The following is a 223,820-nucleotide window of genomic DNA, read 5'->3' as shown; positions in this document are numbered from 1 at the left end:
CGCTGGAGCAGCGGACGCCCGGACAACGCATCACGCTTCTCGGTGTCGATGGCGACAAGGGCAGCGCGGTGCCGCGCATGTACAAGGCACGGCGCCTGACGGTGACGCAGAGCGGTTCGAGCGAGTATCAGGTCAACGGCTTGCTGTTTGGCGGACAAGGCTCCGCCAGCTTGATCAGCTCGGCGCGCGACGAAAAGGCCAGCAACGACAATTACGCAAAATTTGCCGCCGCAGTTAAGCTCGTGCTGGCGCCCAAAACCAGGTGATCCCATGAAGTCAGCCGTCCTCGTCTTTCCCGGCATCAACCGCGAGCGCGATATGGCGCGCGCATTGAAGCTTGCCTCCGGCAACGAGACCGCGATGGTCTGGCACGCCGAGACCGCGCTGCCTGAGGGTACCGACCTCGTGGTGGTGCCCGGCGGCTTCTCCTATGGCGACTATCTGCGCTGCGGCGCCATCGCGGCCCGCGCGCCTGTCATGGATGCGGTGCGCGACTTCGCAGCCAAGGGCGGGCTCGTGCTCGGCGTCTGCAACGGCTTCCAGATCCTCTGCGAGTCCGGGCTGCTGCCGGGCGTGCTGATGCGCAATGCCGGGCTGAAATTCGTCTGCCGCGACGTGCACATGCGCGTCGAGCGCTCCGACACCCCGTTCACCCGCGGCTACAATGCCGGCCAGGTGATCCGCGTGCCGGTGGCACACGGCGAGGGCAACTACGAGGCGGACGAGGAGACGCTGAAGCGGCTCGAGGGCGACGGGCGGGTGCTCTACCGCTACTGCTCGCCGGAAGGCGTGGTCGACGAGGCTTCGAACTTCAACGGCGCCGCGCATTCGATCGCCGGCATCGTCAACGAGCGCGGCAACGTGCTCGGCATGATGCCGCATCCGGAAAACCACGTCGAAGAGATCATGGGCTGCACCGACGGCCGCGGCCTGTTCGCCGGACTGGTGGCGCATTTGGAGCGAGCAGCTTGAGGGCCTGAGATGGACCTTGGGTTGTTCGATTTCTGGAAGGAAGTTTCTCCAAGCGCCAAAGTCCATCCACAAGACAGGTCGATTCTGGAGGCTGACGACGCGCACAGCTTCGACCTGAAATGCTTGCCCATCCCGTACTATGGACCGTTAAGAACAGCTCCGATTGTTTTGCTTTATTTGAACCCTGGCCTCTCTGCAGAAGATCGTGCGGACGCCTCGAGTGAGGATGCACGGTTATTTTGGTGGCGCCAGCGGCAAGGAAGTGAAGCGCTTCGGAGCCAAATCCACCGCGAGAAGAGAAGCTGGTGGGTGTCGCGAACGAAGTGCTTTGGGGTGGACCCTGAAGTTCTGCGCCACAAGCTCGCAGTCCTTGAGTTGTGCGCATACCACTCGAAGGCGTTTACGGACGGCCCACTCTTGGAAAGACTGCCCTCAAGCAAGACCGTACGTCAGTGGGCTGCGTCCAATCTGTTTCCTCAAGCAAGGTTGAAGAAGAGAGTCGTTATTTGCTTGCGTTCAGCAAGACGATGGGGACTAACCGTGGGCAGTCAGGATGGCTGGTTTTTTGCTCCTTTTGTCACCCGTAGCGGCTACATGTTTAAGGACGGAAGCCGGGCCGACGTGATTGAAGCGGTCAAACAGATTTTGAGAAGCAATTGAGGGGGGTCAATTAGTGCGCGGTCTGCTTGTTACTGTTTTTGCATTGCTCTATGCATCTGCAGGATACGCCCAGGACTTTCCCAAACGTCCGATCACGATGATCGTGCCGTTCACGGCCGGCGGCACGTCTGATGTCATTGCCCGCGCGGTCGCCGATCAGATGAGCACGGCGCTCGGCCAGAGCATCATCATCGAGAATGTCGGCGGCGCCGGTGGTTCGACCGCACTGACCCGCGCAGCGCGCGCCGAGCCGGACGGCTACACGATCGCGATCGGCAACGCCGGCACCAACGCCGCGACCTACACGATCTATCCAAAACTGTCGTTCACGCCCGACTCCTTCGCGCCGATCGCCGTGGTCGCCAAGACCTTCGGCATCGTGGCGCTGCGCAAGGATTTTCCGGCTGGAGATCTCAAGGAATTCATCGACTACGCCAGGAAGAATCCGGGCAAGGTCAATCTCGGCCATGCCGGCGTCGGCTCCTCGAATTACCTGATCTGCAAGAGTTTCGTGCATGCCGCCGGCATCGACGTGCAACTGGTCGGCTATCGTGGCGCGGCGTTCGCGCTGACGGACGCGATCGGCGGCCAGATCGACGGCGTCTGCGATGCCGCGGCCTCGGTGTCGCAGGCGATCGACGACAAGCTCGTGAAGGCGGTGGTGGTCGGCTCGACCGTGCGTCTCGCCTCGCTGCCGGAGCTGCCGACCTCCGCCGAAGCCGGGCTGCCCGAGTTCGAGGCGCAGGGCTGGAACGGCCTGTTCGCGCCGAAGGGCACCCCGCCCGAGATCGTCGCCAAGCTGAACGCTGCCGCGCGCACTGCGGTGGCGAGCGAGGCGGTGAAAAAGCGCTTCGTCGATTTGTCGACGGTCGCCCCCGACGCCAATGAGCTCGCGCCGGAGGTGCTGCAGCAACTCGTGACCCGCGACGTCGCCAAGTACCGCGCGCTGCTCGCGGACGACAAGAAGTAGGCCGCGAACCTATCTCCGCAGCCAGCGCTTGACGGCCTCAGCCGGCACCGTCATCGCGGCGACGCCGGCCATCACCAGCAACAGGCCGAGCGCCAGGTTCGACGGCACGGATTCGCCGAGCAGGATCACCGACAGCGCGACGCCGATCGGGATGCGCAGATAGCCCTGCGCGTTGGTCGTGAGCGTGCCGAGCCGCGTCAGGCACATGTAGAACAGCATCAACCCGAACGCGCTGGAGAAGATCCCCATCACGACGGTGGCGGCCAGCGCCTGCGGCGTCGGGTGCAAGGTCCAGGGATGGTCGACGATCAGCGCGACCGGCAGCAGCACGGTGCCGCCGAACAAGAGCGAGCCGGCGGCCACCACCATCGGGTCATAGTCGGAGAGACGAAGCCCGAAGATCGTGGCGCAGGCGAACGACACGGTGGCGAGCAGGATCGCGATCTCGGCGAAGATCTCCTTGCCGAAGCCGGAGAGCGCGTCGAGGCCTATGATCGCGACCGTGCCGGCAAGGCCGAGGATCGCGCCGACCAGCTTGAGCAGCGAAGCCGGCTCGTGCCGCGTGATCGCCCAGGTGATCAGGAAGGCGAAGATCGGCGTCGTGGAGGCCAGCACCACGGTGTTGGACGCCGGCACGTAGAGCTGCGCCCAGGTGATCACCAAAAACGGGATCGTCGAGTTGATGGTCTGCTGGAAGGCGAACAGCTTCCAGGCCTTGATGTCGGTCGGGATCCGGATGCTGCGGATCCGCAGCACCACGAGCAGGAACAGCGCGGCGACCAGCGAGCGCGCCGAGATGAAGGTGACCGGCGGGATCGAGCCGAGCCCGATCTTGGTCAGCGGATAGGTCGAGCTCCAGCAGCAGGCGAGCGCCAGCAGTAGCGCATAGTCGCGCCAGCTACGCGCACCGGGCGCGGTGGACAGGGTAGGCGTGATCGCGGGAGCCGTCACGCCGCCCGTGCTTGTTGTCTTGAGCATGATCCTTTCGGAAAACCGCTTCACGCTTTTCCGGATCATGCTTTGGCTGTGCTCTTCGGCACCTTGATTGGCTCCCTTCACGCATTGGCGCGCGATGGAGCGAATGTAGCGTGGCCGCGGGGCAAGAGGCTAGGGGCATGAAAAAGCGACGGACGCCGCATGGCGTCCGTCGCACGGAATTTGGCCGAGGTTCTAGCGCAACACTTCGCTCAGTACCTCGCCGTCGACCTGGCGTGGTGCCGTGCCGAGGATCCGCATGATGGTCGGCGCCACGTCGATATTGCGCATGTGGCGCACGACGGTGTCCTTGCGGATCTGCGGACCTGCGGCGATGAAGGTTGCGCTCATCACCGGAAGCTCGGGATCATGGCCATGGGCGCCGTAGAAATTCGGCATCGACAGCGCGGTGGTCGCCGAATTGAACGGCGCATCACCCTGGCGCGCGACGCCGGGGTTCTGGATGCCGTCGAAATTGTAGCCGGGCGCCATCAGCGCGAACACGTCGCCATAGTCCTGGCCGACGGTCTTGCTGGTGCACTGTCCGGTTCCGGCGTCGCATTGCAGCGGCCGGGTCTCGACGACGGTGAAGATGCGCTGATCCCTGAGCGAGTAGTTGAACCGCGCGTTGGGATCGACCGCGTTCTTCACCGCGTCGGTGATCTGCGCCACCAGGGTCCGGTAGGTTGCGAGGTCGACGGTGCCGCCAAGCTCGCGGTTCTGCAGGTTGACGTAGATGTCGGCGGCAGGACCCGAGGTGCGGATCCCGACCTTGCTGGTGTCGATACCGGCGTTGCGCAGGATGTTGGTGAGATTGACCGAGGTGTGGAACGGCGCGAAACCGTGATCCGACACCACGATGACGTTGCTGTCGCGGCCCGCCGTGTCAGCGATCTGCTTTACCGCCTTGTCGGCGGTCTGGTAGGCGAAGCGGATGTAGGAGGCGTAGCGCTTGACCTTGGCCGGATCCTGGTTGGCGCCGATCGAATTCGGGTCGGTCGGGCTAGTGCCCTGGCGCGGATCGGTGAGCAGGAACTGGTGCTCGGAGCCATCGGGCTGCTCGATATAGACCATGACGAGGTCGGCGTCCGGATGCGTCTTGATCGCACGCTCGCCGATATTCGCCTGGTAGCGCACGAAGGTCTTCACCATGTCCTCGAACATGGTCTCGATCTCGACGTCGGGGAAGCTGGTGAAGCCCGGGCTCAGGCGCTCCGGAATCCGGAAGTCGGCCTGCGGACGCCAGAACCCGATGTTGTCGTTGATGTCGTCGACATCGGCGAGAACAGGCGTGTTGCGCGGGATGTAGTTGGCGCCGTAGCGGGCGAAGCGCACCACCGAGAGGTCCGGCGACAGCGCCGAGACGAAGTACGCGGCGCCGACCTTCGCGCCGCTGCCTTCGAAGAAGAACGGGGCGTTCTCGCCGCCGAACTTGACATAGGCCGGCCCGGTCGAGGGCGCGTGGAACGGGCCTGCGGTAATGCCGAGGTTCTCGTCGAAGAACACCAGCGTGTCGTAGTTCACCTTGCGGTCATTTGTCGTGTCGATCGCGGCGACGCGGATCGAATATTTGACGTCGAGCGTCGCGGCGTTGGTGCAGGTCGCGGTCGCCGCCGCAGAGCATGAGAACGTCTCGATCGGCGCCGAGGTCACCAGCACCGGGCTGAAAGAGAAGTGGCCCGCAGCTTGCAGCGCCGCCACGATGCCCGGGTCGGCCGTGAAGTCGCTGCGCGACAGCGTGAAGCCCTGGGCGCCGATGCCGCCGAACGCGCCGAACGGCACCGTGAAGTCGGTCACGCGGGTCGGCTGGGCCGGCTGCACCACGGTCTTGTTGATGGAGATGTCGGCGCCGTCGCCGCCGGGCCAGGTCGCGGTGACGACCTTCTTGCCCTGCTGGCGCAGCTGCACCCACAGGGGCTGTGCAGTCGGGTGCGCCGACGGCCCGAGCGGGCTTTCGTTGTAGCCGCCGATCGGTGCCGCGAAGCCGCTGATGCTGCTGGAGATCGGCCCGACGATCGGCTCGAACGTGTTGGATGGGATGTCGTTATGGACCGCCGTCGAACCGGTCGCGATCGCGATATGCGAGACCGCGGTGAGCGACGGTGACGCCGTCACGTTCTGCAGCGCCACCGCGCCGCGCCGGCTCAGCCGGGCGAGGCCGCCGTCACGCGGCAGCACGCCTTCCTCGATGAATTTCTGGATGAAATCAGGCTTGGCGCCGTCGAGCGAGATCATCACGACGCGCGGCCTGCGGCCGTGATGGTCGCCGTCATGGTCCTGATCCTGATCGTGACCGCGAGAATCGCCGGCATGATCGCCATTATCGCCGTCCTGACCGGCGCGCGCCGGAGTTGCAGTCCACGCCAGCGAAGCGACAAGCGACATCGCCGTCGTGACGGACACAAACGTCTTCAATTTCATGAGAATGCCCCATAGTCGCTGTGCGAATGCACAAACGGAAACCGTTCGGCAATCTACGGAGGCTTGGCTGACGAGCATGTGACGCATGCGCGACGACGCAACGACAGGACGTCGTCGCGTCACAACTGGTGCTCGCATGGCGTCGCGAAGAATTTGCGAGAACACAACGAGCTAGAGCTTGTGCGTTCGATTCAGTACGCGTCGATGTAACGACTCGATGACGGCGTGTTTCCACAGGCGTCGCGGGTCACGCGTTGCTGCCTGCGCGATTGATCCGCGTCGATGCCGATTCGCGGGTGCGGTGAGACTTCGCCGAGGCAGAAAAGGGCCGCTGTGAGCATCGAAATTATGCAGTGTCCCAGTTCGCCGGCAGGCGATATCGCCCTTGGTTGACGCCCTGGCTTATATTGCCGTTTTGTGACTTGGCCCACACGGGCGTGCCGCTGGGCCGGTTAGGGTCGAGCACATGACAAAGCATCTCAGGCTACCGGTCATCTTCACTGCCCTGGTCGTCGCGACGCAATGCTTGGCTGCGGAGACAAAGGGCGCGGGCTCAACCTTCGTTTCGCCTGTGATGGCGAAATGGATCGATGCCTACAAGGCAAAGACCGGCAATGTCGTCAGCTATCAGTCGGTGGGTTCGAGCATCGGCGTCGGCCTGATCAAGAAGGCTGCCGTCGATTTCGGCGCCAGCGACATGCCGCTCGATCCGAAGGAGCTCGACAGGCTCGGCATGATGCAATTTCCGATCGTGATCGGAGGCGTCGTGCCTGTCGTCAACATCGCGGGCGTCAAGCCCGGCCAGATTCAATTCACCGGACCGCTGCTCGCCGACATCTATCTCGGCAAGGTGAGATCATGGAACGATCCGGCGATTCAGGCCGTCAATCACGATCTGAAGCTGCCGCCTGCCGCGATCACCGTCGTCCATCGCATCGATGGATCCGGCACGACGTTCAACTGGTCGAATTATCTCTCGAAGGTCAGCGCGCAGTGGAAGGCAAGCGTCGGCGAGGGCACGTCGGTCGAGTGGCCCGTCGGGCTCGGCGGCAGGGGCAATGACGGCGTCGCTTCGCTGGTCGGCCTGATTCCCGGGGCGATCGGCTATCTCGAATACGCCTACGCGCTACAGCGGCTGGACCGGATTTCCTTCGGTCTGGTGCAAAACGGTGCCGGCAATTTCGTCACCCCGGACGCCGCATCGTTCCAGGCCGCGGCCTCGAGCGCAGACTGGAAGACCACGCAGGATTTCTACCTGGTCCTCACCAACGCTCCGGGGGAAGACGCGTATCCCATCACGGCCACGACCTTCGTGCTGATGCACAAGCAGCCGAAATCGCCCGACAGGTCGGCGGTCGCCATCGACTTCCTGCGCTGGTCGTTGGAGAACGGCAAGTCGCAGGCCGCATTGCTTAATTACGTTCCTTTGCCGCCCGCCTTGATCGGGCAGATCGAGGCCTATTGGCAGCACAATTTCGAGGCGCTCACGGCGTCTGCATCGCCGCCCGCAAAGCCCTGACGCACCTTGGCTTGACACATACCGGACAGGGCCGCGCCGCGCTGGCTCTAGGCACTCGCTGCGGTCAGCGCTTTGCGCTTCACCCGCTTGATGGTGCCGGAGAAGGTGAACAGCGGCCGCTCGGCCGACGTCAGCATGCCGCGCACGAAGATCAGCGAGCCGCCGGCGCGGGTGACCTCGCCGCTGCATTCGATCAGGTCGCCCTCGCGCGCCGCGTCGAGGAATTCCGAGGCGAACGACACCGTGACGCCGGGGCCCTGGAGCACCGAGCCGGCGAGCGCGAACAGGCAGTAATCCGCAAAGGTCATGAAGCAGCCGCCATGGACGTTGCCGGAGCCGTTGAGGTGCTTCGGGCCTACCCGGAACGCGCAGCTGATGCGGCCGTTCTCGTCCATGCGGTGGTAAAACGGGCCGGTATGGGTCTCGTAATTGTCCCGGGTCCAGGTTCGCCAGCCGGCGAATTCGCCCTCGGTTTCGACATGCAGGTCGGGGCGGCGGTTGAATGCGGTCTTCAGTGCGGTATCGGCGAGCTCGTTCACGAAATTTGGCCTTCAATTATCGGTTTCGGGTTCTTAAATCCGATCCATCCCCATTGTGCAAATGCCGCAGGCGCGGGCATCCCCCGCAAAGCTCTGGACAGGCCGGAAATGGGCCGTAAAAGGCCTTTTCGCCCCCGTTCGATCTACCTATTAAGGGTCCCATGAACGAGCCCAAGAATGCGTCCAAGAACGAGCCCAAGATCACCCCCGAGCTGGTCGCCGCCCACGGGCTGAAGCCGGACGAGTATGAGCGGATCCTCAAGCTGATCGGACGGGTTCCGACCTTCACCGAGCTCGGCATCTTCTCGGCGATGTGGAACGAGCATTGCTCGTACAAGTCGTCGCGCATCCATCTGCGCGGCCTGCCGACCAAGGCCCCCTGGGTGATCCAGGGCCCCGGCGAGAATGCCGGTGTGATCGATATCGGCGATGGCCAGGCCGTGGTCTTCAAGATGGAGAGCCACAACCACCCGAGCTACATCGAGCCCTATCAGGGCGCGACCACCGGCGTCGGCGGCATCCTGCGCGACGTCTTCACCATGGGCGCACGCCCGATCGCCTGCCTGAACGCGCTGAGCTTTGGCGCGCCCGAGCACCCGAAGACCCGGCACCTCGTCTCCGGCGTGGTCGCGGGCGTCGGCGGCTACGGCAATTCGTTCGGCGTGCCGACCGTCGGCGGCCAGGTGCGCTTCCACACCCGCTATGACGGCAACATCCTGGTCAACGCGATGGCGGTGGGTCTCGCCGACGCCGACAAGATCTTCTACGCGGCGGCGTCCGGCGTGAACATGCCGATCGTCTATCTCGGCTCCAAGACCGGCCGCGACGGCATTCACGGCGCCTCGATGGCCTCGGCCGAATTCGACGACGCCTCCGAGGAGAAGCGCCCGACCGTGCAGGTCGGCGATCCCTTCGCCGAAAAGCTGCTGCTCGAAGCCTGCCTCGAGATCATGGAAGCCGATTGCGTGATCGCGATCCAGGACATGGGCGCGGCGGGCCTGACCTGCTCGGCGGTCGAGATGGGCGCCAAGGGCGACCTCGGCGTCGACCTCGACCTCGACGCGGTGCCGACCCGCGAGACCGGCATGAGCGCCTACGAGATGATGCTCTCGGAGAGCCAGGAGCGCATGCTCATGGTGCTCAAGCCCGAGAAGGAAAAAGAGGCCGAGGCGATCTTCCGCAAATGGGGGCTCGATTTCGCCATCGTCGGCTACACCACGCCGAGCAAGCGCTTCGTCGTCAAGCATGGCGGCGATGTGATGGCCGACCTGCCGATCAAGGAGCTCGGTGACGAGGCCCCGGTCTATGACCGCCCGCACGTCGCCTCGAACGCGCTGCCCGTGATCCGCGGCCAGGACGTCAAGCCGCCGCTCGGCATCGCGGAGGCGCTGGAGAAGCTGATCGGCACACCCGAACTGTGTTCGAAGCGCTGGGTCTGGGAGCAGTACGACCACGTCATCCTCGGCAATACCATGCAGCGTCCCGGTGGCGATGCCGCGGTGGTGCGCGTCGAGGATGGGCCGAAGGGGCTTGCGCTCACCGTCGACGTCACGCCGCGCTATTGCGAGGCCGATCCGTTCGAGGGCGGCAAGCAGGCGGTCGCGGAAGCCTGGCGCAACATCACCGCGGTCGGCGGCCGGCCGCTCGCGATCACCGACAACCTCAACTTCGGCAACCCCGAGCGGCCCGAGATCATGGGCCAGTTCGTCGGCTGCCTGAAGGGCATTTCGGAGGCCTGCCGCGCGCTCGACTTCCCGGTCGTGTCCGGCAACGTCTCGCTCTACAACGAGACCAACGGCCGCGGCATCCTGCCGACGCCCTCGATCGGCGGCATCGGCGTGCTCGACGACTTCACCAAGTCGGCGACGCTGGCGTTCAAGGCGGCCGGCGAGGCGATCCTTTTGGTCGGCGACGTCAAGGGCTGGCTCGGCCAGTCGGTCTATCTGCGCGACGTCTGCGGCCGCGAGGAGGGCGCTCCGCCGCCGGTCGACCTCGCCGCCGAGAAGCGCAATGGCGACGTGGTGCGCGGCATGATCCGCGCCGGCACGGCGACCGCGGTGCACGACGTCTCCGATGGCGGGCTCCTGATCGCGCTTGCCGAGATGGCGATCGCGAGCGGCATCGGCGCGCAGCTTTTGGCGGCGCCGTCCTCGATCGTGCCGCATGCCTATTGGTTCGGCGAGGATCAGGCCCGCTACATCGTCACCGTGCCGGCGGCGGACGCGGGCCTCGTGCTGGCGAAGATGAAGGGCGCCGGCGTGCCCTGTGCGCGCATCGGCACCACCGGCGGTGACGCGATCGCTGTCGCGGGCGAGGCGCCGGTTGCGGTCGAAGACCTCTCCCGCGCGTTCGAGCACTGGCTGCCGAACTACATGCACGGCACTGCCGCCTGATCCGGACGGATCAGGCGCTACCGCGCGTTGCAAGGATTTCAAGGCGCGATGAATTCATCATCGCGCTATTTTTTGACCGCGATCCTGCGGACCCAGCCTACGTCGCGCCGCGGACTGCGCGCCACGCAAAGATGATGATGCAGGCGCCGATGAAGCCGGCGATGAGATAGCTGAGCCAGCCTCCGCCGAGCGACACGCCGAGCAGACCCAACAGCCAGTTCGCCAGCGCTGCGCCGACGATACCGAGGATGATGTTCATGAAGATGCCGGTTCCGGACTTCATGAACATTTCGGCGAGCCAGCCGGCCAATCCGCCGACGATGATTGCGGCGATCCATCCAACTTGAGGGTCGTTCATCTCTGCACTCCTTGAGGTCAAGCAGTCCGGCCAGCATAACCGAGAATCACCGGACGGCATGTGACCAATGGCAGGTTGTGCGCAACTTGTCGGGGGCGACTCACCGTCAGCCTTGCCGCTTGGAGCGCTGTCGTTGGTCAGTCTGGCGCGGCAGATGTGAGAGTGCCGCCGCAAAGGGAAACTAAAGCACGTATTTCGAGCCGGGAATTTTGCGCAGCACGGCGGTGACCGCCCAACTCAGCGCCACGGTGGCGAAGAACGCGACCGCGGCCTTGGCGATCGCCGGCAGGTCCATGTCGAACAGCCAGTATTGCAGCCACAGCACGATCGGATAGTGCACCAGGAACATGCCGTAGGCGTCGCCCTGCATGCGGTCGAGCAGCGTCGGCCCGGTCGCCTTTGATTGCAGGAAGTAAGCCAGGATCGCGAACAGGATCGAGGCGCTGAACAGCACGTAGAAGCTGCCGTAGATCGCGAGATACCAGCCCGGCAGCGGATCGGGATTACCGATGATCCCGCGCTTGATGTAGATCATCACCCACATCATCGCATAGGGGATCACCGTGATGCCGGTCCAGAACCAGCGACGCTCGGTCAGCCGTCCGTGCGCGCTGAGCAGCCCGCCCTCGAGATTTGCCGCGCCGATCCCAGCACCGATGAAGAAATAGGCCGCATAGAGCAGCACGCGGCTCGCCTGCACCGAGAACGGTCCGAGCTCGAACCAGTAGTTCTGGCCATAATGGACCAGCATCGGCAGGTACACGGCGGCACTGACCACGACGAGGAACAGCCAGAACTTCGAGGGACGTTCAAATCCCTTGATCGAGAGACGGTTGATCGGCTCGAGCAGACGCGACGACACCCGGTACAGCACGCTCGCGGTCAGGTCGAAGGCCATCAGGACCCAGACGAACCAGATCGGGCCGCTCGGCCACGGCCCGACCGTCATGGTCTTGCGCCAAAATTCGGCGAAGGTCAGATCCGGCGTCGCGCGCAGCGCGATCGCGTAATAGGCGATGGGGATCACGGTGACCGCGCAGATCACGAAGGGCAGGCCGAGCCGCAGCAGCCGGTCGCGCAGGAAGATCAGCCACGGCTTGTGGCCGAGTCCTGGCCAGACGAACAGCCCCGAGAGGAAGAAGAACATCGCCATGAAGAAGCTGTCGGTGGCGAGCACCACGCAGTCGAAGCCGACCCACGACGTCGGGTCGGTGTGCCCGAAATAGGTGTAGGGAATCACCGCGTGGTGCAGCAGCACGACCAGCGTCAGGAAGGTGCGTGCGCGGTCCAGGGCGACGTTGCGCTTGTGGAGCTTCGGTGCTGCCTGAATGTCGACGGCCGGAGCCGCGTGAGCAATCGATTTCATGGTGCCCTCAGCCGGGTCTGCACCCTGATGTTGCAATCGGGAACCCGATTCAGCAAGGCCCAATCGTCCCGATTCCGTGGTGTCGAGGTCGGTCATCTCAGCGGTACTGTTTCGTTCTGGAACTGGGGTCGGTGACGGGTGTTATCGGGACGAATGGCGGGCGCGCAACGCGTGTACGCGGCCTCGAGGAGCAACAATGACACTGTTGAAATGGGCGCTGATCTTCCTTGTCGTATCGATCATCGCGGGCTTGCTCGGCTTCACCGGCCTCGCAGCCGCCTCCGCCGACATCGCGCGCTTCCTGTTTTACGTGTTCGTCGCGATCTTCCTGGTGCTCCTGATCCTCGGGCTCACGATATTCAGGGTCTAGCGGCCTCGGGGTCTGGCGGCGATCCGGCCGAACACACCCCTCGTGATGCCCGGGCCTCGCCCGGGCATCTGCGTTTCAGGCTTGCGGTGGCGCCAGCCGAACGGCCGGGCGTGGCCCGGCGGTTGCGGCCGGCCGGACGCTCTAGGCGACTTCCTCGATCTTCACCTTGTCCGGGTAGAAGGCGAGGTGGCCGGCGATCTCGGTCATCGCCGGGAACGGCTCTTCATAGGTCCAGATCGCATTGTCCAGCGTCTTGCCGTTGGCCTTGATGCTGAAATAGTTCGCGTCGCCCTTATAGGGGCAATGCGTGGTCCGCTCGGTGCGGCTCAACAACTCCATGTTGGCGTCCTGCCGGGGGACATATTGCACGGCCGGATAGCTCGCTTCCTTCAAGGTCAGCGCATGGGTGGTCTCGGCGATGACGACGCCGTCGGCGGTGACGCGGACGCGCTTGGCATTGGGCGTGATCGTAATCGGATGGTCGGGGCCGGGGAGCTTCATGATTCTGCGCCTCTTCTGGTCATTTCGGCGTGATGGCTTGTGACCGATTGATGCAGGTTTAAATCGCTGGGAATGGGAATATAGTGTGCGGCGGGATGACCTAGAAGACCTTGAGGACTAGGTTTTATCCCGGCCGAATCGGCCCTGATTCGAACGACCTGACGGAGGTGGACTGGGATGCCGATGGACGCCCGTGATATCGAATCGATGATCAAGGCAGCGATCCCCGATGCCGAGGTGACGATCCGTGATCTGGCCGGCGACGGCGACCATTACGCGGCCACTGTCATATCCGAGTCATTCCGCGGCAAGTCCCGCGTCCAGCAGCACCAGATCGTCTACCAGTCGCTGAAGGGCCAGATGGGCGGCGTGCTGCACGCGCTGGCCCTGCAGACCGGGGTGCCGGAAGGCTAGGCCCCGGCCGGCGGGCGGGGGCCTCAAGCAATGGCAGACAATCCGCGCGGCGCGATGTTTCGCGTCATCGTGCCCAACCAGCACAGCCGTGTCACCAATGCCGAGCTGTTCTTCGACCTCGTCTTCGTCTTTGCCGTCACGCAGCTGTCGCATACGCTGCTGCACCACTTCACCCCGCTCGGCGCGGTGCAGGTCACGGTGCTGTTCCTCGCGGTGTGGTGGGTGTGGGTCTACACCACCTGGGTCACCAACTGGCTCAATCCAGAACTGACGCCGGTTCGCCTGCTGCTGTTCGTCCTGATGCTGGGCGGACTGCTGTTGTCGACCTCGATCCCGACCGCGTTCGAGGGGCGCGGGCTGTGGTTCGCCGGGACCTATGCGGCGATGCAGGTCGGCCGCACCGCGTTCTGGCTGCTGGCCACGCCGCGGCGCCGGACCGCGGTCCGCCACAACGCGATCCGCATCCTGACCTGGTTGTCCTGCTCCGCCGTGCTCTGGATTCTCGGCGGCTTCGCGGAGCACGAAACGCGGATGTGGTTCTGGATCGCGGCGCTGACCATCGAATATGTCGCACCGGCTGCGCGGTTCTGGACGCCTCGTCTTGGCCCGTCCTCGATGGAAGCCTGGTCGGTCGAGGGCGGCCACATGGCCGAGCGCTGCGCAGGCTTCATCATTATCGCGCTCGGCGAGGCGATCGTGGTCGACGGCGCGACCTTCGCCGAGCTGACCTGGACGCCGGAGAATGTCGCGGCGTTCATCTCGGCGCTGGTCGGCAGCATTGCGATGTGGTGGATCTATTTCCACAAGGGCGCCGAGGCCGGCTCGGAGATGATCTCGAAATCTGAGGAATCCGGCCGCGTGGCGCGGATCGCCTATACCTATCTGCATATGCCGATCGTCGGCGGCATCATCCTTACCGCGGTCGCCGACGAGCTGGTGCTGAAGCATCCGTCCGGCCATTCCGACCTGAAGACGATCGTGAGCTCGGTCGGCGGCCCAGCGCTGTTCCTGGTCGGGACCATCCTGTTCAAGTACGTGATCCGCAACTTCCTGCAGCTCTCGCACGGCGTCGGCATCATCGCGCTCGCGATCACAGCCTGGTTTGCCCGCGAGATGTCGCCGCTGATGCTCTCGATCGTCACCACCGCGATCATGATCATGGTCGCGACCTGGGAGTCGATCTCGCTGCGGTCGACGGGGCAGGAAGAATAGCGAGCGCGGTTACCGGCGGCCGGCCGCTGCCACAAGGTGCTGCCAATAGACGAACAGCGGCGCGCCGATCACTTCGAGCAGGGTGAATCCCACGAAGGGAAGTGGCGGCGCGCCGACGATCATGATCGACAGCAGCCGGCCGATGCCGCCGAGGAAGATGCCGCCCCAGACCACGCGAAACAGCACGGTCTCGCTTTCGATGCGCGGCACCAGCCAGAGCAGAGCGAGGCCGAGACCGAGCCAGACCCCGCCGAAGAAGCGCAGATTGCTGTCCAAAACCGGCAGCGCCGGGACGCCCGACGAGGCGTAGAGCGGATCGCTGACGCCGAGCATGGTGATGATGCCGGTCAGGATCGGGACCAGGGCGAGCAACGCCGTCGCAATCTGCAGCGCACGCCGGCCCATGATTTGCCCCGTCCCCTGATTTGCGCGCTAGTCCGCCACGAGAGCGTGCACCGAGAACATCGTGTTGGCGTCGGTCCAGCTCTCGCGCACCGTCCAGCCCGCGCTGCGGGCGAGCGCGGTGAAACGCTCGAGCGAGTATTTATAGCTGTTCTCGGTGTGAATGCTCTCGCCCGGACGGAACGCGAAGGTGTTGCCGAGGATGCGCACGGTCTGCGCCTTGCGGCTGATCAGGTGCATCTCGATGCGATGGCGATCGCGGTTGTAGATCGAGCGGTGGGTGAAGCCCGACAGGTCGAAATTGCCGCCGAGCTCGCGGTTGATCCGCGCCAGCACATTGATGTTGAAGCGCGCGGTGACGCCGGCCGCGTCGTTGTAGGCGTCGTACAGCACCCGCTCGTCCTTCTCGAGGTCGACGCCGATGATCATCTGCGCGCCGTGGCCGAGGATGTTGCGCGCGCTACGCAGGAAGGCCAAGGCCTCGCTCGGCTCGAAATTGCCGAGCGTCGAGCCGGGGAAGAAGCCGACCTTCGGCATCGTGGCGACGGCGTCGGGCAGCGCGAACGGCGTGGTGAAGTCGGCCGCGACCGGATAGATGCCGAGACCGGGGAAATCGCGGCGCAAGCCGTCGGCCTGGGCTTTCAGGAAATCACCGGAGATATCGACCGGCACGTAGGCTGCGAATTCGCAATGCTCGAGCAGCAGGCGCACCTTGGTGGTCGCGCCGGCGCCGAACTCGACCAATGCCGCGCCTTCGGGGATGATTGCGGCGATCTCGTCGCCGCGGTCGCGCAGGATGCCAAGCTCGGTGCGCGTCGGATAATATTCCGGCAGCACCGTGATCTGTTCAAACAGCTCGGAGCCTGTGGCGTCGTAGAAATATTTCGGCGACAGCCGTTTCGGGTGACGGGCAAGGTCCCCGATCACGTCGCCGGCAAACGCCGATGTCGCTTCGTCAAATGGATACGCTTTGGCCAATGCGGCGGCACGCACATTCATGATACTCTCCCGAACGCGCTTACCGGCGCGCTATTGATGTCGACAGGACTCAATCAGGCATAGTCGGCGAGGCGTAACCCCGTGAATTGCCAGCGATGGTGCGGATAGAAGAAGTTGCGGTAAGTGACGCGGCTGTGACCTTGCGGCGTCGCCAGCGACGAGCCGCGCAGCACGAGCTGATTCACCATGAATTTTCCGTTGTACTCACCGAGCGCGCCTTCGATCGCGCGATAGCCCGGGTAGGGCGAATAGGCGCTGCGGGTCCATTGCCATACGATGCCGTAGGCGTCGTTGAGCAGGCCGGCGCGGGCCGCGACCTCCCATTCCATCTCGGTCGGCAGATGCTTGCCGGCCCAGCGGGCGAAGGCATCGGCCTCGTAATAGCTGACATGGCAAACCGGGGCCTTTGGGTCGATCGGCTGCAGGCCGCCCAGCGTCATGATCTTCCATTCGCCGTCGATCTCGCGCCAGTGGCCGGGCGCCTGCCAGCCCTCGTTGCTCACGGTGCCGAAGCCGTCCATCAGCCACAGCGTCGCGGTGGAGTAGCCGCCGTCCTTCATGAAGGCGAGCCAGTCGGCATTGCTGACGAGGTTCTTCGCAAGCTTCACCGGGCCGACCAGGGCGCGATGCGCGGGCTTCTCATTGTCGAAATGGAAGCTGTCGTCGGCGTGGCCGACGCTGTGGATGCCTTCGTTGAGCGTCACCCATTCCGCGGGCCCGCCATGCGAGGCCGGGAAGCGCCAGGCCGGATCGTAGGCCGGCGGGATCGGGTTCTGCGCGAAGGCATGCAGGATGTCGGTGTACATCAGCTCCTGATGCTGCTGCTCGTGATTGAGGCCGACCTCGACCAGCGGCACCAGCGCCGCGAGCCTTTCCGGGGCGGCGGTCTGGAAGAATTTCACCACCTCGGCATCGACATGGCGGCGGTAGGCGGTGACATCGTCGGCGGTCGGGCGCGTCAGATGGCCGCGCTGGTGACGGGCGTGCCGGGGACCGGCGGTGACGTAATAAGAATTGAACAGGTAGGCGTAGTCCGGATGGAACGGCGTGTAGCCCTCGACGTGCTCGCCGAGCAGAAACTGCTCGAAGAACCAGGTGGTATGGGCGCGGTGCCACTTGGCGGGGCTCGCATCCGGCATCGACTGGATCAGCTGGTCTTCGGGGGATAACGGCGCGACCCGACGCTCGGTCTCGTCGCGGACCGCGCGATAGGCATCCACCAGCCGCTGGGCGAGCGGGCCGGATTCGGAGCGTAGTGACGGGGAGGCGGCTGAAATGGCGGCCGCGGTATAGGCTGGTTTCGTCACAGGGGTCTCCGAATTCAGGGGAGAGAACGTTGCTTCGGCAATCTGGTTCCTGACGGACAGTTCGTCCTAGATAGGGGCTCCGTTACGGGAAAAAAGCCTCCCCCCGCGATGATATTGGACCCATCAGATAATCCGGGCCTCTCTTGCGGCGCTGCCCGGCCCCCGCCGCATGCCAGATTTCTGCCATTTTGCTTTGGATGCACAATGGTTTGAGCTACATATATAGCCAGTCACGGGTTAGAAGGGCGGGCCGGCCCGTTCAGGCCTGAGAGCGCCGCCTACGCAAGGAAGCGAAAATGAGCATCGAGCAATTCATCGACAACGAAGTGAAGTCGAACGACGTCGTGCTGTTCATGAAGGGCACGCCGCAATTCCCGCAGTGCGGGTTTTCCGGTCAGGTCGTGCAGATCCTCGACCACATCGGTGTCGGCTACAAAGGCCTCAACGTTCTGGAATCGGCCGAGCTGCGCAATGGCATCAAGGTCTATTCGAACTGGCCGACGATTCCGCAGCTCTACGTGAAGGGCGAGTTCGTCGGCGGTTGCGACATCATCCGCGAGATGTTCCAGGCCGGTGAATTGCAGCAGCTGTTCGCCGACAAGGGCATTCCGGTCGACGTGGCTGCCTGACCTTGACCGCGCGCCGGATCGGCAAGGCGCGGCTCGAAGTCATCGTTACCGACATCACGACCCTGCGCGTTGACGCCATCGTCAACGCCGCCAATTCATCGCTGCTCGGTGGCGGCGGTGTCGACGGCGCGATCCATCGCGCCGCCGGGCCGGATCTCGTCGCCGAATGCCGTACGCTCCACGGCTGCAAGACCGGCCAGGCCAAGATCACCAAAGGCTATCGGCTGCCGGCGAAACATGTCATCCATACGGTTGGCCCGGTGTGGAATGGCGGCAAGCTCGACGAGGACGGTCTGCTTGCATCCTGCTATCGGCGTTCGGTGGAGCTCTGCGAAACGCATGGCCTCGCCTCGGTCGCTTTCCCCGCGATCTCGACCGGCATCTATCGGTTTCCCGCGGATCGCGCGGCCCAGATCGCCGTAAAGACCGTCGTCGACGCGCTGGCCGCTGCCCCCGGCATCGAGCACGTCATCTTCTGCTGCTTCTCCGCCCCCAGCGCCGAACTGCACGAGGCCGCCTTGGCCTCCTTCGGTGGCCCTTGTGCCTGATGATACCGCCGCTACACTTCCCCGTGATTTCCGGGGAGGGATAGTTCAAATGCATTCATTTCGTTTGACGTGCGCCGCGGCAGCCGCCGCCGCCGCGGTGGTGCTTGCAGCGCCGGCGTTCTCGCACACCGAGGGCACCTACGAGATTCCGGCGGGGGCGCATTTCAACCCCGACAAGCTCGCCAAGATCAGCGAGTTCTTCAAGAACGAGGTCGCGACCGGCAAGATTCCGGGCGCCATCGTCCTGATCCAGCAGCACGGCAAGCCGGTCTATCACGAAGCTTTCGGCGTCCAGGACGTGGTCAGCAAGGCGCCGATCACGGACAGGACCATCTTCCGGCTGGCTTCGATGTCCAAGTCGATCACCGCCGTGGTGTCGATGCAGCTGTTGGAGGAAGGCAAGTACAAGCTCGACGACCCCGTCTCGAAATACATTCCGTCCTTTGCCAACGTGAAGGTCGGCGTCGAGAACAAGGCCGAGGACGGCACCAAGACGCTCGAACTGGTGCCACCGAAGCGGCCGATCACGATCCTCGATCTGATGACGCATACGTCGGGCATCACCTACGGCTTCTATGGCGACAGCCTGGTCCGCAAGGCCTACAAGGAGGCCAACATCTATGGCGGCGATTTCGACCTCGCCGAATTCGCCGAGCGGATCGCCAAGCTGCCGCTGCACAACCAGCCCGGCGAGCTTTGGCAATACGGCCATTCCACCGACATCCTGGCGCGCGTGATGGAGGTGACCACGGGCGAGAAGCTCTCGACGATCGAGCGCGAACGGCTGCTCGATCCGCTCGGGATGAAGGACACCGGTTTCTTCGTCACCGATCCCGAGAAGCAGAAGCTGATGGCCGAGCCGATGCCGAACGACAGCGACTTCCGGGTCGGCCGGGTCAACGATCCGACCAAGGTGAAGAAATGGGAGTCCGCCAGCGGCGGCATGGTCTCGACCATGGCGGATTATTCGCGCTTCGCGCAAATGCTGCTCAACGGCGGCACCCTCGACGGCAAGACCATCCTGAAGCCGGAGACTTTCAAGGAATTGACGACGGATCGCGTCGGTCCGGCCTCCGGCGTTGCGCGCGACTTTTTCTACTTCCCCGGCGACGGCTTCGGCTTCGGGCTGGGGATCGCGGTGCGCACCGATCAGGGCACGGCGAAGCCGCCGCCGCCCGGCGATCTCGGCGAGCTCAAATGGGATGGCGCGAGCGGCTGCTATTATGTCATCGACCGCAAGCAGGATTTCTTCTTCGTCCTCCTGGAGCAGACGCCGACCGAGCGTCAGCGTATCCAGCGGACCTTGAAGCAACTCGTCTATGAAGCCATGGAGAAATAGAGCGTTTTCGAGCGAAGTGGATACCGGTTCGCGTGAAGAAAACGCGTCAAAAAGAAGGAATGAGAGCATGATCCGATTCAATCCGATCGGATCATGCTCTTACATGCGCGGGTGCCGCGCAGTCGTCGCGGCACTCGTGCTCGCGTCCGTCGCAACCGTTGCGAAGGCCGGCTCGGAGGGGCCGGCCGCGCACAGCTTCTCGGCGGCAGGCCTTGCCAAGGTCTCCGACTATGTCAGGAACGAGATCGCGACCGGGAAGATTCCCGGCGCGATCCTGCTGCTGCAACAGCACGGCAAGCCGGTCTACTACCAGAATTTCGGGGTTCGCGACGTCGCCACCGAGTTCTCGATGAGCGCCGATACCATCTTCCGGCTCTATTCGATGTCGAAGCCGATCACCACTGTCATCGCGATGATGCTGGTGGAGGAAGGCAAGCTCGCGCTCAGCGATCCCGTGTCGAAATACATCCCGGCCTTTGCCGACATGAAGGTCGGCGTGGAGAAGCGCGGCGACGAGGGCAAGGCGACGATGACGCTGGAGCCGCTCAAGCGACCCGTGACCATCGAGGACCTGATGCGCCACACGGCCGGATTGCCCTATGGCTATTACGGCGGCGGTGTCGTCAACAAGACCTACGCCGATGCCGGACTGTTCAACAACGATCCCGACAATGCCGAGTTCACGGCGCGGCTCATGGCGCTGCCGCTCGCCGAACAGCCCGGCACGCAATGGGATTACGGCCATTCGACCGACGTGCTCGGCCGCATCATCGAGGTGATCACGGGGAAATCCCTGTTTCAGGTCGAGAAGGAGCGGCTGCTCGGCCCGCTCGGAATGAACGACACCACGTTCTATGTCGCCGCCCCCGCGAAATGGCCGCTGATCGCCGAGCCGATGCCGAAGGATCGCACCATCAGTCCGGTCGCGGACGTCAGCGACCCGCGCGAGCCGCTGCGACGGGAATCCGGCGGCGGGGGCATGGTCGGCACCATCGGCGACTACGCGCGCTTCTCGCAGATGCTGTTGAGCGGCGGAAGCTATGAGGGCCGGCGCTACCTGAAGCCGGAGACCATCGCGCTGATGGCGAAGGACCATATCGGTCCGGAGACCGGGGTGGTGCGCGACAAGAACTATTACCCCGGTCCGAACTCCGGCTTCGGCCTCGGCTTCGCGGTCCGCACCTCGGTGCCGCCGAACACGAACTGGCCGCTGGGCGAGTATCGCTGGGACGGCGTCGGCGGCACGTTCTTCTTCATCGATCCGGCGGATGATCTGTTCGGAATCTTCATGGCGCAGACGCCGACACAGCGCGGCCGGATTCAGCAGGAGCTGAAGACGCTGATCTACAAGGCGATGGGGCGGTAGAATTCAGCTTCGTAGCCCGGATGAAGCGAAGCGCAATCCGGGGCGGTTCTGCTATCGGATCGTGCTGTCCCGGATTTCGCTACGCTGCATCCGGGCTACGATTGCCGAAGTTACTACGCCGCGCGCACGATGTCCCTGACGTGGCCGATCGCTTCCTCGATCATCGCGGCCGTGACATCGAGATGCGTGCAGGCCCTGATCCGGCCGTCCATCATCGCGAGCGTCACACCGCGCTTGCGCAGCTCGGCGACCATCTTGTCGCCCGATACGCCGGCGCCGTCGGGCTTGAAGAAGACGAGGTTGGTCTCGGGTGCCTGCACGGCGATGCCGTTGATCTGCGACAGCCCGCGCGCCAGCGCCCGCGCATTGGCATGGTCGTCGGCGAGGCGATCGACATGGTGATCGAGCGCATGGATGCAGGCAGCGGCCGAGATGCCGGATTGCCGCATCGAGCCGCCGAGCCGCTGCTTCCAGCGCCAGACGTCGTCGATAAAGGCGCGGGTGCCGGCAATCACGCCGCCGATCGGCGCGCCGAGGCCCTTCGAGAAATCGATCCAGGCGGAATCCCAGCCCGCCGTCATGTCGCGCGGCGAGATGCCGGATGCGACCGTCGCGTTCAGCAGCCGCGCACCGTCCATGTGTGTCACCAGCCCATGGGCCTTGGCGATGCGCACGACCTCGTCGAGCGCGGCCTTCTTCCAGATCGTGCCGCCGCCGATATTCGCGGTCTGCTCGACGCTGACCAGGACCTGCGGCGGCTGATAGCGGGTGCGCGGATGCAGCGCGGCGCGGAACGTCTCCGGCGTGAACTGGCCGTCATCGCCCGCAAGCTGCGTGATCTGGAAGCCGCCGAGCGCGGCATGGGCGCCGCCCTCGCGCGCGATGATATGCGCGGTCGCATGCGCCAAAATCTCGTCGCCGGGGCGGCAATAGGCCAGCGTCGCCGCGACGTTGCACATGGTGCCCGACGGCATGAACACCGCGGCCTCCTTGCCGAGCAGATCGGCAACGCGCGCGCAGAGCTCGTTGGTGGTCGGATCGTCGCCGACCTGCTCGTCGCCGACCTCCGCCCTGGCCATCGCCTCGCGCATCGCGGGCGTCGGCCTGGTCTGCGTGTCCGACAACAGATTGATGCGGACGGCGGGCGCCTTGGGATCGGGTCGGGCAGGGGTGTAGTGCATGATGTCTCTCTCGGTCGATAGGCCCTGACTTTAGCCAAACAAAAAGGCCCCGGCAAAACCGGGGCCTTTCGTATCTCGCATGCGTGCTGTGATCAGCGCGAATAGAATTCGACGATCAGATGCGGCTCCATCTGCACCGGGAACGGCACGTCCGAGAGGCCGGGGGTGCGCGCGAACTTCGCGGTCATCTTGGAGTGATCGACCTCGATGAAGTCGGGCACGTCGCGCTCGGGCAGCTGGCTCGCTTCGAGCACGGGCGTGAGCTGCTTGGAGGCTTCCTTGACCTCGATGAGGTCGCCGACTTTCAGCTTGTAGCTGCCGATGTTGACCTTGCGGCCGTTCACCTTGACGTGGCCGTGGTTGATGAACTGGCGCGCAGCGAACATCGTGGAGACGAACTTGGCGCGATAGACCACGGTATCGAGACGGCGCTCGAGCAGGCCGATCAGGTTCTCGCCGGTGTCGCCCTTCAGGCGGCTGGCTTCGACATAGATGCCGTGGAACTGGCGCTCGGAAATGTTGGCGTAGTAGCCCTTGAGCTTCTGCTTGGCGCGGAGCTGCACGCCGAAGTCGGAGAGCTTGCCCTTGCGGCGCTGGCCGTGCTGGCCGGGGCCGTATTCGCGGCGGTTCACGGGGCTCTTCGGGCGGCCCCAGATATTCTGGCCCATGCGGCGATCGATCTTGTACTTCGCCTCACTGCGCTTTGTCATCGCGTCCTCTTTGCATAGCCGTCGCTACCCAGCGTCCGGCGTTTATCAGTTTCAGGTTTGAGGAGACGCGCCCTCCTGTGTACCGGCCAAAAGGCCCGTACCGACAGGTCCGCCTCGAAAGCTCGGGGAGAACCACGGGTCGCGAAACGCATCGCGGGCCGAAACCGGCCCGCGAGCAAGGGTGGTCATAAGGAGAAAGTCCGGTTCTGTCAAACAAAACGCGGGGTATTTGGGGCCGAATCGGGAGCAAAATTGGCGATTTCCGCCCCCAAGGCCGGTTCCCGGCCGCCCGGGCCCGCCAAGTGTCGATTTACCGCCGGATCACCCAGTGCTCAAGCAGTCTCGGCGCGCGCCGTTGTGGGACAATGTGCCGCGCAGCTTGCCGCGCTCGCGGGACATGACCTCGACACGCGTGCGTTCGGCGGCGGCGCGGCGCCACCTCGAAGCCATCCGGCGCACTGCCGCTTCGCCGGGAGCTGTTCGACGATCTCCGCGCTCACAACCGTGGCGCGATTCATCCACTGGGACCAAGGACTTCAAGCCAACTGAAAATGCGACCGCGACAAGCTCGATCAGGCTGGTCGCACAGCGAGTTCGTGGTGCGCTCTGCGATGGCGCAGATTTTCGTTTGTTTTTTCGAGAAGGCAATCCGCGCGACCGCATCGGATTGATAGATTTGAGACATCTTTCATTAAGACTGCACGCCTTGCGGTTGAGATTGGCACAAAATGCACATCACATGCCCGGCGCGTTGCGCTATCGTTTGATCTCAAAACGAAACCAGTACGTGAACAACATCCGTTGATGCGGATCACGCGCCGCGTGAGCGGCTGCGCACATAGTCGTGCGCACGGACAACGACACAGGAGAAAGGGAAGAAGGGCTGACGGATCAAACGCTGCTGAAGCGAGCGGCATAAAAAATGGAAGGGCGCGCCAATGCAATCGAGCACGACGTTCTGTCACCAAGACCCCAAAGCTGCGATCTCCAACAAGATTTTCCGCGTGGCGCTGATCGGGGTCACAATGATTGTCGCGCAGGTGGATCCGGCCTCGGCGATCAATATCGGCGCTTCCGCTTCACTCCCGATCGTCAAGCAGCAGACACAGAACAGCGACGTCGTTGAGGTCCGTGCCGTTGTGCGCCGCGGCGGCGTTGCGGTCGGTCCGCGCGGCGGTGCGGCTGCTTATCGCAGCCGGACGGTGGTGCGTTCGGCCCGGCTGGCACGGCGGCGGCACGCGCTGGGTCGGCCCTCGGCCGGGAGGTTGGGCGCGGCCTGGCTGGTATGGATGGCCGGTCGGCGGCGCGATCGCGGCGGGCGCCGCGGTCGGCTTCGTGACTGCGGCAAGCGCAGCCGCGTGGGCTGGCGCTCCGCCGGCGCCGGGTATGTGCTGGTACTACACCGACCCGTCGAGAGCACAGGGTTTCTGGGATTACTGCCCACGATAACGCGCAACAGGTATGGCCATGTTTCGCGCAGAGATACCCACCGCTGGATCTGAGCAGGACGACCGTATCCAGACCGAGGGCGACATGGTCTGGATTCCCGGCGGCACCTTCCGCATGGGCTCGGACCACCATTATCCTGAGGAGGCGCCGTCGCATCGGGCGTCGGTCGACGGCTTCTGGATCGACCGCACGCCGGTGACCAACGTCCAGTTTCGCGAATTCGTGCGGGAGACCGGGCACATCACAGTCGCTGAACAGCCGCCCGATCCCGCGCAATATCCGGGCGCGCTGCCGCATATGCTCTATGCCGGCTCGCTGGTGTTTCAGCCGCCGCGCCGCATCACCACGCTGCGCGACTGGAGCCAATGGTGGACGCTCATGAAGGGCGCGAACTGGCGTCGCCCCTACGGTCCGCGCAGCAACATCAACGTGCTCGGCAGCCATCCGGTCGTCCACGTCGCCTATGCCGACGCGCTCGCCTACGCCAAATGGGCCGGCAAGGAACTCCCGACGGAAGCCGAATGGGAATTCGCCGCGCGCGGCGGCCTCGAAGCCGAGGAATATGCCTGGGGAAATGCCTTGACGCCCGGCGGCAAGCACATGGCCAACACGTGGCAGGGCAATTTCCCGCTGCAGAATCTCTGCGAGGACGGCTTCGACCGAACCTCGCCCGTGACCGCGTTCCCGCCGAACGGCTATGGCATCCACGACATGATCGGCAATGTCTGGGAGTGGACCGCCGACTGGTGGTCCGCCCGCCATGAGGCCGACGCCGCGAAGCCCTGCTGCATTCCGCAGAACCCGCGCGGCGGCCGCGAGGAGGCGAGCTACGATTCCTGCCAGCCGGCGATCAAGATTCCGCGCAAGGTGCTGAAGGGCGGCTCGCATCTGTGCGCGCCGAATTACTGCCGCCGCTATCGCCCGGCTGCGCGCCACGCCGAGCCGGTCGATACATCGACCAGCCATGTCGGCTTCAGGTGCGTGGTGCGGTCGGCCGTCCCGCGATCTTCTCAACCACCGCAGACGACGTTGGAAAAGTAGAGGGAGTGCTGAATGAGTGATGAAGTCACCTTGAAGGGCCGTATGGCGATCCAACAGAGCGGTAGCGGCCGTAGGCCGCTGCTGCGCAACTTGTTCGCCGCTGCGCTGGTCGCAACCAGCCTGGCGCCGTTTGCCATATCGCCTGCGTCAGCGCAGCAGCCGAGTGCGGCAAAGCCGAACATCCTCGTGATCTTCGGCGACGACGTCGGCCAGTCCAACATCAGCGCCTATACGCGGGGTGTGGTCGGATACAAGACGCCAAACATCGACCGTATCGCCAATGAAGGGATGACCTTCACGGACTACTATGCCGAGAACAGCTGCACGGCAGGGCGCTCGACCTTCATCACTGGGCAAGCCTGCTTGCGTACCGGACTGTGCAAGGTCGGTATGCCCGGCGCGACCGTGGGGCTCCAGAAGGGCGACATCACGATAGCTCAAGCGCTCAAGCCGCTTGGCTATGCGACCGGACAGTTCGGCAAGAACCATCTCGGCGACAGGGACGAGTATTTGCCAACCGCTCACGGCTTCGACGAATTCTTCGGAAATCTCTATCACCTCAATGCCGAAGAGGAGCCTGAGCGACCTTATTTTCCGAAGAACGATCCAGCCTTCGTCAAGGCTTACTCTCCGCGCGGGGTAATCAAGTCATCTGCCGACGGCAAGATCGAAGACACCGGGCCGCTGACGCGCAAGCGCATGGAAACTGTCGACGACGAAACGACAGGCGCTGCGATCGACTTCATGCAGCGGCAAGCGCGAGCCAACAAGCCCTTCTTCACCTGGATGAACTTCACCCGCATGCACATCTTCACGCATGTTCGGCCGGAGTATCGTGGCAAGAGCGGGATGCCCGGCAACGAGTATGCCGACGGCATGTGGGAGATGGACCAGAACGTCGGCAAGCTGCTGAAGATGCTTGATGACCTGAAGATAGCGGACAACACCATCGTTGTGTTTACCACCGACAATGGTCCGAATGCCTTCACTTGGCCGGACGCGGCAACGACACCGTTCCGTTCGGAGAAGGACACCAACTGGGAAGGTGCCTTCCGCGTTCCAGCGATGATTCGTTGGCCGGGACATGTGAAGCCCGGAGAGACAGCCAACGGCATCGTTTCGGGTCTCGACTGGTTCCCGACCCTGCTTGCTGCCGCCGGAGACACGACTGTCAAGGACCGACTCTTGAATGGCTGGCAGCCGCAGGGCAACCAGACCACCTTCCGCAATCACCTCGATGGATTCAATCAACTCGACTACATCACCGGTAAGACGGACAAGAGCGCACGAAACGACTTTTTCTACTTCAATGATGACGGTGATCTCGTTGCCGTGCGTTTTGACGACTGGAAATTCGTCTACGAGAAGCAGGAGCAGCCAGGGCAGCTTGATGTCTGGGCTCATCCGTTCACGCCTCTCCGCCTTCCGAAGATGTTCAACCTGCGCATGGATCCATATGAGCATGCCGAAATCTCGGGCAGCGGTTACGACCAGTGGCGCGTGGAAAACGCCTATCTGATCGCCAAGAGCGTCATGGAGTCGGCGGGGTTCCTCCAGACGTTTGCCGAATATCCTCCGAGCCAACGCCCGGCGAGCTTCAGCATCGACCAGGTTCGCAGGCAGGTCGACAAGAAGATCGACGAGTCATTCAAGAAGCGTGGCCTCGAATAGAGGACATGCGAGCCGGAGGGCAGGCCGATGGAATTTCGGCCTGCCCTCGACTTTCTTCGGAAGGTGTTGATGATGGGCGCACGATCGAATGCGGTAGCGATCGCCGCGAGCGACGTTGTGGAGCATTCCACCGCGGGGCGCCGCTCCATGGCGAGGTACGTCGCCGCGCTGCTGTTCGTTTCCGGCGCCGCCGCGCTGATCTATCAGGTCATCTGGATCAAGCAACTTTCCCTGGTCGTGGGAGCTGAAGTCTACGCGATTTCGATCGCGGTCAGCGGCTTCTTCGGCGGTCTCGCACTCGGCGGATGGTCGTTCGGTCGATGGGCCGACAAGAGCGAGCGACCGATGCGTCTTTATGCACTGATCGAGGTCGCAACGGGCGTCGCGGGCATTGCGGCGACATTGCTTCTCGCGCGAGCCGCGCCTTGGTTCGCCGGCCTTGAAGAGACCAGCGGCATTCTGGCCTGGGCGGCGGTGTTTGCGCTGGTTGGCCTGCCGGCCGTTATGATGGGCGGCACGCTGCCGATACTGGTCCGTGCCTTGGCGCCGGATCGGCAGGACGTGGGGCGCTCCGGCGGCAGGCTTTATGCCGCCAATACGGCAGGCGCCATTGTCGGGGCACTCCTGCCCATGTTCGTTCTCATTCCCGCCTTCGGCATTCGCGGGACGGCTCTCGCGGCTGCCATGATCAATGTCCTCGCCGCGATCGGCGCCGTGATCATCGATCGGCCTGCCGGTGCATCGAGCAGCGCGGAAGGCGCCGTGTCAGCCGCGCCGCGCCTCGCTGGCGCGCGCTGGGCAATCGCGCTCTACGGCGCGGCCGGAGGCATTGCGCTCGGCTATGAGGTGGTGTGGTCGCAGGCCATCGTTCAGTTCATGAGCACGAGGAGCTTCGCCTTCTCGGTTGTGCTGGCGACCTATCTTGCCGGAATTGCGCTTGGTGCCGCATTGTTCGCCCGTTGGAGTCATTTCGTCAGGGACGCCGGCGCTGCCTTTGGAATCCTGATCGCGGCCGCAGGATGCGTGGCGGTGGTCGAGATCGCGCTGCTCGGCCACTGGCTGGTCGTCGCACAGACACTGCTCGAGACTGCCGTCTACCAGGTCACGGCGAACGATCTCGCCGGCATGTGCGCGCGGTTCGCGGTAGCCGCGATCTGCATCGTGTTCGTTCCCACCGTGCTGCTCGGCGCTGCCTTTCCGGCTGCGCTGCGACTCATCGTGGGCGAGGGAAGAATTGGACGCGATGTCGGTGCCGTCGTTGCCGTCAATACGCTCGGCGGTATCGCCGGCACGCTCATCACCGGGTTTGTCCTCATACCCCGCCTTGGCGTCGTCCGTACACTGGCAGCGCTTGCGATCGGCTCTGCGCTCATTGGCGTCACGGCCATGCTTCGCTTCGCATCAGCCGGCAGGACGCGGTGGGCAATGCTGGCGGTTGCTGCGGCGGGCATTTTCGTCGCGTTTGCAATCCCTGCCGATCAGCTTGTGCGCCTGCTGCCGGCAGCCCGGACAGGTCACGTCGCCTTCTACGAGGAGAGCGGTGCCGGAACGGTGGCGGTGATCGAGACATCGAATTCCAGCCATCGTTTCGACCGCCTTTACATTCAGGGCGTTTCCAATTCCGGCGACGCGATGCCGTCGTTGCGATACATGCGGCTCCAGGCGCTGTTGCCGCTGATCATCCACAATGGTGATCCCAAATCGGCGCTGGTTATCGGCTATGGCACCGGCATCACTGCTGGCGCGCTGTCGCAGTTTCCGGGCCTGCAACGGCGCGTGGTCAGCGAATTGCTGCCGGCCGTGATCCGCGCCGCGCCCCATTTCCGGGGCACCTTCGATGCGGCGACTGATCCGGGGCTGGAGAAGCGGTTGCGCGACGGGCGCAAGGAATTGCAGAGCAATGATGAGCGTTACGATCTCATCACGCTCGAGCCGCCGCCGCCCTCGGCAGCCGGTGTCGTCAATCTTTACTCGAGCGACTTCTACCGGCTTGCGGCATCCCGGCTGAACGAGAACGGGCTTGTCGCGCAGTGGCTGCCATTGCCGACCCAGAACGACGAGGACACCCGCGCGCTCGTCCGCAGTTTCATCGATATATTTCCTTATGCCTCGCTCTGGAGCACGGAGCTGCACGAGACCATGCTGATCGGATCTCGTCAGCCGCTCGAGCTGAATGCTTCGCGAGTTTCGGCGCGACTTGGCCAACCCCAGACCTCGGCGGCGCTCGCCGAGGTCGGCGTCAGTTCACCCGCAGCGCTGATGGCGACATGGATCACCGATCAGAATGGTCTGAAGGCCTATGCCGCGGATGCGCCGGCCGTGACAGACGACCGGCCCGGCATCGAATACGCGAGCTGGCTACGCCCCGGAGAGTTCGCCCGCACGTTTGCGCACCTGCAGCAGTTTCGCAGCGATCCCCCGCTCAGGGATGCCAATCAGGAATTCATGTCGTCGCTCGCGGCCCAGCGAGACGAGCTCGATACGTTCTATCGGATAGGCCTCAGCGTATATGCCCGTGACCGCGCTCAATACGCACGCGACATCGCGCGCCTGACGCCGGCCAGCAAGACAAACCCCTATTATCGTTGGTTTATCAGCCCAGGGTCGGGATCATGACACACCTCAGGCAGGCCGTATGTTGAAAGCCGGATCGTCAAGCCCGGATGCGGCGGCAGGTTCGTCAGCGCGTCAGGCCGTGCTCGACCTCAAGGCGCGCATCGGCAAATCGGTGCTCGGGCAGGACCATCTGGTCGAAAGCATGCTGATCGGATTGCTGGCCAACGGCAATCTCCTGATCGAAAGCCTGCCGGGGCTTGCCAAGACACGCGCGGTGAAGACGCTGGCGAAGAATCTCGCCGCGGACCTGTCGCGGGTGCAGTTCACGCCTGACCTGCTGCCGTCCGACGTGACCGGTGCGGAGATCTACCTGCAGACCGAGAAGGGCGGCCAATTCCAGTTCCAGAAGGGACCGATCTTCGCCAACCTCGTGCTGGCGGACGAGATCAACCGCGCACCGGCCAAGGTGCAGTCGGCGCTGCTGGAGGCAATGGAGGAACGTCAGGTCACGGTTGCCGGCAAGACCTACAAGATGCCTGATCTCTTCATGGTGCTCGCGACCGAGAACCCGATCGAGCAGGAGGGCACCTATCCGCTGCCCGAGGCGCAGCTCGACCGTTTCCTGATGCATGTCGTGATCACCTATCCCGACGAAGCGACGGAAGGCGAGATCATCAAGCTCAACCGCGCCGAGAATGCGCGGAAGCCCGAGGCTGCCGCTGCCGCGCCGCCGGCGGTGCCGCAGCAGGCGGTCCTCGACGCGCGCGGCGAGATCGACGGCGTTTTCGTCTCCGATCTTGCGGAAAAATACATCGTCGACCTGATCTATGCGACGCGGTTTCCGGGCCGCTACGGCGAGCCCCTGAGCAAGTGGATCCAGATCGGCGCCAGCCCGCGCGGCAGCCTCGCCATCGACCGCTGCGCGCGGGCGCGGGCGTGGCTCGACGGGCAGGACTTCGTCACGCCAGATCACGTGCGAGCCGTCGTGCATGACTGCCTGCGGCACCGGCTGATCCTGAGCTATGAGGCGGTATCGCAGGGCATAAGTCCCGACCAGGTGATCGACAAGATCACCGAGCTTGTCGCTGCTGCGTGAGGCGCGCGATGACCGGGACATCAGCCGACACGACCGGTGTCTACGTCAATCTCGACGATCTGATCGCGCTCGAATACAGGGATCGCAGGGTGTCGTTCCTGCCGCGTCAGCCGGTGCACAGCCTGCTGTCGGGCCGGTTCGCCTCGCGCATGCGCGGCCGCGGGCTGAACTTCGAGGAGATCAGGGACTATCGCCCGGGCGACGACGTTCGCGGGATCGACTGGAAGGTTACTGCGCGGCTGCAGAAGCCGCATGTGCGCATCTTCAACGAGGAGCGCGACCGCCAGGCTCTGCTCGTCGTCGATCAGCGCCTGTCGATGTTCTTCGGCAGCCGGCGCGCGATGAAGTCGGTGACCGCGGCCGAGGCCGCCGCGATCGGCGCCTGGCGCGTGCTCGGCGTCGGCGACCGCATCGGCGCGATCGTGTTCAACGACAGCGACGTCGTCGAACTGGCGGCGCGGCGCAGTCGCGCGACCGTGTTGCAGATATTGTCCGCCATCGTCGCGCAGAACCAGGCGCTCGCCGTCAACAGCGGCATCGCCACGGCGTCCGGCATGCTCAACCGGGCGCTGGAGCATGCCGTGCGGCGCACGATGCATGACGCCACGGTGATCATCATCAGCGATTTCGACGGCGCCGACACCGCGACGCGCCGCATGATCGGGGCGCTGGCGCGGCACAACAACGTGGTTGCCGTGCTGGTCCACGATCCCCTGCAAAGCGATTTGCCGGCCTCGAGCCGGATGACCGTCACCGACGGAGAGCTGCAGATCCAGCTCGAGGTCGGCCGCGAGCATGTCCGCAGGAGTATCGAGCAGGCATCGCAGGAGCGGCTGCAGGGCGTTTTCGCCTGGACGCACGAGCTCGGCATCCCGGTGCTGCCGCTCAGCGCGGCCGAGGAAACGGTGCCGCAGGTCAGGCGTCTGCTCGGCGGGATGCCGGCACGGCACGGGCGCGGTGGCGGTCGCGCGACGACGGAGGCCGCCCTTGGCTGAGACGCAACCCGTCATCCCTGATCCCGTCGCGGGCCTGATCGATATCCCGCTGCCCGCGCCGGTGAGTCTGCTTCCCGCGACATGGACTTCGCGGATCGTGATCGCGCTGGTTGCTGCCGGCATCGTCGTCGCGGCGTGGCGCCTGGTGTATCGCTTCCGCGCCAACCGCTACCGGCGTGCGGCGCTGGCGGAGCTTGATCGGCTGCTGGAGCAGCCGAGCGCCGTTCCGGGCGGAATGGCCGCGGGTCTTGCGCTGCTGGTGCGGCGGACTGCGCTCGATGCCTTTCCGCGCGAAACCATCGCACCGCTCGCGGGAGCGCCCTGGCTCGCGTTCCTCGACCGCAGCTATGGCGGGCACGAATTCTCCGAAGGCGCGGGCCGACTGCTCACGAGCGCACCCTATGGGCGGGCGAGCGCAGATGCCGGCGAGTTGCAGTCGTTGCAGGACCTCGTGCGGCGCTGGATCAGGGGGCACCATGTTTGAGTTCGCATGGCCCTGGATGCTCGCGATCCTGCCGCTGCCGATCCTGGCGTGGTGGCTGTTGCCGCCGTATCGGGCGCGGCAGGCTTCCGTGATGGTTCCGTTCTTCGACCGTCTTGCGGCTGCAACCGGGCAGACGCCGCAACGCGGCGCCGTCGTTCTGCAGCGGCGGTGGATCCAGATGGTCACGGCCGCGGTGATCTGGGTGCTCATCGTCGCGGCGCTGGCGCGCCCGCAATGGGTCGGCGATCCCGTCACGCGCGAAGTGTCCGCGCGGGATCTGATGCTCGCGGTCGACATCTCCGGCTCGATGGACCAGCGCGATTTCCGCAGCAGCGACGGGGCGGTGTTGACGCGGCTCGACGGCGTCAAGCGCGTGATCGCGGATTTCATCGCGCGGCGGCACGGCGACCGCGTCGCGCTGATGCTGTTCGGCACCAGGCCATATTTGCAGGTGCCGTTCACGCAGGATCTGCAGACCGCGACGACGCTGCTGGCGCAGACCGAGGTCGGCATGGCCGGCCAGCAGACCGCGATCGGCGACACCATCGGGCTTGCGATCAAGACCTTCGAGACCAGCAAGGCGCGGGAAAAGCTGCTCGTCCTGCTCACCGACGGCAACGATACCGCGAGCCGCGTCCCGCCCGAGCACGCCGCCGACATCGCAAAACAGAACGGCGTCAAGATCGACACAATCGGCGTCGGCGATCCCAATGCGAGCGGGGAGAACCGCGTCGATCTCGGCGTGCTGCGGTCGGTCGCCGAGACGACGGGCGGCCATTTCTTCCGCGCCGAGGACGGTGCGCAGTTGCAGGCGATCTACGCGGATATCGACCGTCTCGCGCCGGCCAAGCTCGATTCGATCTCATGGCGGCCGAAGCTGCCGCTGTTCCAGTGGCCGCTCGGCGCCGCCGTCATGCTGTCGCTGCTGCTGTGGGTCGGCCTGTCGCTGGAAGGCGGGCTGGGCCGGAGAAGGGCGCTCGGTCATGCATGACGCCGCCGCCGTCCCGTTCCATCTGCTGCGGCCGCTCTGGCTGCTCGCGCTGATCCCGGTGGCGGCCGTATTCGCCTGGGTGCGCTGGCGGGCGAGCCCGCAGGCGCAATGGGGCGGGGTGATCGCGCCGCATCTGCTCAACCACCTCATCGTGCAGCCGGGCGCGGGACGCGGCGTCAGTCCGCTCTACCTGGTCGCTGCCGCGATGTCGCTGGGCATCATTGCGCTGTCGGGGCCGACCTGGCGGCGTGAACTGCCGCCTTTCGTCGAGGACAAGGCGCCGCTGATGATCGCGCTCTCCCTCGATGCATCGATGGGCGAAAGCGACGTCGCGCCGACGCGGCTCGAGCGCGCCAAGCAGAAGATCAGGGATCTGCTCGCCGCACGCGCCGGCGCGCGAACCGGACTGATCGCCTACGCGGGCACCGCGCATCTGGTGATGCCGCTGACCGACGATCGCGCCGTGATCGAGCCCTTCCTGGCGGCGCTTGCGCCGGGCCTGATGCCGTCGGCCGGCAAGAACACGGCGGCGGCCGTGAGGCTCGCGGCGGAGGCGCTCGCGACCGAGACGGTGCCCGGGACGATCCTCGATGTTGCCGACGACCCGGCGGACGAGGAGGGCGCTGTCCGTCAGGCCGCCGGACGGAACGGTCTCGTGAAGTTGAGCGTCGCGCCGGAGCGTGCGGGCGCAGCGCTTGCGCTGCGTTCGGATGTCGTCCAGGTCAGCATCGACGACGCCGACATCGCAGCACTCGAACGCCGGATCGAGACGCGCTATCAGGCCGCCCAGGGCGACGCCTACGGCACACGATGGCGCGACGAGGGGTATTGGCTGCTGCTGCCGATCGCGCTGCTCAGCCTGCTCTGGTTCCGGCGCGGCACGACGGTGGCATGGGTGGTCGTGTTGGTCTGCCTGTCGCACGTCTCGTCGGCGAGGGCGGAAGAGACGCACCGCTTTGCCGACCTCTGGCTGACGCCGGACCAGCAGGGACGGATCGCCTTCGATCGCGGCGATTACCGGACTGCGGCCAAGCTTTTCTCTGATCCGATGTGGCGCGGCATCGCGGCCTATCGCGCCTTCGACTTCATCGCCGCCGCCGAGCAGTTTGCGCGCGTCGACACGCTCGCAGGACGCTTCGCGCTGGGCAATGCGCAGGCGCAGAACCATGCCTACGAGAAGGCGATCGCGATCTACGACGAAGTCCTCAAGGCAGCGCCCGGCGATGTGGCCGCGAAGACCAACCGCGCCATCGTGGTGGCGGCGCTTGAAGCGAAGGAAGCGAAGCGAAGGAAGCAGGAGCAGGACGACAGCGCGCCGCCGGATATGAAGGCCGACGAGACGCGGGTCGATCCCAACCAGAAGGGCGGCAAGAAGATCCAGGTCAGCCCGCAGGATCTGACCACATCAGGCGCGGCCGAAGCCTGGATGCGCCAGGTCCAGACCACGCCCGCGGATTTCCTCAGGTTGAAATTCGCGATCCAGGATGCGGCGCAGCCGGCGGGGGCGAAGCCATGAGGCGTCCGCTCGCCGTCGTAGCCGTGATGATGGGCCTGCTCGCGCCCTGCGCAGCCCCGGCCCAACAAAACACGCCTGAGCCGATCCTGCGGGTGACCATCGATCCGCCTCGCGTCGTGGTCGGACAGGCGACAACGTTACGGATCGAAGTGCTGGCGCCGAACTACATGACGGCGCCGCCCGAGCTGCCCGACTTCCAGCTGCGCAACGCCGTGACCCGTCAGTTGCAGAGCATCAACGAGAGCGAGCAGCATGACGGCCTCACCTATGCCGGTGTGCGCTTCGAATACGCCGTCTACCCGCAAGAGCCGGGATCCTATGCCGTCGCGGATCAGAAGATCAGGATCAAATACGCTGCCGAGCCGCCCGCCACGCGGGAGGCGGAGATCGCGCTGCCAGGTCAGTCATTCGAGGCCTTCGTCCCGGACGCGGCGGCAGCTCTCCAGCCGTTCCTGTCGGCAAGCAAGCTGACCGTCGACCAGACGATCAAGCGCTCGTCGGATCAGCTCAAGGCCGGCGATGCCGTCACCCGTACCGTGACCATCAAGGCCGAAGGCACGCCTGCGATGCTGCTGCCGCCGCAGACGTTTGCCGCCGTCCAGGGCTTGAGGCTCTATCCGGCGCAGCCGAGGCTCGACGACAGCGTGGACGGGCGCACCAACGTCATGACCTCGACCCGGGTCGATTCGGCGACCTACATGCTGGAGCGTCCCGGCGACTATGCGCTGCCCGCAATCGAGTTCGGCTGGTGGAACGTCGGCAGCGGCAAGCTCGAGCGAGTTCATCTCGATGCCGTGCGCTTCGAGGTCGCCGCCAATCCGGCGGCCAGGAGCGCGGCGCCTGCCGGCCGGTCGGGGGTGCGATGGAGTTGGGACGGTCTCGTCGACCTCGTCGTCGACCACTGGCTGCTGCTGTCGCTGGGCGCCGCCGGCGTCGCCGCGATCGGCTGGCTCGCGCCGAGCATCTTCCAGGCCATCGCGGATTCGCATCGCCGGCGGCGCGACGCCTATCGTCGATCCGAGGCGTTCTATTTTGACAGGTTTCGCCGGGCGGCCCGTCATGACGACGCAAGCAGCACGTATTTCGCGCTGCTTGACTGGTTGCCGCATCTTGAAACGACGGCACCTCCGGACAGCATCGGCGCCTTCAAGGCCATGGCGCGCGACCCGGCGCTGGATCGGGAGATCGGCGCGATCGAGAACGCGCTGTTCGCAAGAGAGTGTGACCCGCAGCGCTGGTCGTCGCGCCGGCTTTTGCATCACGTGACGGCGGCGCGGCGCGACCTGCAACGGCGCGCGCGACGTCGCGATGACCCGCGTTTGCACCGAGATCTGAACCCGGTCGGAGCTTCGACGGCCTCGGCCTATGGAGGAAGAAGACCTGCCAGATGAGTGAGCAAGACTGAGACTGACCAAGCAGAACGCAAGAGCCCCAGTCGTCAGAAACAGCAGCAAGGAGTGTCGAATGAGCAGTGAGACGAACAAGCGGAATGACGCCGTCGCCGGTTCCACATGCGGTGACAATTCGGATATCGGCCGCCGGGCCCTGTTGCTCGGCGCATCATCGCTCGTGGCGGCGGCAACGCTGACGTCGCAGGCGCACGCGCAAGCTCAGAAAGCCGCTCCCGCGACGTCACCGGCCGCGGCCCCGGCCAATGGCCGCAAGCCGAACATCCTCGTGATCTTCGGCGACGACATCGGCGTTCCTCAGATCAGCGCCTACACCATGGGCATGATGGGATATCGGACGCCCAACATCGACCGCATCGCTCAGGAAGGTGCGATCTTCACCGACGCTTACGGCCAACAGAGCTGCACGGCGGGACGTGCGTCGTTCATCCTGGGGCAGGAGCCATTCCGCACCGGCCTTCTGACCATCGGCATGCCCGGCGACCCTCATGGCATCCAGGACTGGATGCCGACGATTGCCGACGCCCTCAAGACGCAGGGCTATGCCACCGGCCAGTTCGGCAAAAACCACCTTGGCGATCGCGACGAGCATCTGCCGACCAAGCACGGCTTCGACGAGTTCTTCGGCAACCTCTATCACCTCAACGCCGAAGAGGAGCCGGAAGGCTACTTCTACCCAAAGGATCCGGCTTTCAGGAAGCAATACGGGCCGCGCGGCGTCATCAAATCCACCGCCGACGGAAAGATTGAGGACACAGGTCCTCTGAACATCGCCCGCATGCCGACGGTTGACGAGGAGTTCCTGGGCGCTGCCAAGGACTTCATCGGCCGCCAGGCGAAGGCGGATAAGCCGTTCTTTGTCTGGTTCAACTCGACCCGCATGCACGTCTTCACACACCTGAAGGCGGCGTCTCTCGGCAAGACCGGCAAGGGCATTCACGCCGACGGCATGGTCGAGCACGATGGCATGGTCGGCGAGTTGCTCAAGCAGCTCGATGATCTCGGCATCACCGAAAACACCATCGTCGTCTACACCACGGACAACGGCGCCGAGATCGCGCTTTGGCCGGATGGCGCCATGACCATGTTCCACGGCGAAAAAGGGACGACATGGGAAGGCGGCTTCCGCATTCCGATGATGGTCCGGTGGCCCGGCGTGATCAAGCCGGGCACTCAGTACAACGACGTGATCTCGCTGATGGACTGGTTCCCGACACTTTTGGCGGCCGCGGGCGTGCCCGACATCAAGGAAAAGATGAAGACCGGCTTTGCCGGGGCCAACGGCAAGACCTTCAAGGTCCACCTCGATGGCTACAATTTCCTGCCCTACTTCAAAGGCGAGGAGAAACAGGGGCCGCGCGACGCAATCTACTATTTCGATCAAGGCGGCAATCTGAACGCGATCCGCTGGAACGACTGGAAGCTCAGTTTCGCGACCACCAAGGGCAATATCGCAACCGGGGTTCGCGAAACGTCGGCCTGGGCGCTGATCGCGAACCTGCGCATGGATCCCTACGAAAAGGGCCTCGAGGAAGGCGGTGGCGCCATCGAGTTTTTGGCGCGCAATATCTGGCTGCTGGTGCCCATCCAGGGAAAGGTCAAGGAGTTCTTCAGCGACTTCGATCAATTCCCGTATCAGACCGGTAGCTCGCTCAACGCGGGAGGGATCAACTATGCGCTGCTGCGGCAACAAGATGCCCTGAAGCGGCTCAACGAGCTCGAACGCATGAAGCCGCAGTGAGGCGAAACAGCGAGTGAGGACAAGTGCGATGATGGTTAGAATCGGTGCCGCGCTGCTTGCATGTCTTGCAGCCATCTCCGTTGCGTTGGCGCAGCCGGCCGATCCCTTGCCATCCTGGAATGACGGCGCGGCGAAGCAGGCGATTGTCGATTTCGTCGCGCGCGTCACGACGCAAGGCGGGCGGGACTTCGTCCCGCCGGCCGAGCGCATCGCGACCTTCGACAATGACGGCACGCTGTGGACCGAGCAGCCGTTCTACTTCCAACTCGCCTTCGCGTTCGATCAGGTCAAGGCGATGGCACCGAAGCATCCCGAGTGGAGAACGACGCAGCCGTTCAAGGCGCTGCTCGCCCAGGACACCAAGGCGCTTGCGGCGTCCGGCCAGAAGGGCCTGTTGCAGATCGTCGCGGCGACGCATGCCGGCATGACCACCGACGCGTTCGCCGGTTCGGTGCGCGACTGGCTCGCGACCGCAAGGCATCCGCGCTTCAACCGGCCCTACGACAGCCTTGTCTACCAGCCGATGCTGGAACTCCTGGCCTATCTCAGGGCCAACGGGTTCAAGACCTTCATCGTCTCGGGTGGCGGCGTCGAGTTCATGCGGCCGTGGATGGAGCGTGTCTACGGCATCCCGCCGGAGCAGGTGGTCGGCTCGTCGGGCGTGGTCAAGTTCGAAATCGGCGCCGACGGCAAGCCGGTGCTGATGAAGCAGGCCAAGATCGAGTTCATCGATGACGGCCCCGGCAAGCCGGTCGGGATCAACCGCTTCATCGGCCGCCGTCCGATCTTCGCCTTCGGCAACTCGGATGGCGATCTGCAAATGCTGCAATGGACCACCGCGGGATCGGGCGCGCGCTTTGGCGGCATCGTGCACCACACCGATAGCGCCCGCGAATACGCCTACGACCGGGACTCGAAGTTCGGCAAGCTCGACAAGGCGCTCGACGCCGCGGCCGCCGCCGGCTGGACCGTGGTCGACATGAAGCAGGATTGGAAGGAGGTCTTTCCGCCACTGACCGCGACCGGTGCGCCGAAGGAGGCGAGGCCATGAGCGGCTACGACATCTTCGCGTGGATCGTGCTCGTCATCCTGGTGGCGAGCGCGATCGCGGTGTTCTGCATCGCGGGCTGGCTGCCCGGTCACATCGCGAAGTCCCGCAATCATCCCTACGCGCAGGCCGTCACCGTGGCCGGCTGGATCACCCTGATCTGCGGCTTCGCGCTGTGGCCAGTGGCCTTGATCTGGGCCTATGTCGACGTGCCCGCGCCGCGCAAGACGGGAGATGCGTGATGGCCATTGCGATCATCAACACGTATCTCGTGCTGCTATTCCTGCTGGTGCACTTCAAGGTCGTGCCGTTCAACCTGTTCTGGAAGGCGTCGCCGTTCCTGGTGCTGCTCGTGACGCTGTTCGGTCTGCTGATCCCGATGGGCTGGGGCGCGCCGCAGGGCTCCGCGCTGGTGGTGCGCAACGCGGTGTCGATCGTGCCCGACGTCGCGGGCGAGGTCACCGAAGTGCCGGTTCTCGCCAATGCGCCGCTGAAGGCTGGCGACGTTCTCTTCAAGATCGATCCGACGCCGTTTGATGCGCAGGTCCAGACCATCAACGCGCAGCTCAAGCTGGCATCGACGCGGTTGTCGCAGATGACGACGCTTTACGAACGCGACGCCGGCCGCGCCTTCGATGTCGAGCAGCGGCAGTCGGAGGTCGACCAGCTCAAGGGCCAGCTCCAGGCGGCACAGTGGAATCTCGACAAGACGGTCGTGAAGGCGCCGGCCGACGGTTACGTCACCAACGTTGCTCTCCGCAAGGGCGCGCGGGTGTCGAGCCTGCCGCTGTCGCCGGTGATGGCGTTCATCGACACCTCGGACACCATCATCGGCGTCGAGATCAACCAGATCGACGCGCGCTACGTCGCGCCGGGACAGGAAGTCGAGGCCACCTTCAAATTCGCACCCGGACGGATTCTTTCCGGCAAGGTCGAAAGCGTGTTGCAGGCGGTGGCAACCGGGCAGGTCCAGACGTCGGGCACGGCGGTGCTGCCGAAGGCCGTCGAGGCGGTGCCCTTTGTTGTGCGGGTCAGGCTCGACGACGCCGATTTCGTCCGCCGCCTGCCGGCCGGTGCGTCTGGCACGGCTGCGATCTATACCGACCGTCTAAAGCCGACCCACGTGGTGCGCCGCGTGATCCTTCGCCAGGTGGCGATCCTGAACTACGTCAATCCGTTCTAGAGCATGATCCGGAAAAGTGGAAACCGGTTTTCCGAAAAGATCATGCTCAAACAAAGAGATGAGATCATGATGCGATTCCGTGGAAACGCATCATGATCTACGGTCGTCCGGGTGACTGGCCCGGATCGTGCGACGGCGGCTGCGATGGCTTCAGCTGCGACCATTACCGCCTGATCCCGGCGAACGCGGCGGCGATGCCGCGCTGGAACAGCGACCAGTCGAAGCCGAGCGCGAGCGCGAGGTAGCCGCGGTCGATCATCGCATTAGCTTGATCAGCGGTACGCGCGACGCCACCGATCGGGACGCCGCTCTTCAAGATGCCCTCCTCGGCGCGCTGCATCAGCGCGACCACTTCGGGGTCGTCGGGCAGGCCGCGCTTGTTGATCGAGGTGGCGAGATCGCCGGGACCGATCACCGCGAGGTCGATGCCCGGCGTTGCCATGATCTCGTCGATCCGGTTCACGGCATCGACATGCTCGATCGTGATCATGCAGATCATGTCGTCGTCGGCGGTCGCCATGTAGTCGTTCATCGAGACGCCCCAGCGGAACGGCGCATGGAAGGGCCCCCAAAGCCGGTCGCCGCTCGGCGGATAGCGCACGCTGCGCGCGGCCTTCTCGGCGTCGGCGCGGTTGCAGATCATCGGAAAATTGATGCCGAGTGCGCCGATGTCCATCGGCGCCTTGGCAAGGTGCGACTCGTTGGCCGCGATCCGCACCATCGGCACGCATGGCGTTCCTGAGGTCGCCACGATCATCGCATGTGCGGTGCCGAGATCGATCGGGCCGTGCTCGAGGTCGACGATGATCCAGTCCAGCGACTGCGCCATGATCTGCACGGTCTGGATGCTCGGAATGGTTGCGATCGCGCCGAAGGTCGGGCGCTTGTCGCGCCACGCCTTGCGCAGGCGGTTGAGCGGCGTCAGCGGGGCTGCGGTCAAAGGCGGTCCTCCCTCGAAGGAAAGACAAAACTAGCAGCGCAGTGTGACTGCGAAAAGGATCAGGCCGGGACGCGGCCGCCGAAGAACGGCGTCAGCGCCTCGGTCAGCGCGTGCGGACGCTTCGAGGTGAAGATCATCTCGGCGCCGGCCTCATAGCTCTCCGAGCCGGCCGGGCCGAGCAGATCGGCGACGCGGCGGGCGATCGCCGGCGCCGGATCGATCCAGTCGACCGGCCAGGGCGCGAGCCTCCTCAGCCGTTCCAGCAGCAGCGGATAATGCGTGCAGGCGAGCACGACGGTGTCGGTGCGGGCGGGGTCACCCGCGCCGTCGCCGACGAAACAGGGCGCGAGCTCGGCCGCGATATCCTCGTCGCGCACCCTCTGGCCGCTGAGGGCGGTTTCCGCCAGCGAGGCGAGCTCGCCGGAACCCACCAGCGTCACCTCGCAGCCCTGGGCAAAGTCCGAGATCAGCTTGCGGGTGTATTCCCGCTTCACGGTGCCCCGGGTGCCGAGCACCGAGACGCGCTTGGTTTTCGACGACGCGCAGGCCGGCTTGATCGCCGGCACGGTGCCGACGAAGGGCAGGCGGTACGCCTCGCGCAGATGCGACATGACCAGGGTGGACGCCGTGTTGCAGGCGATCACGACGAGGTCGGGCGCGTGGGCGGCGATCAGCTCGCCGACCAGCGGCACCACGCGGGCGATGATCTCGTCCTCGCCATGGTGGCCGTAAGGGAAGAAGGCGTCGTCGGCGACATAGACGTAGTGGGCGTCGGGCCGGGCGCGGACGATCTCGCGCAGCACGGTGAGGCCGCCGAGGCCGGAATCGAACACAAGGATGGTCGGGGGAGTGGACACGGTGAAAAATCTATCCGAACCAGGGTTACCATTCAGTTGTTTTGGCTATCCGGCCTCTAGCGCCTTTTCCGCTCCGATGGAATCGGAGCGGGGCGCTGGATTCTTGTTCTGACGCGTTTTCTTCACGCGAACCGGTGTCCGCTTCGGTTTAAAAACGCTCTGCGGCCGACAAAAGGCAGTGAGGGCGGGAATTTCATATGGTCTTGGCGAATACCTGCAAGTATCACGGCAAACTATTGCTACGACGTGCGAAATCCGAACCTGGGGCCGCAGGGGACCAATCGACAATGATCCGCAATACCGCCGCCAATTGGGGCTCGCTCGCCCGTGCATTCCACTGGGTGCTGGGGGCAGCCATCATAGGCATGCTGGCCTATGGCTGGTGGATGAACCACATCCCGGCGCGGGCCGACAAGTTCTTCTACCGGTCGATCCACGCCGATATCGGCTATCTGGTTCTGCTGCTCACGGTGCTGCGGCTGGTCTGGCGCGGCGTCAATCCGACCCCGGCGCTGCCGGCCGACATGCCGTCCTGGCAGCGGATTGCCGCCCGGGTCAGCCACGGCGCGCTCTATGCCGTCACCATCCTGGTGGCGATGCTGGGCTGGGCGCATTCCGGCTCCCGCGCCCAGGACTATTCGAGCTTCTTCGGCCTGTTCCACGTGCCCCAGATCACCTCGCCCGACAAGGCGGCGGCGGACGCCTTTGAGCATCGCCACATCTTCTTCGCCTATGTGCTGCTCGCGCTGATCGTGCTGCACCTCGCCGCGGTCGCCTTCCACCATTTCGTCAAGCGCGACCGGGTTGCCGCGCGGATGATGGGGGCGGACGAGGCTGGCGGCGCGACGTGAGACACGGTGCACCTCTCCCCGACGGGGAGAGGTCGATTTGCGGAGCAAATCGGGTGAGGGGCCGCCGGATTAATGAGAGATCGTAAGCCCTCACCCGGCGCTGCGCGCCGACCTCTCCCGGAGGGAGAGGTGAAGTGTGCCGTCCGGCTCAGCCCGCCGGCATCTGCTTCTCGACCAGGCGCACCCAGTAGGAAGCGCCGTGGCCGAGGATGTTGTCGTTGAACTTGTAGGCGGGGTGGTGGCACATCGGGCCGTCGCCCATGCCGAGGAAGACGAACGCGCCGGGGCGCGCCTCCAGCATGAACGCAAAATCCTCGGCGCCCATCACCGGCACCAGATTGTCGTTGACGCGGTCGGCGCCGACCACGTCGCGGGCGACCTCGGCGGCGACGCCGGCCTCGCGCGCATGGTTCAGCGTCACCGGATACATGCGCCCATAATCGGTCTCGGCAGAGCCGCCATAGGCCTTGGCGATGCTGGAGGCGACCTCGCCGATCCGGCGCTCGACCAGGTCGCGCACGCCCGGATCGAGGGTGCGTACGGTGCCGCCCAGGGTCACGGTCTCCGGGATCACGTTGAACGCGGTGCCGGCCTCGAACATCGTGATCGAGATCACGGCCGATTTCAGCGGGTCGACATTGCGCGATACGATCGATTGCAGCGCATTGATGATCTGGGCGCCGATCAGGACGCTGTCGACCGCCTCGTGCGGGGCGGCGCCGGCGTGGCCGCCCTTGCCATGGACGACGATCTTCAAGGTGTCCGACGAGGCCAGCATCGGGCCCGGCGTGGTCGCGAAGTAGCCCTCGGGCAGACCGGGCATGTTGTGCAGGCCGTAGACCTCCTGGATGCCCCAGCGGGTCATCAGCCCGTCGTCGACCATCGCCTTGCCGCCGGCACCGCCTTCCTCGGCGGGCTGGAAGATCACGACCGCGGTGCCGTCGAAATTGCGGGTCTCGGCGAGGTATTTCGCGGCGCCGAGCAGCATCGCGGTGTGGCCGTCATGGCCGCAGGCGTGCATCTTGCCGGGGACCTTGGAGGCATAGGGCACGTCGGCGGCTTCCGCGATCGGCAGCGCGTCCATGTCGGCGCGGAGCCCGATGGTCTTGCCGGAGCCGTTTTTGCGGCCGCGGATCACGCCGACCACGCCGGTGCGGCCGATCCCCGTCACCACCTCGTCGCAGCCGAACTCCCGCAGCTTCTCGGCGACAATACCCGCGGTGCGGTGCACCTCATAAAGCAGTTCGGGATTCTCGTGGAAGTCATGGCGCCAGGCGGCCATTTCATCCGAGAGGGCGGCAACGCGATTGACGATGGGCATAGGGAGCGTCCGTTTCTTGTGATTGGGTAAGGCAGGTCAGCCTAGCGTAACCCGCCGTCTTGTCACGTAAAAGCGACCTCGTTCGGGGGCGTCGGTAGCCCGGCGTGCGAGATGTCGCGCTCATGCAAGAGCACGACGTTCTCGGGCGAGGCTGCGCTTGCGCGAATTCGGAATATTAGAAATGTATCCCTGATTTGCCCGACATGTCAAGTTGCCTGGTCGAACGCCGGCAGCCGCCAGCTCCTTTGCATGGGGTTGTTTTCGATATTTTGGCCGAGCGTTTGGGAAGCGGCCGAAGTCGGCGGTTGGTGGCCCGGATGAGCGTAGCGATATCCGGGTCTTGCAGTAACCCGCGGACTTGTCACGTAGGAATGGCATCGGTAGCCCGGATGGAGCGAAGCGAAATCCGGGATCGTTCCTCGTGCTCGGCCCCCGGATTACGCTTCGCTCCATCAGGGCTACGAGGCCTACAAATTCGCCAGCCCGCATTCGACGGCGAGGCGGACCAGTTGGGCGTCGGTCCGCATCCCGGTCTTGGCCTTGATCAAATAGTGGTAGTTCTGCACGGTCTTGGTGCTGAGGTTGAGGTTGGCGGCGATCTGCTCCTTGGTGTGGCCTGCCGCGAACTGCCGGAGGATCTCGATCTCCCGCTCGCCGAGCTGGTCGAGCGCCGATTTGGTCGGCACCAGGCTCTCCAAAGCGAGCACCCGCGCGACGTCGTCGCTCATCGCGTGCTCGCCACGCGCCACCGAGCGGATCGCCGCGATCAGCTCGGCCGGTTCGCTGCCCTTGGTGACGAAGCCGGAGGCGCCGGCGCTGAACGCCGCCTTCACCTGCGCCGCCTCGCTGTGCATGCTGAAGACGAGGATGCGGGCATCGGCATCGCGGGCGCGGATGTTGCGGATCGCTTCCAGTCCGCTCGCGCCGGGCATCGAGATGTCCATCACGACCACGTCAGGCTCGTGCGACTTGAAGGCGCGGTAGGCATTGGCGGCATTGTCGGCCTCGGCCACCACGTGGAAATCGTCCTGATGCTCGAGCACGCGCCGATAGCCCTGGCGGACCACGGGATGGTCGTCCACCAGCAGGATCGAGATGCCCCGAGCCGTTACGGTGGTTTTCGCGGTCGTCATCTCAGGCGGCGAGCGGGATGGTGGCGGCGACCGAGAGGCCGCGGCTGGCACGCGCGATCGACAGCGAACCGCCGAGCGCCGTGACACGCTCGCTCACGCCGGTGAGGCCGAAACCCGCCGACTGCGCGACCTTGGCCGCATCGCCGCCGCCATCGTCCTCGACCCGCACCAGCAGCGCATTCTCGGTTCCGCTTCGCCGCTCGATCCGCAGCACGATTTCGCGTGCATCGCTGTGGCGCAGCGCATTGGTCAGGCACTCCTGCGCGACGCGATAGGCGGTCGCGGCGACCGTGCCGCTGATATCGGCGAGGTCGCCCTGCATATCGAGCTGGATCATCGGCTGGGTCGCGCGCGACCGCCAGCTGTCGACGAGATTGACCAGGCTTGCCTCCAGCCCGAGTTCCTCGGCCGGTGGATGGCGCAGCCGATTCAGCGTATCGCGCAGGCATGCCATGATGCGGCGCGTCGCCTGCGAGATCATCCGCGCGTCCTGCGCGATCTCGGTGCCGGCGGCGTATTTGTCGCCGGCGCTCGCCTCGATCGTGTTGGCGAAGGCGAGGATCGCGGTGAGGTTCTGGCCGAACTCGTCGTGCAGCTCGCGGGCGAGCGCGCGGCGCTCGTCGCTGCGGATTTCGAGCAACCGCCGTGTCAGCACCGTGCGTTCCTCCTCGGCCAGCGCGAGGCGGTCGCCGAGATCGCCGACGGCGCGGCCGATCATCGCGAGCTCCATCGAGCGGATCCGCGGCAGCGGTGTCCGGTACTCGCCGTCGGCCATGCGCCGCAGCGCCGATACGATCGAGTGGGCGGGCGCCAGCGTATGCGCGATCGCAAGCGAGGCGAGCAGCGCAATCGCGAGCGCCATCAGCAGCGCGACATGGATGTTGTCCAGGATGTGCTGCCAGGCGAGCGCGATCGCGGCGTCCGGATCGGCGATGGCGCGGACGGTTCCCGCGGTCGCCGCGCGGGCGCTGATCGGCCGCTCCACGGTGGCATGCTCGCCGAGCACCATCTGTACCGCGGTCGCGAACCAGCGCGGCGGCGCCTGGCCGATCCCCTTGCTCTGGCCGCAGAGCGGTTTCTCGAAGGCGCCGGCCGGCTCGAACTGGACGCAGATCCCGGGCGCGATCAGCCCCATGGTCTCGATGGTGCGCCAGTCCGGCGCCGGCAGCAATTGCTCGCGCATCCGGTTGCTGCGCAGCAGCAATTCACGCCAGTACAGCGCCTCGAGCGACTGCGAGACCCGCGCGGCGGACGCTTCCGTAGCGCGATCGACGCTGCGATAGGCGTCGATCGTGGCCCAGACGGTGGCCGCGCCGAGGCACAGCGCGACGATGACGAGCAGGCGGGCGACCAGTTGAAGTACGAGGCGCATGCGATCACTCCACGGCTATCGCTCCTCATCCTGAAGGAGCCCGCGGGACGCGGGCATCTCGAAGGATGCAGGCCACGGACGGGGCCTCATGGTTCGCCTGGCGACGCGAAGCATCGTCCAGAGACGTGCTTCGCGCTCCTCACCATGAGGTAGACTAGGGAGTGGATGCTAACAGCAGCGCTGTTCCCCGCCAATTGCCAGCATGGGCGGCCAAGCAGGTCGGGAAATTTGCCCGACGAAATTTGGGCAGAAGTCTTTGGACGGCGCCCGCCGCCTCTGCTCTAACCCTAGGCGAGGTTCTCACGCAGGCCTCACGGAACAACCGTCACAGGGAGCGAGCGCAGCATGGATGCCAAGGTCGACGCCGCGGCCGCACCGGCCCGCACGGACCCGGCGGAGCGCAGCGTCCTGCTGCTCTGGATGATCTTCACCGGCCTCTCGGTGTTCGCCGCCTTCCTGCTGTGGCGCTATGGGCTGATCCGCCTGATGGTCAGCTCCGACCGCACCTATATTTCGAGCGTCATCGCGGTGCTCTACATCGTCACCTGCGTCCATTGCTTCTGGCGGACGCGGGCGATCGCGCGGGAAGGCGAGGTGGCACGGTCCTGCCGCACGATCCTCGCCGCGCCCGATGGCGCCAAGGCGCTTGCCGCTGATGCGCGCGGCTTGCCCCGCGGGCTCGTCACCGACCACATCAAGAGCCTGGTGCAGAAGGCCGAGGCGCAGGCCAAGGGCCGCATCGACCAGACCTTGCTGCTGCGCACGCTGGCCGACCGCCTGCGCGGCTCCAACGGTTTCGGCGCCTTCGTCTCCGACACGCTGATGAAGCTCGGCCTGCTCGGCACCATCATCGGCTTCATCATCATGCTGGCGCCGATCGCCTCGCTCGATGCCGCCGACAAGGTCGCGATGAAGTCGTCGATGGGCCTGATGAGCGACGGCATGGCGGTGGCGATGTACACGACGCTGGCCGGGCTGATCGGATCCATCCTGGTCCGGATCCAGTACTACATGCTGGATTCCGCGACCCAGCGGGTGTTCTCCGACGCCGTGGTGCTGACCGAGACGCACGTCACCCCGGCGCTGGAACGCCGCCTTGGTGCGCCGTCATGATGGACGAGTTCGGGCTCTATCCGCGCGAGGAGCCGTTCGATCCGCTCGGCGTCATGCTGTTCAAGGCGCTGCAGGTGATCGCCTTCCTGTTCTTCCTGGCGCTGCTGGCGGTGTCGCCGGATTCCAAGGAAGGCAAGATCGAATCCAAGGCGGAGTTCATCATCACGATGGACTGGCCGGACAATCATCCCGACGATCTCGACCTGTTCGTGCAGGATCCCGCCGGCAACATCGCCTGGTACCGGCATCGCGAGGCCGGTTTCCTGACGCTCGACCGCGACGATCGCGGCGGCGCCAACGACTTCATCGTGGTCAACGGCAAGAAGATCGCGTCCCCGATCCGCGAGGAGATCGTCACCTTGCGCGGCGTCGTCGCCGGCGAATACACCGTCAACGTCTCGCATTTCCAGGCCACGACCGGCGAACCTGTGCAGGCCAGTGTGAAGGTGCAGAAGCTCAATCCGACCGCGCAGGTGATCTTCGACGACAAGCTGACCGTCGATCACACCGGCGACGAAAAGACCGCGGTCAGGTTTCGTCTCGACGCCGAGGGCAAGGTGATCAACGTCGACCGGCGGCCGAAGTCGCTGCTCGAGACCTTCCGCAGCAGCTGGCGCAACGGCGCCGACCTCGATCCGACCACCGGCGTTCCGAAAGCCGGCGTGAGGGTGCTCCGCCGTGAATAGCCTGCAGACAGTGATCCTCACGCTCGCCGTCGCCTACGCCGTGGTCGGCGCGCTGCTCTTGATTGTGCTGGTCTACGCGCGGCTGCACTGGTCGCTGAAGGCTGTTGTCATCGTCGTCACCAGCGCCTTCTATTTCGTCAGTTTCGGCAGCATGCGCGGCCTGCTGGGCTGGGCGTCGGCGGAGAAGCTGCCGGCCAACTTCAAGCTGCTGTCGACGCGGATCGTCGAGCCGCATTCGCTGGAGGGCGATCCGGGCTCGATCTATCTCTGGGTCGAGGAGCTCGACGAAGACAACCGCCCGAGCGCGGTGCCGCGCGCCTTCCGCATTCCCTACAGTGACGCCCTCGCCGAGCAGACCCACACCGCGGAGAACGAGATCAAGGCCGGGCATCCGCAAGGCGGGCGCGCGGCGGATTTCGGTGGCGGCGACGGTACCGTCATGGATTTCGTCAGGGAGTACATCACGCCGAAGACGATCGTGGAGACCACAGGCGGCGATTCCACGACGGGGACGTTCGTGGCCCCGCCGGCCGGCGCGCAGGGATCGGTGTTCACGCCGCTGCCGCCGCCCCGAATGCCGCCCAAGGACGAGCAGCAATAGGACCGGGTAGATCACCAGGAGGATGGCACAAAAATAGGGATCGCCAATAATCAGTCAGCGGAATGGACAGTAATCATCCGGAATTTCTCAATTCCCTGAACCGTGTAGTCTTGGACCTAACCGGGGCTAGATTTTATCCCGAAGCCATTTTCCCGGCAAAGGGGCCGCTGCGTGAGGCGGCCCCTTTCGATTCCGGCGCCCGGTTCCGGCGGCCTCATAGTATCGTCATGAACGCGATCGCGAGGACCATCAGCCAGCCGACGATGACCAGCGACGCCACCGCGCCCGCGGTGATCTTGGCGATCTCCTTGAAGGTCTCTGGACGATTCATGCACGTCTCTCCCGGGGTAACCGAAGGGAGACATAGGGACAGACCGTCGGATCGCCCGGCCGCTCACGGAACGGTGTAGCGAGTCATACGACCGGGGCCCGGGGCCCGGCCGGACCGCATAGCTGTCATCACGCAAAGTCTGTCTGACAGATATTGAAATCTGTCAGCGGGATGGTGTATATACTCAACAGCCCAAGGGAGGAGGGCGCCCAGTGGCTGTTCCGGCATTTGGCCGGGGAGCCGGACGTAATTTGACTACCTCGAAGGACTACCTCCATGACGATAGAAATCTTTCAATTGACCGCCCAGATTCAACAGTGGCTCAACCTTCGCGTCGCCCGCCACTTGGCTGCCCAGGCTGCCAAGTTCACCCGCGGGCAGGACAGCGATAACCAGACGGTAAACGCATGAACGAGGCGGTGGTTTTGACTCCCGAGCGGATCCTCGAGGCAACAGAGGATGTCTTGAGGCGCTTCGGGCTGACAAAGGCCACCGTCGTCGACGTGGCCCGTGCGCTGGATGTCAGCCACGGCAGCGTCTACCGTCACTTCCCCAGCAAAGCCTCGCTGCGCGACGCGGTCGCCAAGCGCTGGCTCGACCGCGCCAACGAGCCGCTGTGCAAGATCGCAGCGGACTCAGGACCGGCGCCGGAGCGGCTGGAGAAATGGCTGCGCACCGCCTTCTCGATCAAGCAGAAGAAGGTCTGCGACGATCCCGAGATGTTCGCGACCTACCTGGCGCTGGCGCAGGGCGCACGCGAGGTGGTGGAAGCCTACAAGGACAAGCAGGTCGACCTGATCGCGAAAATCCTGTCCGACGGCGTCGCGCAGGGCGTGTTCGAGATCGACAATGTCAAGGCGACTGCGCGCGCCGTGTTCGACGCAACCGTCCGCTACCATCACCCGGCGCATGCCGAGGAATGGGCCAAGCCCGAATGCCCGTCGCGGATCGACGCGCTGATCGCCCTGCTGCTGCGGGGCGTGCAGGTGTGCAGGCAATAGCTCGGCGTTCTCTCTCTCTCAACTGAGCAAGCGGCACCCCTCTCCCTAACCCTCCCCCGCAAGGGGGGAGGGAACCCATCCGCTGGTGCTTCCCTTACGTCAGTTGCTGATGATCTGAGTCGCGATTTGTCGTGCCAGTGCTGTAACTCAGTGAGGTGAGCACGGCGGTCAGGCTCCCTCCCCCCTTGCGGGGGAGGGTTGGGGAGAGGGGTGAGCCACGAGTTGCGACCGTGGAGACTGCGCAGTCGCATGCCAAGGCGCCAGCCCTAGGCCCGATTGCGAGCCTGGGGCCGCGTGTGCTTGATATCCGGCAGGACTCACCCACGCGGACCACGATGCGGCTTGCACTCTTCGCCGATGTTCACGCCAACCGGCAGGCCTTCGCCGCCTGCCTCGACGCCGTGCGGGCGCGCGGCGCCGAGCGGCTGATCTGCCTCGGCGACATCGTCGGCTACGGCGCCGATCCGGAATGGGCTGTCGACACGGTGATGGACCTCGTCGACAAGGGCGCCATCGCGGTGCGCGGCAATCATGACAATGCGATCGGCGTGCCGAGCGACAGCATGAATGCCGAGGCGCAGGCCGCGATCGACTGGACCCGCAACCGGCTCAGCGGCGAGCAGAAGGCCTTCCTCGCAGGCCTGCCGATCCTGCGCGAGGAAGACAACCGTCTCTACGTGCACTCCGAGGCGTCCGATCCCGCGAAGTGGCGCTATGTCCGCGACACGTCCGATGCCGCGCGCAGCATGATGGCAACCGAATTGCAGATCACGTTCTGCGGCCACATCCATCGTCCCGGCCTCTACTCGATGTCCTCGACTGCGAAGATGACGAGCTTCGTTCCGACCGCGGGCATGCCGGTGCAGTTGCTGACGGGCCGGCGCTGGCTTGCCGTACTGGGCTCGGTCGGCCAGCCGCGCGACGGCGATCCCGCGGCGTCGTTTGCGATGTTCGATACCGCGAGCCGCGAGATCACCTATCATCGCGTGCCCTACGACGTCGCGACCGCCGCGGCGCGGATCAAGGCGAACGGCCTGCCGCTCTGGCTCGCCGACCGCCTGCCGCTCGGCAGGTGAGCCGATGGCGGCGCTGACGATGCAGCCGGGCGCCGAGATCGATGGCTTCACCATCGGCGAACGCGTGCATCGCGGCGGCATGGCGACGCTGTGGACCGTCACCCATCCCGGCATCAACGTGCCGCTGCTGATGAAGGTGCCGCTGACCTCGGAGGGCGAGGATCCGGCCGCGATCGTCAGCTTCGAGATGGAGCAGATGATCCTGCCGCGGCTGTCCGGGCGGCACGTGCCGGCCTGTTTCGGCACCGGCGACTTCGAGCGCCAGGCCTATGTGGTGATGGAGCGTATCCCCGGGCAGACGCTCTACAAGCGGCTCGACGCGTTGCCGTTGCCGTATGACGAGGTGAGGGTGATCGGCGGCAAGGTCGCGACCGCGCTCGCCAGCCTGCACCGGCAGAACGTCATCCATCACGACATCAAGCCGAGCAGCATCATGCTCCGCGACCGCGGCGAGGCGGTGCTGATCGATTTCGGCCTGTCGCATCACCAGCATCTGCCGGACCTGTTGCAGGAGGAATTTCGCCTGCCTTACGGCACCGCGCCCTACATGGCGCCGGAGCGCCTGCTCGGGGTGCGCGACGATCCGCGCAGCGATCTGTTTTCGCTCGGCGTGCTGCTCTACTTCTTCACCACCGGCGTTCGCCCGTTCGGCGAGACCGAGAGCCTGCGCGGCATGCGCCGGCGGCTGTGGCGCGATCCGTACCCGCCGCGCAAGCTCAAGCCCGACTATCCGCCCTGGCTGCAGGAGATCGTGCTGCGGTGTCTCGAGATCGATCGGGCGGCGCGCTATCCGACCGCGGCCCAGCTTGCGTTCGATCTCGGCCATCCCGAGCAGGTGAAGCTGACCGCGCGGGCGCAGCGGCTCAACCGCGATCCGCTTAGCACGGTCTGGCGCCGCCGTTTCAATCTCGGCGCGGTGCCGCCGCAGCCGAAGTCCAACGTCGCGGCCCAGCTCGCATCGAGCCCGATCGTTGCCGTTGCGCTCGATATCGGCGAGGAGGCCGGGGCGCTGAACGACACCATCCGCGTCATCGCCGAGCGGGTGCTGTCGACGTCGCCGTCGGCACGGCTCGCCTGCGTCAACGTGCTGAAGCTCAATCGCCTGGCGATCGACCGCAGCCATGACGAGCAGGGGCAGAACAAGCATGTCGACCGCCTGGTGGCGCTCCAGCATTGGGCGCGGCCGTTCAAGCTTGCGGATAACAGGCTGACCGTTCATGTGCTGGAGGCGATCGATCCTGCGGCCGCCATCCTGGAATTCGCCGCGGTCAACCTGGTCGACCACATCATCATCGGCGCGCGGCAGGACTCGATGCGGCGCGCGCTGCTCGGCAGCGTGTCGGCCAAGGTCGCCACGGAGGCGCCGTGCACGGTGACCGTGGTGCGGCCGTCGCGGCTGACGCCGGCGACGGATGCCGACGAAGGCGACGGCGCGGCGGACCAGGCGGCGAACGCCGCGGTCACGCCGCCCGCGTTGTACTAATCAGATCGCTTCGCCGCGCGCTTCGGCCGCCGCATGGCGGATTGCGGCGATGTTGGTCTTGTAGGCCTCGATGGTGCCGCCCTTGAACACGGCGGAGCCTGCGACGAAGGCGTTGGCGCCGGCGGCGGCGAGCTGACCGGCAACGTCCGGCGCGACACCGCCATCGACCTCGATGTCGATCGGACGGCCCGCGACCATCGCCCTGACGTCAGAGATTTTACCGATCGCCGAGCGGATGAAGGCCTGGCCGCCGAAGCCTGGATTGACCGACATGACCAGCACGAGGTCGATCAGGTCGAGCACATATTCGATCGCGCTCGCCGGCGTGCCGGGATTGATCGAGACGCCGGCCTTCTTGCCGAGCGCACGGATCGCCTGCAAGGAGCGATGCAGATGCGGGCCGGCCTCGGCATGCACGGTGATGTGGTCGCAGCCCGCCTTGGCGAAGGCCTCGAGATAGGGGTCGCAGGGCGAGATCATCAGATGCGCGTCGAAGATCTTCTTGGTGTGCGGCCGCATCGCCTTGATGACGTCGGGGCCATACGAGATGTTGGGCACAAAATGCCCGTCCATCACGTCGAGATGGATCCAGTCGGCGCCGGCCTGGTCGACGGCGCGGACCTCCTCGCCGAGCTTTGAGAAATCCGACGCCAGGATCGACGGAGCGATGACGAGGGGACGCGGGGTGAATGACTGAGTCATGTCAGCAGTTCCGGAAGACTTCAGGGGGCGACGGGTAAGGTCCGCCTAACATGCGGACGCGCGGCGGGCAATGCGAGCGGTCGGCCTGCCGGGAGCGGAAAATTCTGCCGTCGGCGGCAGCTCTTGCCGGGTGCGCGGAACCCGCGTCGATGCGCCAAGGCCTGGTTTTATTGGGTTTTTGCCATGGCACGCGCCTTGCTCAGCCACTGGCATGCGTTCGAGCCGCAAGGCGCGGCTCTGTTGGAGTATTGCCATGTTATTTGCAATTGGCGCTGCGTCGTCGGCCATTGATCTCCTGAGCTCGCTGATGTCGTCGAAGTCGACGACCCAGACCGGCAGCTCCAGCCAGGGCAGTCAGACCACCGGGCTGTTCGACCTCTCGACCGCGACATCGACCAGCAGCACGAGCACCAGCACCGGATCCGGCAACTGCGCCCCGCAGATTTCGCCGCAGACCATGAGCGCGCTGCTCGACGCGCAAAGCCAGTCGCAGACCACCGCGTCGACCAGCACGTCCTCGACCAGCCGGTCGGATGCGCTGAAGGACCTGTTCTCGCAGATCGACGCCGACGGCAACGGCCAGATCACCCAGTCGGAGTTCGAGAACGCGCTCGGCGCCGGCGGTACCAACACCGCGCAGGCCGACGACGTGTTCTCCAAGCTCGATAGCAATGGCGACGGCAGCGTCAGCCTCGACGAGATGTCGCAGGCGTTGCAGGGCCACAAGGGCGGCAGCCATCACCATCACAGGGCCAGCGGCTCGACCGATGGATCCGGCTCCAGCAGCAGCTCGGGCTCCGATCCGCTGATGCAGGCGCTGGACGGCGCCACCTCGACCTCGGTGACCAACAGCGACGGCTCGACCACCACGACGACGACCTATGCCGACGGCTCCAAGGTCTCGATGACGACGCCGCCCACGGCTTCCAGCACCAGCAGCACGAGTTCGTCATCCGCCACCAGCAATGCGACCTCGTCCTACAATTTCATCGAGCAGCTGATCCAGCGCCAGTCGCAGGCGATCTCGGCGCAGGCGTCCGCGTCGGTGTCGGTCAGCGCGTGAGGAACGTCCTGTCGCGTCACAATCAGTCCATCACCGCATCCTGAGGGGCTTGCGAAGCAAGCGTCTCGAAGGACGAGGCCACCGGCGGGGCCTCATGGTTCGAGACGCGCGTTCCGCGCTCCTCACCATGAGGGTTAACCGAACCGGTCCTTCCAGCTCGGCAGCGCGCCGGGGAAGGGCAGTGCGGTCGCTGAATGGACGCCGCGGGCGATCGCGCGCGCCACCGTGTTGGCCGCGATCGCGCCGAGCCTGGTGAGGCCGAACAGCGGATCGATCGGCCTGGCGCCGGTCGCGGCGGCAAACACCACATCGCCATCGAGCGGGGCGTGCACCGGATAGATCGCGCGCGCCATGCCGGTCTGCGCGATCATCGCAAGCCGCCGCGCCTGCGGTTTTGTCAATTGCGCATCGGTCACCACCACGACCAGCGTGGTGTTCTCGGCGGCGGTGGCGTCCGCGCCGCCCTTCAGCCGGGGCTTCAGCATGTCCTGACTGAACGATGGCGGCAGGCCGCGCCCGCCGAACTCGCCGTCGACCTCGAACGGCGCCGCCCAGAACCAGGGGCCGTTGCCGACCGTGACGCTGCCGACCGCGTTGACCACCGCGAGCGCCGCGACCTTGACGCCGTCATCGGTCACGTCAGATGCCGAGCCAAGCCCGCCCTTCAGATTGGCCGTGGTCGCGCCCATGCCGGCGCCGACGCTGCCGAGCTCGAAGTCATCGGAGGCGGCATTTGCCGCCGCGTAGCCGAGATCGCGATAGGGCGGAAAGCGTCCCCACGCCTTGTTGCCACCGTTGAGCAGATCGAAGCAGATCGCGCCAGGCACGATCGGGATCACTGCGTCGCGAATCCGGAAGCCGCGGCCGCGCTCGGCGAGCCAGGCCTGCACGCCGCCGGCCGCGTCGAGCCCGAGCGCGGAGCCGCCGGACAGCGTGATGGCGTCGATCGCCTCGACGACGTTATGCGGAGAAAGCAGCGCGTCCTCGCGGGTGCCGGGACCGCCGCCGCGGACATCGATCGAGGCGACCGCCGGCCGCTCGAACAGGATGGCGGTGACGCCGGAGGCGATCACGGCGTCGTCGGCGTGGCCGACGCTGACGCCGGCAATATCGGTGAGAAGGTTTTTCACGATCCGTCCATCCTGCTTTCCGATTGATCCGGTATAGCAGCCGTGGTGGATGCATCAACCGCCGGGCAGGGGCGGGCGGGGACCTGCGGTAAGACTTGCAGGTCTCGGGTCAAAAAAACGCCCCGGCGAACCGGGGCGTTTCGTGTCTCTGATGGGATCAGGTGCGCGAGGCTCAGGAGCCCTTCGGATTGATCTCGGTGTAGTTGCCCTTGGCGTCCCACTTGTAGACGACGTAGTCGATCGCCTTGATGTCGCCCTTGGCGTCGAAGGCCATCTTGCCGAGCACGGTGTCCCACTCGCCGGCCTTGATGGTGTCCATCACCTTCTTGGCGTCGGTCGAGCCGGCCTTGGCGACGGCCTGCGTCCACACCTGCATCGCGGCGTAGGTGTAGAGCGTGTAGCCCTCGGGATCGATGTTCTTGGCCTTGAACTTTTCGACGATCGCCTTCGCGGTCGGCTTGTTGCGCGGGTCGGGGCCGAAGGTGAACAGCGTGCCTTCGGCGGCCGGGCCGGTGATCGACGCGAACTCCTTGTCGTTCATGGCGTCGCCGGCCATCAGCACGGTCTGCAGGCCCTGGTCGCGCATCTGGCGCAGGATCAGGCCGGCTTCCTGATGGTAGCCGCCGACATAGACCAGATCGATGTTGTCGCGCTTCAGGCGCGAGACGATCGAATTGAAGTCCTTGTCGCCCTTGTTGTAGGACTCGAACATCTTCTCCTGGAAGCCTGCCTTGTTCAGCGCCTTCTTGGTCTCGTCGGCGAGGCCTTTGCCGTAGGTGGTCTTGTCGTTCAGGATCGCGACGTTCTTGCCCTTGTAGTTCTTCATGATGTAGTCGGCGGCGACCAGGCCCTGCTGGTCGTCACGGCCGCAGACGCGCGCCACGTTCCAGAGCTTGCGCTCGGTGAACAGCGGGTTGGTCGAGGCCGGGGTGATCTGCAGGACGTTGGCGTCGGCATAGGCTTCGGAGGCCGGGATCGAGGACGACGAGCAGAAATGGCCGGCCACGAACGGGATCTTCGAAGAGCCGATCTTTTCAGCGATCGAGCGCGCCTGCTTCGGATCGCAGGCATCGTCGTCGGATTCCAGCGCGAGCTTCTTGCCGAGCACGCCGCCGGCGGCGTTGATGTCGGCGACCGCCTGCTCCGCGCCGTTCTTCATCTGCCGGCCGAAGGCGGATTCGGAGCCCGTCATCGGGCCCGCGACTGCGACGGTGATGTCTTGCGCGAACGCGCTCGCCGATAATGCGAACGAAGCGCCCAATGCCAGGCCGATCAGCTTCAGTGATTTCATGAGACGTCCCTCGTGGTCGTTGCCTCTTGCGGGAAGGGCCCGGCGCGCCGAGCCCCAAAACCGCAGGCATTCTCGGCTGATTTTGCCGCGAAGTCACCGGCAATTTTCAGGCAAATCGACGCTGCATCAGCCGCATCTTGCTGCAGGAGCGGCAGGAAACGTGCAATCAGCCCTGGCGACTAGCTAGCCGTGGCGGCCGCCTTCCAGATAGGCGGCGCGGATTTCCGGGCGCTGCAGCAATTCGCTGCCGGTTCCGGTCAGCGTGATCAGGCCGTTGACCATGACATAGCCGCGATGGGCGAGCTTCAGCGCATGGTTGGCGTTCTGCTCGACGATCAGCACGGTGAGGCCGTCCTGCCGGTTCAGCGTGCGGATGGCGTCGAAGATCTGGCGCGCGATCAGCGGCGCGAGGCCGAGCGACGGCTCGTCCAGCATCAAGAGCCGCGGCCGGCTCATCAGCGCGCGGCCGATCGCCAGCATCTGCTGCTCGCCGCCCGACAGCGTGCCGCCGCGTTGTGCGATGCGCTCCTTCAGGCGCGGGAACAGCGCGAACACGCGCTCCAGCCCGGCCTCGCGTTCGGCCTCGCTGCATTCGGTGGCGTCGGCGCCCATCTGCAGGTTTTCCGCGACGCTCATGCGCGGAAAGATCCGCCGGCCCTCGGGCGATTGTGCGATGCGCAGCCGCGCGATCTCATGGGTCGGCACGCCGGTGATGTCCTGGCCGTCATATTCGATGGTGCCGGCGCGGGCGCGCGGCCGGCCGAAGATCGTCATCATCAGCGTCGACTTGCCGGCGCCATTGGCGCCGATCAGGGCGACGATCTCGCCGGGGTTGATCTCGATATCGACGCCCTTCAGCGCCTCGATCTTGCCATACGCCGCACGCACGCCGCGCACCGCGAGCAGGGGTATGGTTGCCGGTAGCGCGCTCACGTGCCGCTCTCCATCACGGCGATCGCTTCTTCCTCGTCGGCGCCGAGATAGGCGGCGATCACCTTGGGGTCGTCGCGCACGGCCTGCGGCGTGCCTTCGGCGATCTTGACGCCGTAGTCCATGACCACGACGTGATCGGATATCTCCATCACGACCGACATGTCGTGCTCGATCAGGAGGATCGAGGTGCCCTGTTCGTTGCGGATCGACAGCAGGAGCTCGTTGAGCCCGCCGCTCTCGCGCGCGTTCAGTCCCGCCGCCGGCTCGTCGAGGCAGAGCAGCGCAGGCTCGGTGCACATCGCGCGCGCGATCTCGAGCCGGCGCTGGTCGCCATAGGGCAGGTTGCCCGCGGCATCGTCGGCGCGGTCGAGCAGGTTGACGCGGTCGAGCCAGGTTCGCGCCAGATCGATGGCGCGTGCTTCGGCCTCGCGCCAGGACGGCAGACCGAGCAGGCCGAGCAGGGTCAGGCCCGAGGCGCGCATCAGCGCGTTGTGCTGGGCGACCATCAGATTCTCCAGCGCGGTCATGCCGGGAAACAGCCGGATGTTCTGGAAGGTGCGCGCCACCTTGGCCTGCTTGGAGATGCGGAAGTCGTTCAGCCGCTCGAGCTGGATGCTGCGGCCGTCGTCATGGGTGAGGCGGATCGCGCCGCCGCTCGGCCGGTAGAAACCGGTGATGCAGTTGAAGACGGTGGTCTTGCCGGCGCCGTTCGGCCCGATCAGCGCAGTGATCTTGCGCCGCTCGGCCGCAAAGGAGAGCTCGTTGACCGCGACGATGCCGCCGAAGCGCATCATCAGGCGGTCGACGCTGAGGATTTGGTCGCCGCTCATCCGTGGCCCTCCTTGACGAGGTCGGACGAGATCGCCTGGTTGCGCTCCAGGAACACGGTCGGCGCGCGATGGCCGATCAACCCGCGCGGCCGCCAGATCATCAAGAGCACCATCGCCATGCCGAACACCAGCATGCGGTATTGATCGAGGCCGCGGAACAGCTCGAAGCCGCCGATCATGGTGAGCGCCGCGAGCGCGACGCCGAGCTGCGAGCCCATGCCGCCGAGCACGACAATCGCGAGCACCAGCGCCGATTCCTGGAAGGTGAAGGATTCCGGGCTGATGAAGCCCTGCCTTGTGGCGAAGAACGCGCCGGCGAGACCGCCGAACATCGCGCCCGTCGCGAATGCCGTCAGCTTGGTGGTCGTGGTGTTGATGCCGAGCGCGCGGCAGGCGACCTCATCTTCGCGCAGCGCCTCCCAGGCGCGGCCGATCGGCAGCCGCCGCAGCCGGATCGTCACCCAGTTGGTGAGCAGCGCCATCGCCAGGATCAGATAGAACAGGAACACCAGGCGATGGGTCGGCGAGAATTCGATGCCGAGCTTGGCGGCGAGCCCGTCATCGCCCGGCGTCAGCGGAATGCCGAACATGGTCGGGCGCGGAATGCCCGAGACGCCGTTGGGGCCACCGGTCAGGCTCTGCCAGTTGATGATGACGAGGCGGATGATCTCGCCGAAGGCGAGCGTCACGATCGCAAGATAGTCCCCGCGCAGCCGCAGCACCGGGAAGCCGAGCAGCACGCCCCAGAACGCCGCCAGGATGCCGGCGAGCGGCAGGCAGACCCAGAACGACAAGCCGAAATTGGTCGCGAGCAGCGCGTAGGAATAGGCGCCGACCGCATAGAAGGCGACATAGCCGAGGTCGAGCAGGCCGGCGAGGCCGACCACGACGTTCAATCCCCAACCCAGCATCACATAGGTCAGAACCAGGATCGAGAGGTCGAGAATGTAGCGCTGATTGTAGAAGATGACGGGGACGAGGAAGGTGAACACCAGCAGCGCGGGCGCGAGCCAGCGGCCGGCGAACGACATCGCCGACCGCACCGGCTTCGGCACGATGCTATCCTTGTCGACCGGTCCCCACCATTGCCGCAGCAGCTCGACGATGATGCTGCCGCCGAACACGGTGCCGACCAGGGCTGCGAGGTCGCCGAACCGCGTCCAGTAGATCAGTCCGCCTTGCGGTCCGGCCTCGGTGCGGATGCCGATCATCAGCGAGAACAGCACCAGCGCGACGGCGGCGCTGATCAGGGCTTTCTTGAGAATGAAGGCGCTGCCGGAAGGCTGCGCGGCGTGCGAAGGGCGGGCTGAGGTCGCGCTCACGAAGTGCCTGTCAGACTTTTTCGACTTCGGGACGGCCAAGCAGGCCGGTCGGCATGAAGATCAGCACCACGATCAGGATCGAGAACGCAGCGACGTCCTTGTACTCCACCGAGAAATAGGCCGACCAGAACGTCTCGATCAGGCCGATCGCGAGCCCGCCGAGCATCGCGCCCGGCAGCGAGCCGATGCCGCCGAGCACCGCGGCGGTGAACGCCTTGATGCCGGCGACGAAGCCCATGAAGAAATCGACCAGGCCGTAGTACAGCAGGTACATCATGCCGGCGACCGCGGCGAGCGCGGCGCCGATCACGAAGGTCATCGAGATGGTGCGGTCGACATCGACGCCGAGCAGCGCGGCCATGGTCTGGTCCTGCTCGCAGGCGCGCATGTCGCGGCCGAGCCTCGTGCGCGAGACCAGCCAGGTGAACAGCGCGAGCACCACGATGGTGGCGAGCACGACCATGATCTGGACGTTGGAGAGCTGCACGGCGAAGCCTTGCGAGCCTTCATGCAGCGTGTAGCCGCCGGTGATGATCGGCGGCACCGGCTTGACGCGCGCGCCCTGCGACACCTGCGAGAAGTTGGTCAGCACGAACGACATGCCGATCGCCGACAGCATCGGCGCGAGGCGGAACGAATGCCTCAGGGGCCGGTAGGCGATGCGCTCGATGGTCCAGCCATAGAGCGCGGTGATCGCCATCGAGACCAGCAGCACGATGAGCAGGATGACGGGGATCGCGGTGAGGCCGAGCGACACCAGCACCAGGAACGAGATCAGCGCGATGAAGCCGCCGATCATGAAGATGTCGCCATGGGCGAAGTTGATCATGCCGACGATGCCGTAGACCATCGTGTAGCCGATGGCGATCAGGCCGTAGATCGAACCGAGCACGAGGCCGTTGATCAGTTGCTGGGCGAAATAATCCATGCGCTGCCGTAACTCGAGGGGTGACGCGGCGAGGGCCCCCGGCAGCCTGATCCGTCGCGTCGTGTCATTTTCTAACAGCGGAACCCCGGCGGCGGCAACAGCGTGGCAGCAGCAGAAAGGGCTTGTACATAACTATTTTGGCCGGTGCGCTTCCGATGTCACAGGGCCAACACGGCGTTGCCCGGCAATGATCACGCCGGAACCCGTGTTCCCCGAGCAACTGCGCTCGTAACGAGTGCGTTGTCCCCAGCTTCATCCAAGCCAAGGGAGCACCCGAATGAGTAATGAGAACCAGAATCCGGGCCAGCAAGGCCAAAAGCCGGCTCAAAAGCCAGATAAAAAGTCGGGTCAGCAGCAGCAAGGCGGCGGCCAGAAGCCGGGCCAGCAGCGGCAGGATCCGGGGCGGCCGGGCGAGAAGCCCGATCCGGAGCGCTAGTCCGGAGACGCTGAGCAAAGATCAGTTCCAGAAGGGTCCCGCCGAAGGGCGGGGCCTTTCTTTTTGCCTCGTTCTGGCACGGCGTGCCGGCCGTCCCCAGCCATCCCCAGGGCAGTTAAGGTAAACAAAGGGTTTAAATTGCCGCCGGCAATTGATCGGCGTTACCTCGCACGCTGAACCGCCGCCAATCCAAACGGCGCCGGAAGCATGGGAAGCGGCAATGTCGAACAACTGGCGGATCAGCTCCTTCAACGGCGCGCTGCTTGCGGCCTATTTCATCCCGGTCTGGACCATCATTGCGTTCAGCATCATGGTGTCGCCGATCCACGGCCTCTATGAGCGGCCGAGCGTGTCGATCGCGCTGTATGCGAGCGACTATCTGCACCTCGGCAAGATGGCGACGGTGCGCCTCGCCTGGCTGCTCGCGCTGGCGCGGATCACCGTGGTGGCGTTCTTCGCCGTGTTCCTCGCGATGGCCGCGTTCTCGCCGCTGCGCAAGAGCAGCAGTGGCAGCGACGAGGCGCTCGCGGTGGCGCTCTGCCTCGGCAGCGTGCTCAGCTTCGCCAGCATGATGATGGCCTCCAAGGTCGGCGAGATCGAAGCGATGCGCATGCATGCATCCGAGCTTCTGATGCTGCTCGGCACCGCGATCGTGATGCTGTTCGAGACGTCGCCGAAGCCTGCGCGAGCGTCTGCCAGCGAAGCAATCGCCACCGACGCGGACGCACCGGCAGGCGGGCTATCCCTTCAGCAGCCCTAGTTCGGCGATGATCGCGCCGGCTTCCTTGACGGCGTGATTGGCCGCGGGCACGCCGCAATAGATCGCCTGCTGCAGCAGGATCTCCTTGATGTCGTCGGGCGTGAAGCCGCCCTCGGCAAGCGCCGCGCGCACATGCAGGCGGAATTCGTCCCACTGGCCGAGCGCGACCATGGTGCCGATCACGAGCACGCGGCGGGTGCGGTGATCGAAATGCGGCCGGGTCCAGATGTCGCCCCACGCATAGCGCGTGATCAGGTCCTGGAAGTCGGTGTTGAACGCGTTGCGGTTCTTGATCGACTTGTCGACCCATTCATTGCCGAGCACCTTGCGGCGCTGCGTCATGCCGTCGTCGCGGCGCTGATTGTCGTCCATTGATGTCTCCTCTTGTCATTGCGAGGAGCGAAGCGACGAAGCAATCCATGCCTCGGCAAGCGGTGACATGGATTGCTTCGCTCCGCTCGCAATGACGCTCTCGGCGGTTAGCGTTGCGTCAGGAAGCCGACCACGGCTTCGGTGAAGGCGTGCGACTGCTCGACATTGGAAATATGCGCGGCGTCGAGCAGCGTCATGCTGGCGCCGGGAATGCCGCTGCGGATCATTTCACTCGCCGACACTGGCGTCGCCATGTCCTGCTTTCCTGCGATCACCAGTGTCGGGCTCTTGATCCTGGGCAGCAGCGCGCGCTGGTCGAGCGTCGACAGCGCCTCGCAGCAGGCGAGATAGCCCTCGACCGGAGAGGCAATCAGCATCGCCTTCATGCGCGCGGTGGTCTCCGGCTCGCGCTCGCGGAAATCGGCGGTCAGCCAGCCCGCGATCACGGTGTCGGCGACGGCGGCGATGCCGCCTTCCTTCACCGCCTTGATGCGGTTCAGCCAGTTGGTCGGATCGGGATAGTAGCAGGCGGTGTTGGCGAGGATGATCTTGCCGGATCTTGCAGGTGCGTTGGCGCCGAGCCATTGCCCGACCATGCCGCCCATCGACAGGCCGCACCAATGCACCTTCTCGATGTTGAGATCGTCGAGGATCGCGAGCACGTCGCGGCCGAACCGCTCCATCGAGTAGGGGCCGGCCGGCACGCCTGACTTGCCGTGACCGCGGCGATCGTAGCGGATGACGCGGAACAGCTGCGTCAGCGCCGGCATCTGCGGCTCCCACATCTGCAGCGTGCAGCCGAGCGAATTCGACAGCATCAGGGTCGGTCCGCCGTCGCGGCCGTCCACCTGGACGTTGAGCAGGCATCCATCGGCGTTGATCATCGGCATCGTCTTGTCCCTCTCGTCATGCGCGGACGTGATCCGCGCATCCATCGTAAACGAATTTCCTTGCGATGATGGATTGCCGGGTCAAGCCCGGCAATGACATCTCGCTATTTCTCATCAAGCGAAGCCAGCAGGCGGTCGATCAGCGCCTGCGAGGCGCCCTGATAGGCCATCGGCTCGAACAGTTCCGCGATTCGCCTTGCATCGAGATGCGCGGAGACCTTCGCATCCGCCGACAGCACGTCGCGCAGATGCTTCTGCTCCGCGACCGCTGTCTTGCTGGCGGCCTCGATCAGATGATGGGCGTCGCTCTTGCCGATCTTGTCGGCCAGCGCAAAGGTGACGGCTTCCGCCATGATCAGCCCATGCGTCGCATCGAGATTGCTGCGCATGCGGGCCGCATCGACCTCGAGCCCTTCGGCGAGATCGACGATCGCAGCGAGCGCCCCTGACGTCACGAGCATCAGGCCCGGCAAGGTCGGCCATTCTGCATGCCAGGGGCCGGCGCTGCGCTCGTGGTCCTGCACCTGTGCGGCGAAGATCGTGACGGCGAGATTCGGCGCCATGGTCGCAGCGCCGAGCGCACTCGCCGCCGCTACAGGATTGCGCTTGTGCGGCATGGTGGAGGAGCCGCCGCGGCCGGCGCCGGCGGGCTCGAACGCCTCGCCGACATCGGTCTGCATCATCAGCGAAATGTCGCGCGCGATCTTGCCGCAGGTCCCGGCGAGGATCGCGAACACCGATGCGGCCTCGGCGATGCGGTCGCGGTGGGTGTGCCAGGGCGCATCCGGCAAGGGCAGGTCGAGCTCTTTCGCAAGCGCTGCTGCGACCATGAGGCCCTTGTCGCCGAGTGCGGCGAGCGTGCCGGCGGCACCGCCGAATTGCAGGGCCAGGGTCTCGCGGCGCAGGCGCAGCAAGCGTGCGCGGGAGCGGTGCAGGGCCGCGGCATATTCGGCGAGCTTTAGCCCGAACGGCATCGGCAGCGCATGCTGCAGCCAGGTCCGCGCCACCATTGCGGTGTCGCGATGGGCGCGCGCAAGCTTGGCAAAGCCGGCAACGGCGCGGGCGAGGTCGGCCAGCAGCGCGTCGATGCCGGCGCGCAGCGACAGCATGGTCGCGGTGTCGATGACGTCCTGGCTGGTCGCGCCCCAATGCACATAGCGCGCCGCCTCGGCATCCGCCTTGGCGACATCAGCGGTCAGGGCCTTCACCAGCGGGATTGCCAGATTGCCGGACCTTGTCGCGGCGTCGGCCAACGCGGCCTGATCGAATGATTCGGCCTTGCAGGCCGCGGCGATCGGCCCGGCGCTGGCTGCGGGAATCACGCCGCAGGCCGCCTCGGCGCGGGCCAGCGCGGCCTCGAAATCCAGCATGTTCTGCAGCGTGGCGGTGTCGTCGCACACCGCGCGCATCGCGGCGCTCGACAGCATCGGGGCAAGCAGGGGGGAGAGGGCTGTGCTCATGGCGCGCGACCTAACCACTGTCGCGGACAGATGCCAATGCCCGGGCCGCCTGCGCCATTTTCAAGCAGGTATCGTGCGCGAATTTGTGAACAGCGGGCTTGGCTTGCTGCGGTTGCGAATATGCATCGCTCATCCTCCGAAGGTGCCCTTTCCTTTGTGTCCCGGCTGCTTTACTTGGGGAAAAGGTTCTTGCGATCGAGGAGGTCCCCCAATGGCCATGACGATGACCGGCGAAGTCCAGCTTGCAGCGCCGCGCCAGGCTGTGTGGGACAAGCTCAACGATCCCGAAGTGTTGAAGGCCTGCATTCCCGGCTGCGAAGAGCTGGAGAAGACCGACGAGGGCGGCTTCCGCGCCACCGCCAAGATGAAGGTCGGCCCGGTCTCCGCCCGCTTCAAGGGCAAGGTCACATTGAGCGATCTCGACCCGCCGAATGGCTACAAGATCTCGGGCGAAGGCGAGGGCGGGGTGGCCGGCTTCGCCAAGGGCGGCGCCACCGTCGGCCTTGCCGACAAGGATGGCGGCACGCTTCTGAGCTACAACGTGGAGGCGCAGATCGGCGGCAAGCTCGCCCAGCTCGGCCAGCGCCTGATCAACGGTGCCGCCAAGAAGCTGGCCGATGAATTCTTTGCAAATTTCGCCAAGGCGGTGCAGGGTTAATCCTGCTCGCGGGCCGGGTCACTCAGGCCCTGCCAAGCCTTCCCGTTATGTCCTGGATGGGTGGCTCCAAAGGTTGCCCATCGCGGGGCGCGCCCATATTATGCCGTCTGGAATGATTTTAAACCGCCTGCTTCGCCGATATGCGGTGGCGCAGATAAGAGAGTGCTGATGGCCAAGATTTCAATGATCGTGAACGGCAACCCCGTTAACGCGAATGTCGACCCCCGTACCCTTCTGGTCCAGTTTCTGCGCGAAAACCTGCGGCTGACAGGCACCCATGTCGGCTGCGACACCTCGCAGTGCGGCGCCTGCGTCGTGCACCTGGACGGCAAGGCGGTGAAGTCCTGCACGACGCTCGCGGTGATGGCCGACGGTCATGAGGTCAAGACCATCGAGGGGCTGGCGGCCGATGGCGCGCCGCTGCATCCGATGCAGGAGGCCTTCCGCGAGCATCACGGCCTGCAGTGCGGCTTCTGCACGCCGGGCATGATCATGACCGCCGTCGACCTGGTGCATCGCAAAGGCCACGAGCTCTCCGACGAGGTGATCCGCGAGGAGCTGGAAGGCAATCTGTGCCGCTGCACCGGCTACCAGAACATCGTGGCTTCGATCGCCGCCGGCGCCAAGGCGATGGCCAAGTCGGACCTCGCTTAACAAGTCGGACCTCGCCTAAGAGCATGATCCGGAAAAGTGTGAAGCGGTTTTCCGAAAAGATCATGCTCCAATAAACCGCGATCAGGACATTCCAATGTACGAATTCAAATATCATCGTCCCGGCACCGTGCGGCAGGCCGCCAATCTGCTGGTGAAGAACGAGGACGCCAAGCTGATCGCCGGCGGTCACACGCTGGTGCCGGTCATGAAGCAGCGGCTCGCGAGCCCGCCGCATCTGGTCGACCTCTCCCATATCGAAGGCCTCGACACGATCGAGATGAAGGGCCGGTCGCTGGTGATCGGCGCCACCGCCAAGCACGCCGAGGTCGCGAACTCCCCGATCGTGGGCGAGGCGATCCCGGCGCTGGCCGAGCTTGCCGGCGGGATCGGCGATCCCGCAGTGCGCCACCGCGGCACCATCGGCGGCTCGCTCGCCAACAACGACCCGACCGCGGACTATCCGGCGGCGGTGCTGGCGCTGGGCGCGACCATCGTCACCAACAAGCGCCGCCTGAAGGTCGAGGAATATTTCCAGGGCCTGTTCTCGACCGCACTGGAGGCCGACGAGATCATCACCAAGGTGATGTTCCCGCTGCCGAAGAAGGCGGCCTACGTCAAGTTCCGCAACCAGGCCTCGCGCTATGCGTTGGTCGGTGTGTTCGTGGCCAAGCGTCCGTCAGACGTGCGCGTCGCGGTCACCGGTGCGGGCTCCGACGGCGTGTTCCGCGTCACCGCGTTCGAGGAGGCCCTCAAGAAGCGCTTCTCGCACAAGGTGCTCGACGGCATCGCGGTTTCGGCCGACGGGCTGAACAGCGACCTGCACGGCAGCGCCGAGTACCGCGCGCATCTGATCGGCGTTTTGGCGCGCCGGGCGGTGGAAGCCGCGAACGCCAAGGACTAAATACCAAGGCGTGACTTTGCCAACCCCTGTTCGAAGACTGGCAGTTCCATGAGTGCATCGGCGTTACCCACTTCCGTCGATGCGCTCGAGGAGCTGTTGACGTCGCGCGGCTATCTCGCCGAACGGTCGCTCGCGACCGTCACCTATCTGGCGCTGCGGATGGGCCGGCCGCTGTTCCTCGAAGGCGAGGCCGGGGTCGGCAAGACCGAGATCGCAAAGGTGCTGTCGGCGGCGCTCGGGCGCAAGCTGATCCGCCTGCAATGCTATGAGGGCCTCGACGTCGCCTCCGCCGTCTATGAATGGAGCAGCGCGGCGCAGATGATCGCGATCCGGCTGGCGGAAGCCTCCGGCGATACCGATCGCGACCAGCTCGCGAGCGACATCTTCGCCGAGCGCTTCCTGATCAAGCGGCCGCTGTTGCAGGCGCTCGAGCCCGACGTCGCAGGACCGCCGGTGCTGCTGATCGACGAGCTCGACCGCGCCGACGAGGCGTTCGAGGCGTATCTGCTCGAGATCCTCAGCGACTTCCAGGTCACGATCCCCGAACTCGGCACCGTGAAGGCGCCGGCGCCGCCGATCGTGATCATCACCTCGAACCGCACCCGCGAGATCCATGACGCGCTGAAGCGGCGCTGCCTCTATCACTGGGTGGATTATCCCACAGCCGACCGCGAGCTCGCGATCGTCAAGTCGCGGGTGCCGAACATTTCCGCAAAGCTGTCGCAGCAGGTCGTCCGCTTCGTGCAGGCGCTGCGCAGCCAGGATTTCTACAAGTCGCCGGGCGTCGCCGAGACCATCGACTGGGCCACCGCGCTGTCCGAGCTCGACGCCCGCTCGCTGACGCCGCAGGTGGTCGGCGACACGCTGGGCGCGCTGTTGAAATACCAGGACGACATCGCGCGCATGCAGGGCGACGCGTTGCAGAAGACATTGAAGGAAGCGACGAGCGAGACGTAAGTCGCGCGTTGCGGCATAAAACGACTTAGCCCCTCATCCTGAGGAGCGCAAAGCGCGTCTCGAAGGATGTAGGCCACAGACGGGGCCTCATGGTTCGAGACGCGCGTTCCGCGCTCCTCACCATGAGGGGTCATAGGGCCTGCGCGTGCCCCGGAATGACGAGGCTAGACATCAATGGCGATCAACCACCTCGCGCCCCCGACCGGCCACATGGCCGACAACGTGATCGGCTTTGCCCGCGCGCTGCGGGCGGCCGGGCTGCCGGTGGGGCCGGGCTCGGTGATCGATGCGCTCGATGCGCTGCAGCTGATCGAGGTCGGCAACCGCTCCGACTTCTACGCCACGCTGGAGGCGATCTTCGTCAAGCGTCATGAGCATGCGCTGATCTTCCGCCAGGCCTTCGCGCTGTTCTTCCGCGCCGCCGAGGAGTGGAAGAGCATGCTGGATTCGGTGCCGTTGCCGGACCACGCCAAGAAGAAGCCGCCGCCGGCCTCGCGCCGGGTCCAGGAGGCGATGGCGCAGCCGGCGCGGAGCGAGGAGCGGCCGCAGGCCCAGGAGCAGGAGCTCAAGCTCTCGGTCTCCGACAAGGAAATCCTGCAGAAGAAGGATTTCGCGCAGATGACCGCGGCGGAGATCGCCGAGGTGACGCGCGAGATCGCCAAGATGCGGCTGCCGCAGGCCGAGCTCGTCACCCGCCGCTACCAGCCGGATGCGCGCGGCCTTCGCCTCGACATGCGCCGCACCGTGCGCAACTCGCTGCGATCAGGCGGCGAGATCATCGATATCAGGAAGCTCGGCCGGATCGAGAAGCCGGCGCCGATCGTGGCGCTGCTCGATATCTCGGGCTCGATGAGCGAGTACACCCGCCTGTTCCTGCACTTCCTGCATGCCATCACCGACGCCCGCAAGCGGGTCTCGGTGTTCCTGTTCGGCACCCGCCTGACCAATGTGACGCGCGCGTTACGGGCGCGTGACCCGGACGAGGCGCTGGCGAGCTGCTCCTCCTCGGTGGAGGACTGGGCCGGCGGGACTCGGATCGCGACCTCGCTGCACACCTTCAACCAGCTCTGGGCCCGCCGGGTGCTCGGGCAGGGCGCCATCGTCCTCCTTATATCCGATGGACTAGAACGGGAGGCGGATGCCAAGCTGGCCTTCGAAATGGACCGTTTGCACCGCTCCTGCCGCCGCCTGATCTGGCTCAACCCGCTGCTGCGCTATTCCGGCTTCGAGGCCAAGGCGCAGGGTATCAAAATGATGTTGCCCCACGTTGACGAATTTCGCCCGGTGCATAACTTGACGTCCATCAAGGGCTTGATCGGGGCGCTGTCATCCCCGCCGCCGGCGCACCACCGCAGCCTGATCCGTTCTGTTGCCTGAGAAGCCTGACCCGATAGCAGGAGGCCACCATGCTGAACCGCGACGAAGACATCCTGCAGGCCGCCGAGACCTGGCAGAAGGAGGGCCACGGCGTAGCGCTCGCCACCGTGGTCGAGACCTGGGGCTCGGCGCCGCGCCCGGCCGGCTCGAGCCTCGTCATCAATGATGACGGCACGTTTCTCGGCTCGGTCTCCGGCGGCTGCGTCGAAGGCGCCGTCGTCACCGAGGCGCTCGACGTGATCGCGAGCGGCCAGCCCAAGATGCTCGAATTCGGCGTCGCCGACGAGACGGCCTGGAATGTCGGCCTGTCCTGCGGCGGCACCATCCGCGTGTTCGTCGAGAAGGTCGGCTAGCCGTGAAGCTTGAGATCCTCAAAGAACTGAATGCCGAGCGCGCCGCGCGCCGCCCGGTCATCATCGTCACCGACACCGCCAATGGCGAGCAGCGCCTGGTGAAAGCCGCGGACATCGCCGCCGACCCGCTGCGCGTCGAGCTTTCAAAACAGCTGCGGATGGGCAAGAGCGGCAATGTCGAGGTCGCGGGCAAGAAGCTGTTCCTCAACGTCTATGCGCCGACCGCAAAGCTCGTGATCATCGGCGCGGTCCATATCAGCCAGGCCCTGGCGCCGCTGGCGCGCTCGCTCGACTATGACGTCACGGTGGTCGATCCGCGCACAGCGTTTGCGAGCCCGGAGCGTTTCCCCGACGTGCCCTTGGTTGCCGAATGGCCCGATGTCGCGCTGCCGCCGCTCAACGTCGATCACTACACCGCCTTCGTCGCCGTGACGCATGATCCGAAGATCGACGATCCGGCGCTGCTGCACGCCTTCGACCGCGAGTGCTTCTATATCGGCGCGCTCGGTTCGCGGAAGACCCACGCCAAGCGCGCCGAGCGGCTGCGCGCGCAGGGCGCTAAGGACAGCGACATCGCACGCATCCACGCGCCGATCGGGCTCGACATCGGCGCGGTGTCGCCGTCAGAGATCGCGGTTGCGATCATGGCCGAGATCACCGCGCAGCTGCGTTTGCCACCCAAAGAAAAAGAAGAAGCGGCATGAAGTTCGGTCCCGCCAGTCCGGCCGACGCGATTGGCGGCGTCACCGTGCACACGCTCCGCCAGGGCGCGCTGGTGCTCAAGAAGGGCACCACGATCGGCCCTGAAGAGGTCGAGGCGCTGACCAAGGCCGGCGTCAAGGACGTCGTCGTGGTGCGGCTGGAGGACGGCGACGTGTCCGAGGACACGGCGGCCGCCAGCATCGCGCAGGCGGTGGCGGGCGAGGGTGTCCATGTCGAGCGCGCCTTCACCGGCCGCGCCAACCTGTTCGCGGCGCGTCCCGGCGTGCTGGTGGTCGATCGCGCCGCGGTCGATCGCATCAACGGCGTCGACGAGGCCATCACCTTTGCCACGCTCGCGGCCTACAAGCCGGTGGTCGAAGGCGAGATGATCGCGACCGTCAAGCTGATCCCGTTCGGGGTCGAGGGCCGGCTGCGCGACGCTGCCGTCGCGGTCGCCGGCCGCGACACGCTGCGGATCGCGCCCTACGTGATCCGGAAGGTCGGCGTGGTCTCGACCCTGTTGCCCGGCCTCGCGCCGAAGGTGATCGACAAGACGCTGCGCGTCACCGCCGAACGGCTCGCGCCGGCCGGTGCGACTATCATTGCCGAGCGCCGCGTGCCGCATGACGAGACCGTGCTCGCGGGCGCGATCAAGGAATTGCTCGGCCTGGGCGCCGAACTCGTCATCGTGTTCGGCGCGTCCGCGATCGCCGACCGCCGCGACGTCATCCCGGCTGCGATCACCGAGATCGGCGGCGCCATCGAGCATTTCGGGATGCCGGTCGATCCCGGCAATCTGCTGCTGATCGGCAGCGCCGGCGGCGTGCCGGTGCTGGGCGCGCCGGGCTGCGCGCGCTCGCCGGTCGAGAACGGGTTCGACTGGGTGCTGATGCGGCTGCTCGCCGGCATCAAGGTGACTCGGTCGGATCTCACCGGCATGGGCGTCGGCGGTCTGTTGATGGAGATCGTGACGCGGCCGCAGCCGCGCACCGTCCCGGACACTGAAGGCAACCGCAACGTCGCGGCGATCGTGCTCGCGGCCGGCCGCTCGACCCGGATGGGCGGCCCGAACAAGCTGCTCGCCGAGATCGACGGCAAGAAGCTCGCGCGCATCGTCGCCGAGCAGGCGCTGGCCTCGAAGGCCTCGGAGGTGATCGTCGTCACCGGGCACCAGGGCGACCTGGTCGAGCAGGCGCTGGCCGGGCTCAAGGTGAAATATGTCTGCAATCCGGATTTCGCCGGCGGGATAGCCAGCTCGGTGAAGGCGGGCATCTCGGCCGTCTCCGACAGCGCCGACGGCGCGATCGTCTGCCTCGGCGACATGCCGCTGATCGACGCAAAGCTGATCGACCGCCTGATCGAGACCTTTGCGCCCGACCGCGGCCATCTGATCGCGGTCCCCGTCAGCGAGGGCCGCCGCGGCAATCCGGTCTTGTGGTCGCGGCGCTTCTTCAAGGAATTGATGACGCTCGACGGCGACATCGGCGCCCGCCATCTGATCGCCAAGCATGCCGAAGTGGTCGCCGAGGTCCCGGTCGAAGGCGACAGCGCCTTCCTCGACATCGATACCCCGCAGGCGCTGGAAGCCGCGCGGCGGAGTTAAATCGATCCGCGTCGTCCCGGCGAAAGCCGGGACCCATTACCACAAATGCGGATTGTGTTGCGCGGTTGGGGCCGCTTCCCCGCCAACAACAACGTTCGGTGGCTATGGGTCCCGGCCTTCGCCGGGACGACGCGTGGATCGAGCGTGGCCCCTCAACTCGTCATTCACCATCTGGCAACGACCCCCGCGTACAGTCCGCGCCGGACTTTGGGGGATTTCCGCTTGATCATTTCGACCGCCGCCGCGCAGCGCCGCGCGCTGATGATACTTGTCCTGACGTTGCTGCTCGGCGCCACGCGTTTCTCCGTGGAAAACTTCCTCCCCAATGCGCACGCGGCCGGCGCGTTCGCGGTCGGCAAGTGCGGGGCGTATGGCCAGGCCTACGACTATCCGGCGGAAGGCGCGGCGCGTGCCGCCGCGCTGAAGCAGTGCAAGGGCGATTGCACCACCGTGACCATGAAGCGCGCCTGTGCCGCGCTCTCGATCGACATGAAAAATCCCTGCGGCGCGCATGGTTACGCGGTGGCACCGAAGATCTCGAGCTCGCTCAATGCCGCCACCAAGAAATGCTACGACTATGGCGGCAAGGAATGCGTGATCCGCGCCTGGGCCTGCGACGCCAAGGGCTAGCGGAAACGCGCTGATGACCTGATCCCGAGCCGCGCTCAGACCGCACCGTAGAAGTGCCGGTACTGCCAGGCGGCGTCGCTCTGCAATTGGGCTTCGGACCACGGCTGATCCTTGAACCGCGTGACCGACATCGGCGACAGATCGACCGGCGGCTGTCCGTACACGATCCAGCCTGCAAGCGCCTCGCCGATGGCCGGCGAGATCGACAGACCGGCGACGTTGCACCCGCTTGCAAAATAGAAGCCCGCCGCTCCGGCGGCCGGGCCGAGAATGTGATGGCCGTCGGCGGTCATTGTCGGAATGCCGCCGCGAAACTCCCGCACCTTGGCGGTTTGCAGGAACGGGAGCTGGTCCTTGACCTCATCGGCGGCGGCATGAAGCACGCCGATGTCGAGCGGCATGTCCTTGACGTCGAAGCCGGCCCCAAGCGATTGCATATCGAAGAAGCGCGGCGTTTCCTCGTAGACGCCCCAGAGGAAACCGCCCTGACACGGGCGCGTGTACACTGCGGCATCCATGATGCGGATCATCGGCAGGTCGGCATGCGCCCCATCCAAAGGCTCGGTGACGATCAATTGCTGCCGGGTCGGCACCAGCGGCACGCGAATCCCGCTCGCCTCCGCGACCTGTCGCGTCCACGCACCGGCTGCGTCGACGACAACAGGACATTCAATCACGCCCTTTGCCGTGGTCACGCCGATCACGGTGCCGCCGACGATGTTCACGGCGCGGACGTCGGTCTTCGGCAGCAGTGTTGCACCGTGGGCGGCCGCGGCCCTGGCGAACCCGACGGCAACCTGGGCCGGGTCGAAATACCGGTCGTCGCCGATCCGCATCGCCGCGACGACACCCGCCGGCTGCAAGAACGGATTGAGATGGCTCGCCTCTTCCGGAGAGACCAACTCGACATCGAGGCCCATGCGGCGCCCGCGCTCGAAATCGGTCTCGATCACTTCGGCATCCTGCGGCCGACGCGCAATCTTCAAGCTGCCCGAATGCACCCAGTCGAGCGGCCGGCCGGTTTCTTCCGTGAACGTTTCGATCTTTCGGCAGGCGTCCTTGATGAGGCCAATCATCAGGTCGCTCTTGCGTGCGCAGCTCACCATGCCCGCCGCGCGGGGCGAGGTTTGCGATCCGATCTCATGCTTGTCGACAAGGGCGACGCTGAGACCTCCACGCTTGCTCAGGTAATAGGCCGTGGCCGCGCCCAATCCGCCTGAACCAATCACAACAACATCGGCCTTGCTGATCATGATGCAATGCTCGAAATATGTTGATCGTAATCGAATTATCGAAACTTACTACGCGGTGCAGGAGCTGACCATTGTTATCCTGCCGGCCCGCGCCTGGACCTGTGGCGCCAAGGGCCAGGGCAGGGGTTAGCTTGTAACCCGGATGAGCCAGCGGTCTGCCCCGGGGCCTTGCAGGAAACGAACGCTGGCGTCTGACGGGCAGGCGAGGGATGCACGGTCAGAGCTGGTGTTGGCCATCGGCCTGCGGCTAGACTTGCGCCATGCAGTTCGACACCAAGATCGCGGTCGTGATCCGCGCCGACCTGGAAGTCTGGCAGAAGCTCAACGTGGCGTCCTTTCTGGCCGGGGGCATCGCCGCTTCGTTTCCCGAATGCATCGGCGAGAATTACGAGGACGGCTCGGGCACGAACTATCTCTCCCTGATCGGCCAGCCGATCTCTGATCTACGGCGCCGATCGCGCGGCGCTGTCGCGGGCGCTGGAGCGCGCGCTGGCGCGCAACGTGAAGCCGGCGCTCTACACCGAGGACATGTTCAGGACCACGCATGACGCCGCCAACCGCGAGGTGGTGAGGGCGGTCGCGCGCACCGAGCTCAACCTGGTCGGCCTCGCCATTCGCGCCGAGCGCAAGGTGGTCGACAAGATCCTCGATGGGCTGAAGTTTCACACGTAACGGGCGTGCACGTGAGGTGAGCACGACGGTCAGGCTCCCTTCCCCGCAAGGGGGGAGGGAACCCTTCGGCCGGTGCGTCCATCACTACCGGCTCGCCGCCTTGTCCGGCATGATTTGCAGCAGCGGCGTCGGCGCGATCGATATTTGGCCCGTGAACGGCCGATCGTGCGCTGCGATCAGCAGAACCGATGTTGCGACGCCGGTCGCGAACAGTCCCATCGCGATGGCAGATCCCAGTCGATTGTCGCAGTGAATGAGAGCAATCGCCAGCAACTCGCAGACGGCCTGAATGTAGAGGCACCACCACTTGATTGCGTTGACTTCCGACTTGCTGAGGATGACGCGTTGCCGTCGCGCGTCGAGCGCCGTATCCAGCGCCGTGATGATCTCGCGCTGCGCCGTCTGCTGGCCCGGGCTTTGCGCAGGTATCGAAATGACCAGACGCAGCGCCTCGGTGAGGGCGGCGGGCGCCGCCTTGAGCGAAGCGGTCTGGCGCGCCATCATTGGCCATTCCACCGCAACTGCTTCCTCGATGTGATCGTGAACGAGGCTGCGCAAGCGCGCCTCCTGTTCCGGTGGCAGGCCGCCGGCGAGAAGGATGACCGCTCGCAGCGCACTGGCTTCGCGGCTCACCGCAGTTGCGGCGCGATCGCTGTCACTCCACACCTGCGCGGCGGTGAAGGCAACGAACAGGCCGAAAATGACGCCGAGTACCGGCAACAAGCCGGCGGAGATCGATTTGAATGACGCCGCCCGCGCCTTGGTCGACAGGGCCGCAACGGCCAAGAAAACCAGCATGGTGAGAAAATAGGTGAAGCCGAAGACAGTGAAGGCCATCCACGGCACTGAAAGGTTGTGTAGCCAGTCGCTCATTGGCGTCTCCTCAGCCGATCGCCTGAACCAACTTCCACTGCAGCGCCTGATCGCGCCGCCTCCCTTCTGGGAGAGCACCAAGTAAGCCGTAACCCATCGCGCAGGGAAAGCCGGGTTGTTTCCGGTTGCGCCTGTGGTCCTACTTTCCGCCGCGGGACCCATGGGTACCATCGGCACCCGGCTTTCCCTGCGCCCGCTCTCAACGGACAGGGTGAAGCAAGACCCACGCGGACCGGAACGCGCTGCGCGACCAGGGCCGCACGCCCACCCAAACCAGGAACGTTTCGGGCCGCAGCCCGTTACTCCTAATCACATTGACAATGACTGACCAGTCAGTCATAATGCCGACCATGACCAAGCGCATCAAATCATCGACCCGCACCCCGTCTGCCAAGCGCCCAACCACGATCAGGGCTGCCGCGGCGAGGATCCCGAGGGTGGCCTCGGCAAAACTGCCCGAGCCGAAGCCCGCGTCGAACCGCGCCGAGAAATCGGCGGAGCGGCGCGCGGCGATCGTCGAGGCGGCGATGGACGAGTTCATCGCCCGCGGCTTTGCCGCGACCCGGCTCGACGACGTCGCCAAGCGGGCGGGCGTCGCCAAGGGCACGCTGTATCTCTACTTCAAGGACAAGGAGTCGATGTTCGAGGAGCTGATCCGCACCGCGCTCGTGCCGCTGATCAGCCGCATGACGGCGCTGCCCCCCATCACCGGTCCGGTGCGCGACGCGGTGGAGAAATTCGCCGAGACCTTCATCCGCGAGATCGTGTCCACCCGCCGTGGCGACATCATCCGCCTGATCGTCTCCGAGGGGCCGCGCTTCCCGGCGATCGCCGATTTCTATTTCCGTGAGGTGGTGTCGAAGGGGATGGCGGCGATGCGGGCGCTGGTCCAGCTCGCGATCACGCGCGGCGAGATCAAGCACCGCGAGCTCGGGGAATTCCCGCAGCTGGTCGTTGCGCCCGCGATCGTCGCGGTGATCTGGCAGAGCCTGTTTGCCCGCCATGCGCCGCTCGACGGGCTCGCGATGTTCAAGATTCATCTCGATCTGATTTTCGGCGAACGGAGGCAGACATGACCGCGTCGCGCATGATGAGGCTCGTGACCGCCGTCGCGCTGGCGGCGGCGCTGGCCGGTTGCAACGAGAAGCGCGATCCCGGCTTCCAGGGCTGGGTCGAGGCCGACATGATCTTCGTCAGTCCCGACGAATCCGGCCGCGTGATCAAGCTCAACGTGCGCGAGGGCGACGAGGTCAAGCCCGGCGATCTCCTCTATTCGGTCGACGACGATCTGCAGCGCGCCGATCTCAACCAGAACAATGCGACGCTCGCCAATGCGAAGCAGAGCTACGACCGCGCGGCCTCGCTGCGCGGCACCGGCGCCGGCACCCAGGCCAATCTCGATTCCGCCGTCTCGGCGCTACGCATCGCGGAGGCGCGCGTCAACACCTCGCAGACCCGGCTCGACCGCCGCAAGGGATTTGCGCCGATTGCGGGCTCGATCCAGCAGATCTATTTCCGCGAGGGCGAGATGGTGCAGGCGCAGCGGCCGGTGCTGTCGATCATGCCGCCCGGCAACATGAAGCTGCGCTTCTTCGTGCCGGAGACCGAGTTGCCGAAGCTCGCGCTCGGCGACGAGGTGAGGGTGACCTGCGACAATTGCGCCGCCGACCTCACCGCGAAGATCTATTTCATCGCCACGTCAGCGGAGTACACGCCGCCGGTCATCTACAGCCTCGATGAGCGCAACAAGCTGGTCTACCTGGTCCAGGCGCGGCCGAGCCGGCCCGATGTCTTGCGCGTCGGTCAGCCGATCAGCATCTACCTCAATCCCAAGACGCCGGTGGCGGACCGCAGATGAACGTCGGCTCGACCAATGCGCAGTCCAACGCATCTTCCATCGCCATCGATGTGAAGGGCCTGACCAAATCGTTCAACGGGCGCGAGGTGGTCCACGACCTGTCGATGCAGGTCAAGCGCGGCTCGATCTACGGCTTCCTCGGTCCCAACGGCAGCGGCAAGACCACGACCATCCGCATCCTGTGCGGCCTGCTGACGCCGGACAGCGGCGAGGGCACCTGCCTCGGCTACGACATCCTGCGCGACGCCGACAAGATCAAGCGCAAGGTCGGCTACATGACGCAGCGCTTCAGCCTCTACCAGGACCTGTCGGTGCGCGAGAATCTCGAATTCGTGGCGCGGCTCTACGGCATGCCGGATGCGCGCGGCGCCGCCGCCGACATGATCGCGCGGATCGGGCTGAAGGGCCGCGAGGAGCAGCTCGCCGCCAATCTCTCCGGCGGCTGGAAGCAGCGGCTCGCGCTCGGCGCCTGCACGCTGCCCAACCCGCAATTGCTGCTGCTGGACGAGCCGACCGCCGGCGTCGATCCCAAGGCGCGGCGCGATTTCTGGAACGAGATCCATGCGCTCGCCGCCGACGGCCTCACCGTGTTGGTCTCGACCCACTACATGGACGAGGCCGAGCGCTGTCACGAGATCGCCTACATCGCCTACGGCCATCTGTTGGCCCACGGCACGGTGGATGAGGTGATCGCGGCCTCCGCGCTGTCGACCTGGACGGTGACCGGCGAGGATTTCAACGGGCTGATGGCCGAGCTCACCGGCAAACCCGGCGTCGACATGGTGGCGCCGTTCGGCACCAGCCTGCACGTCTCGGGCCGCGACAAGGCGGCGCTCGAGGCCGCGATTGCGCCCTATCGCGACGATTCGAAGTGGCGCTGGCAGCCGAGCGAGCCGTCGCTCGAAGACGTCTTCATCGACCTGATGGGGCGCTCCAGGGACAATTTCCAAGGATAATCTCCAAGGATAACTTCCAGGGATAATGGCCATGAGTACGACGGATACGATCCGGAATGGCGCAGACAAGGAGCCGGCGTTCGGCTTCTGGCGGCGCAGCTATGCGATGCTGGTCAAGGAGTTCATCCAGCTTCGCCGCGACCGCGTCTCGTTTGCCATGATCATCATGCTGCCGGTGTTGCAGCTCACGCTGTTCGGCTACGCCATCAACACCACGCCGCGCAACCTGCCGACCGCGGTGCTGACCCAGGAGGACACCGATCTCGGGCGCTCGATCCTGAAGGCGATGGAGAACACTGCCTATTTCCACTTCGTCCGCGAGGTCCACACCGTCGAGGAGTTCGACGAGCTGCTGAAATCCGGCAAGGTGCTGTTCGGCGTCGAGATCCCGCGCGGCTTCGAGCGCGCGGTGCGGCGCGGCGACAGGCCGGCGCTGCTGGTCGCGGCCGATGCCACCGACCCGGTGGCGTCGGGCACCGCGCTCGGCACGCTCGGCCCGCTGGTGCAGACCGCATTGGCGCATGACCTCCACATCGGCGATCCCCCGGAGATGCCGTTCGAGATCCGCGCCCATGCCCGCTACAACCCGGCGGCGGAATCGCGCCTCAACATCGTGCCTGGCCTGGTCGGCACCATCCTGACCATGACCATGCTGATCTTCACCGCGCTGTCGGTGACGCGCGAGATCGAGCGCGGCACCATGGAGAGCCTGCTGTCGATGCCGATCAAGCCGATCGAGGTGATGTTCGGCAAGATCATCCCCTATGTGCTGGTCGGCTTCATCCAGGCCGCGCTGATCATCGGCATCGGCGTGTTCGTGTTCGGCGTGCCGGTCCTCGGCAGCTTCACGCTGCTGGCGCTGCTCACCACGCTGTTCATCACCACCAACCTGTCGATCGGCTATACGTTCTCGACCATCGTGCAGAACCAGCTGCAGGCGATGCAGCTCTCGATGATGTTCTTCCTGCCTAGCATCCTTTTGTCCGGCTTCATGTTTCCATTCGCGGGCATGCCGGTCTGGGCGCAATATATCGGCGAGGGGCTGCCGCTGACCCATTTCGTCCGCATCGTCCGCGCCATCATGCTGAAGGGCGCGTCGATGCAGAACCTGCAATACGACACCATCGCGCTTGCCGCCCTGATGCTGTTCGCCATGACCGTCGCCGTGACGCGCTTCCGCCGCACGCTCGATTGAGGCTAGTATGAGCTCCACAACTGAGAGTCATTCCGGGGCTGTGCGCGGCACCGAACCCGGAATCTCGAGATTCCGGGTTCGCTTCGCGCCCCGGAATGACGGGCGAGGGGAAATGGCCGGGTTTTGGGGTAGAGACAAGGCGGCGAGCGACGGGACCGTATCTGCGGACTTCCACCATGCCCTGATGCGCGAGGTGATGACCACCGAGCTGCTGCGCATCAAGGTGCTGATCGGCACCACGATCCTGCTCGGCGCGATCAGCCTGCTGGTGTATTTCTTTGCGCCCGAGGCGGTCAGCCGCGTCTGGCACGGCAATCTCAGTCCGGTCTATGTGTTCTACGTCATCGTGCCGCTCATCGTGTTCGAGCTGTGGGTGCACGGAGCGATCACCTGGCACATGCGCAAGGGGCGCGACCTGCCGGTGATCCGGCGCTATATCGGCGTGCTGGTCGAGACGTCACTGCCGACCGTCGTGCTGGCACTGCATATCGACAGCATGGGCCGGCAGGAGGCGCTCGGCTTCGTGGCGCCGCTGATCTATTTCGTCTTCATCATCCTCTCGACCCTGCGGCTCGACTTCTGGCTCTCGACCTTCACCGGCGTCGTCGCGGCGACCCAGCTGTTCTACATGGCGGTGTTCTTCCATTCGGCCGATCGCGTCGCGGCCGATCCCGGCATCTATTATCACGCCGCGCGCAGCTCGATCATCCTGATCTGCGGCATGCTGGCGGGCGCCGTCGGCATGCAGTTGCGGCGCCAGTTCGCGGCCAGCATCGCGGCCGCCACCGCGCGCGATCGCATCACCAATCTGTTCGGCCAGCACGTCTCGCCCCAGGTGGTCGAACGCCTGCTGACGGAGGGGGCCGGCACCGGCAGCGACATCCGCCGCGTCGCCGTGATGTTCGTCGATTTCCGCAGCTTCACCGCGGGCGCGCGCACGCGCTCGCCGCAGGAGGTGGTGGATCGGCTCGATGGCGCCTTCGCCGTGCTGGTCGACATCCTCGATCGCCACGGCGGCATCGTGAACAAATTTCTCGGCGACGGCTTCCTTGCGCTGTTCGGGGCGCCGTTCGAGACCGGCGAGGCTGCGCAGCAGGCGGTCGCCGCCGCGCGCGAGATGCTGGCCGCCAACGAACGCACCAACGCAACCTCGAGCTGGCCGCTGCGGATCGGCATCGGCATCCATGTCGGCGAGGTCGTCGCCGGCAATATCGGTTCGCCGCGGCGCAAGGAGTACACCGTGATCGGCGACACCGTGAACTTCGCCGCGCGGCTCGAGGCGCTCAACAAGGAGCTCGGCTCGCAATTCCTGATCTCCTCCGCCGTGCGCGATGCGCTCGGCGAAGCGTGCATGGACGCCGTCTCGCGCGGCGAGATCCCGGTGCGGGGTTACGAGCATCCGGTGCCGGTCTGGCAACTGGGGTAGGGAACGGCATTTAACGATTGAGGTATCAAGGTAGCGATTGACGCAGCGTCCCATACTCATATAGATGACTATATGAATCCCGCCCTCGACGACCGCCTGCCGCGCTACCAGCGTCTCCGTGACGATCTCGCCGCGCGGATCAATCGCAACGAATGGCGCCCGGGGGATCTGATCCCTTCGGAGGCCGAGCTCGGCGCGCATTACGGCGTGGCGATCGGCACCGTGCGCAAGGCGATCGACCAGTTGGTCAGCGACGGCGTGCTGGAGCGCCAGCAGGGCCGCGGCACCTTCGTGCGCCGCGCGCGCTTCAACTCCTCGCTGTTCCGCTTCTTCCGCTTCCAGTCCGAAAGCGGCGAGCGCCGCGTGCCGCAGAGCCGTATCCTGCGGCGCAAGACGATGCCGGCGACCACGGCAGTGGCCTCGGCGCTGCGCATTGGCGTCGGCGCGCCCGTCATCGGCCTGTCGCGCCTGCGGCTGATCGACGACGTGCCGCTGCTCGCCGAGGAGATCTGGCTCGAGAGATCGCGCTTCGAGGCGATCCTTGCACTCGCGACCTCCGAGTTCGGCGACTTGCTGTATCCACTCTACGAGGACCGCTGCGGCCAAATCGTGGTCTCGGCCGATGAAATCCTCACCGTCGAGATCGCGACCGAGATGCAATCGCGCCTGCTGCGGCTCGAAGCCAACGCGCCGCTGATCGTGATCGAGCGCCTGGCGTTCGATCTGGAGCGGCGGCCGATCGAATGGCGCCGCTCGCGCGGGCCGGCGGATCGCTTCCGCTATCACGCCGAGATCAGGTGAGCGCGGCAACAAAACACAACAACAGACAAGATCACGGGGAGGAATGATGGTGAACTGGTACAGCGAATGCTCGCCGCTCGAACGGCGCACCTTCTGGGCAAGCTTTGGCGGCTGGGGGTTAGATGCGCTCGACGTCCAGATGTTCAGCCTTGCCATTCCGGCGCTGATCACCGCATTCGGGATCAGCAAGGCCGACGCAGGTCTGCTCGGCTCGGTCACGCTGTTCTTCGGCGCGTTCGGCGGCTGGCTCGGCGGCGCGCTCGGCGACCGCTTTGGGCGGGTGAAAGCATTGCAGATCACGGTGGCGACTTTTGCGCTCGCGACCTTCGCCTCAGCCTTCGCGATGAACTACACCCAGCTCCTGGTGCTGAAGGCCATTCAGGGTGTCGGCTTCGGCGCCGAATGGGCCTGCGGCGCGGTGTTGATAGCCGAGATCATTCGCGCCGAGCATCGCGGCAAGGCGCTCGGCGCGGTGCAGAGCGCATGGGCAGTCGGCTGGGGCGCGGCGGTGCTGCTCTCGGCCTTGGTGTTTACCTATGCGCCGGCCGACATCGCCTGGCGCGTCCTGTTCGCGGTCGGCCTCATCCCGGCGCTCCTGATCCTGTACATCCGCCGCGGATTGAAGGAGCCGCCGCGGGCCGCATCGCGCGCGGCCGAGCCGCCGTTCTTCGCGACGCTCGCCGGAATCTTTCACCGCGACGTGCTGCGCTCGACCTTGATCGGCGGCCTGTTCGGTGTCGGCGCCCATGGCGGCTATGCGGCGCTGACGACATTCCTGCCGACCTATCTGCGCGAGGTGCGGCACCTCTCGGTGCTCGGTTCCAGCGCCTATCTCGCCGTGATCATCATAGCCTTCTTCTGCGGCTGCGTGGTCTCGGGGATCATCAGCGACCGGATCGGGCGGCGCGCCAACGTGGCGCTGTTTGCGGCGGCCTGCGTCGTGACGGTGCTGATCTACATCTTCGCGCCGCTCTCCAACTCGCAGATGCTGGTACTCGGCTTTCCGCTCGGCTTCTTCTCGGCGGGCATTCCCGCCAGCATGGCGGCGCTGTTCAGCGAGTTGTACCCGGCCGGCGTGCGCGGCACCGGCGTCGGCTTCTGCTACAATTTCGGCCGCATCGTCTCCGCGGCGTTCCCGTTCCTGGTCGGCTATCTCAGCGATCACATCGGCCTTGGTGCGGCGATCGGGATCGACGCCGCCTTCGCCTATTCGCTGGTGCTGATCGCGGTGCTGATGCTGCCGGAAACCCGCGGCAAGGTTTTCGAGCAGGCCGCCGCCACGCGCGCGTGATGATGAGGAATGATCATGACATCGTACGAGCAGGGGGTGACGCGGCGCCAGTTTGTCGCGGGAGTGGTTGCCGCGCTGTCGGCGGGCGGATTGGCGAGCAGGGTGGGGGCTGAGGTGCCGAAACTCGTGATCGATACCCACGCCCACGTCTTCCATCGCGGGCTGAAGCTCGCGCCCGGTCGCCGCTACGCGCCCGACTACGACGCGCCGCTCGCGCTCTATCTGCAGCAGCTCGACCAGAACAGCATCACCAACGGCGTCCTGGTGCAGCCGAGCTTTCTCGGCACCACAATTCCTATCTGGTCGAATGCCTGAAGGCGACCAATGGCCGCCTGCGCGGCATCGCCGTGGTCGATCCGACCATCGCTGCGGAAGAGCTTCGTGAACTCGATCGCGCCGGGATGGCCGGCATCCGCCTCAATCTTGTCGGCCAGCAGCTGCCCGACCTGACGTCACCGGAATGGACGGCGTTGCTGGCGCAGATCAGGACGCTCGACTGGCAGGTCGAGATCCAGCGCAACGCGACCGATCTTGCGACGCTCGCGCCGAGGCTGCTCGACCAGGGCGTCAAGGTTGTGCTCGATCACTTCGCCTTGCCCGATCCGAAGCTCGGCGTCGACGATCCCGGATTCCAGTCAGTGCTCAAGCTCGGCGCAACGCGGAATGTCTGGGTGAAGATCTCGGCGCCATATCGCAACGGCGCGAACGGCGAGGCGTTCGCCGAGCAGGCCTATCCGCTGCTGCGCAATGCCTACGGCGTCGACCGGCTGTTGTGGGGCAGCGACTGGCCGCATACGCAATTCGAGTCAACGCAGAACTACGCCAAGAACCGCAAATTCCTCGACGAGCTCGTCACCGATGCCGATGAGCGCACGCGCGTGCTGGCATCGCCGCGCGAGCTGTTTCGGTTTTAGCTCGCAGGAGATTGTACCGAGTGCTCTGAAGGGTGTCGTTGCAGCCGTGTTACGATGACGACATCGGTCGGAATGACCGGAGCACGAGGACAAGCACGATGCAGCGGCGCTATATCACCGTCGACGTTTTCACCGACCGCGCCTTCGGCGGCAACCCGCTCGGCGTGGTGCTCGATGCCGAAGGGTTGTCGACCGCTCAGATGCAGGCGATCGCGACCGAGTTCAACTATTCCGAGACGACCTTCGTGCTGCCGCCGCAGGACAAGGCCAACGACGCCCTGGTTCGCATCTTCACGGTGCGCTCGGAAATCCCGTTCGCCGGCCATCCCAATGTCGGCACGGCCTTCGTGCTGGCGAGCCTTGCGGCGAAGCCGCCGCAGCGGCTGAGGTTCGAGGAGAAGGCGGGGCTCGTGCCGGTTGCGATCCTGTCCGATGGCGGTAGCGTAGTTGGCGCCGAGCTCACGGCGCCGCAGGCGCTGCAGCGGACCAATGATGTCAGCGCCGCCGATGCCGCCGCGTGCCTCTCGCTGTCGGCGGACGACGTGAAGACCGATCGGCATGTGCCGCAGGTCGTCTCGGTCGGCCTGCCGTTCCTGGTGGTCGAGATCGCTTCGCGCGATGCGCTCAAGCGTGCCCGGCCCGATGCTGCGGCGTTCGCCAGGGCATTGGCGCAGATCGGCCGCGATGTGGTCTATTTCTACACCCGCGATGTGCCGGCGGGCGAGCAGCCGCTCGACCTGCAGGCGCGCATGTTCCATCCTGGCGCAAGCGGCCTCTCCGAGGATCCGGCCACCGGCAGTGCGACCGCTGCCTGCGCGGCGCTGCTCGCAGATATCGATCCCGCGCGCGACGGCGAGTTGCGGCTGCGGATCGGGCAGGGCGTCGACATGGGCCGGCCGAGCCTGTTGCTGACGCGGGTGCAGAAACAGGGCGGCGCGATCACCTCGGTGCATGTCGGCGGCGGCTGCGTGAAGATGATGGAGGGCACGATCAACGTGCCGGGCGAGCGAGACTAAAGCATGATGAGATAGAGTTGAGCTGGATCGGCAGTGGAGGTTCACCTCTCTCCAATGGGGAGAGGTGAACCGAGCCCATGGCCGAACGGATTCAATCCAAATTCATCGCGCTCTAGACTTGCGGCGCGGCGAGGTTCTCGATCCTGACGCCGTCGCGCTCCTCGATGATCTCGGCGATCCAGCGGCGGTGGCAGTGCTCGTGGTCGCGCTCGTAGCAGAGGATGCAGACCGGGCCCGACTTCTTCACCAGCGCCGACAGCTCGTCGAGCTCCTCCTTGGCCTGTACCGTCTTCAGGTGCGCCGAATAGATCTTGTGCAGCAGCGCATATTGGCCGCTACGCGCCGCCTCCCGGCCGCTCTTCGGCGTGCCGAGGCCGCGGAGATGGACGTAGGAAATGCCGCGCTCGTCGAGACCCGCGGCGAGCTGGGTCTTGGAGAAGCCGGGACGGCGCGAGGAGGCGACCGCGCGGACGTCGACCAAGAGCTTGACGCCGGCCTGCTGGAGTTCGTCGAGCACCGCCTTCGACGGCGTCTGCTCGTAGCCGATGGTGAACAGCTTTTTCGCCTTCGCCATCGCTGTACCTTCACTTCACCCGTTCGATCAATTCCATCGCGCCCGCGGGCGCGCGGATCTTGCCCTCGTGGATCACATAGGCGAACACGTCGCGCGGGGCCTTCTTCGGCACTGATTTGTCGACCTTCGGCAGGTCGTCGGGCTCGCTGCCGCCGGCCCAGTCCTGAAGCCGCCTGGCCCAGGCATCGAGCTGCTTCGGCGGATAGCAGGTCTTCAGTTCGTCATTGCCCTTCTGCAGCCGGGCATAGACGAAGTCGCTGGCGACGTCGGCAATCGCCGGATATTTGCCGTGCTCGGCGAACACCACCGGCACCTCGTGCTCGCGAATGAGGGCGACGAATTCGGGCACGCAAAAACTGTCGTGGCGCACCTCGACGACATGGCGCAGCGCGCGGCCGTCGAGCTTGCGCGGCAGCAGTTCGAGGAACTTGCCGAAATCGGCGCCGTCGAACTTCTTGGTCGGCGCGAACTGCCAGAGCACCGGGCCGAGCCGGTCACGCAGCTCCAGCACGCCCGAATCATAGAACCGCTTCACCGAATCGCCGGCTTCGGCGAGCACGCGGCGGTTGGTGGCGAAGCGCGGCCCCTTCAGCGAGAAGATGAAGCCGTCCGGCACTTCGCTGGCCCATTTGCGGAAGCTCTCCGGCTTCTGCGAGCCGTAATAGGTGCCGTTGATCTCGATCGAGGTCAGCTTGGAGGCGGCGTAGGACAGCTCCTTCGCTTGCGCGAGCTTCTCCGGATAGAACACCCCGCGCCACGGTTCGAAGGTCCAGCCGCCGATGCCGATATAGATGTTGCCTGCGCCTGTCTTGGTCGCCTTGGCGTCTGCCTTGGCGTCGGTCTTGGTTGCCTTGGTGGGAGCTTTGGCCACGACTGCACTCATCGTGAGGGAGGGGAACAGGAAGCGAGACTAGTCAAAATAATCGTGATTGGCCAGTTTGCCAGATTGGCGCGGCGATGCTTATCGTGACTGGCGGTGTTGGCTAGGATGCCGAAAAACAGGAGAACAACAATGCGCATGCTGGTTGCGGCCGCCCTCTTGATCACGTCCTCCGCTGCCATATCGTTCGCTGCAATGGCCGACGAGGTCGGCGATGCGCACAAGCTCGCAATCACCGGCCGCGATGCCTACTGGAATTGTCTCGCCCGCGAATATCCCCGCGACAGCAACAAGGCGATGTCCGACCAGGAGTTCACTTCGCTGATCGCCAATGTCTGTCCCTCGGAGCGGCAGAACTTCCGGGTGTCGCTGATCGACTTCCTGTCGCTGCAATTTCCGAAACAGGATGCCGACGCCAATCTGACGACCGCCAACCGCGCGATCGAGCTGGCGCAGAAGGACATCGTGACCGCCTTCACCCGGCGCAAGGCCGCGGCGAAATAGGTTCCCGAATCCTGTTGCGGCCGGCCGATTTTTGATATCAATCCGCGCAGGCGAGGGGATGATCGGCATGAACTCACGATCGACGGCAGGCTTTTTGGGCGCAGTGGTCGCAGCCATCGTGCTGGCGGCGGCGTTCATCTATGGGCCGTCGCCGAGCCAGCTCCGTAACCCGACCCAGCCCGCCGCGGCGCAGCCGCAGGCGGCTCCCGCCGCCGAGGCCGCGCCGGCCCCGGCGCCACGCGGCCCGGTGATCCGGGAAGTCCCGAACAACTAGGCGCCCCGGGACGCCCTCTAAGACCGCCCCTTGCGGACCGCCTGGGGGCTTCCTATCTGGCTGTTAACGGCGACGTTGCAGCTTCAGGGCTCCGGCGCTGGGACGACCACGACAAAGTCAGGCTGCGCCGGATGTACGCGCGCCCCTTGTTCGTGGTCGTTGGCATTTCAGGGGGTGTTTTGCCCCGTTTTCCTGCTTCCCGAGAGCGCGTTTCGGCCGGCCCGCCTTGGCAGCGGGGGAGGCTGCGGCTATACGCTGGCGCTCATGAATGAAGCCATCAAGCCGGGCCCCGAAACCGCGTTGCCGGCAGCAAGTTTGCCGCAGCTTTCGGTGGTCATTCCGACCTTCAACGAACGCGACAACGTCACGGTGCTGTACCGCCGGCTCGACGCGATCCTGAAGGACGTGTCCTGGGAAGTCATCTTCGTCGATGACAATTCGCCCGACGGAACCTGGGATGTGGTGCGCGCGCTGGCGCGGAAGGATAGCCGCGTCCGCTGCATCCGCCGAATCGGCCGGCGCGGCTTGTCCGGGGCCTGCATCGAGGGCATCCTGGCCTCTAGCGCGTCCTATGCCGCCGTCATGGACGCCGACCTGCAGCATGACGAGACCCAGCTGCCGAAGATGCTGGCGCTGTTGCAGAGCGGCGAGGCCGAACTCGTGGTCGGCAGCCGCTATATCGAGGGCTACAAGGCCGACGGCTTCAACAAGCAGCGCGCCGGCGCCAGCGCCTTCGCGACCGAGATCGCGCGCCGCGCGCTGAAGGTCGAGGTCGCCGATCCCATGAGCGGCTTCTTCATGATCCGCCGCGACCGTTTCGAGCAGCTCGCGCCGCAGCTCTCGACCCAGGGCTTCAAGATCCTGCTCGACGTGGTGGCGACCGCGGAGGGCAAGCTGCGCACGATCGAAATTCCCTACACGTTCGGCGCCCGCCAGCATGGCGAAAGCAAGCTCGATTCGATGGTCGCGCTCGACTTCCTCGGCCTGGTGCTGGCGAAGCTGACCAACGACCTGATCTCGCTGCGCTTCATTCTGTTCGCGGCCGTCGGCGGGCTCGGCCTGCTGGTGCATCTCATGGTGCTGTTCATCGCGCTGGAGCTGTTCAAGGCGCCGTTCCCGGAGGCCCAGGCGTCCGGCGCGATCGTCGCCATGACCAGCAACTTCATCCTCAACAATTTCCTGACCTATCGCGACCAGCGGCTGAAGGGCTTCGGCATCCTGCGCGGCCTGCTGCTGTTCTATCTGGTCTGCAGCGTCGGCCTGCTCGCCAATGTCGGCGTCGCGTTCTCGGTCTACGACCAGGAGCCGATCTGGTGGCTGGCAGGCGCGGCCGGCGCGCTGATGGGCGTGGTGTGGAACTACGCGATGTCCGGACTGTTCGTCTGGCGCAAGCGATGACGATGGCATGAACGCGAACGAGGCGCGGCTGGCCCGGAACACCGCCGTTGCGGTGTGCGCGCTGGTCGTGCTGCGGCTGGCCGCCGCCGCATGGACGCCGCTGACCTTCGACGAAGCCTATTACTGGATGTGGTCGAAGGCGCTCGCCGGCGGCTATTACGACCATCCGCCGATGGTGGCGGTGGTGATCCGGCTCGGCACCATGATCGCGGGCGACACGGCGTTCGGCGTACGGCTGGTGTCGATCCTGCTCGCGCTGCCGATGAGCTGGGCGATCTACCGCGCGGCCGAGATCCTGTTCGGCGGCCAGCGCGTCGCCGCAAGTGCCGCGATCCTGCTCAACGTCACGCTGATGGCCGCCGTCGGCACGCTGATCGTGACGCCGGATGCGCCGCTGCTGGTGGCGGCGAGCTTCCTGCTGTACGCGCTCGCCAAGGTGCTGGAGAGCGGCCGCGGCGGGTGGTGGCTCGCGGTCGGCGCCAGCGCCGGCGCAGCACTGCTGTCGAAATACACCGCGCTGTTCTTCGGCCCCGCGATCCTGATCTGGCTTGCGATGGTGCCCAAGCTGCGGCACTGGTTTCTCTTGCCCTGGCTCTATCTCGGCGGCCTGGTTGCGGCCGGCCTGTTCGCGCCGGTCATCCTGTGGAATGCCGATCATCAGTGGGTGTCGTTCATCAAGCAGATGGGCCGCGCCCGGATCGAGGATTTCCGGCCGACCTATATCGCCGAGCTGATCCCGACGCAGTTCGCGTTCGCGACGCCGCTGGTGTTCATCCTCGGCGTGATGGGCCTTTATGCGCTGTACCGGCGCCGCGCCGGTGCTATGCCGGCACGCGTGCTGGTCAACACGATGTTCTGGACCATCGTGGTCTATTTCACCTGGCACGCGCTGCATGCCCGGGTCGAGGCCAACTGGTTCGCGCCGGTGTATCCCGCCTTTGCGGTGGCGGCCGCGGTCGCCGCGATCCAGGTGCAATGGGCGCCGCGCGAGCAGCGCACGATCGATTTCTGCCGCCGCTGGGCGGCGCCCACCGGCGTCGTGCTGTTCGCGCTGCTGATCGTGCAGGCCAATACCGGCGTGCTCTCGGGCTATCGCCGCGACGCCACCGTGCGCAGCGTCGGCGTCGGCTGGCAGGAACTCGCAGGCGAGATCGAGGCGGCGCGCGTGCGGACCGGCGCGACCTGCGTGCTGGCGCCGGACTATGGCACCACCGGCTGGCTTGCCTTCTATCTCCCCAAGGGCACCTGCGTCGCCCAGCAGGGCCAGCGCATCCGCTGGGTCAACATGCCTGAGCCGAGCCCGGCGCAGCTCTCCGGCAAGCTTCTGTATGTGCATGAGGTCGAGCAGCTGATGCCGGCCTCGATGCGCGACAATTTTGCGCATGTCGAAACGGTGGCCGAGGCCAGGCGCGTGCGCGGGCCGCTGACGATCGAGACCTACGCGCTCGAGCTGCTGGAAGGTGCAAAGGGCGAGGTGTTCGACCGTTCGCCGCCGCCGGAACTGCAGTAAAATCGCCGTCGTCGGGTGTCGGACCGCCCGGGTCCGGAACGTCTTCCAGGGAGCCCGTCAACCACGCGAGGTTCCAACCATGACCAGTTCCGTTCTCAAGCCCGCTGCCGAGCTCGCCAACACCAACCTCACGCGCTTTCCCAATGAGAGCGACGCGTATCGCCGCGCGCGGCAGGCGCTGCTCGTCGAGGAGATCGAGCTGCGCCGGCATATCGAGCGCGTCGCCGAGCTGCGCCGCGCATTGCCGCCGGGCGGCGAGGTCACCAAGGCCTATACGTTCACCGGCGAGTCCGGTCCGGCGTCGCTCGCCGATCTCTTCGGCGGCAAGCAGACGCTCATCGTCTACAGCTACATGTTCGGCCCGCAGCGCGAGAAGCCGTGTCCGATGTGCACATCGTTCATGAGCACATGGGAGCAGAAGTTGCCCGATATCGAACAGCGCGTCTCGTTCGTGTTCACGGCGCGCTCGCCGATCGCACGATTGATCGAGGCGAAGAAGGCGCGCGGCTGGACGCGTCACAGGATCTACTCGGATGGGTCCGGCGACTACACGCGCGACTACGTCAACAAGGATGATCGCGACTTGCCCGGCTACAATGTCTTCACGCGCCACGAGGGCACGATCCGTCATTTCTGGGCAGGCGAAATGGGAGCGGGCACGAAGGACCCCGGGCAGGACCCGCGCGGCGCGCCGGACATGGATCCGCTCTGGACCTTGCTCGACACCACACGCGAGGGCCGTGGCACGGACTGGTATCCGAAGCTCAGCTATTGAGGAGATGGTTTTTGCGCGATCCCCGCGCAATTGCGGGGTGATCGGCAAGGAAATTCTCCCCTCGATTTATTCCGGCATGCTGCCCTTACGCGGCGTGCCGGAATGTCCCACCATGGGACAGAAAAGCCGTTTTGGCGGTCCAATATCATCTTAAAAAAGCCCTATGCCACAGGCACTTCCCGCGTTGCAGGGGACCGCATCCGGTTAAGTCGCATTTAACTAAAAGTCGCCTTAATGGCCGTCTGTGCCCCCGCGCGACGTTGAGCCGAACACCGTTCGATCGCGCGTCGAGTGAGGGACAAAGGTGGACCTGTTTTGAGCGCCGGGCGTATGGGTACGAGTGCGAGTGCGTATGTTCTTGGGGCGCCGAGCCGCAAGAAAACCTCCCGAAAAATCCTTCCTCAGCATTTCCTCGGCAGCGCCGCGGTGGCGGCCCTCGTTATCGGCTGCGCCTGGACCGTCTACGCCAACATCTTTGCGGCGAGCGTCTTTCCCTCGGTCGGCAATGCGTCGTTCGATGCGCCGGTGGTGAAGCGGCCCGTGGCGGTCGCAGCTCGGCCGGCACCCGCGTTCAACGAGGTGTTCGCGTCGCTGACGCCCGCGCCGGCGGTCCCCGCGAAGACCGAGGTCGCGAAGTCGGAAGCGCCGGCACCTTCGCTTATGTTTAACGATCGGTTTGCGGCTGCCTCGCCCGAAGGTGTGGCGTCCAGCGTCGTGGCCGACGCCGCGACGCAGATCGACCCGATCAAGCAGGCCGCCGCACCCAAGGCCGCCGAAGCGACGAAGGCGGTCGCTACCGCAGAACTCGCCGAAGCATCGAAGCCGCTGCCGGCGCCGAAGTCGGTCGAGGCCGCCAGGAAGCAGGCCGCCGCCAATCTGAAGGTGGCGCTCAACGATCCCGCCGACAATGTACAGCCGAAGACGTCGGAGACGAAGCCGCCCGAGGCCAAGCAGGCTGCGAAATCCGGCGGCGTTCGTGACATGGCCGCGCGCGCCAAGGCGGCGGTGATGTCGATCGCGTCGAACGAGCGGCAGACCATGGTCGAGAAGCTGTGGGGCAAGCGCGAGTCGAGCGGCGGGCTGCTGTCCTTCGCCTCGGCCGACGCCAACGTCACCGGCAGCATCCCCTCGACGCTGGACCAGAACCCGATGCTCGGCGGCTCGCCGCCCTACGACCGCCAGACCGCGGTGTACGACATCTCGGCCAGGACCGTCTACCTGCCCGACGGCACCCGCCTCGAGGCGCATTCGGGCCTCGGCTCAAGGCTGGACGATCCGAGGTCCTCGCATCTGAAGATGATCGGTGTGACGCCGCCGCACATTTACGAGCTGAAGCCGCGCGAGGCGCTGTTCCACGGCGTACCGGCGCTGCGGCTCAATCCGATCGGCGGCGAGGGCAAGATCTTCAATCGCGTCGGCCTGCTCGCGCACACCTTCATGCTCGGTCCGAACGGCGATTCCAACGGCTGTGTCTCGTTCAAGGACTATTACGCGTTCCTCGACGCCTACCGCAACAAGGGCATCCGCCGCCTCGCGGTGCTCGCGCGGATTCAATAGGTCGAATGGCCTTCGGGCAGCATCCCACCGCTACGGCGTGATCGCCGTCTGGAACTCGATGCCATAGTCGCTATATTGTGCTGATCAAGGGTGAGTCCAGGCTCGACCACCGATCTGGCGCGAAGCACACATGTCTGCTGCGATCGAAACTCCTCCGCCCATCGCGACCGAAGCATTCGTCGAGGCTTCCGCCGCCGTCGCCCGTCTCGAAGAGATCTACGAGCGCAACACCGGCTTCCTGCGCAATCGCTTCGAGGCCTATGTCAACGGTGCACCGATCGCCACGCGGGTGCGCGCGCATTACCCGTTCGTCCGCATCACGACGTCGTCGCATGCCCGGCTCGATTCACGGCTGGCCTACGGTTTCGTCGCGGGGCCCGGCATCCACGAGACCAGCATCACCCGGCCGGACATTTTCCGCACCTATCTCACCGAGCAGATCGGGCTCCTGCTCAAGAACCACGGCGTGGCGGTCGAGATCGGCGAATCCAGCGAGCCGATCCCGATCCATTTCGCCTACCGGCGCGACATCAATATCGAGGCGGCGCTGACCATCGCCGACAGCTCGGCGTTCACGCGATCATTGCGCGACGTGTTCGATACGCCCGATCTTGCCGCGATGGACGATGCGATTGCCGACGGGACATTCGAGTTGACGCCGGGCACGCCGGAGCCATTGGCGCTGTTCCGCGCCGCGCGGGTCGATTACTCCTTGCGCCGGCTCTACCACTACACCGGCACCGATCCCGAGCATTTCCAGAACTTCGTGATCTTCACCAACTACCAGTTCTATGTCGATGCCTTCGTGCAGCTCTCGCAGCAGCGTCTGGCATCAGGCGAGGCCGGCCTCGAAGCCTTCGTCGCGCCCGGCAACGTCATCACGCACAACGCCCGACTCGGCGGCGGCACGACCGGGGTGGCATCGGAGCGCGTGCCGCAGATGCCGGCGTTTCATCTCGTCGAGCCCGGCTATCGCGGCATCACCCTGATCAATATCGGGATCGGTCCGTCGAATGCGCGCAACATCACCGATCACGTCGCGGTGCTGCGGCCGCATGCCTGGCTGATGATCGGGCATTGCGCGGGGCTGCGAAATACGCAGCGGCTCGGCGATTACGTGCTGGCCCACGGCTATGTCCGCGAGGATCACGTGCTGGATCACGAGCTGCCGCTGTGGGTGCCGATCCCGGCGCTTGCGGAAATGCAGGTCGCGCTGGAGGAAGCCGTCGGCGAGGTGACCGGGCTGACCGGCTTCGAGCTCAAGCGGCTGATGCGCACCGGCACGGTCGCCAGCGTCGACAATCGCAATTGGGAGATCAGCGGGCCGCAGGTGATCCGCCGCATGTCGCAGTCGCGCGCCGTCGCGCTCGACATGGAGTCGGCCGCGATCGCCGCCAACGGCTACCGCTTCCGCGTGCCCTACGGCACGCTGCTGTGCGTCTCGGACAAGCCGCTGCATGGCGAGATCAAGCTCGCGGGCATGGCGAGCGAATTCTATCGCCAGCGCGTCGGCCAGCATCTCGAGATCGGGCTGAGGGCGCTGGAGCGGCTCAAGCAGCAGGAATCCGAGCGCCTGCATTCGCGCAAGCTGCGCAGCTTCGCCGAGGTCGCGTTTCAGTAGGGCATGATCCGGAAAAGTGCGAAGCGGTTTTCCGAAGAGATCATGCTTAGGCGATAAGCCAAAGCGCCGGGCGCGCGACGCTCACGCTGTGAGCGATTTCCACAACTGCATCTCGGTGCCGACTGCGGCCTTGACCTGCGGCCGTGCCTGGATGCGCGAGAGATAGGCTGCCAGCGGCGGCCATTGCGCGACGTCGACACCGGCGGAGCGGAGCAACAGCAGGGCCCAGGCGAGGTGCGCGTCGGCAACCGTGAAGCGGTCGCCGACCAGGAATTCGCGGTGCGCGAGATGCGCTGACGGCACCGACAAGGTCTGCCCGATCCTGGCGCGCGGCTTGGCAAGCGACGCGTCGTCCTTGTACCAGAAGGTCGGGAACAGGAATCCCTTGTGGATCTCGCTGCCGGTGAAGCTCAGCCACTCCTGCAGCCGGTAGCGGTCCGGATCGCCCGGCGGCGGCGCAAGACCGAGCTCGGGTTTGAGGTCCGCGATATATTGCAGCACGGCCGCGCTCTCCGTCAGGTGCTCGCCGTTCTCGAGCACCAGCACGGGCACCGCGCCCTTCGGCGCGACCGCGCGGAAGTCGCCGTCGTCCTCGAGCACCTTCTTGGTCCAGAGGTGGACCATGTGATAGCGCGCCCCGATCCCGGCCTCCATCAGTGCGATGCGGCTGGCGAGCGAGCAGGCCATCGGCGAGAAATAGAGCTGGAGCATCTTGGTCGTCTCAGGCGAGGGCGTTGCCGCGGGCGATGATGGCGAAGCGATCGGACAGTTCGGCGAGCGCGACGTGGTGGATGAGCTTTGCGGCGATCGTGCCGCCGGTGCCGTCGGGCAGGTCGCGGGTGGCGCAGCTGTCGGCGTCGATGGTGGTGCGGAAGCCGAGATCGAGCGCGGCGCGGGCGGTCGAGCTCACGCACATATGCGTCATGAATCCGGCGAGCACCAGCTCCTTGCGCCCGGTCGCGGCGAGCTGCGCGTTCAGCTCGGTGCCGGCGAAGGCGTTCGGCAACTGCTTCTCGATCACGATCTCGCCCGGACGTGGCGTCAGCGGTGCGACGATCGCGCCGCGCTCCGCGCTGCGATCGAACAGGCTGCCCGGCGCTCCCTTGTGCGCGATGTGGATGATTTTGGTGCCGCTTTCCCGCGCGCGGTTGAGCAACGCAGTGGCGCGGGCAATCGCGGGACCGGCGTCGGGCAAAGCGAGCGGACCGGCGAGATATTCGTTCTGGATGTCGATCAGCACCAGGCAGCTGTCGCCGAGGTGGGGCGGGGTGAGGTCGATACCGGCGAGCTGCATCAAGGTTTTGGCTGCGGTCATGGTCCTGAGATCTCCAGCGGATGCGTCTTTACGAAAATATAGCCGTGGCGCGGCCTGCCGTTATGCAGGGATATTGCAGCCGGTGGCTGCGTTATTGCAGGCAGGCCGGGCGCGATGTAGCCTGACGCCATGAACTGGGACGACCTTCGCATCATCGCCGCCGTCAGGGACGAGGGCACCTATGCCGGCGCCAGCGCGCGGCTGCGCATCGACGAGACCACGGTCGGCCGACGGTTGGCGCGGATCGAACGCGCGCTCGGCCTGCGGCTGTTCGAGGCCGCCGACGGCGTCCGCAAGCCGACCCGGCAGTGCGACGTGGTGCTCGCGCATATCCAGGCGATGGCCGCGCATGCCGAGGAGATCGGCCGGATCGGCGCAAGCCTGCCCGGCCCGATCGGCCGGCTGCGCATCGCCTCCACCAATGCGATCGCGGAGGAGGTGCTGGCGCCGCGCACCAGCGCATTGCTGCGCGCCCATCCGGGCCTCACGCTGCAGTTCCTGACGTCGAGCGAGAATGTCAAATTCTCGCGCTGGGAAGCCGACCTCGCGATCCGGCTGCGCAAGCCCGACAAGGGCGATTTTGCGATCTCGAAGCTCGCCGAGGTCAGGCTGTATTTCTTCGAGCCGGTCGCGGCGACGGCTGGTGAGGCGGTGACGTGCGCCTATCCCGACGAGCTCGGAGCGATTCCGGAAATGCAGTTTTTGCGTGCCAAGCGGCTGCGCGCGCGCTGCGTCACCGACAATGTCCGTATCATCCACAAACTGATCCAGTCGCATCAGGCGGTCGGCGTGCTGCCGGAGCATAGTTGCGTGGACCTGCTGAGCGACCGCCGGCTGCGCGCCACGCTGCTGCCGAAGCGGCGCGACGTCTGGCTCCTGGTGCAAAGCCATCTCAAGCGCGACGCGGCGACGCGCGTCACCATCGACTGGCTGCGCGGCTGCTTCCAGGACGTCGCGCGCAGCGGGTGAGGCCCGGCTCTCTCCATTCTCGTCATTCCCCGGTGCGCAATTGCGCACCGGGGAATGACGAGGCGAGTGCCGGCCTCCGTCATGAAAAAATCACACGCAGCCCTCTTGCAACCCGGACGTGCTTCGTCTATTAGCCCGCTCCTTCGCTTCGGCCATGGGTTCGGGCTCGTCGAGATCCCGACTGGCGCGTGCCGCTCTGCGGTGTCGTGTTCCGCCGAAATGAAGATCACGAGAATGAAGCTCATGGGCGAGCGTCGGGGCTGAAACCCCGAAGGTACCGGTTCGAATCCGATCTTCTCACAAAGGATAGCTCAGTTAGGTAGAGCAGGTGACTCAGAATCATCGTGTCGCGGGTTCAACTCCCGCTCCAAGCGCTCCGTTCAGCCTGAAAAGCTGATACCTCTGAAGGGGACCGGACGCGCGCTTCAGTCGCAGTCCGGCCGTCCTGCCGCAAGGCTCTTCGTCCGAACATCGACACTGTGAGACCGGCTTTGCGCCGCGGTGGATACCGCTTGCGCTGATGCCGGGTGGCTCCGCTCGGCCGCGCGACATGTGTCGCGCGATCGCGCGCGTGCGCCCGTCATCGCGCAGGCTCAAGCCACGGCCCGCCTGGCTGACAGGAAGCCGCGTTCGCGTCCTCACGTCCTTATGCAAAACGAAACCCGCTTTCCGGCCCATGGGCCGGAGGGCAAGCAATGGAGGCGTGCCATGATCTGGCATTTCTTGACGACCAAGTTGACGGTGAAGGATGGCGAGCGCGCATTGCTGACGCGCAACGGCCGGCTCGAGCAGGTGCTCGCGCCCGGACGTCACCGCCTGTTCGACCCCTTGCGTGAGCTGAAGGCCGAGCTGTTCAGCGTCGTGCGGACCGAATTCCCCGCGGATCGCTTCGCGGTGATCAAGGCCGCGCGCCCTGACCTGGCGGCTGAGCTTTTCGAGGCGGTCGAGACCAGGGCGAACGAGATCGCGATCGTCAGCCTCGACGGCCGTCCCGTGCAGCTGATGACGCCCTGGCAGACGCGTGTCTACTGGAAGGTCGCGACGTCGGTCGACGTCGAGCGCATCGACGTGACCAGCGATATCAGCGTGACCGCGCGGCACCTCGCGATGATCCAGCCCAACCGGGCCGGCGTCATCACCGAGTCCGTGGTCGAGAACCACGAGGCCGGCCTGCTCACGGTCGAGGGCAAGCTCGTCGAGCGGCTCGCGCCCGGCCGGCACGCATTCTGGATCGCGGGCCGCAAGATCGAGGTCAAGCGCCTCGACCTGCGTCCCCAGGCGATCGAGATCACGGCGCAGGAGATGCTGACCAGGGATCGCATCGCGCTGCGCGTGACGCTGACCGCGTTCCGCCGGATCGTCGATCCCGAGCGGGTCGTGGCCGCGGTGCCCGACGTGGATGCGTGGCTGTACCGCCTGGTGCAGTTCGCGATCCGCGAGGCGGTGGCCGGCCGCACGCTGGACGAGGTGCTGTCTGCGAAGGCGGCGCTCGATGCGGAGCTTCGCGACTATGTCCGCGACCGTGTCGCGGACTCCGGTGTCGAGGTCACCGAGCTCGGCGTGAAGGACGTGATCCTGCCCGGCGAGATCCGCGAGCTGGTCAACAAGGTGGTGGAGGCGGAGCGGGTGGCGAAGGCCAACCTGATCCGCCGCCAGGAGGAGACCGCGGCGACGCGTTCGCTTCTCAACACCGCCAAGCTGATGGAGGAGAACCCTCTGCTGCTGCGGCTCAAGGAGCTCGAGTCGCTCGAGCGTCTGGTCGAGAAGGTCGGCCGCATCGACCTGCACGCGGGCGAGGGCCAGGGCCTCGATGCGCTCCTGACCAAGCTGGTCCGCCTCAAGGCGCCCGAGAGCGCGTAACGATGGGAAGGGCCGCCCACGGGCGGCCCTTCGATTTTGCAGGAGCGATCGCTCAGATCGCCGCCTTCAGATTGGCAAAGGCGTCCGCCACAAACTTCGTCAGCTGGCGCTTGCCGCCTTGCTCGAGCCAGGCGTCGACGGCGATGCGCAGCGCGCCGCTTGCGGCCATCGCGACCAGACGGAGACGGTCGCGGCGGTCCTTGCCCGGCCATAATTCGCACAGCATCTCGTAGATGACCTGCTCGCGGTGCAGATCGTTGCGATGTTTGCGGGAGCTCAGCACCTCGCTCTCGCGGATCATGCGCGAAATCGCGACGGTTCGCGGTGTCTGGAAGCGGGCGGAGATGTCCAAGAGCGCCGCACGGACGACGTCGATCGGCGCGCCGGCGGCGGCATGGTCGCGGATCGAGGTCCTGAGGGCGTCGTCGTAGCCGGCGATGTGCGCGAGCAGGATGTCGTCCTTGCTCTTGAAATAGTAGAAGAAGGTCCGCCGCGAGATGCCGGCCGCCGCCGCGATCTCATCCAGCGTCGTCGCCTCGTAGCCGTTGGCCAGAAACAATTCCATGCCGGCATCGGTGATACGTTGCAGCGTCTCTCGACGATTCCGCTCGCGCAGGCCTTCGGTTTTTGTCAGCGTGTCGGGCATCGGCCGGTTGTCTCATGAATAGGTCATCAGGGCAAAAACACTTCACCGCCTCTGTTCGAGCGGCCGTCGGCGTCAACGCGCGTAACGCCGTGTATCAACATGCGTCTTCCGGTTGCAGCCGGCGGTCGCGCCATAAAACCGCCCAATAAAATAATTACACAAAGTGTAATCTTTGCACGTAGTGTAAGATATCGGTGCCCCAATGACAACCTGTTCGCGTGTATGTCGGATCAAAATGCTTCCGGCGGCAAATGGATTCGTGAGCGGGAGGGCCGCGCAGCTCCGCGGCTGGGCGGCGGCGAAGCTGCTCGGCCTCCTGGTTTCGGGCTGCGCGACGGCGACGCTGGATCAGGCCGGCTCGCTGCGTTCCTACGACAACATGGTGCAATCGGACGGGATGCTGACCCGTTCGCAGCTGCGCGTGAGCAAGGACGAGGTGCTGGCGGCGAAGACCGTCAGGATCGTCCCCACCGTGTTCTCCGAGAAGACGGAGGCGCCGTTCACGCCTGCGCAGCGCAGGCTCGTCACCAATGCGGCGGATCGCGCATTGTGTGCAGGCTTGAGCGAACGCTTCTACGTGGTTGCGTCGGAGCCGGCCGATCTGACCGTCCACGCCGTCATCACGCATGTGGTGCCGACCGACCCGACCGCGGTCGGCGTCTCCAAGGGCGTGTCGGTCGCGAAGACGGTTCTGTTGCCCGGCGTGCCGGTGCCCGTCCCGCGCATTCCGGTCGGGCTCGGCAGCCTGTCGCTTGAAGCCGAGGCGCGCGATCCGGCCGGGCAGCAGAAGGCGGCGATGATCTGGGGCCGCAATGCCAATGCCTTCGACAGCGGACGGATGTCGGAGGAGGGCGATGCCTACGGCCTCGCGGCATCGTTCGGCGGCGACTTCAGCCAGATGCTCGTCACCGGCGTGACGCCGTTCGGCGGGGTGCCCACGATGCCCTCGATGCAGCGGCTCGGCTTCCTGCTCGGCGGCGCGCCGAAATATCCGGCCTGCGAAGCGTTCGGACGCGCACCTGGCCTCATCGGCATGGTCGGCGACAGCGCAGGCGTGCCGCCTGACTGGACCGACAAGGGACCGGTCGCGGCGCGGACGGAGTGAGGCCGTCGCACGTATACGAATGTTCGCGTGCACACGGCTGTAACCGGGCACCGCCTTGGCATGATTTGCATCCTGCTCCGGGGGGCTGACTGCCGCAAAACATGAGGTGCCACCACAGACGGATTGCGATAACGTCTGTTTGCCGTGGTCCATTCGGCCAGCCGTCAACCCGTCGGTGAAGCCAATGCAGCAGATTACGGAATGGCTCGAGAAGCTGGGGCTTGGGCAATACGCGCTGCGTTTTGCCGAGAACGGCATCGACGTTGGTGTTCTTCCCGAATTGACGGATGAAGACTTCGACAGGCTCGGGGTCTTGCTCGGCCATCGCCGCAAGATGCTGCGCGCGATCGCCGATTTCAATCAGGCCGAACTGATCGCTGCGCCGGTTTCGCCGCACGATGCCGAGCGCCGTCATCTCACCGTGATGTTCTGCGACCTGGTCGGCTCGACGGCCTTATCCGTGCGTCTCGATCCCGAGGACATGTGGGAAGTCATCCGCGCCTACCGTGCGGCCTGTGCGCGGGTGATCGCGACATATGACGGCGTCGTTGCCAGATTTGTCGGCGATGGGATCCTCGCTTATTTTGGTTATCCCCGTGCCCACGAGGATGATGCGGAGCGCGCGGTACGGGCCGGCCTCGACGTCATCGCCGCGATCGGCAAGCTCGAGACTCGCGCGGACGAGGGCGTTGCGGTGCGGATCGCGATCGCGAGCGGGCTCGTCGTGGTCGGCGACCTCGTCTCGGGCGGCGCGTCGGAGGAGCAGGCGCTGGTCGGCGATGCGCCGAACATCGCCGCGCGCTTGCAGGGTCTCGCTGAGCCGGGTGTTGTCGTCGTGGCCTCCTCGACGCGCCGGCTGCTCGGCAACCTGTTCACGCTTCGCAACCTCGGTCGCCGCGAGGTCAAGGGCATCTCCGAGCCGATAGCGGTGTGGGCGGTCGAAGGCGAGCCGGCATCGGAAAGCCGTTTCGAGGCGGTGCGTACCGCGCGCTTGATCGGCTTTGTCGGCCGCAAGGCGGAGATCGAATTTGCGATGTCGCGCCAGCAACTGGCGTGGCAGGGCCACGGCCAGGCGGTGCTGATATCGGGCGAAGCGGGTATCGGCAAATCCCGCATCGTGGCGATGCTCTCCGACAGTCTCGTGCCCGAGACGTACTGCCGTGTGCGGTACCAATGCTCGCCCTATCACACCAACAGCGCCCTGCATCCCTTCGTCGCCCAACTCGAGCGTGCCGCCGCCATCCGCCCGGAAGATGCGCCGGAGCAGAAGCTCGACAAGCTCGAAGCCATGCTGGCGCTCGGGACGCAGCAGGTGCCCGCCGTGACGCCGCTGATCGCGGCGCTGCTGTCGATCCCGACCGGTGAGCGCTATCCGCCGCTCGGCCTCAGCCCGGCGCAGCAGCGGCGGCAGACATTTGCAGCGTTGCTTGACCAGCTCGAGGGCCTTGCCCGGCAGCAGCCGGTGCTTGTCGTCTGCGAAGACATGCACTGGGCCGATGCCACGTCGCTCGAATTGCTCGACCTCGCGGTCGACCGGATCAGGGGACTGCCGATCCTCATGCTGATGACGTTCAGGCCCGAGTTCGAACCGCCGTGGGCGGGCCTCGCCAATGTCAGCCTGCTGCGGCTCGATCGGCTCGACCGGCAGGACACGCGCGCACTGATCGAGCAGGTGACCGTCGGTCGGCTGCTGCCCGGCGAGATGATGACACAGATCATCGAGCGGACCGACGGTGTCCCGCTGTTCGTCGAAGAACTGACCAAGATGGTGCTGGAGTCGGGGCTGCTCGTCGAGAATGCCGGACGCTATCGGCTCGACAATCCGCTGCCGCCGCTCGCGATCCCGGCGACGCTGCAGGACTCGCTGATGGCGCGGCTCGACCGCCTGGCGCCGGTCAAGGAAGTGGCGCAGATCGGCGCAGCGATCGGCCGTGAGTTCTCATATGCGCTGCTGCACAGCGTGGCCGGGCGCGATGATCTGACGCTCGCCGCGGCGCTCGCCCAACTCGAAGAGGCCGGGTTGCTGTTGCGTCGGGGCGCGCCGCCGGATGCAAGCTACAGCTTCAAGCACGCGTTGGTCCAGGAAGCGGCCTATGAGAGCTTGCTCAAGAGCCGCCGGCAACTGCTCCACAAGCAGATCGGCGACGTGCTGCGCGCCAGGTTTGCCGAGATCGCCGAGATCGAGCCGGAAGTCGTTGCTTATCATTTCACCGAGGCGGGCCTCGGCCAGATTGCGCTGGCGTGGTGGCGCAAGGCCGGTCAGCAAGCGCTGAAGCGCTCGGCCTATTGCGAGGCGATCGCGCATCTCGGCAAGGCGGTCGCCATCGCCGATGAACTGCCCGACGAGCCGGGTCGGATGATCGGCCGGCTTCATCTGCAAATCGCCTATGGGCGCGCGTTGCGGGGCAGTCTTGGGCACAGCGCCCCCGAGACGGTGGCTGCCTGGACGCGCGCCCGGCGGTTCGCTTCTGACATCGATGATCCAATCGAGCTGGCGCCGATCCAGTCGGGCCTCTTCAACGCCTGCCTGACCCACGGCGAGCTCGCGCCGATGCGGGAGTTGGCGGACGTGATCATGGGCGCGGCGGAACGGCATCGGGAGTCGCCGGTGGCGACGATCGTCGCGCGCTGGACCAGCGGGGTGACCTCGTGGTTCGCGGGCGACTATCTGAACGCGGGCATCCATCTCGAGCAGGCATTCGCGGCCTATGCGGCCGAGCCGGATCCGGCAATGTTCAAGGCGTCGACGCTCGATCTGCCGTTCGTCATCATGAGATTTCTGGCGCTCGTGCTTTGGCCGCGCGGCGAGATCGATCGAGCCCGGCAGCTCGCCGGCGCAGCGGTCAGCGTCTCCGGGGAGCAGCGCGCGCTGGCGCGCGCCAATGCGCTGGTTCACAAGGCAGTCTTCGACGGGCTGTGCGGCAACCGGTTGCGGCAGACCGAGACGATCCTCGCTTTGGGACTGGCGCAGGATCACACGATGCCGCTCTATGTCGCCGCCGGCACCTATCTCAATGGTCTGGCGAAGTGGCGCGCCGGCGACCGGGCGGCAGGTCTTTCGGAAATGCAGCGCGGCTGGACGTTGCTTCACGAGAACGACTGCTATCTCTGTGATCCGTTCTGGGGATTGCAGATTGCGGTGGCGAATGCAGAGGCCGGGCATGTCGAGGCGGGGCTCGACATCGTCAGCGAGCTGATCGACGCGACGGAGCAATCCGGGCAGCATTGGCTGGATGCCGAGCTCTATCGTGTGTTGGCTGAGCTGCGGTCACGTCGTGACACCCCTGACATGTCCGGCGCCGAGGATGCCTTCCACCGCGCCCTCGAAATTGCCCGAAGGCAACAGACGAAGACGTTCGAACTGCGCAGCGCGCTGGGGCTCGCACGCCTTTGCGGCCGCAGCGGCCGGGCAGACGAGATGTCTCAATTGCTGTCGCCGGTGCTCGCCGGCTTCGATGCGACGCTCGATCTTGCCGAGATCAGCGACGCGCAGGAGCTGCTCAAACAGGCGGGTTGGCGGCCTGACCGCCACTCGCGTGCGTCCTGACCGGCGCCGCATCGGAGCGGTCACACCGTTGAGCGCGGCGCTTGTGGTCCGAAATTGGAACTCTTGGGTTCCCGAAATCTTACGGAGCGACGATGCGCATTTTGCTATTGCGTCCGGCGGCGCATTTGCATCTAACTCTTTCGAGACGGTGCTGCAGGGAATTCCGCCGCGCGGTCAAGTTATTGGAACTTGTTCTTAATCCTGTGTTCGAGTGAGTTTGCTGTGCGACCCTTCATCACGAGTTCCCGCAGGTGAGCATTTCCGGCGGAAGTCGTAATCGTCTTCTCGCAATACTGTCGCCGGCGGATTTGGACCTGCTGAGGCCCGAGCTGGAGACCGTCGCGCTCGAACAGGATGAGGTCCTGGCGCGCGCCGGCGACGAGATCGACTACGTCTTCTTTCCGCACAGCGGGGCGATCCTGCTGATGATCGACATGGCGGATGGGCACACGGTCGCGACCGGCGTGGTCGGAAGTGAAGGGGCCGTGGGCAGCCTTTCGGTGCTTGGAGCATCACCTTCAGGCATCACAGCGGTCGTCCGTGCGGCTGGTATGGCCTCGCGGGTTCCCGCGTCGCGCTTTCATGCCGCTTTCGGCCGCAGTCCCGGGATCCGGCAGGCGATCCAAAAGCACGTCAGATCGATGCTGATCCAGTTTCAGCTTGGCTCGGCCTGCAATGCGCTCCACCCGGTCGAGGCGCGGATGGCACGCTGGCTGCTCCAGCTTCGCGACCGCGTCGACAGCGACGTCCTCCCGCTGACCCAGCAGGCGCTGTCGCAAATCCTGGGCGTACGGCGAACAACGGTGACGTTGCTGATGGGCAATCTGCGCAAGCGCGGCGCGATCAGGTCCGAACAGCGAGGCCGGATCGAGATCGACCGGGCGCGGCTGGTGGCGGCGGCCTGCGAATGTCATCGCGTCATGCGTCTAGAGGCCGAGGAGATCTTCTCGGGTCACAAGGCGCGAGCGCGAGGAATCGCTTTGGCCGACGATCCCCGCAGCTCGGAAATCGAGGCGGACGACACCGTGTGAGCGCGTTCCCGGCGCGATCAGCCTGCTGGCCGCCGATCATGCTTCGGCGCGGCGGAGGATGCCGTCTCGAGCTTCGCAATCTCGCGCAGCACTTTCGCCGTCTCGCGCAACTCGTTGCGCGCAGGGCCCGGCTTCAGCCGTCGTGCTTCATCGAGAAAGTCCTTGGCCTGCAGCAGCCAGGCTGACGTTTCCGTTGAGATCTGCGCACGCGCCATGGTGTCCCTCCATCGCGGTCATCAGGAGTGGCGGCCAGTTTCAAGCCGGGGAACCGGCGCTGCGGCGTCGCCGCGCGCGGATGCTCGGCTCGTCGACCCAGGCGTCCCCGGCAAACCAGGCGTGATCGGCGCGGCAGAATGGGCAAGAGGTGCGTGAGAAGAACACCGTACTGCGTCGAAAGCTCTCGCGATCGGTTTTGATTCCGGTGGAAATCGCGTGCCCGGTTTGCGGACATTTGACCATGACCATGCCCATGTGAGCCTCCCTCCCATAATGTCTTCTTGCTCTTGCAGAAAAAGCTCCGGCCGGTTGGATTGGCCTCAGGTCGGTGCGGGGTAGTTGGGGGCATCACGCACCTGCGGCGGTTGACGGAGCATCGGGCAGTGGGGGCTGCCTGCTCGTCACTGGGCTTCTTCCAACCGGCCAGATCCCTCCTCGAACGAATCCTCGACGTGAGTTGAACGCCGCTTCTTCGGGCGGCTCTCAAGCGCAAGCATTCTCCGCAACGCTTGTCCGCGTCGCGGGAGCTGACGCTCCGCGCTCAATTCAGATTTTTGAGTGAACTTCGATCCTGTCCCGAGCTTACTGTGCGGGACGATGCTGAGACTGTCGGTTCGGTTTGCGACTCTCGCCGACAATTTTTTCGAGAATGTCAACCCGAGCTAGCGTAGGTTTACGGGGAGTGCTGTGCATAAGTGAATGCTGCCGTGAGCGGCAGCGTGGCTTCTGCAGCGCGATGTCGCGCAGAACAGCTACGTTGAGCGCTCTGCAACAAGTGCTGCCCAAAACAAAACCCCGGCATCGCTGCCGGGGTTTTGCATTTCGTCGTCGCTGAGCGAGATCCCGGCTTTGCGGTGCACCGCTTCGCGCTGCACCGCGTCCGGGACGACTTCGTCGCTTAGAAGTCCATGCCGCCCATGCCGCCGCCCGGAGGCATCGCGGGGCCGCCGGCGTTCTTCTTCGGCAGCTCGGCAACCATCGCTTCCGTGGTGATCAGCAGCGCCGCAACCGAGGCAGCGTTCTGGATCGCGGTACGGACGACCTTGGTCGGGTCGATGATGCCCTTCTTGACGAGATCGGCATAGTCGCCGGTCTGGGAGTCGAAACCGTGATTGTAGGTCTTGTTCTCCAGGATCTTGCCGACGATCACCGAACCGTCTTCACCGGCGTTGATCGCGATCTGGCGAGCCGGAGCCGACAGCGCCTTGCGCACGATCTCGACGCCGGTCTTCTGGTCGTCGTTCTTGGTGCGCAAGCCCTTGAGCTGCTCGGAGGCACGGAGCAGGGCGACGCCGCCGCCCGGGACGATGCCTTCCTCGACAGCCGCGCGGGTCGCGTGCATCGCGTCATCAACGCGATCCTTGCGCTCCTTCACCTCGACTTCGGTCGCGCCGCCGACGCGGATCACCGCGACGCCGCCTGCGAGCTTGGCGAGACGCTCCTGCAGCTTCTCACGGTCGTAGTCCGAGGTGGTTTCCTCGATCTGCGCCTTGATCTGGGCCACGCGGGCGTCGATGTCGGCCTTCTTGCCGGCGCCGTTGACGATCGTGGTGTTTTCCTTGTCGATCATCACCTTCTTGGCGCGACCGAGCATCTGCAGCGTGACGTTCTCGAGCTTGATGCCGAGGTCTTCCGAGATGGCCTGGCCGCCGGTCAGGATCGCGATGTCCTGCAGCATGGCCTTGCGGCGATCGCCGAAGCCCGGAGCCTTGACGGCCGCGACCTTCAGGCCGCCACGCAGGCGGTTGACGACGAGGGTGGCGAGGGCTTCGCCCTCGACGTCCTCAGCGACGATGACCAGCGGCTTGCCGGTCTGCACCACGGCCTCGAGCAGCGGCAGCAGCTCGTTCAGCGAGGAGAGCTTCTTCTCGTTGATGAGGATGTAGGCGTCGTCCATTTCAACGCGCATCTTGTCGGCGTTGGTGACGAAGTAGGGCGAGATGTAGCCGCGGTCGAACTGCATGCCCTCGACGACGTCGAGCTCGGTCTCGAGCGACTTGGCTTCCTCGACCGTGATCACGCCCTCGTTGCCGACCTTCTTCATGGCGTCGGCGAGGAACTTGCCGATCTCGGCATCGCCGTTGGCCGAAATGGTGCCGACCTGGGCGATCTCCTCGTTCGAGGTGACCTTCTTCGAGTTCTTCTGGAGGTCCGCAACGACGGCTTCGACCGCGAGGTCGATACCGCGCTTCAGGTCCATCGGGTTCATGCCGGCGGCGACCGACTTGGCGCCTTCCTTCACGATCGCCTGGGCGAGCACGGTCGCCGTGGTGGTGCCGTCGCCGGCCGCGTCAGCGGACTTGGAGGCGACTTCGCGCACCATCTGGGCGCCCATGTTCTCGAACTTGTCCTCGAGCTCGATCTCCTTGGCGACGGTGACGCCGTCCTTGGTGATGCGGGGAGCGCCGAACGACTTCTCGAGCACCACGTTGCGGCCCTTCGGACCGAGCGTGACCTTCACCGCGTTGGCGAGAACGTCGACGCCGCGCAGCATCTTGTCGCGCGCCTCGACGGAGAATTTGACTTCTTTAGCTGCCATCTGAGTTTTTCCTTGAGAGATTTAACCTGGGAGGGAAAGAGGCGCTTAGGCCGCCTTCTTCTTGGAAGCGGGGACGTCGAGCACGCCCATGATGTCGCTTTCCTTCATGATCAGCAGGTCTTCGCCGTCGATCTTGACCTCGGTGCCCGACCACTTGCCGAACAGGACGCGGTCGCCGACCTTGACGTCGATCGGGATCAGCTTGCCAGCTTCATCGCGGCCGCCCGGGCCAACGGCGATGACTTCGCCCTGCGAGGGCTTTTCCTTGGCACTGTCCGGAATGATGATGCCGCCAGCAGTCTTCTCTTCGGCGTCGATACGCTTGACCACGACGCGGTCGTGAAGCGGACGGAATTTCATGCAGTCCTCCTAAACATTTGCAGATGCTGTAGATTTTTGGAGATTTAGCAGTCCAGCCAAGCGAGTGCCAGACTGGTTGGGCAGGAGATAGGCCAAGCCTTGGCGGCGGGCAAGTGCCTCTAGCAGAAAAATTGGCACTCGTAAGTGTCGCCTGCCAGAAGGATACCGGGATCATTTCGGCATCCTTAATACCGACCCGAGGGGCACCGCGGCTATTAGCAGATGCGGTAAGCTGCTGCCAACGCAAGAAATTTCAACAACCTATTAAACATTTAGGCTTGAGATTGGTTAGTCGCGTGCGTCACATTTCTCTCATGTGAGCGCATCCATTGCCGGTGGTCCGGCGGGGAGGTCGGCCACCACGTGAATGCGCTCCGTCACAGGAGGTTGGCATGGTCTCGCGAGTTGGTGGGGTTGTTTCCGACGATTTCAGGAAGCAGTTGCTGGGGTACGGGCTGACGACGGCGCAAATCCTCTATCGGATGCCGGATCACCCCTCGTTGCTGCAAACCTATGTCTGGCAGAACTACGACCTGTTTCCGAAATTTCCGGCGCTGCAGGATTTCCTCGCCTTCTGGCAGGAGAAGCTCGAGGGCCCGCTGTTCTCGGTGACGGTGGCGCATTCCAACCTGGTCAAGCCGGCCGAACTGCGCGCCGTCCACGGCGTGTTCCGGCTGCATTGACGCGAGTTAGGCGGCAGGGCGCGGTGCGCGCCTTTGCCCACCCTGCGGCGCGCGACTTGTGTTAGCCTCGCTCCGTCAGAGAAAGACGGGAGGCGAATAATGGCCAAGCAAAAGGCGGCATCAAGACCCGCAGCCAAGACCGCTGTGAAGAAGAAGTGGACCGGGCTCGGGGCCGGCGCCAAAAAATCTTCCGCGCGCAAGACCATCAAGTCCAAGGGCCGTGTCTCGGCGGCGAAGAAGATCGCGCCGAAAGCAACAAGCAAGGCACGGCCGAAGCAGCGCGTCGCCATCAGTCATCACCGCGAAGAGGACTTCAAGGCCGACGGCTTACGCGCCTACGCCAAATATCGCGACCTCGGCATCGCGGCCGCCTCGCATGGCCTCGCCCAGGCGCATGTCATCCGGCTGCAGGGACCGTGCAATCCGGATGAAGTGTCGAAGTTGCACTTCCACGACGTCGACTTCCAGATGGTCTATGTGCTCAAGGGCTGGGTGAAGACCTACATGGAAGGCGAGGGCGAGACGCTGATGCAGCAAGGCAGCGCCTGGACCCAGCCGCCGCGCATCCGGCACATGATCCTGGACTACTCCGACGACGTCGAACTGCTGGAGGTGATTCTGCCGGCCGAGTTCAAGACGGTGGAGTTGAAGGCGTAGGCTTTTCGCGGCCGTCATGGCCGGGCTTGACCCGGCCATCCATCCTGCTTCGAAAGATTCTCCTTGGCCGATGGATGCCCGGGTCATAGGCGAGCGGAAGCGACGCCGTCCTTCGGACGGCTTATGCCCGGGCATGACGACCTGGTCGAAATTACGTAGCCCGGATGCAGCGAAGCGAAATCCGGGGCTTCCATACGCGCGCCGAACCGTTCCGGATTGCGCTGCGCTGCATCCGGGCTACTGCGGCTACGGCTGCGTCAGCACCCCTACGATCGCGCCCATCAGGCACGTCGTCAGCGTGCCCGAGACGATCGACTTCAGCCCAAGCGCGTTGATCTCGTCGCGCCGCTCCGGCGCCATGATGCCGAGGCCACCGATCATGATGCCGAGGCTCGCGAAATTGGCAAAGCCGCACATCGCGTAGAGCATGATCAGCCGCGAGCGCGGATCGAGCGCGTCCGGCCCGAGCTTCGACAGGTCGACATAGGCGATCAGCTCGTTCAGCACGGTCTTGGTGCCCATCAGGCTTCCCGCCGTGATCGCCTGCGGCCAGGGCAGGCCCATCAGCCAGCACACCGGCGCCATGACATAGCCGAGCAGGCGCTGCAGCGAGATCTTCGCGCCGCCGACTTCCGGCAGCAGGCCGATGATCGCGTTCGCCAGATAGACCAGCGCGACCAGCACCAGCAGCATCGCGATGATGTTCATCAAGAGCTCGAGCCCCGCGGCGGTGCCCTTCACGATGGCGTCCATCGTCGACGACACCTGGATATCGGGATTGTCGAGCGATCCGCCGGTGCGCTTGTCCGACGTCTCCGGCACCATGATCAGGCTGACCAGGATCGCCGCCGGCGCGCCGAGCACCGAGGCGATGACGAAATGCGCGGGCGCGTCCGGGATCAGCGGCGCCAGCAGCGTGGCATAGAGCACCAGCACGGTGCCGGCGATCCCGGCCATGCCGCCGGTCATCACCAGAAACAATTCGCTGCGCGAGAGCTGCGCCAGATAAGGGCGGATGAACAGCGGCGCTTCCACCATGCCGAGGAAGATATTGGCCGCCGTCGAGAGCCCGACCGCGCCGCCGACGCCGAGCGTGCGCTCAAGGATCCAGGCCATGCCGCGCACGACCGGCGGCAGCACGCGCCAATAGAACAGCAGCGTCGTCAGCACGCTCATGACCAGCACGATCGGCAGCGCCTGGAAGGCGAGGATGAAGTCCGAGCCGGGCGCCTTGGGATCGAACGGCGCCGGGCCGCCGCCGACATAGCCGAACACGAAGGCGGTGCCGGCATGCGTCGCGGCGGCGATGGTGCCGACGGCGTCGTTGATCGCGCCGAAGGCCTGCGTCACCAGCGGCACCTTGATCAGCACCAGCGCGGTGACGACGGTGACCGCAAGCCCGATTGCCGCCTGCCGCAGCGAAACTTTTCGGCGATTCTCGCTCAACACCCAGGCGATCACGAGCAACGCCACCACGCCGAACGCCGATTGCAACTGCAGCATCACGCCCCCAAGAACCGTCGCAGGAATATGGGTGGGAGCCCCGCGCAACGCAATGCTGTTGCGCGTTCTCGTTCCCGGCATTGACAAGTTGCAGGCGCTCGGCCACGCAATCATCCATGTCCTCCGCCACGTCGGCCGGCGCCCGCGATCTGCTCGGCAACAGACCTTTCCTGTTCTTTCTGTCGTCGCGCAGCCTGTCGCGCTTTTCCAGCCAGATCGGCGCGGTTGCGATCGGCTGGCAGGTCTATGACCTGACCGGCAGCGCGTTCGACCTCGGCATGGTCGGCCTCGTGCAGTTCCTGCCGACGGCGCTCCTGGTGTTCGTCGCCGGCCACGCCGCCGACCGCTTCGAGCGCAAGCGCGTGGTGCAGGCCTGCCAGATCGCGGAGGCGCTGACCGCATTGTTCCTCGCCGGAAGCACATTCGCCGGCACCATCTCCGAGATCCAGATCTTCGTTGCGACCTTCGTGCTCGGCATCGCCGGCGCGTTCGAGAGCCCGGCGACCGCCGCGCTGTTGCCGCTGATCGCGCCGCAAGGCTCGTTGCAGAGGGCGACCGCAATCTCGAGCGGCGCGGCGCAGGTCGCGACCATCACCGGACCCGCGCTCGGCGGCTTCGCCTATGCGCTGATGCCGAGCGCGCCCTACGGCATCATGATGGTGTTCTGGCTGTTCGGCGCGCTGCTCACCGGCGGCATCGGCCGGTTGCAGCAGGCGGCGGCGACGAACGGCGCGGTGTCGGACGATCTGTTTGCCGGCGTCACCTTCGTACGCAGCAATCCGGCGATCCTCGGCACCATCTCGCTCGATCTGTTCGCCGTGCTGTTCGGCGGCGTCACCGCGCTGCTGCCGATCTATGCGCGCGACATCCTGCAGACCGGCCCGCTCGGGCTCGGTATCCTGCGTGCCGCACCCGCCATCGGCGCGCTCCTGATGACCATGGTGCTGGCGCGGCACACCATCAATCGCCGCGTCGGCATGCGCATGTTCCAGGCGGTGATCGTGTTCGGCGTGGCGACGGTGGTGTTCGCGCTATCGCACTGGATGTGGCTGTCGGCGCTGGCGCTCGCGATACTCGGCGCCGCCGACACGATCAGCGTCGTGATCCGCTTCTCGCTGGTGCAGCTCGCCACCCCCGACGAGATGCGCGGCCGCGTCGGCGCGGTGAATTTCCTGTTCATCAACGCCTCGAACCAGCTCGGCCAGTTCGAGAGCGGCGTCACCGCGGCGCTGCTCGGCACCGTGCCGTCGGCCGTGCTCGGCGGTGTTGCGACGGTTGCCGTCGCGTTGCTCTGGATGAAGCTGTTCCCGACGCTGCGGGACGTCGAGAAGCTGGAGTAGGGGGCTCTCCCGCCGTCATTGCGAGGAGCCCGCGACAAAATTGCAAAGCAATTTTGCGCTGAAGCGACGAAGCAATCCATCCCTCCCCGAGAGGATCGATGGATTGCCTCGCTTCGCTCGCAATGACGGCGATGGACCTAGCTTAGCCCCGTCCCACGAACGGCATCTTGGTCGCCATGACCGTCATGAACAGCACGTTGGCGTCGAGCGGCAGGCCAGCCATGTAGGCGACCGCGTCGCCGACCGCCTTGGCGTCCATCCGCGGCTCGTGCTTGGTGGTGCCGTCAGGCTGCAGCACGCCGGGGCCGTTGACCATGCGGTCGGTCATCGGGGTCGCGGCATTGCCGATATCGACCTGGCCGACCGCGATGTCGTACATCCGGCCGTCGAGGTTGGAGGCCTTGGTCAGGCCGGTGATGGCGTGCTTGGTCGAGGTGTAGGCCGACGAGAACGGCCGCGGCGCATGCGCCGAGATCGAGCCGTTGTTGATGATGCGGCCGCCGCGCGGCGTCTGGTCCTTCATGATGCGGAAGGCGTGCTGGGTGCACAGGAACGGCGCGGTAAGGTTGGTTGTTGACCACGGCCTGCCACTGCTCGAGCGGCAGATCCTCGAAATTCACCGGCGGCGCACCCATGCCGGCGTTGTTGAACAGCACGTCGAGCCGGCCATAGGTCGCCTTCACCTTGTCGAACAGGGCTGCGATCGCGGCCGGGTTGGCCATGTCAGCGGAGACGCACAGGCTCTTGCCGGCGGGGCCGAGCTTGGCGGTCTCCTCCAGCATCTCCATCCGGCGCCCGGCCAGCACGACGGTGTAGCCCTTGTCCATCAAAGCGAGCGATGCGGCGCGGCCGACGCCGGTGCCGGCACCGGTCACGAGTGCGATCTTGCTGGTTGCCTCAGTCATCCGAGTTTCCTCTTACTTGGTTTTTGCTTCGGTTTCGTTCTTGTAGGGTGGCCGTGGAATGTTCTGGTGCGCCGCGCGCAGCGCCGCCGACCAGCGCGAGCGCAGATCGTGGAAATAGGGCTCGCCGGCCTCGATGCGGTGATTGAGGTCGGCCTCGCAGACGTCGGCGCGCACCACCAAGACGTCGATCGGCAGGCCGACGCCGAGATTGGAGCGCATCGTCGAATCCATCGAGATCAGGCCGGTCTTCAGCGCCTCATAGAGCTCGACGTCGTAATGCATGGCGCGGTCGAGCACCGGCTTGCCGTATTTGTGCTCGCCGATCTGCAAATAGGGCGTGTCGGTGGTGCACTCGATGAAGTTGCCGGCGGTGTAGACCATGAACAGGCGCATCCGCGAGCCCTTGATCTGACCGCCGAACAGGAACGAGACGTCGAAGGAGATATCCTCCGAACGCAGCGCTTCGCCCTCGGTGGCGTGCACCGAGCGGATCGCGCGGCCGATCCGCTGCGCCGCCTGGAACATGGTCGGCGCGTTCATCAGCGTCTCGAGTTCGCCGGTGTGCGGATCTTCCATGCCCTCGGTCAGGGTCGACAGCACCGACTGGCTGATGGCGAGATTGCCGGCGCTGGCGATCGCCATGATGCGCTCGCCGGGCTTTTCGAAGATGTGCAGCTTGCGGAAGGTCGAGACGTTATCGAGGCCGGCATTGGTGCGGGTATCGGCGATCATGACGAGGCCGTCGCGCACCAGAATTCCGCAGCAATAGGTCATTTCCCAGTCCCCAACGGTCCGAGTTTCTCGGCGTGAGACTAGTAGCCAATTTCGACGACGCATCCAACCCTAATTCCCCGTGACGGGACATGCGATGGCCGGTCAAAAGGGGCGGCCGAGGTGGCCCGCTTGGACTGTTCCGGCCGTCGATTGATCCGGGGGCGTCGGCCTCGCTCTGCATTGTGTGCAGCCCGCAATGATCGGCGTCCGCAGTCATTGCGAGGCACCGGGTGTTGTGGTCGACTGCCCGCAACCGACAACAACAAGAAATTCCGGGAGACGAGAATGTCGCTCAAACTGTCTGCATTTGTCGTGGCGTTGGGCATCGCAGCAATGGCTACGAGTCCGGCTTCGGCGCAGAAGAAGGGCGGCACGCTGCGGCTCTATCACAACGACAATCCGCCCTCGACCTCGCTGCTCGAGGAATCCACCATCGCCTCGGTGATGCCGTTCGCGGCGGTCTTCAACAACCTCGTGGTGTTCGATCCGGCCAAGGTGCATGAAAGCATCGATACCGTGATCCCCGATCTCGCCGAGAGCTGGTCGTGGGACCAGACCAACACCAAACTGACGTTCAAGCTGCGCCACGGCGTGAAATGGCATGACGGCCAGCCGTTCACGGCCAAGGACGTGCAATGCACCTGGCGGATGCTGATCGGCAAGGGCGACACGCAGGACTTCAAGCGCAACCCGCGCAAGGTCTGGTACGCGAAGCTGAAAGACGTAAGCGTCAACGGCGACGACGAGGCGACCTTCGAGTTGACCGAGCCGCAGCCGGGCCTGTTGGCGCTGCTCGCCAGCGCCTTTTCGGTGGTTTATCCCTGCCACGTGCCGCAGCAGGTGATGCGCACCAAGCCGATCGGCACCGGGCCGTTCAAATTCGTCGAGTTCCGACGCGGCGATTCGATCCGTCTGGTCCGCAACCCCGATTACTTCAAGAAGGACCGGCCGTATCTCGACGAGATCACGGTGCGCTCGATCGACAGCCGCGCCACGCGCATGCTGGCGTTCGCGACCGGTGACTACGACATCACCTTTCCGTCCGACGTCAGCATTCCCCTGATGAAGGACGTCAAGGCGCGGGCGCCGAACGCGATCTGCGAGATGACGTCGACCAACCTGCAGATCAATCTCCTGGTCAATCGCGTCAATCCGCCGTTCGACAATCCGGACATCCGCAAGGCGATGTCGCTGGCGCTCGATCGCAAGGCCTTCAACAGCATCCTGTTCGAGGGCGCTGGGCGGCTCGGCGGCGCGATGCAGGCGAAGCCCGAAGGCGAGTGGGGCATGCCGCCGGAAATCCTGTCGACGCTGATGGGCTATGGCCCCGATACCGAGAAGAACCTCGCGGAGGCGCAGGCGATCATGCAGAAGCTCGGCTACAGCGATGCCAAGCCGCTGTCGATCAAGATCCAGACCCGCAATCTGCCGACCTATCGCGATCCGGCGGTGATCCTCGCCGACCAGCTCAAGAAAATCTACATCGTGGCCGAGCTCGACATCCTCGATACGCCGCGCTGGTACTCGCGGCTGCAGCGCAAGGACTACACGATCGGCCTCAATGTCACCGGCGTCAGCGTCGACGATCCCGACGGCAATCTGGTCGAGAACTATTCCTGCAACTCCGAGCGCAACTACACCCAGTATTGCAATGCCGAGGTCGACAAGCTGCTGGCGGCGCAGTCGCGCGAGGTCGGCAAGGACAAGCGCCGCAAGATCGTGTTCGACATCGAGCGCCTCTTGGTCGACGACGCCGCGCGGCCGGTGATCCTGCACTCGTCGGCCGGCAATTGCTGGCAGCCCTACGTGAAGAATTTCCATCCGCACGACAACAGCCAGTACAACAATCTGCGTTTTGAGGATGTCTGGCTGGATAAGTAACGCATATCACCCGCTGGCGACGGCATACGCCGTCGCCCTCGTGCGTTTCGCGTCTTCATTCATTCACGCGACCAAGAGCCGGCCGCGTAGGGATCCGTTGGGAGATCCGAAGCCGCTACGGGAGTTCGGATATCAGCTTGGTCCACTCGGCCTCGGGCCACGCCCGCGAGGTGCAGGTCCGAATGTTTCCCATTGAGCTGAGAGCAAGCGCGAGTTTTGTAATGTTGTCGCCGAGGGGCGCTTCGGCGAGGAGAAGAATGTCATGCTCGCCGGAGGTGAGATAGACCTCCTTGATTTCGACACCGAGCTTCTGGGCGAGTTCTCGCGCCGCTCTGCTGCGCTTGGGAGCTTCCTTGACATTACGAATTCCCTGGTCGGTCCAGTCGATCCTCAATATGAATGTCGCCATGTCGTCCTCCAAGGGTTATGCATTCCCTCGTCTGCCGCGTGCGCGGCAGGCCAACTTGCTTCACGTTGAAGTTGAAGGAGCGCCACATAAGGCAGGCGCTGCTATCAGACTGAGATGCCTGCCGACGGCCTGACCGCCGCCCGTTCCTTCAAACGGCGACGTCGGCCCGTCCCGTCTCAAAGGGCAGCTCGGTGCAGATTACGCCACGTCGCTTGTGCGAGAAAGAGGGCTCCCCGCGTTGTGATCGGGAGCGCGGCGGCGAGGCTCGGCGATCCCTCCGCCGTCGACGCGCGCGCCGAGAGAGAAGCCAAGAGAGAAGCTATGAGAGAAAGCCGCCGCGGTATTGCATCGTTGCGGCCCGAACACCAAATATTTGAACGTGGGAGGCAGAACCGCTCCAGGAGTGAGCGCGTGGCCAGCAAAAGAGCAAACGAAGAGCTCCCCGTCATTGCGCGCTTTGAGGTGCGTCGCCGCAATTATCTCGCGCCCGACGGCTCGATAGACCGGCCGCTTCCCTCCTTCGCTACAGATGCCCGACTGCTCGTCGAGCTTTACCGGTCGATGGTGCTCCTGCGCCTGTTTGACCGAAAGGCTGTTGCGTTGCAGCGCACCGGTCGACTTGGAACCTATGCCGTTTCGCTCGGCCAGGAGGCGGTGTCGGTCGGCATCGCGAGTGCGATGCGGGAAGATGACGTTCTGCTGCCCTCTTATCGCGACAATGGCGCGTTGCTCTGGCGTGGCGTCAAGCCGGAGGAGATCCTGCTGTTCTGGGGCGGCGATGAACGAGGCAATCACTTCTCCGGTCCGCGCCACGATTTCCCGTTCTGCGTTCCCGTCGGATCACAGGCACCGCACGCCGCCGGTGTTGCCTATGCCCTGAAGCTGCGCAAGGAGCCGCGCGTGGCGGTCTGCTTGTTCGGCGATGGCGCAACCTCGAAAGGCGACGTTTACGAGGCCATGAATTTCGCCGGCGTTCACAAATTGCCGCTCGTGTTCGTCGCCACCAACAATCAATGGGCCATATCGGTGCCGCTGCGGCTGCAGACGGGGGCCGAGACGCTGGCGCAGAAGGCCATCGCCGCAGGGTTCAGCGGCGAACAGGTGGACGGAAGTGACGTGGTGGCGATGCGTGCCGCCGCCGAGGACGCCATTGCCGCTGCCCGCGACGGCAAGGGCCCTCACTTCATCGAAGCGGTCACCTACCGGCTAGGCGATCACACGACGTCAGATGATGCATTGCGATATCGCTCGGCCGAAGAAGTCCAGGCGCATTGGAAGAGAGAGCCGATTGCGCGCTTCAGGTCCTATCTTGTGGGTCAGAAGATGTGGACCAAGGCGGATGAGGAGCAGCTTGCCGCCGAGTGCCATGAGCGCATCGAGGCGGCGGTGGAGCGCTATCTGAAGACGTCGCCGCGCCGAGCGGAAACCATGTTCGACAACCTCTATGCCGAGCTACCCGAGGCGTATGCCGAGCAGCGCCGCGAACTCGCGGGAGAGGATGATGCCTGAAGTCACGTTGGTCGAAGCCATCAATCTGGCGCTCGGCCGCGCCATGGCGGATGATCCTGATGTGGTCGTGCTCGGCGAGGATGTCGGCGTCAATGGTGGCGTCTTCCGCGCGACTGTCGGCTTGCAGGAGCGCTTCGGTCCGGAGCGTGTCCTCGATACACCGCTTGCCGAACTCCTGATTAGCGGGCTCTGCGTCGGCATGGCCGCGCAGGGATTGAAGCCCGTCGGGGAAATCCAGTTCATGGGATTTATCTATCCCTGTCTCGATCAGCTGGTGAACCACGCATCACGGATGCGCAACCGTACTCAGGGACGGCTCACCTGTCCGATGGTCCTGCGCACGCCGCATGGTGCCGGCATTCGCGCGCCCGAGCACCATTCCGAAAGCACCGAGGCGATGCTCGCCCACATTCCGGGCTTGCGTGTCGTCGTGCCTTCGTCGCCGGAGCGCGCCTATGGACTTCTCCTCGCCGCGATCCGCGATCCAGATCCGGTAGTGTTCCTGGAGCCGACGCGGTTGTACCGCGCGGCGAAAGGCGAGGTGGATGACAACGGCGAAGCCTTGCCGCTCGATCGCGCCTTTATCCTGAGGGAAGGTCGCGACGTCACGCTGATCAGCTGGGGCGCGATGCTGAAGGAAACGATGGCCGCAGCGGACGCGCTTGCCGACGACGGCATCGCCGCCGAGGTTATCGACCTCGCCACGCTCAAGCCCTACGATGAAAACACCGTGCTCGGTTCGGTCGCAAAGAGTGGGCGCTGCGTCATCGTGCATGAGGCCGCGCACACCGGAGGATTTGGCGCGGAGATCGCAGCTCTGATAGCCGAGCGCGGACTATCCTCGCTGCTCGCACCCGTGACCCGCGTCACCGGTTACGACACGGTCATTCCGATGGCCCGCCTCGAGCACCGCTACATGCCGTCGGTCGGACGCATCGTGACCGCAGCCCGAAAGGCGTGCCAGTACAACTGAACACCAACGGACCTCGTGCCATGCGCCAGTTCACGTTGCCGGACCTTGGTGAAGGTCTTGAAGAAGCGGAGATCGTCACCTGGTACGTCAACGAGGGCGATCACGTCGTGACCGATCAGCCGCTCGTTTCGGTCGAGACCGACAAGGCGGTGGTCGAGATACCGGCGCCGTCGAGCGGGCGGATCGCGCGCCTGTTCGGTACCAAGGGCGATATCGTGAAGGTCGGCGCGCCGCTCGTGGAGTTTGCCGAGGACGCCGGGCAGGACACCGGCACGATTGTGGGCGAGCTCGGGACCGGCGAGCAACGGCCGGTGCCGACAACTGTTTCGCCGCCCAGCGGGCAGGGAGCCCATGTGTTTCCGGCAGTGCGGGCGCTCGCGCGCAAGCTTGACGTCGCGCTCGATCTCGTCGAGGCGACGGGGCCCGGCGGCACCATCACGCGGGCCGATGTCGAGCGAGCGGCGAAGCGGATGTCTCACGGCGGACCCGCCGAGCCGCTGCGCGGCTTGCGCCGCGCGATGGCCCAACGCATGACGGCAGCGCACGCGGAAGTCGTCCCGGCAACGGTCACCGATGAAGCGGACATCCACGAGTGGCGGCAGGGCGAGGATGTGACGATCCGCCTGGCGCGGGCGATCGCCGCCGCCTGCAAGGCAGAGCCCGCACTCAATGCCTGGTATCATTCCGGCGCGGGAGAACGGCGTTTGATCGAGCGCATCGATCTCGGGATCGCCGTCGACACCGGCGGCGGCCTGATCGTTCCCGTGCTGCGCAATGTCGCGGAGCGGAGCGTATCGGACCTGCGGGCCGGACTGGACCGTCTGCGAGCCGACGCAATCGCACGTGCGATACCACCGGAAGAGCTGCGCGGTGCGACGATCACGTTGTCGAATTTCGGCATGATCGGAGGCCGGTTTGCCAATCTCATCATCGTGCCGCCGCAGACGGCGATCGTCGGTGCCGGGCGGATATCGGAGCGCGTGGTCGCGCTTCGGGGAGAGGTTGCGGTCCGGCGCACGCTGCCGCTATCGCTGACCTTCGACCATCGGGTGGTGACGGGCGGTGAAGCGGCCCGTTTCCTGGTTGTCCTCAAATCCGACGTCGAGCGCGTTTCGTGACGTCACTCGTTCGCGGCGGCCTCACGACTCCTGGCTCTGCCCGGCCGGTGCATCGACGAGGAACGCTTCGTCCACCGGCACGCCGAGCGCGGTGACCAGCCGGTTGGTTTCCGCGGCCATGCCGACGATCGCCAGCATTTCCTGATATTCGGCGTCGGTCATGCCCTTGGCGCGGGCGCCCGCGGTGTGGGAGTGGATGCAGTAGCTGCAGCCATGGGCCACCGAGACCGCGACGTAGAGCATCTCCTTGACCTTCGGGTCGAGCGCGCCCGGCGCCATCACCTCCTTGATGCTCTCCCAGGTCCGCCGCAGCGTCTTCGGATCATGCGCGAGCGCGCGCCAGAAATTGTTGACGAAGTCCGAATTTCGCGTCTTGCGGATGTCGTCGAAGACGGCGCGGGCCTCGGCCGAGAGTTCGTCGTCGGAGAGCAGTTTGACGGTTGCCATGGCTTCTTATTGCTCCGGTTAGAAAACGTCGATGATCATAGCGGGGCGGACAGCGCTGCTTCGGCTGCGATCAGGAATCCAGAAAATCCTTGAGTGCTGCGTTGAACAGCGCGGGATCCTGCAGGAACGCGAAGTGGCTGGCATTGGGGAAGATCAGCAGGCCGGCGCCCGGAATGGTCGCGGCCATGTATTCGGTATGCTCGCGCCTGATGCCTTCGTCATATTGGCCGTCGGCGATCAGCACCGGCGCGCGGATCGTGCGCAGCTCCTCGTCGGTCCAGTTCGGCTGGCTCTCCCACATCTTCTCGATCTGTTGCAGGAACTGGTCGTATTCGCCCGGCGTCGGCGAGAGCCGCTCATACTCCGTCTTCGCCCGCGCGATGAACTGCGCAAAAGTGGGATTCTTGTCGATGTCGGGCTTCAGGCCCGAGGTCTGGGTGTTGGCGCCGAACACGAACACGCGGCTGACCCGATCGGGATGGCGCATCGCCATATCCAGTCCGATGATGGCGCCGTCGCTCCAGCCGACGATCGCCGCGCGCGGGATCTTCAGGTGATCGAGCAACGCCACGACATCGTCGGTCATCAGATCGTAGCCGAACGGCTGTGTGTTGCGGCCGCTGCGGCCGTGGCCGCGGCTGTCGACGCAGATCACGCGATGCCGCCGCGCGACCTCCGGCACCTGCAGGCCGAAGTAATCGGAATTGGAAAGCCCGCCATGGAGAAACACCACCGGATCGCCTTCACCGGTCTCGACATGGAACAGGCTGATCCCGTTGACCTCGGCGTGGGCGCTGCGTCCGGAGATCGGCGCCGGCGTCGCGGGCAGTGTCTGCCAGCGCTCGACCGCGCTGGCACGCGGGATGCGCGCCAGGCCGAGCAGGGCGGCTGTGAGAAAGAGACGTCGGTCCATGAGACATACTCCGGAAGCCCCGCGCCCGGAGCGGTTGGTGGATTCCGGGACCGCACCAAGAGGCGCTCCGAGAATGACGATGTTGAGACGGGCCCAGCCTTACGACTGCGTCTGGCTCTGCCACTGTCCGGGGCGGCCGGCCTGGTCGACCTTGACCGCGACGGTCAGCGTTTCGTTGCCGCCGCCATAGCGGGTGCCGCGGACGGGGGCGGCGCCGAGATAGTCGAGGCCGATCGCGACGCGGGCATGGGCGTCGGTGGTGCAGATGCCGTTGGCGGCGTCGAAGCCGATCCAACCCAAGTCCGGCACGTAGGCCTCGGCCCAGGCGTGGCCAGCCTGCTGGTTGACCATGCCGTCGGAGCGCAGGAAGTGGCCGGAGACGAACCGCGCCGGGACGCCGCCGGCACGCGCGCAGGCGATCAGGATGTGGGCATAGTCCTGGCAGACCCCGCGCTTCAGCGCGAACGCCTCGGAGGCCGAGGTGGCGCTGTTGGTCGGGTCCTCGTCGAAGGTCATGTGCTCGTAGATCTGCACCATCAGCGCGTGCAGGAAGCCGAGCACGTCGCTGCCGGCCTCCGCGCGCAGCTCGCGCACGAAACTCGTCATCGCCGGGTTGAGGTCGGTCAGCGAGGTGGCGCGCAGGAACAGGCTCGGCGGAAACCGCTCGTCGGTGCCGCGCAGCACGCCGCCGGTGTCGTGGGTTTCGACCAGGCCCTCGCAATGGATCGTGAGGTCGCTGATCGAACCATGCGTCAGCACATGGGTGACGTTGCCGAAAGCGTCTTCATGGGTGTCGAGCCGGGAATCGGTCGAGACGTCGATCTGCCAATTCGCGACATACTGGCCGTCATGGCTGCCCGGCGTCATCCGCAGAATCTGGATCACGCCCGAGGCGGCCGGCTCGTAGCGGTAGGTGGTGGTATGGGCTATCCGCAGGCGCATGGCTCAACCGAGTTCAGTCGTTTTTTGCAGGAGCGTCGTGCCCGGCCAAAAGCGCGAAGCGCGTCTTCGCACCAGATGTGCCGGGCACCCACGTCTTTCTTCCTGATCGCCCTTCAAAGCAAGACGTGGATGGCCGGGTCAAGCCCGGCCATGACGAGATTTTGCCTTAAAACCCATCAAATCAGATACTGCTTGGTGATGATCTCACCCAGCCGTGAGTTGTCCGCGATGAATTCCTGGATGAATTCGTGCACGCCATGCTGGAAGATATCGTCCATGTTGCTGTGCTCGAGCCGGTTCCTGATGCCGCGGGCGTGGCGCTGGGAAGCGCCCTGGCGGCCGTAGGCGACGCCGATCTGGTCCAGGTTGCGCACCAGGTTGCTGTAGCAGCTCGCAAGCGACCGCGGCAGCGTGTCGTTCAGGATCAGGAGGTCGGCGATCAACCAGGGCTTTAGCGTCTCCCGGTAGACCCAGTGGTAGGCCGTGGTCGCCGACACCGAGCGCAGGATCGAGGTCCACTGGTAGTAATCCAGCGGGCCGCCGACATGCTCCTCCTCGGGCAGCAGCACGTGATATTTCACGTCGAGAATGCGTGCGGTGTTGTCGGCGCGCTCGAGATGGACACCGAGCCGCGAGAACCAGTAGGCGTCGTTGCGCAGCATGGTCCGGTACGCCGAACCGTCGAAGCGAAGCGAGGTCTCCTGAACGAAGCGCAGGAACTTGGCCAGCTCCTCGCGGCTGCCGGTGCCGCCCTTGGTCCACACCGCCTGCAACTCGATCCAGGCCGAATTGATGGTGTCCCACATCTCCGAGGTCAGCGCGGTGCGTACCGAGCGCGAATTGAGCCGCGCCGCCTCGATGCAGTTCTTGATCGAGGAGGGGTTCTCCGACGAGAACGACAGATATTCGACGACGTTCTGCTGGTTGGCTTCCTGGTAGTGATCGTAGAAGCTCGCGCCGACGCCGGCGGTGAGCAGCGCCGAGTCCCACTCATTGGTCTTGCCGATATAGGCCGCGGGCAGCGCGGTGACGCGCAGCGTGGCGTCGATCGTGCGCGCGAGATACTCGGCGCGTTCGACGTAGCGGGCGAGCCAGAACAGGTTTTCGGCGGTGCGCGACAGCATCCAGAATCCTCACAAAACGCGACGCATTTTGAGCTCACCTCCCCCTGAAAGGGGGAGGTCGGCGCGTAGCGCCGGGTGCGGGTCTTCTCTCCATTCGGCGTATGCGGCCGACCCCCATCCCGACCTTCCCCCTTTCAGGGGGAAGGAGCCCTTCCGCGTCATGCTCCGATACAAATCACTCACTCAGTATCCAGGTGTCCTTGGTGCCGCCGCCCTGGCTCGAATTGACCACGAGCGAGCCTTCCTTCAGCGCCACCCGCGTCAGCCCGCCGGGCACGATGGTGGTGTGGCTGGAGCCGGTCAGCACGAACGGGCGGAGGTCGACATGGCGCGGCGCCAGGCCCTTGTCGGTGCAGGTCGGGCAGGTCGACAGCGCCAGCGTCGGCTGGGCGATGAAGCCTTCCGGCTCGCGCTTGAGCTTGTCGCGGAATGCCTCGATGGTCGCCTTGGTGGCGGCCGGGCCGATCAGCATGCCGTAGCCGCCCGAGCCGTGCACCTCCTTGACGACGAGGTCGGCGAGATTGTCGAGCACATAGGACAGATCCTGCGGTTCGCGGCAGCGCCAGGTCTGCACGTTCTTCAGGATCGGCTCCTCGTTGAGGTAGAACTTCACGATGTCGGGCATGTAGGAATAGATCGCCTTGTCGTCGGCGATGCCGGTGCCGACCGCGTTGGCGAGCGTGATGTTGCCGGCCGCATAGGCCGACATCAGCCCGGGGACGCCGAGCGCGGAATCCGGCCGGAAGGTGAGGGGATCGAGGAAGTCGTCGTCGACGCGGCGATAGATCACGTCGACCCGCTTCAGCCCCTCGGTGGTGCGCATGAACACCTCGTCGTTCTTGACGATGAGGTCGCGCCCCTCGACCAGCTCGATGCCGAGCTTGTCGGCGAGGAACGAGTGCTCGTAATAGGCCGAGTTGTAGACGCCGGGCGTCATCAGCGCGACCGTCGGCTCGGCGGAGGCGCTGTGCGGCGCTACCGACCGCAGCGCCGACAGCAGCTCGTCCGGATAACGCTCCACCGGCGCCACGCGGTGCCGCGCGAACAGGTCCGGAAACAGCCGCATCATGATCTCGCGGTTTTCCAGCATGTAGGACACGCCGGACGGCGTGCGCGCATTGTCCTCCAGCACGATGAAATTGTCCGGATCGGTGCGGATGATGTCGATGCCGGCGATGTGGACGTAGATGTCGTGCGGCACGTCCTGGCCGTTCATCTCCGGCCGGAATACCGGGTTCTGGAAGATCAGGTCCTCGGGGATGATGTTGGCGCGCAGGATGTCGCGGCCGTGATAGATGTCCTTGAGGAACAGGTTGAGCGCGAGCACGCGCTGCTTCAGGCCCTTCTCCAGCAACGTCCACTCGGTCGCGGACATGATGCGCGGGATGACGTCGAACGGGATCAGTCGCTCCTGGGCTTCGGAATCGCCGTAGACCGCGAAGGTGATGCCGATCCGCCGGAACAGCAGCTCCGCTTCCTGGCGTCGATAATCGAGCGCGTCCGGCGGCGTCTCTTTGAGCCAGCGGGAGAGCTCCTGGTAGGCCGGGCGGAGATCCTCGCCGAGGCCGTTCATCTCATCGAACGCGACTGCCATATATCCTGACTGCCCTCCCAAGCCATCTGACACAGTGCATGACTTGATGGGATGGTAGCAAGGGGCGGGCCAGCGCGATATGCATTGGCTTGCGGCATTTGCTAGGGATAGCCAGGAAGGCCTGCCCGAAAAACCGGCTGAGGTCTGCTTAATTCGGCGGCAAAACCCCGTGACATCAAGGCATTGGATCGGCAATGTCAGGGGATCAAGTTAGGGCAAGCGTTAGGGAATGAGACCATGAGCGAGATCGTCACGGCGGGGATACTGGTGATCGGCGACGAGATCCTGTCCGGCCGGACCAAGGACAAGAACATCGGCTTCATCGCCGAATACCTGACCAATATCGGCATCGACCTGAAGGAGGTCCGCGTCGTCGCCGACGACGAGGCCGATATCGTCTCCGCCCTTGATGCGCTGCGGCATAGGTACACCTACGTGTTCACCACCGGCGGCATCGGGCCGACCCATGACGACATCACCGCCGACAGCGTGGCGAAGGCGTTCGGGGTCGATATCCACCATCATCCCGATGTGGTGGCACGCTTCAGGGAGCGCTGGAGCGAGCAGGACCTCAACGAGGCACGGCTGCGGATGGCCCGGGTGCCCGACGGCGCCGAACTGATCCAGAGCGCGACCATCCTGGCGCCGGGCTTCAAGCTCGGCAATGTCATCGTGATGGCCGGCATTCCCACCATCATGCAGGCGATGATGGACATCGTGGCGCCGACCCTGAAATCCGGCGTGCGGATGCTGTCGGATTCGGTCCGCGCCGACGCGCGGGAAGGCGATATCGGCGGCCCGCTGCGGGCGATCGCGGAGGCTCATCCCGACACCATCATCGGCAGCTATCCGTTCCAGGACGAGAACCAGAAGCCGAACACCAATCTGGTGGTGCGCTCGCGCGATCCGGAGAAGCTCGCTGCGGCAATGGTCGCGGTGAAGGAGATGCTGAAGCAGGTGCAGGCCGCGCAGAAGAAGCCGGTAGGTTGAGACGACATGGTCGAGAGAAGTTCTGAACCGAGTGCACAGGAGTGGGCGGGCAGGCCGTTCCCGGTCTCGTGGGATCAATTCCACCGGGATTGCCGGGCGCTGACCTGGCGGCTCAACGAGGTCGGGCCGTTCCATGCGGTGGTCGCGATCACGCGCGGCGGGCTGGTGCCGGCTGCGATCGTGGCGCGCGAGCTCGGCCTGCGGATCATCGATACTGTCTGCGTCGCCAGCTACGACCACGACAAGCAGGGCGACCTGAAGGTGCTCAAGGGCATTTCGGAGCAGACCGCCAAGCTCGGCGGCGGCACCGGCAAGGGGCTCTTGATCGTCGACGACCTCGTCGACACCGGCAAGACCGGCAAGCTGGTGCGCGAGTTGCTTCCCGACGCACATTTTGCCACCGTCTACGCCAAGCCCAAGGGACGACCGCTGGTCGACACCTTCATCACCGAGGTGTCGCAGGACACCTGGATCTACTTTCCCTGGGACACCGCGCTGTCGTTCCAACCGCCGATCCGGGATGGAGCGGCCTGAGTTGACCCGTCATTGCGAGCGAAGCGAAGCAATTGACGGCTCCGCATATGCGGTCGCATGGATTGCTTCGTCGCTTCGCTCCTCGCAATGACGCGTGTGGTTAGAGGCGTGCCATGCCCCTGCAAAATCGTGTCACCCCATCAGGCGACATCGTCGCGTCAGACCATCGCGGCACCTTCACCGGCAATCGCGGCATCATCCACGATCCCGCGACGCGGACGCTCTTGAACAAGCGCTGGTCGAGCCCGGCGTGGCTCACCTGCGTCTGCGAGTTCAGGGGACGGCGGCGCGAGGTGATGCGCCGGCAGAGCTGGACCGAGCTTTTCTTCCTCGACGAGGCCACCGCATTTTCGGCCGGGCACCGGCCCTGCTTCTACTGCCGCCGCGACGACGCCAAGCGGTTTCGTGCCGCCTGGGAGGAAGGCAACGGCGTCAGCGACCTCAGCGCCAAGGCGATGGATGCGGTGCTGCACGCCGAGCGGCTCGACCGAAGCAAGAAGCGGCTGCACCCGCTGCCGATGCCGATTGAGAGACTGCCCGACGGGACGATGGTGCAGGCGAACGGCGAGAGCTATCTCGTCGCTGGTGGCAAGACGTTACGCTGGTCGTTCGCCGGTTACGACCCGGCCGACGTGACTGCTCCAGCGATGCTGCTGACACCGCCGTCGACCGTGCGCGCATTTACGGCCGGCTATCGGCCGGTGCTGCATCGGAGCGCGGCTGCCGCGCCCGGCTGAGCCGACGGCGCTGCCTTACGCCAGCCGCTGCCTTGCCAGCTTTGCGCCCGCGCCGAGCGCGATCAGCTTTGCTTCGGCGATATCGCGCCGCATCGGCGCCATGCCGCAATTGGTGGTCGCGATGATGTTGGCCTTCGGCACATGCTTCGCGACGGCCTCGATCACCTTGACGACATCCTCGGCAGTCTCGACCTCGTCGCTGGCGACGTCGATCACGCCGGCCTGCACGATCTTGCCGGGCAGCGCGGCGAGCAGCTCGATCGGCACCTTCGAATTGCGGCATTCGATTGCGACCTGCTGGATCGTGCTCTTGTCGATCACCGGGAAGGTCTCTTCATATTGCCGCCACTCGCCGCCGAGCGTCTGCTTCCAGTCGGTGTTGGCCTTGATGCCGTAGCCGTAGCAGATGTGCACGGCGGTGGCGCAGGTCAGGCCTTCGGCCGCGCGCTCCAGCGCCTTGATGCCCCAGTCGCGCACTTGGTCCATGTAGACGTTGAACGCCGGCTCGTCGAACTGGATCATGTCGACGCCGTCGGCCTGCAATGCCTTGGCTTCCTGGTTCAACAGCTCCGCGAAGGCGAACGCCATCTTGACGCGGTCGCCGTAATATTGATCGGCGATGGTATCGATGATCGTCATCGGACCGGGCAGGGTGAACTTCAGCCGGTTCTTGGTGTGGGCGCGCGCGGCCCGCGCTTCGCCCTCATGGACGCGGCCCTTGAGCTGCAGCGGCGCGACCACCTGCGGCACCATCGCTTTGTAGCGGTCCTTGCGGATGCCCATCTCGACCTTGTGGGCGAAATCGATGCCCTCGATCCGCTCCAAAAAGCCGTGGACGAAATGCTGGCGCGCCTGCTCGCCCTCGGTGACGATGTCGACGCCGGCATCCTCCTGCAGCTTGACCGCAAGCACCGTGGCGTCGCGCTTGGCGCGGGCGAGCTCGGCGCCCTCCGACTTCCAGGGTGCCCACAGCATGTTCGGCTCGGCGAGCCATTCCGGCTTCGGCAGGGAGCCTGCGATCGTGGTTGGAAACAGCATGGGTGCCTCCCGTTGGGTTCTGATTGAGCGCCTGTGTGCCATGTCCTAAGGTGGACGTACAGAACAACAAAAGTCTTTGTGACGGGGAATAGACGCCGATGATCGATCTGCACTACGCGCCGACGCCGAACGGCTGGAAGATCTCGATCATGCTGGAGGAACTGGGGCTCCCGTACACGGTGGGTCCCGGTGAACATCCGCGCCGGCGAGCAGTTTCGGCCCGAATTCCTGGCGATCAGCCCGAACAACCGCATCCCAGCCATCGTCGACCATCAACCGGCCGACGGCGGCGGGCCGTTCTCGGTGTTCGAGACCGGCGCGATCCTGATCTATCTCGCCGACAAGACCGGCGGTTTCCTGTCGCGGGAGTTGCGTGCGCGGTCGAACGTCATCCAGTGGGTGATGTGGCAGATGAGCGGCCTCGGGCCGATGCTCGGCCAGCACGGCCATTTCGCGCTCTATGCGGCCGAGAAAATCCCTTACGCGATCGAGCGCTACCGCGACGAGACGGCGCGGCTCTATGGCGTGCTCGACCGCCAGCTCGGCAGGACCGGCGCCTATATCGCAGGCCCCGACTATTCGATCGCCGACATCGCCTGCTTCCCCTGGACCATGACCCACAAGGCGCAGGGCTTCACCCTCGACGACTACCCGCACATCAAGCGCTGGTACGCCACCGTGCGCGCCCGGCCGCAGGTGCAGGCGGGGCTTGCGATCGGAAAATTCGTCAAGGAGCCGTTCGACGAGGAATCACGCAAGAACATGTTCGGCCAAAAGGCCAGGGAAGTGTTGGGAAAACAATAGATGCTTCCTCGTCGTCATTGCGAGCGAAGCGAAGCAATCCATCGCGCCACGCGTGGGATATGGATTGCTTCGTCGCGGAGTTTATCATCGGGCCGGCCGAAGGCCGGACCCGTTGGCTCCTCGCAATGACGGAGGATAGACCAATTCACACATAGCAAAAGGGAAACGCCATGATCGAATTCTTCTTCGACTGTTCCAGTCCGTGGACCTATCTCGCCTGGCACAACATCCAGCCGCTGGCGAAGGAGTTCGGCGCCGAGATCACCTGGCGGCCGATCCTGGTCGGCGGCATCTTCAACACCGTCAATCCGTCGGTCTACGCGCAGCGCGAGAAGCCGGTGCCGCTGAAGGCGCGCTACATGAAAAAGGATCTCGCCGACTGGGCGCGCTCGGCCGGCCTTGCGATCAAGATGCCGCCGACCGTGTTCCCGGTGAACAGCGTCAAGGCGATGCGCGGCTGCATCTGGCTCGGCAACGAGAAGATGGTGCCGTTCGCGCGCGCGGTGTTCGAGGCCTATTGGGGTGACGACAAGGACATCTCGCAGGATGCCGTGCTGACCGAGATCTGCACCAAGCTCGGGATCGATCCGGCACAATTCATTGCCGGCATCGGCGATCAGGCGATCAAGGATCAGCTCAAGGCCAACACCGAGGAGGTGATGGCGCGCGGCGGCTTCGGCTCGCCGACGATCTATCTCGACAAGACCGACATGTATTTCGGCAATGACCGCCTGCCGTTGATCCGCGAGGCGCTGGCACGTCTCAAGGCGCGGGCCGCCTGATGCCGAAAGCCGTCGTTTGCCGCGAGCTCGGACCGCCCGAGCGACTGCAGCTCGAGAATTTTGCCTCGGTGGCTTTGCAGCCCGGGCAGGTTCGCGTTGCGATCCGCGCCGCCGGGATCAATTTCCCCGACATCCTGATGGCCGCGGGCGAGTACCAGCTCAAACCGCCGCTGCCGTTCACGCCGGGTTCGGAAGCCGCGGGCGATGTCGTCGAGGTCAATGACGCTGCCGGTGTCGCGGTCGGCGACAGAGTGATCGTCAAGATGCGCTTCGGCGCCTATTGCGATGAGACGGTCGCCACCCCGTCGCAGCTCGTGCCGGTGCCGTCGACCTTCGACTATGCGGAAGGCGCAACCTTCCTTGCCGCGCACGGTACCGCGTATCACGCGCTGATCGATCGCGGGCAGATCAAGCCGGGCGAGGTGCTGCTGGTGCATGGCGCCGGCGGCGGCGTCGGACTCGCCGCGGTCGAGATCGGCAAGCTGCTCGGCGCCACCGTGATCGCAGCGGCGTCGTCCGAGGAAAAGCTTGCGATCGCCAAACAGCGTGGCGCCGATCATCTTGTGCTCTATGCGCGCGAGCCGTTCCGAGATGCGGTCAAGCGCCTCACAGACGGCCGTGGCGCCGACGTCGTGTTCGATCCGGTCGGCGGCGAGGTGTTCGAGAACTCGATGCGCTGCATCAACTGGGGTGCGCGGATTCTCGTCGTCGGCTTCACCGGCGGTATCGGTCTCGCCCGCACCAATCTGTTGATGATCAAGGGCGCGAGCGTGCTCGGCGTTCGCGCCGGCGAGGCGGTGCGCAAGGACCCCGCGGTCGGCGAGGTCAGGTTCAAGGCATTGAGCGAATGGGCCGAGGCCGGCCGGGTGCGGCCGAACATCTCGCACCGGCTGCCGCTGGAAGATTATGCGAAGGCGATGCGGCTGTTGATCGAGCGCAAGGCGATCGGGCGTGTGGCGCTGCTGACGAGGCCGTGAACCACAGCGCCCAAATTCAGCGGTGCAGCCAAATGACGCGAAGGGCATTGACGTTCAGGGAATCGAACCCGGGTCCGTCGCGTGATATCCTCTGCCGGCTGAGTGTCGTTGCAGGGGTGGAGGATGACATGCGTATCGCTGTGATGGCGGCCGGTGCCCTCGGCGGTTATTTCGGAGCACGTATGGCCGCGGCAGGGCACGACGTGTTCTTCATCGCACGCGGCTCCAACCTCGAGGCTATCAGAAAAAACGGTCTCAAGGTCGAGAGCGTGCTTGGCAATCTTCATTTGCCTGAGCCCAAGGTGACCGATGATCCTGCAACGGTCGGCCCCGTCGATATCGTTCTGTTCGCGGTCAAGCTCTGGGACAGCGAGCAGGCCGCCAGGTTGTCTCTGCCCCTGATCGGACCTCGCACCCGGGTGATCCCGTTGCAGAACGGTGTCGATAGCGCGGAGAGGATCGCCCCGATTCTCGGCGCCGACAATGTGGTCGCCGGAAGTGCCTATATTGCGACAGTGCTGTCCGTGCCTGGCGTCATCACCCACACGAGCCAGTTCGCGCGCATAGTCTGCGGCAGAACCGATGGTAAGCCCGATGAGGGCCTGAAAGCCCTCGCCGACGCCGCTCATGGAGCCGGGATCGACATCTCGGTGTCCGACGGGATTGACCGGGAGCGCTGGCAGAAATTTGTATTCCTCGTCGGACTATCAGGCGCCACCGCAACGACCCGCCAGCCGCTGGGGCCGATCCTGGCCGACCCTGATACGCGAGCGTTCTTTTACAGCCTGATGAGCGAGGTGGTCGCGGTCGGCCGTGCCAAGGGCGTTCCGCTCCCGGAGGATTTTGCCGAGGACAGAATGAAATTCGCGGAAGCCTCGCCGCCCACCTTCAAGGCTTCCATGCTGCACGATCTCGAACGCGGCAACCGGCTAGAACTCGACTGGCTCGCCGGAAAGGTCGTGGAGTTCGCCCGCCCGCTTGGCATTCCTACGCCAGCCAACAATGCCGTCTATGCCATGCTCAAGCTGCACAGGATGGGTAACGCCCACGCCTAGCTAGCTAGGTAGACCGTGTACCCATAAACCCAGCGACGTGATGCGACGAACGCAATGTCAGCTTTGCCCCTGCAGCGACCGAGTTCGTGCGGCAGCGCAATACGTTGCGAAGGGCCAGAAGCTGACTCGTGGTTTCGAACGTTTCAGTGGCACACCAATCCGTGGGAGTACGTCATGCCAAGCTGATGAGTGCTTGTGGGTGCAAGTCCCATCCGGCCAAAGCCGCAGCAGGCGAGCCGGGACCGAGTCTTGCGGGCGTCGCGGCAACGCGGGGTCTGAAGTGTAGACAGGAGCCATGCGGGGTGCGGGAATGAGCCTCGAAAGGTGGATGTTCGCGGAGGCCGAGTGTGTTCCCTAGTCACGAAGGCTACACGAGCATCGTCGTTATGCGAGACGATGCCGCTCCGTCGGGGTCGATGGCCGAATCACGCATGGAAGGCAACCATCGGAACATGAGAGGCCCGACCGGGTCCGCTGGATTGGTCTCCAGTGGGGGACAGCGGCAAGGCACTGCCAGAGCCGCGGTCCGAGCTGAGGTCGGGAGTCGGACTGGTCCATACTACCTGTGAAGTCGTCGAAGGTAACGAGACGCATGGAGGGAAGGGACCAGCCCGAGGGGAGCCTGCGCGAGAAGGCCAGGGTCCGGACACAGAGCCGGGTCGCCTTGCCGCCGAACCTCAAGCGGGTGAACGCGGCGGCCAGCCAGGCCGCCCAAACCCGGTTCACGGCCCTGCTGCACCATGTCGACGAAGACGCTCTGCTTCGGGCGTTCCGACGACAAAAGCGGCAGGCCAGCGCGGGGGTCGATGGGGTGACGGTGGCGAAGTACGAAGAGGGGCTGACGGATAACCTCCGCGACCTCTGCGCACGAGTCCACACTGGTCGCTACCGGCCACAGCCGGTGCGGCGGGTCTACATTCCCAAAGCCGATGGCGGTAAGCGGCCTCTCGGTGTGCCGGCGTTAGAGGACAAGATCGTCCAAAGCGCGGTGGCCGAGGTGTTGAGCGCCGTCTACGAGGCCGACTTCCTCGGGTTCTCCTACGGCTTCCGGCCGGGGCGCAATCCGCACATGGCGCTTGATGCTTTGCATACAGCGATCATGAGTCAGCGCGTGAACTGGGTGCTCGATGCCGACATACGCAGCTTCTTCGACTCGGTCGACCACGAGTGGCTGTTGCGGATGGTGGCGCACAGGATCGCCGATCCTCGCATCTTACGGCTCATCGGGCTGTGGCTACGAGCTGGCATTCTTGAGAGCGGCGAGAAGCACGATACGGACAGGGGCACGCCGCAAGGGGCGGGCATTAGCCCGCTCCTTGCCAACATCTTCCTGCACTACATCCTCGATCTCTGGGTCCACCAATGGCGTCGTCGCCATGCACGCGGTCGCATTGTGACAGTGCGCTATGCGGACGACTTCGTTATGGGCTTCGAGAACAAGGCAGATGCGCAGGAAATGCTCTTGGCCCTCAAGGCGCGGCTGGCCAGCTTCGGCCTGACCCTACATGAGGGCAAGACGCGACTGATCGAGTTTGGCCGGTTCGCGGCCCTCTCGCGTCAGCGGCGCGGCGAGCGGCGACCAGAGACCTTCGCCTTCCTCGGCTTCACCCACTACTGCGGGCGGACCCGAGATGGCCGGTTCATCGTGAAGCACAAGACGGAAGGGAAACGCCTGACGCGTAAGCTGACGGCGTTGCGCCAGGAGGCCTGGCGGCTCATGCACGAGCCACTGGCCACGCAGCACGAGTGGTTCGCCGCTGTGCTGCGTGGACACTATGGCTACTACGGCAGGCCGCACAATTATCCAGCGCTCAACGGCTTCTACCGCGAAGTGCGTCGGACGTGGATGCGCTGTCTGAGACGGCGCAGTCAGAAAAGCCGGCGCATGGGCTGGTCGGAGTTCGAGACCCTGACGGCACGCTTCCGTCTGCCCGTTCCACGCATCACTCGCACTTGGGCGCAGGCGCGGATATGACGCGGGTTACCCTCGGGAAGAGCCGGGTGCGGGAAATCCGCCCGCCCGGATCTGTGAGGGCGAAAGCCGAATGGCTGAGCTACTCGACCACAGGGAAGGGCGCGTGGCGAGTCGAGCTAATGACTCGCCATCGTTTACAGGCAATCCGTCGGCCGTTTGATGCAGCCTCCACTCTGACCGAGTGGCGAACTAGTCAGCTCCGATCGCTTTAACTCGCTGGGGTTTTTTCATATCCAGCAACGGCACTGGATTGTCTGGGCGTTGGAGATTGGGCCTCCAATCGTTCGAGCCGCCGCCGGGAGCACGCTTCATGCTGGGATAGTCAACGATGGACTTGTTGAACTCCATCACGACTGGCACGATTAGCGCCCCGAGCCAGCTGTTGTCCTGTCCAGCATATCGGCCCGGTGAGGTCTGAGGCAGACGCGACGGTACAGCACCATTGAACACCATATCGTACTTCTCGAACGGATCCATGGTCAAATTGTAAGCTGCTCCAATTGAACCGAGGTTTTGTTCCGGTCCCAACCATGTATCCTTTGCAGTCCACAGATACTTCCACGCGATGCTGAGGTCTGGATTGGTTGGATCACCGGCGATGTCGGTACGTGCTCCCATAAAGTTCTCGCCGTCGATATAAACCCACGACCGTCGTGCTGAGTGCTTCGATCGACCGAGGATGTACTCGCTGTTGTCGATGCTATCAAAGTAAATGGGCTTGCCGTTGTTGTCGGTCCAGGCGCCATGCGGCGGCGCGGTCAGGCCGACCATTTTGGCGAGCGTCGCCCAGCAGTCGATATGCGACATCATTTCATGGTACTGCGCGCCCGCCGGGATGTGTGCGGGCCACCACATCAACCCGGGTACCCGCCAACCGCCTTCAAATGCAGTACCTTTTTCGCCGCGGAAAGGCGTGGTGCCGGCGTCGGGATAGGCATCCTGCCACGCGCCGTTATCTGCTGTCACGATGACGATGGTGTCAGGCGCTTCGGCACGGATCGCATCCATTATCCGCCCGATATTATCATCAAGTTCAAGGAGCGAATCCGAGTAGTCGCCAAGACGCGACTTGCCAGCAAATTTCGCTGAAGCATTGGTCGGATTGTGCATCTTCATGAAGTTTACATCCATGAAGAACGGCTTGGAGTCCTTGGCGTGTTTCTTGATGTAGTCGATTGCATAGTCGGCCTGGCGGACATCGAAGTCGGCAAGACGGTCATATGTGATGTATTCGTCTCGCTTCGCCGGCTGCCCCGCCGCTCCCTCCCATTCGTACATGTTCACAATCTCAAAATATTCTTTTGCAAACTCCGGATTGTAGGAGGGGAACCACGGGTGAAACCACTTCGAGGTATCGGCATAAGTGTAGACGCCTGGATAATATGCCGCGAAAGCCTTCATCTCATCGAAGCCATGCTCAATCGGATAAGCCTCAGGTTTGTCGCCGAGATGCCATTTGCCGGAAAAGTAAGTCGAGTAGCCATTCCTACTGAAGAACTCGGCGATGGTTGGCGTCTCCTTCTTAAGCGCATTTTCGTCGCCCGGGACGACCACGATCGACAGCGCGGTGCGGATCGGAATCCGCCCAGTCATGAACGAGGCGCGCCCTGCGGTGCAGCTTGCTTGACCGTACCAACTGGTGAACGTCGCGCCTTCCTTTGCGATGCGATCGATGTTCGGCGTCGGATGGCCAAGTGCAGAGCCGCCGCCACTATAGGCGCCGAAATCGTTCCAACCAGTGTCGTCAGTCATCAGCATGACGATATTGGGCCGTTTTTGCTGTTGCGCGGTAGCCGGCATGGTAACCATCGTTGCCGCAGCGACGCCCACAAACAGACCACCACATAACGTGAGTCCGATCTTCATAGGAATCCTCCGTTTAACCTAGCGCTTGACGGCGGGCAGAAAAGCGACGTCGGCCTGCCCGTCCAAATTCTGTCGTTGGAGAGTTTGTGCGATACTCTGGGACAAGCGGCCGGTCCTTAGGCTGGCCGCTTGCTCTGGCGATCTCGGATCGCGGTGCGGGCATGCGACTAGTCGCTGGCGCCGGCCGTCCTCATGTCCTTTACTCGCTGCATGACCTGTTCCAGGTTGTAGCTGGCAGGGTCCTGTAGCGGCGGGAATTTGATGAAGGTCTCAAGGTGCCTCAACCACAACTGCTGCCCGATGGGCAGCATGTTCCAGTCATAGACATAGGCGGTCGACGGAGACGCGATCGCCCCGGCCATGCCGAACAGCGTCTTCTGCTGTTCGCCAACGGAGGTCTCGAAGGGATCACGCTTGATGTTGACGACCTGGGTCCAGGAGTACGGCCGCACACCATTGATGAAGCCCGACGGTGCGTCGGAGACCATCGCGAAGTACATCTTCCAGTTCTTGTAGCGGACCGCCGACGGCTCCTTGCCGGAGTAATACAAGAAGTGGTCGCGAGGCGACTTGTCGGACTTGCCGCTTAGGTAATCGGTCTGATTAATACCGTCGAGGGTGGTTTTGACCATATTAGGATAGCCGGCCTCGACCTGTTGCTTCAGTGCGTCGCCTTTGGGCCCGCCGCAGATCTCGACGAAAGTCGGGAGCCAGTCGAGGGCGGAGAAACATATCGTTCTTGATCGTGCCGGGCTTGATGACGCCAGGCCAACGGACCACCATCGGAGCGCGCATGCCGCCTTCCCAGGTGCTGAGCTTACCGCCCTTGAACGGCGTGGTGCCGCCGTCCGGGAAGGTGATGGTCTCGGCGCCGTTGTCGGTGGTGAATACGACGATCGTGTTGTTGAGTTGGCCCATGTCTTCGAGCTTCTTCAGCACGACGCCGATGTTGTCATCCATCTGCTTCATGCCGGCTTCGTTGACGCCCCAATCCTTGCCGCCGGGCTCGCCCACCATCGCCAGGTACTTGTCCGGCAGCACGGTCGTGATGTGCATGCGCGCCGGGTTGTACCACACGAAGAAAGGCTTGTTGGTCTTCTTCGGGTCATTGCGATCGAGGAAGTCTACGACCTTCGCCGAGATTTCCTCATCCACGGTCTTCGATCGCTCGAGGGTCAGCGGGCCCTCATCCTTGCACATCATGTTTTTTGCAGTGCCGTCGGAGGACTTGCACGCCAGCATTGGCCGCGGCGGCGTCAGGCAGATCGTGGTCTTCGGATCCACGGCGCCAGGGACCTCGGCGACGCCCGGGATCGATGTGTTCTGGCATGGCGGGGCAAGGGTCTGCAGGGTCGGGGTTTTGTTGATGTCCGGGAAGCTCACACCTTGCATGGCGTCGAGGTGATAGAGATAACCCCAGTACTCCTGGAAGCCTTGCGCGGTCGGCAGCGACTCGGTGTGGTCGCCGAGATGGTTCTTGCCGAATTCGCCGGTGGTGTAGCCGAGATCGAGCAGGAACTTGGGAAGCGTCGGCGTCCCCGTCCGCAGGTAAGATGGACTGCCGGGAATTTCTGGCAGAACCATGCCGACGCGAACCGGCTGCATGCCGGTGATGAAGGCTGTACGCCCTGCCGTGCAGCTCTGTTCGGCGTAATAGTTCGTGAATATCGCGCCTTCATTGCCGATGCGGTCGATGTTCGGCGTCTCTCCGACCATCAATCCGCGGTGGTAAATGCTTGGCTGCATCCACCCGATATCGTCACCCATGATGAAAAGGATGTTGGGCTTCTGCTGCTGCTGTGCCGCAGCGGGCATACTCGTCAGTCCCGTCAACGACAATGACACCAGCGTGGTTGCTCCAAGGAATGCAGTGGTGGCCCGCTTATGCCAACCAGTCGTCTTCGGCACGTTCGCTTTAACTCGTGACTTGTTCTTGAGAATGCAATCAAACATGGTCACTCTCCCGGTTGCAGTGCACGTCATCCACCGGAAGCAAACTTCTAGTTCTCGAAAGTTTCTGCTCTTGATCCAGATCAAGCCGAACAACCACAGAATGCAGGTTGCGACGCGGTGTTCGTGGTTCGTGCTTCCGTCAGTGATGCTGACGTTGAAGGGCATTTCGCTCACCCGTCGTTTTCGAACTGACAATTGTCGGAGCTGACATCCAAAGTCTCCCACCCGATGTCCGGTTCGGGTGATTTTCGACGGATTCAGCGGGGTTGTCGGCAGGTTGATGTCCGCTTCTACCCCGTGAGCGCCGAACCGGGGCCGGCCAGAAGCGTTGCGCTTGGACGGACCCTGTGATTCAAACTCCCAAACTGGGGGGCGAATGATACGCTACGAATTCGCCGACTATGAATGGGTTGCCATCAAGCCCCTGCTGCCGAACAAGCCGCGTGGCGTTCCTCGGGTAAACGACCGGCGTGTTCTCAACGGCGTCTTCTGGGTCCTGCGATCCGGGGCACCTTGGCGCGATTTGCCGGATCATTTTGGCCCCTACACGACCTGCAATAACCGTTTCGTCCGCTGGCGGCGGGCGGGTGTCTGGGGCCGCATCATAGACGCACTTGGCGTTGCCCACGCCGCCGCTGTCCAGATGATCGACACCTCCATTGTCCGTGTCCATCAGCATGGAGCCTGCATCACACGAAACCAGCGCCAATCGATGGGGAGGTCACGCTGCGGCTTAACGAGCAAAATTCAACTCGCGTCAATCAGGTTATGGCTGCGCCTTAATGAGGCCGCGTCCTAGTCCACCTGACGATTTGTGCTGAATTTCCCATCTTGCAGGAACGCGATGGTCTGCGCGATCGCTTCACGGTTGCGCACCAGCCAGGGATGCGAGGTGCGGATCACGATGTGATCGGTCATGCCGTCGAGCCTGGTGTTGGCGACCGACACCCGTCCGTCATGCGGTCGCGGCAGACCCATGGAGGTGATCGGATAGACCGAGCGGTTGCCGGCGATGATGCCGGCGGGATAATCGATCGGCGGCAGCAGCGCGCTGGTCGCGGCATCGCGGCGGATGACGAGCTGCTGGCCGGCCGGACCGAAATAGGCGCGATAGGCCGCGAGGTTCTTGAGGCGGTCGGCGATCTCGCTGCCGCCGTTCGGTGTGCCCAGCATCACGACGCGGCCGAGCCGCGCCGGGCGACGCCTTGCCAGATAGACGCGTGTCAGAAGACCGCCCATGGAATGGCAGACGAAGTTCACGGAGCCGTCGACGCTCTGCGAACCGATCGAGCGAGGGGTGGACGTCCTCGGCCAGCACGTCGAGCGGCTTGCGCCGGCTGTCATAGTCGAGATTGAGGGTGGCAAAGCCCGCAGCGCCAGCTCCATCCTGCGAAATGAGCGCGCCGTCCTGCTGATGCCATGCAACAGGACGACGCCGTCACGGGTGGACGCCGCGGGGCGCCGTTCGCTCACTTATAGTCGCGCTCCTGCCACCACGGGAAATAGTCGGGCATGTCCGACGACACCTTGTTCTTGAACTGCGCCGGGCGCTTTTCCAGGAACGACACCACGCCTTCCTTGACGTCCTCGGAGCGGCCGCGGGCATAGATGCCGCGGCTGTCGACCTTGTGCGCCTCCATCGGATCGTCGGCGCCCATCATGCGCCACATCATCTGGCGGATCAGCGCGACCGACACCGGCGCGGTCTTGGCCGCGAACTCCTTGGCGAGCGCGCGCGCGGTCGGCAGCAGATCGTCCGGCGGCACCACCTTGCTGACGAGCCGGCCGGCGAGCGCTTCCTGCGCCGGGAAGACGCGGCCGGAATAGCACCATTCCAGCGCCTGCGAGATGCCGACGATGCGCGGCAGGAACCAGCTCGAGGCGGCCTCCGGCACGATGCCGCGCTGGGAGAACACGAAGCCGAAGCGCGCGGCTTCCGAGGCGATGCGGATGTCCATCGCAAGCTGCATGGTGACGCCGATGCCGACCGCAGGACCGTTCACCGCGGCGATCACAGGCTTCAGGCACTTGAAGATGCGCAGCGTCACCTGGCCGCCGCCGTCGCGCACCTGCGGATCGCTGTAGTCGACGCTGCCGTCGGCATTGCGCTTGACCGGGCCGCGCCGCGCGTCGCGGTCGAACGTGTTGGCGCCGGAGGAGAGGTCAGCGCCGGCGCAGAAGCCGCGGCCTTCGCCGGTCACGATGATCGCCCTGACGTCGTCGTCCTTGTCGGCTTTGTCGAATGCGTCGATCAGCTCCTGCTGCATCGTGGCGTTGAAGGCGTTGAGCTTGTCGGGCCTGTTCAGCGTGATGGTCAGGATCTGCTCGGCGACCTCGTACTTGATCGTCTCATACGCCATGGGGATGATTTCCTCTCGGTTTTCTTGAATGAACGACGTGAGTCGTCATCCAGTTAACCCGGCTATCATCCCTTGTGAAGAAGTCGGATGCGCGGGCTTGGCCCCGCGCATCCGAACTTGTGTTGAGGCGCTACTTCTTCGGCGGCGTGGGCCACGGCTTCTGCGGGCCGCGCAGGCCTTCGAACGCCTTGCCCATGCCGAGCACGCCGATGTCGTCGAAGCGGCGGCCGATGATCTGGACGCCGATCGGAAAGCCCTTCTTGTCGTAGCCGCCGTTGATCGACAGCGCCGGGTTCTCCGACATATTCCACGGCACGGTAAAGCAGATGTGCTCGAACGGCTTTGCGGGATCGTTGAGGGGGGCTGCGAACTCCGCAGGGAAGTTCACCACCGGCGACACCGGCGAGATCACATAGTCGACCTCGCAGAACAGCTTTGCGGCGGCCGCGCGGATCGCCATCGTCATGTTGAAGCCGCGCACCACGTCGACGCCGGAGAGTTTTGCGCCGGCCTCGGCCCAGTTGAGGATGTAGGGCAGGGTCTTGCCGCGATCCGCCTGCGACAGTTTCGACAGTTCGTCCCAGGTCCGCGCCCGCCAGAAATTGTCGAGCCCCTCGAGCATCTCGGGGGTCAGGATGCCGTCGATCTCGGTGATGACGGCGCCGGCGGATTCGAACGTCTTGGCCGCCTTGACGACGGTCTCGCGAACCTCCTTCTCGACCTTCTGGCCGGATCCGGCATCGAGCATCAGCCCGATGCGCAGCTTGCGCGGCGACTTCTCCAGTGCCTTCCAGTTCACCTCGAGCGCCGGCAGGCTCATGCCGTCGCGGCGATCGGGACGCGACAGCACGGTCATCATCAGCGCCGCGTCGTCGACGGTGCGGGTCATCGGACCGGCGACGCGGCCGACATAGGGCGGGTCGATCGGCACGCGGCCGAGGCTCGGCTTCAGCGCGACGAGGCCGCACCAGGAGGCCGGCAGCCGCACCGAGCCGCCGATATCGGTGCCGAGATGCAGCGGGCCGTAGCCGGCAGCACCGGCCGCGCCGGCGCCCGAACTCGAGCCGCCGGGGTTCTTGCTGACATCCCAGGGATTGCGGGTGAGGGGATGGAACGACGACAGGCCGGACGACAGCATGCCGTAATCAGGCATCGTGGTCTTGGAGAAGATCACGCAGCCGGCTTCGCGCAGCCGCGCGGCCGGCGGCGCATCCTTTTCCGCGGGTGCGAGCTTGACGCTCGCCGTACCCAGCGGCACCGGCTGTCCCTTGGTCGCGACGTTGTCCTTGATGGTCGCGGGCACGCCATCGAGCGTGCCGGCCGGCTCGGCCTGCTGCCAGCGCTCGGTCGAGGCCTTGGCGACCTTGCGCGCCCCGTCCGGGTCGTACAGGTACAGCGCCTTGATGTGCGGCTCCCAGGTCGCGACCTGGGAGATGATTTCCTCCAGCACTTCCGACGGCGAGAACTGCTTGGCACGGTAGCCGGCGAGCAGATCGACGGCCGTGAGATCGTGCAGCGAGGTGATGTCGTCCTGTTTCGGCTTATGCATGCGCACCTGCCGGCATGCGTTTCTCGATGATGCGGGCGAACATGCTGGCGCCGATCGGCAGGATCTTGTCGTCGAGAACGTAGCCGGGATTGTGCACGGGCACCGAACCGTCGTGGCCGACCCAGAAATACGCACCGGGTACGGCCTGCATCATGTCGGCGAAATCCTCGCTGCCCATCTTGGGCGTCGAGCGGGTGATCACCTTGGCCGGATCGACAACGGTGCGCGCGACTTCCTCGACGACGCGGGACTGCTCTTCCTGGTTCACCAGCACGCTGAAGCCGTCGCGGATCTCGACCGAGATTTCGGCGTCATATGCCGCCGCAAAGCCGGCGGAGATTTCGCGCATGCGCTTGCGGATCAGCGCACGAACCTCTTCGGAGAAGCAGCGCACCGTGCCGCACATCCAGGCTTCGCCGGGAATGACATTGTACGCCGACCCGGAATGGATCTGGGTGATCGACAGCACCGCAGCCTGCAGCGGATCGACATTGCGGCTGACGATCGACTGCAATGCCTGTCCGAGCGTCATCGCGATCACGACCGCATCCTTGGAGCGCTCCGGCATCGCGCCGTGCGCGCCGTAGCCCTGAATCCTGATGTCGAAGAAGTCGGCCGCGGCCATCGCCGGTCCGGGCAGGATCGCGATCTCGCCATGGTTCAGGTCGGGCGCGTTGTGCAGGCCATAGACCTCGTCGCAGGGGAACTGCTTGAACAGGCCGTCCTTGATCATGGCGCGCGCGCCGCCGAGGCCTTCCTCGGCCGGCTGGAAGATGAAATGCACGGTGCCGTCGAAATTGCGGGTCTCGGCGAGATAGCGCGCCGAACCGAGCAGCATCGTGGTGTGGCCGTCATGGCCGCAGCCGTGGAAGCGGCCGGGGATGGTCGAACGCCACTTCAGATTGGTGTTCTCCTCCATCGGCAGCGCGTCCATGTCGGCGCGCAGGCCGATCTTCTTGGTGCTGCTGCCCTTGCCCTTGAGCACGCCGACCACGCCGGTGCCGCCGAGGCCGCGATGCACCTCGATGCCCCAGCTCGAGAGCTTCTCGGCGACGATGCCGGAGGTGCGGACCTCCTCGAAGCCGATTTCGGGATGCGCATGCAGATCCCGTCTGATGGCGGTGAGTTCGTCGGCAAAACTGTCGATGCGCTCAATGGTCGGCATGGCTCTCTATCCGGTTGTGCGTGATGGGGAGGTGGGTGTGAAAGTGGGGCCGTTAGGCTTGATACGAATGCCGGGACGCAAATGTTTCCACGGCAGCGTGGCGGTATCGGCCGGCATCGCGCCCGGGGCGGCGCAAATCAGCAGTTTCTCCGCAATCGGCTCGAAATCGGCGCGGAAATGCACCGAGCTCTTGTTGACCAGGATCTTCTGCGCGGTCGGCTCGATGCCGACATAGCGGTACATCGACTGGTCGGCAAGCTGGGCCTTGTAGGAGCCGACGACGACGCGGACATCGCCGACCCGCAGGCAGGCCGAGGGGCCCATATCCATGTCGCGGCCGCCGAAATAGGGGCCGGGCGCCACGAACTTGCCGTCCGAGAGCTGTTCGACGACGAAGGTCTCCCGGTAGGGCGCATCGCCGGGAATGCCGGACTTGCCGCCGAGCTCGAGCGTGACTGATGCCCCGATCCCGGCGGTGTGCGCGGCGCTGGCCGATTGCGGGTCGTAGATCACGCCGGTCGCGGCGCTGGCCTTGTTGCGCACCAGCGCGCGCAGCATGCCTGTGGTGTCGGAATCGCCGCCGGCGCCGGGATTGTCCTGGGTGTCGGCGATGATGATCGGCTTGCTGGCCGACTTCGCCAACTCCATCGCGAGTTGCACGCCTTCGTCGGGCGAATAGATGCGGCCGTCGAAATCGTCCTCATGGCTCTCGACCAGGGCCACGATCTTGTCGACAGCTTCATCCGCATCCGCCTGGGTCCGTCCGTAGGCGAACACGCTCGGCCCGCAATCCCTGAAATCGGCCGCCGGGAAGCCCGGTGCGAACGACAGCGTCGGCACGGCGTCGCTCTCGAGCGCGGCAAGCTTCTGGTAGATGCCCTTGGTCGGCTGGTCGTTGGTGCACTGCCAGCTGATCGGGATCAGGAACGGCAATTGCCGGAACGCCTTGGCGAACCGCTGTTTTGTTTTCAGCATCAGCGCCAGATGCCTGGCGCAGGCGCGGCCGGTGTCGGCCATGTCGACATGCGGATAGGTGCGGTAGGCGATCAGCGCATCGGCGTGTTCGATCATCTTGGGCGAGACGTTCGCATGCAGATCGAGGCTCGCCACCAGCGGCAGGTCGTTGCCGATCGCCGTGCGCACGCGCGCCAGCGTTTCGCCTTCGCCATCGTCGTGATGCTCGGTGACCATGGCGCCGTGCAGGTCGAGATAGACGGCATCGATCGGCCCGGCAGCACTGATGCCGTCGACCATTTCCGTCACGATCCGCTCGAACGCATCCTTGCTGACATGCGCCGACGGGCTCGCCGCCGCGAAGATCGTCGGCACCAGCTCCCAGCCATTGGCCTCCGCCGCCTCGACGAAGCCGGCGAGGCCGACATTGATCTTGCGCATGACCTTGAGCACGTCGGCGCCATGCGTCATCGACGGCCAGCCGCCGCCATGCACGAAATCGTCATACGTTGCCTTCGTCGGTGCGAAGGTGTTGGTCTCGTGCAGGAAGCCGCCAACGGCAATGCGGGTCATCAAGTTGGTCTCGATACGTTTCTTCGATCATGATGCGATTGGAACGGTTCGCACCGCGATCGCTGTCGTTGGTTGTGCGTGATCTTTCGGGGAGACCGTTGTCCACCGTCCGGGCCATGCTCTAGCGCGCGACGTTAAGCGTGTCGTCGCGCCAAGCGCAAGCCGGGGAGCACCAGCGGATTTGCATGCCCTGTGGGCGTAAAGGCTTAAGGCAAAAGACCTAGGCCGTCGCCCCAATGCCTTCCGAAACGGGGCGGAAGTTGGCGAAGTCCCAGCCGCGGCCGGGTGCCGCATCGAGCAGCGCGCGGGTATAGGCCTGCTGCGGATTGGTCAGCACCTCGGCGGCCGGTCCCTGTTCCACGACGCGGCCATGCTGCATCACGGCGACGTCGTCGCAGATCTGTGCGGCGACGCGCAAATCATGCGTGATGAACAACAGCGCGATGCCGAGCCGCCGCTGGATTTCGTCGAGCAGATCCAGAACTTGCGCCTGCACGGAGACGTCGAGCGCGGACACGGCCTCGTCCGCGACCAGCACGTCGGGATCGAGCGCCAGCGCGCGCGCGATCGCGATGCGCTGGCGCTGGCCGCCGGAGAACTGGTGCGGATAGCGCGAGATCGCGTCGGGCGGCAAATGGACGAGCTCGAGCAGCTCGCGGGCCCGCGCCAGCGCTTCCTTGCGCGGCATGCCGTAGTTGATCGGACCTTCCGCGATGCTCTCGCCGACGGTGACGCGCGGATTGAGCGAGCGGTAGGGGTCCTGGAAGATGATCTGGATCTTCTGGCGGTGCGGCTGCAACAGCCGCCGCGACAAATCCGAGATCTCGCGGCCGGCGAGCCGCACGCCACCCGAGGTCGGATCGATCAGGCGGACGATGCAGCGCGCCACCGTCGATTTGCCGGAACCGCTCTCGCCGACGATGCCGAGCGTGCGGCCCTTGCGCAGCGTGAGCGTGACGTTGCTGGCGGCGGCGACCTCGCGGGCTTTGCCGTACAGCGATCGCTCCCGGTAGACCTTGCTGAGCTCGTTGGCTTCGAGCACCACCGGCTCGGTCGTCTCCGGACGCGGCGCGCGCGGCACCAGGCTCGGCACCGAGGACAAGAGGTTGCGGGTGTAGTCCATCTTGGGAGTGCGCAGCACGTCCTGCAGCGGGCCGGCTTCGACCAGCCGGCCCATGCCGCATCACCGCGACGCGGTCGGCGATCTCGGCCACCACGCCCATGTCGTGGGTGATGAAGAGAACAGCGGTGCCGTGGTCGCGCTGCAGGTCGCGGATCAGGGTGAGGATCTGCTTCTGGGTGGTGACGTCGAGCGCCGTGGTCGGCTCGTCCGCGATCAGCAGCTTCGGTTCCAGCACCAGCGCCATCGCGATCATGATGCGCTGCCGCTGTCCGCCGGAGAGGCGGTGCGGGTAGGAGGAGAAGATGCGCTCCACGTCCGGCAGCCGCACATGCTCCATCATCGCCAGGATCTTCCGGCGCCGCGCACGGGCGTCGAGATCGGTATGGGCGCGCAGCACCTCGTCGATCTGGCGGCCGACCGGCACCACCGGATTGAGCGCGGTCATCGGTTCCTGGAAGATCATCGCCATCCGCGTCGCGCGGAGCTGGCGCAGCCGCCGGTCGCTGGCGGTGAGCAGTTCCTCGCCGACCAGCTTGACGCTGCCGCCCGACGGCACCAGCGTGCCCTTCTGCTGCAGCCCCATCACAGTGAGCGAGGTCACCGATTTGCCGGAGCCGCTCTCGCCGACCAGGCACAGCGTTTCGCTCTCGCGCACCTGCAGCGACAGGTCGTCGATGATGCGATGCGCATCGGTCTTGCGGCCGAGGCCGACGACGAGATTGTTGATGTCGAGGACGACGTTGGAAGAGTTGGTTGCGGTCACTTGCCCTCACGCTGCTTCATGCGGGGATCGAGCGCGTCGCGCGCGGCGTCGCCGATCAGATTGACGCTGAGAATGGCGATCGAGAGCAGCAGCCCCGGCCAGAAGATCAGCGACGGCTTGACCTGGAAGTAGGCGCGGCCCTCGGCCATGATGTTGCCCCAGGTCGGCGTTTCCGGCGAGATGCCGGCGCCGAGGAACGACAGGATCGCCTCGGTCAGGATCGCGGAGGCGCAGACGTAGGTTCCTTGCACGATCAGCGGTGCGATCGTGTTCGGCATCAAATGCCGCCACATGATCTTCGGCAGGCTGGTGCCGAGCGAGATCGCGGCCTCGACATACGGTTCCTCGCGCGCCGTCAGCACCACCGAGCGCACCAGCCGCGCCACGCGCGGGATCTCGGGGATGGTGATCGCGACCATCACGGTCCAGATGCTGGCGCCCGACAGCGACACCACGGCGATCGCGAGCAGGATGGCGGGGATCGCCATCAACCCGTCCATCACGCGCATCAACACCGCATCGACCCAGCGGAAGAAGCCGGCGACGAGGCCGATCAGGAGACCGATGGCGATCGAGCAGACGGCGGCGCCGAGCCCGATCACCAGCGAGATCCGCGCGCCGTAGATGATGCGCGACAACAGGTCGCGTCCATAGGCGTCGGTGCCAAGCAGGTACTGCGTGCTCGACGGTTTCAGCCGCTGCGCCGGCGTCAGCAGCAACGGATCGTGTGGCGCGAGCAGCGGCGCGAAGATCGCCATCAGGATGATGAGGGCGAGGCAGATCGTCGCAACCGCGATGATCGGCGTCGAGGTCAGGAAGCCGAACTTGACGCGGAACGGCCGGGTGACGGGGATGGAGGATTCGGGGAGGGTATCGATCGCCATCGCTTAGTACCGGATACGAGGATCGAGCAGGGTGTAAGCAACGTCGATCAACAGATTGACGCCGACATAGATGCCCGACGTCAAAAGGATCATCGCCTGGATCACCGGATAATCGCGCGCCAGCACCGCATCGACGGTGAGGCGGCCGATGCCGGGCAGGTTGAATACGCTCTCGGTGACGACGACGCCGGAGATCAGCAACGCGAAACCGGAACCGATCACGGTGATGACCGGAACCGCGGCGTTGCGCAGCGCATGGCGCAGCAGCACGCCGGTCTCGCCGATGCCCTTCGCGCGCGCGGTACGCACGTAATCCTCACCCAGCACGTCGAGCATCGAGGCGCGCGTCATGCGGGCGATCAGCGCGACATAGATGAAGGAGAGGGTGCAGGTCGGCAGGATGATGCGTTCGAAGAACGGGCCGAATCCGGCCGAGATGCTCTTGAAGCCCTGCACAGGGACCCAGCGCAGGTCGATCGCAAAGATCTGGATCAGCACATAGCCGATCACGAATACCGGTACCGAGAAGCCGAGCACCGAAAGACCCATAACGAAGCGGTCGATCCAGGTACCGTGCTTCCACGCCGCGATCACGCCGAGCGGCACCGCAACCAGGATCGAGAGGATGATGGTGGCCAGCGCGACCGAAATCGACGGCTCGAGGCGCGGGCCGATCATCTCGAGGATCGGCTTGTTCGAGATCAGGGAGACGCCGAGGTCGCCGTGCAGCAGCTTGGCGACCCAGGTGTAGAACTGGATGTAGATCGGCTCGTTGAGACCAAGCGAGGTCCTGATGCGTTCGAGCTGTTCGGGCGTCGCATTGTCACCGGCGAGAATCGCGGCGGGGTCGCCCGGCGTCAGCCGCAGCAACAGGAATACGAACAGGGCCACCACGCCCATCACGGGAATGGCGGCGAGGATGCGGCGAAGCAGATATCCGAGCAAATTGGATCCGTTGGGTTGTGGCCGATGAAGTCCCCAGCGGGACCGTTGCACACCGGACCGTAGCACAGATGGTAGCGGACACACGGTAGAACTTCAGCAAGTCCCATGCCATCGGTGCTGCGGTTTTTGCGGTGCAGCTAATCAGTCCTGATGGTGCGATTATTCCTCCAATGACGTTCGAAGCAGTCCACTGGAAGGTGGATTGCTTTCAGCTTTGCGAGATTTCGCGGGCACGCGGTCGAGCCCAACACCAAGTGTCGGCGCCATCGACGGCGCATCGAGGTCGCGCCAGTCGTCGATCGCCCCTGCGACCATCTGCGCCGTCGCGGCCGACAGCGTCCAGCCGAGATGGCCGTGGCCGGTGTTGTAGAACACGCCCGGAGTCCCTCCGGCGCGAACCACCGGCATCATGTTCGGCATCATCGGGCGCAGGCCTGCCCAGGGCACCACTTTCGACGTATCGATGCCGGGGAAATGATGCCGCACCCAGTCCACCAGCGGCTGGATGCGGTCGGCCCTGATATCGCGGTTGAAGCCGTTGAACTCGGCGGTGCCTGCGACGCGGAAGCGGTCGGCGCCGAGCCGGCTGGTCACGATCTTCGCGGCTTCGTCGAGCAGGCTGACGGTCGGCGCGGCATCCCGGCTTTGCGGTGCATCGAGCTGCACCGTGATCGAATAGCCCTTCACCGGATAGACGTTGACGCGATCGTTGAGCAGGGCGGCGAAGTGGCGGCTCGCCACGCCGGCGCAAATCACGATGCCGTCCGCCTGCAACTCGTGCCGCGTCGCGACGCCGGCATCGTGCGAAGCAGCTTCGGTCCAGCCGATGCGGAAGCCGTCATCGCCGCGCGCGATCGTATCGACGTCAGCCTCGTGGACGAAGGCCGCGCCGCGGCGGACGCAGGCGTCGGCGAGGCCGCGCGTGAACTTGTGGATATCGCCGGTCGCGTCCGACGGCGTGAAGAAGCCGCCATAGCAGGTCGTCTGCAGCGCGGGTTCGATCGTGCGGATTTCGTCCGGCGTGACCGGCCGGCGGTCGAGCCCGCCCTGTTGCAGCAGCGTGTTGACGCGCAGGCCGGCGTCGAAGCCCGCCTTGTCGTGATAGACGTGCAGGATGCCGCGGCGTTCGAGATCGAAGGCGATATTCTCGCGCTGTGCGATCGAGAACAGATGCTTGCGCGCTTCGATTGCGAGTTTCGTGGTCTCGATGGTGTTGGCGCGGTAGCGCGCGATGCCACCGACGAACTCGCCGATCCAGGAATATTTGTGCCAGCTCGGCTTCGGATTCATCAGCAGCGGCGCGTCGCTGCGGAGCATCCAGCGCAGTCCCTTGAGAATGGTCGCGGCGCTGTTCCAGACTTCCGCGTTGCTGGCGGAAAGCTGTCCGCCATTGGCGAACGAGGTTTCCATTGCGGCGTAGCGATGCCTGTCGAGGACAGTCACGCGGTAGCCGCGTTCGAGCAGGGCATAGGCCGTCGTCACGCCGGTGATGCCGGCGCCAATGATCGCAATGTGAGGCATAATGGTCTTCAGGCTCCCGTGTTGTTAGAGTCGCCGAAGCGCCGGTGAAAACCGGCCGTTTCGACGCCCCATCTGTCACGGTACCTGAGAGCTTGATCCGCATCGGGCCTACGCCCGGAAGCGAACTATCCCCTTCGGTGGACGTCACGGCCCTTGATGTGCGGCCATGCTCGTCTCTCTCCAGATCGTCCTGACGATACGGTCCTTTTGCCTGAGAGTTTCCGGGGCGGTTGCTCCGTCGGCGCCGAAGCCGACAACACGAATGTTGTCGCTCCGATCTCTCCCGCATCGTCGCGTTGGACGGCCGGACCGTAGGCGAAGCCTCAAAATTGGACAAGGCTAAATTTCGATCCGGCAGTGCCAACGTGTTGTGCAGCGCAATCGATGTCAATCCAGCGTCGCGAGCAACGCCGCCATCAGGCGGCCGCGCTCGGCGAGGCTGTCGACCTCGATATGCTCGTTGAGCGTATGCGCATCGGCGCCGCGAACGCCGAGGCCGTCGAGTGTGGGGATGCCCATCGCGCCGGTGAAGTTGCCGTCCGATCCGCCGCCGGCGCTGCCATGCGGCAGATCGAGGCCCATCGCCGCCGCGAGGCCTTTTGCCTTTTCATACAGCGCCATGGTGCCGGCATCCGGCTCCCACACCGGGCGCGTGACGCCGCGCGTCACCTTGAATGTCACGTCGTTGGCGGTGCCCGATAGCGCCAGCATGCGCTCGACGCCGCGGTCGAGATCGGCCTGGCGCTTGGCCATGCTGAGGGCTTCGCCGGTGCACGTCGTGGCGACGCAATTGACCCATTGGCCGCCATGCACGATGCCGACCGAGAAGGTGCAGTCCTCGGTGGTCATGCCGTCAATGGCAATGATTTGCCGCGCCATTTCGCGGATCGCGGAGCGGCCTGACGACAGCGTTGCGCCGGCATGGCTCGGCTTGCCGGTGGCTTCCAGATTGAAGCGCGCGATCGCATAGCGGCCGGTGACGACACCGTTGTTCGGCCGGCCGGGCTCCGGCACCAGCACGTATTTGTTGCGCGCGGCTTCCGCCTCGATGATGTCGCGGGTCGACGGCGTGCCGACCTCTTCATCGGGCGTGAACAGCACGGTGATCGGCAGCGGCGTCGTGAAGGCGGCGCGCGCCAACTGCCGGATCGCCTCGATCGACAGATAGTTGCCGCCCTTCATGTCGAAGATGCCGGGCCCGAAGCACTTGTTGCCTTCGCGCCGCCACTTCAGTTTCTCGATGGTGCCGACCGGATGCACGGTGTCGAGGTGGCCGGCGATCAAAATGCCGGGCTGGCCCTGCTTCGGATGCGGAAAGCGGGCGCGGACGCAGCCTGCGAAACCCTGGCGGCCGGCGATGCGTTCGATCGTCGCACCCATGATCGCCATCTCGCGCGCGGCGAGATCGAGCATGCGCTCGACCGCGGCCGCGTCCCATGTCGGGCTCTCGCATTCCACCCAGCTGCGCAGACCCTGCAGCATCGCTTCGGAATCAAAGGGGAGATTGGCTGGGTTCATCGTTTTTCTCTCTTGTTGTTCTGACCGCGCCGGCTTCGGGCGGTGCTCACGAAAATCTCAGTCGACGATTTTGTAAAGCCAAAATCTGGCGCGGCGCCTCATTCGTTTGTGTACGTGCGATGCAGCCCGAAACCGATTGACGCGCTTTGCGCTTGGTGCAAGTCTCGATTTCACAAGCCATACAGCATGTTAGTTCGCCTAAATAACGAACGGCATGCATAACGAATAAGCCGGCTTTGACCAGTTACACGTCAGGAGAGATTGCATGTTCCCTATCTCGCGTTGGAAGCGCCGCACGCTAGCGGCCGCGTTAACGGCGTTTGCGCTGTCTTTTGCGCCGCCGGCGATGGCCGCGGGCAAGACCATCACCGCGGTGATGCATTCGGATCTGCGCGTCATCGATCCGATCATGACCACGGCCTACATCACCCGCGATCATGGCTACATGATCTATGACACGCTGCTGGCGACGGATGCCAACTTCAAGATCCAGCCGCAGATGGCGGACTGGAAGGTCTCCGACGACAAGCTGACCTATACGTTCACGCTGCGCGACGGCCTGAAGTGGCACGACGGGACGCCGGTCACCGCGGAAGACTGCGTCGCCTCGCTGCAGCGCTGGGGCAAGGTCGACGGCATGGGCCAGAAGCTGATGGACTTCGTCGCGAGCCTGGAGGCGACCGACGCCAAGACCATCACGATGAAGCTGAAGGAGCCTTACGGCCTCGTGCTGGAATCGATCGGCAAGCCGTCGTCGCGCGTGCCGTTCATGATGCCGAAGCGTCTTGCCGAGACGCCGCCGGACAAGCCGATCCCGGAACAGATCGGCTCCGGGCCGTTCAAATTCGTCCAGGCGGAATTCCAGCCGGGTGTGAAGGCAGTTTATGAGAAGAACAAGGACTATGTGCCGCGCAAGGAGCCGGCGAGCTGGACCGCGGGCGGCAAGGTCGTCAAGGTCGATCGCGTCGAGTGGGTCACGATGGCCGACGCGCAGACCGCGGTGAACGCGCTGCAGTCCGGCGACATCGACTTCATGGAGAACCTTCCGTTCGACATGCTTCCGGTGCTCGAGGCCAATCCGGATCTCAAGATCGACGTCCTCAACAAGTTCGGCTTCCAGACCCTCGGTCGCATGAACTTCCTCTATCCGCCGTTCGACAATCCGAAGGTGCGCCGGGCTGCGTTCATGGCGATGAACCAGAAGGACGTGCTCGACGCGCTGGTCGGCAATGCCAAGTACCAGAAGATTTGCGGTGCGTTCTTTGTGTGCGGAACGCCGCTGGAGACCGACGTCGGCGCCGAAACGCTGGTGAAGGGGAACGGCATGGCCGAAGCCAAGAAGGCGCTCGCCGCGTCCGGCTATGACGGCACCCCCGTCGTGATCATGGCGCCGGGCGATGTGACAACCCTGAAGGCCCAGCCGGTTGTGGCTGCGCAGCAGTTGCGCGAGGCCGGCTTCAAGGTCGACCTGCAGGCCACCGACTGGCAGACCGTGGTGACCCACCGCGCCAGCCAGAAGTCGCCGAAGGAAGGCGGCTGGAACATGTTCTTCACCAACTGGGTTGCGGCCGACGTCTCCGATCCGATCGTCAACGCCTCGATCACGGGGCGCGGCAAGAACGGCGGCTGGTTCGGCTGGGCCGAAGACCCGAAGATCGAGGAACTGCGTGACAAGTTCGCGCGCGCTGCCACGGCCGAGGACAAGAAGAAGATCGCAGCCGAGATCCAGACCGAGGCCTACGATCAGGTGATCTACATTCCGCTCGGCCAGTACACGATTCCGAGTGCGTGGCGGAAGTCGCTGACCGGTGTGCTCGACGGCCCGGCGACGCCGATCTTCTGGAACATCGACAAGTCCGAGTAAGCTTGCGGCTTGACGCAAAACAAAATGGCCGGGATTTGTCCCGGCCATTTTTATTTTCGCTGTCGCTCGTCAGGTGTGACTGTCGCGGAGCTGTTCGAGCCCGCCGTGAAGCGGCGGCCCGCTTTGCGGCGCGCTCTGCGGCGGGGAGGGGCGGTCCCCGTGCGGATTCTCGCGCTGATCGCGTTGGTCGGTCGTGCGTTGCGCGGATGGACAGTCGTTCGGCATCGTCATGCTCCAATTTGCGGCATGACAACAAGGATGCAGTCGACTGGTTCCGGGACGGCCGCCGCTAATCCGCGTGGCCTGGTCTTGCGCTGTTCGAGCTTGACAGGCTGGTGAGCTGCGTCTGTCCGACACTGGCGCTGTTCATCCAGACCGCCGCGCCGGCCGCAAGCGCCAGCAATCCGTACAGCATGATCGCGCCGCGGATCCAGCGCCGGTAGATCGCGCGCTCGTCGGGCGTCGCGTCACGGAATTTCTGCGCGTTGAGTCCGTTGCTGCAATGAGCCGCGTCGTCGCCGTGCTCGGGAATCGACGCACCGTGATCGCGCGCCTCGTCGCTTGCAATCGACATTGCCGGTCTCTCCGACCAAATTGATTTCAAAATGCGACGGCCGCAAAATGTGCGGCCGGAAATTTCCAACGCGGGAAGACTACACCGTGTGGCGGTCACGGCGTGTGAAGCCAGTCACAGCCGCAAAACACGATGAGGTGATGCGGGCATCGCGATACCGCGCGGGTCTGCTCAGGCCGTGGGTGGCGTGGCGGCTCGCGTCGTCGCGTCCTCAAGTCGGGGGCGATCGAATTCGGCAACGAAGCCATCCCCTGCACAGTCCGGAATCTCTCGCCCCTGGGCGCCTGCATCGAGGTCAACTCGCCGCTGTGGTTTCCCGACCGCTTCGTGCTCGCCGTCGACGGCGAGCGGCACACGAGCCGGGTGATCTGGAAGCGGGAAAGGCGGATCGGACTGGGGTTCGACTGACGCACCGCGCTGTCGCCCCTTGGGCTTCGGCGCGGCAGCCTTCGCTCACTTCGCTCCGATGGGGTCTTACTGGCTTGCCGAGCCGTAGCTCGCAAAGCGAGCGAAGGCTGGTGCGGGCGGTGGGACTCGAACCCACACGACGTTGCCATCGAGGGATTTTAAGTCCCTTGCGTCTACCAGTTCCGCCACGTCCGCGTTGCGCAAGGCGCGCCGATTTCTAGCGCGTTTGGAGGCCGAGTGGAATTGCCATTATCCGCTGCTAACAGATGCGCTTTCAAAGGCTTAAGCGGCTGCCCGCAAATCCATTTGCCTCTCCGGCCGAGCGTTGGGATAAGCAGCGCGCCGCCGCGATTGAGCCTCAATCCGGACACCGGCGGCTGCTTTAGGCAATCTCAACACTGTCTGATTAAGAAAGCTGAATGTCTGTTCGTTTCCCACGCCGCCCAAACCTGTTGCGCGCGGCAGCCGTTCTCGTGCTGCTTGCCTCGGCTGCGGGCGTTTCCGGCTGCGCGCAGATCGGCGATACCGTGCCGTCGGCGTTCGCCGATCCCGCCAAATACGATCTGTATGATTGCAAGCAGCTCGAGACCGAGCGCACGGGCCTCAAGGCCCGAGCGGCGGATCAGGAAAAATTGATGGCCAAGGCGGAGACCGGCGTCGGCGGTACCGTGGTCTCCGAGATGGTCTATCGCAACGAGCTGATCTCGATCCATTCGCAGCAGAAGCTTGCCGATGAGGCCTGGCGCAAAGGCAAGTGCCATGAGAGCCCGCCGGACACCCCTGCGGCCGCAGCACCCACAGCTCCGACGCCGGCGGCGAAGGGCCCGCGCGCGCCGCGAGGTCTCGTGCACTGAACAGGTATTTCGGGTGACGCGAATCGCTGTTCGCGCATGCGCGTTCGGCCGAATCTCAGACGCGCCAGTCGTAGATCCAGTCCTGCCGCGCCAGCATGCGCTCTGGGCCGATGGCGCGGATCGCGAGATCGCGCGCGATCGCCGCGGCGCCCCCCAGATGATAGATGCGGCCCTGCTGCCGCGCCATGCGCTGCACCTTGAGCACGCGCGCGCGCCGCATTTTTGCGTAGCGCTTCAGCGCGGCGGGAATGCCTGCGGTGTTTTCTCCGGTGCAGTCGCTCAACGCCTTGGCGAGCACGGCCGCATCCTCGATCGCCATGCCGGCGCCTTGCGCGGCAAACGGCAGCATAGCATGCGCGGCATCGCCGAGCAGCGTCACCGCGCCTTCGCTCCAGCGGCCGATGTCGGGCAGGGTGAACAGCGCCCATTTGCGCCAGCCGTCGACCGCACCGATCAGCATTCGCGCCGTCGCGGGCCAGCGCGCCGTGGCGAACGCGCCCTTGATCTCATTGATGTCGCCGGGCGCGCTCCAGCCCGGCCGGTTCCAGGTGCCTGACACGATCGCGACCACGTTGATCTGGCGTCCGGCCGAGATCGGATAGGCGACGAGATGGGCGTCCGGTCCCATCCAGAGCTGCACGCGCGGCGCGGTGTATTCGCGCGGCAAAGCGGTTGCGTCGAGCGTGCCGCGCCAGGCGATCAGGCCGGAGAATTGCGGCTGCACATCCGGAAACAGATGCCCGCGCACCGACGACCAGATACCGTCGGCGCCGATCAGCGCAACCGCCAATTCCTCCTGCCGGGCATTGCCGCGGCGCTGCACGACCGTGAGGCCCTTGGCGTGCTTGGTCACGTCCTCGAACTGGCAGCCGAGCCGCAGATCGATGTCGGGATGGTCGTTGACGGCGGCCTGCAGCGCGGCCTGCAGATCGGCGCGGTGGATCACCCAATAGGGCGCGCCGGCGCGGAACTCGGCCGCCTGGCCGAGCGGCATTCGCGCGATCTCGCCACCGGCCCGCGCGCTCAGGATGTTGACGGACTCGGGCGTGACCGCGCGCCGCGCAAGCGGTTCCTTGAGCCCGAGCTCGACCAGGATGCGGCTGGCATTGGGCGAGAGCTGGATGCCGGCGCCGGCTTCCTCGAGCCGTTCGGCCTTCTCCAGCACGACGACGCGAAAGCCTTGTGCCGCCAGTGTCAGCGACGCCGTCAGTCCCCCGATTCCGGCGCCGGCAACGATGACGGTTCGCGTCAGCGCCACGGAGCGGTCAGGCGACCTTGTCTTTCAGCACGCATTCCGGCGGCCGCGCTTCGCCGGCGGCGAGGTCGGACGCGAAGCGATACAGCGTCGAGCAGTACGGGCTGATGATCTCGTTGTCGTTGCCGAGGTCGAGGAACACGTGCGGGTGGTCGAACGGCGGGTTGGCGCCGACGCACATGAACTCCTGCGATCCGATTTCGATCACCGAGACACCGGAATCGTTATGGAAGTGCGGGACGACGTGGTCGGACATATTCTCACCTTGGTGGCAACGACGGGCGTACGCAATCAACAGCATGCGGCATCGCGAAATGCCGCGCACCATACTGGCGGGAACAGTTGATTCCTAGAGCCCCGATGGCTCATTTGCTCATGCAAATTCGACACAATCTTGTCGTTCCAGAGAAGCCCTCCTTTGGTCGGAGCCGTTGTGTCGCAAAAGCGGCACACTATGTCCAAGGCGAATAAAACTAGAGGTTTTGAGCTGAATGAATGGGGTGCGCCTCAGCGTTGCGGTGGCTGGCCTGGCAGTAAGTGCTGCCATGGGCGCCGCAATTTGGCCGCACGCCCGTGACGCCGGCACCGTGCTGTCGGCGCGGGACGATCCCGCCGCGCTCGCCGATATCAGGCTCAATTCCTTACTGCGCAACAACCCGGCGTTGATCGAGGACAATATCGAGACGGCGCTGGCCTCCGGAGATGCCGACCTTGCGGCGAGTTTCGTCGCGCTTGCGGCCGAGAAGAACATCGCGCTTGGTGACGACCTCACGACGCGCGTCAACGACGCCGTCGCCGAGCAATCGTCGGCGACGCATTTTGCCAAGGGCTTCGCCACCGGCCTCGTGACCGGCAATGCCGACGATGTCGCAAGCCTGTCCGGCACGGTCGCCGGCGACCTGTTCGTGTTCGGCGATATCAGGGACGTCGTGCGCGAGGGCAAGCACCTCGTGATGGGCGAGGACACCGACCAGCTGGTGCTCGGGCTTGCTGCCGCCGGGCTCGCCGTGACCGCGGCCACCTACGTGTCGGTCGGCGGTGCCGGGCCGTTGCGTGCCGGGCTGACGCTGGTCAAGGATACGCGCAAGGCTGGACGGCTGAGCGAGGGGATGATCGCATGGGCCGGACGCTCGACCCGCGAGGTCGTCGACCGGTCCGCGCTGCGCGAAGCGGTCGCGTCCGGCTCGGTGCTTCGGCCGGCGGAAACCGCGACCGCGATCCGCGCCGCATTCCGCGCCGAGAAGGCCGGCGCGCTGGTGCGTGTCGCCAAGGACGTTGGCCGCGTCGGCGAGGCGGCAGGGGTCCGGGCTGCGCGGGACACGCTCAAGGTCGCGGAGAACCCGCAGGAGATCGCGCGGGCGGCGCGCATCGCCGAGGTGAAGGGCGGCCAGACCCGCGCGATCATCAAGCTGCTCGGCCGCGGCGCGCTGCTGCTGGCAGCCGGTGCGTTCGATCTCACCATGGGGCTGTTCGGCGCGCTGCTCGCGCTGTTCGGCTTCCTGTCGTCGATCAAGGCGACCACGGAGCGGGCCACGGCGTGGTGGCTCCGGCGCAGCAAGGCGTTGCGCGTCAAGCGGCAGCTGGCTGCCCAGGCAGCGCTGGCGAGTATGCCCGCCCAGGGCTAAGCTTGCGGTCGCCTGTCGATCGCCAATCGCAAATCCCGATCCTGATCTCAAGACAAAACGGAATGGATGATGCCGAGTTTCCATCACGGCGATGTTGAAATTGCCTTTATCGACGAAGGCGCGGGCGAGCCGATCGTGCTGGTGCACGGCTTTGCCTCGAGCAAGAACGTCAACTGGATCTATCCGACCTGGGTGTCGGAACTCGTCAAGGCGGGCCGCCGCGTCATCGCGCTCGACAATCGCGGCCACGGCGAATCCGCCAAGCTCTACGATGACGCGCAGTACGAGATCGCGACCATGGCAAGCGACGTGATCGCGCTGATGGATCATCTCAAGATCGCGGGTGCCGACATCATGGGCTATTCGCTCGGCTCGCGGATGACGGCGATCCTGGCGCGGGAGCATGCCGACCGGGTGCGCTCGGCGATCCTGGGTGGCATCGGCATCGGGCTGATCGAGGGCGGCGGTCCCGGCGAGACGGTTGCGCTGGCGCTGGAGGCGCCGTCGCTCGAGGACGTCACCGATCCGGTCGGCCGCACCTTTCGCGCCTTTGCCGATCAGACCCGCTCCGACCACCGCGCGCTCGCGGCGTGCCTGCGCGGCTCGCGCCGGCTGATGACGCGCGAGGAGGCGGCCGGCATCCGCGTGCCGGTTCTGATCGCCGTCGGCAGCAAGGATGAGATCGCGGGCTCGGCGTCAGCGCTGGGCCGGATCATTCCGGGGGCGGAGGTGCTCGACATCCCGAACCGCGATCACATGCGGGCGGTCGGCGACAAGGTCTACAAGACGGGCGTCATCGACTTCCTGTCGCGGCGAAAATAGCTCGTCGGCCTCATTGTCTGTCGTCGTCGTCATTGGCCAAGGCGCGTGCGGCCGCGATCAGCACCACGAAGGTCGCGACCCATACCATGCGCGCGCCGTAGCGGTCGTGCGGCCCCGAGATCACGCCGCAGATGACGGCATTGCCGAGCAGAGCGAGCGTGACGGTGCCTGCCAGCAGCGCGAGGTCGTCGAGCCTCCGTTGCCACAGCCCGCGGCCGAACAGGAGCGCGACCAGCAGCATCGAGGCCAGCGCGACCGGCACGTGGATGCGGTTGATTGCGGTGAAGTCGAGGTGCCAGCGTTGCTGCCGCGCGGCGCGCATCGGCGCGACCTGCTTCGGAATATAGCGCTCGATGATCCCATAGGTATGCGGGATCCAGCCATTGGTGCCTTCGCCGGTCGCGACATGCATCAGCTGGTCGGCGGTTGCGGTCAGCGCCGCCTCGGCCTGCCATGCCGGATATTCGGCGAGCGAACGCTTCACGATATAGCCCATCTCGTCGTTCAGCCCCTGGAAGCGGCCGAGCGTGTTGAACATGCTGTGGCCCCACAGGAAGTCGTCGGCGGTCGGCGGCAACTCGTTGCGATAGGGGCAGAGCTTCAGATTCTCCTTCGCGCAATGGTCGCGCAGATATTGCGTGACGATGCCATCCTGCAGGATGCGGCCGAACGCGACGCCGATGCCGCCGGGCGTCCAGGCCAGCTGCCCGGAAAGCGCGAAGTTCGCCGCCAGCAGCATCGAGGCGCCGGCGACGATGGTCAGGCTGCCCTGCGCGAGGCCCGCGAGCGGGATGCGCCGGCCGAGCCACGGACGCAGCATCCAGCCGACGCAGCACAGGCCAAACAGCACCCCGAGCGTCGCGCTGTGCGTGGCGGCGGAGAACGCGATGAAGCCGAACAGCACCGCCTTCTCCAGCGCCGAGATCCGTTCGCCGTGCAGGACAAGGATGAAGACCGCGAGCACCGCAAGGCCGGCAAAGATGTCGGTCAGCAACATGCTCGCGAGCCAGGGCAGCGCGGTGGTCGCGATCAGCACGAGGCTGATTGCGATCAGCCGGACCGGGCGGGCGAGGTCGAGCACGCGCAGCGTCAGCTGCAGGATCCACAATGTAGCCAGGGTCTGGATGCCGAGGTTGAGCCAGAAGCCGGATGTCTCGCCGGCATGGAGGTAGATGCCGAACACCGTGGATCGGCTCGGCACCAGATAGCCCTCGTACCAGCGGGCGAGATAGCCGCCGGTATCCCACTGGAGCAGCGGATAGCCGTTCCAGAAGGCAGGGGCGAGCAGGAGGAGGGGGATGGCAATGGTGGCGACCCAGACCGATCGCGCGTCGGTCAGGCGGGCACGTAAACTCCAGCTATTGATGATGTTTCCCCCTTTTTATTGGGGCTGACCATGCCCAAAACCACACCGGCGACGAAATCCGCCAATAGTTGCAGAAGCACGGCTTGATTTCGGCAAAATCCCGACCAATTCCCCTAGACGCCGGTCCGGGACGTTCGGGTGGGGTTTACTGTACCGAGCCTTCCCGGGACGCGCTGGGTCCATCGTGCTATAACGCACATCAGAACAACCGAATTGCGAGAGCAGCTATGGCAGTTCATCAGGTCAATCCGCAGGGGGGCAAGCTGGCGGCGCTCGATCCGATCTGGGATCGAATTCGCGGCGAGGCGGAAGACATTTTGCGACGCGAGCCGGAGCTCGCATCCTTCATCTATGCGACCGTGCTGCATCACGAACGCCTGGAAGATTCGGTGGTTCATCGCATTGCCGAGCGGCTCGATCACGCCGCGCTGTCGGGCGATCTGATCCGCCAGACCTATGGCGAGGCGCTGCGCGATGACCCCGATATCGGCAACGCGTTCCGCGCCGACCTCGTCGCCGTCTATGACCGCGATCCCGCGACCTCGCGCTTCATCGATCCCTTGCTCTACTTCAAGGGCTTCCACGCACTGCAGACCCATCGTCTCGCGCACTGGCTGCATCAGAAGGGCCGCAAGGATTTCGCCTTCTACCTGCAGAGCCGCTCGTCGGCGGTGTTCCAGACCGACATCAACCCGGCCGCCAGGATCGGCCGCGGCATCTTCCTCGATCACGCCACCGGTTTCGTCTGCGGCGAGACCGCGGTCATCGACGATGACGTCTCGATCCTGCATGGCGTCACGCTCGGCGGCACCGGCAAGGAGAACGAGGATCGCCATCCGAAGATCCGTCACGGCGTGCTGATCGGCGCCGGCGCCAAGATCCTCGGCAATATCGAGATCGGTCACTGCGCGCGCATCGCGGCGGGCTCCGTCGTGGTCAAGCCGGTGCCGCACAACGTCACGGTCGCGGGCGTGCCGGCGAAAATCGTCGGTGAGGCCGGCTGTGCCGAGCCGTCACGCACCATGGACCAGATGCTCAACGCGATCGGGCTTTGATTTCATTCGCTTTCCGATCGCTGCGCTTTTTTTGCAAATAAGACGCCCAGACAAGAGTCGTGTGCGCAACATCACGTCGCCAAAGCCTGAAAAGGCTCTGGCGATCTCGGCCGTCTCGTCCTAAAACTCCCCCGAAAATCATCGACCCGATTGGAGACGGCCGTGGACGTTCAGGAAGTCAGGAAGCTCGACGCGTATCTGAAGCGCGTGTTCAGCAATCCCAAGATCCGCGTGGTGCCGCGGCCCAAGAAGGACGACTCGGCCGAAGTCTATATCGGCGAGGAGTTCATCGGCGTGCTGTTCGTCGACGACGAGGACGATGATCGCTCGTTCCAGTTCCAGATGGCCATCCTGGAAGAAGATCTGAGCGAGTAAGGCTGAACAGCCGGCCGATAAGACGTCATTGCGGGGAACCCGCGACCGGAAAGTCGCTCCGCCGCAATGACGGCACTACCCCTTCGCGCCGTGCATCTGCGCGGAGAGGCGGTTCATCGCGGTGGCGATGTCACGCCATTGCGCAAGCCAGCCGCGCGGAAAGCGGAAGGTCAGGTCGGCGCCCTCGATGCGCTGTTCGCTCAGGCACATGCCTGGCGTCATGGTGTCGCGCGTGCAGCGCGCGATCAGCTGCGGCTCTGCCGCGCTGAACAAGTCCTCGCCGCCATAGGGCGTGCCGTCGCGGAACGCGCGTGCCGTCAAGCCGTCATCGCTGGTCGCGCGCTCATCGAGATAGCGCGGATAGATCGTGCGCACGCGCATGTCCGGCGCGAGTGAATCGTGGTGGGCCGCGATCGACACGAAAATCCTGTCGATCGGCTGTACCTTGTCCTCGACCGTATCAGCGCTGTAATGCTTCGGCGCGGCAGGCGCTTGCAGCGACGGGTAGAGGAAATTCAGATCGACGCGTTCCTGCGGCCCGGAATGGCGCTGGATCTTCATGCGCACGGCCATGGTCGGCACGTTGAACAGCGTGCCGCCGACGCTCACCGGCAGCCGCGACGGATCGCTCGGCGGGAAGGTGGTATAGGTCGGCCACAACAGATAGGCGACGGTTGACACCGCGCCGGCCGCGATGATCGCCGACAGGACGATCGGAACGAGATGCGCGCGCGGATTGCGCCGGGTGTCGCGGGCGAGATGCTGGGCCGTCGAGAGAAGCGTCATGAACGAGGCAAAGACCAGGTCGGGAGTGGCCGAATCACCTGCCGAATATGCCACGAGGCGAGCAATTTCCGTACGATTCCAAGGGAATCCCTGACCGATTGGCCATGCGCAAATGCCGCGCCAGGGAAGCCCGGTTAACCTTTCCTTAAGGATGATGTGGCGGCCGGCCGCCAATTCTGCGAAGCAGGGCGAGTGGCCTGTTGCGTAGCGGAAGTTCCGATGTCGCCCGATACCTTGAATTCCCTGTTCTCGCTCCTGATTGGTTTCGCGTTCGCCGGCGCACTGGCCAACGGCTATCAGGCGATGGCGGAGCGCCCGGCCGGCTTCGGCCTGCTGCAAGAGGGCGTGGCGCCGAAGACCTTCGCCGCGGTGCCGTTCCTCGTCTTTGCCGCGCCGTTCATCATCATGCGCAACACGCTGCGCGGCGCGCGCATCGAGCGCCGCCGGTTCGAGTTCGTGATGATGGCAACGGTGATCTCCGGCTTCTGGAGCCTGATGTCGGGCACCTTCTTCATGATGACGCTGCGCGCAGCGGGCGTGCTCGCCTGATCCCGTCGTGATCCGCGGCCGATCAATGGCCGCGCTTGCTTGAAACCATGTCGGCCGCTGTGCCAAGGTCTCCGCAGATCAGCGCTGCTGTCCTGGTTGAATCAGGACCGAAGCTCTGGATTCTTGTTTCGAGGCGTTTTCTTCACGCGAACCGGTGTCCACTTCGCTCGAAAACGCTCCAGGGAGACCTCAATGGCGATCTACGAACTCGATGGGCAGAAGCCCGATCTTCCCGCTGACGGCAGCTACTTCATCGCCGACAATGCCGTTGTGATCGGCAAGGTCCGCCTCAAGTCCGCGGCGAGCGTCTGGTTCGGCGCTGTGCTGCGCGGCGACAATGAGTGGATCGAGATCGGCGAGGGCTCCAACGTCCAGGACAATTCGACCCTGCATGTCGATCCCGGTTTTCCCCTGACCATCGGCGACAACGTCACCATCGGCCACAACGCGATCGTGCACGGCTGCACGCTGGAAGACGGCGTGCTGATCGGGATGGGATCGATCGTGATGAACGGCGCGCGCATCAGGCGCGGCAGCGTCGTCGGTGCAGGCTCCGTCATCACCGAGGGCAAGGAGTTTCCGGAAAATTCCCTGATCATCGGTGCGCCGGCGCGCGTGGTGCGCACGCTTGACGCCGCGCAGGCGGAGGCGCTGTCGCGGCCCGCGAAGTCCTACGCGATCAGGGGCCCGCAGTACAAAGCCGGACTGAAGAAGATCGGCTGAAACTTCAGCCCTTCTTCCGTCCGCGCTTGCGCGCAGCTTTCGGCGCTGCGGCGGGGTGATCTGTTGTATCCTGCTGCCTGGTTGCCTGCTGAAGTCTTGCGCTCTTGCGCAGCGCATCCTTCAGGTCGATCGGAATACCGTGCTTCCTCAGCAGGTCGGCGAAGGCCTCGTCCGCGAGCTCCTGCAAGGTCGCCATCCGGTCGCGACCAAGCTGCTTCAGCTTGTCGAACGTGTCGTCGTCAAACTCGATCAGCTTGCGCAAATTGCATTGCTCCCAACCTGTATTGCTCCCTTGCCTGCGGGAACGGGCATTTTGCGGATTCGTTGATGTCCGCAAGGAGAAATGCCATGCGCAAATTATCCGCCACCGTCGCGTCAGCGACAATCGCAATCCTGCTGGCGCCCTCGATTACCGTCGCCCAAGGTACTGGAAGCGGCACTGGGACCGGTAGCCCTTCGCCGGCCAGTCCGACATCTCCGCAAGTCACGTCACCGCCACCCGGCACCAACAGTGCCGGCACCGCCCAATCCTCCGGCCGACCGAACACCGGTGAGGGCGTCACCACCGGCTCGGCGTCGACGACCGAGAGTGTCGACAAGGCCATCGCCGACGAGAACAAGAAAGTCGATCGCCGGACCAAAGGCATCTGCCGCGGCTGTTAACCCTCGACCGCTGCGCCTTTGATGAACGTGGGTCGCGCAGAAGTGAGCGCGACATAGGCCCGCACTCGGAGCCGCGATCCTAGATTCAGTTAGCATGCGCGGGACGCGGCGGTGGAGGCTTGAAGCGAAGAGCCTTGAAAGAAGGAGTAACGGGTGATGTTGCGTAAAACGATGATTGCCTTGCTGGCGACGGCCTCGGTCGGTCTGCTCACGGTCGACGCTGCGTCGGCGCGCGGGGGCTTCGGCGGGGGCGGCTTCCACGGGGGCGGCTTCCACGGTGGCGGTGGCTTCCACGGCGGCGGCTTCCATGGCGGTGCGTTCCGGGCCATGGGCGGTGGTGGCGGCTGGGCCGGCGGCGGTTGGCGCGGCGGCGGCTGGCGCGGTGGAGGCTGGCATGGTGGCGGCTGGGGCTATCGGCGCGGCTGGGGCTATCCATTCGCTGCCGCAGCAGTCGGCTTCGGCCTGGGTTACGGCGCAGGCTACGGCGCCTACGACTACTATGACGGCTACGGTGGCGATCCATACTACGCCGGTTACGGCTACGACGATGGCTATGGCTATGGTTATGGCGGCTGCTACGTCGTGCGCCGCGGCGTGATGACGCCGTATGGCTGGCGCGTCCGGCGCGTGCAGGTTTGCAACTGAGCCATCCGCTGAAGCATGGCCGGTCCATTCGATCGCCATGCTGATGGTCTTGGGATGATCGGCGCGGCCGGCGTTTCGGAGCCCGGCCAACGCGTTGGTTGTCGCGTACTGGTATGCAGCTTGCACCGTCTGGCAGCAGTCTGTGCGTGAGCGCGTCGCGAACACAAATGGCCCGGCTGCGATTGGAGCCGGGCCTTTAGGGGATCTCAGAGATGCTGACCATTCCTGATCTGACAATGCTGTTCATGGTTGTTGTTGCGAGCCTTGCCGTTGCGTTGATCTACATGCTGCATGAGCTCGAGCCGAAGCTTGCACGGCTGCGGCTGCGAGGTGATCGCAGCTTGCGCGATCGCTCCGGCTAGCTAGAGCATGATCCGGAAAAGTGGAAACCGGTTTTCCGGAAAGATCATGCTCGAACAAAGAGATGAGATCGTGATGCGTTTCCGTGGAAACGCATTACGATCTAGGCCGGCAGACGCCGTCGCTGCGGCCTCGGCCGCAGCGATGCTGCGCCGTTGGATTTCACCGCGCCGGGCTTTCGCTGAGGTCCACGGAGCCGGCCTTCCCTGGCGGGCAGTCCCGAGGAGGGAATTGCGGACCCCAAAAAACAAGGCCGTCGACGTAGTATACCGTCAACGACCTTGCCAGCCCCGGATATTGAAATCGGCTCACGCCATCCGGTCATTTAAGGATGACTCGGATTCCTATGCCGATATGTGAACCAGTTCACAAAGTCCGGATTAATTCACGGTAGCGGTCACTGACACGAGACGGCCGAGGCCGGTCTGGAGCCCGGAATGTTCCACGTGAGGTTGCTGATCTTGTTCGGGATTTGGCGCATTTTTATGGCTGGCGGATCGCCCGGCACTGGCCGCCGTCAGCCGCGCGATCCGCGGCGCTTCCGGTTGGCACTGCGGGTGGCCTTCGAGCGCTTGCGTGGCGCCGGTTCGGCGGCCGGCTCGTTGGCCTGCGCGCTCGCCAGCGACTGGCGCAGACCTTCGACCTGTTCGGTCAGCGCGGCGACCTGATCAGAGAGCTTCTTGGCGTCGGCCTGCTGCGCGGCAAACTGCTTGCGCACGGTCTGCAACTGGTCCTGCACCTCCTGCAACTGGTCGATGGACTCCTGCTGGGTCACCTCCATCCCCTTGGTCTTTTCCACCAGGGCCTCGGAGACTTGCGCGGTCCGCGCCTGCAACTGACGGGCGGCGACCATCCGGTCGGTCTCCGGCACATTGCCGCTGAAGGCGCGCCACAGAGCGATCGAGCCGATCCCGAACAGCACGAGCACCAGCGCCACGGCGCCGATCGCGATCGGCTGCACGCCAATCAGGCTGCTGGTTTGTGCATTCCGGGGGGCAAGTTCGACCATGCGACCAGAACCGGACATCAATTGAAAGGTTCCGAATAGCACAACCTCGGCACGGGAAAAACCCGCCGATTCAAGCGGGGGGTCTGTAAAATTCGCCGCAAGTGCAACGGCTTTTACCCCAAAACAAGGCCGTCCGGCTCAGCGCGCGGGCGCGATCAGGCCGACCCTCATGTCCTTCGCAAGGTAGACACAGGCGCCGTCGGCGAGCACGCGGCCGTCGGCGATGCCGAGCACCAGCCGGCCGCGCCTGACCTGGCGCATGTCGACCTCATAGCGCACAAGCCTGACGTCCGGCGTGATGTGACCTCTGAACTTGACTTCGCCGACCCCGAGCGCCCGGCCTTTGCCCGGCGAGCCCGACCAGCCGAGCCAGAAGCCGATGATCTGCCACATCGCGTCGAGCCCAAGGCAGCCGGGCATCACGGCGTCGCCGGCAAAGTGACAGGCGAAGAACCAGTGGTCCGGCGCGATGTCGAGCTCACCAGCGACGTGGCCCTTGCCGAAGGCACCGCCCGCGGCGCTGATTTCGGTGATGCGATCCATCATCAGCATCGGCGGCGCCGGCAGCTGCGCATTGCCCGGGCCGAAATAGTCGCCCTCGCTCGATCGCAGCAGATCCGGCTTGCTGTAGGACGCCTGCGGCGTGTGAAAATCGTGCGGATTGAACAAGATGGCCACCGACCTTGGGGTTAAGGTTGAACATCAGGTGCGGCTGCGCCGCGGGGCTTTTGACGTGACGGACGGGGTGTCGGCAGGCAGCCGCAGCGCCGCGGCCATGAAGGCCCAGATGTCGTCGGTGAGATCGGCTGGATCGGGCCGCTGTCCGCCCGCCAGCGCACCGATCAACGCCTGGCGGATGCCGCCGATCATCATCGCGATGGTGAGGTCAGGATCGATGTCCGTGGCGACGATCCCGTCGCGTCGCGCGGCCTCGAGCATCCGGGCCCCGGCCGCGAGCTGCCTTGCGGTGAAGGCGGTCTCGACATCCAGCACCTCGGGCGCCCGGCTCAGCGGGCCGATCACGAGCGGCGCAAACGGATGCTCGTAGTGAAACGCGACATAGGCGCCGATCCGGGCCTTCTCCCGCGCCGCCCAACTCGTTGCCGGCAGCGTGGCGCCGCCGAATGCCGCCTGGTCGAGCCGCTCGTAAAACTCCTCGACGACTGCCGCGATCAGGCCGGCCTTCGATCCGAAATGGTGGTAGGCGAGCCCGACCGAGGCCCGCGCCCGTCTGGCGACGTCCTGCATCTCGAGATGCCCGCACCCCTCGATCAGTTCGTCCCGGGCTGCGGCGAGCAGCCTTTCCCGCGTTCCTGGACCGGCAACGGTCATTGTCCATCCGGCTCTTGAATTGAATTCAATTCAATCGCGCAGATGCTACGATGTGTCAAGCGGGGCGGCTCAAGCCGGGGCGATTGGTTGGGTGGGCGGGCATGGCGTTTGCGATCAAGACCGGGATCTCCGATTCCCGGGCGAAAGCGTTCGCCTTCAAGGCGCAGAAGACCATGTATGGCGGCAAACTGATCGCCGCCGGTGACGTCGTGTTCGTGTTTGCGAGCGAGAACGAGGGCAGCAAGGGCATGATCGCCCGTGCGGTCGTCACCGCGGCCGAGGCGGTGCCGCGCAAGGTCGGAATCGCCAGGCAAACGCCGCGTGTCAGCATCGTGGTCAGGCGCATGGTGTCGGCGAGGCGTCCGCTCGGGCGCGACCAGCTCAAGCACTTCAAGGACTGGGACGACGGCCGGCCCGAGACCGAGCTCAACTCCAAGTTCTATCGCCAGGCCACCAACAAGATCGTCGGCATCACGGACGAGACGGCGGCCTTTCTTGAGCGCTTCTTCTGAGGTTGCGATCGCAGCTCTCACTCGGTCGCACGAGTTCGCGATATGTCGATGCATTCGCCGGCCGCTTGCCGGCCTTGATCATCTTCATCCGCTAAGGATTGTGCCGTGGTGTGGTACGCAATGGCCGTGCCGGGGCGTTTCCGCGGTCCCGTTGCGAACGCCTGGTCGCAGTGCTAGCTGTCTCTCCAAGGAGAGACGTATGCGTGACAACGAGCAGACGGCCAACCACTACACGAAGCAGTGGTCGAGCGATCTGAACTTCAGGACGTTCGTTCAGCAGAATGCTGAAGCGGCGAAGGCAATGCCGAGCCGACAACTGCCTTGGGCCGAACTGTTCGAGCGCATTCGCAAGCAGGCGTCGGAGCGCAAGACGTCGGTCTACGATGCTGCTTGCGGATTTGGTGATATCCTGAATCAACTCGCGGCAACCCCGGTCCCTGCAAGGCTCGAATATGTCGGTGCCGATATTCACGGTGCGCTTGATACGATCGAACGATACGGGATTGCGACTCTGCTCAGACATGACATCACGCGCGAACTGCCGACACGGCAGCCGTTCGACTTTGTCATCTGCCGTGCGGCGATCCATCACACGTCGGATCCGCGCGCGACATTCGATACGTTGGTGCGGCAACTCGCACCCGGCGGCACCATCGCCATTACCGCCTACGCCAAGAAGGCGCCGATGCGTGAGGCCGTCGATGACGCCTTGCGGGCAGCGATCATTCCGATGTCGAACGACGAGGCGTTTGCGACCGCGAACCAGCTGACGGCGCTTGGGCGGGATCTGCAGCGCACCAAGGGCCAGATCACGATCGAGCACGATTTGCCGTTCCTTGGCATCAAGGCAGGCAGCTATGACGTCCAGACCTTCATCTACAATCATTTCATCAAGTGTTGGCACAATCCGGCGTTCTCCGAACAGCACTGCGATCTGGTGAACTTCGACTGGTACCACCCGCCCTTCGCGTTCCGGTACGAACGGGATGAGTTGCGTGAGTGGGCAGCCTCCTGCGGACTCGAGATTGTCAAAGAGGCCTCGACCGAGGCGCAGCACTACATGGAATGCCGCTCGCCGCGGTAGGCCAGACCCGGTCCACACGAAATCATTTGTCGGGCCTTTCGTGCCCGCAAAAAGGGTTGCGGCCAGGCTTTGGGGGAAGCCTGGCCGCGCGCGAACCGGTCTGGGACGGGGAGGGGTGGGGATGTGACCGGGTCGCGAACTCGAAATTCCTTGCTTCTGCTCAACGCGAGCTTGCGGTTGCAACTGCGGGGCGGTTGTCGCCGAGCGAGACCCACACATTGGGATCGGCCTGCGATTGCCGCTTGACGAAGCGGTAGCCGGTGTCCGTCCAGGCGACGATGCTCTCGTTCTGGTTATCGAGCACGAACTCGCCCTTGTCGGTCTTCACCGTCAGCACCGCGTGGCCTTCGCCCTTCTTGTCGCGCACCACCGTGATCAACAGCGCCTCGCGCGGCCAGCCGGCGTCCATCAGCATCTTGCGCTTCAGGAGCACGTAGTCCTCGCAGTCGCCGTAACCATCTGATGGCAACGACCACTTCTCGATCACGCCCCAATGATCCATGTCGGTCATCGGCTTGACGGATTCGTTGACCCACTTGTTGACCCGCACGAGGTCGCGCCAGGCGGTCTGCGACAGCACGATGTCGCGTGGTTGCGTCGCACCGCCGCGGCACTCGGTCGGATTGTCGGTACAGAATTCGACCCAGCCGATCGGCGAACGCGCAACGTCACCCAGGCTGGCGTAGACCACGTCGCCGGCCTTGGCCGACACGCACGTCGCAAACAGAATGGCGGCAACCGCCAGACCTTTCCCCTGTCCCCTGAACCCAAACATCGTAGCCCCCGTTCTTCTTGTTGGGACCACGTTTCGCACAAAGTTTTTTCGCCGCAGCTAAGTGTGCAAAGTAGATTTGAGGCGAATACTGGTAAAAGCTGCGGCGAATTCGATCTGTACTTGAATCGAATTCGCCTAAAATTTGAAACAACTGCAATTGATTCAAATTTTATGCATTAACCCGGCAAGCGCTGCGCCAGCACGGTTTGTTCCGTCAAACGCCGCGGCCGTTAACCGCCGATTGTGCCGGGCCAAACGCGGCGAAGGCGGCCACCGGTGCACCGGATGGCCGCCTTCGCGGGCTGAAAACGGGGGTGTTGAGCGGTTTTGCGCTTTACCTCGCGGTAACGCTCTCTTCGAGGGTTTCCGCGGACTGCTCGTGGACGAACTCGAGCGCGAAGCCTTCCTCGAGATTGCGCACCACGCGGGCCTGCACCCGGCCGAGCATCACCAGCGACTTCAGCGGCGGGCGGTTCTCTGCGGCAATGGCCGCGCCCGACAAGGAAAGGTCGATGATGCGGCAGGTCATCCGCGTGCCGTCTTCCTGGGTGAGCAGGGCGATCGGGTTGCGCGGCACGATACGGTCGTGGCGGCGATCCTCGGGCAGATTGAGGATGTCGCGGTTGGCGAGCCAGGTGAGCTGGGCGGCGAGCTTGTCGCGCTTGCGCGCGGTGGCGCCGATCGTCATGGCGAAGCCGTTGTCGATGATGCGGGTGATGCGCCCCTCGACACGGCCGATATGGTCGAGATAGGCGATCACGCGGTCGCCGACATTGCCGATGCCGGGCGCCAGCAGCGCGAGGCCGCCCGGGGACATGTTGATAATCTGGCACGGAAACTCGCGCCGGTCGGGCAGCATGTAGCGGCCGAGCAGATGCACCTTGACGCGCTGGAAGCGCCGCCGCTCCTCGGCTACCGGGACGACGGTAGTTTTCTTCTGTGCAAACGACATCACACCAAACCCGGCCACCGTCCATTCGGAGCCCCGACGACCCTAAGGCTGATAGGGTTAACGGGGCGTTACGGTTGAGACGCGGAACCCGCACACGGTGCAAGAGAAGCGAGCGGAACTCCCGCGCACCGATCTCAAGGGATCCGTGCGGCTTCCTGCGCCGCGTCAGGTTCTCCGAACCATTGCGCTGCGGCTTGCGCAGTCTCCTCCAGATCCGGCTCCATGTCTGTGGCCCAGGCCACAAACCCGTCGGGACGCACCAGCACTGCGCTCAAGCCCAGCCGATCGCTGGCGTCGCTTGCGAGATAGGTGATCCGGCCGCGCCAGCGATCGGCAAGCGCGCGAAGCGGAGCGCGCAAGTCAAAGTCCAGCAGCAGGCCGCGCCCATCGCAGAGCAGCTCGCCGAGCTTCGTCCCGCCGGCGAGCGCGAAGTCGGGTGCGCTGCGGCCGACCAGCGCATGGCCGCCGCCGAGATCGTAGCGGAGCGAAACGCCCCACACGCGTTCGGCGAAGTAAGTCGCGCCGTCGGGCGTCGCGATGAGATCGCGGACGATCGCTTCGAGCGCGCGCGAACTCCGGCTCGGCCGCATCAGCGCGACCTGGGCGCGCGACCAGTCGAGAACCTGCGCGCCTATCGGGTGCCGCTCGCTTGAATAGCTGTCGAGCAAACCGGCGGGCGCGTCGCCACGGATCGTGGAAGCGAGCTTCCAGCCGAGGTTCATCGCATCGCCAAGTCCGAGGTTGAGCCCCTGGCCGCCGAGCGGCGAATGGATGTGCGCGGCGTCGCCGGCGAGCAGCACGCGCCCGTTGCGGTATCGCGTCGCCTGACAGGCTCGATCCGTCCAGGTGGTCGCGAGCCGGAGCGCCGTCAAGGTGACGTCGGTGCCGGAGACGCGGCGCAGCACCGCCTGCACGTGCTCGCGCGTGATCGGCCGGCTGCGGTGGAAGGCGCCGCCGTCGAACGCGACCATCGCGATCGTGCCGGGCCGCGCGTAGGTATACATGCCCGATGGCGTGTAGTGGCGGCCGGGGCGGAGCTGGTCCGGATCGGCGATCTCGACCTCGACCGAATAGCCGGTGAACTCCGGATCGGTGCCGGTGAATTCAAAGCCTGCGGCCTTGCGCACCGTGCTGCGGCCGCCGTCGCAACCGACCAGCCAGCGTCCGCGGAACGTCTCGCCGCCGGCGAAAACTGTCACGCCGTTGTCCGACTGGTCGAGCGCCGCGACGCCCGCGCCGCGCCTGATCTCGACGCCCATCGCGGTGGCGCGAGCGGTGAGGGCGGCTTCGAGCGACGCCATGTCGACCGCCATGCTGGTGCCGGCCGGACTCGGCAGGCGAAACCGCCATTTCGAGGTGTCGATATCATCGTGGAAAAACTGGATGCCGGCGAAATGGCCGGCCGCACGGCCATCCTGCGCGCGCTGGGGCGCCGCGATGTCGTCGAGGATCCCGCGACGATAAAGCGCTTCGATCGTGGGCGCCGACAGGCCGCGCATGCCGAATGGCAACCGCTTCAGCGGCGAGTGCGGGTCGGCGGCCTGCTCCAGCACCAGGACCGAGACGCCCGCGAGACGCAGCTCGCACGCAAGCAGCAGGCCGACCGGGCCGGCACCGGCAATCAAGACATCGTGGGGAACGGGATGGTGGTTGTGCATGAACTGCTCCTTTGTCGGTGTTCGACCGGAGCGGTTCGTCGGGTTGAGAACCACACGGACGAACAATGGACGCCTTGGCGTCCGGTGTTCGTCGTGGGGATCTCATGCACGAGGCAGGAGACCAGAGCTTTCGAAACGACCTCGTTCACGAAAGGACTTCGTTTCCGAAAGGACTTGGGCTTACCAAACCAAGTCTGCCTTTTCCGACACGGGCTCTATAGCGGCAAGGCGATCGATCTGCAACCGGCGCGGCGGATGCGGCAACGACGCGCCGTCGCTAGGTCCCGGCGACCGTGTCGGCGTGACCGGGGACATCGACCCGGCGCGAGCCAGGGCGCGGCGCAAGATTGTCCGGCGTCTTGATGTTGCTCGCGAGCCCGGCCGCCTCGAACGCCTTGATCAGCCACCAGCCGAGATCGATCTGCCCCGGCAGCAGCCCGAGCTTCGCCGAGTTCGGGTAGGCATGGTGATTGTTGTGCCAGCTCTCGCCCATGCTGATCAGCCCGGCGATGCCGACATTGTAGCCCTGGGCCGCGACGCCTTCGATGATCCAGGTCTGTCCGCCCTTGCGATGCGAGTAGTGACCGATCAGCCAGTGACCGGTGACGCAGACGGCGACCCGGACGCAGATGCCCCAGACCAGCCAGCTCCACGAGCCGATCGCGAAGAACAGGATCGCCCAGGGCAGTTGCTGCCACATCCAGGTTCGCTCGACGAAGGCGTAGAAGCGGTCATCGGCGAGCCGCGGCTCGAGCCGGAACACCGGCGGGTGCTTCAGCACGAGCATGCAATGCAATTGCCACCAGCCATCGCGCCAGAAGCCGGCGTCGTGGCGGGAGTAGGCGTGGCAGGCGGGCTGGCGTTGTGCCCAGTCGCGGAAATCGTGCAGCCGCACCATGCCGTAGGGACCGGCCATCCCGACCAGCGTGCCGAGATAGACGCAGAGCCGCTCGAGCCACAGCGGGCAGTCGAAGCTCGCATGGATCAGGCGCCGGTGCATGCCGACCGAATGCCCGAAGCACAGTGTGATCGCGCTGGTCACGATGAACAGCGCGAACGCGCTCCACGAGAACAGCACCGGCCCGAACACGATCGCGACCGCGGTCATGCCGCCGAGCCACAGCGACTTCGCCGGCGCCCATTGCACGCGCCCGTCCAGCGGGTTGGTGCGCTCGTCGGCGAAGATTCGTTCGGAACCGGGCTGCAGCTTCATTCCGTAACCTGAAGTTGTGCCGCAGGTTGGAATGGTCCGGCCGTCGCTGTCAATCCGCCGCGCGCGTCCGTCATGTCGCAGTCTGCATTGGCATCACGGGCCACTTCACCTGGCCTGTCGTGACTTGGTCATCGACTTCGGCACCGCGATGAAGTGACGATCTGCGCGCGAAAGCGACGTGGTGACGTTACTTGGCCTCGGCGTGCACTGCCGGTTCAATGGTCACCGATTTCAGGACCTTCCGCTTCGCGGCGCGGACCTCGAGCTGCAGGGGCGGCTGAAAGGAGCCGGCCGGTGGCTCGAATATGAACCCATGGTGTCCGTCGCCCTTGTCGAGCTTGAGAAGATCCTTGCGGAACTGATCGGCGACGACTTCGGCAACGAGGTCGCCGTTGAAGTAGATATCGATCGTGACCCGCTTGTCGGGGTGCTGGTTGTACGAGGCCCAGCCGGCAATCCTGTCTTCGTTGAAGACATCGACATTGCCGGTGATCTCCCCTGAAAGACTCTCGATGCCGGCTTCGATCACCTCGAGATCGCCCTTGTAGATCGATCGCGTCACCTCGAAGCTGAAATTCGCGGTATCGACGCATTGCTCCAGCAGGCTCTGCCGATGCTCCTTCATGCGTTGCAACGTGTCCAGTTCGCCCAACTTGACGTACATGCCGACGATGCCTTCGATACCGGGATTCATGGTGTCGTACTCCGCAATACTGCAAGCCGCTCTAAGTTACGTTCACAATCGGTGCGTCCTTGCGGAAAATACTTCCGTCAAGACCTGACGCGGCAACCTATTGACCTCCGTCGCATCTTGCCACGGCCTTCATGACATCCCGATTGTCCTGACCAAAAGTCGGTGCGGCCGAACCCGGCCCAACGCAGGGACAGGGAGGACGAACCGATGCACGCGAGACGGACCTGGTGCCAGGCCCGGGATCGGGAACGTGTCACGGCCTCATGTCAGCAAGAAGGCGGTCCTGATCGAGATTGGCGCCTGCGGCGCTTGCGGAACCGGCCTGCACACCTGAAAGGATGTTGCGTCGTGCGCGATTGCGGCGTGACGGCGATGACGACGGTGAGGTCGAGGATCGTGCGGTGCTGCAATCCTGTTGCAGTGCTCCCAAGAAGGGCGGTCAGGGTGCCGCCGGGATGGCTCTGATATCGCTCGCCGGGACGGCGGCCCGGCGCTAACATCCGGTCATGCAATCGAACCGTGTGCCGCCCAGCGCTACGTTTGCGTGGGGAAGCGTGTCCGAAGACTTCCCGCTGTTCAGAACACTCACCGCGGAGCAGCGGATGATCGCCGTTGGTGCAATGACCCGGCGGGACCTCGTGCGCGGCGAGCTCCTGGTCGAGCAGGGCGGCGCCTCGGACTCGCTGTTTCTGGTGCTGCACGGCGCGCTCGCCGTGTACCGGACCAGTCATCCCGAACCGATCGCGGAGCTTCGCGCCGGCGAGTTGGTCGGCGAGATCGGGTTCTTCGCCAACATCCCGCGCACCGCCAATGTGATCGCGATCCGCGATGCCAGCGTGCTGGTGTTGACGCGCGCGGCCTATACCAAGCTGGCGCAGGAGACGCCGGCCATCGTCGAGGCCCTGCTGTCAGCGCTGGCGCTCCGGTTTGCCAGCGAGACCGCGCGGCTGTTGCCTCTCCGGGCGTCACCGAAGGCCCGCACCGTGGCGCTGATCTCGGGCGGACGGGAACCGGTGCCCGCTGCCTTTGAACAGCGCCTGCGCCAGGGCCTTGCCGCTGCAGGTGCGGAGATTGTCGACCTCGCGCGCGTCCAGGCCATGTTTCCCGGACGCGCGCTGGACGCTTCCGAAGTCGCCGACTGGCTCAACAGGATCGAGTACGACGCGCCGCTGGTGGCCTATTTCGGCGGGGCGGAAGCATCGGAGTGGGCGCGAAAAACCATTCGCCAGGCGGATCTGGTCGTGTTCGCCTGCCGTGGCCATGCGCCCGCGCCTGATCTCACGGAGATCGAAAGCTTCGCCTGCGGGGTGCATCCGGCGTCGGCGCGACGCCTGGTTCGGGTTCATGACAACAGGCGTCCCGAGGTCAGCGGCACCGCGGTCTGGCTGGCGCGGCTGCCCTGCTTCATGCATCACCATGTCGCGCTCGAGGACCAGATCGATATCGACAGCCTGGTTCGCTTCCTGTGCGGTCGCGCCGTCGGGTTCGTCGCCGGCGGCGGCGGCAGCCTGGGCACCGCGCATGTCGGGGTCTACAAGGCGTTTCGCGAGCGCGGCGCGATGTTCGACATCTTCGTCGGCACCAGCGTCGGCTCGGCGATGGCGGCGGGCTTTGCCAAGAACTACGACGCCGAGCATCTCGAGCGCGGCACCCATGAGATCTTCGTCTCCAGCCGCAGCTTCCGCCGCCCGACCTGGCCGCGCTACGCGCTGCTGGACCACAAGGCGTTCGACGCGGCGCTTGCCGATCAGTACGGCCACAATTGCCGGATCGAGGATTGCTGGCGGCCGTTCGCGGCGGTCGCGACCAATCTGTCGACACACAGTCTCGAATTGATCCGCACCGGCCTGCTGTGGCAGGCGGTGCGCGCGTCGAGCGCCATCCCCGGCCTGCTGCCGCCGTTCTATACCAAGGACGGCGTGATGCTGGTCGACGGGTGCCTCGTCGACAACGTGCCGCTGGCGCAGATGCATCAGATGAAGAGCGGCCCCAATCTGGTGGTCCATTTCGGCGAGCCGGCGACCGAAATGTTCGACGTCGACTATGCCGCGCTGCCGGGAAGGTTCGAGCTGCTTGCGTCGCTGCTGACGCCGTTCCGGAGGAAGGCGCTTCCGGCCGCGCCGAGTGCAGTCAACGTGTTGTGGCGCAGCCTCGTCGCGCATCAGCGCTACGATACGCTGCCGACCACGCCGCTCGACCTCGTGATGCGCCCGCCGACGCCCGAAGGCATCGACGTGACCGATTTCGACCGTCATCAGGAGATTTTTGAATCGTCGTATCGCTGGGCCCAGCAATTGATTGCGGAGCTTGAGGCGGCACATCATCCGGCGATTGCGGCGATCGCGGCGTCGGCCCAGGGGGCGGCCGGCGAGGCGGACAAGAGCGCGGATCACGCGTCAGTGAGTGCGCCCGCTTCGCAGCAGGCCCGCGTCGGCTGAGCCGCTTGCAGGCGGCGGCGAAGTCGACCATCGTGCCGGACTGAAATCCGGAGAACACGATGCCTTTCGATTTGATTCTGCGCGGCGGACGGGTGATCGACCCGTCGCAAAAGCTCGATGCTGTGACGGACGTCGCCTTTGTCGGTGGCAAGGTTGGCGCGGTTGGCCGGGAGTTGCAAGCCGATCCGGCGACCGAGGTCCGCGACGTCTCCGGGCTGATCGTCTCGCCGGGGATCATCGACCTGCACACCCACGTCTATTGGGGCGGCACCTCGCTCGGCATCGACGCGGAGGAATTCTGCCGCAACTCCGGCGTCACCACATCGGTCGACACCGGCAGCGCCGGCCCCGGCAATTTTGCCGGCTTCCGCAAGCATGTGATCGAGCCGAGCCAGGTCCGCATCCTCGCCTATCTGCATGTCTCGCATGCCGGCATCTTCGGCTTCTCGGACCGCGTGATGGTCGGCGAGAGCGAGGAGTTGCGGTTGATGAATCCGGTCGACGCCGCGCGCGTGGCCGACGAAAACCGCGACGTCATCGTCGGCATCAAGGTGCGGGTCGGCCTGTTCGCCTCGGGCACCTCGGGGCTGGTGCCGCTCGAGATCGCGCTCGAGGTTGCAGAGCAGGTCGGCATGCCGCTGATGGCGCATATCGACCATCCGCCGCCGAGCTACGAGGAGGTGCTGGCGCGCTTGCGGCCGGGGGATGTGCTGACCCACGCGTTCCGGCCGTTCCCCAACACGCCCGCGACCGCGCAGGGCACGGTGAAGAAGGTGGTGCTGGAGGCGCGCGAACGCGGCGTGCTGTTCGACATCGGCCATGGCAAGGGCTCGTTCGCCTTCAAGACCGCGCGCGATGCTCGCCAACGGATTCTATCCCGACACCATCTCCTCCGACATCCACCAGCTCTGCATCGACGGCCCGGCGTTCGACCAGGTGACGACGATGTCGAAATTCCTCTGCATGGGGATGCCGCTACCGGACGTGATCGCGGCGTCCACCGTCAACGCCGCGATGGCACTGCGGCGGCCGGAGCTCGGCAGCCTCAAGCCGGGCAGCGTCGGCGACGCCACGCTGATCTCGATCAAGGAAGAGCAGTTCGACTATGTCGACGTGGTCGGCGAGCACCTGACCGGCGATCGCAAGATCGCATCCGAAGGCGTCGTGATCGGCGGACGCTGGTGGCATCCGAAATAGGGCGTGCGCGCACACGACCCTCGTCCGCTTGGGGCTCAAAAGCGGCGTTGAAGCCGGTCGAAGCGGACGTCGGCTTTGGGCCACGAGCAGAAGTCGTCTCAGATCGGGTAGCGCCATTTCAGGGCGCGCCGCACGAAGAAGGCCGCAACAAGCACCACGGCCCACGCAGCAAGATACGCAATGAGAGTCCAACGATGGTGAGGCAAGTACACGGGGCCGAACATAAGAAAGAGGACTGCCAAGAGAATTGCAATCCACGCATAGGACAGCGGAGAGCGGTATATCCCCGTTGGTTTAAGTTCCAACGATCGTTCGTGACTACGCTTGGCACGAAGGAGGAAGTACACCAGCGGGCCGAAAAATAGTAGAAGTGCGAGCCAATTCATGCAGCTAGATCAGCACAGAAGCACTAAGCATTTCTGATTGGGACACGAAAAATTAGAGACGGTCGACCTGACATCTGCTCGGGGTCACAAGCCGACCGTGGCGGCCCGCGTGATCGAGGCCTAAGGCAGCTCAGCGCAGCGCCAACCACGGTGAGGTTTGTACCCGTTATACTTGGCTGTCATTCCCGGAGGACAATTCGGCTTTTGCAACTGAAGGACTATTACTCCGCCGGAGACGAAGATCAGCGCCGCAAAAATTGCGAAGAGTACGATCTTGAGTTCCGGGCTCATCGCTGCCTTGGCCTCGAACAAAAGACAACGTGGGCCAACGTCGCCCGGAAGGTCCGCTCTGGGCCAAAGGGGAGCATCCTTACGTCAGTCATTCTGATATCCCTTAAGTACGGCCGACATCTGGCCTTTTTCCTTCAGCCATTGCGGCCAGATTTCTGGCCGCGGCGTTACTGGATCGTCGGTCAATTGTAGGACGACACGTTTGAGCTTGACGCCTGGCCCAATATTCGCGGCTAAGTCATCGGGCGGAAGGTCGATATACTTGTGCTGACCGTCGATATCGACGAACCGTATTAGCTGCGGCAGCGTGACAAATGGCACGTCACGCGGCCCGCGTTGACGAAGCAGGTCTTCAAGCGCCGTCTTCTTCCGAGCATAGTCGGCCGCTCCGCCGGATAAGCGATAGGCTGCAAAGGGCAGGCATCCGATATCGTCAAACAGGCAGAAAACCTGCTTGTTGCGTTGCGCGCGCTGCGCCGCGGTCCTTGTCGCATCCGAGAACGTTAAAAACAGCAAGCCCTTTTCGCCGAGATCGACGGTTGGTGCATATCCGACAGGCCGCGGAAATGAGTTATACTGGCTGGGAGACCAACTCGGTTCTATATTGTAAGCGACGTCAATGACGCTCGATCCGGTCTTGATCTGGTCACCATCCTGCACCTCGACGGTGAGCCGGTAGCGGACGTGAACAGAATAAAAATTGAGCCACAATAGGCCGATCCCAGCGATCACCAGACCTACAGGTAGGCCGAGCGCTATCAGGCAGCCGTTCCGCATTCGACATCTCTCAAGTCCAAAACTTCACGGATCAAGCAATTGCCAGACGTTACTGGTTGCATGAACTGTCGTCGTCAACCGTTAACGCTTCCAATGCTCAATTTTGAATGAAGCAGCCGACTTCCGTTCTGGGTCACAAGCTGACATCGGCCCCGACCGGTAGGATGTCCGCTTTGGGCCAGGGAGCGGACATCCCGCACACTTCCCAATCGCTTGAAAGTGCGGTGATATGGCGTCCCGAGATGCTTGGCGTTTTGCGGCCAGGGTGGTCCACTTGCACGGGGAGAATGCGCGTGAAGGAACTTGCTGGAAAGACCGCGTTCGTGACCGGTGCAGCGTCGGGCATTGGACTGGGGATCGCGACCGCTTTCGCCCAGGCGGGGGCGAAAGTCATGCTTTGCGATATCGAAGACGCGGCTCTGTCCTCGGCGCTGGAGCAACTGAGGCGCACCAACGTCGACGTCGAGGGCGTGAAAGCGGACGTCTCGGTCAAGGCCGAACTCGTGGCCGCCGCCGAAGCCACGACCGCCCGCTACGGCAAGGTGCACATCCTCGTCAACAACGCGGGCGTCGGCGGCGGTGGGCCCTATGGTACCTGGACCGAGGCGTCCTGGAATTGGGCCATGGGCGTCAACCTGATGGCGACCGTTTGGGGGATCGAGATCTTCGGGCCGTTGATCGAGCAGCATGGTGAGGGTGGACACATCGTCTCCACAGCCTCGATCGCCGGCCTTATTTCAGGGGCGAGCAATGCATACAACGTCTCGAAGTATGGCGTGGTCGCGTTGTCCGAGGGACTGCGGCAAGAACTCGCGCCTCGCGGGATCGGCGTATCGGTGCTGTGTCCCGGGTACATCCGCACTCAAATCATTGACTCGAGGCGCAACCTCCCCAAGCGCTTCGAGGGGGAGCTCGGTGCCTTGCCGACTTCGGGCCCGCTTGCCGAGCAGATCAATCTGATCCGCCAACGCATTTCTCAGGGTATCGATCCCATGTATGTCGGTGAACTCGTCCGCGAAGGCGTCGAAAACGACTGGCCGTATATCTTTACCGACCTCGAATTCGAGCCGGTGGTCGAAGCGCGCTTCGCCGCAATCAGGCAAGGCTTTGACCACATCCGCGGGCGTGACCCGAAACGTTGAGCAGTCGCGTAGAAGCCCGCATGAGCGAAGCGATATGCGGGCGGAAACAGGCCCCGGATGTCGCTTCGCTCATCCGGGCTACATGCTGCGAATGATGCGCAGTTGCAGCAGCGCCGCCGCGCGGATCAACGGCGCGCGAGTCGTTCGCCGGTTCATGCTCGTGACGCCAGCAGGGTCAATCCGCGACCATCGGCCCGAACGGCTCCCAGCGTTCGCCGGTGAAGCGCATCATCCGGAACTCCTTGACCACGCGATAATCGCTGCGGCTGGTGTTGATGGAGAGGCCCGGCAGCAGCAGGTCGAGCTTCACGTTCTTCAGGCTGGCGGCCTGGCGCATCACGTTGTCGCGCGAGAGATCGTCGCCGCATTGCCGTAGCACCTGCACCAAGAGCTCGGCCGCGCTGTAGCCGTAGGTTGTGAAGATGCTCTTTCTCTCCCCCTCCGGATAATACGCGGCCATGAAGGCCGTCCATTTCTTCATGCCCGCATCGTCCGCCCAGCTCGGGTCGGCGGCCTCCTTGAACGAGCTCGCCGAGATCAGCCCCTTGGCGTTCTCGAGTCCCGCGGGCGCCAGCACCGCGTCGATCGAGGACGAGCCGACGCCAAGCAAATGGAGCGGCTTCCAGCCGAGCTCCGCCGCCTTGCGGATCGCCTGGGCGGCGAACTTCGGCGCCGCCATGTCGATCAGTACGTTGACGCCGGTGGCCTTGAGCCGCACCACCTGCGAGTCGATCGTCGGGTCCGTCATTTCATAGGGCGCAACGGATGCGACCATCAGCGCAGCCTTCGCGCCGAGCCCGTCCTTCAATCCGGCGAGATAGTCCTTGCCGCTTTCGTCATTCTGGTAGAGCAGGCCGATCCTGGCGTCCGGATAATTGTCGAGGATGAAGCGCACGTAGACGCGAATCTCGGTCTGCAGGTTCGGTGCGAATCCCATGGTCCATGGAAAGTCGCCGGGATCCTCGAAACGCGTCGAGCGACCGCCGACGAACAGTTGCGGGACGTGGTGGTCGTTGAGATATTTCTGAACGGCGATGTTGGGGGCGTTGCTGGGCGTCTGGAACGTGAAGAGCACCTCGTCGCCTTCGACGAGCTTGCGGATCTGCTCGACCGTTTTGGATGGCGTGGCCGCGTCGTCATACGAAATCAGCTTGATCTTGCGCCCGTTGATGCCGCCGCGCTCGTTGATCATCCGGAAATAGGCGGCCTGGAGCTTGCCGATGACCGAGACGGCCGACGCCGGCCCGCTATAGGGCATGGTCTGACCGATCCTGATCTCGGTGTCGCTGGCGCCGGGATCGTATTTGCGGCTTTCGGCAAGCGCGGTGGCGGCAGCGAACAGGCTGACGCCGGTGATCGCCGCGCTGGCCGTTAGCCTGCGCCAGTCTCTACGCATAGCGCTGCCCAACGGTGTCCGGTCGCAGCGCAAGCATCCCCTCGTGGTCAAATCCGCGTGCTGCCATGGCCGTTCTCGCTACTCAATGTGATGGCTTTGGGCGAGACGACAGCATAGCACCGGCGCGCCGCCGGGCCTTGGCCGATTCCCCCTGACTGCGATGCGTCCCGTGCCCGCTTGCGGTCGGGTGGATTGCCGGAGACGTCGGGAAGGATGCCCGCATTCACGGGCAAAGCACCCGCGCGAAATGGTTCTGGTGCCTGAAGCTACGATCGGGCGCGATCGCACGATCGCATCCGGAAGTGCCGCGATCGGCGGACGCTGGTGGCATCCGAGATCGGGCGCATGCTCACAAAACGGCGTCCGCTTGGCTCTCGAAAGACGACGTCGAAGCCGGTCTGAATGAATGTCGGCTATGGGCCAACAGTAGTCATCACAGGCTCCGCGATCATTGAACCGAAGCACCAGCTATTCGCCGTGTGAAGCGACGAATCCCATTGCGTAGGTTTCTCGCCCTAAACACCAGGGCTATGACCCATTCTGGCGTTCCCAAATGACGGAGCATCTCCGCGTTGCCCTGATCTATTGTCTGCCGCATGTTTTGGTCGGTGTAGAATGCGTTCTCTTCATTGCACAGGTCGAGCCTTCGAGTGATTTCTTCGTGCAAGGTTTCGACGCCTGACAGACGCCGAGCAAAATCGAGCTCCCTTCGAGCGCAAATGCGTTCGATCCGGTTGCGGACTGCTTCGTCGTAGTGGATACCCCGCTTCTCCAGCCTCGCATGGGTCGCCTCATGTACAATGGCGGATGCGATCCATTCGAGGGTTGTGTCCTTGGAAGCGATGACACGTTCGTCGAGCAAGCAGGCGTTCAAGGAATGCAGATAGCAGCCGGCTCCATGGGGAACCAACTGCACCCAGATTCGTGACAGGCTTTTCTTTACACGTTGGTAGTGAAGTGGAGCAAAGCGCTCCATGAGCCGAAGCGCGGCTTCAACGCGTTGCAGTGCGGGCTCCGAATCCGACTGAGCACTTCCGATCCAGAGGCCATCGACCACGCGGCCTTTCGAAAGCCACAGCGCAAACTTGTCAGCCCGAGAAGGCCTTGTCCCTGGAGTCTCGAGAGACATGGGCCCACCGTCGCTTCCGACTACATTGCCAACTCCCAGACCGATATACGAGCTCCGCTTCGGTGGAGTTAAAGACTTGGCTCAAAGTATATCGATTGCTCGGACAAGTCGGCGTCCGGTCGGAAGGCGGCGTAGGCGGCGCTGGTGGGATTTCGGAATATTGGAAATATGCTCCTGATTTGCCCGACATGTCAAGTGGCTCTGGCGGACGGCGGCGGCCGTCGGCTCCTTTGCATGGGGTTGTTTTCGATATTTTGGTGGCGGGCGCTTGCGCAGACCTCGCGCCCAAGGGTCCCTATTCGGTCTTGTCGACGTTCCAGAACACCGGCGGCGCCGGGCCTTCGAGCACACCGGTCAGCGATTTGCGCCAGGCGCTCGGCAAGCGGAACTGGCCGAGCGGGATGTAGATCACCTGCTCGTAGGCTTCCTTCTGAATCTCGACCGCGAACTTCTTCTGCTCGTCGGGCGAGGTGGCGCGCGCATAGGCATCGCGCATCTGCTCGAGCTTGGCGTCCTCGGGCCAGCCGAACCACGCTTTCTTGCCGTTCGCGGCGATCTGGTTGTTGACGATCGGGTTCATCACCTCGGTGGCGCCGGTGAAGGTGAAGAACAGGTTCCAGCCGCCTTCCTTGGGCGGCTTCTGGCTGGCGCGGCGGCTCACCACGGTCTGCCAGTCCGTCACCTGCGCGTCGACGTTGAAGCCGGCCTCGCGCAACAGCTGCGCGGAGACCGTCGGCGGCCCCTTCAACGTCTGCACGTCGCCCGGGATCATGATCACGACGGGCGTGCCGTCATAGCCCGAGGCGGCGAGCGCCTTCTTGGCCTCGGCCATGCCGCTGGCCTTGACCAGCGTCTCCGAGCCAACGTCGCTGGCGAGCGGGGCGCCGCAGGCGAAGTACGCGCCGCAGATCTCGTAATACTTTGCGTTGCCGACGGTGGCGTCGAGCACGTCCTTCTGGTTCATCGCCAGGAAGGCCGCACGGCGAACCTTGGGATTGTCGAACGGCGGATGCAGGAAGTTCATCCGGCCCTCGATCTGGAAGCCGAACTTGTTCAGCACCGCCATGGTGAGATCGGAATTGGCCTCGAGCACCGGCAGCAGGTCGACCGACGGCTGTTCGAGGAAATCGATCTCGCCGGATTGCAGCGCGTTGATTGCGGTCTGCGCGTCGGGCATCGTGATCCATTCGACGCGGTCGACCTTGGCGACCTTGCCGCCCGACAGCCAGTCCGGCTTCTCCTTGCGCGGCACGTAGTCGGCGTTGCGTTCATAGACCGCCTTCACGCCCGGCTGGAATTCGGCGGCCATGAATTTGAACGGCCCGCAGCCGACCTGCTCGGCGATCTGCTTGCCCGGCGGCGTCTCGGCGAGCCGCTTCGGCATCATGAACGCGACGTAGGAGGAGGGCTTTGCCAGCGACTCCAGCACCAGGCCGTAGGGTTCCTTGAGCTTGAGCACGATCGTCTTCGGCCCGTTCGCCTCGAGGGAGGCCGTGAATTCGGCGAGCTTCTGCGCCATGCCGTCGACGGCGGTCCAGCGCTTCAGCGAGGCGATGCAGTCCTCGGCCGTGACGGGCGCGCCGTCGTGCCATTTCAGGCCGTCGCGCAGCGTGAAGGTGTAGGTGAGCTTGTCGTCCGAGATCGTCCAGTCCGCCATCTGCGGCCGGACCTTGAAGGCGGAATCGATGCCGAGCAGCGTGTCGTAGACCATGTAGCCGTGGTCGCGGGTGATGTAGGCGGTGGTGAAACCGGGATCGATGATGCGCAGGTCGGAATGCATCACCGCGGTGATGGTCTTCCTGCCGGCCGCGGCGATTGCGCGCGACGAGAGGATGGCCGGGGCCGCCATCGCCGGCGGCAGGCTCGCCGCGAGCTTGAGGAGCGTTCTGCGCGAAACATCGACCATTCGCCGTCTCCCGATTTGTCGTTGCGCCGGCACACGTGCCACAGCGACCGGCATGCTTCACCAATCCGTTGCGCAAAGCAAGCAAGGGCCGTGCCGCCGGTCTGGCACCGGGTTTCCTGGTTGGTGACGTGGTTTCCTGGTTGGTGACGTGAATGTTCGATAACGACAGGCGTCGCGCGGCCTTCGCCGGCACCGCACAAGTCCGCATCCTGCATAGGAGCCTGCGCTTCCTGCCGCACCTCGCAGGCTGTTCGGACCCTGATCCGGCGTGTAGGCTTGGGGTCCTGCCGGCCAGCAATAAGGCCATCCCCGAAGGAAACGTCCAAGGGAACAAGCAGCGCGAACAAGCAGCCGAGGGAGACCGAAAGAACCGTCATGACCGATATCCGATACGTAGCACCGCGCACGCTTGACGAAGCGATCGGCGCATTTGCTGCCGCCGGGAGTGCCGCCCGCATTATGGCAGGCGGCACCGACTTATTGGTGCAAATGCGCTCCGGCCTGGTGCGGCCGGGACTGATCGTCGACATCAAGAAGATCGGCGAGATGACCGAGATCACCGAGACCGCCGATGGCGGTTTCCGCGTCGGCGCCGCCGTCTCCGGCATGGAGCTCGCCGAGCATGCGCGCTTCGGCAAGCTGTGGCCCGGCGTGCTCGAGGCCGTCAACCTGATCGGCTCCAAGCAGGTGCAGGGCCGGGCGTCGGCCGGCGGCAATCTGTGCAACGGCTCGCCGGCCGGCGACAGCGTGCCGGCGATGATCGCGGCGGGCGCCGTCGTCACCGTGCAGGGGCCGAATGGCCGCCGGGAAATGAAAGTCGAGGACGTGCCGGCCGGACCGGGACGCACCAACCTCAAGCCGGGCGAGATCCTCGTCAGCTTCGCGTTGCCGCCGCGGCCCAAAGGCTCGAGCGATGCCTACCTGCGGATGATCCCGCGCACCGAGATGGACATCGCGGTGGTCGGCATCGGCGTCAGCCTGACCCTGAAGGACGGCGTTTGCACCGCGGCGCGGGTCGGGCTCGGCGCGGTGGCGCCGACTGCGCTGCTGGTTGCGCCGGCCGCCCAGGCGCTGATCGGCTCGAAGCTCGACGATGCGGCGCTGGAAACCGCCGCCGCCGCATGTCGCGCCGCCTGCCGTCCGATCGACGACAAGCGCGGCACCATCGCCTACAGGACAAAAACCGCCGGCGTGCTGCTCAAGCGCACCGCCGCGATCGCCGCCCAGCGCGCGGGAGGACACTAGCACCATGGCGAAACTGCACGTCACCACCTCAGTCAACGGCGAGCCGGTCGAATTCCTGTGCGAGCCCTATGAGACCATGCTCGACGCGCTGCGCGGTCAGCTCGGACTCACCGGCTCCAAGGAGGGCTGTTCGTCCGGCGATTGCGGCGCCTGCTCGATCACGCTCGACGGCCGCCTGGTCTGCTCCTGCCTGATGCTCGCGGCTGAAGCCGAGGGCCACGAGATCCGGACCATCGAGGGCATGGCCAAGGGTGAGAGGCTGCACCCGTTGCAGCAGAAGTTCCTCGAGCACGCCGCGCTCCAATGCGGCATCTGCACCTCGGGCATGCTGGTCGCATCCGAGGCGCTGCTCGCCAAAAATTCCAATCCGACCGAAGAGGAAGTCCGCTTCTGGCTCGCCGGCAATCTCTGCCGGTGCACCGGTTACGACAAGATCGTCCGCGCGGTCATGGAGACCGCGGCTGAAATGCGGGAGGCACGCCCATGAACGTCGTCAACAACAAATGGATCGGCCAGCGCACCATCCGGCCCGATGGCGTCGACAAGGTCACGGGCCGCGCGGCGTTTGCCGCCGACACCACCATGCCCGGCATGATCTGGGGCAAGGTGTTGCGCAGCCCGCATCCGCATGCCCGTATCAAGTCGATCAGCACCGCGAAGGCGGAGCGGCTACCCGGCGTCAAGGCGGTGGTCACCTCGCGCGACATCGTCGACTTCACGATCGAGAAGGGCGCCGTGATGCTCGGCATCCAGGACATGCGCTGGATGTGCCGCAACGTGATGGCGCGCGACAAGGCGCTATTCCCCGGCCATCCCGTCGCCGCCGTCGCCGCGACCACGGAGGCGATCGCAGCCGAAGCCTGCAAGTTGATCGAGGTCGACTACGAGGTCTTGCCCTGGGCGATTGAAATCGACGACGCGATCAAGGACGGCGCGCCGATCCTGCACGAGTTCAACAAATTCGACGGCAAGCCCTCGAACATCATGAGCCGCCTCGAATCCAAGAAGGGCGATATCGCGCAAGGCTTCAAGGACGCCGAGATCGTGATCGAGCGCTCCTTCACGACGCGCCCGGTGCACCAGGGCTATATCGAGCCGCATGCCTGCCTGATCTCGGTCGCTGCCGACGGCAAGACCACGATCTGGTCGTCGAGCCAGGGCCAGTTCATGGTGCGCGCGATGACCTCGATGCTGACCGGCATCCCGCAGAGCGACATCCGCGCCATCCCCGCCGAGATCGGCGGCGGCTTCGGCGGCAAGACCATCGTCTATCTCGAGCCGCTCGCGACCTTGCTCGCCAAGAAATCCGGCCGCCCGGTCAAGATGGTGATGACACGCGAGGAGGTGATGCGCGCGACCGGTCCGACCTCGGGCTCGAAGAGCACGGTGAAGATCGGCGCCAGGAAGGACGGCACCATCGTCGCCGCCCATGGCAGCTTCTATCTGCAGGCCGGCGCCTTCCCGGGCTCGCCGATCCGCGGCGCGGTCGGCTGCAGCTTCGCGCCCTACGACATTCCGCATGTGCTGTCGGAGGGCTTTGATGTTTGCTCCAACCGCTCCAAGGTCGCGGCCTATCGCGCGCCGGGCGCGCCGATCGGCGCCTATGCGGTGGAATGCGTGCTCGACGAGCTCGCCGAGGCGCTGAAGATGGATCCGCTGGCGCTGCGGCTGAAGAATGCCGCCAAGGAAGGCACCAAGGCCGCGCACGGTCCGGTGTTCCCGCGCATCGGCTATATCGAGACACTGGAAGCCGCGAAGAACCATCCGCATTACGCCGCGCCGCTCGGCAAGCTGCAGGGCAGGGGCGTCGCTAGCGGCTTCTGGTTCAACGCCGGCGGCGAATCCTCCGCGCAGGTCAACATCACCGAGGACGGCAACGTCGTCGTCACCACCGGCCACCCGGATATCGGCGGCTCGCGCGCCGGCATCGCCAACATCTGCGCCGAGCTGCTCGGCATCGACTACAAGCGCGTCTCCGTCATCATCGGCGACACCCAGACCGTCGGCTTCTCCAACCTCACCGGCGGCAGCCGCGTGCTGTTCGCCTCCTCGATGGTGGTGACGCAAGCGGCCGACAAGGTGATCGCGACCTTGCGCGAGCGCGCGGCGAAGCTCTGGGAGATCGACCCTGAAGCGGTGAAGTGGGAGAACGGTGCCGCGCATCCGGTCAGCCCGAACGCCGGCCAGTTCGAGCCGTTGTCGCTCGCCGATCTTGCGGAGAAGGCGCCGTCGCAGGGCGGCCCGATCGGCGCCAGCGTGCAGCTCAACACCCAAGGCGCGGAAGGCGGCTTCGGCACCCATATCTGCGACGTCGAGGTCGATGTCGATCTCGGCATCGTCAGGGTGATCCGCTACACCGCGGTTCAGGATGTCGGGCGCGCCGTCCATCCGAGCTATGTCGAGGGCCAGCTGCAGGGCGGCGTCGCGCAGGGCATCGGCTGGGCGCTGAACGAGGAGTACATCTACAACAAGGACGGCAAGGTCGATAATCCGGGCTTCCTGGATTATCGCATGCCGGTCTGCTCCGACCTGCCGATGCTCGACTGCGCGCTGGTCGAGGTGCCGAACCCGAAGCATCCGCAGGGCGTCAAGGGCGTCGGCGAGGTGCCACTGGTGCCTGTCATGGCCGCGGTCGCGAATGCCGTGAACAATGCGCTCGGCAAACGCTTCTACAGCCTGCCGATGTCGCCGCCGAAGGTGTCGGCGGCGCTCGATGCGCTGGTGCAGCAGGCCGCGGAGTAGGGAGAAGCAGGGCGGGTTAGCGTTAGCGTAACCCGCCGCCACCCGAGCGACTGAAAGACGGCGGGTTACGGCTTCGCCTAACCCGCCCTACAGTTGTGGGCCATTGACGTCGCTGGCTTCGCCTCGGCAAGATCGGAGAATGACCAACCCCGACGAGCTGTCCGCTTACATGATCTTCAGCCGCAGCGATTGGGCGGCGTTGCGCGCCAGCACGTCGCTCACGCTGTCAGACGCCGATCTCGCGGCGCTGCGCGGCCTGAACGGGCCGATCACGTCGGCTGAAGTCAGCGACGTCTACCTGCCGCTGACGCGTCTGCTCAACCTGCATTTCTCGGCGGCGCGCAATCTGATGCAGGTCAAGGCGGAGTTTCTCGGCCGGCCGGCACGGCATTCGCCCTATATCGTCGCGTTGGCCGGCAGTGTCGGCGTCGGCAAGAGCACCTTCGCCCGCGTGCTGTGTGCGCTCTTGGCCGGCTGGGCCGATCATCCGCGGGTCGAGCTGGTGACCACCGACGGCTTCCTGCATCCCAACGCCGTGCTCGAGGAGCGCGGCCTGATGCGCCGCAAGGGCTTTCCCGACAGCTACGATCTGCCGCGGATGCTGCGCTTTCTCGCGGCGGCCAAGGCGGGTGAACGCGAGCTGGAGCTGCCCGTGTACTCGCACCTGATCGGCGACATCGTGCCGTCGGAACGCCAGGTCATCCAGCAGCCGGACATCCTGGTCTTCGAGGGCCTCAACGTGCTGCTGGCGCGCGGCACGGCGCCGGTGGTGGTCTCGGATTTCTTCGACTTCTCGATCTATCTTGATGCCGACGAGGCCGACATCCAGTCCTGGTATGTCGAGCGCTTCCTCAGGCTGCAGCCGACCGCGTTCCGCAATCCCGCCTCCTATTTCCACCATTACCGGGACCTTCCGCCCGGCGACGCGCGCGAGGTTGCGGACCGGCTGTGGCGCGAGCATCACCGCGCCAATCTCCGGGAGAACATTCTGCCGACACGGACGCGGGCCGACGTCGTGTTGCGCAAGCGTTCAGACCATTCGATCGGCGAGGTCTGGTTGCGGGAGACGTAGGGCAGAGCAGGGTGGATTAGCCGAAGGTGTAATTCGCTGTCTTTCCGCGGATCGAGTCGCTGCGGGTTACGCTCCGCTAACCCGCCCTTGTCCTTACCGCAATTCCTTCCCCAGCTGCGCAAACACCGTCTCGCAGGTCATCAGATCGAGATGGCCGCCGCCGGCGTTCTTGAAGAACGTGATGTCGCTGTCCGACAATCGGCCCTTCAACTTGCCGCTCGCGAGGTCGTAGTGGTCGCCGAGCACGTCGCTCTCCTTGATCGCGCCGCTCGCGATCGGCTGCAGGATGTCGCCGACGCCGTCGAAGGCGGATTCGCGACGGTCGACGAAGACGCGTGAGCGCCGCGCGGCTTCATCGTCGGACTCGCGGGTCTCGGGAGTGAACCCGCCGACTAGGTCGAGATGGGCGCCGGGCTTCAGATTGGCGCCCTTGACCAGCGGCTCGCGGGAGCGGGTGCAGGTGGTGATGATGTCGGCCTCGCGGGTCGCGGCGTCGAGGTCGGTGACGGCCTCGGCGGCGATGCCGTCGGCTTCCAGCAGCGTGGCGAGTTCTTGCGCGCGCTCGACCGTCCGGTTCCAGACCCGCACGCGCTTCAGCTGCGGCCGCACGGTGCGGTGGCCGCGCACCAGCCAGCGCGCCATCTCGCCGGCGCCGACCACCAGCAGCGTCTCGGCATCCTCCCGCGCCAGATGCTTGGCGCCGAGCGCGGAGTCCGCGGCGGTCTTCCAGTGGGTGATCTCGGCGGCGTCCATCACTGCCAGCGGCCGGCCGTCATTGCCGTCGAACAGCACGCAGACCGCCTGCACCGCGGGCAGCTTGCCGTGGGCAAGATTGCCCGGGAAGCTGGTGTAGAGCTTGGTCATCATGAAGCGGCCGGCATCGACCGCGCTGCGCGTCACCAGCTGCTGGCCCTTGTCGTCGCCGAGATAGCCGTCATGCACCGCGATCTTGGGCCGCCGGTGCGCCGCCTCGATCGCCTCGATCAGGATCGGAAAGCTCAGGACGCGGTTGACCTCGCTGTCGTCGACAATATGCACGTCGTATCTCCTCCAGGGCGCTCTTGCGCTCCTCGCGGGGCGCGCCGCCCCCTAAGTCCTGCCCGGACTGGATAGCGCGTGGGGAGGGCTAGTCAACCGGACATGCAGCGCGGCACTTGCTATCCTGCGCACCTGATTCTCTCGCAGGTCTCCGCAAGCCGTGGTTGCAATCGTCGTCGCCGTCCTGATCTTCATGTTGTTGAGTGGCGCGGCGCTCGCGACCATGGCGATCCATGGCAGGCTCGGGGACCATCACCGCAGCGACGAGACCAATACCTCGGTGCGACTGGTCGCGACCCTGTTCGTCACCATGCCGTCGCTGCTGCTCGGCCTGATGATGAACAGTGCCGCCAACACCTATGTGGCGGTCGACCGCAATCTGCATGTGTTCGCCACCGACCTGATCCTGCTCGATCGCGGCATGCGGCCGCTCGGCCCGAGCGCGGACGAGCCGCGCAAGCGGCTGCTCGCCTATGTCGAGCAGGTGCTCAAGGATGTCCCGATCTCGCGGGCGAGCGAGGTGTCCGAGCATCTGCTCGACGAGGTCGGCAACAGTCTCCGCGAGCTCAGGTTCGACGACGAGCAGAAGGTCGCGCTGTGGAACGATGCGCGGGCGGTCTACCGGCAGGCGGTGCAGCAGCGCTGGACCTTCGTCGAGCAGTCCGACGGCTCGTTTCCGTCGCCGCTGATCGGCATCCTGGTCGGCTGGCTGACGCTGATGTTCGCGACGCTGGGCTTTCGCGCGCCGCGCAACGCGGTGGTGATCTCGACCTACATCGCCGCCGCGGCGCTGATCTCGGCCGCGATCTATCTGATCCTCGAAATGAGCACGCCGTTCTCCGGCCCGATCCAGATCTCCGACCGGCCGCTGGTGCGCGTGGTCGAGGAGATCAGGCGCTAGGACATTCCGGCTAGAGCATGATCCGGAAAAGTGGAAACCGGTTTTCCGAAAAGATCATGCTCAAACAAAGAGATGAGATCACGATGCGATTCCGTGGAAACGCATCATGATCTAGGGGCCGGTATCGGCACGCGCCTCCGGCTTTATTCCCCTCGCATTGATCGCCTCCCCCGAAATTCTTTCCGCGCTATCGGCGGAATAGCGTGCGCTCTCGCGCGTCCTACGTATGCAAGCCATTTGCATTCGAACAGGAGACATCATGAAGACATCGATCTCGCTCGCGCTCGCCACCGTCATGTCGTTTGCGCTCGCTTCAGCGGCGTTTGCCGCGCCGCCGACCAAGACCGGAACCACCGCGAAGGGTTCCGTCCTCACCGACCCCAAGGGGATGACGCTCTACACCTTCGACAAGGACACCGACGGCAAATCGGCCTGCAACGGTCCGTGTGCGACCAACTGGCCGGTGCTGAAGGCGGACGCCAGTGACAAGGCCGAAGGCGGCTATACCATCATCTCCCGCGACGACGGTTCCAAGCAGTGGGCCTACAAGGGCAAGCCGCTCTACACTTTCGCCAAGGACCAGAAGACAGGCGACATCACCGGCGACGGCTTTCTGAACGGTGCCTGGCACCTCGCGCAGCCCTGAGGTGTTGCGAGGAGCAGAGCAGGGCGGGTTGGCGCAAGCCTAACCCGCCGTCTGTTCGCGGTTTCAAGTCGCAGGCGCGGGTTGCCGCAGCAGCAGCACGATCGGCATGATCGCGATCAGAAGGATCCCGAGCATCCAGAAGCAGTCATTGTAGGTCATCACCAAGGCGTGCTTCTCGATCAGTTGCGACAATTGCGACATGGCGCGCAATCGCGCCGTCGCGGCGTCGATCCCCTGCGCGACGCCGTCGGCCGCCAGCCGCGCCTGTCCGAGCAGGGAATTGGCCGTGACCGCCTCGCGGATCGTGTCGGAGTGCACGGCGGTCCGCACGTCGATGAACAGCCCGCTGAGCGCAAGTCCGATCGACCCACCGAGGTTGCGCGCCATGCTGTAGATGCCCGCACCGTCGGCGGCGTTCTCGCGTCCGATCGCGGCCATCGCGACCTGATTGAGCGGCATCGCGGCCAGGATCTGACCGATCCCGCGCATGATCTGCGAGAGCGTGAAGTCGTCGCCGGCGCTGTCGGGGCTGAGGTGGATCTCGACGAAGCAACTCGCGGCGAAGAACAGAAGGCCAAGCGCGGTCATCAGGCGCGCATCGGACCGGCCGACGATGCGTGGCAGGATCGGCATCAGCAGCATGAGGGGAAGCGCCGACAGGGCCATGATATTGCCGGCCTGCCTTGGGTTGTAGCCGGCGATGCCGCTCAGGAACTGCGGCACGATGAAGGTTGTGCCGTAGACGCCGGCGCCGATCACGAGCGCGATCAGGCTCGTGCTGGCAAACGTCTTGTTGCGCAACAGCGCGAGGTTGATGACCGGCTTTGCGCTGGTCATTTGCGCAATCAAGAGCGCGGCGAAGCCGAGCAGCGACGCCAGGCAGAGATTGACGATCTCCGAGGACTCGAACCAGCGTTCGCGCTGTCCTTCTTCCAGCACGACCGTCAGACAGCCGAAGGCGATCGCCATGCCGACGATCCCGAGCCAATCCGCCTTCGCAAGCTGGTTGAGATCGGCCTTCTGTGCGGGAAGTCCGAGGCCGAGCAGTGTCACCAGCGCAATGCCGACCGGGAGGTTGAGGAAGAAACACCAGCGCCAGCTGACTTCCTCGGCAAGATAGCCGCCAATCACCGGCCCCAGCACCGGCCCGAGCACCACGATGATCCCGAATATGCTCATGCCAACCGGCATCTGGCGCAGCGGCAGTCGCGTCCGGATGATGACCTGAGCGGTCGGTATAAGGGCGCCGCCGAAGAAGCCTTGCCCGACCCGACCGATGATCATCTCGGCCAGCCCGTGCGATACCCCGCAAAGCATCGAGAACAGAACGAAGGCCGATGTCGTGATGATCAGGAGCCGGCGCAGTCCCAGCATCCTGGTCAGCCAGGCCGTGAGCGGGATCATGATGACCTCGGCGACGAGATAGCCGGTGCCGATCCAGGTGCCTTCCGTCCCGCTTGCGCCGACTTCGCCCTGGATCTGGGGAAGCGCCGTGTTGGTGATCGAGGTGTCGAGGGTCGCCATGAGCGCGCCGAGCGCGCCGGCGATCACCGCGACCCAGTCGACGAGGCTGGCGGAATCCTCCGCTGCCTTGGTCCCGCCGGCGGCGGCCGCAGCCGGCCCGCTCATTAGGCGCCTCCGCCGGAGTGGACCGCGCCCGGCTTGGTGTTGACAGACACTTCGATCGACAGGCCGGGGACAAAGGCCGGCGCCGCGGTGCGAGGGGCATCCACGCGGATGCGCACCGGCACGCGCTGCACGATCTTCGTGAAATTGCCGGTGGCGTTCTCCGGCGGCAGCAATGCGAACCGGGCACCGGTACCGGGTGCGAAGCTGTCCACCGTTCCGGTCAGGGGCAGGTTCGGATAGGCATCGACGCTGATCTCGACCGGCTGGCCCGGACGCATGTTCTCGACCTGCGTCTCCTTGAAGTTGGCCACCAGGTAGATCTGCCCGGTCGGCACGACCGTCAGCAGCCTCGCGCCGGGTTGCGCAAACTGGCCGAGCTGGACAGTCCGGTCGCCGACCCGGCCGGCAATCGGGCTGCGCACGACCGTATCGCTCAGATCGATCTCGGCCTGGGCAAGGCTCTCCTTCGCGGCGGCGAACTGGGCCTCGGCTTGCGCCGACTGCGCCCTCAGCGTTGCGACCTTCTGGCGCGACGCATCGAGGATCGCCTGCTTCAGCGCCACCGTGGAGCGCGCCTGCGCCAGCGTGCTTTCGGTCTGGTCGTTCTTCTGTTGTGTCGCAAATCCGCGGGCGGCGAGCGCCGATGATCGCTCGAACTCCTTTTCGGCGAGGCTCGCATTGACCCGCGCGGTCTCGACATCGGCTTGCGCCTGCGCGATCACGGCGTCCTGCTCGCGCAGATCGGCCGCGCCTTTCGCAACATCCGCCTGGCGCGCCTCGACCGTTGCGCGGGACTGGCGCACGATCATCTCGTAACGGCGGGGGTCGATCTTCACCAACGGCTGCCCGGTCGCGACGTCCTCATTGTCCTTCACATAGATTTCCGAGACCTGGCCGGCCACGCGCGGCGCCATCGCCACCTGGTCGGCCCGCAGGTAGGCGTTGTTGGTGCTCTCGATGTAGCGCCCGACCGCATACCATTGCCGGGCGTAGATGCCACCGCAGGCGATCACCAGAAAAGCGGTCAATCCCAACAGGATACGCGTCCGGCTCCGCTTCTTCGGAACGGCCTTCGGGGCCGCTTGTTGCGCGGCCTCGGGGACGTCGCCGACCTTCTTCAAGGCTACGGTGCTCATGTCAGGTCGCTCTCCGAAGATTTATTCCACTTGTATAAATTATTCCGTTTGGAATATTTATGTCAACTGGAATAATTCGCGGGCCGTGCTATGGGATGGGTGCGGAGGATCGAATGGCGGTGCTGAGACGGCGGAAGACGGAAAGCGGATACCCGCGGGGGGAGGAGACCCGGGCGCGGATCATTCGCGCGGCCCTGGCGCTGTTCGGCGAACGCGGCTTCGACGGCGTCTCCACCCGGGACATCGCAGCTCAGGCCGGCGTTCCCGCGCCGTCGTTGCAGTATTATTTCGAGAACAAGGAAGGGCTCTACGCCGCCTGCATCGAAGACATCCAGATCGCGGCAAACGCCGCCGTCGGCCCGGCGCTGGAAGTCGTCGAAGCGCTGCTCCGCGACAAGGCGAGCGTCACCGCGATCATCGATGCCTATTGTTCCAGCCTCGACGGTCTTGCCGACTTCCTGTTCGCGTCACCGGATGCCACGAGCCGCGCGCTTTTCATCGCACGCCGGGTGATGCCGATGAAGGCCACCATGATGCGCTCCGATCTTTCCAAGGGATCGGGCTCGCGGCTGCATGAATGCTGCAGCAGGGTTATCGCAACTATTTCCGGCGGCGCGGTGAACGAGGAGGACAGCCGGATGATGGCCGTCGCCATCAACGGCCAATTGCTCACCTTCCATTTCGCGCGCGATCATCTCAAGTACCTGTTGGGGTACGACGAGATCACGCCGGAGCGGCTCGCAGATCTCAAGGCCATGGTACGCAGGCAGACGACCCTGCTGCTGAAGGCCTGCAGGCGATAATCTGAACCGAGGCGCGCGCCTCACGCGCGCTTCAGCGCCATGCCCATGCTGATCCAGCTGACGCCGGCGCAGATCAGGTCGACGCTGAGGAAGATGCCGAGCACGTAGAGGCTCGAGACCGGCCAGCGCGCCAGGATCATGACGCCGAGCACCAGCGTGATCAGGCCGGAGATCGCGACCATTCCCCACGGCGCGGCCGAGTTCATGCCGAAGGCGAGGAAGATGCGGACGATGCCGGAGACCACCAGCGCGATGCCGAGGAATAGCGTCAATGTCGCCGCCGCGAGCAGGGGATTCTCGAAGGTGATGAAGCCCGCGACGACATAGAGCGCGCCGAGCAGCAGCCAGAACAGGAATTTGCCCCACGTCTTGAACTGGAACGCGTTGATAATCTCGGCGACGCCCGCGACGATCATCATGGCGCCGACGAACAGTACGCTGACGACGGTGGCGAAGAACACGCTGCCGAAGGCGAGCACGCCTGCGATCAGGTAGATCACGCCGAGCGCGACGATCCAGCCCCACTTCGCGCGAAGGTTGGCAAGCCCGGATCCGAGGCTGTGAGGAGGTGTGGCGGGTGAGCTTGACGCAGTGGACATCGTATCGCTCCCGAATATTTGATGAAACCATGCTACCATAGGTGACCGCGCGGACAAGGGCAGGGGCAATAGCTGGCACTAACTGCATGCCGGCACCAAAGCCGCCGCGGTACGTTGATTCAATTCGTCCGCTGTGTTGCCGCGCAGCATTCGGCGACAGCGGGTTGGCATCGGACGACGGACTGTTCGGATCGGAGCGCCAATCGTCCGGATCGCGCATTCACCAGAGGAGGTCGACATGCCCGCCACGCACGACAAGGATCACGTCTACAAAATCCTGGAACTGGTCGGATCATCGGACAAGAGCATCGAGGCGGCGATCGAGAACGCCGTCGGCCGCGCGTCGAAGACAATCCGGGAAATGAAATGGTTCGAGGTCGTGCAGACGCGCGGCCATATCGAGGACGGCAAGGTCCGCCACTTCCAGGTGACGCTGCGGGTCGGCTTCACGCTGGAGTAGGGCACCCTCTGGATCGAAAAGAGGGCGGAGCGAAGAGCGAAGCTCGGACGATCATGTCGCGAGAACGCAGATGCACGACTCAGTGACCGTGCAACACACCCACTGTGGTCCCGGCGAAGGCCGGGACCCATAACCACCGATGCAAATTGTGACGCGATGCTGGAATGACGAGTCCCGCCCACAACGTCTGCCGCGGAGTATGGGTCCCGGCTTTCGCCGGGACGACGGCGGATGGTGTGGCGCCCATCACCGCCGCGACAGCGGCGCGGGCGGGGGCGGAGCGGTCGCGCCGGCGGCGAGCGAGCGCTGCACCATCACGGTGTCGGACCAGCGGCCGTAGCGATAGGCGACGCCGGGCAAATGGCCGACGCGGGCGAAGCCGAAGCGGTCGTGCAGCGCGAGCGACGCGGCGTTGTCGCTGTCGATGTAGCCGATCATCTGGCGGAAGCCGGCCGCGGCGCAGGTGTCGACCAATTCCTGCAGCAGCCGCCCGCCGACGCCTTTGCCGGTGAAGCCATGGTGGATGTAGATCGAGTGCTTCACCGTGTAGCGGTAGGCCGGGCGCTTGCGGAACTGGACCACATAGGCGTAGCCGACCACCTCGCCGTCGCACACCGCGACGAGGTGGGGCAGGCGGGTGTTGCGCAGATTCTTGCGGCGGTCGCGCAGATCGTCCGGCTCCGGCGTGCCGGAGTCGTCGACGCTCTCCTCGATGCCGTGGCGGATGTGGTGTCGGTAGATCGACAGCATCGCGTCGACGTCGGTGTCACGGGAAGGACGGACGGTGATCTTGTGATCATTCTCCATTGCGCGCAGACCGTTCCCTCATTCGGAGACCACGTAGGTGTAGAAGCGGACGCGGCCGGATTCGTCAATCTCCTTGTAGATGCCCTGGACCTCGACCTCGAAGCCCGGAAACGCATTGAAGCTCGCCTCGAACATCTTGAGATAGTCGATCATCGGCTTGCTGCGTTCCGACAGCCGCTCGCCGGGCACGATGGTCGCGATGCCGGGCGGGTAGACCACGAACGGCGTCGCGGCGACGCGGCCGAAGATCTGGTCGATCGGCAGATAATCGACGTCGTTGCGGATCAGATATTGCGCGGCCTGGCGCGGCGACATCGCGATCTCGGGAAGATGCTCGGGCAGGAATTGCTTGGCCTGCAAGGTGCTGACGCCGCCGTCGCGGAAGAAGCGGTGCATGTCGCCGCAGAGATCGCGCAGCCGCACCCCGCTGTAGCGCTGCGGGCGGCGGCGGAAGAATTCGGGGATGACGTCCTCGATCAGCGCATTGTCGTCGTGCAGCTTCTTGAAGGCGACGAGCCCGGACACCAGGCGTGCCGGCCTTGCTGGCCTCGACGCCGGGTGTCAGCAGGAACAGCAGGGAGTTGAGGTCGTTCTTCTCGGCGACGATCTGGTTCTCGCGCAGATATTGCGCCACGACCGGGGCGGGGATGCCGTGATCGGCATAGGCGCCGGTGGCGTGATCGAAGCCCGGCGTGAGCAATGTGAGCTTGTTCGGGTCGGTCATCGCGAAGCCCGCGGTCAGCTCGGGGAAGCCGTGCCAGGTCTCGCCGGGATTGAGCTGCCAGTAGGACGGGCTGGTCGCGAGCTGGTCGGTCGAGATGGTTTCCCAGGCGACATTGTGCACGCCGTTCTCGCGCGCGACGTCGGGGATCATCACGCGGTCCGGCACGAACGGCTCGAAGAACCAGCGCCGCTCCGCGCGCGTCTCCTTCTCCTCGAACTCGCGCTTCACCGCGCGGATCTTCTTGCGCAGCTCGATGCCGAGCCGGATGGTGTCGTCCCACAGCACCTCGCCGGAGCGGCCCTTCATCATCTGCGCGCCGACGTCGAGCGAGGCGAAGATCGGATAGAACGGCGAGGTCGAGGCGTGCTGCATGAAGCTTTCGTTGAAGCGGCGGTGCTCCACCCGGCGCTTCTGGCCCTTGATGTGGCGGTCGCGGATGTGGATCTGCGAGGCCTGCGAGAAGCTCGCGAGCTGCTTGTGGGTCGATTGGGTGGCGATGATGCCGGGTGCCTCAGGGCCGAGATTGGCGAGCCCCATCGCGAAGCGGCCGGCATAGATCGGGTGGAACTTCATGAAGCCGGCCCAGGCCTCGTCGAACAGGATGTAGTCGCAGAGATGGCCGATCCGCTTCAGGATCATCTCGGCCGAGTGGATGGTGCCGTCATAGGTGCACTGCTCGACCACGGCGACACGGAACGGGCGCTCCTTCTTCCAGGCGTTCTCGTCCTTGACCAGCGGATGCTTGCGGATGGCGTCGCGCAAGCTCCCCTCGTCGAGCAGGTCCCAGCGCATCGGGCCGATCAGGCCCCAGGCGTTGCGCACCGTCGGCACGTAGACCGGGATGCCGCCGCCGATCAGCAGCGCGCCGTGATGGGCGGCCTTGTGGTTGTTGCGGTCGAACAGCACGAGGTCGCCGTCGGTGACCAGCGAGCCGAGCGCGACCTTGTTGGAGGTCGAGGTGCCGTTGAGCACGAAATAGGTCTTCTCGGCGCCGAAGATCCGCGCCGCCTCCTTCTGCGCCTTCAGCGCCGGCCCCTCATGGGTGAGGAGGTCGCCGAGGTCGAGCACGGAATTGTCGAGGTCGTCGCGGAACACCGCTTCGCCGAGATGCTCGACGAACACCCGGCCGATCGGGCTGCGGCTGTAGAACACGCCGCCATTATGGCCCGGGCAGGTCCAGAGCTGGTTGCCTTCTTCGGCATAGTCGACCAGCGCCCCGAAGAACGGCGTCTTCAGGTTCTCGGCATATTGCTTGAGTCTGGAGATCAAATTCTTGGCGATGAAGGGCGGGGTTTCCTCCGACAGGAACACGTAGCCGTCGATGAAATCGAGCACCTCGACCGGCAAATCCTCGAACCGCTTGCGGCGGATCAAGAGGATGATGGGGAAGTCGAGGCCGCGCCGACGCATCAGGTTGATCAGTGCCGCGGTCTTGCCCTCGAGGCCCTTCTTGCCCCAGTCGACCACCATGCAGCCGATCGCGGCGTCGGTCTGCACCGCGATCTCGGCATCTTCCAGCTTGCGGGCGCGGACCACCTCGAAGCCGGAGCGCTCGATCTCGGTGATGATCTGGTTGAAGCGAATGCCTTCGAGGTCGTCGGCCTCGAAAACCGGCGCGGCGAACAGGAAGTTGAAGCGTTTGAAATAGTCCATGCGTGTCCCCGAACTGGTCCGGCGCTGACGTGTCGGCACAATTCATGACAAAGAGATGACAATGGGGATGGCGGAATATCAAATGCGTTCGGGACGCTGTTTTTCAACGCGAGGCATGGCCTCGCGGGTGTTCCAGCTGCATGGCGACGAAGTCCGCCGTGCCCCGGCCATAGCGTGTCTCGATCCCGGCAAGCGCCTGGTCGAGCGCCTGCGCGGGCGGCGTCGTGCCGACCGCAGGCAGCAGGCGGTCCGCGGGCCAGCCCGGCGCCACGGCTTGCGGATAGATGCGCAGGCCGTTGCGGGTCGTCACGGCGTCGCCGGTCGTGGCGAAGGTCGTAGCGTGCGAGTGGAAGGTTCGCGACCAGCTGTCGGCGACCAGCGCCAGCGAGACCTCGTCGACATCGGGGACAAGCGCGAGGCCAAGCTGCTCCCGGTTCCAGAACGCCAAGGTGTTCTGGATCGCGGTCAGCGCAAAGGGGCGGGTGAACTTGAAGGCGTTGCTGTCATGGCGCGCGTCCCAGCCCGGCAGGCCGATCTCGGCGGCGACGGCCTCCGCCTTGGCGCGGCCGGCGATCGCCTCGATCAGGATGAGCGACATCGGCATCGAGGCCGAAATGCCGGTCGTGGTCGCGACGCCGCGATCGACCACGATGCGGCGGTCGGCGACGTATCGGATGGCGGGATGATCGTCGCGCCAGTTCTTCAGGTAGAACCAGTGCGTGGTCGCGCGCCTGCCGTCGAGCAGGCCGGTCGCGGCCACGACCTTGCCGCCGGCGCAGATGCCGACAATGACGGCACCTTGCTCCGCCTGTCGCCGGATCCATTGCATGACGGTCGGATCGTCGTCGCGGCTCATCGCAGGCACGATGACGTAGTCGGCGCCGTCGGGATGCGCGGCATCGAACGCGGCTATGGTCGCATCAGGCTCGACCTTCAGCACCGGGAACAGCGTGACCGGCCCGGGCCCCGTCGCAAGCGTGACGACGTCGGCAATATCGGCCCGCTTCAGGATGCCATAGGGCATCAGATAGTCGGTGGTCTCGGTCATGTCGTTGATGCCGATGATCGAAATCAACGGGCGCGCTCGCTTCGGCGGCTTCAGCGCGGCGAGCATGGCATCGTGCTCCTGCGTCGCGATCGGAGGCGGAACCCGGAGTGCCGACGCGGCGGGAAGGGTGAAGAGCCAGATGCCGCCGATGATTGGAACCAGCGCGGCGACGGCGATGCCGCTCCACGCGAGAAGCCGCCAGGTCATGATGATCGATCTCGCATCCGCTTGCGTCGCACGGCGCGGACGCTAACGGCGGATCACGCCGATCAAAATGGCGAAATTCCCGCAAAAACAGACACGCGGACAGCGCGCCTCGGGCGCGTGGCGCGGATGAGCGCTCGCGACATCCGGGGCCGATGTTGCCCCGCATGTCGCTTTCGCTCGTGCGGACTACAGGTTCGCTCAATAGACGAGACTTGTCCCCGGCGGTTTCTCGAGCGCGGCCGCCAGCGAGCGATATTCGTCGCAGGTCGTGCCGCAGATCTCGGCGATCCGGTTCAGATGATACTGCGCAGCATCGCGGTTGCCCTGTTCGATCTGCCACAAGCCGTAATAGTTCCACGTCAGCACGTGGTTCGGATCGGCCCTGAGCGCGCGCTCGTACCAGACCTGGGATTGCTTGTAGTCGCCGAGCTTGCGGTAGGAGTAGCCGATCAGATTGGCGACGTTTGGATGATCGTCGTTGCCGAGCGCGTGCAACTGCTCGATCGCGGCGGCGTAGTCGTTGCGTTCGTAGATCGTTGCATAGGCCGCGCGATAGCCCTCGCGGAATGCCGGATCGTCGAAGTTGGACTGCTTGGCGGGCTTCTTTTTCTGCGTAGTCCTCCTGTCCCTCTCCTGAGGATAGGACGGGGGCGTGGGAGTGCCGTAGCTCGATCCGTAGGGGTCTCCACCACCTCCGCCACCGCCGCCGCCTCCAGCCGCAATGACACTCTGTGGCGAGAACAGGATGAGCGGCGCTGCGAGGGCCGCCACGCGTGTTGCGAGCTTCATCAGTGACCCGATCATGCAAACCTCCCGATTCGAGCAGGACAGTTGTTGCTCTGAAGGACTAACTCCCCGTCACCGGACGCATTCCCGTCGATCGGAAAAATCTCTGTGGCGATGTGACAATTGCGCTGTCCCTTCCGGGCCAAGTTCTTGCAGCAGCGCGCGATGCGCGCCTCGTTTGCGGTCCCGAACAACGGAATCAAAACTAACATTCGTGTCAGGATCCACAGCGCGTCTCGAACAACGGAGAATGCACTATGCAAGCCGACCTCGCCGCGATCTATCGGAATTACATCGACTGCCTCAATCGACAGGACTGGTCCCGGCTCGGCGACTTCGTGGCCGACGACGTGGTCCACAACGGCAGGCGGTTCGGGTTGTCGGGTTATCGCGAAATGCTCGAGAGAGACTTTCGCGAGATCCCGGATCTCGGCTTCAACATCGAGCTGCTGGTGTCGGACGCCAACCACGTTGCCAGCCGGCTGGCGTTCGTTTGCTCGCCGAAGGGCACGTTCCTCGGTCTCGCCGTCAACGGCAAGCGCGTCACCTTCGCCGAGAACGTGTTCTATGAATTCTGCGACGAAAAGATCGTGCAGGTCTGGTCGGTGATCGACAAGGCCGCGATCGAGGCTCAACTTGGCGGCGGAGCGTGATTGAGCGTGAGGCCGCTATTTCTGCTCCAGATGCCAGGCGCCGTCCCAGTCCGCTGCCGGCGGATTCTGCTTGAAGGCCACGGTGCGCGCCTTCATGGCGATCGACGGGCCGTCGCCGGGCGCCGCAGCCAGCGCCGCGGCGAAGGCTTGCTCGGCGTCATCCCAGCGGCGCTCGCGAAAGGCGGCGAGACCGCCGACGTAGCGCTGCCGCAACTCGGTCTGCGCCGGCGTCAGTTCGTCCTTCTTGCCGAGGATCTCGAACACGGCGACCGGCTGGGTCTGGCCGACGACGACGACGCGGTCGATCTCGCGCAGCTCGATGGTCGCGGCACAGGCTGCAGCGGTGGCCTCCGAGATCAGGCTGCGGCTGCCGTAGAACTTGTTGGCGCCTTCCAACCGCGAGGCGAGGTTCACGGTGTCGCCGAGCACGGTGTAGCTCATCATGAATTCGGAGCCGATGCTGCCGACTAGCGCCTCGCCGGTGGCGATCCCGATCCTGATGTCGCAATCGGCCGGGATCGCGCGCACGCCGAGCAGTTCGGGCAGATCCTTGCGCAGCTGGTTGACCTGGCCGACCATGTCGATGGCGGCCAGCGCGGCCAGATGGGTCTGCTCGGCTTCCTCGACGAACGGGGCGCCCCAATAGGCCATGATGGCGTCGCCGATATATTTGTCGATGATGCCGCGATGCGCATGGACCGGCGCGGACATTGTCGACAGATAGAGGTTCATGATCTTGACGAGGCCGCTCGGGGTCACGCCCTCGCTCAGGCGGGTAAAGCCCTTCATGTCGCAGAACATCACCGTCATGACGCGGCGCTGTCCTTCGGTGGCGGCGATCGCCGGCTGCTCCAGCAGGCCCTCGGCGATCCGCGGATTGATGTAGCGGCCGAAGGTCTCGCGGATCCGCTGGTTGTGGCGCAGCGTCTCGATCATGCGGTTGAAGGCGGCGGAGAGCTGGCCGATCTCGTCCTGGGTGGTGATGGCGATGGCGCCGTCGAGGCGGCCGGCCTCGACCTCGCGGGTGCTCTCCAGCAGCCGCATCACCGGGCCCGTGATGCCGCTGCCGACCAGCATCGCGAACACGAAGCCGAGGATCGCGGCAATCGCGGTGACGACGCCCGAGATGATGATCGCCCGTTGCTGGGCACCCATCACCTTCGCCGCGGCGGAGGCGACCTGCGCCAGCATGTCGGTACGAATGCTCTCGATCCTGTTGTTGAAGTCGTCGCGCAGGGCGTCGGCGCGGAGCGTGGTCTGTCGCGCGGCCGCAAAGTCCTTGGCCTCGAGCTGGTCGAGCAGCGTCTTGTTCTCTGCGTTGAGGCGCATCAGCAGGTCGTTGACGGCGTTGTCGATGCGGTCATCGAGACGCCCGAGCGCGGCATTGTCGGATGGCGTCGAGGGATCGGCGATGATCGCGTCGATCAGCACGCGTGCGGCATCGGCCTCGCGCTTGATGGTCGGCTCGATGTCGTCGAAAGTCTTGCGCGCGCTCTCGTAGCTGGTGTCTTCGCCAGGCGCCTGCATCTTTGCCATCATCATTCGGCGCATTGCCAGGGACCGTTCCAGCGAGCGGACATTGACGCGGGCGAGATGGGCGTAGGCCGGGATGTAGCGGTTGGTGAGTTCGTCCAGGAGGTGGCCGACCTTGCCTGCCATCACCATGGACAGCAACGAGGTGATCACCGCGAGGACGATCAGTCCTGCGGCAATGCCGACGATCTTCTGCCTGATCGAGTTTCGAAACATGCCCGGCCCGGCCGCAGCTGCAATGAACGGGTCACTCCCGTCGTGGCGGCGCACCAGCTAATAGAGTTCCGCGGGGCGCGGTGCAAGCGACCGGTTCCTGTCATCCCCCGTCGCCAGGCAGGCGTTGGGGGGCTAGCGCAGGCCTTCGTAGACCATCAGGCCGCGCGCGATCGCGAGCTTGCGCAGGGTCCGCGGCACGAACCGCTCCTGGGGATGCAAATAGCGCCACGAGGTCAGCACGAGGTCGTGCAGCCGGGTGACGTCGTCCTCGAACGGCGCGAGCAGGCCGGTGAGGCTCGCCGGCATATGGACGCGGGCGGTAAACGGCAGCAGCAGCAGTTCAAGATGCGCCCTGGACCCGGTCTCGGTCGTGGCGGTGATGCCGGCGATCGCGGGCAGGGTCTCTTCGACGACGCAGGTAATGATGTCCTCGATCTCGCCGCGGCTCTCGCCGGTGAACAGGGCGGAAAAGCTGCGGTTCTTGAGGTCGCAGCCGAGCAGGGCGGAGGTCCGGGTGCCGGCGACGCGGAACGGGAAGCGCGTCTCGCCGTCATAGGACAGCACGAAGATGTCGGACAGCAGCTCGCGCACCGCGGACGGTTCGAACTCACTCCGGTCGGGTGCACGCGCGGTGCCGCGCTTCGCATTCCAATAGGCGAAGAATTCGCGGCTGGAGCTGTGTTTCATCTAAAGAACCTTGCCCGGCACCTGTCTCGGCGGGACACATCTGTCCCGGTTTTGCTCAGGCGCCTTCCCTTCTCTGTTGTGCAGGGAAGGCTGTGCAGCGTCCATGCCGTGGCCGCGGTTTGGGCGGCTTATCGGCAGCTTTGTGTTGTTAACGTAAATTTAACTATGTCCTTGGCGTCCCAGGAACTCCAACGTAGGGTCCGCGCGTTCCCGTTTGCTGGCTGCCCCAAGCGCCGGCGTGGTTGGTACACAGGTGGCGTCAAACAGTTTGGTCATCGTGCGGGGAGGGGTGGGGATGTTCTCCCGATCCCTCTGGGGCACGAGAAGACCAGCCGACCAGGGAGGGTGTTCTCAGCGCCCTCCCTTTTCTTTTGGCCAGATATCGTGTCCCGGACGCAGTGCAGCGCGCAGCGGTGCGCTGCAGAGCCGGGACCTATGCCGGCCCCGCTCAAGAATTGAGCTGATCAGACAGATCTCGCCAAGTCGGATTGAGTTCTTCTATCAACTTGATCTTCCACGCGCGACGCCACCGCTTGAGCGAGTGCTCACGTGCGCGCGCTTCCAGGATGGATTCGAATGCCTCAAAGTAGACCAGCTGATCAACGTTGTATTGTCGTGTGAAGCCTGGGACGAGCTTTGCCTTGTGCTCGGCGATTCGGCGCGAAAGGTTATTGGTCACACCTACATAAAGGGTCCCGTTTCTCCCGCTGGCGACGATGTAAACGAAGAACTGCGGGTTCATTTTGGACCAAACGGATGTGGAAAGCGTCCCAAGTGTCGCAAGTTCGGGGAGCATTGCCAATTCCTGGGTCCCGGCTCTGCGTCGCACCACTTCGCGCTGCGACGCGTCCGGGACACGAGAGGTGTCCGATTTCGGGATTGTGCACTTGCACAGGGGTGTGAAAGCCGCCTATCTCTGCTTCACCGCCGTATCGAGGTCGCCGACCCCTTGGACTCCCATCCCGAATCCCCGCTCGAGCCGCCGCCGGAGGCGCCGCGCGAGCCGATCCTGACCTTGCCGCCGGCGCTCACCGCCTACGTCCTCCTGATCGCGGTAATCCACCTGCGGGTGCTGTTGCCGCCGGAGATGGAGAACTGGACCATCGACGTCTTCGGCTTCATCCCGAAACGCTACGATTCGACGCTGCTCGACATCACCTTCCCGGGCGGCGAAGGCGCCAAGGTCTGGACCTTCGTCACTTATTCGCTACTGCACGCCAACCTCACGCATATCGGGTTCAACGTGCTGTGGCTGTTGCCGTTCGGCAGCGCCTTGGCGCGGCGCTTCGGCGCGGTGCGCTTCTTTGTCTTCATGGCGGTGACGGCGGCGGCCGGCGCGCTGGCGCACCTGTTGACCCACGAGCACGCGATCGCGCCGATGATCGGCGCGTCGGCTTCGGTGTCGGGGACGATGGCGGCGGCGATCCGCTTCGCCTTCGTGAAGGGCAGCTTCCTGTCGTTCAGCCGCGGCGATGCCGAGGCGGCTGCCAAGGTGCCTGCGCTGTCGCTGTGGCGGGCGCTGCGCAACGGACGGGTGCTCGCCTTCCTGGCGATCTGGTTCGGCGTCAACGTCCTGTTCGGCGCCACCTCGCTTTCGCTCGGCGGCGAGGACGCGAGCGTTGCCTGGCAGGCGCATATCGGCGGCTTCCTCGCCGGACTGCTGCTGTTCTCGCTGTTCGATCCAATCCCGCGCACGCGGGACGATGCTGCAGATGCGTCATCGGTGGACCAGTCGGGGCGCGTCTGATCGCCGCTTGCGGCTCGGTTCGAATTCCTCCATCATCTTTGCGACGCAGAAACAAAGCGGGCCGACAAATCGAGCCCAGCTACTGACCGCGCCCCGGAACCGAAAGCGGCGCGGAACTGTTGATTGAAGACTCTGGCGAACAGGCTCGACCCCGCTCAAGCAGGGCACGGACGGATTCAGGGAGGCGACAATGACGGTACGTTCCATTCTCGATGCAAAAGGCCATCAGGTCATGAGCGTCGCGCCCGGCGCGAAGCTGTCGGCTGCGGTCAAGCTGCTTGGCGAGCGCAAGATCGGCGCGGTGCTGGTGATGGAGCAGGGCCGGATGGAAGGCATCCTGTCGGAGCGTGACATCGTGCGCGTGCTCAGCGAGCGCGGCGCGGGCGTGCTGGACGAACCGGTGAGCGCGGTCATGACCAAGAAGGTCGTGAGTTGCCGCCAGTCCGACACGGTCAGCGGCATCATGGAAATGATGACAACAGGCAAATTCCGCCATCTGCCCGTCGTCGAGGACGGCAAGGTGGTCGGCCTGATCTCGATCGGCGACATCGTCAAGAGCCGCGTGCAGGAATACGAGCGCGAGCAGGAAGCGCTGCGCGACTACATCAAGACCGCCTGAGGGCTATTTCCCGGTCGTGCCCGCGCCGTTCGACGGCGGCACCAGGATGTCGATCGCTTCCTCGATCGCGCCGATGGAACGTTCGGCCGCGCGGATGCCGTGTGCGATCAGGTCATCGGCGCGGTGGAAGTCGAACCAGCCGATCTGGCCGACGCGCGGCGAGATCAGCATGTCGGGCGGATCGCCGGCGAGCCGCGCACGGGTGATGCGGTCCTGCATGATGTTGAAGGCGTCGACCATGACGCTCGAGATGCCGGGCCGGCTGGCGCTGCCGAAAAACTCCCGCTTCACGGTGCGCTCGGCGGAGAAGAAGCGGCCGAACCGCCGCTTCGGGGGCTCCGGCTCGATCTCCGCCTCGGCGGTCATCGCGACCGTCACCTCGGGCGCGGCGGTCGCGCCGTGATTGTAGATCGTGGTCGAATGCGCGAACACGTCGCTGGAGAGGTTGGCCGCAATGACGATCTCGGCGCCGAGCGCACGCGCGGCCGAGACCGGCACCGGGTTGACCAGCGCGCCGTCGACCAGCCAGCGGTCGCCGATCAGGACCGGGGCGAAGATGCCGGGCAGGGCGTAGGAGGCGCGCATGGCGTCGACCACGCGGCCCTGGGTCACCCAGATTTCGTGCCCGGTGCGGACTTCGGTCGCGACGCTGGCGAACTTGACCGAAAGATCCTCGATCATGACCTGGCCCAGCGCCGCCTCGATCTCGGCGGCGAGCTTGGTACCGCCGATCAGGCCGGAGCCGTTGAGGCGGATGTCGAGGTAGCCGAGCACGCTGCGCGGTTGCAGGCTGCGGGCCCATTGCTCCAGCGTATCGATATGGCCGGCCGCATAGGCGCCGCCGACCACGGAGCCGATCGAGGTGCCGACGACGACGTTGGGGACGATACCATGGGCGAGCAGGGTCTTGATGATGCCGATATGGGCAAAGCCGCGCGCGGCGCCGCCGCCGAGCGCGAGCCCGATCACCGGCCGGCGAACCGGTCCCAGTCCTACCTTGTCGGGGCCGTCGGAGCTCTTGTGGCCTCGGCCCATCCAGCTATCCAACACGACAAATCTCCTGCCAGCGCGAGACTAGGCTGCGCGGCATGACTGCGCCAGCGTCGTCCAACTTCATGGTTATTCCCCAGAAGCACGATTCATGCCCCGGGTGGACCGCGGTAGGCAGGGAATGTGACTGGACCACGACGATAGGGCTAACATCGGCTTGATCGAGCGGTTCCAAACCGGGGACGGCCCCCGCCAGGACTGTGACGAAGCTTCGACGAAGGCTTGAATTTGCCGCGTTTTCGTTGAAAAGCATGGTGATGACTTCGAGGGGCAACGGCATCGGCGGATGCGGGCGGGGCATGCGGCTCCTTCCGCTGTTGGCGCTTGCCACATTTTTGCTGGCCCTGATCTCCGGTTCCGCGTCGGCGCAGTTCTTCAGCGACCGGCCGCCGCCGATCCCGCCAGCATCGGTCCCCGAGGTGCCGTCCGGCCCCGCGCTCAATCTGGCGCCGCCGTCCGGGTCCGGTTCGGGGCCTGTTCTGCCCGGTCCGCTGAACCAGCCAACCATCGTCCAGCCCTCGATTGCGACCATACCCCCGGTGGCGCCGTTGGCCGGCACCCCGGCCGCCGGGCAGGCGGTGCTGTCGCTGACGGCGCGGTACGGCAAGGACCTGCCGGTCATCAATGCCGGGCTGGTGTGGCGGGTGTTCGCCGACAAGCCGGACGACAACGGCACCTACAAGCTGATCCGCGAGGAGCGCGGGGCGACGCCCAACGTCGTGCTGCCGCCCGGCAATTACGTCGTCCACGTCGCGCTCGGCCTCGTCAGCGCGGTGCGCGCCGTCAGCCTGAAGTCGGAGACCGACCGCGAGTCCTTCGTGCTGCCGGCCGGGGGCCTGCGGATCGAGGGCCGGGTCGGTTCGAGCAAGATCCCGGCCAACCAGATTTCGTTCGCGATCTACAAGGGCAGCCAGTTCGACGGCTCGGACCGCGGCCCGCTGGTGCCGAACGTGTCCGCCGGCGACGTCGCGCTGCTCCCCGAGGGCACCTACTACATCGTCTCCAACTATGGTGACGCCAACTCGGTGGTGCGTTCCGACATTCGTGTGGCAGCCGGCAAGCTGACCGACGTCACCGTCACCCATCGCGCAGCGGTCATCACGCTCAAGCTGGTGAGCGAGAAGGGCGGCGAGGCGCTTGCCAACACCGCGTGGTCGGTGATCACGCCGGGCGGCGACGTGATCAAGGAATCGATCGGCGCGTTCCCGCGCGTCGTGCTCTCCGAAGGCGAGTATCGTGCGATCGCCAAGAACGAGGGCAAGGTGTTCGAGCGCCCCTTCAACGTCGTCAACGGCGTCGACGGCGAGGTCGAGGTCGTGGCGCGCTGACGCCGGACCGGGCTGCATTTCATGCAACTGTCACAGTTTCTAACGTGAACTAACCATCGCGCCAGTTTTAGCCGTCACAAGCGCTCGCGGTGCTGCGCTGCGTCGTTATTTTTACATGACGTTAAGTCGCGGCATGACTTGGATGCCACGGGGATTTTGTTTGGGCATGGTCCTTTCGGAAAACCGCTTCACACTTTTCCGGATCATGCCTAGCGTTTGCGTGAACGGGGCGTGCCATGGTCATGGCCAACAAGAAATCAGCAAAGACATCGGCCAAGTTCAATTCCGAGATGTTCGCCGACGTTCCGGTTCTGCAACGCAAGTGGCAGGCCGCGGTTCGTCCCGGTGAACAGCTGCCGCACTATGAAGACGTGATGCTCGGCAGCCTCGGCCGGCTCGCGGACCATATCGTGCTGCTGCGCAACGTCGACGGCGTGCTCAGCGTCTCGCACACCGGCCGCTACGTCCAGACCTGGCTGAACGACGATCGCTGGGACATTCCGCTGAGCGAACTGCCTCCTGACTGCGCCACCGCGTTGACCGAAGCCGCCGCCAACGCGCGCGCGAACTGCCGGCCCTATCTGGCGTCGGCGCATTGCGTGCGCGATGGTCTGGTGCGGACCTTTGACGTGCTGGCGCTGCCGACGCGGTCGCGCTGGGGCGGCGTCCTGGTCGGCGTCTATGTCAACGAGCGCAATGCGCAGTACAATCTGCTCGACACGATCTTCTCGGCCACCGACGAGGGCGTGGTATCGCTCGCGGCGATCCGCGACGCGCGGGGCGAGCCGGCCGACTTTCAGGTCGTGCATCTCAACCAGGGCGCCGCGAAGCTCCTGATGCGGCCGGCCACCGAATTGCTGTGGCGCCGGCTCAGCGCCGGCGGCAATCCGCTGGCGGCGCCGGCGGTGATGAACCGCCTGCGTGGCTTCGTCGGAAGCGGTCCCGGCGGCCAGTTCGAGATCGACAGCGGCGATCGCTGCCTGCGGCTCGGCGTCACGGCGTTCGGCGACATGCTGTCGCTGACGGTCTCCGACGTCACCGCGCTGAAGCAGCGCGAGGTGTCGTTCCGCCTGCTGTTCGAGAACAACCCGATGCCGATGTGGGTGTTCGACGCCGGCACGATGGAGTTCCTCAGCGTCAACGACGCTGCCGTTCAGCACTATGGATACAGCCGGGAGAAATTCCTCGGCATGACGCTGCGCGAGATCTGGCCGGTCGATGAGTGGAGCGTGCACAGCGCCGCCTTGCGCGACATCGGCGACGTCTATCAATCGAGCCGCGACTGGCGGCATATCAGGGCCGACGGCACCGAGATCCATGTGCTGACCTTCGGGCGCAAGGTGGCGTTCGAGGGGCGCGACGGCTATCTGGTCGCGGTGGTCGACATCACCGAACGCCGCGCGGCCGAAGCGCGGATCGCGCACATGGCGCATCATGACGGGCTCACCAACCTGCCGAACCGGGATTTCTACCAGGAGCGGCTGAGCGAGGCGCTGGAGCGCGGCCGCAGCGGCAACAAGCGCGTGGCGGTGATGTGCGTCGACCTCGATCTGTTCAAGAACGTCAACGACTCCTTCGGGCATCCGATGGGCGACCGGCTGCTCAAGCTGGTGGCCGAGCGGCTGCGCGAAGTGGTCCGCGACGACAATGTCGCAGCCCGCCTCGGCGGCGACGAGTTCGCGATCGTGCTTGCCGCCGACGTTTCGCCGAACGAGGCAAGTGCGTTCGCCGAACGGCTGATCGATGCGCTGAGCGCGCCCTACACCATCGAGGGGCTCGAAGTCGTGGTCGGCGCCAGCGTCGGGATCGCGCTGTCGCCGGGCGACGGCACCACGTCGGAAGAGCTGATGCGCAACGCCGACATGGCGCTGTACCGCGCCAAGTCCGAGGGCGGCGGCGTGCATCATTTCTTCGAACCGGAGATGGATCAGCAGGCCCAGAAGCGTCGCGACATGGAGCGCGACCTGCGGGTGGCCTTCAACAATGGTGAATTCGAGCTGCACTACCAGCCGCTGGTCGACATCGCGGCCGACCGCATCTCGGGTTTCGAGTCGCTGCTGCGCTGGCGGCATCCGCTGAAGGGCATGGTCTCGCCCGCGGAGTTCATTCCGGTCGCGGAAGACATCGGCCTGATCGTCGCGCTCGGCGAATGGGTGCTGCGCGAGGCCTGCTCGGAGGCGATCAAGTGGCCGGCCGACGTGAAGGTCGCCGTCAATCTGTCGCCGGTGCAGTTCCGCAGCCGCAACCTGGTCCAGGCCGTGATCTCGGCACTGGCGCATTCCGGCCTGCCGGCGCGGCGGCTCGAGCTCGAGATCACCGAGTCGGTGTTCCTGGCGGAGACCGAAGCCAATCTCGCGATCCTGCATCAGCTGCGCGAGCTCGGCGTCAGCATCTCGATGGACGATTTCGGCACCGGCTATTCCTCGCTGAGCTATCTGCGCAGCTTCCCGTTCGACAAGATCAAGATCGACCGCTCGTTCGTGAAAGACCTGGCAAGGCGCTCCGACTGCGTTGCGATCGTGCGCGCGATCTCCGGTCTTGGCCGCAGCCTGAAAATCACGACGACGGCGGAGGGGGTCGAAACCGTCGACCAGCTCGACTGGTTGCGCGCCGAGGGCTGCAACGAGGTGCAGGGATTCCTGTTCAGTGCAGCGAGGCCGGGGAGCGAGATCGCGGCCTTGCTGAGCAAGTTTGCGGAGCGCGCGTCCAAGGCGGCGTAGCCACTTATCAGGTCGTCATGCCCGGGCCTGACCCGGGCATCCATCATTCTTCCAAAAGTCTTTGCCTGATGGATTGCCGGGCCTTCGCCTCGCCGAAGCCCGGCCAGTTCGATATTGCCCCAAATGGATTCGGCCGCGCAGGCGGGTCAAGCCCGGCAATGAGCTCTATTCGCTCAGAACCGCGTCACGATATCGGACAGCGCCGGGCGCGGGCGATCCTCGCTCGGCTTGGTAGGCCGGCCGATGTGAATCAGGCCGGCGAGCTTCTCGTCCGGCTTGAGCCCGAGACCGTCGAGCACGTCGCGGTCGAAGGCATACCAGCCGGTCAGCCAGCAGGCGCCATAGCCGAGCGCGGTCGCCGCGGTGACGATGTTCATCGCGCTCGCGCCGGCCGACAATTCCTGCTCCCACGGCGGCACCTTGGGGTGCGGCTTGGTGAAGGAGACCACGCCGATCACCAGCGGCGCGTCGGTCAGGCGCTTCTTCTCGACCTCGATGTCGGAAGCCGGTGCGCCGGGATTCTTGCGGGCGAACACCTTTGCGATCACGTCGCCGGCGCGCCCCCGTGCATCGCCCTCGAACACGATGAAGCGCCACGGCGTGAGCTTGCCGTGGTCGGGCACCCGCGCGGCGATCGTCAAAATGGTCTCGAGCTCGGCCGCGGACGGGCCCGGGCCGGTCATCTCGCGCGGTTTCATCGAGCGGCGTGTCTTCAGGAGTTCAATGGCATCGGGCACGGACATGTCCTTCAAGTGGAGTCGTGCCCCCAAGATGGGGGCACGACCAAGCCGACGAAAGCCAGTTTAGACCGATTGTGAAGATCAGGCGACGGATCGCGCCCGTTTCACGTCCGGCGGCGTCGCTTCATCGACCAGCGCGGCGATCGCCTCGTCGGTCGGCATCACGGTCTGGCGCTCGCTGCCGAGGCGGCGGACCGAGACCGAATGCGTCTCGGCTTCCTTCTTGCCGACGACCAGCAGCGCCGGGATCTTGGCCAGCGAGTGCTCGCGGACCTTGTAGTTGATCTTCTCGTTGCGCAGGTCGATCTCGACCCGCAGGCCGGCGCGGCGTGCCGCTGCCGCCACCACCTTGGCGTATTCGTCGCCTTCGGAGGTGATGGTCGTGACCACGAGCTGCGTCGGCGCCAGCCAGAGCGGGAAGTTGCCGGCATAGTGCTCGATCAGGATGCCGATGAAGCGCTCCATCGAGCCGCAGATCGCGCGGTGCACCATGACCGGCGCCTTCTTCGAGCCGTCGTGATCGATGTAGAACGCGCCGAACCGTTCCGGCAGGTTGAAGTCGACCTGGGTCGTGCCGCACTGCCAGTCGCGGCCGATGGCATCGCGCAGCACGTACTCGAACTTCGGCCCGTAGAACGCGCCTTCGCCCGGATTGATCTCGGTGCGGATCCGGTTGCTGCCCTTGGCCTTGATCTCCGACAGCACGGTCGCCATCACGCGCTCGGCGTGATCCCACATCTCGTCGGTGCCGACGCGCTTCTCCGGCCGCGTCGAGAGCTTCACCGTGAGCTCGCCGTCGAAGCCGAAATCGGCATAGGTCGACAGGATCAGGTCGTTGATCTTGAGGCACTCCTCGGCGAGCTGCTCCTCGGTGCAGAACACATGGGCGTCGTCCTGGGTGAAGCCGCGCACGCGCATCAGGCCGTGCATCGCGCCCGACGGCTCGTAGCGATGCACGACGCCGAACTCGGCGAGCCGCAGGGGCAGGTCGCGGTAGCTCTTCAGCCCGTGCTTGAAGATCTGCACATGGCCCGGGCAGTTCATCGGCTTCAGCGCGAACCAGCGCTTGTCCTCGGCCTCGTCGCCGGCCGATTGCGCCGCGAACATGTTCTCGCGGTACCAGTCCCAGTGGCCCGAGGTCTCCCACAGCACCTTGTCGAGGATCTGCGGGGCGTTGACCTCGTTGTAGTCGCCGAGCAGCCGGCGCCGCATATAGGCGATCAGCTGTTGGAAGATGGTCCAGCCCTTCGGGTGCCAGAACACCACGCCGGGGCCTTCCTCCTGGAAGTGGAACAGGTCGAGCTCGCGGCCGAGCTTGCGGTGGTCGCGCTTCTCGGCCTCCTCGATCTGCCTGAGGTAGGCGTCGAGGTCTTCCTGCCTGGCGAACGCCGTGCCGTAGATGCGGGTCAGCATCGGATTGTTCGAATCGCCGCGCCAATAGGCGCCCGCCACCTTCATCAGCTTGAAGGCGTTGCCGACCTTGCCGGTCGAGGTCATGTGCGGGCCGCGGCAGAGATCGAACCAGTCGCCCTGGAAGTAGATCTTGATCGGCTCGTTGCCGGGAATTGCGTCGACCAACTCGACCTTGAAGGCCTCGCCCTTGTCGCGGAACACCTGTTTGGTCTTTTCGCGATCCCAAACCTCTTTCGTAAAGGGCTTGTCGCGCGCGATGATCTCGCGCATCCGCTTCTCGATCGCGGCAAAATCCTCCGGGGTGAACGGCTCGTTGCGGAAGAAGTCGTAGTAGAAGCCGTTCTCGATCACCGGTCCGATCGTGACCTGGGTGCCCGGCCACAGCGATTGCACGGCCTCCGCCAGCACATGCGCGGCGTCATGCCGGATCAGTTCCAGCGCGCGCGGGTCTTCGCGGCCGATCAGCTCGATCTTGGCGTCGGCCTCGATCGGATCGTTGAGGTCGGCAAGCGTACCGTCGAGCGCCATCGCGACGGTGCGCTTGGCGAGCGAGGGCGAAATGCCTTGGGCGATGTCGAGGCCGGTCGTCCCTTTCGGGAAATCGCGCCTCGCTCCATCAGGGAAGGTGAGGGCGATCTTGTTCACGGGTTCTGCGGGCTTGAGGTTGGAAAGGCTGTACTGGAATCCGGATTCGGATTTGGGCGTGTCGGCCATCGATGTCTCCTGTAGCTCACTCCTGCGAACGAGCGCAGGTAAGCGGAAAGCAGCGGTATAGCAGGGGATTTGACACCTGCAATCCGGCAATATCAAGAAAATGGCCGTCCGGCCGCACGGATTTGACCGGCAGCGCGCCGGTAGCCGATGCCACCGAGCGTTGCGACGTTGCCGATCATCGTCTAACGTCCGGCATCCATTTTTCCGCCATCGCGCGATCCGCAAGGTTCATGTTTTCCCGTCTCCTGTTTTTCGTGGCGTTGCTTCTGGTCCCGGGCGTGTTGCGGGCGGAAGACACGCCGGTCGAGAAGGCCGGATTTGCGAAAAAGCTGACCATCTATCTCGCCAAGGGACCGGCCAATGCCTGCGGCCCCGGTTGCGATCGCTGGATCGCGATCGAAGGCGAGATCGACCGGGAAGCCGCGCAGCGGATTCGCACGTTCCTGTTTCCCCTCAAGGGCACGCAGCTTCCGATCTACCTGCATTCGCCCGGTGGAAATGTCGAGCAGTCCTATGCGATCGCGCGGTTTTTGCGCGCACACAAGGCGATCGCGCGGATCGGCCGTACCAACGTGCCGGCATGTTCCTCGGGCACGCAGATCGACGCCGCCTGCCTGAAGATCAAGGCTGCGAAGGGCGAGGTTGCGGCCGAACTCGCCACGCGCAACGCGATGTGCGTCTCGGCCTGCGCCTATCTGTTCCTCGGCGCGACCAACCGCGAAGTGGCGCCCGATTCGGTGCTCGCGGTGCATAACTCGCGACTGATGTTCGTGGTTCACGGGCATCCGCCCGCGCAGGTCATCGCGGACTTCAGGCGGCGCGAGATGGTGAGCGCCGATCGCGACCGCAACGCGTTCCTCGCGGCGATGGGGATCAGCCATGAGCTCAGCGACCTGATCCGGTCCGTGAAGTTCACGGACCTGCACGTGCTGACGCGGCCGGAACTCTATCGATTTGGAATCGATGCGCGGCCGCTGCCGCAAACCCTGTGGGCGGTGGAGAAGGAAACGCGGCCCTTCGTACGCAAGATCGCACAGCAGAAGAAGGGCGACGGCAGCTCGTACCGCATGATGGAGTGGCGCCTGTTCTGCGAGAACGGGGATCGCGGACGGCTGATGTTCGTACGCGAGTTCGACGACAGCGCCGCCGGCAAGAGCACGGTGGTGATGATGGCCGGCGCCACCAAGGCGATCGCATTCGGCAGGCCGCCGGCGCGGTTCGGCAAATACGAGGTCTGGAGCGATCCGATAACCTCGGACGCTCTCAAGGCGATGCTCGCGGCGCCGCATCTGCAGGTCGGCGAAAGCCTGCTGTCGTCCGACGCCAAACCTGAGTCCAAGGCCGACTCCCAGCCCGACTCCAAATCCGCCTCCAAATCCGCGCTGGCGACATTCGATATCGACACGGCCGGGCTGGAGCAGGGGTGGACGAAGCTGCTGGCGTCATGCCCGGCGGCGACATCGGGTCCGAAGCCTGCGAGCGCATGGCCGGCGACTGCATCGCCGGGCGTCAACGCGGCACCGGCGCCACCGCCGTCGCAGTGAGCGCAAGGACGAGCGCAAGAGGCGCAATTCGATCAAGGGCCATGCATTTAGATGCAGTTGCATTGATCTCGGAGTCTGCTAACAACGCGGCGTGAAACGCTTCGCTCCCACCGCATTGATGCTCGGCAACATCGTCACCGGCTGCTCGGTGCTGGCGCCGGCCGGCATGCTGGCGGAGTTGTCCAACGGGCTCGGCGTCTCGATCCATACCGCGGGTCTCCTGATCACCTTCGGCGCCATCGTGCTGTGCGTGGGCTCGCCGGTGACGGCGTGGCTGACCAGCCGGTTCGAACGGCGCGCTCTGCTGACGGCGACGCTTCTGGTGCTGACGCTGACCAATGCGGCATCCGCTTTCGCACCGGACTACGACAGTCTCCTGATCATCCGCATGGTGATGCTCGCGGTCGGCGTGCTCTACACGCCCCAGGCGGCCGGCACTGCGGCGCTGATCGTGCCGGTGGAAAAGCGCGGCAGCACGATCGCCTATATCTTCCTCGGCTGGTCGCTCGCCGCCGCGATCGGGCTGCCGTTGGTCACCTTCATCGCCAGCCGTTACGGCTTCCGCATAACCTATGGCGCAATCGCGCTGACCGGGCTCGTGAGCTCCTTGCTGCTGTGGTGGCGGTTGCCGGGCGGATTGCACGGCGTGCTGGTCGATTTGCGGACCTGGGCCGACCTCGGCCGCAATCCGACCGTCATCCTGCTGCTGTCGATCACGACGCTGCAGATGTCCGGCCAGTTCGTGGTGTTCACTTTCATGGGGCCGCTGCTCGCCAAGCTGACCGGCGCCAATGCGGACGCCGTCGGCATCGTGTTCGCGCTCTACGGCATCTTCGGGTTCGTCGGCATCGCGATTGCAACGCGCATCGTGGATTCATGGGGCGCCTGGAAGACGTCGGTGCTGTTCACCGCGCTGCTGCTCACCGGCGTGGCCGGCTGGGCGCTGAGCGCCGGCGCCTATGCGTTGATGGCTGCCTCGGTTGCGGTGTGGGGCCTGGGCTTCGCGTCGACCAATTCGATGCAGCAGGTGCGACTGGTCGGTGCGGCGCCGGCGTTTGCGTCGGCGTCGGTCTCGCTCAACACCTCGGTGCTCTATATCGGCCAGGCGATCGGCTCCGCGATCGGCGGATTGCTGTTCGCACACGAATGGCTGCTCAGCGCGGGCTACGTGGCCACGGCCTTCGTGGCGGCGGCGCTCGCGGTCGTCGTCATCACGCGACCGCGGCCGGCCGCGCGCACCGCCGCAGCGGAGTGAGCTTGCGGGTCACCACTTCGTGCTCTGGCTCGGCACGATGAAAGCCGTGCTGCTCGGCTTTGTCGAATTGTGGGTGAAGTAGCCGTAGGCGGCGACGATGACGACCAGCAAGGCAAGCACGGCCAGCAAATCGATCTGCCGGGGATCGTGACCGTTGTGGCTGATTTTCCAGCGCATTGTTGTTTCCTCCCCAAGGAACCTGAAGGGGGCATGAAACAATGCGGCAGCATCGCCACAGTTCCGCCGGCCAGCAATGCGCGCCGCGCTTGGGAGCGCCGCAGCAAATGATCAATTCTCGTTGACGCCGCGTCAGCCCTCGTTGACGCCGCGCCAGCGGCCGTAGCGCCAGGGCAGGTACCAATGCGCGCCCGTTGGCTTCACCGCCGGCACGTTGTCGATTCCGGATGTGCCCCAGGGCTGGCAGCGCAGCAGCCGTGCCAGTGTCATCCAGCCGCCGGCCCACAACCCGAAGCGCTCGATCGCTTCATCGCCATAGACCGAGCAGGTCGGCAGATGGCGGCAATTGTAGCCGACCAGCGGCGACAGCGTGTGCCGGTAGATCCAGATCAGGGCGCGGCCGAAGTTGCGCGGCAGGCGGCGCATTGTGCTGGCACATTCCGTGCATCGCGTGAGATGTGGCGTTGAATGATTTGTCGACGGCATACGCAAGTATGTACGTAGTCTTGCGGGGGTTCCAAGCCAAGGAACTGTTCTGTTGCAGATATTTACGCCACAGTTCGCTATTATCGCACAGCGCTGGTCGCGCTGCAGCAAGGGCTCTATGGACGGTTCGGGTCAGCGACGCTACCGTTCCCATAACGCGCCGATGACAGAGTCGTGGTGCGTGGGGCCATTGCCACCGCTCGCATCACCATGGGCTTGGGGGAAGGAACCAAATTGAGGCTCGTCAAGTCGCTCTCGTTGCGTAGTTGGGCGCTCACCGGCGCCGTCGCTTTTTGCTTTGCAGTTTCCGGCACCGTCACCACGGTGGGTAGTTCCGCACAGGCCAGCTCAACCCTCGAAGAGCGCAAGCTGCCGATGAAGTTCAGCTGGATCGCCTGCCAGCCAAATTGCCGGGGCTGGGTGTCGGCGGTAGGCATCATCACGGCCGACAGTCCCAAGGAATTCGACGAGTTCGCGCGCGGCCGCCAGCTCAACGGCGCCACCATCGTGCTCGACTCCAGCGGCGGCTCGGTCAACGACGCGATCGCGCTCGGCCGCCGCTTCCGCGGTCTCGGCGCGCTGACCACCGTCGGCGTCAGCGTCGCCAATCGGGCCGCGTCGGGTGACCGCGCGAGCGTGCTGCCGGACGCCTATTGCGAGTCGATGTGCGTGTTCCTGCTGCTGTCGGGCAAGACACGCTACGTTCCACCTGCGGCCCATGTCCGCGTGCATCAGATCTGGATGGGCGACCGCGCCGACGATGCCAAGGCTGCGAGCTACACCGCGCAGGACCTGATGATCGTCGAGCGCGATATCGGCCGCCTTGCCAAGTATACGTTCGACATGGGCGGTGCGGGTGAACTGCTGTCGCTCGCACTCAGCGTGCCGCCGTGGGAAGACCTGCACGAATTGTCTGCGGCCGAATTGCGGCTGACCAATCTCGTCACCACGGATGCAGTCGCCGACGTGCTGCCGCGCCAGGACAATGCAATTCCCGTCGCCGAGGCGAAGCCGAAGAACACCGATCGCTTCGTGAGCAGCGTGATGGAGGGGGAGGCGCACCCGCAGGCCGCGAAGGCGACCAAGACCGCGGAGGCCCTGGTGCCGACCGGCGGCACCGCAGCGCCGGCGCCGGTCCAGCCCGCCCAGTAGGCGGCCGGCGGCAGGGCTTACGCCGGCTGCTTGGCCTTGGCCTCGATCTGGCCGATCGCATCGACCACGGCGTCGAAGGTCAGCAGCGTCGAGGCGTGGCGCGCCTTGTAGTCGCGCACCGGCTCGAGCAGTGCGATGTCGGCCCATTTGCCGCCCTGCGGGGGATGGCCGTTTTCCTTCAGCATCTTGCGGACCGTCTCGCGCAATTCGCGCAGCTCCTCGGCCGTCGAGCCCACCACATGGCTCGCCATGATCGAGGACGAGGCCTGGCCGAGCGCGCAGGCCTTCACGTCATGGGCGAAGTCCGTCACCACGGGACCGTCCATCTTGAGGTCGACCTTGACGGTCGAACCGCACAATTTGGAGTGGGCGGTGGCGCTGGCGTCCGGGTCGGACAGCCGTCCGAGGCGCGGAATATTGCCGGCCAACTCGATGATCCGCTTGTTGTAAATGTCGTTCAGCATGAGGACAGATGCCTGGTTCCGGCGGCGCCGGGCGCTCTTGGCGGCTGGGTTTCACCGTCCTATATATGGACGGCGCGGCCGGAAACATAGCCCGGCCATGCAGGCACCGCGGCACACATTCGCCGATGTGGTGCTACAAAAATGGGACTCAGGCGCCCGGCGGCTCGATGATCCGCCCCGTCTGCCCGGTGACACATCCGGCCCGAGGGCAATGCCTGGGCCGGTCGAACGGAGACGACATGGACGCCTTGATCAAATCGATTCGCCCCAACAAGCCGGCCGACGCCAAGACATCTGACATCAAGCCCGGCGAGCTCGACCCCTCAGAATTCATGGCGGCGGCCGTCCGTGCCGACCAGCCGCGCCCGTCACGGGCGGAGGCCGAGGACGCCGTGAAGACGCTGCTCGCCTATATCGGCGAGAACACCGGCCGCGAGGGCCTGCTCGACACGCCGCGCCGCGTCGTCGAGGCCTATGACGAGCTCTATCAGGGCTATCATCAGTGCCCGGCCGAAGTGCTGAACCGCACCTTCGGCGAGACCGCGGGCTACGACGATTTCGTCCTGGTCCGCGACATCGAGTTCACCTCGCAGTGCGAGCATCACATGATGCCGTTCTACGGCAAGGCACATATTGCATATACGCCGGTGGAGCGCGTCGTGGGTCTCTCCAAGCTGGCGCGGCTGACCGACATCTTCGCCCGCCGCCTGCAGACCCAGGAGCATCTTACCGCGCAGGTCGCGGCCGCGATCGACGAGATCCTGAAGCCGCGCGGCGTTGCGGTGCTGATCGAGGCGGAGCATACCTGCATGTCGGTGCGCGGTGTTGCCAAGCATGGTGCATCGACCTTCACCAGCCGCTTCACCGGCATGTTCCGCGACAATCCGGCGGAGCAGCAGCGCTTCCTGTCCCTGGTGCGAGGACCGAACCGGTAACCTCGCATTTTCCCGAGCGAGGTTTGCCGTGTCCGCATCGACTCACGATCACGACCGCGAAGAGGGGCTCGACTTCCAGCCCAAATTCGACGCGGCAGGTCTTGTGACCTGCGTCGCGACCGATGCCGTGACCGGCGACGTGCTGATGGTCGCGCACATGAACGACGAAGCCCTGCGCAAGACGATCGCGACCGGCGAGGGCTGGTACTTCAGCCGCTCGCGCAATTCGCTGTGGCGCAAGGGCGAGAGCTCGGGCCAGACCCAGCGCGTGGTCGAGATCCGGATGGATTGCGATCAGGACGCGGTGTGGGTCAAGGTAGAGCAGGTCGGCGCCGCCTGCCACACCGGACGGCGCTCCTGCTTCTATCGCGCGGTGAAGGGCGAGGACGGCAACATCAGCCTGTCCTTCGTCGACGCCGAGCAGCTGTTCGATCCGGCGCAGGTCTATCGCAAGTAGACGCATTGATCTGAATCAAAAGTGACGCTTCGCAATCAGAATGCGACGCGTCGAAGCGTCGCGCTTCGTTGCTCCTCGTTTCGTGATGTGCCAATAATTCTCCATCGTCGTCGCGCTGGGGGTGAACTGTGGCCCATCGCCTGATACCGATTCTTGGGTTTCTTGCCTGGGTTGTATTGCCGGTCAGCGCCGCGCAATCGCAAACGGCAGAGCGTGCGCCCGACACGATGGCGGCCCGCGTTCTCGCCTGCGCCTCCTGCCACGGCGCCGAGGGCGAGGGGACCAGCGACGCCTATTTCCCGCGTCTAGCCGGCAAGCCTGCCGGCTATCTCTACAATCAGCTGATCGCATTCAGGGACGGGCGGCGGAAATATCCGCCGATGAACTATCTGCTGGAATTCCAGACCGACGATTTCCTGAAGAAGATCGCCGAGCATTTCGCCTCGCTCAAGCCGGCATTTCCGCCGCCGGTTCCGCCGGTCGACAGCAAGGAGATCCTGGCGCGCGGCGAATCGATCGTGAAGAACGGCGATCCGCAGCACGGCATTCCGCCCTGTTCGGCCTGTCATGGTCCGGCGTTGGGCGGGATGGAGCCCGGCATTCCCGGACTGCTCGGCCTGCGCGCGGCGTATATCAGCGGCCAGCTCGGCGGCTGGCGCTACGGCACGCGGACCGCGTTTGCTCCCGATTGCATGCAGATCGTTGCGAGCCTGCTGACCGAAGACGACGTGAAGGCGGTGGCGGCCTACCTGTCATCGCGCTCGGCACCGGCGGATCCGTCCTTCGCGCCGCAAGGCAGCCTTCCGATGCCGCTGGAATGCGGCAGCGAACCGCACTGAAGGGATCGTGCCGATGTCGCGAACCTCAACAGGACTTGTTGTCGGACTGCTGTTGGCACTGTCGCCGATCACGGCATCGGCGCAGCAGAAGGCGGCCGATCCGCCCGTCATCGCCAAGGGCGAATATCTCGCGCGCGCCGGCGATTGCATCGCATGTCACACCGCGCGCGAAGGCAAGACCTTCGCCGGCGGCCTTCCGATGAAGACGCCGTTCGGCACGCTCTACACGTCGAACATCACGCCCGATCCGCAGACCGGGATCGGCACGTGGACGTCGGACCAGTTCTACCAGATGATGCACCATGGCCGCTTCCCCGACGGCGGCCTGGTCTATCCGGCGATGCCGTTCGCCTCCTATAGCAAGGTCACGCGCGAGGACAGCGACGCGATCTACGCGTACTTGCGCACGGTCGCGCCGGTCAAGCAGCTCAACAAGCCGCATGACCTGACATTCCCGTTCAACAACCGCTCGCTGATCCTCGGTTGGCGCACCCTGTTCTTCAAGGAAGGCGAGTTCAAGCCGGACTCGACCAAGTCCGCGGAGTGGAACAGGGGCGCCTATCTGGTCGAGGGCCTCGGTCATTGCGGCATGTGCCACACCGCGATCAATGCGCTCGGCGGCAGTTCGCAGTCGCAGGCCTTCGAAGGCGGCCTGATCCCGATGCAGAACTGGTATGCGCCATCCCTGACCTCGAACAAGGAGGCCGGGCTCGGCGACTGGTCGATCGAGGAGATCGTCGACTATCTGCGCAAGGGCGTCTCTGCCAAGGGCGCGGTGTATGGCCCGATGGCTGAGGTCGTCTACAACAGCCTGCAATATCTCAATGACGACGACGTCCGTGCGATGGCGATTTATCTGAAGGGCCTCGCGCAAGGCACGTCGCCGGAAAAGGCATCGGCGCCGATGCCGACGGCCGAGAGCAGCCTGCTGCACTCCTTCGGCAAGCAGCTCTACGAT

Annotated in this window: 209 protein-coding genes, 3 tRNA genes, 10 pseudogenes and 2 riboswitches (2 of these 224 only partly in view); of the genes and pseudogenes, 126 read left to right on the top strand and 96 right to left on the bottom strand. The window is 65.0% G+C overall.

The window, feature by feature from the left end; all coding sequences use genetic code 11:
- The 4 genes in view from ACVILL_RS39355 to ACVILL_RS39340 are tightly spaced (at most 13 nt apart) and all read left to right on the top strand, a layout consistent with a single transcriptional unit that may run on beyond the window.
- Positions 1-266: the end of a hypothetical protein gene (locus tag ACVILL_RS39355; protein ID WP_456733938.1), read on the top strand. The gene continues 313 nt to the left of window position 1, outside the view; 266 of the gene's 579 nt are visible here — the last part of the coding sequence; its start codon lies off the left edge, out of view; the stop codon is at positions 264-266.
- A gap of 4 nt (positions 267-270) precedes the next feature.
- Positions 271-972 carry a phosphoribosylformylglycinamidine synthase subunit PurQ gene (gene purQ, locus ACVILL_RS39350; protein ID WP_456733937.1) on the top strand — a complete coding sequence of 234 codons (702 nt, stop codon included), beginning with the start codon at positions 271-273 and terminating at the stop codon, positions 970-972.
- A 9-nt stretch (positions 973-981) separates the two neighbouring features.
- Complete coding sequence (locus tag ACVILL_RS39345; protein WP_456733936.1) at positions 982-1,632, top strand: hypothetical protein; 651 nt, start codon at positions 982-984, stop codon at positions 1,630-1,632.
- A 13-nt stretch (positions 1,633-1,645) separates the two neighbouring features.
- Positions 1,646-2,602, top strand: a complete 957-nt coding sequence (locus ACVILL_RS39340; protein ID WP_456733935.1) for a tripartite tricarboxylate transporter substrate-binding protein — start codon at positions 1,646-1,648, stop codon at positions 2,600-2,602.
- A 9-nt stretch (positions 2,603-2,611) separates the two neighbouring features.
- On the opposite strand, the gene ACVILL_RS39335 is transcribed toward ACVILL_RS39340, so the two are convergent.
- Both ACVILL_RS39335 and ACVILL_RS39330 read right to left on the bottom strand, forming a co-directional pair.
- Positions 2,612-3,580, bottom strand: a complete 969-nt coding sequence (locus tag ACVILL_RS39335; protein WP_456733934.1) for a DMT family transporter — start codon at positions 3,578-3,580, stop codon at positions 2,612-2,614.
- 192 nt (positions 3,581-3,772) lie between these two features.
- Positions 3,773-5,998: an alkaline phosphatase family protein gene (locus tag ACVILL_RS39330; protein ID WP_456733933.1), complete on the bottom strand. Its 2,226-nt coding sequence runs from the start codon at positions 5,996-5,998 to the stop codon at positions 3,773-3,775.
- Between the two features lie 466 nt (positions 5,999-6,464).
- Between ACVILL_RS39330 and pstS the strand changes: the two genes are divergently transcribed.
- Entirely contained in the window at positions 6,465-7,517 is a 1,053-nt protein-coding gene (pstS, locus tag ACVILL_RS39325) for a phosphate ABC transporter substrate-binding protein PstS (RefSeq protein WP_456733932.1), read from the top strand.
- Between the two features lie 47 nt (positions 7,518-7,564).
- On the opposite strand, the gene ACVILL_RS39320 is transcribed toward pstS, so the two are convergent.
- Entirely contained in the window at positions 7,565-8,056 is a 492-nt protein-coding gene (locus ACVILL_RS39320; protein WP_456733931.1) for a PaaI family thioesterase, read from the bottom strand.
- A 161-nt stretch (positions 8,057-8,217) separates the two neighbouring features.
- Between ACVILL_RS39320 and purL the strand changes: the two genes are divergently transcribed.
- Entirely contained in the window at positions 8,218-10,449 is a 2,232-nt protein-coding gene (purL, locus tag ACVILL_RS39315) for a phosphoribosylformylglycinamidine synthase subunit PurL (protein WP_456733930.1), read from the top strand.
- 97 nt (positions 10,450-10,546) lie between these two features.
- Here the strand turns inward: purL and ACVILL_RS39310 are convergent, their stop codons facing one another.
- Entirely contained in the window at positions 10,547-10,807 is a 261-nt protein-coding gene (locus ACVILL_RS39310) for a GlsB/YeaQ/YmgE family stress response membrane protein (protein WP_456733929.1), read from the bottom strand.
- A gap of 181 nt (positions 10,808-10,988) precedes the next feature.
- A complete protein-coding gene (locus ACVILL_RS39305; protein WP_456733928.1) occupies positions 10,989-12,173 on the bottom strand; it encodes an acyltransferase family protein in 1,185 nt (394 codons plus the stop codon).
- Positions 12,174-12,369: 196 nt separating this feature from the next.
- Between ACVILL_RS39305 and ACVILL_RS39300 the strand changes: the two genes are divergently transcribed.
- Positions 12,370-12,543, top strand: coding sequence for a DUF1328 domain-containing protein (locus ACVILL_RS39300; RefSeq protein WP_456733927.1), 174 nt, complete (start codon positions 12,370-12,372; stop codon positions 12,541-12,543).
- A 141-nt stretch (positions 12,544-12,684) separates the two neighbouring features.
- Here the strand turns inward: ACVILL_RS39300 and ACVILL_RS39295 are convergent, their stop codons facing one another.
- The gene (locus tag ACVILL_RS39295) at positions 12,685-13,044 is read right to left on the bottom strand and encodes a DUF427 domain-containing protein (protein WP_456733926.1); all 360 of its coding nucleotides are present in this window, start codon (positions 13,042-13,044) and stop codon (positions 12,685-12,687) included.
- Positions 13,045-13,221: 177 nt separating this feature from the next.
- Between ACVILL_RS39295 and ACVILL_RS39290 the strand changes: the two genes are divergently transcribed.
- On the top strand, positions 13,222-13,458 hold the full coding sequence (locus tag ACVILL_RS39290) for a BolA family protein (RefSeq protein WP_016843470.1): 237 nt from the start codon (positions 13,222-13,224) through the stop codon (positions 13,456-13,458).
- A gap of 30 nt (positions 13,459-13,488) precedes the next feature.
- Positions 13,489-14,670, top strand: coding sequence for a low temperature requirement protein A (locus tag ACVILL_RS39285; RefSeq protein ID WP_456733925.1), 1,182 nt, complete (start codon positions 13,489-13,491; stop codon positions 14,668-14,670).
- A 9-nt stretch (positions 14,671-14,679) separates the two neighbouring features.
- Here the strand turns inward: ACVILL_RS39285 and ACVILL_RS39280 are convergent, their stop codons facing one another.
- The 3 genes from ACVILL_RS39280 to egtB are packed head-to-tail and all read right to left on the bottom strand — an operon-like array spanning position 14,680 to position 17,378.
- On the bottom strand, positions 14,680-15,075 hold the full coding sequence (locus tag ACVILL_RS39280; protein ID WP_456733924.1) for a DUF4345 domain-containing protein: 396 nt from the start codon (positions 15,073-15,075) through the stop codon (positions 14,680-14,682).
- Positions 15,076-15,102: 27 nt separating this feature from the next.
- Entirely contained in the window at positions 15,103-16,071 is a 969-nt protein-coding gene (egtD, locus tag ACVILL_RS39275; protein ID WP_456733923.1) for an L-histidine N(alpha)-methyltransferase, read from the bottom strand.
- A gap of 53 nt (positions 16,072-16,124) precedes the next feature.
- Complete coding sequence (gene egtB, locus ACVILL_RS39270; RefSeq protein WP_456733922.1) at positions 16,125-17,378, bottom strand: ergothioneine biosynthesis protein EgtB; 1,254 nt, start codon at positions 17,376-17,378, stop codon at positions 16,125-16,127.
- 296 nt (positions 17,379-17,674) lie between these two features.
- Between egtB and grxD the strand changes: the two genes are divergently transcribed.
- From grxD to ACVILL_RS39250, 4 genes are all read left to right on the top strand, one after another.
- The gene (grxD, locus tag ACVILL_RS39265) at positions 17,675-18,007 is read left to right on the top strand and encodes a Grx4 family monothiol glutaredoxin (RefSeq protein ID WP_016843475.1); all 333 of its coding nucleotides are present in this window, start codon (positions 17,675-17,677) and stop codon (positions 18,005-18,007) included.
- Complete coding sequence (locus ACVILL_RS39260; protein WP_456734465.1) at positions 18,004-18,555, top strand: O-acetyl-ADP-ribose deacetylase; 552 nt, start codon at positions 18,004-18,006, stop codon at positions 18,553-18,555. The genes grxD and ACVILL_RS39260 overlap by 4 nt, the downstream gene beginning before the upstream one ends.
- Positions 18,556-18,604: 49 nt before the next feature.
- Complete coding sequence (locus tag ACVILL_RS39255) at positions 18,605-19,894, top strand: serine hydrolase domain-containing protein (RefSeq protein WP_456733921.1); 1,290 nt, start codon at positions 18,605-18,607, stop codon at positions 19,892-19,894.
- Positions 19,895-19,997: 103 nt separating this feature from the next.
- Positions 19,998-21,260 carry a serine hydrolase domain-containing protein gene (locus ACVILL_RS39250; protein WP_456734464.1) on the top strand — a complete coding sequence of 421 codons (1,263 nt, stop codon included), beginning with the start codon at positions 19,998-20,000 and terminating at the stop codon, positions 21,258-21,260.
- Between the two features lie 113 nt (positions 21,261-21,373).
- On the opposite strand, the gene ACVILL_RS39245 is transcribed toward ACVILL_RS39250, so the two are convergent.
- Complete coding sequence (locus ACVILL_RS39245) at positions 21,374-22,441, bottom strand: threonine aldolase family protein (protein WP_456733920.1); 1,068 nt, start codon at positions 22,439-22,441, stop codon at positions 21,374-21,376.
- Between the two features lie 92 nt (positions 22,442-22,533).
- Positions 22,534-23,151 (bottom strand): 30S ribosomal protein S4, encoded by a 618-nt coding sequence (gene rpsD / locus ACVILL_RS39240; RefSeq protein ID WP_456733919.1) that lies wholly within the window; start codon positions 23,149-23,151, stop codon positions 22,534-22,536.
- Positions 23,152-23,479: 328 nt separating this feature from the next.
- On the opposite strand from rpsD, the gene ACVILL_RS39235 reads away from it, so the two are divergent.
- From ACVILL_RS39235 to ACVILL_RS39165, 15 genes are all read left to right on the top strand, one after another.
- Complete coding sequence (locus tag ACVILL_RS39235) at positions 23,480-23,956, top strand: hypothetical protein (RefSeq protein ID WP_456733918.1); 477 nt, start codon at positions 23,480-23,482, stop codon at positions 23,954-23,956.
- A 133-nt stretch (positions 23,957-24,089) separates the two neighbouring features.
- A complete protein-coding gene (locus ACVILL_RS39230) occupies positions 24,090-24,653 on the top strand; it encodes a hypothetical protein (protein WP_456733917.1) in 564 nt (187 codons plus the stop codon).
- Positions 24,619-25,641, top strand: coding sequence for a formylglycine-generating enzyme family protein (locus ACVILL_RS39225; protein ID WP_456733916.1), 1,023 nt, complete (start codon positions 24,619-24,621; stop codon positions 25,639-25,641). Before ACVILL_RS39230 ends, ACVILL_RS39225 begins: the two co-directional genes overlap by 35 nt.
- A gap of 42 nt (positions 25,642-25,683) precedes the next feature.
- Positions 25,684-27,312: an arylsulfatase gene (locus ACVILL_RS39220; protein ID WP_456734463.1), complete on the top strand. Its 1,629-nt coding sequence runs from the start codon at positions 25,684-25,686 to the stop codon at positions 27,310-27,312.
- Positions 27,313-27,459: 147 nt separating this feature from the next.
- Positions 27,460-29,928: a fused MFS/spermidine synthase gene (locus tag ACVILL_RS39215; protein WP_456733915.1), complete on the top strand. Its 2,469-nt coding sequence runs from the start codon at positions 27,460-27,462 to the stop codon at positions 29,926-29,928.
- A 19-nt stretch (positions 29,929-29,947) separates the two neighbouring features.
- Positions 29,948-30,964: an AAA family ATPase gene (locus ACVILL_RS39210; RefSeq protein ID WP_456733914.1), complete on the top strand. Its 1,017-nt coding sequence runs from the start codon at positions 29,948-29,950 to the stop codon at positions 30,962-30,964.
- An 8-nt stretch (positions 30,965-30,972) separates the two neighbouring features.
- Entirely contained in the window at positions 30,973-31,959 is a 987-nt protein-coding gene (locus ACVILL_RS39205; RefSeq protein ID WP_456733913.1) for a DUF58 domain-containing protein, read from the top strand.
- The gene (locus ACVILL_RS39200; protein ID WP_456733912.1) at positions 31,952-32,443 is read left to right on the top strand and encodes a DUF4381 domain-containing protein; all 492 of its coding nucleotides are present in this window, start codon (positions 31,952-31,954) and stop codon (positions 32,441-32,443) included. Before ACVILL_RS39205 ends, ACVILL_RS39200 begins: the two co-directional genes overlap by 8 nt.
- Positions 32,436-33,434 (top strand): vWA domain-containing protein, encoded by a 999-nt coding sequence (locus ACVILL_RS39195; RefSeq protein ID WP_456733911.1) that lies wholly within the window; start codon positions 32,436-32,438, stop codon positions 33,432-33,434. The genes ACVILL_RS39200 and ACVILL_RS39195 overlap by 8 nt, the downstream gene beginning before the upstream one ends.
- Positions 33,427-34,950, top strand: coding sequence for a VWA domain-containing protein (locus ACVILL_RS39190; protein ID WP_456733910.1), 1,524 nt, complete (start codon positions 33,427-33,429; stop codon positions 34,948-34,950). Before ACVILL_RS39195 ends, ACVILL_RS39190 begins: the two co-directional genes overlap by 8 nt.
- Positions 34,947-36,341, top strand: coding sequence for a BatD family protein (locus ACVILL_RS39185; protein WP_456733909.1), 1,395 nt, complete (start codon positions 34,947-34,949; stop codon positions 36,339-36,341). Before ACVILL_RS39190 ends, ACVILL_RS39185 begins: the two co-directional genes overlap by 4 nt.
- Before the next feature lie 73 nt (positions 36,342-36,414).
- Entirely contained in the window at positions 36,415-38,100 is a 1,686-nt protein-coding gene (locus ACVILL_RS39180; protein WP_456733908.1) for an arylsulfatase, read from the top strand.
- A 28-nt stretch (positions 38,101-38,128) separates the two neighbouring features.
- Positions 38,129-39,151 carry an HAD family hydrolase gene (locus tag ACVILL_RS39175; RefSeq protein ID WP_456733907.1) on the top strand — a complete coding sequence of 341 codons (1,023 nt, stop codon included), beginning with the start codon at positions 38,129-38,131 and terminating at the stop codon, positions 39,149-39,151.
- On the top strand, positions 39,148-39,390 hold the full coding sequence (locus ACVILL_RS39170) for a DUF3302 domain-containing protein (RefSeq protein WP_456733906.1): 243 nt from the start codon (positions 39,148-39,150) through the stop codon (positions 39,388-39,390). The genes ACVILL_RS39175 and ACVILL_RS39170 overlap by 4 nt, the downstream gene beginning before the upstream one ends.
- The gene (locus tag ACVILL_RS39165) at positions 39,390-40,331 is read left to right on the top strand and encodes an HlyD family secretion protein (RefSeq protein WP_456733905.1); all 942 of its coding nucleotides are present in this window, start codon (positions 39,390-39,392) and stop codon (positions 40,329-40,331) included. The genes ACVILL_RS39170 and ACVILL_RS39165 overlap by 1 nt, the downstream gene beginning before the upstream one ends.
- A 163-nt stretch (positions 40,332-40,494) precedes the next feature.
- Here ACVILL_RS39165 and ACVILL_RS39160 read toward each other — a convergent pair whose 3' ends face one another.
- Complete coding sequence (locus tag ACVILL_RS39160) at positions 40,495-41,271, bottom strand: HpcH/HpaI aldolase family protein (RefSeq protein WP_456733904.1); 777 nt, start codon at positions 41,269-41,271, stop codon at positions 40,495-40,497.
- A gap of 59 nt (positions 41,272-41,330) precedes the next feature.
- A complete protein-coding gene (gene murI / locus ACVILL_RS39155; protein ID WP_456733903.1) occupies positions 41,331-42,128 on the bottom strand; it encodes a glutamate racemase in 798 nt (265 codons plus the stop codon).
- Between the two features lie 287 nt (positions 42,129-42,415).
- Between murI and ACVILL_RS39150 the strand changes: the two genes are divergently transcribed.
- Positions 42,416-42,979 carry a cytochrome b gene (locus ACVILL_RS39150; RefSeq protein ID WP_456733902.1) on the top strand — a complete coding sequence of 188 codons (564 nt, stop codon included), beginning with the start codon at positions 42,416-42,418 and terminating at the stop codon, positions 42,977-42,979.
- A gap of 148 nt (positions 42,980-43,127) precedes the next feature.
- On the opposite strand, the gene ACVILL_RS39145 is transcribed toward ACVILL_RS39150, so the two are convergent.
- The 3 genes from ACVILL_RS39145 to ACVILL_RS39135 all read right to left on the bottom strand — a co-directional run bounded on the left by ACVILL_RS39145 (position 43,128) and on the right by ACVILL_RS39135 (position 46,805).
- On the bottom strand, positions 43,128-44,300 hold the full coding sequence (locus ACVILL_RS39145) for a M20 aminoacylase family protein (protein ID WP_456733901.1): 1,173 nt from the start codon (positions 44,298-44,300) through the stop codon (positions 43,128-43,130).
- 467 nt (positions 44,301-44,767) lie between these two features.
- Positions 44,768-45,433: a response regulator gene (locus ACVILL_RS39140; protein ID WP_456733900.1), complete on the bottom strand. Its 666-nt coding sequence runs from the start codon at positions 45,431-45,433 to the stop codon at positions 44,768-44,770.
- Position 45,434: 1 nt separating this feature from the next.
- Positions 45,435-46,805 (bottom strand): histidine kinase, encoded by a 1,371-nt coding sequence (locus tag ACVILL_RS39135; protein WP_456733899.1) that lies wholly within the window; start codon positions 46,803-46,805, stop codon positions 45,435-45,437.
- Positions 46,806-47,150: 345 nt separating this feature from the next.
- Between ACVILL_RS39135 and ACVILL_RS39130 the strand changes: the two genes are divergently transcribed.
- The 7 genes from ACVILL_RS39130 (at position 47,151) to ACVILL_RS39100 (ending at position 53,096) form a co-directional block, all read left to right on the top strand.
- A complete protein-coding gene (locus ACVILL_RS39130) occupies positions 47,151-47,918 on the top strand; it encodes a MotA/TolQ/ExbB proton channel family protein (protein ID WP_456733898.1) in 768 nt (255 codons plus the stop codon).
- A complete protein-coding gene (locus tag ACVILL_RS39125) occupies positions 47,915-48,604 on the top strand; it encodes a hypothetical protein (protein WP_456733897.1) in 690 nt (229 codons plus the stop codon). Before ACVILL_RS39130 ends, ACVILL_RS39125 begins: the two co-directional genes overlap by 4 nt.
- Complete coding sequence (locus ACVILL_RS39120) at positions 48,597-49,205, top strand: hypothetical protein (protein ID WP_456733896.1); 609 nt, start codon at positions 48,597-48,599, stop codon at positions 49,203-49,205. Before ACVILL_RS39125 ends, ACVILL_RS39120 begins: the two co-directional genes overlap by 8 nt.
- 607 nt (positions 49,206-49,812) lie before the next feature.
- Positions 49,813-49,947 (top strand): hypothetical protein, encoded by a 135-nt coding sequence (locus ACVILL_RS39115; RefSeq protein WP_016843141.1) that lies wholly within the window; start codon positions 49,813-49,815, stop codon positions 49,945-49,947.
- Complete coding sequence (locus tag ACVILL_RS39110; protein ID WP_456733895.1) at positions 49,944-50,537, top strand: TetR family transcriptional regulator; 594 nt, start codon at positions 49,944-49,946, stop codon at positions 50,535-50,537. The genes ACVILL_RS39115 and ACVILL_RS39110 overlap by 4 nt, the downstream gene beginning before the upstream one ends.
- A 335-nt stretch (positions 50,538-50,872) precedes the next feature.
- On the top strand, positions 50,873-51,613 hold the full coding sequence (locus tag ACVILL_RS39105) for a metallophosphoesterase family protein (RefSeq protein WP_456733894.1): 741 nt from the start codon (positions 50,873-50,875) through the stop codon (positions 51,611-51,613).
- A gap of 4 nt (positions 51,614-51,617) precedes the next feature.
- Positions 51,618-53,096, top strand: a complete 1,479-nt coding sequence (locus tag ACVILL_RS39100) for a serine/threonine protein kinase (RefSeq protein ID WP_456733893.1) — start codon at positions 51,618-51,620, stop codon at positions 53,094-53,096.
- On the opposite strand, the gene rpe is transcribed toward ACVILL_RS39100, so the two are convergent.
- A complete protein-coding gene (gene rpe / locus ACVILL_RS39095) occupies positions 53,097-53,798 on the bottom strand; it encodes a ribulose-phosphate 3-epimerase (protein ID WP_456733892.1) in 702 nt (233 codons plus the stop codon).
- A 253-nt stretch (positions 53,799-54,051) separates the two neighbouring features.
- On the opposite strand from rpe, the gene ACVILL_RS39090 reads away from it, so the two are divergent.
- Entirely contained in the window at positions 54,052-54,861 is an 810-nt protein-coding gene (locus tag ACVILL_RS39090) for an EF-hand domain-containing protein (RefSeq protein WP_456733891.1), read from the top strand.
- Positions 54,862-54,995: 134 nt separating this feature from the next.
- Here ACVILL_RS39090 and ACVILL_RS39085 read toward each other — a convergent pair whose 3' ends face one another.
- From ACVILL_RS39085 to ACVILL_RS39060, 6 genes are all read right to left on the bottom strand, one after another.
- Positions 54,996-55,991 carry a P1 family peptidase gene (locus tag ACVILL_RS39085; protein WP_456733890.1) on the bottom strand — a complete coding sequence of 332 codons (996 nt, stop codon included), beginning with the start codon at positions 55,989-55,991 and terminating at the stop codon, positions 54,996-54,998.
- A 172-nt stretch (positions 55,992-56,163) separates the two neighbouring features.
- The gene (locus tag ACVILL_RS39080; RefSeq protein ID WP_244071219.1) at positions 56,164-57,282 is read right to left on the bottom strand and encodes a branched-chain amino acid ABC transporter substrate-binding protein; all 1,119 of its coding nucleotides are present in this window, start codon (positions 57,280-57,282) and stop codon (positions 56,164-56,166) included.
- A gap of 183 nt (positions 57,283-57,465) precedes the next feature.
- A complete protein-coding gene (locus ACVILL_RS39075; protein WP_456733889.1) occupies positions 57,466-58,215 on the bottom strand; it encodes an ABC transporter ATP-binding protein in 750 nt (249 codons plus the stop codon).
- Positions 58,212-59,045, bottom strand: coding sequence for an ABC transporter ATP-binding protein (locus ACVILL_RS39070; protein WP_456733888.1), 834 nt, complete (start codon positions 59,043-59,045; stop codon positions 58,212-58,214). Before ACVILL_RS39070 ends, ACVILL_RS39075 begins: the two co-directional genes overlap by 4 nt.
- Positions 59,042-60,367, bottom strand: coding sequence for a high-affinity branched-chain amino acid ABC transporter permease LivM (gene livM, locus ACVILL_RS39065; RefSeq protein WP_456733887.1), 1,326 nt, complete (start codon positions 60,365-60,367; stop codon positions 59,042-59,044). The genes ACVILL_RS39070 and livM overlap by 4 nt, the downstream gene beginning before the upstream one ends.
- Positions 60,368-60,377: 10 nt before the next feature.
- Positions 60,378-61,295: an ABC transporter permease subunit gene (locus ACVILL_RS39060; protein ID WP_456733886.1), complete on the bottom strand. Its 918-nt coding sequence runs from the start codon at positions 61,293-61,295 to the stop codon at positions 60,378-60,380.
- 277 nt (positions 61,296-61,572) lie between these two features.
- Between ACVILL_RS39060 and ACVILL_RS39055 the strand changes: the two genes are divergently transcribed.
- Together ACVILL_RS39055 and ACVILL_RS39050 are read left to right on the top strand one after the other, a co-directional pair.
- The gene (locus ACVILL_RS39055) at positions 61,573-61,731 is read left to right on the top strand and encodes a hypothetical protein (protein WP_456733885.1); all 159 of its coding nucleotides are present in this window, start codon (positions 61,573-61,575) and stop codon (positions 61,729-61,731) included.
- A 220-nt stretch (positions 61,732-61,951) separates the two neighbouring features.
- Positions 61,952-62,491, top strand: coding sequence for a hypothetical protein (locus ACVILL_RS39050; protein WP_456733884.1), 540 nt, complete (start codon positions 61,952-61,954; stop codon positions 62,489-62,491).
- On the opposite strand, the gene ACVILL_RS39045 is transcribed toward ACVILL_RS39050, so the two are convergent.
- The 3 genes from ACVILL_RS39045 to ACVILL_RS39035 all read right to left on the bottom strand — a co-directional run bounded on the left by ACVILL_RS39045 (position 62,471) and on the right by ACVILL_RS39035 (position 65,213).
- The gene (locus tag ACVILL_RS39045; RefSeq protein ID WP_016840410.1) at positions 62,471-62,863 is read right to left on the bottom strand and encodes a carboxymuconolactone decarboxylase family protein; all 393 of its coding nucleotides are present in this window, start codon (positions 62,861-62,863) and stop codon (positions 62,471-62,473) included. The genes ACVILL_RS39050 and ACVILL_RS39045 overlap by 21 nt on opposite strands.
- Positions 62,864-62,970: 107 nt before the next feature.
- Positions 62,971-63,753 (bottom strand): 3-oxoadipate enol-lactonase, encoded by a 783-nt coding sequence (gene pcaD, locus ACVILL_RS39040; protein WP_456734462.1) that lies wholly within the window; start codon positions 63,751-63,753, stop codon positions 62,971-62,973.
- 104 nt (positions 63,754-63,857) lie between these two features.
- Positions 63,858-65,213, bottom strand: coding sequence for a 3-carboxy-cis,cis-muconate cycloisomerase (locus ACVILL_RS39035; RefSeq protein ID WP_456733883.1), 1,356 nt, complete (start codon positions 65,211-65,213; stop codon positions 63,858-63,860).
- A gap of 211 nt (positions 65,214-65,424) precedes the next feature.
- Here ACVILL_RS39035 and ACVILL_RS39030 point away from each other — a divergent pair, with 211 nt between their 5' ends.
- From ACVILL_RS39030 to ACVILL_RS38990, 9 genes are all read left to right on the top strand, one after another.
- Positions 65,425-65,871 (top strand): SRPBCC family protein, encoded by a 447-nt coding sequence (locus ACVILL_RS39030; RefSeq protein ID WP_016840413.1) that lies wholly within the window; start codon positions 65,425-65,427, stop codon positions 65,869-65,871.
- A gap of 168 nt (positions 65,872-66,039) precedes the next feature.
- Positions 66,040-66,525, top strand: a complete 486-nt coding sequence (locus ACVILL_RS39025) for a (2Fe-2S)-binding protein (protein WP_016840414.1) — start codon at positions 66,040-66,042, stop codon at positions 66,523-66,525.
- Positions 66,526-66,619: 94 nt separating this feature from the next.
- Positions 66,620-67,426, top strand: coding sequence for an FAD binding domain-containing protein (locus tag ACVILL_RS39020; protein ID WP_456733882.1), 807 nt, complete (start codon positions 66,620-66,622; stop codon positions 67,424-67,426).
- Positions 67,427-67,474: 48 nt separating this feature from the next.
- Positions 67,475-68,383: an AAA family ATPase gene (locus tag ACVILL_RS39015; protein WP_456733881.1), complete on the top strand. Its 909-nt coding sequence runs from the start codon at positions 67,475-67,477 to the stop codon at positions 68,381-68,383.
- A gap of 174 nt (positions 68,384-68,557) precedes the next feature.
- Positions 68,558-69,760: a vWA domain-containing protein gene (locus tag ACVILL_RS39010; RefSeq protein ID WP_456733880.1), complete on the top strand. Its 1,203-nt coding sequence runs from the start codon at positions 68,558-68,560 to the stop codon at positions 69,758-69,760.
- Positions 69,761-69,789: 29 nt separating this feature from the next.
- Complete coding sequence (locus ACVILL_RS39005) at positions 69,790-70,113, top strand: XdhC family protein (RefSeq protein ID WP_018272401.1); 324 nt, start codon at positions 69,790-69,792, stop codon at positions 70,111-70,113.
- A 2-nt stretch (positions 70,114-70,115) separates the two neighbouring features.
- The gene (locus ACVILL_RS39000) at positions 70,116-70,817 is read left to right on the top strand and encodes an XdhC family protein (RefSeq protein WP_456733879.1); all 702 of its coding nucleotides are present in this window, start codon (positions 70,116-70,118) and stop codon (positions 70,815-70,817) included.
- Positions 70,814-72,418: an NTP transferase domain-containing protein gene (locus ACVILL_RS38995; RefSeq protein WP_456733878.1), complete on the top strand. Its 1,605-nt coding sequence runs from the start codon at positions 70,814-70,816 to the stop codon at positions 72,416-72,418. The genes ACVILL_RS39000 and ACVILL_RS38995 overlap by 4 nt, the downstream gene beginning before the upstream one ends.
- A gap of 222 nt (positions 72,419-72,640) precedes the next feature.
- Positions 72,641-73,048: a DUF4189 domain-containing protein gene (locus tag ACVILL_RS38990; RefSeq protein WP_456733877.1), complete on the top strand. Its 408-nt coding sequence runs from the start codon at positions 72,641-72,643 to the stop codon at positions 73,046-73,048.
- Positions 73,049-73,083: 35 nt separating this feature from the next.
- On the opposite strand, the gene ACVILL_RS38985 is transcribed toward ACVILL_RS38990, so the two are convergent.
- Positions 73,084-74,301, bottom strand: a complete 1,218-nt coding sequence (locus tag ACVILL_RS38985) for an NAD(P)/FAD-dependent oxidoreductase (protein WP_456733876.1) — start codon at positions 74,299-74,301, stop codon at positions 73,084-73,086.
- On the opposite strand from ACVILL_RS38985, the gene ACVILL_RS38980 reads away from it, so the two are divergent.
- Together ACVILL_RS38980 and ACVILL_RS38975 are read left to right on the top strand one after the other, a co-directional pair.
- Positions 74,246-74,431 (top strand): hypothetical protein, encoded by a 186-nt coding sequence (locus tag ACVILL_RS38980; RefSeq protein ID WP_456734484.1) that lies wholly within the window; start codon positions 74,246-74,248, stop codon positions 74,429-74,431. The genes ACVILL_RS38985 and ACVILL_RS38980 overlap by 56 nt on opposite strands.
- 130 nt (positions 74,432-74,561) lie before the next feature.
- Positions 74,562-74,973: pseudogene (locus ACVILL_RS38975) on the top strand (DUF2000 family protein).
- An 84-nt stretch (positions 74,974-75,057) separates the two neighbouring features.
- On the opposite strand, the gene ACVILL_RS38970 reads toward ACVILL_RS38975, so the two are convergent.
- Complete coding sequence (locus ACVILL_RS38970; protein ID WP_456734461.1) at positions 75,058-75,810, bottom strand: bestrophin-like domain; 753 nt, start codon at positions 75,808-75,810, stop codon at positions 75,058-75,060.
- A 235-nt stretch (positions 75,811-76,045) separates the two neighbouring features.
- Positions 76,046-76,387 (bottom strand): hypothetical protein, encoded by a 342-nt coding sequence (locus tag ACVILL_RS38965; RefSeq protein ID WP_456734483.1) that lies wholly within the window; start codon positions 76,385-76,387, stop codon positions 76,046-76,048.
- Here ACVILL_RS38965 and ACVILL_RS38960 point away from each other — a divergent pair.
- The 10 genes and pseudogenes from ACVILL_RS38960 to ACVILL_RS38915 all read left to right on the top strand — a co-directional run bounded on the left by ACVILL_RS38960 (position 76,284) and on the right by ACVILL_RS38915 (position 85,303).
- On the top strand, positions 76,284-76,922 hold the full coding sequence (locus tag ACVILL_RS38960; protein ID WP_456734460.1) for a TetR/AcrR family transcriptional regulator: 639 nt from the start codon (positions 76,284-76,286) through the stop codon (positions 76,920-76,922). The two genes, ACVILL_RS38965 and ACVILL_RS38960, sit on opposite strands and share 104 nt — an antisense overlap.
- Entirely contained in the window at positions 76,919-77,704 is a 786-nt protein-coding gene (locus ACVILL_RS38955; RefSeq protein WP_456733875.1) for an HlyD family secretion protein, read from the top strand. Before ACVILL_RS38960 ends, ACVILL_RS38955 begins: the two co-directional genes overlap by 4 nt.
- Entirely contained in the window at positions 77,701-78,660 is a 960-nt protein-coding gene (locus ACVILL_RS38950; RefSeq protein WP_456733874.1) for an ABC transporter ATP-binding protein, read from the top strand. The genes ACVILL_RS38955 and ACVILL_RS38950 overlap by 4 nt, the downstream gene beginning before the upstream one ends.
- A 31-nt stretch (positions 78,661-78,691) precedes the next feature.
- Entirely contained in the window at positions 78,692-79,855 is a 1,164-nt protein-coding gene (locus ACVILL_RS38945; protein WP_456733873.1) for an ABC transporter permease, read from the top strand.
- Positions 79,856-79,967: 112 nt separating this feature from the next.
- Complete coding sequence (locus ACVILL_RS38940) at positions 79,968-81,281, top strand: adenylate/guanylate cyclase domain-containing protein (protein ID WP_456733872.1); 1,314 nt, start codon at positions 79,968-79,970, stop codon at positions 81,279-81,281.
- Between the two features lie 72 nt (positions 81,282-81,353).
- The gene (locus tag ACVILL_RS38935) at positions 81,354-82,082 is read left to right on the top strand and encodes a GntR family transcriptional regulator (protein ID WP_456733871.1); all 729 of its coding nucleotides are present in this window, start codon (positions 81,354-81,356) and stop codon (positions 82,080-82,082) included.
- Positions 82,083-82,128: 46 nt separating this feature from the next.
- Positions 82,129-83,373 carry an MFS transporter gene (locus ACVILL_RS38930; protein WP_456733870.1) on the top strand — a complete coding sequence of 415 codons (1,245 nt, stop codon included), beginning with the start codon at positions 82,129-82,131 and terminating at the stop codon, positions 83,371-83,373.
- 15 nt (positions 83,374-83,388) lie between these two features.
- Positions 83,389-83,688, top strand: coding sequence for a hypothetical protein (locus ACVILL_RS38925; RefSeq protein WP_456733869.1), 300 nt, complete (start codon positions 83,389-83,391; stop codon positions 83,686-83,688).
- Positions 83,580-84,287 (top strand): annotated as a pseudogene (locus tag ACVILL_RS38920) (amidohydrolase family protein); the annotation flags it as partial. The gene ACVILL_RS38925 and the pseudogene ACVILL_RS38920, both read left to right, overlap by 109 nt.
- Positions 84,288-84,385: 98 nt before the next feature.
- Positions 84,386-85,303 carry a PhzF family phenazine biosynthesis protein gene (locus tag ACVILL_RS38915; protein ID WP_456733868.1) on the top strand — a complete coding sequence of 306 codons (918 nt, stop codon included), beginning with the start codon at positions 84,386-84,388 and terminating at the stop codon, positions 85,301-85,303.
- A gap of 112 nt (positions 85,304-85,415) precedes the next feature.
- Here ACVILL_RS38915 and ACVILL_RS38910 read toward each other — a convergent pair whose 3' ends face one another.
- Positions 85,416-85,877, bottom strand: a complete 462-nt coding sequence (locus ACVILL_RS38910; RefSeq protein ID WP_456733867.1) for a DUF488 domain-containing protein — start codon at positions 85,875-85,877, stop codon at positions 85,416-85,418.
- Between the two features lie 10 nt (positions 85,878-85,887).
- On the bottom strand, positions 85,888-86,760 hold the full coding sequence (locus ACVILL_RS38905) for a DUF72 domain-containing protein (protein ID WP_456733866.1): 873 nt from the start codon (positions 86,758-86,760) through the stop codon (positions 85,888-85,890).
- Positions 86,761-86,889: 129 nt separating this feature from the next.
- Here ACVILL_RS38905 and ACVILL_RS38900 point away from each other — a divergent pair, with 129 nt between their 5' ends.
- The 7 genes from ACVILL_RS38900 to ACVILL_RS38870 all read left to right on the top strand — a co-directional run bounded on the left by ACVILL_RS38900 (position 86,890) and on the right by ACVILL_RS38870 (position 94,396).
- Positions 86,890-87,261 carry a hypothetical protein gene (locus tag ACVILL_RS38900; RefSeq protein ID WP_456733865.1) on the top strand — a complete coding sequence of 124 codons (372 nt, stop codon included), beginning with the start codon at positions 86,890-86,892 and terminating at the stop codon, positions 87,259-87,261.
- A 67-nt stretch (positions 87,262-87,328) separates the two neighbouring features.
- Positions 87,329-87,535, top strand: coding sequence for a hypothetical protein (locus ACVILL_RS38895; RefSeq protein WP_456733864.1), 207 nt, complete (start codon positions 87,329-87,331; stop codon positions 87,533-87,535).
- A 264-nt stretch (positions 87,536-87,799) separates the two neighbouring features.
- The gene (locus ACVILL_RS38890) at positions 87,800-88,933 is read left to right on the top strand and encodes a glycosyltransferase (RefSeq protein ID WP_456733863.1); all 1,134 of its coding nucleotides are present in this window, start codon (positions 87,800-87,802) and stop codon (positions 88,931-88,933) included.
- A 7-nt stretch (positions 88,934-88,940) separates the two neighbouring features.
- On the top strand, positions 88,941-90,443 hold the full coding sequence (locus ACVILL_RS38885) for a glycosyltransferase family 39 protein (protein WP_456733862.1): 1,503 nt from the start codon (positions 88,941-88,943) through the stop codon (positions 90,441-90,443).
- Between the two features lie 79 nt (positions 90,444-90,522).
- Positions 90,523-91,218 carry a DUF899 family protein gene (locus ACVILL_RS38880; protein WP_456733861.1) on the top strand — a complete coding sequence of 232 codons (696 nt, stop codon included), beginning with the start codon at positions 90,523-90,525 and terminating at the stop codon, positions 91,216-91,218.
- Positions 91,219-91,644: 426 nt separating this feature from the next.
- On the top strand, positions 91,645-92,775 hold the full coding sequence (locus ACVILL_RS38875) for a DUF2778 domain-containing protein (RefSeq protein ID WP_456733860.1): 1,131 nt from the start codon (positions 91,645-91,647) through the stop codon (positions 92,773-92,775).
- Between the two features lie 130 nt (positions 92,776-92,905).
- Entirely contained in the window at positions 92,906-94,396 is a 1,491-nt protein-coding gene (locus ACVILL_RS38870; protein ID WP_456733859.1) for an AMP nucleosidase, read from the top strand.
- Positions 94,397-94,477: 81 nt separating this feature from the next.
- Here the strand turns inward: ACVILL_RS38870 and ACVILL_RS38865 are convergent, their stop codons facing one another.
- Positions 94,478-95,107 carry a glutathione binding-like protein gene (locus ACVILL_RS38865; protein WP_456733858.1) on the bottom strand — a complete coding sequence of 210 codons (630 nt, stop codon included), beginning with the start codon at positions 95,105-95,107 and terminating at the stop codon, positions 94,478-94,480.
- A gap of 10 nt (positions 95,108-95,117) precedes the next feature.
- Entirely contained in the window at positions 95,118-95,711 is a 594-nt protein-coding gene (locus ACVILL_RS38860) for a cysteine hydrolase family protein (protein WP_456733857.1), read from the bottom strand.
- Between the two features lie 129 nt (positions 95,712-95,840).
- Here ACVILL_RS38860 and ACVILL_RS38855 point away from each other — a divergent pair, with 129 nt between their 5' ends.
- From ACVILL_RS38855 to ACVILL_RS38840, 4 genes are all read left to right on the top strand, one after another.
- Entirely contained in the window at positions 95,841-96,680 is an 840-nt protein-coding gene (locus tag ACVILL_RS38855; RefSeq protein WP_456733856.1) for a LysR family transcriptional regulator, read from the top strand.
- Between the two features lie 229 nt (positions 96,681-96,909).
- Positions 96,910-96,981: transfer RNA gene (locus ACVILL_RS38850), tRNA-Phe, on the top strand.
- Between the two features lie 3 nt (positions 96,982-96,984).
- Positions 96,985-97,051 (top strand) — tRNA-Leu (locus tag ACVILL_RS38845).
- A gap of 337 nt (positions 97,052-97,388) precedes the next feature.
- Positions 97,389-98,540, top strand: coding sequence for an SPFH domain-containing protein (locus ACVILL_RS38840; protein ID WP_456733855.1), 1,152 nt, complete (start codon positions 97,389-97,391; stop codon positions 98,538-98,540).
- A gap of 52 nt (positions 98,541-98,592) precedes the next feature.
- Here ACVILL_RS38840 and ACVILL_RS38835 read toward each other — a convergent pair whose 3' ends face one another.
- On the bottom strand, positions 98,593-99,186 hold the full coding sequence (locus tag ACVILL_RS38835; protein ID WP_456733854.1) for a TetR/AcrR family transcriptional regulator: 594 nt from the start codon (positions 99,184-99,186) through the stop codon (positions 98,593-98,595).
- A gap of 235 nt (positions 99,187-99,421) precedes the next feature.
- Between ACVILL_RS38835 and ACVILL_RS38830 the strand changes: the two genes are divergently transcribed.
- From ACVILL_RS38830 to ACVILL_RS38820, 3 genes are all read left to right on the top strand, one after another.
- The gene (locus ACVILL_RS38830) at positions 99,422-100,291 is read left to right on the top strand and encodes a DUF3313 domain-containing protein (protein WP_456733853.1); all 870 of its coding nucleotides are present in this window, start codon (positions 99,422-99,424) and stop codon (positions 100,289-100,291) included.
- Between the two features lie 184 nt (positions 100,292-100,475).
- Positions 100,476-103,838: an adenylate/guanylate cyclase domain-containing protein gene (locus ACVILL_RS38825; protein ID WP_456733852.1), complete on the top strand. Its 3,363-nt coding sequence runs from the start codon at positions 100,476-100,478 to the stop codon at positions 103,836-103,838.
- 251 nt (positions 103,839-104,089) lie between these two features.
- Complete coding sequence (locus ACVILL_RS38820) at positions 104,090-104,869, top strand: Crp/Fnr family transcriptional regulator (RefSeq protein WP_456733851.1); 780 nt, start codon at positions 104,090-104,092, stop codon at positions 104,867-104,869.
- Between the two features lie 17 nt (positions 104,870-104,886).
- Here ACVILL_RS38820 and ACVILL_RS38815 read toward each other — a convergent pair whose 3' ends face one another.
- The 4 genes from ACVILL_RS38815 to groES all read right to left on the bottom strand — a co-directional run bounded on the left by ACVILL_RS38815 (position 104,887) and on the right by groES (position 107,984).
- On the bottom strand, positions 104,887-105,084 hold the full coding sequence (locus ACVILL_RS38815; RefSeq protein ID WP_456733850.1) for a hypothetical protein: 198 nt from the start codon (positions 105,082-105,084) through the stop codon (positions 104,887-104,889).
- A gap of 40 nt (positions 105,085-105,124) precedes the next feature.
- Positions 105,125-105,340, bottom strand: a complete 216-nt coding sequence (locus ACVILL_RS38810) for a hypothetical protein (protein ID WP_456733849.1) — start codon at positions 105,338-105,340, stop codon at positions 105,125-105,127.
- Between the two features lie 643 nt (positions 105,341-105,983).
- On the bottom strand, positions 105,984-107,624 hold the full coding sequence (groL, locus tag ACVILL_RS38805) for a chaperonin GroEL (protein ID WP_353701484.1): 1,641 nt from the start codon (positions 107,622-107,624) through the stop codon (positions 105,984-105,986).
- 45 nt (positions 107,625-107,669) lie between these two features.
- Positions 107,670-107,984, bottom strand: coding sequence for a co-chaperone GroES (groES, locus tag ACVILL_RS38800; protein WP_021077770.1), 315 nt, complete (start codon positions 107,982-107,984; stop codon positions 107,670-107,672).
- A gap of 392 nt (positions 107,985-108,376) precedes the next feature.
- Between groES and ACVILL_RS38795 the strand changes: the two genes are divergently transcribed.
- Together ACVILL_RS38795 and ACVILL_RS38790 are read left to right on the top strand one after the other, a co-directional pair.
- The gene (locus tag ACVILL_RS38795) at positions 108,377-108,667 is read left to right on the top strand and encodes an usg protein (RefSeq protein WP_456733848.1); all 291 of its coding nucleotides are present in this window, start codon (positions 108,377-108,379) and stop codon (positions 108,665-108,667) included.
- A 99-nt stretch (positions 108,668-108,766) separates the two neighbouring features.
- Positions 108,767-109,324: a cupin gene (locus ACVILL_RS38790; RefSeq protein ID WP_456733847.1), complete on the top strand. Its 558-nt coding sequence runs from the start codon at positions 108,767-108,769 to the stop codon at positions 109,322-109,324.
- 246 nt (positions 109,325-109,570) lie between these two features.
- Here the strand turns inward: ACVILL_RS38790 and ACVILL_RS38785 are convergent, their stop codons facing one another.
- Positions 109,571-110,827 carry a NupC/NupG family nucleoside CNT transporter gene (locus tag ACVILL_RS38785; RefSeq protein ID WP_456733846.1) on the bottom strand — a complete coding sequence of 419 codons (1,257 nt, stop codon included), beginning with the start codon at positions 110,825-110,827 and terminating at the stop codon, positions 109,571-109,573.
- Positions 110,828-110,943: 116 nt separating this feature from the next.
- On the opposite strand from ACVILL_RS38785, the gene ACVILL_RS38780 reads away from it, so the two are divergent.
- Entirely contained in the window at positions 110,944-112,167 is a 1,224-nt protein-coding gene (locus tag ACVILL_RS38780; protein ID WP_456733845.1) for an MFS transporter, read from the top strand.
- Between the two features lie 142 nt (positions 112,168-112,309).
- On the opposite strand, the pseudogene ACVILL_RS38775 reads toward ACVILL_RS38780, so the two are convergent.
- Together ACVILL_RS38775 and ACVILL_RS38770 are read right to left on the bottom strand one after the other, a co-directional pair.
- Positions 112,310-113,072, bottom strand: a pseudogene (locus ACVILL_RS38775) (SDR family oxidoreductase).
- 12 nt (positions 113,073-113,084) lie between these two features.
- The gene (locus ACVILL_RS38770) at positions 113,085-113,846 is read right to left on the bottom strand and encodes a proteasome-type protease (RefSeq protein WP_050422298.1); all 762 of its coding nucleotides are present in this window, start codon (positions 113,844-113,846) and stop codon (positions 113,085-113,087) included.
- Positions 113,847-114,131: 285 nt separating this feature from the next.
- Here ACVILL_RS38770 and ACVILL_RS38765 point away from each other — a divergent pair, with 285 nt between their 5' ends.
- Positions 114,132-115,727, top strand: coding sequence for an ABC transporter substrate-binding protein (locus ACVILL_RS38765; protein ID WP_456733844.1), 1,596 nt, complete (start codon positions 114,132-114,134; stop codon positions 115,725-115,727).
- A 115-nt stretch (positions 115,728-115,842) separates the two neighbouring features.
- Here ACVILL_RS38765 and ACVILL_RS38760 read toward each other — a convergent pair whose 3' ends face one another.
- Positions 115,843-116,136, bottom strand: a complete 294-nt coding sequence (locus ACVILL_RS38760) for a GYD domain-containing protein (protein ID WP_076859210.1) — start codon at positions 116,134-116,136, stop codon at positions 115,843-115,845.
- 411 nt (positions 116,137-116,547) lie between these two features.
- Here ACVILL_RS38760 and pdhA point away from each other — a divergent pair, with 411 nt between their 5' ends.
- Genes pdhA through ACVILL_RS38745 form a run of 3 tightly spaced genes read left to right on the top strand, consistent with a single transcriptional unit; the run spans position 116,548 to position 119,736 of the window.
- Positions 116,548-117,645, top strand: coding sequence for a pyruvate dehydrogenase (acetyl-transferring) E1 component subunit alpha (pdhA, locus tag ACVILL_RS38755; protein WP_456733843.1), 1,098 nt, complete (start codon positions 116,548-116,550; stop codon positions 117,643-117,645).
- Positions 117,638-118,618 (top strand): alpha-ketoacid dehydrogenase subunit beta, encoded by a 981-nt coding sequence (locus ACVILL_RS38750; RefSeq protein WP_456733842.1) that lies wholly within the window; start codon positions 117,638-117,640, stop codon positions 118,616-118,618. Before pdhA ends, ACVILL_RS38750 begins: the two co-directional genes overlap by 8 nt.
- A 20-nt stretch (positions 118,619-118,638) precedes the next feature.
- Positions 118,639-119,736: a dihydrolipoamide acetyltransferase family protein gene (locus ACVILL_RS38745; RefSeq protein ID WP_456733841.1), complete on the top strand. Its 1,098-nt coding sequence runs from the start codon at positions 118,639-118,641 to the stop codon at positions 119,734-119,736.
- Positions 119,737-119,757: 21 nt separating this feature from the next.
- Here the strand turns inward: ACVILL_RS38745 and ACVILL_RS38740 are convergent, their stop codons facing one another.
- The 5 genes from ACVILL_RS38740 to ACVILL_RS38720 form a co-directional block, all read right to left on the bottom strand.
- Positions 119,758-120,183, bottom strand: coding sequence for a carboxymuconolactone decarboxylase family protein (locus ACVILL_RS38740; RefSeq protein ID WP_456733840.1), 426 nt, complete (start codon positions 120,181-120,183; stop codon positions 119,758-119,760).
- Between the two features lie 70 nt (positions 120,184-120,253).
- A complete protein-coding gene (locus ACVILL_RS38735) occupies positions 120,254-121,096 on the bottom strand; it encodes an alpha/beta fold hydrolase (protein WP_456733839.1) in 843 nt (280 codons plus the stop codon).
- Between the two features lie 99 nt (positions 121,097-121,195).
- Positions 121,196-122,038, bottom strand: coding sequence for a transglutaminase family protein (locus tag ACVILL_RS38730; protein ID WP_456733838.1), 843 nt, complete (start codon positions 122,036-122,038; stop codon positions 121,196-121,198).
- Between the two features lie 176 nt (positions 122,039-122,214).
- Positions 122,215-123,162 carry an alpha-E domain-containing protein gene (locus ACVILL_RS38725; protein ID WP_456733837.1) on the bottom strand — a complete coding sequence of 316 codons (948 nt, stop codon included), beginning with the start codon at positions 123,160-123,162 and terminating at the stop codon, positions 122,215-122,217.
- A gap of 175 nt (positions 123,163-123,337) precedes the next feature.
- Positions 123,338-124,756, bottom strand: coding sequence for a circularly permuted type 2 ATP-grasp protein (locus tag ACVILL_RS38720; protein ID WP_456733836.1), 1,419 nt, complete (start codon positions 124,754-124,756; stop codon positions 123,338-123,340).
- A 237-nt stretch (positions 124,757-124,993) separates the two neighbouring features.
- On the opposite strand from ACVILL_RS38720, the gene ACVILL_RS38715 reads away from it, so the two are divergent.
- The 3 genes from ACVILL_RS38715 (at position 124,994) to ACVILL_RS38705 (ending at position 127,017) form a co-directional block, all read left to right on the top strand.
- The gene (locus ACVILL_RS38715; RefSeq protein ID WP_456733835.1) at positions 124,994-125,746 is read left to right on the top strand and encodes a competence/damage-inducible protein A; all 753 of its coding nucleotides are present in this window, start codon (positions 124,994-124,996) and stop codon (positions 125,744-125,746) included.
- Positions 125,747-125,752: 6 nt separating this feature from the next.
- A complete protein-coding gene (gpt, locus tag ACVILL_RS38710; protein WP_456733834.1) occupies positions 125,753-126,280 on the top strand; it encodes a xanthine phosphoribosyltransferase in 528 nt (175 codons plus the stop codon).
- Positions 126,281-126,393: 113 nt separating this feature from the next.
- Positions 126,394-127,017, top strand: coding sequence for a hypothetical protein (locus tag ACVILL_RS38705; protein WP_456733833.1), 624 nt, complete (start codon positions 126,394-126,396; stop codon positions 127,015-127,017).
- A gap of 15 nt (positions 127,018-127,032) precedes the next feature.
- Here ACVILL_RS38705 and ACVILL_RS38700 read toward each other — a convergent pair whose 3' ends face one another.
- Complete coding sequence (locus ACVILL_RS38700; RefSeq protein ID WP_456733832.1) at positions 127,033-128,055, bottom strand: methionine synthase; 1,023 nt, start codon at positions 128,053-128,055, stop codon at positions 127,033-127,035.
- A 98-nt stretch (positions 128,056-128,153) separates the two neighbouring features.
- On the opposite strand from ACVILL_RS38700, the pseudogene ACVILL_RS38695 reads away from it, so the two are divergent.
- The 5 genes and pseudogenes from ACVILL_RS38695 to ltrA all read left to right on the top strand — a co-directional run bounded on the left by ACVILL_RS38695 (position 128,154) and on the right by ltrA (position 133,648).
- Positions 128,154-128,859 (top strand): annotated as a pseudogene (locus ACVILL_RS38695) (glutathione binding-like protein).
- A gap of 170 nt (positions 128,860-129,029) precedes the next feature.
- The gene (locus ACVILL_RS38690) at positions 129,030-129,641 is read left to right on the top strand and encodes a DsbA family protein (RefSeq protein WP_456733831.1); all 612 of its coding nucleotides are present in this window, start codon (positions 129,030-129,032) and stop codon (positions 129,639-129,641) included.
- Entirely contained in the window at positions 129,641-130,618 is a 978-nt protein-coding gene (locus ACVILL_RS38685) for an NADPH:quinone oxidoreductase family protein (protein WP_456733830.1), read from the top strand. Before ACVILL_RS38690 ends, ACVILL_RS38685 begins: the two co-directional genes overlap by 1 nt.
- 128 nt (positions 130,619-130,746) lie before the next feature.
- On the top strand, positions 130,747-131,673 hold the full coding sequence (locus ACVILL_RS38680; protein ID WP_456733829.1) for a ketopantoate reductase family protein: 927 nt from the start codon (positions 130,747-130,749) through the stop codon (positions 131,671-131,673).
- Between the two features lie 565 nt (positions 131,674-132,238).
- Positions 132,239-133,648, top strand: coding sequence for a group II intron reverse transcriptase/maturase (ltrA, locus tag ACVILL_RS38675; protein ID WP_456728115.1), 1,410 nt, complete (start codon positions 132,239-132,241; stop codon positions 133,646-133,648).
- Positions 133,649-133,837: 189 nt separating this feature from the next.
- On the opposite strand, the gene ACVILL_RS38670 is transcribed toward ltrA, so the two are convergent.
- Together ACVILL_RS38670 and ACVILL_RS38665 are read right to left on the bottom strand one after the other, a co-directional pair.
- Complete coding sequence (locus ACVILL_RS38670) at positions 133,838-135,514, bottom strand: arylsulfatase (protein ID WP_456733828.1); 1,677 nt, start codon at positions 135,512-135,514, stop codon at positions 133,838-133,840.
- Positions 135,515-135,681: 167 nt separating this feature from the next.
- Positions 135,682-137,329 (bottom strand): annotated as a pseudogene (locus ACVILL_RS38665) (arylsulfatase).
- A gap of 517 nt (positions 137,330-137,846) precedes the next feature.
- Here ACVILL_RS38665 and ACVILL_RS38660 point away from each other — a divergent pair.
- A pseudogene (locus ACVILL_RS38660) lies at positions 137,847-138,215 on the top strand (IS5 family transposase); the annotation flags it as partial.
- A gap of 47 nt (positions 138,216-138,262) precedes the next feature.
- Here the strand turns inward: ACVILL_RS38660 and ACVILL_RS38655 are convergent.
- The 10 genes and pseudogenes from ACVILL_RS38655 to ACVILL_RS38610 form a co-directional block, all read right to left on the bottom strand.
- A pseudogene (locus ACVILL_RS38655) lies at positions 138,263-138,940 on the bottom strand (esterase/lipase family protein).
- Positions 138,937-139,827, bottom strand: a complete 891-nt coding sequence (locus ACVILL_RS38650; RefSeq protein WP_074130099.1) for a crotonase/enoyl-CoA hydratase family protein — start codon at positions 139,825-139,827, stop codon at positions 138,937-138,939. Before ACVILL_RS38650 ends, ACVILL_RS38655 begins: the two are co-directional and overlap by 4 nt.
- A gap of 130 nt (positions 139,828-139,957) precedes the next feature.
- On the bottom strand, positions 139,958-141,376 hold the full coding sequence (locus tag ACVILL_RS38645) for an amidase (protein WP_456733827.1): 1,419 nt from the start codon (positions 141,374-141,376) through the stop codon (positions 139,958-139,960).
- Entirely contained in the window at positions 141,369-142,541 is a 1,173-nt protein-coding gene (locus ACVILL_RS38640) for a M20 aminoacylase family protein (protein ID WP_456733826.1), read from the bottom strand. Before ACVILL_RS38640 ends, ACVILL_RS38645 begins: the two co-directional genes overlap by 8 nt.
- Positions 142,542-142,547: 6 nt before the next feature.
- Positions 142,548-144,068, bottom strand: a complete 1,521-nt coding sequence (locus tag ACVILL_RS38635) for a M81 family metallopeptidase (protein ID WP_456733825.1) — start codon at positions 144,066-144,068, stop codon at positions 142,548-142,550.
- A gap of 220 nt (positions 144,069-144,288) precedes the next feature.
- Positions 144,289-145,954 (bottom strand): annotated as a pseudogene (locus tag ACVILL_RS38630) (ABC transporter ATP-binding protein).
- The gene (locus ACVILL_RS38625) at positions 145,951-146,838 is read right to left on the bottom strand and encodes an ABC transporter permease (RefSeq protein ID WP_456733824.1); all 888 of its coding nucleotides are present in this window, start codon (positions 146,836-146,838) and stop codon (positions 145,951-145,953) included. Before ACVILL_RS38625 ends, ACVILL_RS38630 begins: the two are co-directional and overlap by 4 nt.
- A 3-nt stretch (positions 146,839-146,841) precedes the next feature.
- Positions 146,842-147,783, bottom strand: coding sequence for an ABC transporter permease (locus ACVILL_RS38620; protein ID WP_456733823.1), 942 nt, complete (start codon positions 147,781-147,783; stop codon positions 146,842-146,844).
- Positions 147,784-147,942: 159 nt separating this feature from the next.
- Positions 147,943-149,304, bottom strand: coding sequence for a D-amino acid dehydrogenase (locus ACVILL_RS38615; protein WP_456733822.1), 1,362 nt, complete (start codon positions 149,302-149,304; stop codon positions 147,943-147,945).
- Between the two features lie 70 nt (positions 149,305-149,374).
- Positions 149,375-149,490: riboswitch (glycine riboswitch) on the bottom strand.
- Positions 149,491-149,493: 3 nt separating this feature from the next.
- Positions 149,494-149,600: riboswitch (glycine riboswitch) on the bottom strand.
- A gap of 91 nt (positions 149,601-149,691) precedes the next feature.
- Positions 149,692-150,822: a M20/M25/M40 family metallo-hydrolase gene (locus tag ACVILL_RS38610; RefSeq protein ID WP_456733821.1), complete on the bottom strand. Its 1,131-nt coding sequence runs from the start codon at positions 150,820-150,822 to the stop codon at positions 149,692-149,694.
- A 265-nt stretch (positions 150,823-151,087) separates the two neighbouring features.
- On the opposite strand from ACVILL_RS38610, the gene ACVILL_RS38605 reads away from it, so the two are divergent.
- Positions 151,088-152,686 carry an ABC transporter substrate-binding protein gene (locus ACVILL_RS38605; protein ID WP_456733820.1) on the top strand — a complete coding sequence of 533 codons (1,599 nt, stop codon included), beginning with the start codon at positions 151,088-151,090 and terminating at the stop codon, positions 152,684-152,686.
- 289 nt (positions 152,687-152,975) lie between these two features.
- Here ACVILL_RS38605 and ACVILL_RS38600 read toward each other — a convergent pair whose 3' ends face one another.
- Together ACVILL_RS38600 and ACVILL_RS38595 are read right to left on the bottom strand one after the other, a co-directional pair.
- Complete coding sequence (locus ACVILL_RS38600) at positions 152,976-153,260, bottom strand: hypothetical protein (protein WP_456733819.1); 285 nt, start codon at positions 153,258-153,260, stop codon at positions 152,976-152,978.
- Between the two features lie 516 nt (positions 153,261-153,776).
- Positions 153,777-153,863, bottom strand: a tRNA-Leu gene (locus ACVILL_RS38595).
- Between the two features lie 224 nt (positions 153,864-154,087).
- On the opposite strand from ACVILL_RS38595, the gene ACVILL_RS38590 reads away from it, so the two are divergent.
- Entirely contained in the window at positions 154,088-154,522 is a 435-nt protein-coding gene (locus tag ACVILL_RS38590) for a twin-arginine translocation pathway signal (protein ID WP_456733818.1), read from the top strand.
- Positions 154,523-154,577: 55 nt separating this feature from the next.
- On the opposite strand, the gene ACVILL_RS38585 is transcribed toward ACVILL_RS38590, so the two are convergent.
- The gene (locus tag ACVILL_RS38585) at positions 154,578-155,780 is read right to left on the bottom strand and encodes an FAD-dependent monooxygenase (protein WP_456733817.1); all 1,203 of its coding nucleotides are present in this window, start codon (positions 155,778-155,780) and stop codon (positions 154,578-154,580) included.
- 7 nt (positions 155,781-155,787) lie between these two features.
- Complete coding sequence (locus ACVILL_RS38580; protein WP_456733816.1) at positions 155,788-156,033, bottom strand: zinc-finger domain-containing protein; 246 nt, start codon at positions 156,031-156,033, stop codon at positions 155,788-155,790.
- A gap of 235 nt (positions 156,034-156,268) precedes the next feature.
- Between ACVILL_RS38580 and ACVILL_RS38575 the strand changes: the two genes are divergently transcribed.
- Positions 156,269-157,402: a hypothetical protein gene (locus tag ACVILL_RS38575; RefSeq protein WP_456733815.1), complete on the top strand. Its 1,134-nt coding sequence runs from the start codon at positions 156,269-156,271 to the stop codon at positions 157,400-157,402.
- 69 nt (positions 157,403-157,471) lie between these two features.
- The gene (locus ACVILL_RS38570) at positions 157,472-158,224 is read left to right on the top strand and encodes an alpha/beta fold hydrolase (protein WP_456733814.1); all 753 of its coding nucleotides are present in this window, start codon (positions 157,472-157,474) and stop codon (positions 158,222-158,224) included.
- A gap of 10 nt (positions 158,225-158,234) precedes the next feature.
- Here ACVILL_RS38570 and ACVILL_RS38565 read toward each other — a convergent pair whose 3' ends face one another.
- On the bottom strand, positions 158,235-159,593 hold the full coding sequence (locus ACVILL_RS38565; RefSeq protein WP_456734459.1) for a hypothetical protein: 1,359 nt from the start codon (positions 159,591-159,593) through the stop codon (positions 158,235-158,237).
- A 224-nt stretch (positions 159,594-159,817) separates the two neighbouring features.
- On the opposite strand from ACVILL_RS38565, the gene cysE reads away from it, so the two are divergent.
- Complete coding sequence (gene cysE / locus ACVILL_RS38560; protein WP_456733813.1) at positions 159,818-160,645, top strand: serine O-acetyltransferase; 828 nt, start codon at positions 159,818-159,820, stop codon at positions 160,643-160,645.
- A 162-nt stretch (positions 160,646-160,807) separates the two neighbouring features.
- A complete protein-coding gene (locus tag ACVILL_RS38555; protein WP_024582483.1) occupies positions 160,808-161,020 on the top strand; it encodes a DUF3126 family protein in 213 nt (70 codons plus the stop codon).
- A gap of 75 nt (positions 161,021-161,095) precedes the next feature.
- Here the strand turns inward: ACVILL_RS38555 and ACVILL_RS38550 are convergent, their stop codons facing one another.
- Positions 161,096-161,806, bottom strand: a complete 711-nt coding sequence (locus ACVILL_RS38550) for a hypothetical protein (RefSeq protein ID WP_456734458.1) — start codon at positions 161,804-161,806, stop codon at positions 161,096-161,098.
- A 219-nt stretch (positions 161,807-162,025) separates the two neighbouring features.
- Between ACVILL_RS38550 and ACVILL_RS38545 the strand changes: the two genes are divergently transcribed.
- Together ACVILL_RS38545 and ACVILL_RS38540 are read left to right on the top strand one after the other, a co-directional pair.
- On the top strand, positions 162,026-162,355 hold the full coding sequence (locus ACVILL_RS38545) for a DUF6949 family protein (RefSeq protein WP_456733812.1): 330 nt from the start codon (positions 162,026-162,028) through the stop codon (positions 162,353-162,355).
- Positions 162,356-162,547: 192 nt separating this feature from the next.
- Positions 162,548-163,078, top strand: coding sequence for a gamma carbonic anhydrase family protein (locus ACVILL_RS38540; protein WP_456733811.1), 531 nt, complete (start codon positions 162,548-162,550; stop codon positions 163,076-163,078).
- A gap of 4 nt (positions 163,079-163,082) precedes the next feature.
- Here the strand turns inward: ACVILL_RS38540 and ACVILL_RS38535 are convergent, their stop codons facing one another.
- Positions 163,083-163,340: a hypothetical protein gene (locus tag ACVILL_RS38535; RefSeq protein WP_456733810.1), complete on the bottom strand. Its 258-nt coding sequence runs from the start codon at positions 163,338-163,340 to the stop codon at positions 163,083-163,085.
- Positions 163,341-163,426: 86 nt separating this feature from the next.
- On the opposite strand from ACVILL_RS38535, the gene ACVILL_RS38530 reads away from it, so the two are divergent.
- The 3 genes from ACVILL_RS38530 (at position 163,427) to ACVILL_RS38520 (ending at position 164,748) form a co-directional block, all read left to right on the top strand.
- Positions 163,427-163,741, top strand: coding sequence for a hypothetical protein (locus tag ACVILL_RS38530; protein ID WP_456733809.1), 315 nt, complete (start codon positions 163,427-163,429; stop codon positions 163,739-163,741).
- Positions 163,742-163,897: 156 nt separating this feature from the next.
- Complete coding sequence (locus tag ACVILL_RS38525; RefSeq protein ID WP_456733808.1) at positions 163,898-164,386, top strand: hypothetical protein; 489 nt, start codon at positions 163,898-163,900, stop codon at positions 164,384-164,386.
- Between the two features lie 212 nt (positions 164,387-164,598).
- Positions 164,599-164,748 (top strand): hypothetical protein, encoded by a 150-nt coding sequence (locus ACVILL_RS38520; protein ID WP_456733807.1) that lies wholly within the window; start codon positions 164,599-164,601, stop codon positions 164,746-164,748.
- A 515-nt stretch (positions 164,749-165,263) separates the two neighbouring features.
- Here ACVILL_RS38520 and ACVILL_RS38515 read toward each other — a convergent pair.
- From ACVILL_RS38515 to ACVILL_RS38505, 3 genes are all read right to left on the bottom strand, one after another.
- The gene (locus ACVILL_RS38515; protein WP_456733806.1) at positions 165,264-165,755 is read right to left on the bottom strand and encodes a hypothetical protein; all 492 of its coding nucleotides are present in this window, start codon (positions 165,753-165,755) and stop codon (positions 165,264-165,266) included.
- Between the two features lie 138 nt (positions 165,756-165,893).
- On the bottom strand, positions 165,894-166,424 hold the full coding sequence (fabA, locus tag ACVILL_RS38510; RefSeq protein WP_456733805.1) for a bifunctional 3-hydroxydecanoyl-ACP dehydratase/trans-2-decenoyl-ACP isomerase: 531 nt from the start codon (positions 166,422-166,424) through the stop codon (positions 165,894-165,896).
- 33 nt (positions 166,425-166,457) lie between these two features.
- A complete protein-coding gene (locus ACVILL_RS38505) occupies positions 166,458-167,087 on the bottom strand; it encodes a TetR/AcrR family transcriptional regulator (RefSeq protein WP_456733804.1) in 630 nt (209 codons plus the stop codon).
- Between the two features lie 101 nt (positions 167,088-167,188).
- Here ACVILL_RS38505 and ACVILL_RS38500 point away from each other — a divergent pair, with 101 nt between their 5' ends.
- Together ACVILL_RS38500 and ACVILL_RS38495 are read left to right on the top strand one after the other, a co-directional pair.
- Complete coding sequence (locus tag ACVILL_RS38500; RefSeq protein ID WP_456733803.1) at positions 167,189-167,599, top strand: hypothetical protein; 411 nt, start codon at positions 167,189-167,191, stop codon at positions 167,597-167,599.
- Positions 167,583-168,683: a class I SAM-dependent methyltransferase gene (locus ACVILL_RS38495; protein ID WP_456733802.1), complete on the top strand. Its 1,101-nt coding sequence runs from the start codon at positions 167,583-167,585 to the stop codon at positions 168,681-168,683. The genes ACVILL_RS38500 and ACVILL_RS38495 overlap by 17 nt, the downstream gene beginning before the upstream one ends.
- Positions 168,684-168,843: 160 nt before the next feature.
- Here ACVILL_RS38495 and ACVILL_RS38490 read toward each other — a convergent pair whose 3' ends face one another.
- The 5 genes from ACVILL_RS38490 to ACVILL_RS38470 form a co-directional block, all read right to left on the bottom strand.
- Positions 168,844-169,458 carry a transglutaminase-like cysteine peptidase gene (locus tag ACVILL_RS38490; RefSeq protein ID WP_456733801.1) on the bottom strand — a complete coding sequence of 205 codons (615 nt, stop codon included), beginning with the start codon at positions 169,456-169,458 and terminating at the stop codon, positions 168,844-168,846.
- A 334-nt stretch (positions 169,459-169,792) separates the two neighbouring features.
- Positions 169,793-170,410 carry a PilZ domain-containing protein gene (locus ACVILL_RS38485; protein WP_028336124.1) on the bottom strand — a complete coding sequence of 206 codons (618 nt, stop codon included), beginning with the start codon at positions 170,408-170,410 and terminating at the stop codon, positions 169,793-169,795.
- A 134-nt stretch (positions 170,411-170,544) separates the two neighbouring features.
- The gene (locus ACVILL_RS38480; RefSeq protein WP_456733800.1) at positions 170,545-172,068 is read right to left on the bottom strand and encodes an FAD-dependent monooxygenase; all 1,524 of its coding nucleotides are present in this window, start codon (positions 172,066-172,068) and stop codon (positions 170,545-170,547) included.
- A gap of 277 nt (positions 172,069-172,345) precedes the next feature.
- A complete protein-coding gene (locus ACVILL_RS38475; protein WP_456733799.1) occupies positions 172,346-173,281 on the bottom strand; it encodes an acyl-CoA desaturase in 936 nt (311 codons plus the stop codon).
- A 187-nt stretch (positions 173,282-173,468) separates the two neighbouring features.
- Positions 173,469-173,975, bottom strand: coding sequence for a hypothetical protein (locus tag ACVILL_RS38470; protein ID WP_456733798.1), 507 nt, complete (start codon positions 173,973-173,975; stop codon positions 173,469-173,471).
- Between the two features lie 602 nt (positions 173,976-174,577).
- On the opposite strand from ACVILL_RS38470, the gene ACVILL_RS38465 reads away from it, so the two are divergent.
- Positions 174,578-176,413 (top strand): patatin-like phospholipase family protein, encoded by a 1,836-nt coding sequence (locus ACVILL_RS38465; protein WP_456733797.1) that lies wholly within the window; start codon positions 174,578-174,580, stop codon positions 176,411-176,413.
- Positions 176,414-176,472: 59 nt separating this feature from the next.
- Positions 176,473-177,610, top strand: a pseudogene (locus ACVILL_RS38460) (amidohydrolase/deacetylase family metallohydrolase).
- A 761-nt stretch (positions 177,611-178,371) separates the two neighbouring features.
- Here the strand turns inward: ACVILL_RS38460 and ACVILL_RS38455 are convergent.
- Positions 178,372-179,064, bottom strand: a complete 693-nt coding sequence (locus tag ACVILL_RS38455; RefSeq protein ID WP_456733796.1) for a hypothetical protein — start codon at positions 179,062-179,064, stop codon at positions 178,372-178,374.
- Between the two features lie 293 nt (positions 179,065-179,357).
- Between ACVILL_RS38455 and ACVILL_RS38450 the strand changes: the two genes are divergently transcribed.
- Positions 179,358-180,206 (top strand): SDR family NAD(P)-dependent oxidoreductase, encoded by an 849-nt coding sequence (locus ACVILL_RS38450; protein ID WP_456733795.1) that lies wholly within the window; start codon positions 179,358-179,360, stop codon positions 180,204-180,206.
- Between the two features lie 175 nt (positions 180,207-180,381).
- Here the strand turns inward: ACVILL_RS38450 and ACVILL_RS38445 are convergent, their stop codons facing one another.
- From ACVILL_RS38445 to ACVILL_RS38435, 3 genes are all read right to left on the bottom strand, one after another.
- Positions 180,382-181,602, bottom strand: coding sequence for an ABC transporter substrate-binding protein (locus tag ACVILL_RS38445; RefSeq protein WP_456733794.1), 1,221 nt, complete (start codon positions 181,600-181,602; stop codon positions 180,382-180,384).
- A 448-nt stretch (positions 181,603-182,050) separates the two neighbouring features.
- Positions 182,051-182,659: a hypothetical protein gene (locus ACVILL_RS38440; protein ID WP_456733793.1), complete on the bottom strand. Its 609-nt coding sequence runs from the start codon at positions 182,657-182,659 to the stop codon at positions 182,051-182,053.
- Positions 182,660-183,026: 367 nt separating this feature from the next.
- Positions 183,027-184,580 carry an ABC transporter substrate-binding protein gene (locus ACVILL_RS38435; RefSeq protein ID WP_456734457.1) on the bottom strand — a complete coding sequence of 518 codons (1,554 nt, stop codon included), beginning with the start codon at positions 184,578-184,580 and terminating at the stop codon, positions 183,027-183,029.
- 441 nt (positions 184,581-185,021) lie between these two features.
- On the opposite strand from ACVILL_RS38435, the gene ACVILL_RS38430 reads away from it, so the two are divergent.
- From ACVILL_RS38430 to coaA, 4 genes are all read left to right on the top strand, one after another.
- Positions 185,022-185,882 (top strand): FAD binding domain-containing protein, encoded by an 861-nt coding sequence (locus ACVILL_RS38430; RefSeq protein ID WP_456734456.1) that lies wholly within the window; start codon positions 185,022-185,024, stop codon positions 185,880-185,882.
- A gap of 4 nt (positions 185,883-185,886) precedes the next feature.
- Complete coding sequence (locus ACVILL_RS38425; RefSeq protein ID WP_456733792.1) at positions 185,887-186,369, top strand: (2Fe-2S)-binding protein; 483 nt, start codon at positions 185,887-185,889, stop codon at positions 186,367-186,369.
- The gene (locus ACVILL_RS38420; RefSeq protein WP_456733791.1) at positions 186,366-188,624 is read left to right on the top strand and encodes a xanthine dehydrogenase family protein molybdopterin-binding subunit; all 2,259 of its coding nucleotides are present in this window, start codon (positions 186,366-186,368) and stop codon (positions 188,622-188,624) included. The genes ACVILL_RS38425 and ACVILL_RS38420 overlap by 4 nt, the downstream gene beginning before the upstream one ends.
- Positions 188,625-188,763: 139 nt before the next feature.
- On the top strand, positions 188,764-189,696 hold the full coding sequence (coaA, locus tag ACVILL_RS38415; protein WP_456733790.1) for a type I pantothenate kinase: 933 nt from the start codon (positions 188,764-188,766) through the stop codon (positions 189,694-189,696).
- A gap of 93 nt (positions 189,697-189,789) precedes the next feature.
- Here the strand turns inward: coaA and ACVILL_RS38410 are convergent, their stop codons facing one another.
- Positions 189,790-190,734 (bottom strand): ornithine cyclodeaminase family protein, encoded by a 945-nt coding sequence (locus tag ACVILL_RS38410; RefSeq protein WP_456733789.1) that lies wholly within the window; start codon positions 190,732-190,734, stop codon positions 189,790-189,792.
- Positions 190,735-190,894: 160 nt separating this feature from the next.
- On the opposite strand from ACVILL_RS38410, the gene ACVILL_RS38405 reads away from it, so the two are divergent.
- Together ACVILL_RS38405 and ACVILL_RS38400 are read left to right on the top strand one after the other, a co-directional pair.
- Entirely contained in the window at positions 190,895-191,635 is a 741-nt protein-coding gene (locus tag ACVILL_RS38405) for a bestrophin-like domain (RefSeq protein ID WP_456733788.1), read from the top strand.
- A gap of 259 nt (positions 191,636-191,894) precedes the next feature.
- Positions 191,895-192,281, top strand: coding sequence for a COG4315 family predicted lipoprotein (locus tag ACVILL_RS38400; protein ID WP_456733787.1), 387 nt, complete (start codon positions 191,895-191,897; stop codon positions 192,279-192,281).
- 63 nt (positions 192,282-192,344) lie between these two features.
- Here the strand turns inward: ACVILL_RS38400 and ACVILL_RS38395 are convergent, their stop codons facing one another.
- Positions 192,345-193,910, bottom strand: coding sequence for a DHA2 family efflux MFS transporter permease subunit (locus ACVILL_RS38395; RefSeq protein ID WP_456733786.1), 1,566 nt, complete (start codon positions 193,908-193,910; stop codon positions 192,345-192,347).
- Positions 193,910-195,046, bottom strand: a complete 1,137-nt coding sequence (locus tag ACVILL_RS38390; protein ID WP_456733785.1) for an HlyD family secretion protein — start codon at positions 195,044-195,046, stop codon at positions 193,910-193,912. Before ACVILL_RS38390 ends, ACVILL_RS38395 begins: the two co-directional genes overlap by 1 nt.
- Positions 195,047-195,159: 113 nt before the next feature.
- Here ACVILL_RS38390 and ACVILL_RS38385 point away from each other — a divergent pair, with 113 nt between their 5' ends.
- A complete protein-coding gene (locus tag ACVILL_RS38385; RefSeq protein ID WP_456733784.1) occupies positions 195,160-195,849 on the top strand; it encodes a CerR family C-terminal domain-containing protein in 690 nt (229 codons plus the stop codon).
- 20 nt (positions 195,850-195,869) lie between these two features.
- On the opposite strand, the gene ACVILL_RS38380 is transcribed toward ACVILL_RS38385, so the two are convergent.
- The gene (locus tag ACVILL_RS38380; RefSeq protein WP_456733783.1) at positions 195,870-196,448 is read right to left on the bottom strand and encodes an HdeD family acid-resistance protein; all 579 of its coding nucleotides are present in this window, start codon (positions 196,446-196,448) and stop codon (positions 195,870-195,872) included.
- 238 nt (positions 196,449-196,686) lie between these two features.
- On the opposite strand from ACVILL_RS38380, the gene ACVILL_RS38375 reads away from it, so the two are divergent.
- Entirely contained in the window at positions 196,687-196,908 is a 222-nt protein-coding gene (locus ACVILL_RS38375) for a dodecin (RefSeq protein WP_456733782.1), read from the top strand.
- Positions 196,909-197,154: 246 nt separating this feature from the next.
- Here the strand turns inward: ACVILL_RS38375 and ACVILL_RS38370 are convergent, their stop codons facing one another.
- The 4 genes and pseudogenes from ACVILL_RS38370 to ACVILL_RS38355 form a co-directional block, all read right to left on the bottom strand.
- Positions 197,155-197,715, bottom strand: coding sequence for an N-acetyltransferase family protein (locus ACVILL_RS38370; RefSeq protein ID WP_456733781.1), 561 nt, complete (start codon positions 197,713-197,715; stop codon positions 197,155-197,157).
- A gap of 18 nt (positions 197,716-197,733) precedes the next feature.
- Positions 197,734-200,092, bottom strand: a pseudogene (locus tag ACVILL_RS38365) (Orn/Lys/Arg family decarboxylase).
- A gap of 103 nt (positions 200,093-200,195) precedes the next feature.
- On the bottom strand, positions 200,196-201,347 hold the full coding sequence (locus ACVILL_RS38360) for a DJ-1/PfpI family protein (RefSeq protein WP_456733780.1): 1,152 nt from the start codon (positions 201,345-201,347) through the stop codon (positions 200,196-200,198).
- Positions 201,348-201,545: 198 nt separating this feature from the next.
- Positions 201,546-202,151, bottom strand: a complete 606-nt coding sequence (locus ACVILL_RS38355) for a tetratricopeptide repeat protein (RefSeq protein ID WP_456733779.1) — start codon at positions 202,149-202,151, stop codon at positions 201,546-201,548.
- Between the two features lie 239 nt (positions 202,152-202,390).
- On the opposite strand from ACVILL_RS38355, the gene ACVILL_RS38350 reads away from it, so the two are divergent.
- Positions 202,391-202,786 (top strand): ester cyclase, encoded by a 396-nt coding sequence (locus ACVILL_RS38350; protein ID WP_456733778.1) that lies wholly within the window; start codon positions 202,391-202,393, stop codon positions 202,784-202,786.
- A gap of 15 nt (positions 202,787-202,801) precedes the next feature.
- Here ACVILL_RS38350 and ACVILL_RS38345 read toward each other — a convergent pair whose 3' ends face one another.
- From ACVILL_RS38345 to ACVILL_RS38335, 3 genes are all read right to left on the bottom strand, one after another.
- Positions 202,802-204,535, bottom strand: coding sequence for an adenylate/guanylate cyclase domain-containing protein (locus tag ACVILL_RS38345; protein WP_456733777.1), 1,734 nt, complete (start codon positions 204,533-204,535; stop codon positions 202,802-202,804).
- Positions 204,536-204,667: 132 nt separating this feature from the next.
- Positions 204,668-205,222, bottom strand: a complete 555-nt coding sequence (locus ACVILL_RS38340) for a PAS domain-containing protein (RefSeq protein WP_456733776.1) — start codon at positions 205,220-205,222, stop codon at positions 204,668-204,670.
- 448 nt (positions 205,223-205,670) lie between these two features.
- On the bottom strand, positions 205,671-205,964 hold the full coding sequence (locus tag ACVILL_RS38335; RefSeq protein ID WP_456734455.1) for a GIY-YIG nuclease family protein: 294 nt from the start codon (positions 205,962-205,964) through the stop codon (positions 205,671-205,673).
- Positions 205,965-206,171: 207 nt separating this feature from the next.
- Here ACVILL_RS38335 and ACVILL_RS38330 point away from each other — a divergent pair, with 207 nt between their 5' ends.
- On the top strand, positions 206,172-206,969 hold the full coding sequence (locus ACVILL_RS38330; RefSeq protein WP_456733775.1) for a rhomboid family intramembrane serine protease: 798 nt from the start codon (positions 206,172-206,174) through the stop codon (positions 206,967-206,969).
- A 190-nt stretch (positions 206,970-207,159) separates the two neighbouring features.
- Positions 207,160-207,588 carry a CBS domain-containing protein gene (locus ACVILL_RS38325; protein ID WP_456733774.1) on the top strand — a complete coding sequence of 143 codons (429 nt, stop codon included), beginning with the start codon at positions 207,160-207,162 and terminating at the stop codon, positions 207,586-207,588.
- Between the two features lie 3 nt (positions 207,589-207,591).
- Here ACVILL_RS38325 and ACVILL_RS38320 read toward each other — a convergent pair whose 3' ends face one another.
- Complete coding sequence (locus tag ACVILL_RS38320) at positions 207,592-208,638, bottom strand: patatin-like phospholipase family protein (protein ID WP_456733773.1); 1,047 nt, start codon at positions 208,636-208,638, stop codon at positions 207,592-207,594.
- Positions 208,639-208,895: 257 nt separating this feature from the next.
- On the opposite strand from ACVILL_RS38320, the gene ACVILL_RS38315 reads away from it, so the two are divergent.
- Both ACVILL_RS38315 and ACVILL_RS38310 read left to right on the top strand, forming a co-directional pair.
- Complete coding sequence (locus ACVILL_RS38315) at positions 208,896-209,966, top strand: hypothetical protein (protein WP_456733772.1); 1,071 nt, start codon at positions 208,896-208,898, stop codon at positions 209,964-209,966.
- Positions 209,967-210,202: 236 nt separating this feature from the next.
- Positions 210,203-212,686, top strand: a complete 2,484-nt coding sequence (locus ACVILL_RS38310) for a putative bifunctional diguanylate cyclase/phosphodiesterase (protein WP_456733771.1) — start codon at positions 210,203-210,205, stop codon at positions 212,684-212,686.
- A 173-nt stretch (positions 212,687-212,859) separates the two neighbouring features.
- Here ACVILL_RS38310 and ACVILL_RS38305 read toward each other — a convergent pair whose 3' ends face one another.
- Both ACVILL_RS38305 and thrS read right to left on the bottom strand, forming a co-directional pair.
- Positions 212,860-213,423 carry a nitroreductase family protein gene (locus tag ACVILL_RS38305; protein ID WP_456733770.1) on the bottom strand — a complete coding sequence of 188 codons (564 nt, stop codon included), beginning with the start codon at positions 213,421-213,423 and terminating at the stop codon, positions 212,860-212,862.
- An 84-nt stretch (positions 213,424-213,507) separates the two neighbouring features.
- Positions 213,508-215,553, bottom strand: coding sequence for a threonine--tRNA ligase (gene thrS / locus ACVILL_RS38300; RefSeq protein ID WP_456733769.1), 2,046 nt, complete (start codon positions 215,551-215,553; stop codon positions 213,508-213,510).
- Positions 215,554-215,783: 230 nt separating this feature from the next.
- Between thrS and ACVILL_RS38295 the strand changes: the two genes are divergently transcribed.
- Both ACVILL_RS38295 and ACVILL_RS38290 read left to right on the top strand, forming a co-directional pair.
- Positions 215,784-217,097, top strand: coding sequence for an ATP-dependent Clp protease proteolytic subunit (locus tag ACVILL_RS38295; protein WP_456733768.1), 1,314 nt, complete (start codon positions 215,784-215,786; stop codon positions 217,095-217,097).
- A gap of 118 nt (positions 217,098-217,215) precedes the next feature.
- Positions 217,216-218,352, top strand: a complete 1,137-nt coding sequence (locus tag ACVILL_RS38290) for an MFS transporter (RefSeq protein ID WP_456734454.1) — start codon at positions 217,216-217,218, stop codon at positions 218,350-218,352.
- Positions 218,353-218,361: 9 nt separating this feature from the next.
- On the opposite strand, the gene ACVILL_RS38285 is transcribed toward ACVILL_RS38290, so the two are convergent.
- Together ACVILL_RS38285 and yidD are read right to left on the bottom strand one after the other, a co-directional pair.
- Positions 218,362-218,529 (bottom strand): hypothetical protein, encoded by a 168-nt coding sequence (locus ACVILL_RS38285; RefSeq protein ID WP_456733767.1) that lies wholly within the window; start codon positions 218,527-218,529, stop codon positions 218,362-218,364.
- Positions 218,530-218,661: 132 nt separating this feature from the next.
- Complete coding sequence (gene yidD, locus ACVILL_RS38280; RefSeq protein ID WP_456733766.1) at positions 218,662-218,955, bottom strand: membrane protein insertion efficiency factor YidD; 294 nt, start codon at positions 218,953-218,955, stop codon at positions 218,662-218,664.
- 294 nt (positions 218,956-219,249) lie between these two features.
- Here yidD and ACVILL_RS38275 point away from each other — a divergent pair, with 294 nt between their 5' ends.
- Positions 219,250-220,167, top strand: a complete 918-nt coding sequence (locus tag ACVILL_RS38275) for a hypothetical protein (protein ID WP_456733765.1) — start codon at positions 219,250-219,252, stop codon at positions 220,165-220,167.
- A 17-nt stretch (positions 220,168-220,184) separates the two neighbouring features.
- On the opposite strand, the gene ACVILL_RS38270 is transcribed toward ACVILL_RS38275, so the two are convergent.
- Entirely contained in the window at positions 220,185-220,631 is a 447-nt protein-coding gene (locus ACVILL_RS38270; protein WP_456733764.1) for an iron-sulfur cluster assembly scaffold protein, read from the bottom strand.
- Positions 220,632-220,870: 239 nt separating this feature from the next.
- On the opposite strand from ACVILL_RS38270, the gene folE reads away from it, so the two are divergent.
- The 4 genes from folE to ACVILL_RS38250 form a co-directional block, all read left to right on the top strand.
- On the top strand, positions 220,871-221,566 hold the full coding sequence (gene folE, locus ACVILL_RS38265; RefSeq protein ID WP_456733763.1) for a GTP cyclohydrolase I FolE: 696 nt from the start codon (positions 220,871-220,873) through the stop codon (positions 221,564-221,566).
- Between the two features lie 28 nt (positions 221,567-221,594).
- A complete protein-coding gene (hisI, locus tag ACVILL_RS38260) occupies positions 221,595-222,023 on the top strand; it encodes a phosphoribosyl-AMP cyclohydrolase (RefSeq protein ID WP_456733762.1) in 429 nt (142 codons plus the stop codon).
- A gap of 227 nt (positions 222,024-222,250) precedes the next feature.
- On the top strand, positions 222,251-222,862 hold the full coding sequence (locus ACVILL_RS38255; RefSeq protein WP_456733761.1) for a c-type cytochrome: 612 nt from the start codon (positions 222,251-222,253) through the stop codon (positions 222,860-222,862).
- Between the two features lie 13 nt (positions 222,863-222,875).
- Positions 222,876-223,820 carry the 5' portion of a c-type cytochrome gene (locus tag ACVILL_RS38250; RefSeq protein WP_456733760.1) on the top strand. It continues 306 nt past the right edge of the window, so 945 of the gene's 1,251 nt are visible here — the first part of the coding sequence; it begins with the start codon at positions 222,876-222,878; the stop codon falls past the right edge of the window.

The organism is Bradyrhizobium sp. USDA 3364 (assembly GCF_054056355.1).
Note: the sequence above shows the minus strand (reverse complement) of the source record. Positions and strands in the feature narration are given on the sequence as shown.

What these genes read in the sequence shown, in the direction of transcription:
- ACVILL_RS39255 (WP_456733921.1), top strand. Translation starts at nt 18,605, where the DNA reads ATGCATTCATTTCGTTTGACGTGCGCCGCGGCAGCCGCCGCCGCCGCG.
- ACVILL_RS38955 (WP_456733875.1), top strand. Translation starts at nt 76,919, where the DNA reads ATGACCGCGTCGCGCATGATGAGGCTCGTGACCGCCGTCGCGCTGGCG.
- ACVILL_RS38830 (WP_456733853.1), top strand. Translation starts at nt 99,422, where the DNA reads ATGCTTCCGGCGGCAAATGGATTCGTGAGCGGGAGGGCCGCGCAGCTC.
- ACVILL_RS38650 (WP_074130099.1), bottom strand. Translation starts at nt 139,827, where the DNA reads ATGGCGTATGAGACGATCAAGTACGAGGTCGCCGAGCAGATCCTGACC.
- ACVILL_RS39010 (WP_456733880.1), top strand. Translation starts at nt 68,558, where the DNA reads ATGGCGATCAACCACCTCGCGCCCCCGACCGGCCACATGGCCGACAAC.
- cysE (WP_456733813.1), top strand. Translation starts at nt 159,818, where the DNA reads ATGGCAGTTCATCAGGTCAATCCGCAGGGGGGCAAGCTGGCGGCGCTC.
- ACVILL_RS38420 (WP_456733791.1), top strand. Translation starts at nt 186,366, where the DNA reads ATGAACGTCGTCAACAACAAATGGATCGGCCAGCGCACCATCCGGCCC.
- ACVILL_RS38360 (WP_456733780.1), bottom strand. Translation starts at nt 201,347, where the DNA reads ATGACCTGGCGGCTTCTCGCGTGGAGCGGCATCGCCGTCGCCGCGCTG.
- ACVILL_RS39045 (WP_016840410.1), bottom strand. Translation starts at nt 62,863, where the DNA reads ATGGACGACAATCAGCGCCGCGACGACGGCATGACGCAGCGCCGCAAG.
- ACVILL_RS38885 (WP_456733862.1), top strand. Translation starts at nt 88,941, where the DNA reads ATGAACGCGAACGAGGCGCGGCTGGCCCGGAACACCGCCGTTGCGGTG.
- ACVILL_RS38425 (WP_456733792.1), top strand. Translation starts at nt 185,887, where the DNA reads ATGGCGAAACTGCACGTCACCACCTCAGTCAACGGCGAGCCGGTCGAA.
- ACVILL_RS39295 (WP_456733926.1), bottom strand. Translation starts at nt 13,044, where the DNA reads ATGAAGCTCCCCGGCCCCGACCATCCGATTACGATCACGCCCAATGCC.
- ACVILL_RS38355 (WP_456733779.1), bottom strand. Translation starts at nt 202,151, where the DNA reads ATGATCGGGTCACTGATGAAGCTCGCAACACGCGTGGCGGCCCTCGCA.
- ACVILL_RS38390 (WP_456733785.1), bottom strand. Translation starts at nt 195,046, where the DNA reads ATGAGCACCGTAGCCTTGAAGAAGGTCGGCGACGTCCCCGAGGCCGCG.
- ACVILL_RS38295 (WP_456733768.1), top strand. Translation starts at nt 215,784, where the DNA reads ATGTTTTCCCGTCTCCTGTTTTTCGTGGCGTTGCTTCTGGTCCCGGGC.
- ACVILL_RS38940 (WP_456733872.1), top strand. Translation starts at nt 79,968, where the DNA reads ATGGCCGGGTTTTGGGGTAGAGACAAGGCGGCGAGCGACGGGACCGTA.
- ACVILL_RS38640 (WP_456733826.1), bottom strand. Translation starts at nt 142,541, where the DNA reads ATGCCGACCATTGAGCGCATCGACAGTTTTGCCGACGAACTCACCGCC.
- ACVILL_RS38750 (WP_456733842.1), top strand. Translation starts at nt 117,638, where the DNA reads ATGCCTGAAGTCACGTTGGTCGAAGCCATCAATCTGGCGCTCGGCCGC.
- ACVILL_RS38465 (WP_456733797.1), top strand. Translation starts at nt 174,578, where the DNA reads ATGATCGCCGTTGGTGCAATGACCCGGCGGGACCTCGTGCGCGGCGAG.
- ACVILL_RS38680 (WP_456733829.1), top strand. Translation starts at nt 130,747, where the DNA reads ATGCGTATCGCTGTGATGGCGGCCGGTGCCCTCGGCGGTTATTTCGGA.
- ACVILL_RS38780 (WP_456733845.1), top strand. Translation starts at nt 110,944, where the DNA reads ATGTCCTCCGCCACGTCGGCCGGCGCCCGCGATCTGCTCGGCAACAGA.
- ACVILL_RS38625 (WP_456733824.1), bottom strand. Translation starts at nt 146,838, where the DNA reads ATGGCGATCGATACCCTCCCCGAATCCTCCATCCCCGTCACCCGGCCG.
- ACVILL_RS39190 (WP_456733910.1), top strand. Translation starts at nt 33,427, where the DNA reads ATGCATGACGCCGCCGCCGTCCCGTTCCATCTGCTGCGGCCGCTCTGG.
- coaA (WP_456733790.1), top strand. Translation starts at nt 188,764, where the DNA reads ATGACCAACCCCGACGAGCTGTCCGCTTACATGATCTTCAGCCGCAGC.
- ACVILL_RS38310 (WP_456733771.1), top strand. Translation starts at nt 210,203, where the DNA reads ATGGTCATGGCCAACAAGAAATCAGCAAAGACATCGGCCAAGTTCAAT.
- ACVILL_RS38790 (WP_456733847.1), top strand. Translation starts at nt 108,767, where the DNA reads ATGGCCAAGCAAAAGGCGGCATCAAGACCCGCAGCCAAGACCGCTGTG.
- thrS (WP_456733769.1), bottom strand. Translation starts at nt 215,553, where the DNA reads ATGGCCGACACGCCCAAATCCGAATCCGGATTCCAGTACAGCCTTTCC.
- ACVILL_RS38570 (WP_456733814.1), top strand. Translation starts at nt 157,472, where the DNA reads ATGCCGAGTTTCCATCACGGCGATGTTGAAATTGCCTTTATCGACGAA.
- ACVILL_RS38915 (WP_456733868.1), top strand. Translation starts at nt 84,386, where the DNA reads ATGCAGCGGCGCTATATCACCGTCGACGTTTTCACCGACCGCGCCTTC.
- ACVILL_RS38895 (WP_456733864.1), top strand. Translation starts at nt 87,329, where the DNA reads ATGAACTCACGATCGACGGCAGGCTTTTTGGGCGCAGTGGTCGCAGCC.
- rpsD (WP_456733919.1), bottom strand. Translation starts at nt 23,151, where the DNA reads ATGACAAAGCGCAGTGAGGCGAAGTACAAGATCGATCGCCGCATGGGC.
- ACVILL_RS38645 (WP_456733827.1), bottom strand. Translation starts at nt 141,376, where the DNA reads ATGCATAAGCCGAAACAGGACGACATCACCTCGCTGCACGATCTCACG.
- ACVILL_RS39070 (WP_456733888.1), bottom strand. Translation starts at nt 59,045, where the DNA reads ATGAGCGGCGACCAAATCCTCAGCGTCGACCGCCTGATGATGCGCTTC.
- ACVILL_RS39090 (WP_456733891.1), top strand. Translation starts at nt 54,052, where the DNA reads ATGTTATTTGCAATTGGCGCTGCGTCGTCGGCCATTGATCTCCTGAGC.
- ACVILL_RS39125 (WP_456733897.1), top strand. Translation starts at nt 47,915, where the DNA reads ATGATGGACGAGTTCGGGCTCTATCCGCGCGAGGAGCCGTTCGATCCG.
- ACVILL_RS39135 (WP_456733899.1), bottom strand. Translation starts at nt 46,805, where the DNA reads ATGCGCCTCGTACTTCAACTGGTCGCCCGCCTGCTCGTCATCGTCGCG.
- ACVILL_RS38745 (WP_456733841.1), top strand. Translation starts at nt 118,639, where the DNA reads ATGCGCCAGTTCACGTTGCCGGACCTTGGTGAAGGTCTTGAAGAAGCG.
- ACVILL_RS38350 (WP_456733778.1), top strand. Translation starts at nt 202,391, where the DNA reads ATGCAAGCCGACCTCGCCGCGATCTATCGGAATTACATCGACTGCCTC.
- ACVILL_RS38810 (WP_456733849.1), bottom strand. Translation starts at nt 105,340, where the DNA reads ATGGGCATGGTCATGGTCAAATGTCCGCAAACCGGGCACGCGATTTCC.
- ACVILL_RS39290 (WP_016843470.1), top strand. Translation starts at nt 13,222, where the DNA reads ATGCCGATGGACGCCCGTGATATCGAATCGATGATCAAGGCAGCGATC.
- ACVILL_RS39150 (WP_456733902.1), top strand. Translation starts at nt 42,416, where the DNA reads ATGATCCGCAATACCGCCGCCAATTGGGGCTCGCTCGCCCGTGCATTC.
- ACVILL_RS38610 (WP_456733821.1), bottom strand. Translation starts at nt 150,822, where the DNA reads ATGAACCCAGCCAATCTCCCCTTTGATTCCGAAGCGATGCTGCAGGGT.
- ACVILL_RS38765 (WP_456733844.1), top strand. Translation starts at nt 114,132, where the DNA reads ATGTCGCTCAAACTGTCTGCATTTGTCGTGGCGTTGGGCATCGCAGCA.
- ACVILL_RS39250 (WP_456734464.1), top strand. Translation starts at nt 19,998, where the DNA reads ATGCGCGGGTGCCGCGCAGTCGTCGCGGCACTCGTGCTCGCGTCCGTC.
- ACVILL_RS38340 (WP_456733776.1), bottom strand. Translation starts at nt 205,222, where the DNA reads ATGAAACACAGCTCCAGCCGCGAATTCTTCGCCTATTGGAATGCGAAG.
- ACVILL_RS38950 (WP_456733874.1), top strand. Translation starts at nt 77,701, where the DNA reads ATGAACGTCGGCTCGACCAATGCGCAGTCCAACGCATCTTCCATCGCC.
- egtD (WP_456733923.1), bottom strand. Translation starts at nt 16,071, where the DNA reads ATGAATGTGCGTGCCGCCGCATTGGCCAAAGCGTATCCATTTGACGAA.
- ACVILL_RS38935 (WP_456733871.1), top strand. Translation starts at nt 81,354, where the DNA reads ATGAATCCCGCCCTCGACGACCGCCTGCCGCGCTACCAGCGTCTCCGT.
- ACVILL_RS39280 (WP_456733924.1), bottom strand. Translation starts at nt 15,075, where the DNA reads ATGGGCCGGCGTGCGCTGCAGATTGCGACGGCGTTGCTCGCCCTGGTC.
- ACVILL_RS38690 (WP_456733831.1), top strand. Translation starts at nt 129,030, where the DNA reads ATGATCGAATTCTTCTTCGACTGTTCCAGTCCGTGGACCTATCTCGCC.
- ACVILL_RS38435 (WP_456734457.1), bottom strand. Translation starts at nt 184,580, where the DNA reads ATGGCGGCCCCGGCCATCCTCTCGTCGCGCGCAATCGCCGCGGCCGGC.
- ACVILL_RS39100 (WP_456733893.1), top strand. Translation starts at nt 51,618, where the DNA reads ATGGCGGCGCTGACGATGCAGCCGGGCGCCGAGATCGATGGCTTCACC.
- ACVILL_RS38580 (WP_456733816.1), bottom strand. Translation starts at nt 156,033, where the DNA reads ATGTCCGACCACGTCGTCCCGCACTTCCATAACGATTCCGGTGTCTCG.
- ACVILL_RS38860 (WP_456733857.1), bottom strand. Translation starts at nt 95,711, where the DNA reads ATGACCGCAGCCAAAACCTTGATGCAGCTCGCCGGTATCGACCTCACC.
- ACVILL_RS38605 (WP_456733820.1), top strand. Translation starts at nt 151,088, where the DNA reads ATGTTCCCTATCTCGCGTTGGAAGCGCCGCACGCTAGCGGCCGCGTTA.
- ACVILL_RS39110 (WP_456733895.1), top strand. Translation starts at nt 49,944, where the DNA reads ATGAACGAGGCGGTGGTTTTGACTCCCGAGCGGATCCTCGAGGCAACA.
- ACVILL_RS38600 (WP_456733819.1), bottom strand. Translation starts at nt 153,260, where the DNA reads ATGTCGATTGCAAGCGACGAGGCGCGCGATCACGGTGCGTCGATTCCC.
- ACVILL_RS38825 (WP_456733852.1), top strand. Translation starts at nt 100,476, where the DNA reads ATGCAGCAGATTACGGAATGGCTCGAGAAGCTGGGGCTTGGGCAATAC.
- ACVILL_RS39345 (WP_456733936.1), top strand. Translation starts at nt 982, where the DNA reads ATGGACCTTGGGTTGTTCGATTTCTGGAAGGAAGTTTCTCCAAGCGCC.
- ACVILL_RS39115 (WP_016843141.1), top strand. Translation starts at nt 49,813, where the DNA reads ATGACGATAGAAATCTTTCAATTGACCGCCCAGATTCAACAGTGGCTC.
- ACVILL_RS39105 (WP_456733894.1), top strand. Translation starts at nt 50,873, where the DNA reads ATGCGGCTTGCACTCTTCGCCGATGTTCACGCCAACCGGCAGGCCTTC.
- ACVILL_RS39130 (WP_456733898.1), top strand. Translation starts at nt 47,151, where the DNA reads ATGGATGCCAAGGTCGACGCCGCGGCCGCACCGGCCCGCACGGACCCG.
- ACVILL_RS39165 (WP_456733905.1), top strand. Translation starts at nt 39,390, where the DNA reads ATGGCCATTGCGATCATCAACACGTATCTCGTGCTGCTATTCCTGCTG.
- ACVILL_RS38615 (WP_456733822.1), bottom strand. Translation starts at nt 149,304, where the DNA reads ATGCCTCACATTGCGATCATTGGCGCCGGCATCACCGGCGTGACGACG.
- ACVILL_RS39210 (WP_456733914.1), top strand. Translation starts at nt 29,948, where the DNA reads ATGTTGAAAGCCGGATCGTCAAGCCCGGATGCGGCGGCAGGTTCGTCA.
- rpe (WP_456733892.1), bottom strand. Translation starts at nt 53,798, where the DNA reads ATGACTCAGTCATTCACCCCGCGTCCCCTCGTCATCGCTCCGTCGATC.
- ACVILL_RS39205 (WP_456733913.1), top strand. Translation starts at nt 30,973, where the DNA reads ATGACCGGGACATCAGCCGACACGACCGGTGTCTACGTCAATCTCGAC.
- ACVILL_RS38720 (WP_456733836.1), bottom strand. Translation starts at nt 124,756, where the DNA reads ATGGCAGTCGCGTTCGATGAGATGAACGGCCTCGGCGAGGATCTCCGC.
- ACVILL_RS38970 (WP_456734461.1), bottom strand. Translation starts at nt 75,810, where the DNA reads ATGGCCTTCACTGTCTTCGGCTTCACCTATTTTCTCACCATGCTGGTT.
- ACVILL_RS39145 (WP_456733901.1), bottom strand. Translation starts at nt 44,300, where the DNA reads ATGCCCATCGTCAATCGCGTTGCCGCCCTCTCGGATGAAATGGCCGCC.
- ACVILL_RS38455 (WP_456733796.1), bottom strand. Translation starts at nt 179,064, where the DNA reads ATGCGGAACGGCTGCCTGATAGCGCTCGGCCTACCTGTAGGTCTGGTG.
- groL (WP_353701484.1), bottom strand. Translation starts at nt 107,624, where the DNA reads ATGGCAGCTAAAGAAGTCAAATTCTCCGTCGAGGCGCGCGACAAGATG.
- ACVILL_RS38385 (WP_456733784.1), top strand. Translation starts at nt 195,160, where the DNA reads ATGGCGGTGCTGAGACGGCGGAAGACGGAAAGCGGATACCCGCGGGGG.
- ACVILL_RS39230 (WP_456733917.1), top strand. Translation starts at nt 24,090, where the DNA reads ATGCAATCGAGCACGACGTTCTGTCACCAAGACCCCAAAGCTGCGATC.
- ACVILL_RS38490 (WP_456733801.1), bottom strand. Translation starts at nt 169,458, where the DNA reads ATGTTTGGGTTCAGGGGACAGGGGAAAGGTCTGGCGGTTGCCGCCATT.
- ACVILL_RS38470 (WP_456733798.1), bottom strand. Translation starts at nt 173,975, where the DNA reads ATGAATCCCGGTATCGAAGGCATCGTCGGCATGTACGTCAAGTTGGGC.
- ACVILL_RS39310 (WP_456733929.1), bottom strand. Translation starts at nt 10,807, where the DNA reads ATGAACGACCCTCAAGTTGGATGGATCGCCGCAATCATCGTCGGCGGA.
- ACVILL_RS38835 (WP_456733854.1), bottom strand. Translation starts at nt 99,186, where the DNA reads ATGCCCGACACGCTGACAAAAACCGAAGGCCTGCGCGAGCGGAATCGT.
- ACVILL_RS38705 (WP_456733833.1), top strand. Translation starts at nt 126,394, where the DNA reads ATGCCCCTGCAAAATCGTGTCACCCCATCAGGCGACATCGTCGCGTCA.
- ACVILL_RS38910 (WP_456733867.1), bottom strand. Translation starts at nt 85,877, where the DNA reads ATGGCGAAGGCGAAAAAGCTGTTCACCATCGGCTACGAGCAGACGCCG.
- ACVILL_RS38315 (WP_456733772.1), top strand. Translation starts at nt 208,896, where the DNA reads ATGACTTCGAGGGGCAACGGCATCGGCGGATGCGGGCGGGGCATGCGG.
- ACVILL_RS38520 (WP_456733807.1), top strand. Translation starts at nt 164,599, where the DNA reads ATGCTGACCATTCCTGATCTGACAATGCTGTTCATGGTTGTTGTTGCG.
- ACVILL_RS38400 (WP_456733787.1), top strand. Translation starts at nt 191,895, where the DNA reads ATGAAGACATCGATCTCGCTCGCGCTCGCCACCGTCATGTCGTTTGCG.
- ACVILL_RS38325 (WP_456733774.1), top strand. Translation starts at nt 207,160, where the DNA reads ATGACGGTACGTTCCATTCTCGATGCAAAAGGCCATCAGGTCATGAGC.
- grxD (WP_016843475.1), top strand. Translation starts at nt 17,675, where the DNA reads ATGAGCATCGAGCAATTCATCGACAACGAAGTGAAGTCGAACGACGTC.
- ACVILL_RS39005 (WP_018272401.1), top strand. Translation starts at nt 69,790, where the DNA reads ATGCTGAACCGCGACGAAGACATCCTGCAGGCCGCCGAGACCTGGCAG.
- ACVILL_RS38740 (WP_456733840.1), bottom strand. Translation starts at nt 120,183, where the DNA reads ATGGCAACCGTCAAACTGCTCTCCGACGACGAACTCTCGGCCGAGGCC.
- ACVILL_RS38770 (WP_050422298.1), bottom strand. Translation starts at nt 113,846, where the DNA reads ATGACCTATTGCTGCGGAATTCTGGTGCGCGACGGCCTCGTCATGATC.
- ACVILL_RS39055 (WP_456733885.1), top strand. Translation starts at nt 61,573, where the DNA reads ATGAGTAATGAGAACCAGAATCCGGGCCAGCAAGGCCAAAAGCCGGCT.
- ACVILL_RS38965 (WP_456734483.1), bottom strand. Translation starts at nt 76,387, where the DNA reads ATGAACTCGTCCATCGCCGCCTCGACGATCGCCGCGCGCCGCTCCGCC.
- ACVILL_RS38445 (WP_456733794.1), bottom strand. Translation starts at nt 181,602, where the DNA reads ATGCGTAGAGACTGGCGCAGGCTAACGGCCAGCGCGGCGATCACCGGC.
- ACVILL_RS39245 (WP_456733920.1), bottom strand. Translation starts at nt 22,441, where the DNA reads ATGCACTACACCCCTGCCCGACCCGATCCCAAGGCGCCCGCCGTCCGC.
- ACVILL_RS38285 (WP_456733767.1), bottom strand. Translation starts at nt 218,529, where the DNA reads ATGCGCTGGAAAATCAGCCACAACGGTCACGATCCCCGGCAGATCGAT.
- ACVILL_RS39195 (WP_456733911.1), top strand. Translation starts at nt 32,436, where the DNA reads ATGTTTGAGTTCGCATGGCCCTGGATGCTCGCGATCCTGCCGCTGCCG.
- ACVILL_RS39300 (WP_456733927.1), top strand. Translation starts at nt 12,370, where the DNA reads ATGACACTGTTGAAATGGGCGCTGATCTTCCTTGTCGTATCGATCATC.
- pcaD (WP_456734462.1), bottom strand. Translation starts at nt 63,753, where the DNA reads ATGCCGATGATCAACGCCGATGGATGCCTGCTCAACGTCCAGGTGGAC.
- yidD (WP_456733766.1), bottom strand. Translation starts at nt 218,955, where the DNA reads ATGCGCCGCCTGCCGCGCAACTTCGGCCGCGCCCTGATCTGGATCTAC.
- ACVILL_RS38730 (WP_456733838.1), bottom strand. Translation starts at nt 122,038, where the DNA reads ATGCGCCTGCGGATAGCCCATACCACCACCTACCGCTACGAGCCGGCC.
- ACVILL_RS38785 (WP_456733846.1), bottom strand. Translation starts at nt 110,827, where the DNA reads ATGCTGCAGTTGCAATCGGCGTTCGGCGTGGTGGCGTTGCTCGTGATC.
- ACVILL_RS38890 (WP_456733863.1), top strand. Translation starts at nt 87,800, where the DNA reads ATGAATGAAGCCATCAAGCCGGGCCCCGAAACCGCGTTGCCGGCAGCA.
- ACVILL_RS39330 (WP_456733933.1), bottom strand. Translation starts at nt 5,998, where the DNA reads ATGAAATTGAAGACGTTTGTGTCCGTCACGACGGCGATGTCGCTTGTC.
- ACVILL_RS38930 (WP_456733870.1), top strand. Translation starts at nt 82,129, where the DNA reads ATGGTGAACTGGTACAGCGAATGCTCGCCGCTCGAACGGCGCACCTTC.
- ACVILL_RS38815 (WP_456733850.1), bottom strand. Translation starts at nt 105,084, where the DNA reads ATGGCGCGTGCGCAGATCTCAACGGAAACGTCAGCCTGGCTGCTGCAG.
- ACVILL_RS39185 (WP_456733909.1), top strand. Translation starts at nt 34,947, where the DNA reads ATGAGGCGTCCGCTCGCCGTCGTAGCCGTGATGATGGGCCTGCTCGCG.
- ACVILL_RS38925 (WP_456733869.1), top strand. Translation starts at nt 83,389, where the DNA reads ATGACATCGTACGAGCAGGGGGTGACGCGGCGCCAGTTTGTCGCGGGA.
- ACVILL_RS39030 (WP_016840413.1), top strand. Translation starts at nt 65,425, where the DNA reads ATGGCCATGACGATGACCGGCGAAGTCCAGCTTGCAGCGCCGCGCCAG.
- ACVILL_RS38700 (WP_456733832.1), bottom strand. Translation starts at nt 128,055, where the DNA reads ATGCTGTTTCCAACCACGATCGCAGGCTCCCTGCCGAAGCCGGAATGG.
- ACVILL_RS38795 (WP_456733848.1), top strand. Translation starts at nt 108,377, where the DNA reads ATGGTCTCGCGAGTTGGTGGGGTTGTTTCCGACGATTTCAGGAAGCAG.
- gpt (WP_456733834.1), top strand. Translation starts at nt 125,753, where the DNA reads ATGGTCGAGAGAAGTTCTGAACCGAGTGCACAGGAGTGGGCGGGCAGG.
- ACVILL_RS38550 (WP_456734458.1), bottom strand. Translation starts at nt 161,806, where the DNA reads ATGACGCTTCTCTCGACGGCCCAGCATCTCGCCCGCGACACCCGGCGC.
- ACVILL_RS38530 (WP_456733809.1), top strand. Translation starts at nt 163,427, where the DNA reads ATGCGCAAATTATCCGCCACCGTCGCGTCAGCGACAATCGCAATCCTG.
- ACVILL_RS39220 (WP_456734463.1), top strand. Translation starts at nt 25,684, where the DNA reads ATGGCGATCCAACAGAGCGGTAGCGGCCGTAGGCCGCTGCTGCGCAAC.
- ACVILL_RS38525 (WP_456733808.1), top strand. Translation starts at nt 163,898, where the DNA reads ATGTTGCGTAAAACGATGATTGCCTTGCTGGCGACGGCCTCGGTCGGT.
- folE (WP_456733763.1), top strand. Translation starts at nt 220,871, where the DNA reads ATGGACGCCTTGATCAAATCGATTCGCCCCAACAAGCCGGCCGACGCC.
- ACVILL_RS38590 (WP_456733818.1), top strand. Translation starts at nt 154,088, where the DNA reads ATGTCTGTTCGTTTCCCACGCCGCCCAAACCTGTTGCGCGCGGCAGCC.
- ACVILL_RS39170 (WP_456733906.1), top strand. Translation starts at nt 39,148, where the DNA reads ATGAGCGGCTACGACATCTTCGCGTGGATCGTGCTCGTCATCCTGGTG.
- ACVILL_RS38290 (WP_456734454.1), top strand. Translation starts at nt 217,216, where the DNA reads ATGCTCGGCAACATCGTCACCGGCTGCTCGGTGCTGGCGCCGGCCGGC.
- ACVILL_RS38995 (WP_456733878.1), top strand. Translation starts at nt 70,814, where the DNA reads ATGAAGTTCGGTCCCGCCAGTCCGGCCGACGCGATTGGCGGCGTCACC.
- ACVILL_RS38380 (WP_456733783.1), bottom strand. Translation starts at nt 196,448, where the DNA reads ATGTCCACTGCGTCAAGCTCACCCGCCACACCTCCTCACAGCCTCGGA.
- ACVILL_RS38485 (WP_028336124.1), bottom strand. Translation starts at nt 170,410, where the DNA reads ATGTCGTTTGCACAGAAGAAAACTACCGTCGTCCCGGTAGCCGAGGAG.
- ACVILL_RS38515 (WP_456733806.1), bottom strand. Translation starts at nt 165,755, where the DNA reads ATGGTCGAACTTGCCCCCCGGAATGCACAAACCAGCAGCCTGATTGGC.
- groES (WP_021077770.1), bottom strand. Translation starts at nt 107,984, where the DNA reads ATGAAATTCCGTCCGCTTCACGACCGCGTCGTGGTCAAGCGTATCGAC.
- ACVILL_RS39140 (WP_456733900.1), bottom strand. Translation starts at nt 45,433, where the DNA reads ATGACGACCGCGAAAACCACCGTAACGGCTCGGGGCATCTCGATCCTG.
- ACVILL_RS39025 (WP_016840414.1), top strand. Translation starts at nt 66,040, where the DNA reads ATGGCCAAGATTTCAATGATCGTGAACGGCAACCCCGTTAACGCGAAT.
- ACVILL_RS38900 (WP_456733865.1), top strand. Translation starts at nt 86,890, where the DNA reads ATGCGCATGCTGGTTGCGGCCGCCCTCTTGATCACGTCCTCCGCTGCC.
- ACVILL_RS38840 (WP_456733855.1), top strand. Translation starts at nt 97,389, where the DNA reads ATGATCTGGCATTTCTTGACGACCAAGTTGACGGTGAAGGATGGCGAG.
- ACVILL_RS38715 (WP_456733835.1), top strand. Translation starts at nt 124,994, where the DNA reads ATGAGCGAGATCGTCACGGCGGGGATACTGGTGATCGGCGACGAGATC.
- ACVILL_RS39020 (WP_456733882.1), top strand. Translation starts at nt 66,620, where the DNA reads ATGTACGAATTCAAATATCATCGTCCCGGCACCGTGCGGCAGGCCGCC.
- ACVILL_RS38725 (WP_456733837.1), bottom strand. Translation starts at nt 123,162, where the DNA reads ATGCTGTCGCGCACCGCCGAAAACCTGTTCTGGCTCGCCCGCTACGTC.
- ACVILL_RS38540 (WP_456733811.1), top strand. Translation starts at nt 162,548, where the DNA reads ATGGCGATCTACGAACTCGATGGGCAGAAGCCCGATCTTCCCGCTGAC.
- ACVILL_RS38670 (WP_456733828.1), bottom strand. Translation starts at nt 135,514, where the DNA reads ATGAAGATCGGACTCACGTTATGTGGTGGTCTGTTTGTGGGCGTCGCT.
- ACVILL_RS38760 (WP_076859210.1), bottom strand. Translation starts at nt 116,136, where the DNA reads ATGGCGACATTCATATTGAGGATCGACTGGACCGACCAGGGAATTCGT.
- pstS (WP_456733932.1), top strand. Translation starts at nt 6,465, where the DNA reads ATGACAAAGCATCTCAGGCTACCGGTCATCTTCACTGCCCTGGTCGTC.
- ACVILL_RS38505 (WP_456733804.1), bottom strand. Translation starts at nt 167,087, where the DNA reads ATGACCGTTGCCGGTCCAGGAACGCGGGAAAGGCTGCTCGCCGCAGCC.
- ACVILL_RS39180 (WP_456733908.1), top strand. Translation starts at nt 36,415, where the DNA reads ATGAGCAGTGAGACGAACAAGCGGAATGACGCCGTCGCCGGTTCCACA.
- ACVILL_RS38480 (WP_456733800.1), bottom strand. Translation starts at nt 172,068, where the DNA reads ATGCACAACCACCATCCCGTTCCCCACGATGTCTTGATTGCCGGTGCC.
- ACVILL_RS38735 (WP_456733839.1), bottom strand. Translation starts at nt 121,096, where the DNA reads ATGGACCGACGTCTCTTTCTCACAGCCGCCCTGCTCGGCCTGGCGCGC.
- ACVILL_RS39175 (WP_456733907.1), top strand. Translation starts at nt 38,129, where the DNA reads ATGATGGTTAGAATCGGTGCCGCGCTGCTTGCATGTCTTGCAGCCATC.
- ACVILL_RS39015 (WP_456733881.1), top strand. Translation starts at nt 67,475, where the DNA reads ATGAGTGCATCGGCGTTACCCACTTCCGTCGATGCGCTCGAGGAGCTG.
- ACVILL_RS39050 (WP_456733884.1), top strand. Translation starts at nt 61,952, where the DNA reads ATGTCGAACAACTGGCGGATCAGCTCCTTCAACGGCGCGCTGCTTGCG.
- ACVILL_RS38370 (WP_456733781.1), bottom strand. Translation starts at nt 197,715, where the DNA reads ATGGAGAATGATCACAAGATCACCGTCCGTCCTTCCCGTGACACCGAC.
- ACVILL_RS38905 (WP_456733866.1), bottom strand. Translation starts at nt 86,760, where the DNA reads ATGAGTGCAGTCGTGGCCAAAGCTCCCACCAAGGCAACCAAGACCGAC.
- purL (WP_456733930.1), top strand. Translation starts at nt 8,218, where the DNA reads ATGAACGAGCCCAAGAATGCGTCCAAGAACGAGCCCAAGATCACCCCC.
- ACVILL_RS38270 (WP_456733764.1), bottom strand. Translation starts at nt 220,631, where the DNA reads ATGCTGAACGACATTTACAACAAGCGGATCATCGAGTTGGCCGGCAAT.
- ACVILL_RS38335 (WP_456734455.1), bottom strand. Translation starts at nt 205,964, where the DNA reads ATGAACCCGCAGTTCTTCGTTTACATCGTCGCCAGCGGGAGAAACGGG.
- ACVILL_RS38855 (WP_456733856.1), top strand. Translation starts at nt 95,841, where the DNA reads ATGAACTGGGACGACCTTCGCATCATCGCCGCCGTCAGGGACGAGGGC.
- ACVILL_RS38255 (WP_456733761.1), top strand. Translation starts at nt 222,251, where the DNA reads ATGGCGGCCCGCGTTCTCGCCTGCGCCTCCTGCCACGGCGCCGAGGGC.
- ACVILL_RS38575 (WP_456733815.1), top strand. Translation starts at nt 156,269, where the DNA reads ATGAATGGGGTGCGCCTCAGCGTTGCGGTGGCTGGCCTGGCAGTAAGT.
- ACVILL_RS38945 (WP_456733873.1), top strand. Translation starts at nt 78,692, where the DNA reads ATGAGTACGACGGATACGATCCGGAATGGCGCAGACAAGGAGCCGGCG.
- ACVILL_RS38880 (WP_456733861.1), top strand. Translation starts at nt 90,523, where the DNA reads ATGACCAGTTCCGTTCTCAAGCCCGCTGCCGAGCTCGCCAACACCAAC.
- ACVILL_RS39060 (WP_456733886.1), bottom strand. Translation starts at nt 61,295, where the DNA reads ATGGATTATTTCGCCCAGCAACTGATCAACGGCCTCGTGCTCGGTTCG.
- ACVILL_RS39215 (WP_456733915.1), top strand. Translation starts at nt 27,460, where the DNA reads ATGGCGAGGTACGTCGCCGCGCTGCTGTTCGTTTCCGGCGCCGCCGCG.
- ACVILL_RS39035 (WP_456733883.1), bottom strand. Translation starts at nt 65,213, where the DNA reads ATGAGCACAGCCCTCTCCCCCCTGCTTGCCCCGATGCTGTCGAGCGCC.
- ACVILL_RS38865 (WP_456733858.1), bottom strand. Translation starts at nt 95,107, where the DNA reads ATGCTCCAGCTCTATTTCTCGCCGATGGCCTGCTCGCTCGCCAGCCGC.
- ACVILL_RS38985 (WP_456733876.1), bottom strand. Translation starts at nt 74,301, where the DNA reads ATGATCAGCAAGGCCGATGTTGTTGTGATTGGTTCAGGCGGATTGGGC.
- ACVILL_RS38475 (WP_456733799.1), bottom strand. Translation starts at nt 173,281, where the DNA reads ATGAAGCTGCAGCCCGGTTCCGAACGAATCTTCGCCGACGAGCGCACC.
- ACVILL_RS38395 (WP_456733786.1), bottom strand. Translation starts at nt 193,910, where the DNA reads ATGAGCGGGCCGGCTGCGGCCGCCGCCGGCGGGACCAAGGCAGCGGAG.
- ACVILL_RS38545 (WP_456733812.1), top strand. Translation starts at nt 162,026, where the DNA reads ATGTCGCCCGATACCTTGAATTCCCTGTTCTCGCTCCTGATTGGTTTC.
- ACVILL_RS39335 (WP_456733934.1), bottom strand. Translation starts at nt 3,580, where the DNA reads ATGCTCAAGACAACAAGCACGGGCGGCGTGACGGCTCCCGCGATCACG.
- ACVILL_RS38635 (WP_456733825.1), bottom strand. Translation starts at nt 144,068, where the DNA reads ATGACCCGCATTGCCGTTGGCGGCTTCCTGCACGAGACCAACACCTTC.
- ACVILL_RS38375 (WP_456733782.1), top strand. Translation starts at nt 196,687, where the DNA reads ATGCCCGCCACGCACGACAAGGATCACGTCTACAAAATCCTGGAACTG.
- ACVILL_RS38500 (WP_456733803.1), top strand. Translation starts at nt 167,189, where the DNA reads ATGGCGTTTGCGATCAAGACCGGGATCTCCGATTCCCGGGCGAAAGCG.
- ACVILL_RS38870 (WP_456733859.1), top strand. Translation starts at nt 92,906, where the DNA reads ATGTCTGCTGCGATCGAAACTCCTCCGCCCATCGCGACCGAAGCATTC.
- ACVILL_RS39305 (WP_456733928.1), bottom strand. Translation starts at nt 12,173, where the DNA reads ATGAAATCGATTGCTCACGCGGCTCCGGCCGTCGACATTCAGGCAGCA.
- ACVILL_RS39285 (WP_456733925.1), top strand. Translation starts at nt 13,489, where the DNA reads ATGGCAGACAATCCGCGCGGCGCGATGTTTCGCGTCATCGTGCCCAAC.
- ACVILL_RS39225 (WP_456733916.1), top strand. Translation starts at nt 24,619, where the DNA reads ATGTTTCGCGCAGAGATACCCACCGCTGGATCTGAGCAGGACGACCGT.
- ACVILL_RS38345 (WP_456733777.1), bottom strand. Translation starts at nt 204,535, where the DNA reads ATGTTTCGAAACTCGATCAGGCAGAAGATCGTCGGCATTGCCGCAGGA.
- ACVILL_RS38685 (WP_456733830.1), top strand. Translation starts at nt 129,641, where the DNA reads ATGCCGAAAGCCGTCGTTTGCCGCGAGCTCGGACCGCCCGAGCGACTG.
- purQ (WP_456733937.1), top strand. Translation starts at nt 271, where the DNA reads ATGAAGTCAGCCGTCCTCGTCTTTCCCGGCATCAACCGCGAGCGCGAT.
- ACVILL_RS39080 (WP_244071219.1), bottom strand. Translation starts at nt 57,282, where the DNA reads ATGAAATCACTGAAGCTGATCGGCCTGGCATTGGGCGCTTCGTTCGCA.